The organism is Pedobacter sp. KACC 23697 (genome assembly GCF_045348445.1).
Lineage (GTDB): Bacteria > Bacteroidota > Bacteroidia > Sphingobacteriales > Sphingobacteriaceae > Pedobacter.
Map to the genome: position 1 here is coordinate 3,575,633 of NZ_CP157485.1, position 230,686 is coordinate 3,806,318.

Here is a 230,686-nt window from a genome sequence, read left to right on the forward strand (position 1 = left end):
GGTTTATGTAATTATGGGTAGCTACGGCACCGGCGGCATTGGCTCAGCAATCGCATCGGTAATCAGTACCATCAGCAATGGCAAAGTAACCGTTCCGGCCAATGTATGGAAAGTGGCCGTACTGTTAAAAACAGGCGATAATGATTTAGGCCGCGTAACGGCATCGACCAGGGTAATTGCCATTAATACGCCTAACGTAAATACCATTGGTGCCAACTGGAAAGATTATACGGTGACGGTAAGGGCTATTGAAAGCGCAACGGGCTATAACCTGCTTTCTAACCTGCCGCAAAATATCCAGGATGTGGTGGAGAAAGTGAAAGACCCGGGTAACTAATTTAAATAAGATAAATACCCAAAAGCATAAGTGCATTCAATACCATAAAAGCCGTATCCCTAAAAAAGATGCGGCTGTTGTTGTTTTGGACAATAAACAGCCAAATGGTTTTGCTATTTGCAAACCGTATATCGAACCTGACCTGCCTTTAGCACATGGCGCCCGGCAGTAATTGCCATTACATACACATGCTGCCTGTTTATTGACGATTTATGTCATGTGCTGCGGGTAGCAGGTTATAACACCGGATTTAACGCCTGAGATTCAGCACCTGTAATACACCAGGTTCCGCATTACTGCATACCAAATTAAAAAAACCTATCCCTTATTTTATTGTTAACCATAAAGTTTAGTTAACAAAACCACTATGGAAACAGATCCGCAGCACCCGCATCCCGAAGGGATGGAAACCCATTTAATTACCCTGAAGATAAATGGAAAACACGATAGCATCAATATCCGCCCCTGGGTGAGCCTGTTAGACTGCTTACGTGATCATTTGGATCTGACCGGAACGAAAAAGGGCTGTGACCACGGGCAGTGCGGCGCCTGCACCGTAATATGTGATGGAAAACGCATTTTAAGCTGCCTGAGCCTGGCGGTGATGAAAGACGGGGCAGAAATTACCACGGTGGAAGGAATTGCAACGGAAAACGGCCTTCACCCCCTGCAGCAGGCTTTTATAGACCATGATGCCTTCCAGTGCGGCTATTGTACACCAGGCCAGCTGTGCAGTGCTTTAGGCCTTTTATCGGAAGGAAGGGCTTCCTCGCGTGAGGAAGTGAAGGAACTGATGAGTGGCAACCTTTGCCGTTGCGGGGCCAATGTGGGCATTATAGATGCGATTATGCAGGTAAAAAGCGGAGGAAGTGATGAATAGTTTCAAGTTTCTCACCGCGCCCGATGTTCCTGCTGCCATCCAGCTTACCGATGATCAGCACCTCGCTGCTTTCATAGCCGGCGGCACCAACCTGCTCGACTTATGGAAGTACAATCTGGTTAACCCTACGGCGCTGATCGACATCAGCCAGCTGGCCGCGCTCTCAGCATTGCGTGAACTCGAAAATGGAGGGTTTAGGCTGGGTGCTGCTGTAAAGAACGCCGAAACCGCCTACCACCCTATCATCGAATCCCGATATCCCCTATTATCAAAGGCCATACTGGCAGGTGCTTCGGCGCAGATCCGCAACATGGCCAGTAACGGGGGCAACCTGCTGCAGCGTACGCGATGTTATTATTTTTATGACCATCAGGTACCCTGCAACAAAAGGGTACCGGGATCGGGCTGTCCGGCCAGGGAGGGTTATAACCGGATGCATGCCATACTGGGTGCCAGTGAAGCCTGCATTGCCGTGTTCCCATCGGATATGTGTGTAGCATTGGCCGCACTGGAGGCCCGGATAAATGTAACGGGTATAGATGGCGAACGCAGCCTGGCATTTTCAGATTTCCACCGCCTGCCCGGCGAAAGGCCCGAGCTTGACAATAACCTGAAACCTGGTGAACTGATTACCTCGATAGATCTGCCCGAAAAAGGCTTTCCGCTGAACTATTCCTACCTCAAACTCCGCGACCGCCACTCTTATGCTTTTGCGCTGGTTTCGGTAGCTACCGCACTTGAAATGGATGGCCCTACCATTAAGGAGGCCAGGATTGCCCTCGGCGGGGTGGCCCACAAACCCTGGCGTTCCCTGGAAGCGGAAGAATTTCTCCGCGGAAAAACGGCATGCCGGGAAAACTTTGCGGCGGCGGCAGATATGATCCTTCAGGGAGCGGTGGGACTTGAATATAACCGTTTTAAGATTAAACTGGCAAAAAATGCCATTATACGCAACGGCATGATGGCACTCGATCCGGATGCACAGCTTCCTGGCGCACAACCCTCCTTGTAATCAAAAACCTAACAAGATCAACATGAATACAAATAAAAACGTAGGCCGGCCGATTAGCCGTTTGGAGGGAAGGGAAAAAGTTACCGGAACGGCCAGGTATGCTGCTGAATACCCATTGGAAGGCCTGCTCCACGGCTATGTGGTGAGCAGCCCGATTACCAAAGGAAAGATTGTGGAAATTGATACCACGGAAGCCATGGCCATACCTGGCGTGGTGGATATCCTCTCGCACCTCAACCGGCCCAAACTGGCCTGGTTCGATTTGCAGTATACCGATATGGACGCCCCTCCGGGAACCGTGTTTAAACCACTCTATGATGAAAACATCCTCTACAATGGCCAGCCTGTTGCGCTGGTGGTTGCCCGCGACTTTGAGACGGCCAGGTATGCATCCACCAGAATAGTTTTCCGTTACCAGCAGGAACCGCACCAAACGTGTCTTGAAAAACACCTGGATAAGGCCAGAGCGCCTAAAAAAGGATTGGCTACCGCACTTAAACCACCACCCCCGCCGCCAACAGGGGATTTTGAAAACGCGTTCGAAAACGCGGCAGTAAAGGTAAGCGCCACATACCACCACGGCACAGAACACCATAACCCCATTGAACTTTTTGCCACCACAACCCTTTTTGAAGGGGATGGAAAGCTGACCATTTACGATAAAACCCAGGGCACCATCAATAACCAGCTTTTTATTGCCAATGTGTTCGGACTCCATTATAAGGACGTAAGGGTACTTGCCCCGTTTGTGGGCGGTGCATTCGGTTCGGGGCTCAGGCCACAGTACCAGTTGTTCCTGTGTGTAATGGCAGCCCTGCATTTAAAAAGCAATGTACGTGTGGTACTGGACAGGAAGCAGATGTTCTCTTTTAGCCACAGGCCGCCGGCGGTACAACAGATGCGTTTTGCCACCGACATTAACGGAAGAATTACCGCACTTGGCCACAGCACTTTTGCCGAGACCTCGAATTTTGAAGATTATACCGAACCCACCTCCAACTGGAGCCATAAACTCTACCCTGCCCCCAACACGCTTTTTGAACATCAGGTTATACCATTGGACGTTTATACCCCGATGGATATGCGCGCACCCGGTGGTAGTACGGCACTCCATGCCATTGAATGCACCATGGATGAACTGGCCTATAAGCTTAAGATAGATCCACTGGAACTCCGCCTGCTCAACTATTCGGATGTTGATCCATCGGCAGGAAAACCATATACCAGCAAAGCGCTCAGGGAATGCTACCTGGAGGCGGCAGCAAAATTTGGATGGGACAAACGTAGTGCTGAACCACGTAGCATGCAACGCGGCAACAAACTGGTTGGTTACGGCATGGCGACCGGGATCTGGGATGCCTTCCAGTTTCCCTCGAGGGTGCAGATTATGATCAACAGCGAAGGAAAAATGGTGGTTGACAATGCCACTACCGACATTGGTACGGGAACGCTAACGGTAATGACCCAGATTGCAGCGGATGAACTGGGACTGGGGATGGCTGATGTGGAATTCAGGTACGGGGACAGTAAAAAACCTTTTTCGATGTTTCAGGGCGGATCAGCAATCACCTCCTCAACAGGGGTTGCCATTGTGGTTGCCGCCAGATCGATGCGTAAAAAACTGTTAAAAAAGGCTGCGGAGATGGACGGTTCCCCTTTTAGGAAGGCAAAGGAAGAAGAAGTCGTTTTTTCTTCGGGCCATATCCATCTTAAAAATGATCCGGCCATCAAAATAAGCCTGAAGGACATTGTTGCCTTTAATAAAGGTGCTGCCATTAAAACCACAAAAATGGGCAGGCCCCACATGCTTAAACTGCGGAAATACAGCCTGGCCACACACAGTGCTTCGTTTGTGGAGGTAGAGGTTGACCGCGACCTGGGGACCATCACCCTCACCCGGGCAGTAACTGCTGTTGCGGCTGGAAAAATCATCAATCCCAAAACAGCTAAAAGCCAGATCCTCGGCTCAATGGTATGGGGTATCAGTAAAGCACTGCATGAGGAATCGATTATGGATCCGCAGCTTGGCAAATACATCAATGCCAACCTGGGAGAATACCATATCCCCGTACATGCCGACATTGGTGAACTGGAAGTGATATTTGCCGATGAAATGGACAACCTGATCAATGAGCTGGGTACCAAGGGTGTTGGTGAAATCGGATTGGTAGGCATGCCGGCCGCAATCTCCAATGCCATTTACCATGCCACCGGCAAACGTATTTACAAACTTCCGATCCATTTCGATGAACTGATCTGACCGCTGGCGAGAACGCCACGGAAAAGGATAGCGAAAGTGACAGGATATGGATAGCAAGAGACTGAAGGATTAAATGGAAAGAAATGATATCAAGGCCGGGCGTTTGCACCAACCCTTAAGAAACGACCGCTGTTAAAGACCTTTTCATTTTTTAAACCAAATCAATAAAAATGAGTATACAGAACATAGATTACCTGGGTTCCCTTTTAAATGCAGATGAGCTGAACTCACTTAAAAAAGCGGCAGAACGGCATTCCCAGCAGTCGAATATGGATTTCAAAATCGTTTCTGTTGACGATAAGATGGTAGAAATAGAGACCAGTCAAGGGGAGACCGCCTCAGGAAAATATGCTACCCAGCAGGTGCTGCTTAAAAGAACAGCAGAACTGTTCAAAAAAAGGCTTCCTGGATTGGAGCTGCAGATCACGGCAAATGCTGTTTTACCCTCTCCGGCCGATGTGGTTGATGTTTCCTGGATTGATCAGAAAATGCAGGAAAAGGGACTGCGGATCAAGCAGATTGCCTTTGAAACCGGTATTGACCGCGAAAGTATTTCGGACTGGGTAACGGGTAAAAAAGCTATGGGCAAAACCGTTAAGGCGATGTTTTATTTTTACCTGTCGAGATAATTTGCAGATCAGCCAATCCAAACGGAGAAATTAAACCAAAAAACCTATACAATTGATCAAATGAAAGAACAAGGCAAAAGCATCCAGCCGTTTGAGATGGATATCGATCAGGATGGTGATCGTAAAATAATCAGTATACAGGAGGAAAACGGTGTATTTGAGATTATTCATGAGGGAAGGTTGATCGGTGTACTCAAGCCACCAGGGGAAGAATGGCAGCTACTTGATTACAGGGAAATTACCGGGAAGATTGCATTGTTTGAACCTGACCTTGAAGCCGAAAAAAAAGGGATCGAACTGCATGCATCCCTGGTCAATCAGATCGTTGGTGAAATTGAGAATCACCTGAAATAGCCGCTAAGTTATCGTGATAGTGGCCAGCTTGGCCGGAACACAGTTTGGAGGCTTTGATTAATAAAAGAACATCGGAGCTACAGGAGATGCAACTGGAATTTAACCGGCCGGAACGATTATATAAAAAGAGTTTAGCACCGAAAAACGTGCATCATATTGCTATGGCAAATTAGAAATTCCGGAAAGACATTAAAAAAGGTGATGATAAATACTCCGCAACAATCAACACATTTTGAAATGGATATTGGCCCGTGCTACCTTTACTCGCCAAAGAGTGATTGCAGCTTAAAATTTAGTCGGGATGAGAAGATTCGAACTTCCGACCTCCAGCACCCCATGCTGGCGCGATACCTGGCTACGCTACATCCCGTTTAACAATTTAAGCGACCGCAAATTAAAATAAATACATCAATATCTCTTAAAATTCCAAAAAAAATATTGGATCAACCAAACCTCAATAAGTCCATTGAATCCATCGAATCAAACGCCATCGATAATCATGAAATGGTCTGCCAAACACTTCATACCTGTAAAAATTTTGTAATTCGGTAACAGGATTAGCTTTGTAAACGGCTAATTATACCTGATGCGAATAAACATGAATGACCTTCCCTTAAAACCCAATTATTTAAGCAGCGTAACGGCTTCGACAAGGATAATTGCCATTAATACCCCTAAAAGTAAACCCAATTGATACCGATTGGTAAGATTATATCGTAGCGGTAACCTGCTTTTTAACTGACCACGAAGTATTCAGGATATATGGAGCAAGCTAAAGACCTTGATAACTCATTTAAACCATATAGAGACCCAGGCATAAGCAGAAAATCATAACAGTAGCATTATTACATCTTTCAGGCCTCCGCCTTTTGTTGTTCGCAGCAGTCGTAGCGAGATGCGAAGACCAAAACGGAGGGAAGAAAATAGGATCCATGAATAGTAACGTAATTATATTACTGATTGACTTCTTGTCGGCAACCTAAAAAAAATCAGAAAATATCACAAAAAAAAACTACTGTATAGTTCACTATTCAAAGCTGGTAATCGCAAATCTTAAAATTGGAGTAATTGTGTCAACACAATTTAAATTTTCTCACGTTTCTACTTCACTATCACTTTGTTCAAACATAGGAGGTAATTCCTCATAATAGCTAGGTTTTAGCTTATCAAAATCATCGCCAGTTAACGCAACACTATATTCGAATAAATCGAAATTAAAAGTGAAGGGTATCTCATTGTCAAAAAATTCTTTGTGTTTATTGTACAGGTCTGGTTCAATAAAGTAACTCATTGCGTCATCAAATAAAAATCTTTCATTCGTTATTTGATCGAAAAAAAGTTCCTCGAACTTTTTATAAGAAATATGAGAGATATTAATAAAGCCAAATACAAGATCTGATCCATTTAAAACGACCTCTAAATGAACCTGGTAATAATATTTTTTTTTCACCATCTTATATTTTTGACTTGCAACCTCATTAAATGTAAATTTAGGTTGTTAATTTATTTTATTCAAATTAAACATCAATATACCCTACTTATCTTAATTCCAACTGATATCACTGTAGAAGCATCGGTACCAAGGCCAGGCTAAAGTAGATTTTTAAAGTAAAAATCACCTAACGCATTACCAATCTGGTCTTAGCCAAAGCCTAAGAACTAGTTATAGTAATCATTTTTCATTTATTAATTTTTGTTCTTTATGTTTGAACCTCAATTAAGTACTGACATCCTTTAAAACATCTTAACATAAATGTCTTATTCATAGCCAAAAAATGTCAGAATTCAAAACATGGTTAAAGACAAACTCCTCAAGCTGGCAAATTCAATGACGCAGAATGTCAACCCAGTAAAACCATGATAGGATAAATCAATATAGAATGAACAAAGAACAATTATTTTGGGATTGGTTTAAAGCAAATGAAGCCAAGTTTTTTTTTCTTAATCAGATTAGTGATACTGATGAGAAGGATAGGATTTTAGAAGAATTTCTTCATCATCTACACAAATATTGCGACCAATTGTTTTTTGAAATTGGTGGTCATCCAAATGACAAGCAAGACCTCATTATTACTGCAGAAGGTAACAGCGCTCTTTTCGACAAAGTTGAAACCCTTGTAAATCAAGCACCTTTGTTAGAATACTGGAATTTAATTGCGCTTAAACCAGCTATTGGAAATGGTACCATTGAATACAACGAGATTAAACTTGATCCGCATACAATATACTTTATCCCGCTAAGCAGTAATGCTTCAAAAAAAATCGGCATAAGACTTTATATAGAGGATTATAACCCAGCTAACCTAAAGGATTTTTTAACCGCGGCTTACTTACTCTTAGACAACATTTTAGGAGAACGGTCAAACGCATTACATATTGGCCATTTAGAGATTGAAAGTCTCCATGTTCATACGAAAAGAGAAGAATTAATAGAACTCGTCAAACTTCCTAAGTATATTAAATGGAAGAGGGCTCAGGCAGGATCGTAAAAAGGTGACAGAGTTTTTATCTCTTCCATGGTATGAGAATTTTTTTTTATCAGAGAATCCTGCATATCTCAGACCGATGCATGGAGTTATATCACCGTCAGCGATATCAGATGAAAATTACGCAACGATTTGGTTCTGGTGTTCCGTTATCAGCCATGATAAGATTAATTGAAAGACGCCCGGAACTCAACCGGAGTGAAATCGGTTTTACTTTTAAATAATTTGCTAAACGACTGGGGATAGTCGAATCCCAGCGCGAAAGCAATTTCCCCAACGGTAAGCGTGGTGGTAGAAAGTTTTTCTTTTGCTTTTTCAATGATCTTTTCGTGGATGTGCTGCTGGGTATTCTGACCGGTAAGGGCCTTCAAAATTCCGCTTAGATAGTTGGGAGAACAATGGAGAAGTGATGCAATATATTGTACGGTTGGCAATCCTTTATTGATGATGTTTTCATCATTAAAATAGTCGTCTAAAATTTTTTCCAGTTTATCCACGATTTGACTTCCGGATATTTTGCGGGTAAGAAACTGACGCATATAAAAGCGGTTTGAATAATTGAGAAATGATTCAATCTGAGAAATGATGATCGACTCACTGAATTTATCGATGTGTGAATGATATTCCTGCTCGATATTCCTGATAAAACTTTTCAATACCATCTCTTCTTTTTCAGAAACAAACAGCGCTTCATTTACCGAATAGTTGAAAAACTCATATTTTTTGATACCGTTGGCCAATGGATTTCCCCACAGGAAATCAGGATGAATGAGCAGCATAATACCCACACTCCTGAAGTCATCATCTGCTTTGAATGAAAATACCTGATTAGGGGATATAAAAAACAATATGCCCTCATCGAAATCGTATTTTTGCTGCCCATAGCCATACTGTACATCTCCGGCCTCCACCTTTTTGAGCGAGATCATATAAAAATCGAACACCACCCTGATGGTTTCTTCACTCTTGTAAGGTGTTATTTCGGCTAGATCTATAACACTGATCATCGGATGTTCAGGATGGCCGATACCGAGTATTTTATGATATTCCTTGATGGTTTTTATTCTGTAGGGCTGTTGCAAATTCATTCGGGATAGCTTATAAGTTTTAAAGATAAGATTATTCCACATCAACTTTTTCCAAAGTCAGCCCGCGGTTTAATCCGAAGAAAGAAAGTCCCCAAAAACCTTTGATATTGAGGTGGCCACTTTTGGTAATGTTGAGATAAGAATCATAGGTATTTCCCTTTTGTCCGTCATAATCATAGAGCTTTCCCTTCCAGCTGTTCTTTTTATCGTTGAAAGTAATGTCTGTTAATAACAAAATTCCGACTAAGGGCCGTTTACGTTTTTCTTTGTCGGGATTATTGACATCTAAAACAGGTTTACCTTCATGATCGAGAGCATGTTTCAGATAGGTTAACCTGCCATAATAATGGTTACCTTTTTTAAATATCTGTACATTGCCCTCTTTTACCGGACTGTACCATACCCCAACAATATCATCGGCTTTTGACTGTGAAAATAACATGGTAGAAAAATTTAGAAAGAGGATAGTTATAAATAGGTGTCTCATTGCTCGTTATATTTTAAGGCGAATGCTTTTGCAAAATCATTCATTTTTGTTTTACCCAAAATGGCTGGCCTGTTTTTGAAATAATCCTCAAACAGACTACCATGATGCATCGCCGCATTCATTTCGGTAAATGCTTTGGCTATTTTTGCTGATGCCCCGATTTGCATAAACGCATCAGTCATTTGCTTGTTACTGATCAGCACCCATTTTAGGTATGGCTTTCCGATGGCCTTTCCTAAAGCAGCGGCTATTTCCTGACAGGTAAGTTCTTCACTGGCCACATACCTTACAACCTTTCCTCCTTGTCGGGCAACCATTTCTTCGGCAATGGCGGAGGCAATATCGGAGGGCGATACCCAGGCTATTTTGTCGGTTCCACCATAATTAGACAATATAATGCCTGAATATCCTTTTAAAAGACCTTTTAAACCATAATGCCTGAGGTAAAGCAATTTACCGATGATACCTGCTAAAAAACCTTTGCCCTTAACCATATCCATAAAGGCGTACAAATTATAATCGAAAGAGCCCGGGCGAAGATGGGTAACAGCTACATCATCAGGAAGTTGTTTAAAAACACTTTCTGCAATATGGTGAAAAACCAGTACCCCAGCACCGGTGGGCCTTTCGGCACCCACACTGCTCAGGTGTACTACTCTTTTTATCCCTGCGTTTTGAATCGCCTGAACATAATTTGTGCTGATGTTTAATGCCTGCTTCTGATAATCAAGCGTTTGATCCCCGAAAAAGTTAAAGGGCGGAAGCATACAGTAGGCCGCATCATGACCATCAAAGGTTTTAGTTAAAAAAATGGGGTCCTCTAATTCTCCGATCGCAGCCTTTGCACCCAACTGCTCTATTGCTGCTTTCCTTGCGGCTGAGCTGCTGATTACGGTAACCTGATGCCCTTGTTCAATCAATAGCAACACCAGCGGTTCACTGACATTTCCTAATGAACCTGTCACGACTATTTTCATATTAATTTAATATTTATTTCCAATGCAAAGCTCAGTCAATTGAATTGAGCCAACGTATTCAAATCCGCTTTTCTTGTGTTCAAAAACACGCTTGTACACTTTGCAGCGAAATACTGAATGCTAAAAATCCTATGAATTAAACCTGATTCCACTATTGGTTGCGTTTCCACCAGTCAGCCCTTTTAAAAACAGAAGTGCCCGAAACCCGCCCCCGCCGCCCCATCAGCCGGTCCCAGTCAGCATCTGGCGCAAACCATGCGCTGACCCTCGAAAAATCAGGATGGTTTTCCCCTTCAAGTATATCCAGTTCTTCCATAAACTCATCCTTAAAAGCGATAAAATCAATCCGTGTATCGTCTGTATGTTCCAGAACAGCCTTTACCTTGTTCAGGTCATCAAAAAGCGCATGCAATTCAAATGCTTCCCAGTAATCTGCTTTAGATAAACCACGTTTAGTTTTTTCGTTACCGAAAAGCGAATTGAACATCAGGCGTAAAACCAACAGTATGAGCATTGAGATGATTATTTCCATGATATCCGGTTAAGAAAGCAGATTCAATATTCCTGGTTTTTGCATCAACACCGCCAATATAGTTCTGATTTTGCCTTTAACATTCCAGCCGGCAGGTTTGGCCACAGCATGATAAGTTAGCCAGGCTAACTAACATGCTGGTCTGAGCAGCGATTTGTTGAATGAGGATGAAGATCATAAAAACATTTACCAGTTCACCTTTGGGTGCTAAAATAATCAGGAAAATGTTCCTTTTATTATTCCTTAAACCAAAAAAATGATAATTTGCAGCATCAGATGCCGGCTCCTGCGGTTTTCTGGAAAAAAACTGTTAATTAAAATCATGAAAAACCGGATGTGGATATTGATAGGACTGGTGATTGTAGTAGCCGTATTTTACCTGATCAGATGGAAAAATGCCGGTGTGCTGGAACGCAATAAGGTGCCATTGGATCAGGCGTACCTGGAATTTCAGGCCATTAACGAACACTACCGGTCAAACCTGTTTAAAATCCAAAGACTTTGTACCCTGGCGATGCACAGTGCATCATCTCCTCAGCCCATACGTGTATTCCAAACTGTAAAGCAACAACTGATTATTGATGCGTACCCTAAGGTAGACGAAGAAACGAAACATGATTACCGCTATTATAAATTGGATCAGCAAGGAAAGCTGATAGATTCTATTTATATTAAATATGAAGGTTACTGGCCAAAATTTATAGACCGTTTTATGGTTTTCAGTAACGAACGGAAAGCCTATTACACCACCTGGCCACTGGATGGAGATACGACCCGGCATCAGTTTGTCAGCTTAAACGCCGACTTTAGCTGGCCAAAAGATAAGATTGATCAAAAAATCAGGGTGGTTAAAAAAAGTGGCAATTATTACTTCTTCAGTGCTTTCAGGGATCATGGAAAAGACTTTAGATGGATGGCGTTTTACGAACAGCAGCAATGGTATATGCTTTGGGAAAAGATGCCGGGTTATACGCAGGTTGCTGATGAGGATTCGGGCTATCGTTATCGTTCAGATGTATTTCATACGGGAACACCAGATCCGGTGATACCTGAAGACGTGAGGCTGATACATTTCTACCCTGAAGAAAAAATGGAATATAAACACGTAATTGGAGGAGGAACGCTCCCTTTTTCAGCTACGAACTGGCGTGGCAAAGGTTTTTTTTCAACTGATATTGCCGGCAGGAATTTTTCTTTCAAGGTAGATCAGCTGGTGGTGGAGAAAGAAAAATCTGACGGGTTTAAAACGCGTTTGTATACCTTGACGGAACCGGGCGGGGCGGCCCGGATTTACGAGCCCGCTTTTTACCGTTCAGAACATGGTTTTGCGCTTTATTCCGGTAACTGGGATGAACTTTATATCATCAAACTTCAACAATAACTTATCCAGGCTTGCCAACCATAGGGATTACAGGATTTTCTGTTGAGCTGATAAATGCCTGCCATCAACTGTAAATCTCAAATAAATCTTTACCAGATCTTTTTTATAATTTAAACGCTTTTCGTATTGGTTTTGGCTGGAGTTAACTTCCATACCAGTGGATAACTTCAATTCCTGGGCCTGACGAACTGTTGATACCTTGCCCCATGGTATAACCTACAATGGAGTATGATATCGTTTTAGCCAAACCGTCGCCATCGGCCAGTATTAAATTGAACAATTATACAACACAACCGAAAGTGTGTAAGCTGTGGTTAAGCATTCCAAAGAGCAGGCTTACTTAAAATTTAGCGGGAACAGTCTACAAGCACTAAAAATAGTTCAACTTGCTCAAAATCTCCTCCACCGAAAACTTAGCCCCGCACACAAACTCATCAGCCGCGCCATAATAAACAGTAAGTTCATCGCCATTAATCAGGTGGCCATTGGTAAATACCACCTCGCCAAAAAAACCATGCAGTTCATAATTTTCCTGGGGTAACATAATGGGGTTTTCTGTCCGGGCCAGTACTTTAGACGGATCCCGTAAATCCATCAAAAAGGCACCTAAACCATACTGGTGTTTTTCATTGGCACCATGGTAAATTTCGAGCCAGCCCGCCTCGGTTTTGATGGGCGCTGCACCGGCACCCACCCGGGCACTATCCCACAGGTTGGCCCTGGTTTTGATGATACACTGGTGTTTGCCCCAATGGATGCCATCGGGCGATTCGGCCAGCCAGATATAATTACCACCCAACGCTACGCTGCTGGGGCGGTGCAGGGCATAAAATTTACCGTTAATGCATTCCTCAAACAGGGCACAATCTTTATTATGGGGCGGGATGATCATGCCATGGTGTTTAAAGTTTTTCCAGTCTGTTGTAGTACGCAACCCTACCCCCACGCCATGTGCCGAAACAGCCGTATAGGTTAAATAATAGGTGTGCCCGATTAAGGTTACGCGGCAATCTTCAATACCAAAGGTTTCATCTTTGCCTTCGCCCTGTAACAGCGGGTAACCTTCCGGTTCATGAAAATGAATACCATCATCACTGCAAACCAGCCTTAAATGAGATAGGGTAGTTAAATAATCGGCCCCTTTATAATTGATCACCCTGGGGTCGGTGGCATCTAAATGCGGATCGTTTTCTTCAACAGCCAGGATTTCTATACCCTTTTGCGTTAAAATAGGAAAAGAGATAATCCCGGGGGTTTGTTTGGGCCTTTCGGCTACGCGGATCAATAACCATATTTTCTCCCCGAAGGTAAACACACCGGGGTTGAGCAGGCAGGCAATCTCCAGGCCTTCCCTGCTTGGCGGCAGATGTTGGGGTGCAAGTATGGGGTTTTGCGTAAACCGTTGAGCAATATCGGCCATAAAAATGTTTTTAAAATACACAGGCGACCAATTTTTTGATCGCCTGTTTTTGCTATTGAATGAACATTATAGAGAGTTGATCCATTTTACCAGTTCATCTCTTCCTTTACCTGTTTTTTGCTGCAATTTACCTAACAATTCATCATCCTGCCCTTCTTCATGTTTTAAATCGTCATCTGTTAAATCAGCATAGGCTTGTTTAACTTTTCCTTTTATTTCGTTCCACTTTCCTTTTAATTCTAACTTATCCATAGGTTCTATTTAATAATTAGTTCTGAAATAAGAACACCGATCATTTTCATTTGTTTTAAAAAGAGCTTCTTACACAAAACCAATTAGTGCTACCTACCTGATTTAAGCTTGATTGCATAGGAAACAGTTTTAGTATTCCCATTAAGATCCACCACTTTCAATTTTATATTGGAATCTATTACCTGTGTACCAGTTGATGTGGTAAAAATTGTAACGTGGCTTGTTCCCTGTCCGTCAGTTATTGTACCTATATTAGATGGCAGTGTCCAGGTAAGCGTAGCACCGGATGGTATGTTTTTACCTGAATAAATATATTCCACCCCTCCCCTGGAAATTGTAGTTGGTCCGGTTATACTTGTATATATAGCCGGAATATCCGTAATCCCGGTTTCAGACAATATCCAATCAGCATATGAAGAGACACGGGCATATCCTTTTGCGCCCACATTGCAATCGCCCCAGCCATTTACAATTCCAACCAATAGCTTACCAGTATAACCACTGCCTATTGTTAAAGGTCCTCCACTATCTCCATAACAAGGCGCTTGTTGAGACGAACCGGTGGGAGATGTAAATAAAAAATTTGGTTCGATTGTTGATATTCTGACATTAGCAGCATATAAGTTTGTTGGCGATGTGCCAGTATGATTACTTGCGTTATATGAAATAAGCCCCCAGCCAGAAACTGTAGCCAAATCATTTACAGCGACACTATTAACATTTTTATCGTAATTAATAGGTAAAATATTCACATCATAACTTAAAGGGGTGGCCAACCTTATTAAAGCGATATCATTATTGATAGAGGATGAGACATAATTGGGATGTCTAACGATGTAATCGACATTTAGTGTTATCCCTCCATTAACATCTGAGGAACCAGCCTTTATTGTTACCTGATTTGTGGCTAACTGCTGACCATTATTAGCATCAGTGACAACGTGGGCAGCTGTTAATATCCAATATTGATTTAGTATAACGCCTCCAGCACTCCCTCCATCACTTCTGAAAACAGCAATTTGATATGGAGCATCGTTAATCGATATCTGACTTCCTCCAATTACATCTTTCAGCTTTCTTTTAATACTGATTCCGGAGTTATCTAACTTATCTGAATCATCATTTACATTTTTTTTACAGCTATTTATAAAAATAGCAAGTAATGCAATAATAAAAATCTTCGATTTCATAGTTTTCTTGGTTTATAGTTACTGATGTTTAAGACTACAATATACATAATAAATACAACAAGAAATATATAAGTATACTTACACTTTAAAATTGATTCTAAAATCATTATATTACATACATTATTTCAAAATCCTAAATAATGATAACAAATTAACAGAACTAACAATGTTTTTTTTTATATCATTTATAAAAAAGATGAATTCAAAATAAATAAACACACTTTTTCACAATTTAATTCATTTGCAAATTACCAAAACACTAAAATTTGTTTTTAACTCAGTTAATAGCCATATAAATCCTTAATTTTTAACTATATTAAGCCTAATAATTCTATAAAACCTAAAAAACATTAACTAAACGAACAATTTGATGAAAAAACTACTCTTTAGTATGATTTTATCTCTTGGTTTAATTTCGTTTGCTTTCGCGCAGGGCAAAGTCATTACCGGGAAGGTGACGTCGGCCTCGGGACCAATTCCGGGTGTTAGCGTATTTGTAAAAGGCTCGCCAGCCAACGGCACTCAAAGTGATGCCACCGGGGCCTTTAAATTAAATGTTGCAGATAATGCTAAAACGCTTGTTTTTAGTTTTATCGGTTACAAAGCCAAAGAAGTACCCATTACGGGGACCACCCTAAATGTAAACCTGGAAGAGGAAAACAATACCTTATCTGATGTGGTTGTGGTGGGTTACGGAACACAGAACAAACGGGATGTAACCGGATCCATTGCGAAGGTTACCGCAGCCGACTTTAAAGACAGGCCTGTGCCTACAATTGAAGGAGCTTTGCAGGGTAGGGCGCCCGGTGTATTTATCAACTCGGGTAGTGGCAAACTGGGCCAGGCCCTTCAGATCAGGGTAAGGGGTATTTCATCCATTTCGGCAAGCAACCAACCTTTATTTGTAATTGATGGTGTTCCCATTGTAAGTGAAGCATTGGGCACCTATACCGAAGCCGACAACCCGCTTGCGGCCATCAGTCCGGACGACATCGAATCGATGGAAGTATTAAAAGATGCTGCCTCTGCGGCTATTTATGGCGCAAGGGGATCGAACGGGGTGGTACTGATTACCACAAAAAAAGGTAAACAGGGCCGAACCAACATTGATTTTGGCTATTACGCTGGATTTAGTGACCCTACCAAAAAGGGGCAGTTTTTAAATGCCGACCAGTACCGCCAATTGCTTGATGCATCTTTTAAATATAACAATTATGATGGTGGCGACTATGCCAATGCCGCAGAGATGTGGAAAGATTATACTGGTACTGATGACTGGACAAGTAATAACAATACCAGCTGGGTTAACGAAGCTTTTAGAAGAGGGCATACCCAACAATATAGCCTGAACATTAATGGCGGCGATGCAAAAACCAGGTTTATGCTATCGGGAAACTTCAATAACAATAATGGAATCATTGTGAGCAACCGTTACGTACGCACCGGTGGCCGCTTAAGTGTAGACCACACCGTTTCTAAGATTCTGGACGTTGGCGGATCCATTAATGTTTCAAAGGTGGATAATTATCGTATTCCTACGGATAATGCTTTTTCCAATCCTTTACAACTAAATGCTTTACCTCCTATTCAACCGGTACGTGATGCATTTGGTCAGTTAAATGGCTCTACCGTTTATTACAATAGCTTAATTGATTATGATAACGGCAAAAACCTCTCCACCACTTACAGAACCTTTGCAAATGCTTATGCAAGTTTAAAAATTACTCCAGATCTGGTTTTTAGGAGCGAATATGGATTTGATTTTAACAACCTGGAAGAGGAGCAGTTTTTAGGATCGAAAACACAGGATGGCGGAAGTACAGGTGGTTCTTCAACTGATTATATGGCTAAATCTATCAATTTTAACACCAACAATACACTTAACTTTACCAAAACTTTTAACGAAAAGCATAACCTGAATGTACTGGCAGGTTTTGCCTTTCAGGATACAAAATTCAGGTATTCATCGGTAACGGGAACAACTTTACCATCAGACAGTTTTACCAAGATTGCAAGTGCAGCGGTAATTTCTGCAGGTGAATCTGCAGAAACCAGGCACACTTTTGTTTCTTACCTGGCCAGGGTTAACTACAAATATGAAGATAAGTACCTGTTGAGTGCATCGATCAGAACAGATGGTTCATCAAGATTTGGTGTGAACAATAGATACGGAACTTTCCCTGCGGTATCAGCAGGATGGATTATTAATCAGGAAGACTTTTTGCAAACGAGCACCTGGTTAAGCCTGTTAAAATTAAGGGGCAGTTATGGGTTAACCGGTAACGCCGAAATTGGTGATTTTGCTTCCCGCAATCTTTACCGTGGCGTTAATTATGCAGGAGTTGGCGGCACACGCCCCAGCCAGTTGGGAGACCCAAATTTAAGCTGGGAGAACACGACAAATTATAATATCGGTTTGGATTTTGGATTATTTTCAGACCGGATTTCGGGTACCGTTGAATATTATAAAAAGAAAACGACCGATTTATTGTTGAATGCACCAATAGCAGCAACAAATGGTTTTTCATCCATTACGCAGAATATTGGTGATATGCAGAACCGCGGATTTGAATTCTCGATCAATACCCGGAATTTTATCGGAGACTTTAAATGGTCTACCTCGTTCAATATCGCTTTAAACAGGAACAAAGTTTTGCGCCTGGTGGATGACCAACCGATTTATCCCGGTGGAAGATTTTTGGGCAGGGTAGCTGTTGGAGAACCGTTGGGCTACTTTTACGGCAAAGCTTATGCCGGTGTAGATCCGGCCAATGGCGACGCACTTTATTATGTTGATGCATCGAGAACAGCAACGACCAATGATTATTCTCTTGCGCAGAACCAAAAGCTTGGCGACCCGAACCCTAAATTTTTTGGGGGTTTTGGAAACCATTTTTCTTTCAAAAACTTCGATCTGGACGTTCAGGCACAGTTTGTTTCTGGCAATGATATTTATAACATGGCAGGTGTTTTCCAATCAGCCAATGGCGATTATTTTGACAACCAGACTATTGATCAGTTAAATTACTGGACACCGACAAACAGGAATACGCTTATCCCACAACCCAGGTTTGGTGAAGGGAATGGAACAGGGCCGTCATCCAGATGGATACAAGATGGCTCTTACCTGAGAATAAAAAGTGTGGTTTTTAGCTATAACATCCCTAAAACATTTGCCAATAAATATAAATTACAGAATGTTAAAGTATTTGCATCAGCCCTTAATCTGTTTACTATAACTGGATATAAAGGTTACGATCCTGAAGTAAATACCCCTAGTGGTGGCAATCTCCAGTCTGACAACATCCAGCTGGGCCACGATTTTTATACCCCTCCACAGGCAAGAACCATCACTTTTGGCGTAAACATTGGCTTATAAACATTGAGTATATGAAAAATTATAAAAATATATTGGCTGGATTTTTCCTTTTGCTAAGTATATCCAGCTGCAAAAAGCAATTAGAAATAGATCCCAAACAGAATATTGACGCCAATGTGGCACTCAATACCACTGCAGATGTTCAGAATGCCTTAATAGGTGCCTATACTTTTATGGCCACAGGAGATCTTTACGGCAACAACCTTGTATTCATTCCGGATCTTTATGCCAGCGATAATTATCTGACGTGGCGTGGCACTTTCACCACCTACCGCAATATTTCAAGCAAGGCCATTGTAGCCGATAATGCTGATGTTAGGAGAACCTGGACAACCGCTTACAGCGCCATTAATACCGCTAACATTGTGCTTTCTGCATTAAATGTGGTAAGCGATGCCAATACAAAAAGCGTAATAGAAGGCAAAGCTTTGTTTATTAGGGGCATTATGCACTTCGAACTGGTAAGGTTGTTCGGTTTACCTTATGATGCCAGCGGATCCAATACCAACCTTGGTGTGCCTATTATGACAAACGCGGTAAAAACCATTGATAATGTAACGAACTCGGTGGCAAGAAACACGGTTGCCGAGGTTTACGCTGCGGTAGAAAACGATTTAAAATCGGCCATCACAAAACTGGCATCAGTTAATGACCAATATGCAGCCAAAGCGTTTTTGGCCAGGGTTTACCTGCAGGAAGGAAAATATGCTTTGGCAAGAGACGTTGCTAATGACATTATTACAAATAGTCCCTATCATTTAATTACCAATTCACTTGAAGCACCGTTCAGAACCAAAAACTCAAGTGAGGGTATTTTTGAAATCAAACAGAACGAACAAAGCAATGCAGGCACCTCTAACGATGGCTTAGCAACTTTTTATGCCAGCTACCAAAATGCCACAGGCGGAAACGTTGGCCGGGCTGATGCATTGGTCAATACTACATTTTACAATTCGTTTGAAACAGGCGACAAAAGACAAACTGAGATGATTTACGAAGGCACTGGCGCCAGAACAGGCTTTTTTACTAAAAAATGGTACAGCTTTTACGATAACATACCGGTTTGCAGAATTACCGAACAATACCTGATCCGTGCAGAATGTAACGTTAGGTTAGGTACCAGCGTTGGCGCTACCCCTGCTGATGACATTAATATACTGAGAACCAGGGCTGGATTGGGAAATGTGGTACCTACCCTGACCATCATTTTAAACGAGCGCGAAAAGGAACTGGATTATGAAGGTTTCAGGCTTCATGATTACAAACGCACCAAACGATCTATAGGCACTTTTGCTTATGATGATCCTAAATTGGTTTTCCCGATTCCTGACCGTGAAATAAATGTGAATAAAGCTTTAAAACAAAACCCAGGTTATTAATCTGTTTATCACCTAAACAACAAAGCCTCCCGATTGATATCCGGAGGCTTTATTGTTAAGTATATTTACGTTAAAGTTTCTTCGCAGCTTCAATAATTTCTTCTACCACACCCGGATCAAGTAAGGTAGAAGTATCACCTAAATTGCTGGTATCGCCTTCGGCAATCTTGCGTAAAATCCGGCGCATAATTTTGCCCGAACGTGTTTTGGGTAACCCAGACACAAATAATATTTTATCAGGCTTGGCAATCGCACCAATTACACGCGTAACGGTCTGTAATATATCTTTTTTAGATAATTCTGCTTCGCCATGCATATCAGGATAAATCACAAAAGCATAAATGCCCTGCCCCTTTACATCATGCGGATAACCCACAACTGCACTTTCTACCACACCGGCATGCATATTAATGGCATTTTCTACCTCTGCTGTGCCTATTCTATGCCCTGAAACGTTTAATACATCATCCACACGGCCGGTAATCCGGTAATAACCATCTTCATCGCGCAAACAGCCATCGCCGGTAAAATATAAATTCTCGTAAGTAGAGAAATAAGTCTGCTTGCAACGTTCATGGTCGCCATAAGTGGTACGCAACATTCCCGGCCAGGGGAATTTAATACAGAGATTTCCCATCACCCCGTTTCCTTCAATTTCATTGCCGTTTTCATCGACCAAAATCGGCTGGATGCCCGGTAAGGGCAGGGTAGCAAAACTGGGTTTGGTTGGGGTTACCGTTGCAATAGGCGAAATCATAATCCCGCCCGTTTCGGTTTGCCACCAGGTATCAACAATAGGCGCTTTGCCATGCCCTATCTTCTCATCAAACCAATGCCAGGCCTCTTCATTAATCGGCTCTCCAACCGAGCCTAAAACGCGGATGGAGCTTAAATCTTTACCGTTAAGCGGATCATCGCCATAACTCATTAAAGAACGGATAGCTGTAGGCGCCGTGTACAAGGTATTTACCTGATGTTTTTCTACAATATCCCAAAAACGTGATGGTGTAGGATAAGTGGGGATGCCCTCGAAAAGCACCGAAGTTGCCCCCTGCGACAGTGGTCCGTAAACAATATACGAGTGACCGGTAATCCAGCCGATATCGGCTGTACAGAAATAAACCTCTCCCGGCTGGTAGTTAAACACATTAGAAAAGGTATAACCGGCATAAACCATGTAACCACCACAGGTATGTACCACACCTTTAGGTTTGCCTGTAGAGCCAGAAGTATACAAAATGAAGAGCATATCTTCTGCATCCATTTCTTCTGCTTCGCAGATATCGTTTACGTGTTTAACTTCATCTTCCCACCATACATCACGTCCCTTTAACATTGAAACAGGCGTACGCACGTGCGTTAATACAATACATTTCTCTACGGTTGGGCAACCGATCAACGCATCGTCAATTACATCTTTTAAAGGGATCTGTTTGTTTCCGCGGTAAGAACCATCAGCGGTAATCACTACCTTACACTGCGAATCGTTAATCCGATCGGCAATAGATTTGGCAGAAAAACCACCAAAAATAACCGAATGTACCGCACCGATGCGCGCGCAGGCCAGAACGGCTATCGCAAGTTCGGGTACCATTGGCATATAAATGCAGATCCGGTCGCCTTTTTTGGCGCCATTGCGTTTTAACACATTGGCAAAACGGCAAACACGCTCATGCAACATTTTATAGGTATAGGTAACACTTTCCTCTTCAGGATTATTCGGTTCCCAAACAATGGCTGGTTTATCGCCGTTGGTAGCGAGGTGACGATCCAAACAATTTTCGGTAATGTTAAGCTTTGCCCCCTCAAACCACTTGATATTGGGCTCATTAAAGTTCCAGGATAATACCTTAAACCAAGGTTTGCGCCATTGAAAGTTTTGCGCCACTTCGCCCCAAAACTGCTCAGGGTTTTCTACGCTTTTCTTATAATCTTCTTCGTATTGCTTAAAAGATGTAATCTGCATCGCTAGTTTTATATTTTGGATTCGTGGCAGCTAATTTAAATAAATAATACCAAGGAAAAATAGTCTTATCGTATCAAAATGAAGATCAAATGTTTAATCAGAAATATTTATTTTTAAAATCTGATGGTTTAATATTCGGAGAACAAACCTTGCGTAGGCCTTTAACGCCTGTAAATATTAATTATAAAAAAATAATTAGCTAGGCTATTGCTGTTTACAATTATTATTCAGATATTTGCACACTCTTAAAAAAATTAAGCGGACGATATTAACAACTATATTTACAAGTCATGTCAAGAGTTTGTGATTTAACAGGAAAAAAAGCAATGGTAGGTAACAACGTTTCTCACTCAAACGTTAAAACCAAACGCAAATTTTACCCAAACCTACAACTTCAGAAATTTTATATCCCTGAAGAAAACCGTTGGATTACGTTGAAAGTTTCTACTTCAGCGATTAAAACCATCAACAAAGTGGGTATCAGCGAAGCAATTAACCGTTTCGTAAAAAAAGGATTTTTGTAAAAAACATTAACTGTTGAGATTAACAGTTTTCAATTTATATTAAAATGGCAAAAAAAGGTAACAGAGTTCAGGTTATTTTAGAATGTACTGAACATAAAGAAAGTGGCATGCCAGGTATGTCTAGATATATTTCTACCAAAAACCGTAAAAATACTACTGAAAGATTAGAATTGAAAAAATTCAATCCAGTATTGAGAAAAGTAACCGTACATAAAGAGATTAAATAAGGCTGAAGGTAAAAGGCTTAAGGTTGAGGGTTTAACCACTCATTCAATCCTTCTATCATTCAATCATTATAAAATTATAAGAACATGGCAAAGAAAGTAGTTGCAACCCTTAAAACAGGTACAGGTAAAGAATATTCGAAAGTAATTACAATGGTAAAATCACCTAAAACCGGTGCTTACTCATTCAAAGAGCTTATCGTACACAACGACCACGTAAAAGATGCTATCGCATCTAAATAAGGTTAATATTTTTTAATATAAAATATTACAGGCCGTTCCGTTTTTAACCGGAAGGGCTTTTTTTGTTATATCAAATTTTAGACATGGGTTTATTCGATTTTTTCAAAAAGAAAGAAACTGCGCCAGAAGCTCAGGAAGCGTTGGATAAAGGTTTAGAGAAAACCAAAGACGGTTTCTTTAATAAAATTACCAAAGCCGTAGCAGGAAAATCTTCTGTTGATGATGAAGTACTCGATAATCTGGAAGAGGTTTTGGTTACCTCTGATGTGGGTGTAAGCACCACCTTAAAAATCATCAAACGCATTGAAGAGCGTGTAGCCAAAGATAAATACCTGAATACCAATGAGCTTAATTTTATTCTGCGTGATGAGATCCAGTTGTTACTATCAGAAAATAACAGCAATGATTTCCGTCAGTTCGAATATGGCGATCATAAACCCTATGTGATTATGGTGGTTGGTGTAAATGGCGTGGGTAAAACCACCACCATTGGCAAATTGGCCCATAAACTTAAAGAATCGGGCTTAAAGGTGGTTTTAGGTGCCGCCGATACCTTTAGGGCTGCAGCAGTAGACCAGATTAAACTTTGGGGCGAACGTGTGGGGGTTAGGGTGGTGGCACAGGCCATGGGTTCAGACCCTGCTTCGGTTGCTTTTGATACCTTACAATCGGCCGTGGCTAATAATGAGGACGTCGTGATTATCGATACCGCCGGCCGCTTGCACAACAAAATCGGTTTGATGAACGAGCTGGGCAAAATTAAACAGGTGATGCAAAAGGTGGTACCAGGTGCACCGCACGAAATTTTACTGGTACTGGATGCCTCTACCGGCCAAAATGCCTTTGAGCAGTGCAAACAGTTTACCGAAGCTACGGATGTAAATGCATTGGCCATTACCAAATTAGATGGAACAGCGAAAGGCGGTGTGGTCATCGGCATCTCCGATCAGTTTAAAATTCCGGTTAAATATATTGGCGTGGGTGAGAAGATAAACGACTTGCAGCTCTTTGATAAAAAGGATTTTGTGAATAGTTTGTTTAAGTAAGCTACCCACCATTCGTCATGCTGAATTTATTTCAGCATCTTTTTTTAATTTAAAGACCCTGAAATAAATTCAGGGTGACGACAGCTCAAACTTTAATAATAGTAAAGATTAAGTGTAAAAGGATGAACACCAAAGTAGTACGCAGTAAAACAACAACTAAACAACCTAAAATCAATGTAATCACATTAGGCTGTTCTAAAAACATATACGATTCTGAAGTATTGATGGGCCAGTTGCGTGGCAACAATTTAAACGTTGTACACGAATCAGACAAAATGGGCAAAGATGATATCGTGGTGATTAATACCTGCGGTTTTATCGATAATGCCAAACAAGAATCCATTGATACCATACTGCAGTTCAGTGAGCTGAAAGAAGCGGGTAAAATTGGCAAAGTGGTGGTTACAGGCTGCCTTTCTGAACGTTATAAACCAGAACTGGAATCGGAAATTACCAATGTTGATGCCTTTTTTGGCACCAACGATTTACAAAATATTTTGCACGAGCTGGGCGCTAATTACAAACATGAGCTGATTGGCGAACGTTTGCTCACTACCCCATCGCACTTTGCTTATTTTAAAATTGCCGAAGGCTGCAACCGTCCATGCTCTTTTTGTGCCATTCCTTTAATGCGTGGCAAGCACATGAGCAAGCCCATGGAAGAACTGGTTAATGAAGCTAAAATACTGGCCAAAAATGGCACTAAAGAGCTGATTTTAATTGCACAGGACCTTACCTACTACGGCCTGGATCTTTATGGTGTACGCAAATTAGACGAGCTGATGCGCCGTTTATCGGATGTACCGGGTATCGAATGGATCCGACTGCAATACGCCTACCCTTCTGGTTTCCCGATGGAAATTTTGGATGCCATGAATGAGCGTGAGAACATCTGTAAATACCTGGATATGCCATTACAGCACATTACCGATAACATGCTGAAATCGATGCGACGTGGTACCACCAAACAGAAAACCATCGATCTGGTTAACCAGATCAGAGATAGAGTGCCAAATATTGCCATGCGTACCACATTAATCTGCGGCTATCCGGGCGAAACAGCACGCGATTTTGAAGAGATGGCCGCATGGGTTGCAGAAACCAAATTTGACCGTTTAGGCTGTTTTACCTACTCGCATGAAGAAAAAACACATGCCCATACTTTGATCGACGATGTACCTGAAGATGTAAAACAACAACGGGTAGACGATATCATGGAAATACAGCAAGGCATTTCATTTGATATTAACCAGGAAAAAGTGGGCAAAACTTTTAAAGTACTGGTTGATAAAAAAGAAGGTGATTTCTTTGTAGGCAGAACCGAATTTGATTCACCAGAGGTTGATAACGAAGTATTAATCGATGCGGCAACAGGTTACGCAGCCAATGGCAGCTTTGTACAGGTAAAGGTTGACAGAGCAGAAGATTTCGATTTATACGGTAAAATTGTCTAATAAAATAGTTAACAAAAAATCCCAAAAGTAAACTTTTGGGATTTTTTGTTTTTAAGGCTGTTGCGGATAACAATTTTGTTTTTTTGCGATACCGCTTATATTACACGACTAGTTTTTAGAAGCTGGCCTGTTTTTAATCTGACTAGGTTTTAACCAGATTTTAGCCCCTTTTGAATTAACATAGTATTTTTCATTTTTTGAATTGATATACACATCAGAACCATCTGGTGCCATTTTACCTTTCCAGGTTTTATCAGCAACTTTAGAACTACCTTTTACTGCTACTTCAGCCGTTTTATTACCTACCGATTTAGCACCTTTACCAATAGCTTTTCCGGTTTTGTCTAATGCTTTACCTACTTCAGTTTTTTTCTCTTGTGCGCTTACGCTAAGGGTTACACCGCCAATTAAGGCCATTGCTAATAAACCCATTACTAATTTCTTTTTCATGACAGCTATATTTTTATTTACATGATAACAGTTGATGGCCACATTTGTTTTATTTCTGTTACATGAATAAAAATAAAATTTAAAATATTATTTTTTCAGGCTGGCCGCCCCCAACCAACGGGCCAAACCACGATTTACCAAAAAATATTTTATTTGGAGCGCAAGGGCTATAGCAACGATTAAAGCTTGTTCCCGTGCTCCGCTATATCCCTCCGCTGCGCTTCGGGGATGCTACTGCGCCCGGGGCTGAAAAACACTGTTACTGCAAAAAAAGCAAAAAAATGAATAGCACAATCTGCAAGGCGCTGCTTGTTTTTCTTACACTGCCCCCTGTTCAATAAACCTTATTGAAGCGGTTATCCTTTTTGATGCACAAACGAAATATTTTTACAACTCCATCACAAAAAGATAATAGCGGAAAGAAGGACTGCCCTAACCGAAACGCAACAAACCCTGATTTACAAATAATTTTTATTACTTTTTTTGGAGCGCAAGGGCTGTAGCAACGATTAAAGCTTGTTCCCGTGCTCCGCTATATCCCTCGCTGCGCTTCGGGGATGCCGCTGCGCCCGGGGCTGAAAACACTGTTACTACAAAAAAAGTAAAAATGAATAGCACAATCTGCAAGGTGCTGGTTGTTTTTCTTACACTGCCCCCTGTTCAATAAACCTTATTGAAGCGGTTATCCTTTTTGTTGCACAAACGAAAATATTTTTGCAACCCCATCGCAAAAAGATAATAGCGGAAAGAAGGACGGCCCTAACCGAAACGCAACAAACCCTGATTTACAAATAATTTTTATTACTTTTTTTGGAGCGCAAGGGCTGTAGCAATGATTAAAGCTTGTTCCCGTGCTCCGCTATATCCCTCGCTGTGCTTCGGGGATGCCGCTGCGCCCGGGGCTGAAAACACTGTTACTGCAAAAAAAAAGTAAAAATGAATAGCACAATCTGCAAGGTGCTGGTACCTAAACCGAAACGCAACAAACCCTGATTTACAAATAATTTTTATTACTTTTTTTGGAGCGCAAGGGCTGTAGCAACGATTAAAGCTTGTTCCCGTGCTCCGCTATATCCCTCGCTGCGCTTCGGGGATGCCGCTGCGCCCGGGGCTGAAAACACTGTTACTGCAAAAACAAAGTAAAAAATGAATAGCACAATCTGCAAGGCGCTGGTACCTAAACCGAAACGCAACAAACCCTGATTTACAAAACCCTGAATCGCCAGCAATGATCTAATAGTCAAGGTACTCGAATAAATCCTGCAGCTATCAGCTCACGATGACGAACGCTTAAAATTTGCTTTACCACAGCAATTCCTAATCTAAATGAGCAGGCTGATGTTCAACTGCTTAACTCAGTTTTTCAGCTAATAATTTCATTTCAATCTGTGGCGACCGTTTCTCGTAAATGATACTGTACACAGCCTTACAGATTGGCATGTCTACATGATATTCCTGGTTTTTAATGTGCATACATTTTGCAGCATAATAACCTTCGGCAACCATATTCATTTCTAACTGCGCCGATTTTACGGTGTAACCTTTGCCTACCATGTTACCAAAGGTACGGTTGCGGCTAAACTGCGAGTAGGCAGTAACCAGCAAATCGCCCAGATAGGCTGATTCTTTGATGTCGCGATCTATTGGATGAACCACATCTACAAAGCGTTTCATTTCACTGATGGCATTGCTAATAAGTACGGCCTGAAAGTTATCGCCATAACCTAATCCATGGCAAATACCACTGGCTACCGCGTAAATATTTTTTAAAACCGCAGCATATTCGGTGCCGAAAATATCGTCAGAAACATTCGTTTTAATGTATCGCGTACTTAAATAAGAGGCAAACATGGCTGCTTTCTCTACATCGGTACAGGCGATGGTGAGGTAAGATAGTTTTTCAAAGGCCACTTCTTCGGCATGGCAAGGACCGCTTACCACCAGAATGTCATGGTAGGGGATGTTGTATTTTTCGTGCAAAAATTCGCCAATGATCAGGTTATCTTCAGGCACGATCCCTTTAATAGCAGATACTATTTTTTTGCCTTTTAAATCTTCTGGCGTTATGGTAGAGAGGGTTTCTTTTAAAAATGCAGCCGGCACATTTAAAATCACAAAATCAGCTGATTCTATGATCGAACGGATAGCTGACGAGATATTGTCTCCGGCAAGCTTTAGCTCAACAGAACTGAGGTAATGCGGATTATGTTTAAATTTTTTAATGTGCTCAATAGCTGTTTCATTACGCATCCACCAAAAAATTTCTTTTTCAGACAAATTATCTGCAAGCATTTTAACGATAGCAGTAGCCCAGCTCCCGCCCCCTATCATTGCTATTTTAGGTACCATGATTATAGAAAAGGTTTAAGGTAAAAGGTGTAAGGTAAAAGGTGTAAGACTTAAGGTTGAAACTATATGCTTTAAACCCTAAACCTTACACCCCAACCCCAGGAATACACCTTAAAGACGGCAAGTTACTATTTCTTATAGATATTAACGATAAAAGTGTGAGGCGAACAGGCAAAACCCTACACCTCACACCTTTAACCTTGCGCCTAAAAACCCTACTTCTTACCGTCTTTGTTAAACAATTGGTCTTTAGCTGTTTTTTCTACGATCATACCATCTTTTAACTTGTTCTGAATAGCAGAATACGGACCGGTTACAATTTCCTCGCCGGCTTTAACACCCGATTTAACAATAATAAACTGATCATTCTGGATACCGGTTGTTACTTCAGTTTTTTTAACTTTTTTGCTTTTGGCATCGTAAGCGTAAACATATTGCTTTACCTTTTTATCGGTCAGTTTCGATTTCTGCTTATCGGTATTTTCCTGGTTGCCCTGGTTATCTTTGTTGTCGCCTGATTTTGCATTATCGGTAAAAACTGCCTGGATTGGAATGGCCAGTCCGGTTAACGATTCGGATTCAATATCAACAGTTGCAGACATACCCGGACGGAAAATAGATTGTTGCTTACCTTCCATTTCTTCTGTGATCCGGATTTTTACCGAAAAGTTGGTCACCTGATCAACGGAAGTAGATGTGGTGGTTCCAACAGCAGTTGATGAACTTGCAATTTCGGTAACCACACCTCTAAATTTTTTGTCGGAAAAGGCATCCACCTCGATCGAAGCTTTATCACCAACTTTAACACGGGTAATATCGTTCTCATTTACATCAACATTCACCTCCATTGATGATAGGTTAGAAATACGCATAATTTCGGTACCCGCCATTTGCGAAGTTCCTAAAATACGGTCGCCAAGCTCTATTGATAGTTTAGAAACTACACCATCAACCGGTGCATAAATAGTGGTTTTAGCCAGGTTTGCACCTGCTTCTTTAACATTTGCACCCGTTTGCTCCAAGGTAAATTTGGCGCCGGTTACATTTTCTTTGGCACTGGCTAAATTTGCCTTAGCCGTTAAAAATGCAGCTTTTGCCGAATCGAATTCTGAAGCTGAAATTACTTTTTTATTAAAAAGCTCAACATTACGTTTGTAGGTAGCTTCTGCATTGATAAAATTAGCCTGGTTTTGGGCAAGTTGTTGTTGCGCTGCAGCTACGCTGGCTTTCTGTGCGTTAAAAGTTGCCACGGTTCTTTCGTAACCCGATTGTAATACATCCGGACGTACTTTACAAAGCAATTGCCCTGCTTTAACAATATCGCCTTCTTTTACCTTTAACTCTACTACCTCTCCGGATACTTCCGAACTTAATTTAACTTCGGTTTCCGGCTGGATTTTTCCACTTGCCGTAACTGTTTCCACAACAGTTTTATCTGATGCTTTTTCTGTAGTTACTTTTTCCGTTTTGTTTCCACCGATCACGCCGGTCAGTTTTAGCACAACCAGAAGGGCTACGATAGCAACTACGGTAATGATAATATGCTTCAGTTTCATAATTTGTATTGTATTTCGTTTGTTTCGATAATGTTGTAATGTTTAAAGGTTGAAAGGTGAGCATCCTGGCTATCCGCTCAGCTTTGGTCTTTTACCTTTAGTCTTTCAGCTTTAACCTTAAAAAACAATCTGTTTGCCCAAATAATAATCAATTACTTTGGCACGGAACAGTAAATCGTATTTTGCCAGGATAAAATCTATTTCGGCTTTATTTCTATTGGTTTGTGCTGTACTATAATCTAATGAGTTTACCAAACCCACGGCGTAACGTTGCTCGATCACATAAAAAGCATCTTTCTGTGCCTGAAAAGCATTTTGGGTAGAAGAATACCTGCTCTGTGCAGCGTTTAAATCGGCAACAGCCTGATTGATGACTTTGATCAGGTTATTTTTGGCAATCTGCTCATCGGTTTTGCGCTGTTGAAATACTATTTTGGCCTTTCTAACGGTTGATCGGGTGGCAAAACCATTAAAGATCGGTACAGAAATGCCCATATTAATAGATTTACCAAAGTTATCTGATAACTGACTGAAAAAAGGATTGTTTCCAGGGAAGGTAAACTGGTATTGATAGAACGACCCTAAACCTCCGCCAAAGCTCACCTTCGGGTAATAACTTCCTTTGGCCACATCAATGGCTTTTTCTGCTGCTTTCGTATTTAAATTTGCCAGTTTAATATCCGGAAAGCTACTTAAAGCCTGATTGTAAATATCATTAGGTACGTAAGTGTTCTGGATATTATTCATTTCGCTAACCAAAGGCGGCTGTACTTTAAATGTCATTGGTGGTTGAATTTCCATTAACTGTCCTAAAGTTAAATAAGATATGGTTAATTGGTTCTGTGCATTGGTTAAATTAAGCTCTGTAGTTGCCGCCTGCGATTTGGCCTGCGAAATATCGGCTAAAGTCTTATTACCAACGTCTAAAAGTGCCTGCTCTCTTTTTAAGGTAGCATTGGCCACTTCTAATTGCTGCTGAGTAGCCTTAACCTGGTCCTGGTTATTTAAAACCTGCAGGTAAGCCGTTACCACCTGCAAAATAAGATCGTTTTTTACCTTTTCTACATTGGTCTGATCTACAGCCAACAATAATTTATTCTGCCTGATCTGGTTAAGTAACGTACCGCCTCCAAATAACTGCATATTGGCAGAAACATTTGGACTTAAGCTGTAATTTTGAGTGTTTAGAAACAAACCTGATGTGACCTGGCTTCTTCCCCATTGCATAGATTGGTTAACGGATCCATTTACGGCAGGTAATAAAGCGTTTTTAGACTGGCGTACATTTTCTTCGCTGATGGCGGCATTAAAAGCAGCCTGTTTGATGTTTAAATTATTCTTTAACGTATTTTCGACCGCTTTTTCAATGCTGATCACTTCTTGGGCCCTAATTTGCTGACTAAAACATAATGCCACTAGCAACGCAGACCCGGTAATTAACTTCTTATTGGTAAACATCTTCATAATTTGTTTCAAATCTATATAAACAACTTTTAATCATTTCTATCTGTTCAGGCATTTGCTAACTTTGAAGTTAAATGTACCTAATCAAATCACCGCTTCTGCTAAAATGGTATTATCCATCGCTGTTATGGAATAAATCCCGCACCGAAAAAGTTATTTATCTGACCTTTGACGATGGACCCATACCCAATGTTACAGATTTTGTCTTAAAAACTTTGAAAGTCTTTAATGCTAAAGCTACATTTTTTTGCATCGGCGATAATATTGTTAAACATCCCGAAGTTTTTGAACGGGTAAAAACCGACGGGCATGCCATTGGCAACCATACTTTCAATCATTTAAAAGGATGGACAACCGATGATGAAACCTATCTCGAAAACATGCTAAAATGCCAGGAACTGACGCAGTCTAACCTCTTCCGGCCACCTTACGGGAGAATTAAAAAGTCTCAAGTCCGCAGTCTGAAGTCATTAGTTTGGACCCTTGATTCCTACTCCAAACTCCAAACTCCAAACTCCAAACTAAAAAATTCTAACTCCCAACTGAAAATTGTCATGTGGGATGTGCTCAGCGGTGATTTCGACATTAATCTCTCGCCCGAAAAATGCTATCGAAATGTGATCAAACATACCGAAAACGGTTCTATCATTGTTTTTCATGATAGTTTAAAAGCATTTGATCGTTTGGAATATGCATTACCCAGGGTTTTAGCCTATTTTACCGAAAAGGGTTTCACTTTCGCTACGCTTTAGCGATTGTTGTGCCAAGTCAGGCATGCCTGCGCCAGTAAGCTGAAACAAGCTTTCAGTCAGATTACCAATGACAAGTTGTTCGAAAACGGACAAAACTGTACGGAATTGAACGGTTATTCATTGTACGCAAACCTTTCTAATCATTATGTTCTCCAAGCTGAACAGGATTGTTTAGAACAATTCCAAATTAAGCAATCACTAACCCAAATTCCATAAAAACCTTGCTTTTTGTTATTTTTGTTTTATCCAAAAAAATCCACTTTTTTTTTGTTGATAACCACAAATTAATCACAATTAACAGTATTCTTTTGAGAAGGTGTATTGCTACACAAACTTCACAATAAAAGAATAAAATAGCTAAGATGAGTATTTATAACGATTATATCCAGGAGATTGAAGAGCGAAAAACCCAAGGTCTTCATCCTAAACCTATTGATAGCTCCGAATTATTGAGCGAGATCATTGACCAGATTAAAAATATAAACAATTTTAACAGGGCAGATGCTGTTAATTTTTTCATATACAATACCTTACCAGGCACCACAGCTGCAGCGGGTGTTAAAGCCCAGTTCTTAAAAGAAATTATCGCAGGTGAAATTGTTGTTCCGGAAATTACACCTGATTTTGCTTTCGAACTCCTCTCGCACATGAAAGGCGGTCCTTCTATTAAAGTTTTATTGGATATTGCCCTGGCTGATAATGGCGATAAAGCCAAAAAAGCAGCAGATGTACTTAAAACACAGGTTTACTTGTACGATGCGGATACCGATCGTTTAAAAGAAGCTTATAACAACGGCAATGCCATTGCGAAAGAAATATTGGAAAGCTATGCTAAGGCTGAATTTTTCACGAAACTTCCTGAAGTAGCAGAAGAAATTAAAGTGGTAACCTTTATTGCCGGTATTGGCGATATTTCTACAGATTTACTATCTCCAGGTAACCAGGCACACTCGCGTTCTGATCGTGAATTGCATGGTAAATGTATGATCACACCGGAGGCACAGCAGGCCATTAAAGATCTTCAGGCTCAGCATCCCGATAAAAGTGTGATGCTGGTAGCCGAAAAAGGTACCATGGGTGTAGGTTCTTCGCGTATGTCGGGCGTAAACAATGTGGCCCTTTGGACAGGTAAACGATCAAGTCCGTATGTTCCATTTGTAAACATTGCACCAATTGTGGGGGGTACCAATGGCATTTCGCCCATTTTCTTAACCACGGTTGATGTAACAGGTGGTATTGGTATCGACCTTAAAAACTGGGTAAAGAAAACCGATGAGAGCGGTAATGTTGTCCGTAATGAAAACGATGAACCGGTTTTAGAAGAAGTATATTCGGTAGCCACCGGAACGGTGCTTACCATTAATACCAGAACTAAAAAATTATATAGTGGAGACCAGGAGCTAATTGATATTTCAAAAGCTTTAACGCCTCAAAAAATGGAATTTATCAAAGCCGGTGGCTCTTACGCTATTGTTTTTGGTAAAAAGATCCAAACTTTTGCAGCCAAAACTTTAGGCATCGAAGCACCGGTTGTATTTGCCCCGGCTAAAGAAGTATCTATCGAAGGCCAGGGTTTAACAGCAGTAGAAAAAATATTCAACAGAAATGCAGTAGGTTTAACGCCAGGAAAAGTTTTACATGCCGGTTCTGATGTGCGCGTTGAAGTAAACATTGTTGGTTCGCAAGATACTACCGGTTTAATGACGGCTCAGGAATTAGAGGCCATGGCGGCTACCGTAATTTCGCCGATTGTGGATGGAGCTTACCAATCAGGCTGCCACACGGCATCTGTTTGGGATAAAAAAGCACAGGCCAACATCCCTAAACTGATGAAATTCATGAATGATTTCGGGGTAATTACGGCCCGTGACCCGAAAGGCGAATATCATGCGATGACCGATGTGATCCACAAAGTATTAAATGATATCACGATTGATGAGTGGGCGATTATCATCGGAGGCGATTCGCATACCCGTATGTCAAAAGGTGTGGCTTTTGGTGCCGATTCCGGTACGGTAGCTTTAGCTTTGGCAACCGGCGAGGCTTCTATGCCTATTCCGGAATCCGTAAAGGTAACGTTCAAAGGCGCCATGAAAGAACACATGGATTTCCGTGATGTAGTTCATGCTACGCAATTGCAGATGTTACAACAGTTTGATGGCGAAAACGTATTCCAGGGCCGTATTATCGAGGTACACATCGGAACTTTACTGGCTGACCAGGCCTTTACTTTTACCGACTGGACTGCTGAAATGAAGGCAAAAGCATCGATCTGTATTTCTCAGGATGATACTTTGATCCAATCGCTGGAAATTGCCAAAAATCGTATTCAGATCATGATCGACAAAGGCATGGACAATCATAACCAGGTGCTTCAGGGATTGATCAACAAGGCAAACAAACGTATTGAAGAAATTAAAACCGGTATTAAACCTGCTTTAATGCCTGATACAAATGCCAGATATTATGCGGAGGTAGTTATCGATTTAGACATTATTAACGAGCCAATGATTGCCGATCCGGATGTGAACAATGCCGATGTTTCTAAACGTTATACGCACGATACCATCAGGGATTTAACTTTTTATGGCGGTGATAAAAAAGTAGACCTTGGTTTCGTAGGTTCTTGCATGGTACATAAAGACGATTTAAAAATCGTTTCACAATTATTGAAAAATGTAGAGAACCAAACCGGTAAAGTAGAATTTAAAGCGCCATTGGTAGTGGCCGCCCCTACTTATAATATCATTGATGAATTAAAAGCTGAAGGCGACTGGGAATACTTACAGAAATACTCCGGATTTGAGTTCAGTGATGCTTTACCTAAAAGCGTAGCCCGTACCGAATATGAAAACATCATGTATTTAGAGCGCCCAGGTTGTAACTTGTGCATGGGTAACCAGGAAAAAGCCGCTAAAGGCGATACCGTAATGGCTACTTCTACACGTTTATTCCAGGGCCGTGTGGTAGAAGATAAAGATGGCAAAAAAGGTGAGTCTCTATTGGCTTCAACCCCTGTTGTTGTTCTTTCAGCTATATTGGGCCGTATCCCAAGCATTGAAGAATATAAATTAGCAGTAGATGGCATCAACTTAACCAAGTTTACGCCTATTTCTACAAAACAATAAGAACAAAAAAGCATATTATTTGTTACTCTATCAAGAAAGGCTATCTGAGAAATCTGGTAGCCTTTTTCTATGCATAAACAATTGCATAGAATGGTTTTAAATAAGATATTATGACAAATCTCAAAAATAAATCTGTTTAAAATTGTTTACTTTAGATAGTACCTTATTGATAATAATTATAAAAATTTAAGTATGGCTTTTGATATAGACATGATTAAAAAGGTGTATGCAAACTTCGGTAGCCGTGTAGAGGCTGCGCGTAAAGTTGTGGGCAGACCTTTAACATTATCTGAAAAAATATTATATGCGCACCTTTGGGATGGAGATCCTAAAAAGGCGTTTAAGCGTGGTTCTGATTACGTAGACTTTGCACCAGACCGCGTAGCGATGCAGGATGCTACTGCGCAGATGGCTTTATTGCAGTTTATGCAAGCAGGCCGTCCGCAGGTTGCGGTGCCCTCTACAGTACATTGTGATCATTTAATTACGGCAAAAGAAGGCGCTGCCATCGATTTGCCCCACGCCAAAACGGAAAGTGCTGAGGTTTTTGATTTTTTATCATCTGTATCCAATAAATACGGTATCGGTTTCTGGAAACCAGGTGCTGGTATTATCCACCAGGTTGTGCTGGAAAATTATGCTTTCCCAGGCGGAATGATGATAGGTACCGACTCGCACACGGTAAATGCCGGTGGTTTAGGTATGGTGGCGATTGGTGTTGGTGGCGCTGATGCCTGTGATGTAATGGCGGGTTTACCATGGGAACTAAAATTCCCTAAATTGATCGGTGTAAAACTAACCGGCAAATTAAACGGCTGGACAGCTGCCAAAGATGTGATTTTAAAAGTAGCTGGTATTTTAACCGTAAAAGGTGGTACTGGTGCTATTGTGGAGTATTTTGGCGATGGTGCTACTTCAATGAGCTGTACCGGTAAAGGTACCATCTGTAACATGGGAGCCGAAATCGGTGCAACTACTTCTACATTTGGTTACGATGAAAGCATGGAGCGTTACTTGCGCGCGACCAATAGAAACGAAGTGGCAGATGAGGCGAATAAAATTGCCGCTTACTTAACTGGCGATCCGGAAGTTTATGCCGACCCTGAGAATTATTTCGATCAGGTGATTGAGATCGATTTAGATACTTTAGAACCTTACTTAAACGGTCCTTTTACACCAGATCTTGCTACTCCGGTTTCGCAAATGAAAACGGAAGCAGAGAAAAACGGCTGGCCGTTAAAAGTAGAATGGGGCTTAATCGGTTCTTGTACCAACTCTTCTTACGAAGATTTATCGAGAGCAGCTTCTATTGCCAACCAGGCTATTGCAAAGGGTTTGGCAACTAAAGCCGAGTTTGGCATTAACCCAGGTTCTGAGCAGGTACGCTACACCGCAAACCGTGATGGGTATTTAAAAACTTTCGAAGATTTAAATGCAACGATCTTTACCAACGCCTGCGGACCATGTATCGGTATGTGGGACCGTACGGGTGCAGAGAAAGCTGAAAAAAATACGATTGTACACTCCTTTAATAGAAATTTTGCCAAACGTGCCGATGGTAACCCGAATACTTACGCTTTCGTAGCTTCGCCAGAGATGGTTGCTGCCATTGCCATTTCGGGTAATTTAGGATTTAACCCTTTAACAGATACTTTAACTAACGATAAAGGTGAGCAGGTTAAATTAGACCCACCTACCGGTTACGAATTGCCAACAAAAGGTTTCGCAGTAGAAGACGCCGGTTTCCAGGCTCCTGCAGCTGACGGCTCGCAGGTAGAGGTTTTGGTTTCGCCAACTTCGCATCGCTTACAATTGTTAGATCCGTTTGCCCCTTGGGAAGGCACCGACCTGAAAGGCCTGAAACTATTGATTAAGGCCAAAGGTAAATGTACAACCGACCATATTTCGATGGCTGGCCCATGGTTAAAGTTCCGTGGTCACCTGGATAACATTTCTAACAACATGTTAATTGGTGCGGTAAATTATTTTAATGATAAAACCGATACGGTTAAAAACGAATTAACAGGGGAGTATGGCCCTGTTCCGGCTACGCAACGCGATTATAAGGCAGCTGGTTTAGGCTCAATTGTAGTAGGTGATGAAAACTATGGCGAAGGCTCATCACGTGAGCATGCGGCCATGGAGCCACGTCACTTAGGCGTTCGCGCGGTATTGGTCAAATCTTTTGCCCGTATCCACGAAACCAACCTTAAAAAACAAGGTATGCTGGCCTTAACTTTTGCCGATAAAGATGATTATGATAAAATTCTGGAAGGCGATACGATTGACATTTTAGGCTTAACCGGGTTTGCTCCTGATCAACCATTAACACTGGTATTACACCATGCAGATGGCACTACGGATGAGTTTCCAGTCAACCACAGTTATAACGCACAACAAATAGACTGGTTTAAAGCTGGCGGTGCGTTAAATATTATCAGGGCTGAAGCAGCGGCTAAGGCAGCAATTTAGCAGTCTGAAGTCCAGAGCCGGAAGTCCGATTTTTGGATGAAAATAAAAAATCCCGTTTTGTTAAATCAGAACGGGATTTTTTATTTTCAGATAATTTTAAGATTTTTTTCTTTTTTTTGGGAAAGCAGTTGCAGTAGTTTATAGGTTGGGGTTAGTCCCGCTAATGCTGCTGCTTGTTGAAGAAACCAGCATTCGCGTATATCGGGTTTAAATGGCAGAGACAGGGACTTTTTTCAACTAAAAAGTACTTTACCGATAGAGGGATGCTGAATACTATGAGGGGAAACTTTGCCTTAACTGCAGTAAAAGAACCTGCTAGACCCGGGCGTAGCGGCATCCCTGAAGCGTAGCGTAAGGATACAACGAAGAACGGGAACAAGCCTTAATAGTTGCCTTTGGCCTTGCGCTTCAAAAAACGAAAATCAATCTACTCAAACTCATAACCACAATCGTAACAATGATGGCACTTATTGGCTTTAATCGGAGTGGTAAGCGTTAAGAAAGCAAGTATAGTAGCCCAGATACTATATTTTTTATCGGTTGCCATGCCATAGCCTACATTGGTAGATCCACATCGCTCACAAACGGTGTTACTTTCTGCTGATGCCTTTTCATCAACAATTTCATCTGATGATTCAAAAGCCAAACTATTATCTTCAGCTAATAAAGCGCTGATAGCTTCCACATCCCGCTCAAAAACAATAAGTTTAACACCGCCAATGGCCTGGTTGTAAAGCGGCTGAATTGTAGACACATTTTCATCGGCCAGGAAACAGGCAAATCCACTGTCTTCCAATTTGGCTTTAATGATGTTGGCCTCCATCGGGTTATAATAGGTACTATAAACTACGGTTCTATCATCCATATTTCAAACATAAGAATTTATTTTATGATGGAAATGAAAATAGCTGCTGATCAACTAACTATTGAGGAATTCTTTCCACCAGTAACCGGAATCTTTAATGGTACGTTCCTGGGTCTTAAAATCGTTATAAATCAGTCCAAACCTTGCTGTAAATCCCTCTGCCCATTCAAAATTATCCATTAATGTCCAGGCCATGTAACCTGAAACAGTTACCCCTTCATTTTTGAGTTTGAGCAGCGCGGCCAGGTAAAGTTTAAAATACTCGATCCGTTCGGGGTCTTGTACCCTTTTATCAATCAATTTATCATGATAGGCTGCCCCGTTTTCGGTGATGATGATATTTTTAATAGCCGGGTAGGCGGCAAACTGTTTTACAATATTGTAAAAGCCATCAGCATTAATTTCCCATCCCATGGCTGTATGTGGCTTTTTTCTACTTTTAGCCTTCACTTCCCAAGCCTGGATTACCGGGATAAAGGCATTATATTTCACCGTTAATGGAAAATAGTTTTGAAGGCCGATAAAGTCAAAATCGAATTTCATTCTCTCCTGCAATCGCCAGGTTCCATATTCAATCTGGAATTTTTCCAGTACATCCCAATCTGCTGTAGGAAAGCCAATGCCTAGTGTAGGCTCTATAAACAAACGGTTCATTAAACAATCTATGCGTTTTGCAGCCAATACATCATAATCACTTCCGGTATAGGGAATTATTTCGGAGCAGGAATATGTGGTCCCGATATGGGCATTGGCCACCTCGGCACGCAAAATTTTGCCCCCATCGGCCTGTGCCAGGGCTGTGTGCAAAACTGCCGGAAAAAAATTGCTTAAGCCTGTTTTCCCTGGTGCATGTACCCCGAGCATGTACCCTAAAGAGGTATAACCAAAAGGCTCATTCAATACAATCCAGTTTTTTACTTTATCGCCATATTCTAATGCACAGATACTTACAAAGGCGTTAAATGCAGCATTAATGCCAAAGCTTGTCCAGCCGCCCTCATCTTCTAAGACCTGTGGTAAATCCCAGTGATAAAGCGTAACATAAGGTGCAATTCCATGTATTAAACACTCATCAATAAGATTGTGGTAAAAACGGATGCCTTCCTGGTTTACTTCTCCCCTTCCGCCAGGCAAAATCCTCGACCAGGCAATAGAAAACCTAAAAACCTTAAATCCTAAGTGTTTAACCAATGCAACATCTTCGGCATAACGATGATAAAAATCGCAGGCAGGGTCTAATTTATGATTCTTCTTTATTTTGCCGTTTTTCGCTGTAAAAGTATCCCATATAGAAGGGCCCTTACCATACTGAGTTGCTGTTCCTTCTATCTGTGCTGCAGCAGTAGCTACACCCCACAAAAAATCCGGACCGAAATTGCTTGCTTTAATCATTGTTTACCAATTAATTGCCATAAGTTGCGAGTTTAATATTAACAAATCATTAACAATCAAAATGAGTCAAAATAAAAACATTTTATGACATTTTTACCGATGTGTTACTCCTTAATTTACTTCCTGTTGGTATTATTAAATCTCACGGCTTTCATCGACTTATCAAATAAAAACATTCAATATTCAGGATCAATAAGTTTAATCAGGTAATATGTTGATCTACTTGTTCGCTAAAAAGCTAAATGATGAATAATATCAAAGATCAAGCAGATGGTTTATAATTCTTTATCAAACAGCGTGCAATTATTTAATCCAACAATTATTGACCTTAGCTGCAGTACCTGCTGTTTATCAATATAAAAAATATTGATATGATAACATTAATCCAGCGTTAACCCGATTTCCTGCAGCAATATCGCTGCATTAAAAGTTTTGCACGGACCATGTTTTAGCAAATAATCAAATCTCATTTCACCATCGGTAATTTGAATATCGAAATGGAAATTGCGGACTGCTTCAGGATGATCGGTAATCAGATTTGCCAGTTGCAGGTCGTGGGTAGCAAAAAGAGCAGGTGTTTTTTCGCCAATTAGCTTTTGGATAAAAACCTTTGATCCTAAATATTTATCGCGGCTGTTGGTACCCCGCAGCATTTCATCAATCAGTACAAAAGTATCTTTATCCTTTACCACATTATCCAGAATCATTTTCAAACGGTTGAGTTCTGCCTTAAAGGTCGAAGTACTTTCGTTCAGTGAATCTTTAATCCGCATATAGGTATTGATCGAAAAGACAGATAACTGCATCATTCCGGCACAAACCGGCGCACCTGCATAAGCCAATACCATATTAATACCCAAAGTACGTAGAAAAGTACTTTTACCTGCCATATTAGAGCCTGTTACTATATCAACAGTTGGTTTTACTTCCACCCTAAAATCGTTATTTACCCTTAATTGCTCATGAATAAGCGGATGGCCAATACGGGTAGTAGTCAATGCAAACTGATCTTTAATGACCGGAAAAACCCAATCTGGCTGATTATAAGCCGTTGTAGCCAGCGAGATCAGTTCTTCAAAATCGCCCAGATGATCGAGCGCAGCAATTACATCTTTCGATGATGATTTATACCAAATAGCTAAATGGATGCAGCATTTTAAATCCCAAAGTAAAAGGGCATTGAGTATACCTCCAACGATAATATTTAACCGGGCATCAAAATTTTCGATAATCTTCGTTAAAGCTTTGATTTCTTTACTTACCGGAATTTTCGAATCGAGTAAACTTAACGTATAACTGCTTTTCCAATTTTGGCTCTCTGTCCATAAAATAGCGCTCGCATATCCGTTCAGCAGGTTCGAACTTCCGCCAAAGCTATAAAACACTTTGTTGATCTTTGAACCCAGCAATACATTCCATCCGATATGGACCACGATCAATAGCGCCAATACTTTCCAGAAAACACTACTCACTAAAAGTGCGGCCAACACTACAGTGATAGAAATATAAGGTACCAGTTTTACATAAAAACGCATAAAAGATCCTTTAACAAAACCCAACTGTTCGCCCAACTGGCTTTTTAACTGTATTTTGATCTGTTCTATTTTATCAGGATCGTAACCATGAAGGTTAGCCCGAAAACTATAGGTTTCTGCTATTTTATCTGTTATTTCTTTTACAGCCTCCTGGCGACTCAATATCCTATCCCTGTTCGATTTTTCGGCCAAATTTTTAGCCAACAGCCTGTTTCCGTTTTTGGTGCTACAACGGTTAATGAGGGCAAACAGCGATGAGGCACCAAAAATATCAAGATCGGAAGCATAAGGATGTTGCTCACATTCGAAAACTTTACCATGGTCGTATCCGTTAGCGGTACCATGTAAAATATTCCATTCGTTCTGATAAACCCATAAAAGTTGCTTTTTATAGTCGATTTCACGGTCAAGCCGGCTTTGTCTGCGCACAACCACCGCAAAGGCAATTACCGGCAGTAATAAGCAAATTTGGATCAATATCCTTAAGCTGTCATCTGCAGAGCGCAGCAGCAAAACGAAAAATAAAATTTCTGTGAGAAACAGCGCTATGCGTAATAAAGAAAGCTGATCAATCAGTTTTTTTGTTTGATCGATATCCGCAGTAATATGTTTTATTTTATTTTGGTAACCGGCTATTATCTCTTGTTGTGGTTTCTGCATGATTTTATTCTGTATACATTTCCGAAGGTATCAGATCGATAGATTGTCTTTTTTGTTACAATTTTCTCTAAGTTTGAATCTTGAAATCCTAAAGATAGGCAAATATTAAATGAAGATTACCCTGATTGCCATTGGCAAAACCGAAGATAAGTATTTAATTGAGGGAATTGACAAATACATCAACCGGCTTAAACATTATATTAATTTTAGTTTTTTGGCCATACCTGATGTAAAAAATGTTAAAAACCTGAGTGAAGCACAACAGAAAGCAAAGGAAGCAGAACTTTTACACAAGCAAATTAATAATGGCGATATGGTGATTTTGCTGGACGAGAAGGGAAAAAAATATTCATCGGTTGAGTTTTCCGGTTATTTAAACAAACAGATGATCGGCAGTGTTCAACATTTAATATTTATCATTGGTGGCCCTTACGGATTCGACGAAAGTATTTACAAAAGGGCAAATGGCTTGATTTCCCTTTCGGATATGACTTTTTCGCACCAGATGATCAGGCTGTTTTTTGTGGAGCAGCTTTACCGCGGGTTTAGTATTTTAAAGGGGGAGCCCTATCATCACGCTTAGAGATGAAAAACGCTTGGGGCAAACGTACTATCGGATGACATATGGAAAAAGGGAATAAAAATCATCATTAAATAAAAGAAACTATGATATTAGATAAATATAAACGGGAATACAGATACAAAAGCAACCAGCGTGGCAGCAACAAATACTTATGGGTTAGCATTATCATTTCACTGATTATTGGTGGCCTGATCTGGTATTTCGGCTAAACGCAAAAAACACCAGACAAATTGCCTGGTGTTTCTGATACTTTCACTGGTAAAGCTTAAACGCCTTTTTTACTGGTCATATTTGCTTTTTTAGCCGGAGCCGAAGTTTTGGTAGTTGCTTTTGCACTGGCAGTTGCTTTAGCACCTGTAGCTTTTACTTTTTTATCAGCTGCTTTTTCTTCAGCTAATTTAACTTCAGCAGCTGTTCCTGGTGTTTCAGGAGTTTCTTCTGTAAACAAAGGCAAATCTTTTAATAAGTTATACCAGGTAATGATTTTTTTCATGTCCGAAGCATAAACTTTTTCCTGATCGTGGCCAGGAGCAACTTCCAAAAAGAAAGGACGTAAATCGCCTTTAAGATCCGGAGTATTTCCTTTAACTGCAATTTTAGCAAAAATGTCAGCTAATTTAATTTCCTCATCTTCACCATACACGGTAATATCTTCTAACGAAGCTAATTTCGTGTTGGTGATGTTGGCTACAATTTTAGTTTTTTGCTCATCTAAGCTCTCTAAAATGTAACCTACTTTATTTTGTCCAACCAATTTAAATAAACCTGGTCTGCCAGATACGGCAACAATTCCTCTTAAATTCATATCATGTGTGTTTAGCGGTTAGCGGTTGGGGTATGGCGCACTAAATCGCCTACCGCCAAACGCATAACGTATTTCTATTGTTTTAAAATCTAAATGTGAGCCATTAGCGCCTTAAACGCTTATCGACAAACGCATTGCGCACTAATCTTCTAAAACTTCAATATTAACAATCTTATCGCCCTGACGGATATCATCAACAAGATCTACATTTTCGACAACTTTACCAAAGCAAGTATGGTTACGATCTAAATGAGCAGTATTTGCTCTGCTATGGCAGATAAAAAACTGCGACCCTCCGGTGTTACGGCCAGCATGAGCCATAGATAAAACACCACGATCGTGATATTGATTTTCTCCGTCCAGTTCGCAATCAATTTTATAACCCGGGCCACCAGTACCTGCTAGATGTGCCTTAGCCGGATCTTTTGAATTTGGACATCCGCCCTGAACCATAAAGTTAGGAATTACACGGTGAAAAGTTACCCCATCATAAAAGCCTTCTTTAGCTAGTTTTTTAAAATTTGCAACGGCTTTCGGCGCATCATTTTCGTAGAATTCTACGGTCATATCGCCTTTTTCTGTTTTTATTATTGCTTTACTCATATCAATATCGGTACTAAATTTAAATTTTGTTCGCCTAAAAAATTTTCATTTTTTTTTAGTAAAGGGCAAAAATAACAAAATTGTATAACTTATAACATCATTAATTTTTCTATCCAGTTTAAATGCGGTATTTTAGTGTTTTAAGCATACCGATTTGATAAAGAAATATTATATCCTGCTCATCTGCCTGCTTTGCTCTCTTGGGCTTAGGGCTTCTTCCCTATTAATTTACATGGACGAAGACCAAAAAAACCACTTGAAAGCATATGGTATTGCCTATTGGACCATTAGCAAACAAGTAGAGGTTGACTGGCTTTTGAACTATCGTGGCGGAAGCTTTTTAATTAAATACAATAAAACAGTTGAAGATGAACTGAAAATCCGCGGTGTATCTTATGAAGTAATGGCCGATGGAAAAGTAAGCAGCCTTTTAAATGAAATCAGCGACCCCGCCGTGAATATGGAAATGGTTAAACTGGAAAAAACACCTAAAATTGCCGTTTACTCTCCAAAAAGCAAACTGCCATGGGACGATGCGGTTACACTTGTTTTAACCTATGCAGAAATCCCTTATGATGTTATCTACGATGATGATATTCTACAGGATAAGTTAAGCAAATACGATTGGTTGCACCTGCACCATGAAGACTTTACAGGTCAGTACGGCCGCTTTTGGGCTAATTTCAGATATGCCACCTGGTACCAGGAAGATGTTAAAAATCAGGAAGCACTGGCGAAACGAATGGGTTATAAAAAAGTGTCGGAAATGAAACTGGCCGTTGCCAAACATATTAAGGAGTACTGTGCCGGAGGCGGTTTCTTGTTTGCCATGTGCTCTGGTACCGATAGTTTCGACATTGCCCTTGCTGCTGAAGGTGTAGATATTTGTGCCCAGATGTTTGACGGGGATCCTGCTGACCCGAATGCACAATCGAAACTTGATTTTAACAAAACCCTTGCTTTTCAGAATTTCAGACTTGATAATAACCCCATAAATTATGAATTTTCGGATATTGACGTTACCCAAACCCGTACACTGAACCAGGCCAACGATTACTTCACTTTATTCGACTTTTCGGCCAAGTGGGATCTGGTGCCAACTATGCTTACACAGGATCATGATAAAGTAATTAAAGGTTTTATGGGGCAAACCACTGCCTTTAAAAAAAGCCTGGTAAAAACAAATGTAACCGTTCTTGGCGAAAATAAGGGCGCAGCAGAGGTAAGATATCTACATGGCGAAATTGGCAAAGGCCAGTTTACTTTTTATGGCGGACACGATCCGGAAGATTATCAGCATGCCGTGGGCGATCCCCCAACTGATTTAAATCTGCATCCAAATTCACCAGGGTATCGGCTGATCTTAAACAATGTACTTTTTCCGGCAGCCAAAAAGAAACCTCAAAAAACGTAAATCCTAACGCTATTACTATTCCCGTTAGGTTTAAAAGTTGTATATATTCCTATTATGTATACACTAAATGGCTCCGCACACCATCTCTGAACTTAATCATCACCACACATTATCTTTACAAGAATCATACTGGGAACCAATATTTTAGCCCACAAAATGTAACACATTTGATACTTTGGCACAGCTTTTGGAATAAGCTTGAGCAATTAACAAACAGGATAAAACCTGAAAATTTTAAATAAGATTTTTATAAAAGAAAAATATCATGAAAAAGTTATTATTAAGTGCTTCAATCGCTTTATTAGCAACAGGTGCTTTCGCTCAAACAACGATGACTGGTGAGACTTCACGTTTTGGAATCAAAGCAGGTGTTAACCTTTCAAAGTTCCACGCAGGTGGTGATGATAATGCAGCCAATACTTTTAACGACAATGCAAAAAACAATGTTGGATTTAATGTAACAGCCTTTGGTGATTTTGGTGTAGGAAACAACTTCTTTATTCAACCGGGCGTATCGTTACAGAGCAAGGGTAATAAGTTTGAATCTACTGGTTCTGCAACGGTGGGTAATAATACCATTACTACCACATCATCAGTTAAAACAAATTTAATGGCCATTGAAGTACCTGTTAATGCAGTATTAAGGATTCCTACAGGTGCTGCAGGTGCAGTTCAGATTAGTGCTGGTCCTTATATCGGTTTTAACATTTCAGGTAAAGATAAAGGACAAACGACTACCACAACGGTTAACAACAGCAATAATACGAGCGCAACGGTAACTACTTCTAATGATAGAGACCTTTCTTTCGGTAGTGCTAGCGACAAAAATTATGGTAGCACAGACTTTGGTGCAAACTTTGGTTTAGCTTACCGTACAACTTCTGGTTTTTTAGTAGGTGCTAACTATGGTTTAGGTTTATCTGATTTAACTCCGAAAGACAGACAAGCCAATTCAAATAAATTAACTAACCGTGTGTTAGGATTTACAGTAGGTTATTCATTCTAGTCTAAAAATACCTATTCAAAACAAAACCCTTCCCGGAGTTAAATCGGGAAGGGTTTTTTTATGCTATTGATTCTGCAGCCTAATCGTAAAAATTCCAGCTTACCCCAAATTTTAGTAAGGCATCTTGCATAGGATATCGGTTTACTGTGTAGTAACCTGGTTGGAATAGACCCTGATTTACAAAATCATATTTAACAAAAATATTGGCTCTTTTTAAATTTGCTTTAAAAAACGCATCAATTACTGGTCTTGATTGTAGCTTTGTTGGGTTGCGCTCATCAATATAAAACTGCGCAGTAGCTGGTGAATATAAGTAATTTGCATATTCAGCATTATATCTCACATCAAATCCTACATTGGCTTTTAATACCTTAAAAAACGTATTATCAAAATAAATACTGTTATAGGTGTATAGATCCGGTGTTCTTAGTACCGCGTTTTTATCTGTTTTCTGATAAGCGATATAGTTTTCCATCACAAATTTCCCAAACCTGGTTTTCTTAGATACATCCAACCTGATTAAGCTGATATCTGCAGTAGCCTGTTTCGGTAAAATAGCAGTTGTATTATTGGTTAAATCTGCAGTAAAATAAAGATAATTACTGGTTAAATAATATTTAGCCCCTGCGGTAAAGCCGTACCTGTCATTAATATAGTTTAATGATAAATTGGCAATTTTAGTATTCTTAAAACCGTTGTTTGTCCACTGGTAATGATTGCCATGGTAATAATTAAAAATGGCTGCCGGGGTTTGATTCTGCACGTATGCACCCAGCTCCATCCTGCCTATGGTTTTACCTAAAAGAATTTTACTTTTAGCTTCGTATAAATAATCACCTGCATTTTCACCTTGCAAGATTTGCTGTATATCTAAATTGAAATCAATATTATTAGAAAACCGATAGCCCGCTGCGCCTAAAATGGTAATGTTCTGATAAGTAAAATTACTATGTTCGTAACTGGTTCCATCTTGTTTTAAACCCAGATATTCATGTTTGTAATAATCATGCCTTACGCCAGCATCAACCTTTAGCTCATTTTTTATGACCAAACTATTCTTTGGCCTTAAAAAGAAACTGTAGATAAATTCATTTTTGATATGTTTTACATGGGTAGAATCATTGGTATATATTGTACTCGCCATTCCGGGAGGCAACACATTATTTACATCTGATCCATTTTTGTAAAAATCATAACTGTCATTATTATATTCAAGCGTATACGAAACCTTATTGGTAGGTAAAACTGCATTGTTAACATTTGCAGCGGTATCTATCCTACCTACATAATAGGTTTGTTTTAAGAAAAGGGTATTTTTTCTGTACAAATTTCTGGAATCTGATAAATTTACCGGCTCAGCCTCTCTTGCAATTTTAGTATAATTTGGATCGAATAATCCTTTAGCTACTGTAGAGCCGTTCTCGTATGCTCGCATGGTGTTAAAAATGGCCGAAGCCCACATATTATAACGTTTATTCGGCGACTGATACCATGAAAATATGGCAACATTCAAGTTATCGCCACGCTGCCTTGAATAAAAGCCCTTGGAATCGCCACGGTTAAAATTAACCCCAACGTTCCAGTTTTTTTTAATATTCTGGGTGTGCGTAGCCCTAAAAAGCTGTTCCTTTTGGCCTGCACTCACAAAATACAGGCTGGTAAAAGGCGTTCTGGCCTGATAGAAAATAATATCATCAGGAGTTAAAGCATAATAATCGAGTGAATGGAAGCCCACATCGAAACCGATTCGCTTACTGGGCTCGTACAACAAGGGTCTGGCAGAAAGGCCCATGTTACCATTGTTAATGGTTGGATGGGTAGGTTGTAAAAGCGGACTATAATTCTGAATATTAACGGTTGATGTATCCAGTGGTAACAGCACAATACTATCTTTTGTTAAAGACAGCTTGGTAAAACGAATATATTTGGCTGTAAAAACTACGGAATCTTTACCCCCATCTAGCTTTTTCCTCACCGAATCGAGTTCTTTATTGGTACCAACACTTGTTTTTAAATCTTGTGCAAAGACTTTGTTCCTGCCTAACAGCAGGAAGATAAAAAAACAGATCTTAACAGCTTTATGCATTTTATAGTTCAGAAATTAAGCGGGTTAAAATCTCAGTCATCTTAGGTTCGGCCTTGGCTGCTGCGGCTAAAATGTCATCTAAATCAAAAGGCTGCAGATCTTCCGGAAAACCTTCGTCGGTTAGTACAGAGATGGCAAAAACAGGCAAACCGGCATGGTTGGCGACAATAACTTCGGGTACAGTACTCATACCTACCGCATCAGCACCAATTAAACGCAGGTATCTGTATTCGGCTTTGGTCTCTAAATTCGGTCCGGAAACTGCAACATATACCCCTTTATGACATTTGATATCTACACTTTTGGCAATTTCCAACGCCTTGGCTATGATATCACGTTTATAGGGCTGGCTCATATCCGGAAAACGCGGACCCAATTCACTTTCGATTAAACCACGCAATGGGTTATCTGGCTGCAAGTTGATATGATCGTCAATAATCATCAGATCACCTTTTTTAAATTCGGGATTTAAGGAGCCCGCAGCATTAGATACAATTAAGTTTTCGATACCCAAACCTTTCATTACCCTAACAGGAAAAGTGATCTGTTGCATGCTATAACCTTCGTAATAATGTAACCGGCCTTGCATGGCTATAATGTTCTTCCCGTTTAGTGTCCCAAAAATGAGTTTCCCGCTATGGAACTCTAAAGTAGAAATGGGGAAATTAGGGATATTTGAATACATCAATTGATGTTCAATTTCGATTTCTTTCACCAGGCCGCCCAGGCCGGTGCCTAAAATAATACCTATCTCTGGCTTAAAATTCTCTGTTTTACGTTTTATATATTCAACGGTTTCTTCTATTGCTCTTAACATAATTTAAAATGAGTTCGTCAAAGGTAATCTTATCTTCTTCAAATAATTCAACCTCTATGGGTAAATAATATATAGGTAAATCTACCAGTAAATCTTTAAATCCGGTAGCTCTTAAACGTTTGCTATCCTTTTCTGTTGTGATAACAATTTTATCTTTTTTATTGCTCGCCATAAAAGCCGATTTAAACTTCTTAAGATCATCATTTTTAAAAGCATAATGATCAGGAAATTTTTCGTGTTTAATGGTTCCGGTGTATTTTTCAAGTTCTTCTATTAATGGATCGGCATTTGCGATTCCGGTGAGCAGGAAAATTTCAAAATCTTTAATTGATTTGAGCGTTTGACATTCGTTGTGGTATAAATGCTTCAGATCGCCATATTTTAAGTAAGAATGTAATACAGGTTGATTTCCATTTGGCTGCAATTCATTTACGGATGCCTGTTGGGCAACATGCAATAAAGGCACTGGCGATTTGGTAACCAAAAACACATCGGCTCTTTTTCGCGAGGAGAAAAGATCCCTTAAATTACCCGCAGGCAGTAAAAACTGTAAAGTGCCCAGTTTCCTGAACTCGAAAAGCAAAATATTTAATCCAGCCTTAATGGCCCGGTGCTGAAAAGCATCATCCAGAATAATTACATCATGGTTGTTTTGCAATTGTTTTACTCCTGCTACACGGTCTTCACATACGGCCACGGTAACCTGTTTAAACTTCTGGTAATATTGTAAAGGTTCATCACCAATCGTTTCGGCAGTAGCCTGATCATTGGCCAGGATAAACCCCTTGGTTTTACGCCCATAACCCCGGCTTAAAATGGCTACTTTATAGCCCGAAAGCAACCTGACAAGGTATTCGGTAGTCGGTGTTTTTCCAGCGCCACCAACAGCAAGGTTGCCCACGCAAATTACAGGCAGATCGAACGATACACTGCGCATCATTCCCCAATCGTAAAGCTTTTTCCGGAGTGTAATGGCCATAGCATAAACCAATGAAAAAGGAAGCAGTAAAAGACGTAAATAATTAACTAGCATATGATCGTGTTTTCAAAATTACTGATTATTTAAAAAAGAATGGTATTGCTTTTGGCCATATCCATTAAATGAACCTTTGCCATTTAAAAATGTTTGTCGAATCTTACCCATCTTAAATACAGTTATGATTTAAATTGATTAGGCTGAATTTTATTTTTATAATTGCTGTTTCCTATCAAAAACATAAATACATGTCTCCAAATAAGCGATTAGTAGTTGGGCAGGGTCAGATTAGTGGCTACATTTCTATATTTTTAGCCGTTTTAACATTATTGGGCATCCTTTGTTTTCACTATCCGGAGAAGCTTACTACGCCAGAATTTCGGGAGGTTTATACCAAAGAAAGTGTAGAAGTTTTAATGTTGGGTGGTGTTATTGCGGCCCTTTTCTTTTCGGCAATGAGTATTGTTTTAAGCAAAAAATTAAAGTGGGCCTGGCCTGGCTTTTTACTAACTGCATTAGCCATTTTATTGGGTGCTGTAACTGTTGAAGGCAGGGATGTTGCCAAATCGGGATGGCATTTTGGCTTAGACTGGATGATTTTGGATTTACTGCTCATGGTAGCCATTTTTGTTCCACTAGAATTATTTTTTCCTAAAAATACCAACCAAACCAAGTTTCATGAGGAATGGCGTACTGATTTAACCTATTTTGTAGTGAGCCATTTGTTTATCCAGTTTTTTGGCATCATCACCCAAAAACCTGCAGTCCTCTTTTTTGGCTGGATGGGTTTAGATAAATTGCATACCTGGGTACAAAGTCTGCCTTTTGCAGTGGCACTATTTTTGGCCTTTTTCAGTACCGATCTATTTCAATATTGGGCACATCGTTTTTTCCACACCCGTGTAGCCCTTTGGCGCTTCCACTCCATACACCATTCTACACAAAATATGGATTGGCTGGCCGGAAGCCGTACCCATTTTATCGACATCTTTTTTACCAGGGCCATGACATTCATCCCGCTTTATATTTTGGGCTTTTCATCTACAGTTTTCAATGTATACATTATTTTTATAGCCATCCATGCGGTACTGATCCATGCCAATACCCGGATTAACTTTGGGCCGTTAAAATACCTATTCACCACACCTCAATACCACCATTGGCACCATTGCGAAGATCCTAAATATTATGGGCATAATTTTGCCTCCATATTCCCCTTTATTGATATGATGTTCGGCACCTATTATTTACCAGGCAAAGAATGGCCTGCCGGAACGGGGGTTCATGAAGCTTCTTACCCGAAAGGTTTTGTTAAACAATCTATCTATCCCTTTACAAAAAGTCCGTTTGATACTAATTTGAATATGGAAGAAAAAAGTGATCGATAAAAAAGGCACTAACACTCGTTGCTAAGGAGCTTTGGATCACCCATCGTTTTTAACGATAAAAATCTTAAGGCGATTCTTATATAAGAGATAAAATATCCTAATAATCAGGAAAGCAATGCCATCAAGCATTAATGTTAGCCGGGCTTTCCGCTAAATCTTTTATTTTGAAAAAAACAAAAGTATACCGCTGCATCCGATAACTAACTATCGGATCCCGTTTAATCAGCACTTGCAGTGCTATTATTAAAGGTATTGGAGCCAGTCTCAAACTGACAACATTCCTCTCAGATAATAAAATCTGCCAGCACACTATCTATACGCCCGGCTCCGTGACTTCGGTATCTTTTCTCGGGCAACCTCTGTGGTTAAAAACTATGATGCAATTGTAAAACTATTTCTTTAATGCTTTAGTCTCTGTGAAAACACGATGTCCAGTATGGTTAAAAAATTTAAGGTGGAACAAACAACTCTTTAAAACGTTATATTAGCGTTCCATCTTATTTTATGCACGCTGAAACAGAAATTTTAATTATTGGGGGTGGATTGGCAGGTTTAACAGCTGCACTTCATCTAAATAAGATGGGTTTAATGGTTACGTTGATTGAGAAAGATGCATATCCCCACCATAAGGTGTGTGGGGAGTATATTTCGAACGAAGTAAACCCATATTTTAAATGGCTGGATCTGGATATTGAGCGCCTTGCACCAACATCCATCAGCGATCTGCTTTTTACTTCAAATCCTGGTAAAAGCATACAGACCAAATTGCCACTGGGTGGTTTTGGTTTAAGCAGATATGCACTGGATCATTATTTGTATACCGAACTGATTAGGAGAAAAGTAAATATCGTTCATGACCGCGTTGTAGAAGTCAATTTTGTCGATAACCAATTTAAAGCAGCCACTACAAACCATACCTTTAATGCTGCTTACGTAATAGGTGCATATGGAAAAAGATCGTCCATTGACATGAAGCTAGACCGGAGTTTTATGGGAAAGCAATCGCCTTATCTGGCCGTCAAAGCACATTACCAGGCAACCTTTCCGAAAAATATCGTTAGTCTGAACAATTTTGAAGGCGGTTATTGTGGTGTTTCAAAAGTTGAAGATGATCGCGTGAACATCTGTTATCTGACTGATTATGAACAATTCAAAAAACATAAAAACTTAATTGCCTTCCAGGAAAACGTGCTGTATAAAAACAGGTATCTTAAAGATATTTTAGAAAATGCAACCAGCTTATTCGATACTCCGTTAACCATTAGTCAGGTTTCTTTTGAGCGTAAAGAACCTGTTTATAAACATATTCTCATGGTTGGCGATACTGCTGGCTTAATTCATCCGCTTTGCGGTAATGGTATGGCCATGGCCATTCACGCTGCCAAAATTGTTTCAGAACTTTTGCATCAAAGGATTCAAGGCAAAATCAGTTCACGAGAGGCACTGGAAGAAAGTTATACGGCACACTGGAACAGCGAATTTAAACGCCGCTTAAAAACGGGAAGGATATTAGCCGCTTTGTTGAGGAATACCAAACTTGAAAGTTTAGCGATAAATGCATTGATTAAAATGCCCTTTCTGCTCCATGCAATAATTAAACAAACACATGGCAAGCCCATCAAAATTTCATCATAAATGCCAATAGACACCACATTTAGAAGCACAGCGCCAGAGATTATGGATGATTTCGCCATGGAAGGCGAAATATTGCGCGATGCGCTTGACAAAATAGCCAGTATTAACCAACTTCTTGGTGGTAATAAAGTTACATTAGATGGTGTTAAAATATTAATAGATAGCAAACCATCAGATCAGATTATACGTATTACCGATATTGGTTGTGGAAATGGAGATATGTTGCGTACCCTGGCCGATTATGCAAAAAAGCAAGGTTTGCATTTTATTTTAAAAGGAATAGATGCCAATAAATTCACCATAAAGCATGCGCAAAGTTTATCAACCAGTTACCCTGATATCACCTATGCCTGCAGCGACATTTTTGATGACTTAAGTAAAACAGAACCTTGCGACATTATGCTTTGTACCTTAACGCTCCATCATTTTAAAGATGAAGAAATTATTGATCTGTTAAACATTTTTAAAAGATCGGCAGCAATGGGTATTGTGATAAACGACCTGCAAAGAAGTTCAACAGCCTATTACCTGTTTAAAGCATTGTGTTATGTTTTCCGGTTAAATGATATGTCGAGAGAAGATGGGTTAATCTCCATTTTACGTGGCTTTAAAAGAGCAGACTTGCTAAAATACACTAAACAATTAAGCGTAAAATCGAGTTCAATAAAATGGAAATGGGCTTTCCGCTACCAATGGATAATTAAAACAAAATGAGCGTAACCATAAAAGCAGTAAGTAAAGCTTTACCTGAGTATTGGCGGTCAACCGCCGATATTTTGCCATTTTTAGATGTTTGGCTAAAAGATCAGGACGATCGCTTTATCAGAAAGGTAAAAAAAATTTTTGAAGGTGCCGCAGTGGATAAAAGATATTCGATCATGTCGCCAGAAGATGTTTTTAGTGATTTAAGCTTTGAGGAACGAAACAATATTTATGTGCGCGAAGGCATAAAGCTGGGGGCCAAATGTTTGGAAACTGCGCTCGAAAAAGCCAGTTGGCAGGCACAGGATTTAGACTATATTATTACCGTAAGCTGCACGGGGATCATGATCCCTTCGTTGGATGCTTATCTGATCAATATGCTCAAACTCCGACAGGATATCGTTCGTTTACCGGTAACTGAAATGGGCTGTGCGGCTGGTGTATCGGGTATGATTTACGCCAAAAATTTCCTAAAAGCTAACCCGGGCAAACGCGCAGCGGTTATTGCAGTAGAATCACCAACGGCAACCTTTCAACTAAACGATTTTTCGATGGCCAACATTGTCAGTGCGGCCATATTTGGCGATGGTGCTGCCTGTGTGTTATTAAGCTCAGATAAAGACGATACCGGACCAGAAATTCTGGCTGAAGAAATGTACCATTTTTATGATGCAGAAGAGATGATGGGATTTAAACTCACCAATACCGGACTGCAAATGGTACTGGATGTGGCCGTTCCGGAAACCATTGCCAATCATTTTCCGGAGATCATCCACCCATTCCTGAAGAAAAACGGATTCGAAATTAAAGAGATAGATCATTTGATCTTCCATCCGGGAGGAAAAAAAATTATCCAAACTGTTGAGGATTTGTTCGGGCAGCTCGGCAAAAATATAAACGATACAAAAGAAGTATTAAAGCTTTATGGAAACATGAGCAGTGCTACGGTTCTTTATGTTTTGGAACGGATGATGGACAAAAAGCTAATGCCCGGAGAAAAAGGACTGATGTTAAGCTTTGGACCTGGCTTTTCAGCACAACGTATACTTTTACAATGGTAATACTTATTCATTCGATAATCCACTCATGACCACACAAGAAATATTAGATCAACTGCCTTACGGCAAGTCTTTTCTTTTTGTTGATGAGTTACTACACATTGATGAAAATGGAGCAAAGGGTACTTATACCTACGCTCAAGACCTACCCTTTTACGAAGGACATTTTAAAAACCATCCCCTTACCCCCGCAGTAATACTCACCGAAACCATGGCGCAGATCGGATTGGTTTGTCTGGGCATTTACCTGCTCAAAAGTGTTCAAACTGATCAGAATATATCCCTGGCCATGACTTCAAACGCTATCGATTTTTTAAAGCCGGTTAGACCGGGTGAACAAGTAATGGTTACCAGCGAGAAAGTGTATTTTAGGTTCAATAAACTGAGTTGCAAGGTAAAAATGGAAAATGCAGCCGGAGAAGTGGTTTGCAAAGGAAATATTTCTGGTATGTTAATTCCAAAAGAAAATGGATAACAGAGTGGTCATTACAGGCTTAGGCGTATGTGCTCCCAATGGCACTACCATTAATGAGTTTTCTGAAGCCATAAAAAAAGGAATTTCGGGCATCCGCCATCAGTCCGATCTGGAAGCCTTAAACTTCTCTTGCCAGATCGCTGGTAAGCCACCCCTTAGCGAAGAACGGATCAGCCAATATTTTACACCGCTTGAATTGCGGAACCTAAACAGTACAGGTATTGTTTACGGTGTTATTGCTGGTTTAGATGCCTGGCAGGATGCAGGCCTAACCATCGAAAATAATGACGAACCCGACTGGGATAGTGGCACCATTTTCGGAACAGGTACTTCCGGTATAGATAAATTTAGATGGGCCATTAACAAAATAGACGCGCTCGAAATTAAAAAACTGGGCAGTTCAGTCGTGATCCAAACCATGGCCAGTGGCGTGAGTGCTTTTATCAGTGGGAAACTGGGTTTAGGCAATCAGGTCAGCACCAATTCATCTGCCTGCGCAACAGGAGTCGAAAGTATATGGCTGGCCTGCGAAAGAATTAAAACCGGTCAGGCTAAAAGAATGTTAGCAGGAAGTACCAGCGACAGCGGACCTTATATTTGGGGTGGTTTTGATGCCATGAAAGTTTGTACTTATAAGCATAATGATGCACCTGAAAAAGGTAGCCGCCCGATGAGTTCAACAGCAAGCGGCTTCGTGCCGGGAAGTGGCGCAGGTGCTTTGGTATTGGAATCGCTTGAAAGTGCATTGGCTAGAAAAGCTAAAATTTATGGCGAAGTACTTGGTGGTCATATCAATTCGGGCGGTCAGCGGGGTTTAGGCTCCATGACCGCACCAAACCCTACAGCAGTACAACGCTGTATCCAGGCTGCATTAAAAAATGCGGGTATTGAAGCACAAGAAATCGACTTGATTAACGGCCACCTTACCGCGACTACTAAAGATGCGCTGGAAATAGAAAACTGGAAAGTAGCCCTACAGTTACCTGATGGTAATTTTCCATACATCAATTCTTTAAAGGGTATGATTGGTCATTGTATTGCAGCATCCGGGAGTATAGAATGTGTGGCCTCGATACTTGAGCTTACAGAGGGTTTCATCTTTCCCAATATTAATTGTGAAGACTTAAACCCAGATATTACTGCTTTAATTGACGAAAAATGCATTCCTCAAACCCTAATTCATCAGCCCATTAATATTTTAGCGAAAGCCAGTTTTGGTTTTGGCGATATTAATGCCTGTATTATTTTTAAAAAGTATCAACATGAATAAAGAAGAGATTATCGAAACCCTGAAAACAATTATCGAACCTTACAGTGAAGAGGTAACCGCCCTGGCTCACATCGACGAAAACACCGATTTTATAAATGATTTAAAAATAAATTCGGCCAACCTGGTTGATATTGTTCTGGATGTTGAAGAAAAATTCAACATCGAAATAGATAACGATTCGATGGCTAAAATGCTTACGGTAAAAGCTACAACCGAAATTATCGCTCAAAAACTGGAAGCACATGCTGGGTAATGACATTGTTGACCTGGATCTGGCCAAAATTCAAAGCAACTGGCGGCGTAAAAATTACCTCGATAAAATTTTCACTCCAAAAGAACAGTCATTGATTACATCTGCAAATAATCCTGATGAAATGGTTTGGCTATTGTGGAGCATGAAAGAATCGGCCTATAAAATCCATAACCGCAAAACGGGCATCCGCGATTTTGCACCGAAAAATTTAACCTGTACCATCCATGCAGACAGCTATGGAGCGGTCAGTATTAACAACTATACCTATTTCACCAAAAGCAATATACAAACAGCGTTTATACACACCATAGCTGCTCCTGTTTACAATAAACTGGAAAAAATTAAAGTAGCTATTTACGAATTACCTGATCACCCAAATGATTACAAAAGCACCAAACCTGGTAGTGTGAGCCACCATGGGCAGTATTTGGCTTTGGTGTATTAATAATTCTTTTTTTTCCTTGTAATTGCGGATAAGTGTCAGTTGGTAACAACCGAAGCCACAACATATTGACTGTTCTTCACCGTCAGTCATCCTCGCGCAGGCGGGGTCTTAACGCTTTGATATCAAAACGGATAAAATCAGCTATGTTGAGCTATCGCTGGGATGAAAATAATGGTCAGAACTGGAATTATCACTATCTAAAGAAAAGATGGCATTATCAAACCTGTCAGATCCTCATCGCCAAACTGCTGTCTCCATAAATTCGCGTAGTGCCCATTAGCAATTAGCATTTCAGTATGACTTCCTTCTTCAACAACTTTACCTTTATCTAAAACAATAATATGATCAGCTTTTCTAATTGTAGGCAAGCGATGGGCAATGATGATAATTGTTTTCTTTTGTGCACGCAACAAATCTATCGTGCGTTGTACATACTGTTCAGAAGCTGAATCCAAAGAAGAAGTAGCTTCATCGAGGATCAAGATTTCAGGATTACGGTAGAGGGCTCGGGCAATGGCAATCCGCTGTTTTTGACCGCCCGATAAAGAAGCACCATTTTCGCCTAAGTAAGTCTGAAATCCTTCTGGCAACGCTTCAATAAAATCTATAATTCCCAATTGCGTGCAAATACCTATAATTTGTTGCATATTGGGCTCATAATCACCAATAGCAATATTTTCGATAACATTTCCTGCGAAAAGATCAATTTTTTGCGGTACCACGCTCAATAAATTTCTTAAAGAAGCATTATTCAAATACTTCAGCGCATGATTACCGATAAAAATATTCCCTGATTGTATGGGATAAATATTTTGAAGCAAAGACATTAAAGTAGACTTGCCAGATCCGCTTTCCCCTACAATAGCAGTAAAACTCCCGGACTTAATATTCAGGTTTAAATCTTCAAACACATTTACGCGACTGCCGTACCTAAAAGCTACGTGCTCAAACCTGATATCGCCCATTAGTTCTTTTGTAAGGTAAACGCTCGTTGAATTTTGTTCAATTTCCAGATCCATTATTTCGAACAAACGATCGGAGGCGATCATCGCATCCTGGATAGATTTATTAGCCCCGATTAATGAAGTAGCGGGACCGGTAAAATAGCCGATTAGTGTATAGAAAGAGAACAATTCGCCTGGGGTAATTTCTCCGTCTAAAACATACCCTGCACCTACCCACAGCAAAATAATGGTAAGCATACGGGCTATAACCTCGGTCGTTGTTCCGGAGAAAACAGCGTTTAACCCTGATTTATAGATTGTTCTGAGTAGACTAATAAAATGAGTTTCAGTTTTTTCATTGGTAAATCTTTCCAGTCCAAATCTTTTAATTGTGGCTACATTATTTAAACTCTCTACCAATTGCGATTCGAGTTCTGCAGACTCTTCCATCAGTTTGCGCTGCATCTTTTTATTCAATTTATTGCTGATGTAATAAACCAAAAGATAAAGCGGAATAACGGCGAGCATCATTAAAGCGAGTTTCCAGTAATAACTGAACATCAAAACAAACGAAAATACCACAATAAAACCGTTAACCACCAGGTTAATGGAAACATCATTTATAAAAGCCCTTATTTTTACCGCATCATTTACCCTCGAAATAATTTCGCCCACCCGCATGGTATCAAAAAACTGTTGAGGTAATTTTAAGAGGTGTTTGTAGTAACCTAATATTAACCGGGCATCTATCTGCTGGCCTGTACGGATGGTAAAAATAGTTTTAATAGTACCGATAAACAGCTGCAATGCTAAAATGACAACCATCATCAAACTCATTAAATTAAGTAGGTTCCGATTGCCTTCTACCAAAACATGGTCAGTTATTTTTTGAACAAAGACCGAGGTAGATAGTCCTAGTATGGTATAAATTAAGGCACCAAAAAGTGCCTGTATTACAATACTTTTATGCGGCTTAATCAGGTGCCAGAAACGGCTTTTTACATCAACCTTTTCATTACCCTGGCTAAAATCTTCATCGGGCAACAATAAAACCAGTACACCTGTCCATTCTGCTATAAATTCGGCAATGGTTTTACGGTGCATTTTTCCATCACCCGGATCCATTACCTCAATATATTTATCGGTTACTTTATAAATAACTACATAATGTTGCAATTGCTTCTTTACCACCACATGCGCAATGGCTGGCAATGGAATTTTAGAAAGACTAGCTAAATTGCCCTTTACTCCTTTTGCTTCAAAACCCAATTTATTTGCGGCTTCTATCAAACCTAAAACATTGGTTCCTTTTTGGTCGGTGCTGGCCAATTGACGGATGCGCGCAACAGGCATCTTTAACTTATAAAATGCAGCAATAGAAGCCAAACAGGCAGCGCCACAATCGGTAATATCACGTTGTTTAATTAGTTTAGACATTAGGAGGGAGATGTGAGACATGAAACTGGAGATATGAGTTTAAAAATTTTCTGCTTTGGTCTTTAGGCTACAGCCCTAAACCTTTTACCCTACACCATTTGACGGGTTTAACCAATCATCAACTTTATCATAAAGCAATTGATACAGGTTCCGTTTTGCAATGGTAAAATGCGCATTAAAGGTCATCCCCTTTTTCACCTGCCCTTTATAACCATTTTTTAACTTCAGATAATCCTTGTCCAATTTGCACTTCACTTTAAAATAAGGATTTTGATTAATCAATATGATATCGTCTGAAATATCGGCTACTATACCAGCAAGCAATCCCCATTGGTTATAGTTAAAAGCATCAATCTGAAACCTTACGGTTTGACCAGCTTTAATTAAACCGATATCAGCAGGTTTAACGTAGCAGATGGCCAGCAAAGCACTATCAGGCGATATTTCTCCAATTTTTTGATTAGCCGAAATGAAAGAACCCAGTTGCAAGCCAGATAAATTTTGCACAGTTCCTGATACTCCTGCAGTTAAATGATATAATTTCTCCTGCTCGGTAAGCTGGATTTTCTGACTATCGAGATCTTTTAATTCTTTTCTGTATTGATTAGATTCTGTTTGCCACTGCGTTTTATACTTTTTAGCTACCAAATTAAAATCAGAAAGCGCCTGGTCGTAATTAAATTTATATTGTTCATACTCTGCTTGGGTAACTACCCTCTTACTGTACAGTATTTCGTATCTTTTATAAACTTTATAGGCCTGTTCGCGGGCATTTAATGCATTTTGAGTTTGCTCTGTGTATTGCTGCCAGCTTGCAGAATACAGGCCTGTTTGCAATGCAGGTTGCCCTGCACTGCTTAAATCAGCCTGTTTTAAGAGTAGGAGCGCATCATTTAACAAATCTTTTAATTCACCAGCGCGATTATTCAAAATCACGTTTTGTGTTTCGGGTATAGTTGGGTCAATATTTAAAAGGAGTTGTCCTTTTTTTATTTTTTTATTATCGGTTAAGTTAATCAGCGTAATTTTCCCGCCAACTGGCGCCAGCAACTCTGTTTTTTCGATATTACTCTGCAGCGAACCATTGCCCTTAACACTTACCGTCGTATAAATAAAGGGTAAGGATGCAAAAGCCACAAGAACAAATAGGATGGTTGCCGAGTAAATAATTTGTGTACGTAGCTTGGTGTGGTGTAAAAAAATAATGGCGTTATCTTCGAAATTTGCGTCTTCTGTTAAAGGCATAATCATCAATTGGCTTGGTTAAGGCCAAGTTTGTAATTATTAACTTACGCAGGAAAAAAGATACACGAAATGGGGAATTGTAAGGATGAAATGGCTCGGTTAAGAAATTGGTCATAAATTTCGCCATGGAACCAAAAGCCTAGCGTAATAAATGATTAGGAATTTACACACTTCATGAGCTAAATGCCGGTAATTTAATTTCATACAGGCATTAAACTCATTTGTAATTAATGGGAATAGCAAATATTCTAACATTATTAGTGGCTAACATAATATGCCGTCTTACCAATAAAATAACCACTTAAATAAGTTATTCCAATTAGGGCAAAAGCCAGGAGGATAAATATCATAAGGTTATTTTTCATAGCAATTTAAGATTAGTTGCTTTAATTAAAAATTATTAAGGCAAAATACCGAAATCCTTAATGCTTTGTATTGCTCCGTTTATAAAATACGTTCTCTGATCAAAAAGATATATACATATCAAAATGACAATAAACAGAATATTTATCATTTGTTGGTTTTTGTTGATTGCAGTTTTTTACATGTTGAGAAGTTTATTTTTGGTATTTGGGTCTGAAATTTGAAAAATGATAAGAAACAATTTTTACCATATTTAACTATATTAAAAAATTCTTCTCAAAAAATGCGATCATGTTGGCTAGTGCATGTAATGCGATAACCAAAACGATCTTATTTATATTACCTTGATGACGTAAAGACATATAATAGTAAGCCAATATAAAGCCCACTACTGTAAGAACTGCTGCATACACAGGATTATAAAAATGAGAGGCTCCAAACAATAATGCTGAAAGTATCATGCAGAACAACGCAGGTAGTTTTAAGTTTAAGCATGTCTCTATTATAAGATATTGAAAAATAATTGTCTCCACAATTGGAGCAACGATAATTACCATAATAAATTCCGATGATAAGCTATCAAATTTATGCGATGCTTTTGTTAAATCAGGGTTGATATAATCTGCAATGCTTGCTGTTAAAAACTGAAAAACAAAATAAATTGAAAAGGTAATTAGAAAATATTTTAAATTTTTAGAAGCGGGTATTTTATTTATAGCGAAAGACATGGCTTATAATAGGTTTTGGAATTAAGCAAATGCAAGTGTTATGATTTGTCAACTAATATATCCACGATTAAATCGTATTTTAAAAACGTAAATTTTCGTCTTCATCTTCGCAATTGTTATTTTCTTTTAAAAAGATTATCTATGATACATACCAAAATTGAAAAAAATAAAATAAAATAAATTTTCCAACCAATAATGACCTCCTTTATAAATTCAGTTGTCAGGCTCTTATAATTGAATACTAAGTATAACGAAAGAAAAATAAAAAAATTAACAATTGTTTCTCTAGAAATTCTTTTTAGCATAATATATAAAAATATACGGAAAAGTGCTAAACACTCTTCCGCATTGAAAATTATTTTTTTATTTGTACACATTTGCATCACCATGGCGGGGATCATTTCTCAATGACGAGCTTATATCGCTTGCCGCCCTAAAAGTATAACCAATTGCATATGCAACATCATACCAAAAACTGCCACCTTCTATGATTAACATATCCTGAGCAGTAAGTTCTTCTAAATTTAATTCTTTAAAGTTCATAATTATAAATTAGTTTAATTAGCATTCCAACCGTCAGAGAATCCTTTTTTAATTTCATCCCAATTATCAACCACCTCTGTAAGAAGATAGCCCCATCCCAGCTTCTTAATCCAGCCTGGGGTACTATTTCCCCCATTTTCTTCAATCATTTCTCTGGCATCCATCTCTAGAACACCAAAATTTGATAATTCTAATTTTTTCATTTCGTTTAATTTAAATTTTTGCTTCTTACTCGTTTAAGGCTTTTCAGGTTCCGCCTATGTTGGCCTAACATGAAACAAGTATGGGATATTAAATTTCAATCAAAAAAAAAGATACACTAAAAGCCTTTTTATAAGTACAAAACATAGTTTAACAGCTAACGATCAGCTTAGACCGTGTATTCAAATATTATAATACAAATATGTATCTTAAAATTGCTTATCGTTTAAATAAATATCTACTATAATTGTAATCGAAATTATTAAAAAACCATGATTCACCAATTGGATTGATTTTGTAAAGAAGTATAAACTAAATAATGATTACTATTTAAACCATACAATCTATTGGGTTGATACAGACAAAAAGCCAGTTGGTGTATATTTTTTGGCGAAAGCATTCAGAAATAACACCTTTAAGCACATTTATTTAACTATCTAATATTACAATCATGAAAAACAAAAAATTAGAAAAAAAGACATTGTTTATTTTTAAGCGAAACTACTTTGACAATTTAACGAAAGAGCAGATGAGGAGAATTAATGGGGGCAATCATCCTAACCAATTAGAATCTGCTGGAAATGCTTCAACGTTACCCGACTGCGACAAAACTCAAGCAAAAACAGTAATTAGCCAATAAGAATTTATTTTTACATTTATAATCGATCCTAAATCAATACCATATTGTAAAATGAAATATTTGTTAGTCACCCTATTTTTCTTGTCTAATCTTAAGTCAATAGCTCAAAATTGCAATTGCTCAATTAACTTTGATTATATGGTAAAAAAGATAAAGTTAAATTATGTTGGCTATAATGATAAAATAAATAAATCAAACAAAGTTAAGTTTCAGAAGTTTACAGACAGCCTACAAAAACTTACACATACTTCGAATGCTTCTGAATGCGTATTAATATGTAATACTTGGTTAAATTTTTTCAAGGATCAGCATGTAGGTTTCGCAATAGAGTTTAAAGACCAACATCCCGATTCAATAAGAGCATTTTTCTCCAAAGAAGAACATGTAGCATGGTCTCAACAAGATTTTATTAAATATTTAAATAATGATAAAATTAAAAAAGACGGCATAGAGCGTATTTGGAGCAATGAGAGTGGGACATATCAAATAGCTGTTCGAAAAACTGGAATTAGAGATAAGGAATTTTACGGTTTTATACTGAAAGCAGATGGCGCAAAATGGGTTCCGGGTCAGATAAAGTGGAAGTTGTTAAAAACTGGCAATAAATATAAAACCATTTACTATCGAGCAATAGATCATTCCTTAAATTATCCTCCTTTACTTGTAGACGCAGGCACGTTAGATTTTGGACCATTTGGCAAATGGCATAGCGGCATTAAAAAACCAAAAGACAATGCAACAATAAAGAGTGTAGATCTTTCCCCTAAGTTTAGAATTATAGACAATGAAACCTACTTAATTGAAATGCCATCTTTTAGATCATTAGACTATATATCAAAAACCGACAGCTTAATAAAAAAAAATGAAGCCCAACTAAAAAGTAGAAAGCATTTAATTATAGATCTCAGAAACAATTCGGGAGGAACGGTATTGATATTTAGAAATTTAATGCCTTACATCTATACAAATCCAATTTTAACAGAAGGGGGAATAGTATTAGCAACCGAAGACAATATAAAAGATCGATATTCCACAGAATATCCTCAATTACCTGATAGCATGCAACTGATTTTTAAACAAAATTTATTAAAACTTAAAGCTCATCAAGGCGAATTATACAATTTGTATCCTATAGATACAATAAAATATGATGCAATATTAAAAAATCCTGAACGTGTTTCTTTTCTTGTAAATAGAAATACTGCCAGTGCGGCCGAACTTTTTATTTTGCAGGCAAAACAGAGTAAAAAAGTAAAAGTATATGGTGAGAATACGGCAGGTGCAATTGATTATTTAGAAGTAGTTACTACAGCAATGCCTTGCTCTTTTTATTCCTTATGGTACCCTACCGTTAAATCAACACGCTTACCAGCATTCCCCTTAGACAACATTGGTATTGAACCCGATATCAAAATACCACATGATACAATTGATTGGATAGATTTCGTAAAACATCATTAATTAAATTCATAAAAGTGTATTTAAATAAATATAGGCTAAAGATATACCATGTATTTTTTTGGATGCTGTATATCTTTTTAGGTAATCTGTCCGAATTCATAAATAGCCCTGATACTTATGAATTCGGATTAGCAGATGTTATATTTTCTAACCTTCCAAATATTTGTACATTTTATTTATCTATTTGGATACTTGGCAAGTACACCAACCCGCTAAAAACATATAGATTATTATTGGCCATTTTATTTATTTATATATTTGCTTTTATTCAATGGTACGTTACAGGCTATCATATCAGACCGTTAATTAAAGCAAGTGGGGACTCTACTCCAATCTTTAATTTTTCTCAACATGCGATTTCAGTTCTATGGGTATTTATAAAATACTTTTTCTGGGGCTTTGGTTATCACTACGCAAGTGAAAGCATTAAACATGAACGAAAACTACGCCTCATCGAAAAAGAAAAACACGAAGCAGAATATGCCTTTCTTCGCGCCCAAATCAACCCTCATTTTTTAAACAACACGCTCAATTTCTTTTTTGCAAAATCCTTACCCTTATCCCAAGAATTAGCTGATGGTATCATGACACTTAGTCAAATCATGCGTTATTCCCTAGAAATGGATAAAGATGACCGAATGACAGTAATAGATGAGGAAATAGAGCACATTAACAACGTAATTAAAATTAATCAGCTTCGTTTCAATAACAAGTTGCTGATTGATTTTAAAGTGAAAGGAAACACCAATAATATAAGACTGATACCGTTAATTCTAATTACGATTGTAGAAAACATATTAAAACATGGCAGCTGTACAGATCAGGCTCATCCGGTTAAAATAGCTTTAAGCATTGATGAAATAAACCATAAGATCCAACTCAGTACTTGGAATAAAAAGAAAAACGGGCCTAAAGAACTGTCAAGCGGTATAGGTATGGAGAATATAAAGAAGCGGCTAAGAAATCATTACAATAATGATTTTGCTTTAAACATTACTGAGACTGAGCTTGATTATAGTTTAGAGTTAATTTTACCTTTCAAAGCAACCGATAGCCAGGAAAAACCAAGCTCTTCTGATAAATTGGATTTTTTAACATATTTTAAGTTACCTCAAATTAATCCTCAGCCCGCACCTCATGATTAACTGCATTATAGTTGATGACGAAGAACATGCTATTGAAGTAATACAACTTTACCTTAAATCGGTTGTAGCGATACAAATTATAGCAACATTTACCAGCCCGATTGATGCGCTAAATTTCTTAAGCAATAACAAAGTAGATCTTATCTTTTTAGATATCCACATGCCCGAAATATCAGGTATCGAATTTATCCAAACGATGAACGATAAAGAGGTACAGGTGATACTCACCACTGCCTATAAAGATTTTGCCACTGATGGCTTTGATCTTGAGGTGGTAGATTATTTAGTTAAACCCATCCCGCTGCACCGTTTTTTACAATCCATAAACAAGGTCCAAAAAAATATTAACACAAAAAAAGGTAATGCACATGTAAGCCAGCAGCATGAGGATTATTTTATGGTCAAAACAGAGGCTAAAGGTAAGATGCTTAAGATTAATATTGCCGAAATCGATTTTGTAGAAGGCATGAAGAACTATATCGCATTTCATCATAATGGGATTAGAACACTGGCGCTGCTTACCATGAAAGACGTGGAAGAAAGGCTGCCCAAAGCCAAATTTATCAGAGTACAAAAGTCTTTTATAGTGGCACTTGATAAAATCACTTCTATAGATGGAAACCGCATTATCCTAAAAGGTATTTCAGCAGAAATACTGATAGGAGAAACTTATCGAAAAGATTTCCTTGATATGATGAAACAAAAGTTGCTTTTATAACATAGTTGACAAATCCCTGCCGCCTTGTTAATAAAGTTGTCAACTCTTCCTGCAAAGCCTAAACTATACGGATTTTAGCCGCAATTTCTTTAAATTTACCTACTTATTGACTTCGGGCTTTAGACTTCCGAATCCAGATTGACTACACAAACGTTTACGCTGTTTTCTTTACAGAATAATGGAATGGCCTACCCCAAAAAGCATTATCTTTGCATAAATCATAAAAAATAAAATATGCTTAAAGGATTTTTTAACGTACCTACCCCGGTTAACGAGCCCATTAATAGCTATGCACCAGGCACAAAAGAGCGTTCGCTTTTAAAAGAGGCTATTGCCGAGGCGCGTGCTAAACAATTGGATATTCCGATGTTTATTGGCGGAAAAGAGGTACATACTAAAAATAAAAAGAAAGTTGTAGCTCCACACGATCATCAACATGTACTGGCTACCTTTAGTTATGGCGATAAAGGCCATGTAAAAGAAGCCATAGATGCTGCTTTGGCAGCCAAAGCAGATTGGGAAGCTTTAGCCTGGGAACATAGAGCGGCTATTTTTATGAAAGCTGCTGATTTGTTTGCTACAAAATACCGCTACCAAATTAATGCGGCAACCATGCTTGGACAAAGTAAAAATGCCTATCAGGCTGAAATTGATGCTGCTTGCGAACTGGTAGATTTCTTACGTTTTAATGTAAGTTATATGCAGGATATTTATGGTCAACAGCCACCGGTATCGCCAAATGGCATGTGGAACAGAACGGAACAGCGACCTTTAGAGGGTTTTATATTTGCTTTAACACCTTTCAACTTTACCGCAATTGCTGGTAATTTACCTGCTTGTGTAGCCATGATGGGTAATGTGGTGGTTTGGAAACCTGCCGATACGCAAGTTTATGCGGCTAATGTAATTATGCAGGTTTTCCGCGAAGCAGGCTTACCTGACGGCGTAATTAATCTTATTTTTGCAGATGGACCTGAAGTTGGCGAGGTGGTTTTTAATCATGCTGATTTCGCAGGCATCCACTTTACAGGCTCAACAAAAGTATTTCAGGAAATTTGGAAAACAATTGGAACAAATATCCATAAATACAAATCATATCCACGCATTGTTGGCGAAACTGGTGGTAAAGATTTTATCCTGGTTCACCCAAGTGCGGATGTTGCTGCTTCAGTTACTGCAATTGTTAGGGGCGCTTTCGAATATCAGGGACAAAAATGTTCTGCAGCCAGCCGTACTTATATCCCAAAAAGCTTATGGCCGGAGATTAAAAAACTAATGATCAGAGATTTAGCATCATTTAAAATGGGCGGAACGGAAGATTTCGGTAACTTTATTAATGCCGTTATTGATGAGCGTTCTTTCGATAAATTGGCTAAATATATCGATCAGGCTAAAAAAGATCAAGGTGTAGAAGTTATTGCCGGTGGCAACTATGATAAGAGCAAAGGTTATTTCATCGAACCTACCGTTTTAGTGGTTGACGATCCGAAATATACCACCATGTGTGAAGAACTTTTTGGTCCGGTATTATCTGTTTACGTATATGAAGATCAGAAATTTGACCAGATTTTAGAAATCATCGACACCACTTCACCCTATGCCTTAACGGGAGCTATTTTATCACAAGATAGATATGCTATAGAAAAAGCCAGCTATGCCTTACGCAACGCTGCTGGTAATTTTTACATTAACGACAAATGTACAGGTGCTGTAGTTGGGCAACAACCATTTGGTGGAGCAAGAGGATCAGGTACTAATGATAAAGCCGGGGCAATGATTAATTTATTGCGTTGGGTTTCTCCACGTACCATTAAAGAAACTTTTAATCCTCCTACGGATTACCGTTACCCTTTTTTGACAGAAGATTAACATAAACATGATATCGAAACCTCCGGAAACACCCGGGGGTTTTATTTTTTACAGGGTTGGCCAGATTAGTGGCATTATCTCCCTGAAAAAACTAAATGACCTTATTGTTCACTGCATAAGAAAGTGCTTCTACGATATTGCCAACACCAAAATTCTCGAATATTTTTCGTCGATAGTACTTTATGGTATCTGGAGAAACAAATATTTTGTCGGCGATCTGGCTGATGGTTAAACCTTGTGCATATAATCGTAAAACTTCGATTTCGCGCTCACTAAGCTGAGCTTTCAATTGTTTGTTCCAAACCTGTTTTTTTACATCAAGCTCCCAGATCTGATTGGAGCCATGTTTATGAATAGCAGCATGGCCTGCCGTTTTATTCGATGAAATGGATACCACGCAAATGGCTTTCCACATCTTTCCTTCGGCATTAAGAAAAAGCGGGGTAAGCTTATGGTTAATCAAGGTCGTTTTCCCACCCTTGTTCAACAAATGAAAATCGTAAGTAATACTATACAGTTTTTTCTCGTTAAGGGGTAGTTTCTCAAAAAAATTAAATCCGGTTTCGTTAATCATATCCAGCAGATGCAGATCTTTTTCGGGCACATTATTCATGTAAAAATCATAACCCAAAGTCATTACTTCTGCCACAGTGTGGCCACAAAGAAAAATTGGATTACTAGACACATATTCGAATTTCATTTCAGCATAATCGATCACATACACACTTTGATAGGTTAATTTTTCGAAAGCACTGATGGCTTCCAGATAATTATCCAGCTGGAGTATATCGTGTGAAGTGATGTTTTCTATTTTGTTTTTAGTAAGTAAACCGCTATGCTGATCAGCTTTCATGATATTACTAAAGTAGCAAAAATTACACTAAAGTGTAAACGCCAATCAGATTACATTTCTGAATTTTGTAGCCTAGCACAAATCAGTATGGCAGCAGAAAAATTATCTAAGCTGGATTTCTCCGAATTAACTAAAAACAAAGCAAAATTAAAAGCTCTAATCATTGCAGGTACGATTGTCTGGCTATTTTTGATGATCTGCGTAATATACCTGTTCGTATTTAAATCAAAATCAGCAATTCCATTTATAGCGATTCTGACTGCTATACCTATCACATTCTTACCGGCAGTTAACAGCCTTACTCAAATTAATAAGGAAATCAAATCACGCAATCAAAATTAATTGATAATGACAGCAATCTGTATTAGCTGCAATCAGGATATACCTGAAAATTACTGTACCAGATGTGGCGAACCCGCCAAACTTAAAAGAATTGACCGGCATTATATCCAGCATGAAGTAGAGCACGTACTCCATTTAGAAAAAGGAATATTTTATACCGTTAAAGAATTATTAATCAGGCCAGGGCAAACCATCCATAATTTTATATCCAGTGATAGAAGCAGACTGGTAAAACCGGTTGTATTTTTGGTCGTAACTTCTCTAATTTACACGCTGATTAATCATTTTTTCCATATTGAAGAAGGCTACTTTAATTTTGATCAAACCAAAACTGCAGCGATAAATCCGATTAATGAATGGATTCAGAGCCACTATGGTTATGCCAATATTATTTTGGGCGTATTTTTAGCACTATGGCTGAAACTTTTTTTCAGAAAATATGATTATAATTTTTTCGAATTACTGATTCTATTGTGTTTTCTTCAGGGAATGGGCATGCTCATATTTGCGGTTTTCGCCGCAATTGAAGGACTCACCCATATACACCTTTTGCAATATTCCGGGATGCTGTTTGTGCTTTACTTTTCGTGGGCCGTAGGACAGTTTTATGATAAGCACAAATACATGAATTATCTGAAAGCATTTGGTGTTTATATTTTCGGCATAATTACCTTTACGGCTTGCATATTTATAATAGGGTTAACGATATACATTATCACCAAACATTAATATCGCTTTCTCGTTCTTAAAGATGGTTAAAATTAACTATGGCCTTTAAAAGAGTAAACCCAATCTTTTGAATCAGTAAGCTGCAGCAAGCGGCTTTGGTAAGGAAAATACATGCCAAAAGCAATAATATGCTGCGGTGGCAAACCTGCCCCAAAAATGAAAGCCCGGAAAAAATTCCGGGCTTTCGCTAACAACTAAAAAATGGCACTAATTATGGTGCATTTATCCTACCTGGAACGCAGGGGCAACATCATCAACGCAGGTACAAGTTACATTCAGGTCTTTAATAATTCCTGTTTTTAAGCTATACACCCATGCATGTACGGCCAGTTCCTGACCATTGGCCCAGGCACTCTGTACAATGGAGGTATTGGTTACATTTGCAGCTCCTTCAATCGCATTTAATTCCACTAAACGATCAAATCGCAGATCAGGATCTTCAATTGTTGCCATTTCGCGCTCGTGGGTACGGTATACATCGCGGATATTTCTCAACCAGTTATCAATAATTCCAACCTGTTTATTGCCTAATGCAGCTTTTACACCACCACAACCGTAATGACCACAAACAATAACGTGTTTAACTTTTAATACATTAATCGAATAATCGAGCACAGAAAGTAAATTCATATCTGTATGCACAACTACATTGGCTATATTTCTATGCACAAAAATATCACCCGGTTTAGTATTTGTGATCTGGTTTGCCGGCACACGGCTATCAGAGCAGCCGATCCACAATACCGGTGGACTTTGACCGGCTGACAATTTATCGAAAAATTCAGGATCGTTATCAATCGTATCTTTAACCCAATCTTTATTACCTTGTAACAAGGTTTCGTATGAAATATCTTTCGTTTCTATTGTTTTTGCGCACATAATTATAATTTATTAATTTCTTCTTCTACTTTAATATTTAATTTTGGTACTGTATAATGTTTTTGGATGTTCTCCAGGGTTACGATAATGCCTTTAGTATAAGCATTATGCTTATAATTATAAATGGTCTCCAATACGTCAGGATCGATGTACCGGGCATTTGAGCCATCAATAACTACATTTGTTTCTTTTGGAATATTCGTTAAAACTACCTGTATCGCTGCTTTATTTAAAAAAGAAACCTCTTCTGCCAGTTTAATTCTGATATTCTTTTTGTCGCCTTCGTTGGTAATCCGGTAAAAAAAAGGATTACGCATATTGGTCCGTAATAAATAAAAAACGGAAACCAACATACCAACAGCCACACCTTTTAACAGATCGGTAAACAATACCGCCAATACGGTAACCACAAATGGTACAAACTGATCCCAGCCTTTGTGGTACATATGTTTAAAAAGGCTGATCCGGGTTAGTTTATATCCGGTTACCAAAAGAATTGCAGCTAAACAAGATAACGGAATCATGTTAATGAGCCCCGGAATAAACAATAGCGACAATAATAACCAAGTACCATGAAAAATAGCCGACATTTTGGTTCTGCCACCAGCGTTTACATTTGCAGAACTCCGTACAATTACCGATGTCATCGGTAAACCACCAACCATACCGCTGGTCATATTGCCTATGCCCTGTGCAATCAGCTCCCTGTTTGTTGGTGTTATACGCTTAATCGGATCAATTTTATCCACCGCTTCGATACTGAGCAAAGTTTCTAAACTTGCTACAATGGCAATGGTTATGGCTACTATGTACACATTCTTATTGGCCAGCTGAGAAAAATCTGGCATCGTAAATAGCCCTAAAAATTGGCTAACGCCATTAACTACCGGGATTTTCACCATTTGATCGGCCCGTAGCGGATAATTGGTTCCGGCAAAAACCAGGGTTCCAAGAACCCCTAAAGTAACGACCAACAATGGGGCTGGTACAACCGCCAATTTTGGAAACTTAGGCCACAAAATCAGAATAGCTATTGATAATAAACTGATAACCACCGCAGCCAGACTAAAATGGCTTATAGCTGCAGTAATCGCTGAAAAAGTATTTTCATGATCCTGTTGGAAGAAACCCTCATCGCCGGTAAAATCAGTGTCAACACCCAACGCATGCGGCAATTGTTTTAAGATTAAAATCAGTCCGATAGCGGCAAGCATCCCTTCAATTACACTCGAAGGGAAGTAATTACCAATGGTTCCGGCTTTAACCAGACCTAAAATCAGCTGGAATACCCCTGCCAATACCACAGCAAGTAAAAATGTTGGATAACTCCCCAATGAGGTTATTGCACCTAAAACAATAACCGTTAAACCTGCTGCCGGGCCGCTCACACTTAATTGTGAGCCACTAAAAGAGGCGACCACAATTCCCCCTATAATCCCGGTGATTAAACCGGCAAATAAAGGCGCGCCAGAAGCCAGGGCAATACCCAAACACAATGGTAAGGCCACTAAGAACACCACAATACTTGAGGGTAAATCTTTCCTTAGATTCTTTTTAAGAAAATATTTTTTCACATCCGAACCTGAAAAGGCCGGGTTAAACTTTTGCATAACGATATAATTATCTTAGTAAATTTTAACGAATAAAATCGTAGGGGATTAAAAAAACAAATACACAAAGCATCAGCATATTGTACCCATTTAAGCATAGCAATAACGCTCAATAACATTGAGCAGGTAATTTTTACCCCAAATAATAACTACTAGATAATGTTAGGCGGAGGTGTTGGAACAGTAGGATGATATGGATCTACATATCTTTTAAAATGTTCTATAAAACTGCTCTTCAAAAAGAAATGGCTGGAAGAGAACTCATAAGAAAGGATTGGATGATTAAGCTCGGTGAGTTTGAAATCAGTAAATTTTGCAGTGTCTTTGGCGGAATCTTTTCCGCCTTCATGCTCTAACTCGATTTGCATGATTACGGCATTCATAATTTCCTTGTCTATACTTGTATAAAATACCGGTGCACCAGAAATACCCATCTTCGCCATGAAGATGACCATAAAAGTGGCAACGATTAAATACTTGTATTTCCTTAAAAACATTTGAAAATTCTAATGCTGTTTTAATTCTTATGCTTACAAAAATAAACGGATAATTGGTTTTTCAATGCATCGGGCTGTAAAAAAAATGTAATTTAAGTAAAACGCTGATATCCTTCAGGCAGAAACAAGGTTCTTTATCAATTTTGGGAAACAGTTGGTTCTATTATTATTGGTCAGTTAAATCCTGCCATCCGCTAAATCTTTCCGGCAAAATTAGCCTTAAGTTTATAATTAATCGAAGCCAAAAAGGATACCACTCCTCTCAGGTTTAGTTTACAAAGGTTTGTTTCCAGGCACCGACCCAGGTTAAATATACCCGATTGAACGGACGCCAATTTCCTTCAAATTGGCTAGAGGGAAAGCGGAACTGAAAATGCCAAAAGCACAGTACCGTTCATTTCCCAATTACTAATGTTTTTCTTTTTTTGTAAATGAAAGACAGCATTTCAAAGGTACTGTAGCCCCGCCATCCGCTAAATCTTTTTGGTAAAATTAGCTGTAAATTCAAAATCAATCGAAGCCAAAAAGGATACCGCTTCTGTCAGGTTTAACTAACAGAGGTTTGTTTTCCAAGCACCAGTCTGGGTAAAATAAACCCGATCCGATAGCTATCGGATGCCGGGAAGAGTTTCCGATCCTTCATCGGAACCCGTACCAAAAGCGGGACTGAAATTGCCAAAAGATCAGAACCAACCATTTCCTAATCATCCAAACTATTCTAACTGGAAATGAAAAGTAAATTTTCATAGATACAAGATACACTAGCCCGCCATTTGCTTTACTCAACATCGAGTGCTTTTATAAAATAATACCTTGCATTACCACTAGTAATTTTTAATTTTAAAATCTCATCGCATGGCAATGGAAAAAAAAATAGCATTACTCAAAGATAAGATCAACCAGGCCAATCTCGGCGGCGGACAGTCCCGTATCGACAGTCAGCATAAAAAAGGTAAACTTACCGCCCGCGAGCGCATTCATTTTTTAATGGATGAAGGCAGCTTTGAAGAAATTGGCATGATGGTAACCCACCGGAGCACCGACTTTGGCATGGAAAGCGAAAAATACCTTGGTGATGGCGTGGTAACGGGTTATGGAACCATTAACGGCAGGTTAACCTATGTATTCTCGCAGGATTTTACCGTGTTCGGCGGCTCTCTTTCTGAAACCCATGCAGAGAAAATTTGCAAGTTGATGGATATGGCCATGAAAAACGGGGCTCCATTAATCGGCTTAAATGATAGCGGTGGTGCACGTATCCAGGAAGGTGTTGTTTCTTTGGGCGGTTATGCCGATATCTTTTATAAAAATGTACAGGCTTCGGGCGTAATTCCGCAGCTATCGGCCATCATGGGGCCATGCGCGGGGGGAGCCGTGTATTCGCCAGCCATTACTGATTTTATTTTGATGGTAGAAAATACTTCTTACATGTTTGTAACCGGACCAAATGTAGTTAAAACGGTAACACACGAAGAAGTAACTTCTGAAGAACTGGGAGGTGCCAGTACACATGCTACAAAATCTGGTGTTACACATTTTGCCTGTGCAAATGAGATTGAAGCCATTAATCATGTTAAAAAACTGTTGAGCTATATGCCACAAAATTGTGAGGAGATAGCCGATCATTTACCTTACGAAGCAGCTGATGAAAGCCGACCAGAACTCAACACGCTTATGCCAGAAAATGCTTCACAACCTTATGATATACGTGAAGTGATTGCTGCCGTGGCTGATACCGACAGCTTTTTAGAAGTACATGCCGCCTATGCAGAAAATATTGTGGTGGGTTTTGCCCGTCTTGCAGGCAGGAGCATCGGTATCGTAGCCAATCAGCCCGCCTACCTGGCAGGCGTTTTAGACAGTAATTCTTCAGCAAAAGCTGCACGTTTTGTACGCTTTTGCGATTGCTTCAACATTCCGCTGCTGGTATTTGAAGATGTTCCGGGTTTTCTACCAGGCACAGACCAGGAGTGGAATGGCATTATCACCAATGGTGCAAAATTATTATATGCTTTTAGTGAGGCTACTGTACCACGCATTACCGTAATTACCAGGAAAGCTTATGGGGGTGCTTACGATGTAATGAACAGCAAACATATTGGTGCAGATATGAACTACGCCTGGCCAAGTGCAGAAATTGCTGTGATGGGTGCCAAAGGTGCTGCAGAAATTATTTTTAAGCGGGAAATTACCGCAGCAGAAAACCCTGAAGAAAAATGGCTGGAGAAAGAAAAATTATATTCCGATATCTTTGCCAACCCTTATCGTGCTGCTGAACGTGGTTTTGTTGATGAAGTAATTGAGCCAGCCCAAACCCGTACCAAGTTGATCAAAGCATTTAAAATGCTGGAAAATAAGGTGGTCAATAACCCTAAAAAGAAACATGGAAATATACCTTTGTAAGGATGGAAGATGGACAAAGTAAGATGGTAAATGAAATAACTCTACCATCATGCATTTTACATTACACTTCTTACACATTAACTCCATCATCCATTTTACATTTTACATATTACATAACTTTACATGTTAAAACGAGCGGATATTCTTCTCATGGCTTTTTGCACAGGCCTCATTGTTGCAAATATTTATTACTGCCAGCCTTTGGTAATCCTGATTGCAAAAGATTATCAGCTTACCGAACCTGTTGCCGGGAAGATTACCTACCTTACGCAGATCGGTTACGCTTTAGGCCTTTTCCTATTAGTGCCTCTGGGCGATATGTTTGAACGTAAAAAACAGATCCTCTTGATTACCGGACTTGCTATTTTGGCCTTACTGGTTGCTGCGGTTTCGCAAAGCTTTTTTATACTGGAAGTGGCCTCAATATTAATTGGCGCCTGCTCTATTGTACCTCAATTAATATTGCCCTTGGCAGCTAATTTAAGTACAGATGAGAATCGTGGAGCCAACATCGGGATAATTATGAGCGGTTTACTGGTTGGAATTTTAGCCTCACGCGCGGTAAGTGGCAGTATTGGCTTTTGGCTAGGTTGGCGGGCTGTTTATTATATGGCGGCGGGAATTTGTGGCTTGCTTATTTTTTTAATGGCCAAACGCTTTCCACAAAGTTATCCCAATTTTAAAGGCTCATACAAAGAACTCATGCGTTCGATGTTCGGTTACATCAAAACCCAACCTGTATTAAGGGAAACTTCGATTATTAATTTTCTGGCTTTTGCCATTATCAGTGCATTCTGGACAACCATGGTGTTATTTCTTGCTAACCCACCCTTTAATTTCCAAACATTACAGATCGGGCTATTTGGAATTGCCGGAGCAGCGGGTGCATTGGCTGCACCACTGGTTGGAAAATTAAGCGATGGCAACAATCCGCGCAAAAACTTAATGATCGGTTTTATCTTACAAATCGTCAGTATCGCTTTGTTTTATTTTACAAACAACCATTTATACCTTTTTGTAATTGGTATTGTATTGATCGATATCGGCCAGCAAGCCATACATGTAACCAACCAGACCCGCATTTATACCCTCATATCAGAAGCCAGAAACAGATTGAACACTATTTTTATGTCGGTGAGTTTTATTGGTGCCAGCTGTGGCTCGGCACTGGGTTTATGGCTCTGGGACAAAGGCGGCTGGGCTTTATTCTGCTACGGAATGACAGGTATAATCGTCCTTAATATTTTTATTTATCAGTTTTACGGAAAGAAAAAACAAATAATAAACCAATAAAATTTTATGAAATCTAAAAACGCGATCAAAACATTTTCAATGCTGTTTATTTGTCTGGCCATTTTTGGTATGGCAAAAGCGCAAGACAGTACAAAGGTAGAACAACCAGCAGAAGTAAAGTCGCTCCATAAAATAAGGCTTACCATTTTGGGCGCAGGTTATGAAAGGGAACAAAAAGTAGGTAAAATCACTTCGGTCTATTTCGGTGCATTAGCCCAGGGGGCTCTTATTTATCAAACCGAAATTACAGTGGATAACAATTACAATTTGAGCACCCATACAGAAACAATTTTTAAGGTTTACCCTGCACTAAACGCAGGATTTAGACATTATTACAATTTTAACCGGAGGATCAAAAAGGGTAAAAAAACCTTAAATAATAGTGCTGGTTATGTAGGCCTTGATGTATTGACGATTATCCCGACCCAAAGCAACACGTTGTATGGTTCACAGATCAACATTATGCCACAATGGGGATTTCAGACCTATGCCGGCAGAAAGGTTAACTTCGAATTGTCTCTGGGCCCACTTGCCTCAATCAATAAAACCACTACTTATTATGGAATTGGTGGCAGAATAGGCTTTAGCTTTTTATTATAAATATGGTTCAAATTGAGCAAATATTCCCATCGCTAACCTGGCGGATCAGACACGAGGCTATGTACCCTGAATTACCATTTGACAGTGTAAAGCTTCCGGATGATTTTAATGGCATCCATTTTGGATTATATCTTGATCATCAGTTAACCGGAGTAGTTTCTCTGTTTTATGATGGAGATGTGTATCAGTTCCGTAAACTAGCCATTCTGCCTGCTGCTCAAAATGCAGGTTATGGTTCGCAACTAATGGCTTACATCCTCGATTTTTGTAAAATTCAAAAAGCAACAAAACTATGGTGCAATGCACGTGTAAATGCTAAGGAATTTTATTTTAAATTTGGCTTCCGCGAAACGGATCAAACCTTTTTTAAAAATGGTTACGATTTTGTGATCATGGAAAAAGAACTATCATAATCATTAACAAGACGGGCAAAACGCATCACGCCATGCGCTTTACCCATGCTATAAAAAATAACATATGGCTAAGAAAAAAGACGACGAAAAGAAAAAACATGTTGCTGTGGTTACCAAAAAATCACTGCAGTTTCTTGAAGAATACATCAATAACCCTGCCCCCACTGGTTATGAATGGGAAGGACAAAAACTTTGGTTAAATTATTTAAAACCCTATATCGACGAACATTTTATCGATAATTACGGTACCGCTGTAGGTGTTATTAATCCTAAAGCTGATTTCAAAGTAGTTATTGAAGCCCATGCTGATGAAATTTCCTGGTATGTAAACTACATCACCAACGATGGTTTAATTTATGTAATCCGCAATGGCGGTTCTGACCATCAGATTGCACCTTCTAAACGCGTAAACATCCATACCGAGAAAGGTTTAGTTAAAGCAGTATTCGGCTGGCCGGCCATCCATACCCGCCATGGCGAGAAAGAACAGGCTCCGGAGTTAAAAAATATCTTTTTGGATTGCGGCTGCACCTCAAAAGAAGAAGTAGAAAAATTAGGCATTCATGTAGGCTGTGTAATTACTTACGAAGATGAGTTTATGGTTTTGAACGACCGCTATTATGTTGGACGTGCTTTAGATAACCGTGTGGGTGGTTTTATGATTGCCGAAGTAGCCCGTTTATTAAAAGAAAACAAGAAAAAACTTCCTTTCGGCTTATACATTGTAAACTCGGTACAGGAAGAAATCGGTTTACGCGGTGCCGAGATGATTGCCCAGCGAATTAAACCAAATGTGGCCATCATTACCGATGTAACGCACGATACCACTACGCCAATGATTAATAAAAACATTCAGGGCGATTTATCTGCAGGTAAAGGCCCTGTTGTTTCATATGCTCCGGCTGTACAAACCAATTTAAATAAACTATTAATCCAAACGGCTGAGAAAAATCAGATTCCATTCCAACGTCAGGCATCTTCACGTTCTACCGGAACCGATACCGATGCATTTGCCTATTCTAATGGTGGTGTACCATCAGCATTAATTTCGTTGCCATTACGCTACATGCATACTACGGTAGAAATGGTGCACAAAGAGGATGTTGACAATGTAATCAGCCTGATATACGAAAGCTTGTTGAACATTAGCAACGGTCAGGACTTCAGGACATTTAAATAATGGAAAAGGTAAATCACCAAAAAATAATCATAAGCACCCTGTTAAAGGTTTTGCTTATGATTATCGTTATTTTTATTCTTAACTCCTGGCCAAACATTAAACAGAGTTTTAGCGGTAATGTACCGCCATTTGATTATTGGCTAAATCATAGTTTTAAAATAAGTAATATCATCCTCATTTTAGGATTTGGTGGTTATTTTTATTATAAAGATTTAACCGATCAAAAAGAACTGATTGAAAAGTCAAAAAACACTGATCAGCACGAAGTTTAACAAATAATACTAAAGAGGTTTTATCATAAAAAATCTCGAAGGTTGTATGTTTTAATCCTAACTTTTAGTGAGCTTTCCAGATGAACTGCCCATATTATTGCAGTTCATCTGGCGGGCTATTGCAGACAGCACCTGTTAGTGCTATACTTATTCCACGCAAAGGCTATATTTACGACATATCATCATACCTTGGAGCACGGGTTAGGGATGACGACCTCTAACAGCATCAGATTTGCAGAAAAATCTTCCTTCAGGAAGAAAACTTGATATCCAAGATACAGCCTCTACTTTCTCTTTATCCCAGCAATCGTCTGATCTGAAGTAATTTTTACTGATTAGGGATGATTAACTTCCTGATCTGAACATTAATTTTTATTAATACTCAGCATATCTTCACATTGTTTATGTAATTTACCTACATAGTTTATCCTTTTATTTATGAACACAAACAAAAAAAATGTTGATCTATCCGTTATTTGCGATGATCATTGGGATGTGGTATTTGACCACCTTGGCCTTGGTTTTTGGGAGCTGAGTATAGCAACAGGCATACTTCGTTCAACCCGATCGTTTAAAGAGAATTTTGGTTATCCGTCAGATGGCGTTTTAAGCTATGAAACGGTTTTGGGATTAATCCTGCCGGAAGACCTCGATCATGTTCAGGATGAAATAGAGCTTACCGTAACCAAAGAAAAAAACAGTTATAACGTGTTGTACCGAATCCGCCGTCCGGATGGGAAAATCAGATGGATCAAAGCCAATGGAATACTGTCCCAAAAGGAAGGCGAATCGTTAAAACTGATCGGAACAACTTTAGATGTTACTGATTTTAAACAATCTCCATCTTAATTAAAGATCATTCAGTTCAATCCAAACAGGTCCGTGATCGCTTGTTTTTTCCCATCCCCTAACGTTCCTATCCACACCTGCTGATTTTAAGCGATCGCTCACCTGAGGACTCAATAAAAAATGATCAATTCTTAATCCGGCATTTCTGCCATAGGCATTACGGAAATAATCCCAGAAAGTATAAATGGTTTCATTAGGATATAACTTCCTGATCGCATCCGTCCAGCCTTGTGCCATTAAGTTTCTAAATGCCTCCCGGGTTTCCGGACGGAACAATGCATCTTCAACCCATCGTTCAGGTTTATAGGCATCCATTTCTGTCGGAATTACATTATAATCGCCTGCTAAAACCACTGGTATATTCCTCGCCAGCAAAGTTGCTGTATGTGCAGCAAAGCGTTCAAACCATTGCAGTTTATAATCAAACTTGGGGCCTGGTGCCGGATTGCCATTGGGCAGGTATAAACAAGCAATTACAATACCGTTTACCATGGCCTCTATATACCTGCTTTGCACATCTTCAGGATCCCCTTCTAAACCTCGCTTCAGTTCGGTTATTTCTAAATTTCTGGCAAGTATGGCCACTCCGTTCCAGCTTTTCTGTCCGTACCAGATGGCATTGTAACCAGCATCTTTAATGGCCTGTTCAGGAAATTTTTCCTGAGGGGCCTTTAGCTCCTGCAGACATACCACATCTGGCTGGGTTTCTTCCAGCCAACGTAATAATACAGGCAAGCGGCCATTTACACCGTTCACATTATAAGTAGCTATTTTCATGTCATAAATCTCAGCATTAAAAACCCAAAAATAGAAGATTGTTATATTTTTGATCTTAAACCCATTATAGACAACATTTTATGCATTAATTAAAGATAATTTAAAAATTTGGCATTATCTTGCACCTCATTTAGCGTAACCGTACAAACAACCATGTTCAAAGCAGTCTCCAGCCATCCTTCTGCCGAACCAAAAAACATCCGTTGGTTCTACGATCAGTATGCCTCCATGCTGCTTGGCTATATCAATGGTATTGTCCAAGATCCTCAAGAATCAGAAGATCATCTGGTTGCTATTTTTACTTCCTTTGCTAAGGACATTGTTGTTTTGCCAGAAAGAAACAAGTTAAATATCTGGCTGGAACTGCGTCAATATGCACAAAGTAAATTAACTTTGTATACGGCTAAAGATCATCGGTTAAATCTTAACCAATCAGTAAATAATGGTAGGCTGGATTTGTTGGATGAGCTGCAGAAAAGAATATTCTGTGCAGTATATTATCATGGAAAATCAATTCAGTACCTGGCGGCAACAATTGGATGTGATGAAAGCGAAATCCGCAATCAGTTAAAATTATCAATCGATAAAATGAGGAGGGCAAGTGGAAATTAATAAAATTATGGAGAGCGGTTTAATGGAAACCTATGTGATGGGAATCGCCACCGAAGAAGAGGTACAGAAAGTCTTATCGCTAAAAAAAGAATATCCGGCATTTAAAGATGCCCTGGAACAATTAGAATATGATATGGAGGTATTGGCCCAAAGCATGGGGATTGAGCCACCTGCCGGTACCTTGTCTAAAATTGAGCACGAGATTAATGAAATACAACGCCAGAACCAGGCTATACAAACCACTGTTGAAGCCGAATACAGCTATAATAAATCCCACCAGGAAAACAAAAGGGATAAATATATAGAGATAGAATCAGAATCTAATCAAATGCGAGTAAATAAGGCCTGGAAATGGGTATTTATTGCCGTTTTTGTGTTAGGAAAGATATTCTTAGCCTCCGCCATTTATTTTTATCTGGAGAACAGACAGGTGAAGGAACAGATTAAAGAACTAAAAATAGAATTAAAACAAAAGATCAGGTAAAACATGATGAATATGAAAGATAAACCTGTCTTTTTAAAACCAATACTAAACTAAAATGTTTAGTTGTTAAGATTCATTCATGTTTGAGCGCATGTTTGAGTTTAGATATGGGGATAGGCTACTAGTCTATCCCTTTTTTACATCTATACATTTTTTTTATCCAACAAGGCCTTAACTTTTTGGTGAAGGTCTGTAATATCAAAAGGCTTTTCAATGGTATCGTCGGGTAAACAGCTTAAATTATCCATATTTACTGCTGATAGCAATATCACCGGAACAGCTGCTGTTTCAGGATTATTTTTTAATCTGTTGCAAATATTCCGACCATCATGTTTACCAATAAATATATCCAATAGAATAATATCTGGCAGAAAATCAGCAATTGTTTCTTCTAATTCAAAATCATCGCCATTTAATATACCTTTTACGTAATAATGTTCTTCCTCAAAAATTAACTTAATAATATCATGGATGTTCTCATCATCATCAACTATAAGAATCTTTTTAACCAGCAAGTTGCTCATATGCAACAAATCTAGTTGAAGTGACTTATTTCGTGCAGCGTATTTATACCTGAATTTACCGAATAAATGAAAGTAATCAGGCAGCTAAACCAGACTTATAGTTCTTAAGCATCTTTTTAAGCAGGCCTCTGGCCACATGTATTTTGGTTTTTACAGTACCCAAAGGAATATCAAGCTCGGCAGCAATTTCGTGATATTTATAACCTTCAAAATAACGGCAAAAGCAAAACCTGCAATCTTCCGGTAAGGCGTTCAGCGATTTCTGTATATCTTCCATGATAAACTTGGTGGCGCCACCATTTAAAGATGCACTGGGCACCAGTTGAACGGAGGTTAAATCTTCTTCCTGCTGGATTACTTCTTTTTTACGTTTTACCTTGTAATAATGATTAAGAAAGGTATTTTTCAGGATGGTAAAAAGCCATGCCCGCACGTTGCTGCCCATTTCAAATTTGGCCGAAAACCTAAATGCCTTCATAAAGGTATCCTGAACTAAATCAGCAGCATCGTCTTCATCATGTGTATACGCTAATGCACGGTCGAAAAGCGGTTGTCTGTATTGATAGATGTCGTAATTGAAATTTAATGTATCCATAATTCGTTTTAAGGCTGATGTAAATATTCAACAAACAGCAACAACTTATGTTATTTGTAGAAATACCCGATTTTTTACGGTTTATTTAAAACGCTTAAAAAAAGCCTCAAAAAGATCAAAAACCGCTAATCTACATAACCATTTCGCATGGCGAAACGGACTAAAGAAGCAGAGTTTTTTGTACCGCTTTTACTGATCAAAGCCTCTCTTTGGCTCTCTACTGTTCGCCTGCTTAAGTACAACTTATCAGCTATTTCCTGGTTTGTTAACCCATCTGCAATAAGTTTTAAAACATTAATTTCGCGGTCTGTAAAGCTGATTTCGGTATTTATTTTTCGCGAGAGTATATTCAACTGCATATTAAAACGCTCTAAAATGGAAATGCATAAATTAGAAGAAAGGTACCGTTTTCCCTTCATTACATGCTTGATGCAAAACAGCAGTTCATCTTCTTCAATATCTTTTGACAGGTAAGCAAAAGCCCCTGATATAAAAGCATTTGACGCGTACTTTTCATCTTCTACAATAGATAAAACTACGACCTTTGTATTATATCCGCGCGCGTTAATCGTATGGGCTAAAGCTATTCCATCAAGCCTCGGCATTACAAGATCTGATAAAATGATATCAGCTTTTATTCCTTTTTCAAGAAGTTCCAAGACCGCTGAACCGTCCGGTACTTCTGCAACAACATTGATGCCTTCGTGTTTTTCTATAAGTGCTTTTAGTGAGGACCGGATGATATGGTGATCATCCGCAAGAATAATGTTAATCATAATTCAAATATAACTTACGCCATTATAAAATTAAAAACGGCTACTTAGGCAGCTCGATATAGAAGGTAGTTCCTACACCGATTTTACTCTTAAACCATATTTTTCCCTGGTGTAAATCAACAATAGCCTTGATGATACCCATACCAAACCCGCCAGATTCTTCTCCCTTAAGGCCTGGCCTCAAAGTTTCGGGCAAATGGCTAAAAAGACCTGCCTGCAACTCTTCCGGAATACCGATTCCATCATCAGATACGGTAATTAAAACGGTGTTTTCATATTCTTCAGCATGTAAATTAATATGCCCATAATCGGCAGTAAATTTTATGGAGTTGGAGATCAGGTTATTGATCACTTGCAGAAACTTCATGCTATCAAGGCGCAGATAAATCTGCTCGGCAGAGCTGGTAAATTTAATATGCTTCATTTTGCCCAGCTTCGATCGTTTATAAAAACGAACCACATCCCGAAGTTCCCAAACCAGATCAGCCCGCTCCTTGCTGATTTCGACTACAGATGATTTTAAAAATTCCCTGTTAACCATGCTGCGTACCAAAAGCAGGTTGCGCTCACACATGTCGTGAATAAAAGCCAGCGAATTGATCATCCGCTCATCGCCTGTTTGCGCAATGCCCTCTTTCATAGAGGAGGCAATTAATTTCATCATACCAAGTGGTTCTTTTAAATCATGCGCCAATACCTCCAGGGTTATATTTTTTCTGGCGTTTATCTGTTCGATGTGGATTTTATTATGACGCTCTACCGTAGTGTCTTCTACTGTACCCACTAAATACTTTACTGCTCCATCAGTTACAGAAAATACAATTACCCGAACATACTTCTCCCTATCTGGAAACAGTAAACGAAATTCATACTTGTTTTCCCCATCTTCTTCAAGGCATTCTTTATAGCATGACATCACATGCGTTAAATCTTCAGGATGCACCCGCTCTAAAAGTAGTTCCGGATGATTCAAAACGTCATCAGAGTTGAGCGCCCAGATGGTACTTAACGATTTATTTAGGTATGAAAAATTTTGCGATCTATAGTTGAAAATAAAATATCCATCAACAGAACGGTCGCCTATATTACAAAAAAGCTCTTTATTCAATTCGACCATGATTTAATGTTTGAAAATTTGCCACTAAACGATATAATAATGAATCAGCAGTCTCATCTCAAACAGTAGAGGAGTAAAAATGTTTGATACAAAAAATAGCTTCTGACTATTTAAACACACGAACATCCGGACAATGAATATTGCATTTAGAGATATTAACATTTTCCACACAGTGTGCAAAATTATTTATCGAATTAAAACCAACTATTGCCTAAATTGTTAAGCATAAAAGAAAGATCAAAAAGTCCTGTGAGCGGGAGATCCGCGGAGGGCAGGCACACCATAAGTAAGGTATAACTCTTCTTACCGATAGCCATCGTAACAGGTGGCTATTTTGTTTATATCTCTGGCAGATTAAAACCTATTATAATTATTGAACTGGTTTCTTCACAGCCATCAAATTGTTGCTATACATCAGCTATAAATAGTTCCATACTTCATTATTTATCATAAAAAATGGCAAAAAATAAAACTATAGAAAACGACTTAAGCGTTCGTGACTTTTTAAATACTGTTCCTGACGAAAATAAACGAGCTGATTGTTTTCATCTGTTGGATATTATTGCTGAAATAACAGGCTTTACAGCAAAAATGTGGGGAACAGCTATTATTGGTTTCGGCAGTTACCATTACAAATATGAAAGCGGCAGAGCAGGTGATGCACCTCTGGTTGGTTTTTCGCCACGCAAAGATACCATAGCCCTGTATTTATCATCAGCGTTTAACGACCGTGAAGAACTGCTGGCTAAATTTGGTAAACACAAAACCGGCAAAGCTTGTGTGTACATAAAAAAACTGAACGATATTGACGTGGAGGTATTAAAAGAAATGATTAGCAATTCTGTTGCAAAGATCAGCAGTTTATATCCTTGAGAATGAAAATGTAAGATGGTTGATGGCATTAACCCAATTCGTGATGAGTAAAGTATGCATTTAAATTACTGATTTAGGTTAATAAGTCGATGGGTTTGGCGATCTGAATAGCATAAAGTGCCGAATCAGCACATCCATAAAAAATTCCTTAGCATTCAGATTCAATGAAACAAATGCCTCACTAAGAAGTTACGCACGGGTAAGTTAAATTTTACAATATTTGATCATTCCTTATTTCGAATAAAAAACTGGAAATGATTAAAAAACTAAGCCTTTATTTATGGATAGCAGGCACTTGTATTTCGCTTCATTCGGCCGCGCAAGATGCAGTAAGCTACCAAACTCCCCCAAAAGAAATTGCCGATTTGTTACTGGCTAAACCAACTCCTGGTGTAAGCATAGACGGCAAAGCGGAATGGATCTTATTTAGCGAACGTAATTCATACCCTTCTGTAGAAGAATTGGCCATGCCCGAATACAGAATTGCAGGTTTAAGATTAAACCCAAACAATTACTCGCCAAGCAGACAAACCTATATCAACAATTTCAGCTTAAAAAACATCAGGTCCAACCAGAATTTTCAGATAACCGGTTTGCCAAGCCCATTATACGCCGGCAACATCAACTGGAATCCATCGGAAAATAAGATTGCCTTTACCCATACCACGCAAAAAGGAGTAGATCTTTACATCATTGATCTGGCTACAAAAAAAGCGACCAAAACCAATAAGGCTTTTTTAAACGTTGTTTTAGGCAGCGGTCTTACCTGGTTAAATGATCATACCATTATTTACCGTACCGTAACTAAACCTGCCAGTGCTGCACCCAAAAAACCATTAATGCCTAAAGGGCCAACCATCCAGCAGAATTTAGGAAAAGCTGCACCTAGTGCCACCTATCAGGATTTGATTAAATCACCTTTTGACGAACAGTTATTCGATTTTTTTGCCACCTCGCAACTGGTTAAAAACACGGATGGGGTTGAAACGCCCATTGGTAAACCGGCTATTTATGCCTTAACCAGTTTATCACCTGATAAAAATTACATGATGGTTGAAACCATCCGTAAACCTTTTTCCTATCTCGTTTCGGCTTATGGCTTTCCGTCTACGGTGAGCATTAACGATTTGTCTGGAAAAATCATTAAGGTAATCGCCGAATTACCATCATCGGAGGGCACGCCATCCGGTTATGACAATGTTCAAAATGTACCACGCAGTTTCGACTGGAGAGATGATGAACCGGCTTCACTGGTTTGGTGCAAGCCACTGGACAGTGGTTTAATTAAAAAAAATGTTCCCTATCACGATGCAGTTTATGCATTAAGTGCACCTTTTACCGGAACAGAGAAAGAATTATTTAAAACACAAACGCGTTACCGTGGTGTACAATGGGGCGATGCCAACCTTGCCCTTATTATGGAAGGCCTGCGCAGCAAGCAAACCAGCAAGGTGAGCCGCTACAACCCTTCAACAGGTGCAGTAGAAGAACTCTATAGCCGAAATCAAACCGATGCATATGGCAACCCGGGCACTCCTGTAACAATTAAAAATAAATACGGCAGACAGGTAATTAAAACAGTAGATAATGGCACTAAACTGTTAATGAACAATATAGTGGGTTCATCAGAAAAAGGAGATCTGCCATTTCTGGCTAAATTTGATTTAAATACTAAAAAGAACGAGATTATCTGGCGCAGTTCAGAAGGAACATTCGAATATGTAAGTGATGTAATTAATCCGGATAAACTGATTTTACTTACCCGTAAAGAAAGCCAAAAATTAGTACCTAATTATTTTATTAAAAACCTGGTGCTTCGTATTGCCGACCAGCCTATTACTAATTTCGCTAACCCCTACCCCTCTTTAGCAGGCATTACCAAAGAAAAAATTTCTTACAAACGTGCTGATGGTGTTGATTTAACAGGGGATTTGTATCTACCAAAGGGATATAACAAAGATAAAGACGGTCCGCTGCCCACTTTAATCTGGGCTTACCCGCGAGAGTTTAATTCCGCAGCAGATGCTGCACAGATCCGTGGATCTAAAGATAAATTCACGACCATTAGCTGGGCCTCTCCTATTTTTTGGGTAACCCGCGGATATGCAGTTTTAGATAATGCCGAAATGCCAATTGTAGCTAAAGATGGTAAAAAACCTAATGATACCTTTGTAGATCAGCTCCAGCTAAATGCTGAAGCAGCCATTAATAAACTTTCTGATTTAGGGGTTGGCGACAAAAAACGTATGGCCGTTGGCGGCCACAGTTATGGCGCCTTTATGACAGCTAATTTGTTGGCACATACCAATCTTTTTGCTGCAGGCATTGCCCGTAGTGGTGCTTATAACCGTACCCTAACACCATTTGGTTTCCAGAATGAAGAACGTACCTATTGGCAGGCGCCTCAGTTATATTACGAAATGAGCCCATTTAGCTATGCTGATAAAATTAAAACACCATTATTATTAATCCATGGCGATGCTGACGATAATCCAGGTACTTTTCCCATCAATAGTGAACGTTTGTTCAATGCCATTAAAGGTGCAGGCGGTACAACCCGTTTTGTATTTTTACCCTACGAGGCTCACAGTTACCGTGGCAAAGAAAACTTGCTACATATGCTTTGGGAGCAAGACCAGTGGCTGGAAAAATACGTGAAAAATAAAAAATAATTTTGCTCCGCCATTATAGATTTAAGTGCCTCCAGGTGGGGCACTTTTTTGTTTAAAGAATTTTGTCATCCTAAGGAATAATTTAATACCCAAGAATCAATATTATTGGCAGAGACGTTAACATCAATAATTTCTAAAAAGTGACCGTCATTTCGAGCCGATCGCAGCAAAGTCGAAAAATCTACTTCGAGATAAATCTCTCCATTCCACTGCGTTCCAGTCGAGATGAAGGTTTTATTTAGAGTTTGTTGATGATAGCCGGCTGAAGGACATTTCTTATGGTACCTTCTATGCTCAACTCTCCGCCCTTTGTTCCTTGTTGTTACACATTCCCACCCTAAAACCTTACCTTTATATAATAAAATTGAACATTCCCTTTATTAATTTGTTAAGCCATTATGGACTACATAGACTATTATAAAATCCTCGATTTACAAAAAGATGCAACTACAGAGGATATTAAAAAAGCTTATAGAAAGTTAGCCAGAAAACACCATCCTGATCTCAATCCCAATAATGAAGAAGCCAATAAAAAGTTTCAGCAGATTAATGAGGCTAACGAAGTTTTAAGTGATCCCGAAAAAAGGAAAAAATACGATAAATATGGCAAAGATTGGCAGCATGCCGATCAGCTGGATGCCCAGCAACAGCAACAAAGGCAATACCAATCGCAAGGCCAGGGTTATGGTGGCAGTAGCTATTCTGGTGGTTTTGGCGGCGAAGACTTTTCTGATTTCTTTTCTTCTATGTTTGGTGGAGGCGGTGGCAGAAGCAGTAGAAATTCGCCATTTAAAGGCCAGGATTATAGTGCCGATTTACAATTGAACCTGCTTGATGCTTATACTACACACAAACAAACCTTAACCGTTAATGGCAAACAGGTACGTATTACCATTCCGGCAGGAGTTGAAAACGGGCAGAAGATCAAACTTCCGGGTTATGGTGCGCCAGGTGTTAACAACGGCCCTCCAGGCGATCTTTATATTAAATTTAATATTAGCGATGACCCCAAATTTAAACGGAAAGGGAGCGACATTTACATCCGGGAGGAAGTAGATCTGTATACTGCCATTTTAGGTGGTGAAAAAATTGTAGAAACCTTAAGTGGCAAAGTAAAGCTTAAAGTACCAGAAGGCACACAGCCAGATACAACCTTAAGATTGAAAGGAAAAGGATTTCCTGTTTACAAAAAAGATAACCAGTTTGGCGATCTGTATATTAAATGGCAGGTTAAAATCCCTACCGATTTAAATGCCGAACAAAAAGAACTATTTGAAAAACTTTCCAAATTCTAACCATTATGGAAACTTATCTAATACCCGTAGAAGACATTTGTGCTTATCATCATGTAGAGATCAACTTTATCCATTCTCTTGAAAATTTTGGACTGATCCAGACTACGGTAAAAAAGCAATCTGTTTTTTTGCCTGTTGATGAATTATCCAAATTAGAGCAGTATCTGCGTTTGGCAAATGATCTGCAGATTAATTTAGAAGGCATTCACGCCGTTTCCCACCTGCTCAATCAATTGCAAAATATGCAAGAGAAAATAACGGTACTACAGAACGAACTAAATTATTATAAGCAGATTAACCAGTAACAATAAATGCGCTTTGTGTAGTATTTTGGATTAAAGTCCTAACAAAAAACACAATCATTATAAGATATGTTTCTTAAATTGGCAATCTAATTTTAAAAAATGAGCGATCTTTCTTCAAGTTTCATCGAAAAAATAAAATCATCTTACGCTCCTTCAGGCTCGTACATTTATTTAGGTGCCGGAATTTTAGATGGACAGGTTTATAGCGAAGCCGAAGTTAATTTATCATTAAAAATGATGAATAGGCATGGACTTATTGCCGGAGCAACCGGAACAGGTAAAACGCGTACGCTACAGTTATTGGCAGAACAACTGTCTGATGCAGGCGTTCCGGTTTTTATGCTGGATGTTAAAGGCGATTTATCAGGCTTAAACCAACCAGGCTCCGTTAATCCAAAAATAGAAGAAAGGGTACAACAGCTCAGCAAAATTTTCTCGCCTACAGGTTTCCCTGTTGAGATTTACTCTCTTTCAGGCAAAATGGGTGCACAGATGCGTGCAACCGTACTGGAGTTCGGACCGACACTCTTATCAAAAATCTTAGATTTAAACGATACACAGGCAGGGGTTTTAGCGGTTATCTTCAAATACGCAGATGATAACAAATTGCCGATAATTGATTTAAATGATTTAAAAAAATTGGTATCCTATCTTTCAGAGGGCGCTGGTGCAGCAGAAATTAAAAGCAGTTATGGCAGCATTTCCACTGCAACATCGGGCACCATGCTGAGAAAAATAGTGGCAATAGAACAACAGGGCTTAGGTGGTATGTTTGGCGAAAAATCATTTGATACCGATGATCTTTTCGAGCGGGTTGATGGCAAAGGAACCATTAGTTTATTAAACATTTCTGATGTACAGAATCAGCCTGTGTTATACTCTACCTTTTTATTAAGCTTACTGGCTGAGTTATTTAATACCATGCCAGAGGTGGGCGATTTAGACAAACCAAAGCTGGTATTCTTTTTCGATGAAGCCCATTTATTGTTCAAAAACTCTTCTAAAGCATTTTTAGAACAGATAGAAACTATCATCAGGTTAATCCGTTCTAAAGGTATTGGTGTCTTCTTTTGTACCCAGGCACCAACTGATGTCCCGGAGAGTGTTTTGGGCCAATTAGGTAACCGCGTGCAACATGCATTGAGGGCATTTACCCCAAATGACGTAGATGCCTTAAAAAAGACGGTTAACACTTATCCAAAATCGGATTTTTATGAAATCGATAAAATATTAACTTCATTAGGCACCGGACAGGCGTTGGTAACTGTATTGAATGAAAAAGGTATTCCAACTGAAGTATCGGCAACCATGCTTACTCCGCCAAGGGCAGTAATGGGACCACTTACAGCTGCCGATTTCGATCAGCTCGTTCGTAACAGTCAGATGTACGCTAAATATAAAGATCCTATCGATCCTGAAAGTGCATACGACATTTTAACCAAACGCATTAACGAACAAACTGCAGCAGCAGAACAAGAAAAACAAGAAGCTGAAGCTGAGAAACAAGCCGAAAAAGAAAACAAACCCAAGCCAGGAGAAAAGAGCCTTGTTGAACAGGTGATGGGCGCAACCATCACCCGACAAATTGGTAAAGAAATTGTTCGTGGTATATTTGGCATGCTTACGGGAAAAAAAACACGGTCAAAAACCGGCGGTGGCCTTTTTGGATTTTAAAAAACTTATTAATTAATATAACAAAAACTTAAATAACTAATTTCGCAAGTTGAAACTAAGATGATATATTAAATATTCCGTCATCAAAGTCTCAACATAAAAAAATAATAAACAATAAATGAAACCCACCTTATTAATATTGGCAGCTGGTATGGCCAGCCGCTATGGAAGCATGAAACAGATTGATGGTTTTGGCCCTAATGGCGAAACGATTATCGATTATTCAATATATGATGCAATAAATGCCGGTTTTGGTAAAGTTGTATTTATCATTAAAGAAGAGTTTGTAGATAACTTTAAAGCTATTTTTGAGCCTAAACTTGCCGGAAGAATAGAAACAGATTATGTTTTCCAAAATTTCGATTTAAAACCGTTTGGCATAGAAGAAGAAATTTACAGAGAAAAGCCCTGGGGTACTGCGCACGCCATCCTATCAGGTAGAGATGTAGTTAAAGAACCATTCTGCGTGATTAACGCCGACGATTATTATGGTTTCGATGCCTTTAAAAAAATGGTCGATTTCTTAACTACAGAAGTAACGGATAGTAATTATTCGATCATCGGTTACCAGATCGGTAAAACTTTATCAGAATTTGGAGCTGTTTCCCGCGGTGTTTGTAAGGTAGATGCAGCTGGCAACCTCGAAGAAATTATAGAGCGTACAAAGGTTTACCCTAAAGATGGCAACATTTTTTATGAAGAAAATGGTGAAGAATTTCCTTTAAGCTATGAAACTCCGGTTTCGATGAATTTCTGGGGCTTTACACCTGCTGTTTTTAAAATTACTGAAGATTTATTCAAAGAATTTGCTGAAGCAAATAAAGATAAGCCTAAAGCAGAGTTTTTTATTCCGTTAATTGGTGAAAACCTGGTAAAGAATAATACGGCAACCTTTAAAGTGATCCCTACTTCAAACAAATGGTTCGGCGTAACTTACAAAGAAGATAAACCTTATGTTCAGGATAGTATTGACCAATTGGTCAAAAATGGAACATACCCGGAAAAACTATGGAGTTAAATTGATTCCGAAGTTATATAACGATCACTTTAAGCAAACGCCGCAGGTTTATAAAAGCCTGCGGCGTTTTAATTTATAACCACAAACCTCCCTTAATAAACCCGACAGCAGCGGCAGCCCCGTCCCGATTTTTCATCGGGATCATGGGGGCTACAGCGAATGGCGGGACTGTAGTTTCCGAAAAGTACGCGAACTTTCATTTCCAAAATCACCTAAACACTATAAAACATAGAAGTTAAACAAACGCCTTTAAAAACAAAAAAGCGCTCCTGAACTTAATCAGAAACGCTCTTATTTATGCTCCCAAGACTTACGCCCCAAGATTAAAGACTTAAGACTATTTCTTATCGTCTTCTTTTACTTCTTCAAAATCAACGTCAGTAACATTATCGCCACCTTGAGGCTGACCATCAGCTTGTGGTTGTTCACCACCCTGAGGTTGCTCACCAGCTTTGTACATCTCTTCTGATGCTACGTTCCATGCAGCTTGTAATTCAGCTGAAGCTGCATCGATATCTGCGAAGTTACGTGATAAATGCGCTGCTTTTAATTTCTCTAAACCAGCTTCGATTGGCGCTTTTTTATCAGCAGATAATTTATCACCAAACTCTTTTAATTGTTTCTCAGTTGAGAAGATTAAAGCATCAGCACCATTGATTTTATCAGCTTCTTCTTTTTGCTTAGCATCATCTGCTGCATTAGCTTCAGCTTCTTCTTTCATTTTTTTGATCTCCGCATCAGTTAAACCTGAAGATGCTTCGATACGGATTTTTTGCTCTTTTCCAGTAGCTTTATCTTTTGCACTTACGTGTAAAATACCGTTGGCATCAATATCGAATGATACTTCTACCTGAGGCACACCACGAGGTGCTGGTGGAATACCGTCTAAAATGAAACGGCCAATTGTACGGTTCTGAGCAGCCATCGGACGCTCACCTTGTAAAATGTGGATTTCTACTGAAGGCTGGTTATCAGCTGCAGTTGAGAAGGTTTCCGATTTTTTAGTTGGAATTGTTGTGTTAGACTCGATTAATTTAGTCATTACACCACCCATGGTTTCAATACCTAATGATAAAGGCGTAACGTCTAATAACAATACATCTTTAACATCACCGGTTAATACACCACCCTGAATAGCAGCACCAATCGCTACAACCTCATCAGGGTTAACACCTTTACTTGGCTCTTTACCGAAGAAAGCTTTAACAGCTTCCTGAATAGCAGGGATACGTGTAGAACCACCTACTAAAATAATTTCGTCGATATCACCTGTGCTTAAACCGGCATTTTTCAAAGCAGATTTACAAGGATCGATAGTGCGTTTAATTAAGCTATCAGCTAACTGCTCAAATTTGGCACGGGATAATGTACGTACCAGGTGTTTAGGGCCGCTGGCATCAGCAGTAATGTATGGCAGGTTAATTTCAGTAGAAGTGGTGCTTGATAACTCGATTTTAGCTTTCTCAGCAGCTTCTTTTAAACGTTGTAACGCCATTGGATCTTTAGAAAGATCCATGTTGTTTTCTGATTTAAACTCATCAGTTAACCAATCAATAATGATGTGGTCAAAGTCATCACCACCTAAGTGTGTGTCACCATCAGTAGATTTTACTTCAAAAACGCCATCACCCAATTCCAATACAGAAACGTCATGAGTACCACCACCACAGTCAAACACCACAATTTTCATGTCTTTGTGTGCTTTATCCAAGCCATAGGCTAAAGCAGCTGCAGTTGGCTCGTTAATGATACGTTTTACCGCTAAACCTGCAATCTCGCCCGCTTCTTTAGTCGCCTGACGTTGTGCATCGTTAAAATAAGCTGGTACAGTAATTACCGCTTCAGTTACTTCCTGTCCTAAGAAATCTTCAGCAGTTTTTTTCATTTTCTGCAAAATCATTGCAGAAATCTCCTGTGGAGTATATTTTCTGTCGTCGATTTCAACACGTGGAGTATTGTTATCACCCTTTACTACTTTATAAGGTACGCGTCCAGCCTCTTTCGCACTTTCGTCGTAGCTGCTCCCCATAAAGCGTTTAATTGAATATATCGTTTTTGTTGGGTTGGTTATAGCCTGACGTTTAGCAGGCTCGCCAACTTTACGCTCACCGTTTTCTGCAAAAGCAACAATAGACGGTGTAGTACGTTTACCCTCACTGTTTGCGATAACTACAGGCTCATTGCCCTCCATTACGCTCACGCAAGAGTTTGTTGTTCCTAAGTCTATTCCAATAATTTTTCCCATTGTATTTTTATTTTCTCTTTTTAAAGTATTATAATTTCTACTGCTATTAAACAATGCTTGTGCCAATTGGTTTTTGGCAGAGAATATGAGCAAAAGACTGATAAAATGTAAAAAATAATCGATTTTGATACTGACAGCATGACAGAAAATGATGGAAGATGGGGATGGAGGATGGAAGTAAGGGAGGGTAAGACTAAAGACCAAAGGTGAAAGCAGAAAGACTAAAGCTTAAAGAGAAGTTCTTTAAAGTGATTTGAAAATAAGCGTTCGAATCTCGTCGGGATCACCTGCCCCGCTAACCGCTTTACTTCGTTTCACTCGTGTTCGCTATTATCGGGTTTATTGAACCGCGTTTTTTGCGCTTCGGTGATAAAAAGGTAAGCAGAAATATTAAGTAGACATCTAAATGCCCCAAAGTTTTATATCTTTAAATTACAATCAATCACTTAAATCTGTATAATCCATTATAAAATGCAAATAGCAGCACAAATCTTAATCGGCTTGGTCGCCTTGATCCACATCTACATCCTTTGGTTAGAAATGTTCGCCTGGACCACCAAAGCGCCACAAGTTTTTAAAACCATCCCGAAAGATTTATTTGTGCCAACAAAAACCTTGGCTGCCAATCAGGGCTTGTACAATGGCTTTTTAGCCGCAGGTTTAATCTGGTCGTTATGTATCAGTGATCCTCATTGGCGCCTGTATGTAGCCATATTCTTTTTAACCTGCGTAATTATTGCAGGTATTTATGGTGCAGCAACTGCGAGTAAGAAAATTTTATATGTGCAATCTATACCTGCTTTAGTGGCACTGATTTTATTGCACTTGTAATTTCGTCTATAATAGTTAGCATAAAGATTCTGAAACAAGTTCAGAACGACGATAACCTAGTAAATTCCTGGCGCGATTAATATTATATGCATAAGCTATCCGTTCTTAGTGATCAACTTAACAAGTCGATCGTCACCCTGAACTTGTTTCAGGGTCTTATCGTGAAGGATGCTGAAATAAATTCAGCATGACGACCGCACTAAAAATCTACAACTCCAACAATTTTTCCAGATGATGGTATCCAATCCCAAAGTATTCCTTACTGGCTTTAATTTTCATCGAAACTTCCGCTTTCCGCTCTGCGCTCAGCGCTTTGCCCTTCATCCCAACCACAAGCACATTTTTAGGCGTATGCGCATCAGAAATAAATTCGAACACCTTAGTTTTATAACCAAAGTATTCTAAAATCAGCGCACGGATTCCATCTGTAACCATTTCGGCCTGACGTTCTAAAAAAATTCCATATTTAGTTAAAAAAGAAACATCGTTTTTCACTTTGCTTTTCTCTATTTCCCTGCGAATCTGTTTATGGCAACACGGCGCAACCACAATCAGTTCGGCATTAGCTTTAATTCCTTTATAAATGGCATCATCAGTTGCTGTATCACAGGCATGTAATGCAATTAACAGGTTTACATCCTCAGCTTGATAATCTTCAATAGTTCCCTGTACAAAATTCAATTTATCGAAAGCAGATTTAACAGCAACCTGGTTACATAAGTCAACCATATCCTGACGGTACTCTACTCCAATCACCTCGCTTTCCAACTTTAAAACAGAATGCAGGTAATCATATAGTGCAAAGGTTAAATAACCTTTACCCGAGCCCATATCAGCCACTTTTTTAATCGTCCCTTCTGGCAGTTCTTTTATTAAAGAACTTAAAATTTCAATGTAATGGTTAATCTGCCTGAATTTATCCTGCGCATTTTTAAACACTTTACCATCTGTGTCGGTAATCTTTAATTCGGTTAAATAGGATTTCGAATCAGGTTTGATCACCCTGATTTTTGCTTTGTCATGATGGGCAGACGGCACTTCCACACTAGATGCTTTACCTTTCCGCAATACAACTTTTCCATTATTCAGTTCTTCTAAGATCAGGTCTTTTTCTGTGGTAAACAGTGTAGCTATTTTAAATCCATTTTCCAGGTAATCCTCAATTAAATCAATTGCCATATCAATAGCATAATTTTTTACCATGTCGCGTGTTTGGTAACGATAGGTAACAGCCATTTTATCTTCTCGTTTGATCATCACCTTGCGGATCAGCAATTGTTTTAAGGCTTCCTCCGCTCCTTTATAGTTCCCTAAAGAAATTTTAACAAAAGTTTCAGCATTTAAACTTTCTCTTAAAGCTGTAATAAATTGGTTGATATATTCTGTCACTGACATTGATTTAAAATACAAAGATAATCAAGTTTATCTGGAGCTGAGTATCCAATCAATAATGTAACAATAGAGCGACCATTAAAAAATGATGGAAGAGGTAAAATGTAATATGTACAGTCATTTTCAACCAGAAAAATCGTTGGCATTGATTTAAATAAATAAATAACATAATACGATTTAGGAAAGCGCCGTAACATGATTATCTATATTGATTCCAAAATAGCGGAACGCTTTTTTTTCAAAAAATTAAACTTTAGATTAGGGTATTTAAATAGCTAATCACAATACATGAGTGACTTTCAGATAAAAAAATCGCCAACCGTATATGATGCCATCGTTGTGGGTTCAGGTGCAGGTGGCGGGATGGCAGCCTATGTGCTGGCGCATGCCGGTCAAAAGGTTTTAATGCTTGAGGCTGGTCAAAATTTTGACCCGCGATTAGATTCACATCAATTAAAATGGCCATGGGAATCGCCACGCCGTGGGGCAGGCACCGTCCGTCCTTTCGGTGATTTTGATGCTTCGTATGGCGGATGGGAACTAGAAGGCGAGCCTTATACCCAGAAAAACAAAAGTGAATTCGAATGGTTCCGTTCGCGGATGCTCGGTGGCCGTACCAACCACTGGGGCAGGATTTCTTTACGGATGGGTCCGGATGATTTTAAGCCTAAAGATGGTTTAACCGATGCCTGGCCGATAACCTATGCTGACGTAAAACCATTTTACGATAAGGTTGACCGCATGATCGGTATTTATGGAACAGCTGAAGGTTTAGAAAATGAACCTGATGGTATCTTTATGAAACCACCTAAACCAAGATTAAATGAACTTTTTATTAAAAAAGGAGCTGAAAAAGCTGGTGTAAAGGTAATTACCGGCCGCGGGTCTGTATTAACAGAAGCTTTACCGAATAACAATGATCGTGCACCGTGTTTTTACTGTGGCCAATGCGGCAGAAGCTGTAAAGTTTACGGCGATTTTTCATCATCATCATGTTTGGTCAACCCTGCAGTAAAAACAGGAAACCTGACGGTGATTACCGATGCAATGGTACGCGAAGTGATTACAGATAAGGACGGTACCGCAAAAGGTGTTTCTTATGTAAACCGTAAAGATCTGCAGGAATATCAGGTAAATGGCAAACTGGTTATTTTAGGTGCAAGCGCCTGCGAATCAGCACGTATATTATTAAATTCGAAATCAACTTCACATCCAAACGGCCTGGCCAATAGCAGTGGTGTAGTGGGTAAATACCTGCACGATTCTACCGGTGCAAGTGTTTCGGGCTTTCTCCCACAGTTAATGGACCGGAAACGTTATAATGAAGATGGTGTAGGCAGTGTACATATTTATTCGCCTTGGTGGTTAGATAATCGTAAACTCAACTTCCCCCGAGGTTACCACATCGAATATTGGGGTGGAATGGGCATGCCTGCTTACGGTTTTGGTGGTGGTGTAGCGCAAATGAACGGTATGGTACCTGGCAGAGATGGTAAAATGAAAGAAGCCGGAGGTTATGGAAAATCATTAAAAGATGATTACCGCCGTTTTTATGGAACTGGTGTTGGCATGGCCGGCCGTGGTACCGCCATTGCAAGAGAAAGTAACTATTGCGAAATCGACCCGAACACGGTAGATAAATATGGCATTCCGGTTTTAAGGTTTAATTACAAGTGGGATAAAGATGAAATTCTACAGGCGAAACACATGCAGGAAACTTTCCTTTCGATTATGAAGGAAATGGGTGCAGTGGTGACTTCAGAAATTCAAGGCGCAGATACCAATTACGGTTTGCTCAACCCTGGAAAAATTATCCATGAAGTAGGTACAATACGCATGGGCGATGATCCAAAAAAATCTGCATTGAACAAGTTCTGTCAGGCTCACGACTGTAAAAATCTATTTGTGGTAGATGCTGGTCCGTTTGTACAGCAGGGCGACAAAAATGCCACCTGGACGATCCTGGCCCTATCCATGCGTACTGCAGAATATATTTTAGCTCAAAAGAAAAAACAGAACATTTAAGAATTACCATATGAACAGACGTGATTCACTAAAAGCATTAGGTTTAACCGCCATCAGCACAACCGTGTTGCTTGATGCATGTAAAGAACCTGAAGCAAAGACCGAAGTTGCTGCACCAGAAGAAAGCGCAAAAGAAGCAGGAAGGGAGCAGTGGGAATTAGACCGTGATAAAAATCTGAAATCAGAAACTTTTTTCACCAAACATGAAATGGCTACGATTACCGTTTTGGCCGATATTATTATTCCAAAAGATGAGATTTCGGGCAGCGCATCTGATGCAAAAGTGCCAGAGTTTATCGAGTTTATCGTAAAAGATATTCCTGAGCATAAGATACCTATGCGTGGCGGTCTGAAATGGTTAGATATATATAGCTTCAATAAATTTCAAAAACCTTTTGTTGAAGCCTCGGCAGAACAGCAGATCTCCATCGTAGATGAAATTGCCTACCCTAAAAAAGCCAGACCAGAAATGCAGGCCGGCGTAACCTTTTTCAACAGAATGAGAAATTTAACGGCATCAGGTTTTTACACCACAGAAATGGGTGTGAAAGATATTGGTTATGTGGGTAATGCGCCAAATCAGTGGGCCGGTGTTCCTGCCGATGTACTCAAGCAGTATGGAATGGAAAATGTAAAAATTTAACTTAAAGGAGCGAGCATTCGCTCCTTTTTATTTGGTGTGCAGATCTAAATACAACAAATGTTTAAACTTCTGCTTTGAATTAACGGGCATCTTCAAATTACCATGCTCAGAAATGATGATAGTATAATGGAAGGTTAATTCCTGTCCTGAAGTTAATGCAATACTTCCAGTCGTAAAATCCGAAAGCATAGAGCCTCCTTTAACATTAATCTGAAAGCCTTCGTTTTTCTCATTTAGCCAACCGTTTATGAAATGATGATCATTAACTACAGGTTGATCATCCAATCTTAAATAAAGCCCCTGCAGCTCATTGCCTACCCAAAAAGCTGGTTTTATTTTTAAAAGGCTACTTGAATTCCATTTTACCGTATCTGGACGTGTATTGCCCTTTTGGCCTAAGCCACTAAAATAGTTTGAACTGCCAATATTGAAAGGAATATGAAAATTGATATTTTGAAATTTGACATCAGTACCTGAAATATACACTTTAAACCGAATGACTCCGTTAGCATATGCCTGACCAAAAACATCTTGTTTCAAGCCATCAGCTGTACTTTGCGCCTGCCATGTAACAGCGTCTTTTCCGATAGTTAAAAACCTGAATGCAGTTGGAATAAACTTGAACTGCTTTTTAGCATCGATATAATAGTGAAAATGAACAGGCTCATAAAGTATTTGATGGCGTTTAACCATACTATCAGGCAAATTGCCAGCGCTTACTTGTTTTAAAAAACCATCTGCATTGATCTCGATTTTATGTCCTCTGAGTAATAAGGCTTGATCAATAACGCTTAGTGAATCATAACGGTCAAGATCCTGGGCATAAACAGAAGATAAACAGGTTAAAATGACGAGTAATAAGGTGGCAAATACTTTCATAAGTATTGGTAAAATTCTGCCTCAAGATAACAAAAAAAGTCCTATTCTTTCGAACAGGACTTTCGTATACTTAAGTTGAATAAAATTATTCTCCTTTTGGTTCTTCAGTAGCAGGAGCTTCTTCAGCAGGAGCAACTTCTTCAGCAACTTCAGCTTTAGCTTCAGTAGCTTTAGGTGCAGCAGCAGCTTTACTTCTACCACGACGAGTTGTTTTCTTTTCTTCTTTAACTTCTACATCTTTACCGTAAACTGTATTGTAGTCTACCAATTCGATTAAAGCCATCTCAGCGTTATCACCCTGACGATTGTTTAATTTAATGATACGAGTATAACCACCTGGACGGCTAGCTACTTTCTCAGCCACTTCACGGAACAAAATAGTGATTACTTCTTTATCCTGCAGATAAGAGAAAACTGTACGACGTGAGTGAGTAGTGTCATTTTTCGCTTTAGTGATTAATGGCTCAACATACGTACGTAAAGCTTTAGCTTTAGCTAAAGTTGTCGTAATTCTTTTTGCTTTAATTAGTGATGTAGCCATGTTAGCTAACATCGCTTTTCTGTGGCTGTCGGTTCTACCTAAGTGGTTTACTTTTTTACCGTGTCTCATTGTTTTTTGATTAAGTGTATACCGTCTCTGTCTCAGAGGGAATTATACACTGTGAAATAATAGTTTACTTCGCTTAGCGCTGAGCGCCATGCGCTTATTCTTCGTCTAATTTAAATTTAGACAGGTTCATACCGAATGATAAACCTTTTGATTTTACTAATTCCTGGATCTCTGTTAAAGATTTCTTACCGAAGTTTCTGAATTTCAACATATCAGCAACATCGTAAGAAACTAAATCAGCTAAAGTACGGATATCAGCCGCTTTTAAGCAGTTTAATGCCCTAACGGAAAGGTCCATATCTACCAATTCAGTTTTAAGGATTTTACGCATGTGTAAAATTTCCTCGTCAACTTCTTTAGTTTCTTCTTTAGCCTGAGATTCTAATACCAAATTCTCATCAGAGAATAACATAAAGTGTTGGATAAGAATCTTAGCCGCCTCTTTTAATGCTTCTTCAGGATGAATTGAACCGTCAGTAGAGATATCTAATACCAATTTTTCATAATCCGTTTTTTGCTCAACACGAAAGTTTTCGATCGTGTATTTTACATTTTTCATTGGAGTATAAATCGAATCGATTGCGATTACACCTACAACAGCATCAGCAACTTTATTTTCTTCAGCAGGTACATAACCACGTCCTTTATTGATGGTTAATTCCACTTCCAAAGTAACAGATTTATCCATATTGCAAATAACATGCTCAGGGTTTAAAACTGTAAAGTTGTTAGAGAATTTAGTGATATCACCAGCTTTAAACTGATCTTGACCATTAACGATGATGAAAACTTTTTCAGAATCACCTGAATCACCTGTTTTCTTAAAACGAACTTGTTTTAAGTTTAAGATAATATCAGTTAAATCTTCTACAACACCTTTCATGGTAGAAAATTCGTGAGAAACGCCTGAAAAACGAATAGTAGTAATAGCATAACCTTCTAACGAAGAAAGTAAAATTCTTCTTAAGGCATTACCAATTGTTACACCGAAACCGGGCTCTAAAGGACGAAATTCAAATGTGCCATCGAAATCAGTTGATTTCTGCATGATCACTTTGTCTGGTTTCTGAAATGCTAAAATTGCCATTTATAATTTTTTAAATTCGTTATTGAATATATAGTAACATGAAAAAAGTTAATTACCCTTTTGAGGTAATTAACTAGCTCATTTATTACTTTGAGTACAACTCGATGATTAAGTTTTCCTTGATATTTTCAGGAATCTCATCACGTTGAGGATAGGTTAAGAATTTACCAGTCAATTCACTGGCGTTCCACTCTAACCATGCGAACTTGTTGATTGTTCTGCCTGCAACTGAGTTACTAATTGATTCTAAAGATTTAGATTTTTCACGAACAGCAACCACATCACCAGCTTTTAACTGATATGAAGGGATATTTACAACTTCACCATTCACGGTTACGTGTTTATGGCTAACTAACTGGCGTGCACCAGAACGGGTTGTTGAAATACCTAAACGGTAAACTGTATTATCTAAACGTGCTTCTAATAACTGAAGTAAGTTATCACCGGTGATACCAGCACGTGAAGATGCTTTTTTAAACAAGTTACTGAACTGTTTTTCCAATACACCATAAGTGTATTTTACTTTTTGTTTCTCCATTAACTGGATAGCATATTCAGATTGTTTTCCTCTTCTTTTTGATGAGCCATGTTGCCCAGGAGGATAATTTTTTCTGTCTAACACTTTATCAGGACCGAAGATTGGTTCTCTGAATTTACGTGCAATTTTTGATTTTGGGCCTGTATATCTTGCCATTTTTTCTGTTTTTAAAGTATCATCCAACCTGTAGCTGGAGATTCTTAGCTTTAAAATTAATTAAACTCTTCTCTTTTTAGGAGGACGACAACCGTTGTGAGGAAGTGGAGTAATATCTTTAATAGATGTTACTTCGATACCTGCTACCTGTAAAGTTCTGATTGCAGACTCACGACCTGAACCCGGACCTTTTACAAATACTTCAACTTTACGTAAACCTAAATCAAATGCCACTTTACCGCAATCTGAAGCTGCTTGACCAGCTGCATAAGGCGTGTTCTTTTTAGAACCTTTAAAGCCCATTTTACCAGCAGAAGACCATGAAATAGTCTGTCCGTTGTTGTTTGTTAACGTAACGATGATGTTGTTGAAAGTAGCGTTGATATGCGCTTGACCAACAGGCTCAATTACAACGATACGTTTTTTTGTTACTTTTTTACTTTTAGCCATTTTATCTTTTAGATTTTAGATATGAGACTTGAGATATGAAACTTAATCTACCTCGATACTCAGTATCCTACTTTTTATCTTTTATTCCAGATCTGAGCCGATTTTAAAGACATGGTTATCACATCTAAAATCTCACACCTCATACCTATCTATTATTTAGTAGCTTTTTTCTTGTTAGCAACTGTTTTTCTCTTACCCTTACGAGTACGTGAGTTGTTTTTAGTACGCTGACCACGAGAAGGTAAACCTTTTCTGTGACGTAAACCACGGTAACAACCAATATCCATTAAACGTTTGATGTTTAACTGAACCTCTGAGCGTAAAGCACCTTCTACTTTAATCTCATCGTTGATCATTGTACGGATTGCTGATAACTCATCATCAGACCAGTCTTGTACTTTTTTGTTTAAATCGATACCTGCCGTAGTTAAAATACGTTGAGCAGTTGTTCTACCAATACCATAGATATAGGTTAAACCGATCTCACCTCTTTTGTTTCTTGGTAAATCAATACCTGAAATCCTTGCCATATTTGTTATTGTTTTGTAGTAATTCCGAACGGCGGGCCACCGTTGTACGGTAAATTACACTATTTTCTAATTACCCCTGACGTTGCTTATATTTAGGATTTTTCTTGTTGATAACGTAAAGTTTTCCTTTACGGCGAATAATCTTGCAATCAGCGCTACGTTTTTTAATTGATGATCTAACTTTCATTTTATTTGTATCTATAAGTAATGCGTCCTTTTGTTAAATCATAAGGAGACATTTCCAATTTAACCTTATCTCCAGGAAGGATTTTGATGTAGTGCATCCGCATCTTTCCTGAAATATGGGCAATTATCTCATGACCGTTCTCGAGTTCAACCCGGAACATCGCATTAGATAATGCTTCCCTTATTACTCCGTCTTGTTCAATTGAGGCTTGTTTAGCCATATTTTATTGATTGTTACTTAATTAGCTGCTTCTAAACAGGGTTGCAAAATTAAACAAAAAATTTTAATTATTTATTTTTTTTGTTGTAAAACTTCTTCTATTATAGAAAACGTTGATAAAACGTCTGCCTGGCCCTTTTTAATGGCTATTGTGTGTTCAAAATGTGCCGATGGTTTATTGTCTTTACTGGTTACCGTCCATCCATCGTTATGGAATTTAACACCGGCTACACCGGCATTGATCATGGGTTCTATTGCAATGACCATTCCTTCTTCCAGTTTTGGTCCTGCACCACGTTTCCCATAATTCGGAACCTCTGGTTTCTCGTGAAGTTTTACACCAACACCATGTCCTACAAGCTCTCTTACTACACCAAATCCATTAGCTTCTGCATACTGCTGAACCGCATAGCCAATATCACCGGTACGCATGCCAACAACAGCTTTTTCTATACCCAATTCCAGGCAACGTTGAGTAACGGTAAGCAACTTTTGTTTTTCAGCATCTATCTCTCCTACAGGAAAAGTATATGCAGAATCGCCAAAATAATTGTTTTTGATCACCCCACAATCAACCGAAATGAGGTCGCCCTCTTGTATCACATATTCACCTGGAAAACCATGAACAACTTGTTCATTCGGCGAAATACATAGTGAGTAAGGGAAACCATTATAGTTTAAAAATGCAGGAATGGCTCCATGATCACTGATAAACTCGTAGGCCAATTTATCTAACTGAATAGTAGTCATGCCTGCTTTTATCACCTTGGCCACTTCGGCTAAAGTTTTAGAAACAAGCATGGAACTTTCTCTTATTAACTCGATCTCCTCAAGAGATTTGTAATAAATTTTAGACATCCTTACACTACAGTGCTGCGTTGCTACTTGCAGCAGGAACTCCTGTTCTGCCAGTAACTCTACCTGTTTTCATCAAACCATCATAATGGCGCATCAATAAATAACTTTCGATCTGCTGTAATGTATCCAATACAACACCCACTAAAATCAATAATGAAGTACCACCAAAAAAGTGTGCAAACTCTTGTTTAATGCCAAACTTAACCGCAATAGAAGGCAGAATAGCAATGATCGCTAAAAATACAGCACCTGGAAAAGTGATTTTGGAAATTACATCATCAATAAAAGTTGATGTTGCAAAACCAGGTTTAATACCTGGAATAAAGCCACCGTTTTTCTTCATATCATCACTCATTTGAGTTGGATTAACGGTAATGGCCGTATAGAAGAAAGTAAATGCGATAATTAAAAATGCGAACGTTAAGCTATAAGCCAACGAAGTGGTGTTGCTGAACTGGATTAACCAAGAACCTTGTAATGAAGGAACAAACTGCATTAAAGCACCTGGAATAAACATTAACGCCTGAGCGAAAATGATCGGCATCACACCTGCAGCATTAACCTTTAAAGGAATATACTGGCGAACACCTCCAAACTGGCGGTTACCAACAATTTTCTTCGCGTATTGTACAGGCACTTTACGTACACCCTGAACAATTAAAATGGTAAACATCACCACTGCAAATAAAGCAACGATCTCTAAAACCAATGCAACCGGGCCTCCGCCTTCACTAGCCGAACCCACACGTGCACTAAACTCTTGAGAAATTGCTACTGGTAAACGGGCAATAATACCAACCATAATGATTAGCGATGTACCGTTACCAATACCTTTATCCGTAATTTTTTCACCTAACCACATTACAAATAAGGTACCTGCCGTTAATACAAACGTAGATAACACTAAAAATAAAGTATTTGGCAATAAAATAGCTTCTGCAGGAACCTGCGTTTTAACGTAACCAACAGACTGAACGATTGTGATCGCTACCGTTAGGTAACGGGTAATCTGGTTCATTTTCTTTCTACCACTTTCGCCCTCTTTCTGCATTTTTTGGAAAGAAGGAACAGCAATACCCAATAGTTGCACCACGATAGATGCAGAGATATAAGGCATTACCCCCAATGCTAAAATAGACACACGAGAGAAAGAACCTCCGGCAAACATATCCAGTAAGCCTAAAATTCCTGATTTTTCGTTATTGCCCAAAGCAGTTGGATCCACACCTGGTAAAACCACGTGAGATACGAAACGGTATACCAAAAGAATTAAGAGCGTAAACAAGATACGCTCTTTTAATTCCTGAATTTTCCAGATATTACTTAAAGTAGTAAATAGCTTCTTCATTTAATAATTACAATTTTACAATAGAACCACCTGCAGCTTCAATAGCTTTTTGTGCGGTTGCAGAGAACGCATGTGCTGTAATTTCTAGCTTTGCTTTAACTTCACCACGACCTAAAATTTTAACCAAGTCATTTTTAGAAGCTAAACCATGTGCTTGTAAAGCAGCAAAATCGATAGTTGTTAAGCTATGTTTTTCAGCTAATGCTTGTAAAACGTCTAAGTTTACACCAACATATTCTGTACGGTTGATTGGTTTGAAACCAACTTTAGGCACACGACGTTGTAAAGGCATTTGACCACCTTCGAAACCGATTTTGGTTTTGTGACCTGAACGAGAACCCGCACCTTTGTGACCACGGGTTGAAGTACCGCCACGACCAGAACCTGTACCACGACCAATTCTTTTACTGTTTTTTGTAGAACCTACTGCAGGTTTTAAATTACTTAAATTCATCTTTTTGAATTTGTGTTGCCCTTCGCTTTCACTAAACAGGTACAACGATTAAACATATATAAAGGTAGTACCGGCTTTTATACCCATACTACCTTTAAAACTTTTACTAGATTGCTTCGATTGCTACCAAATGGTTCACTTTACGAACCATACCGATAATCTGTGGAGTAGCTTCTACTTCTACGCTCTGGTTCATTTTAGATAAACCCAAAGCCTGAACGGTTCTTTTTTGGCGCTCGCTTCTGTCGATAACGCTTTTTACTTGTGTTATTTTGATCTTAGCCATGATATTATCCGTTAAATACTTTGTTTAAATCTATACCACGGGTTTGGGCTACTGTATAAGCATCACGCATTTTAGTTAATGCATCAACAGTTGCTTTTACCACGTTGTGTGGGTTAGATGATCCTTTAGATTTTGCCAATACGTTATGCACACCAGCACTTTCTAATACGGCACGCATCGCACCACCAGCAATTACTCCGGTACCTACTGCAGCTGGTTTGATTAAAACAAAACCACCAGAGAATTTACCGATTTGTTCGTGAGGAACAGTACCGTTTAAGATTGGAACTTTTACCAGGTTCTTTTTAGCATCATCCACACCTTTAGCAATTGCTTCAGTTACCTCTTTCGCTTTACCTAAACCGAAACCAACAACACCGTTTTCATCACCTACAACAACAATTGCTGAGAAGCTGAAAGTACGGCCACCTTTGGTTACTTTGGCAACACGTTGTATACTAACCAAACGATCCTTTAATTCGATATCGGTGGTTTTTACTCTTTTTATATTAATAGTTGACATCTTACTTTTTCTTCAGATTAAAATACTAAACCAGCTTCGCGGGCACCCTCTGCCAACGATTTTACACGACCGTGGTATAAATAGCCATTTCTATCGAAAACAACTTCTTTAACACCTGCAGCAATTGCTTTTTCGGCAACTAATTTGCCTACTGCAACTGATTGGTCGCTCTTGTTTCCAGTACCAGTAAAATCTTTCGATAATGATGATGCTGATGCTATTGTTGTACCGGTTACATCGTTAATTACCTGAGCATAAATCCCTTTATTGCTTCTGTATACAGATAACCTTGGACGTTCTTCCGAACCGGTAAGTCTTTTTCTGATCCCTTTTTTAATACGATCTCTTCTTGATAATTTTTTACCTGCCATGATTACTATTTTTTAGATGCTGATTTACCTGCTTTTCTTCTTAACACTTCACCTACAAACTTGATACCTTTACCTTTATATGGTTCCGGTGCACGTAACGAACGGATTTTCGCTGCTACCTGACCGATCAATTGTTTGTCGGTACTCTCTAAAATGATTTTAGGCGTCTGACCTTTTTCTGATTGAGTAGTTACAGTAATTTCCGCTGGCAATTGGAATACATAGTGGTGAGAATAACCTAAAACCAGATCTAGTGTATTACCTGTGTTTGTAGCACGGTAACCAACACCTACTAGTTCCTGAGTTAATTTATAACCTTCTGTAACACCAACAACCATGTTGTTAAGCAATGAGCGGTATAAACCGTGTAATGCTTTGTGTTTCTTTTGATCTGATGGACGTTGAACTGTTAAAATTCCATCTTCCTGACTTACAGTGATATCTGAATCTACTGCTTGTGTTAATTCACCTTTTGGTCCTTTTACAGTTACTACATTATCTTTTGATACGGTAATTGTAACACCTGAAGGGATTGTAATTGGGGCTTTTCCTATTCTTGACATTGTGCTGTTCTCCTAATATTAATAAACGTGACACAATACCTCACCACCAATGTTTAATTTGGCTGCTTCTTTATCGGTCATTACACCTTTAGAAGTAGATAAGATTGCGATACCTAAACCGTTTAATACTCTTGGCATATTTTCAACACCAGCATAGTTTCTCAAACCTGGTTTACTTACTCGCACTAATGTACGAATAGCAGGAACTTTAGTAATCGGATTGTATTTCAAAGCAATTTTAATGGTGCCCTGAACTGTAGTATCTTCAAACTTATAGTTCGCGATGTAACCTTTATCGAAAAGAACTTTAGTAATTTCTTTTTTAAGGTTTGATGCAGGAATTTCTACAACACGGTGGTTGGCCTTAATGGCATTCCTTACTCTTGTTAAATAATCTGCTATTGGATCTGTATTCATTATTTATTGTTTTTGATAGTGGTTTCCTTCTGCTACCCAGCTGTGGGACCTGCTATCGGTTAAAATTCTTTTTTTTAGCGAAAAGCAAAAAGATTAAAGCCTAAAGCGGGTTTATTCGCCTTAGACTTTAAGCTTTCAGCTCTAAGCTATATTACCAAGATGCTTTTTTAACACCTGGTATTTTACCGTCTAGTGCCATTTCGCGGAATGTTACCCTTGAAATACCAAAGGTACGCATATATCCACGAGGGCGACCAGTTAATTTACAACGGTTGTGTAAACGTACTGGAGATGAGTTCTTTGGTAATTTATCCAAACCCTCGAAATCTCCTGCTGCTTTTAATGCCGCACGTTTTTCAGCGTATCTAGCTACCAATTTTTGGCGCTTAACTTCGCGTGCTTTTACACCTTCTTTTGCCATTATTCTGCTGTTTTTTGATTTTTAAATGGTAATCCGAATTGTTTCAATAACTCAAGCGCCTCAACGTCAGATTTTGCCGAAGTTACGAAAGTTATATCCATCCCTAAAATTTTATTGATTTTATCTATATTAATCTCAGGAAAGATGATTTGTTCAGTAACACCTAACGTATAGTTACCTTTTCCATCGAAACCTTTATCGTTAATACCTTTGAAATCACGGATACGTGGCAAAGCTACAGAGATCAAACGATCCAAGAACTCATACATGTTGTTATCGCGTAAAGTCACACGTACACCTACCGGCATACCTTTACGTAATTTAAAGTTAGAGATATCTTTCTTTGAATTAGCCGGAACCGCTTGCTGACCAGTAATGGTAGTCAACTCAACGATAGTGGTATCCATGATTTTTTTATCAGTAACAGAAAAACGACCTACACCCTGATTGATACAGATTTTTTCCAATTTAGGAACCTGCATTACAGTTTTATACTGAAATTTTTCTTTTAATGCATTTACAACTTCTTCTTTGTATTTGCTTTTTAATCTAGGTGTAGCCATTATTTAATCTCCTCTCCTGAAATTTTAGCAACTCTAACCAATTTACCATCAGCGTTTAGTTTACGACCAACGCGTGTAGCTTTACCAGATTTTGGATCAACCAACATCAGGTTAGAAATATGAAGAGCAGCTTCTTTTTTAATAATACCACCGTTCGGATTTGCAGCATTTGGCTTGGTATGCTTAGATACCAGGTTAATGCCTTCTACAATGGCTCTGTTTTTATCTGTTTGTACTGAAAGTACTTTTCCTTGTTGACCTTTTGAATCGCCAGCAATTACTTTAACTAAATCTCCTGTACGGATTTTAAGTTTTGTTGTATTTACTTTGTTTCCCATTTTATAATACCTCCGGTGCTAATGATACGATTTTCATGAATTGTTTTTCACGTAGTTCTCTCGCAACCGGGCCAAAGATACGTGTACCTCTTGGCTCATCCTGTGCGTTCAATAATACTGCAGCATTATCGTCAAAACGGATATAAGAACCATCTTTACGACGGATTTCTTTTTTGGTTCTTACAACAACTGCTTTTGAAACTGTACCTTTTTTAACATTACCAGATGGCAATGCGCTTTTTACGGTAACAACTACTTTATCACCAATTGAAGCATAACGCTTGCCGGTTCCACCTAGCACGCGAATTACTAATACTTCTTTTGCGCCGCTATTATCAGCAACGTTTAATCTCGATTCCTGTTGTACCATCTTATTTAGCTCTTTCTAAAATTTGTACCAATCTCCAGTTCTTGTTTTTACTCAAAGGACGAGTTTCCATAATTAATACAGTATCGCCGATACCACACTCATTTTTCTCGTCGTGAGCCATAAATTTGGTAGTTTTTTTTACGAACTTACCATAAATCGGGTGTTTTACCTTACGTTCCACGCTCACTACAACAGATTTATCCATCTTGTTGCTTACCACTAACCCGGTTCTTGTTTTTCTTAATTGTCTTTCCATGTCGACTCTCAAATTATTTAGTTTCAGTAGCTGACTCAGTGTTTTTCACTTTAGTCAACTCAGTGTTTAAACGGGCTATGTCTTTCCTTACTTTTGCAATACGTGAAGGATTTTCGATAGCTGAAATAGTGTGAGCGAACTTCAATTTTGATAAGTTCTCTTTTTCTTCCGCAATCTTAGCTACTAATTCTTCTTTTGAAAGCCCTGTGATTTCTGAATTTTTCATTTTTCTTTTTCTTTTACGTTGAGTGTAGCGGTTATAATAAACAAGTATTTACAACATTCACCTCAACACTTTACTATGCTTCTACGTAATCTCTACGTACTACGAATTTGGTTTGGATCGGTAATTTCTGAGCAGCTAAACGTAATGCTTCTTTAGCAATTTCTAAAGGCACACCTTCAGCTTCGAAAATTACGCGTCCAGGTCTTACAACTGCTACCCAATATTCAGGAGCACCTTTACCTTTACCCATACGTACCTCAGCAGGTTTTTTAGTTACCGGTTTGTCCGGGAAGATCCTGATCCATACTTGGCCTTCACGTTTCATGAAACGAGTTACGGCAATACGGGCAGCCTCTATCTGGCGACTTGTGATCCAAGTAGCTTCTAGAGATTTGATACCGAAAGATCCGAATGCTAACTCAGCTCCACGAGAAGCTAAACCCTTCATTCTGCCTTTTTGCATCTTCCTGAACTTCGTTCTTTTTGGCTGTAACATTTTATTTTGTTCTAATCGTTAAACGATGTTAATAAATCAATTATTTACGAGGACCTCTGTTAGCGCCTGCGCCACCACCTCTGTTTGCACCACCTTGGCCCGGACCACGACCACCGCCCTGGTTTCCACCACGTCTGTCGTTACCACCGCCACGGTTATCTCTTCCACCACCACGGTTATCTCTTCCACCGAAAGCTGGTTTATCTGATGCGCCTTTTGGACCGTTGTTTGTTGCACCAATGTTTGGAGACAAATCACGTTTTCCATAAACCTCACCTTTACAGATCCAAACTTTAACACCTATTTTACCATAAGTAGTTAAGGCTTCAGCTAAAGCGTAGTCGATATCAGCACGGAATGTATGCAAAGGCACTCTTCCTTCTTTGTACTGCTCGGTACGTGCCATCTCAGCACCACCTAAACGACCAGAAGTCATGATTTTGATACCTTCAGCACCCATACGCATGGTTGATGCGATAGAAGATTTCATTGCTCTACGGAATGAGATCCTTGCTTCTAATTGTTTTGCAACACCTTCTGCAACTAATTGTGCATCAAGTTCCGGGCGTTTAATTTCGAAGATGTTAATTTGAATTTCCTTTTTAGTCAATTTCTTTAACTCTTCTTTAATTTTATCAACCTCAGCACCTGCTTTACCGATTACAATACCCGGACGGGCTGTGTGGATCGTTACAGTGATACGTTTTAACGTACGCTCGATAACCACTTTTGCAACACCGCCTTTCGCGATACGGGCAGAAAGGTATTTTCTTATTTTCTCATCTTCAACTAATTTATCGGAGTAGTTGTTGCCACCGAACCAGTTAGAATCCCATCCTTTGATAATTCCTAACCTGGCACCTATTGGATTTGCTTTTTGTCCCATTTCCTAATTAGTTTTGAGTTGTTTCTGTGTTTTTACTATCTACAATCAGCGTTACGTGGTTAGAACGTTTACGAATTCTATATCCACGGCCTTGAGGAGCTGGACGTAAGCGTTTTAACTGACGGCCACCATCAACCATAATTGTTTTAACAAAAAGTTGGTTTTCTTCAGGGCGGGCACCCTCATTTTTAGCTTCCCAGTTTTTGATAGCAGATAATAATAATTTCTCAACTCTTATTGCTGCTTCTTTATTGGTAAACTTTAAAATGCTTAATGCTTTTTCTACACGTTCACCTCTGATAAGATCTACAACCAAACGCATCTTACGCGGTGAGGTTGGACAATTGTTTAATTTTGCTATTGCTTCCATTGTCTAATTATTTTTTCTTTTCAGCGTGTCCTCTGAATGTTCTGGTTGGAGCAAATTCTCCCAACTTGTGACCAACCATGTTTTCTGTAACATACACAGGGATAAACTTGTTACCATTGTGTACTGCAAATGTATGATTAACGAAATCTGGTGATATCATTGATCTGCGAGACCAAGTTTTGATTACAGACTTTTTGCCTGAATCATTCATAGAGTTTACTTTTTTCTCTACGTTATGGTCAATATAAGGTCCTTTTTTTATCGAACGAGCCATTATTTCTTCCTTCTCTCTATGATGTAACGATTAGAATATTTTTTAAGTTCTCTGGTTTTAAAGCCTTTAGACAATAAACCTTTTCTTGAACGTGGGTGACCACCTGATGATCTACCTTCACCACCACCCATTGGGTGATCTACTGGGTTCATTGCTACCGGTCTGGTTCTCGGACGACGGCCCAACCAACGTTTACGACCTGCTTTACCTAATACTTCGTTTGCGTGATCTGAGTTAGATACAGCACCGATAGTAGCCAGACAAGTTGTCAGGATTAAACGGGTTTCGCCTGAAGGCATTTTTAAAGTAGCATATTTACCATCGCGGGCAGCTAATTGTGCATAAGCACCTGCACTACGAGCCAATTGTGCTCCTTTTCCAGGGTGGATCTCCACGTTGTGGATGATAGAACCTAATGGAATGTTCGATAATTTTAAAGTGTTACCTACTTCTGGTGCTGCTTTGTCGCCCGATAATAATACCGAACCAACTTGCAATCCTTCAGGAGCGATGATATAACGCTTCTCGCCATCTGCATAGTGTAATAATGCGATGCGGGCAGTACGGTTTGGATCGTATTCAACAGTAGCTACTGTTGCAGGAATATCGAATTTATCGCGTTTGAAGTCGATTAAACGATATGATTTTTTGTGACCACCGCCCATGTAGCGCATAGTCATTTTTCCTGTATTGTTACGTCCACCAGACTTTTTTGATGATACAACCAATGATTTTTCGGGCTTGGTTGCTGTAATCTCCGTAAAACTGGCACCAACTCTGAAGCGGGTACCTGGAGTAACTGGTTTAAATTTTCTTAAGCCCATAGTTATAATGAATTATTAAATTAAAGGGTTGCGTAATAATCTATTGTTTCGCCATCTTTTAACGTTACGATTGCTTTTTTGTATTTCGGGCTACGGCCTGATACAAACCCTGCTTTAGTGTAACGAGATTTAGCTTTTCCATCAACAACCATTGTATTAACTGCAACGATGGTTACACCGTACAATTTCTCAATAGCATCTTTGATTTGGATTTTGTTAGCCTTGTGGTTAACACTGAACGTGAAACGGTTAGATTTCTCAGATAAAGCTGAAGCTTTTTCGGTTAATATTGGTTTTTTTAAAATTTCCATATTATTTGGCAAACGCCTCCTCCAAAGTTTTAACAGAATCAGCAGTTAACACAAGTACACCAGCGTTTAATACATCATAAGTATTTAAATCTGCTGCAGAGATTACTTTAGTTTTCTGAACGTTTCTGCTTGATAAATAGATATTATTATTTTGTGCAGGTAAAACCAACAAAGTTTTCTGATCATCTACTTTTAAAGCAGCCAATAAACTTGTATAGTTTTTAGTTTTAATCGTATCGAAGTTGAAATCTTCTAAAACTACCACGTTATTGTCTTTTGCTTTATAAGCTAAAGCCGATTTACGTGCTAATGATTTTAATTTCTTGTTCAATTTAAAACTGTAATCACGTGGCTGAGGACCGAAAACACGACCACCACCGTTAAATAACGGAGATTTAATGCTACCAGCACGGGCACCACCTGTACCTTTTTGTTTGTATAGTTTGCGGGTCGAACCAGCAATCTCATTACGTTGTTTAGATTTGTGAGTACCTTGACGTTGGTTAGCCAAATACTGCTTAACATCTAAATAAATCGCGTGGTCGTTAGGCTCGATACCAAATACCGATTCAGGAAGTTGCACCTTGGCACCTGTTTCTTTACCTGAAATGTTTAATACTTTAACTTCCATCTGATTATTTGTCTAAGATTACGTAAGAACCTTTAGCTCCTGGAATGGAACCACTAACTACTAATAAGTTTTGCTCAGCATAAACTTTCAAAACCTGTAAGTTCTGAATTTTTACCCTGTCTCCACCTGTTCTTCCAGCCATGCGCATTCCTTTGAATACACGTGATGGAAATGATGATGCTCCCAATGAACCCGGGGCACGTAAACGGTTATGCTGACCGTGAGTCTGCATACCAACACCGGCAAATCCGTGACGTTTTACAACACCTTGAAAACCTTTACCTTTTGAGGTACCTACAACATCAACAAAATCGCCTTCTGCGAATGCATCAACGGTTACTACATCACCTAAATTAAGTGAAGTTGTAAACGAATCAAATTCTACCAGCTTGCGTTTCGGAGTTGTGTTTGCTTTCGCGAAATGGCCTTTTAACGGTTGAGTTGTGTTTTTCTCTTTTTTCTCATCGTAACCCAGTTGGATTGATGAATACCCGTCTTTTTCTTCGGTCTTTACTTGTGTAACTACACAAGGCCCAGCCTCGATTACCGTACAAGGAATGTTTCTTCCTTCGGCATCAAAGATACTGGTCATTCCTACTTTTTTTCCAATAATTCCTGACATTTTATCTTTTCTTTTTAACACCCATCGAAGCAGTAGGGCTTCGTTCAAGGTGGTTGTACATCCCCCGAAAGGGACGGCAAAGATAGGCAAGAATTATTAATTTTCAAATAGTTAGCTAAATATTTTTTCAAATAAATTGCTGATATGATGGTGTTTAGCTTAAAAAGGGTTGTTTATGGGCTATGCGGGCGTGTAAAACATCACTTATAAAACTGATTAAAAGCACTTTAGATGGCATTCTGCGTAAAAAAAACTTGATAAAGAAGGTAAAATGGATGGTTTGAACAGAATTCTGCATTTGACCATTTATTACACCATAAAAAGCGCTGGCACCACATAAATATGCAGATCAACGCAGATTTTTTATAAAAAATTTAATGCGCTATCCCGCCGTTTAGACTAATGGTTATAATAGCTAAAATAATAAACCCTATCAGTACATAAAGGTAATCGCGCTCAATCAAAAAGCTAAAGATCGCGAAGACGATGCGTGCAATCGGTGTAAAAATAAGCATGAGTATGCCAAACTGTACAATAGCATCGCCCTTAAAACTAGCTAATCCCTTAAATATGCCTACAATGGAAGAAAACTTACTGAGTTCTGGCTTAAAAACTTTATAATCAGTAATCGCTCCTTTGTTGTGGATAAGGAAAATGGCGCCACCGATTAATACGATGGACATCGAAATGATTACACCTGCACGTAAAAGTGTACCGAGTATTACCTGGATATCCTTATCGTTCAGATTTTCTTTTTTTGCTGTATCCATTATAATCCGCTTATTCCTTTATAAATCATCTGCAATGCCAAAAAAGCAACTACAATGGCAAATACAATTTTAAGTTTATCGGTTTTAGCCTTTACCAATACTTTCGAGCCCACGGTTGCCCCTGTTAAAACACCAATACATACCGGCATGGCAATGCCAGGATCGATCTGGCCACGGTGCAGATAAACTACTGCACTGGCTGCTGCCGTAACGCCCATCATAAAATTACTGGTTGTAGTTGATACCTTAAAGGGTAAACGCATAATATTATCCATTGCAATTACCTTTAATGCCCCACTCCCAATGCCCAGTAAGCCTGATAAGGTTCCGGCAAAAAGCATCATTAAAAAACCTCCAGGAACGTGTTTCACCGAGTATGGCTGGTTTATACCTTTATCAGGATAAGATCCGTTAAGTTTAAAAAACCTGGCCCACTTATCAGTATGCGCTAATGTAGTGTGATCTACCTTTTTCTTTAAAGTCATGATAGCCGAAAAGATTAAGATACAGCCAAACAGAATCGCAATATAATTTGCATTGAGGTAAACTGCTACAATTGCCCCGCAAATGGCACCTATGGTCGTAGCGATTTCTAAAAACATTCCGATCCGGATATTGGTGATGCCCTCTTTCACATAAGCAGCAGCCGAGCCTGAAGAGGTAGCAATAACCGAAACAATGGATGCACCAATAGCATAGTGAATATCAACACCTAAAGCCAGCGTAAGTAATGGAATGATGATTACTCCTCCACCTAAACCCGTTAGCGAACCTAACAATCCGGCCAAAAAAGCACCTAATAAAACGATAAGGGTAAACAGCAATACCGACATATGGGCAAATATAATGTACTGTTTTTGCCTAAACGAAGGAATCGGGGAATAAAATAAAGTCTATATGATATATGGAATAGGTAAAATGGAAGATGGAAAATGGATAATGAAAGAGGTTAAAATGGAAAGCGTATGTCAACCATGGGCCATCTTACATTTTTCCATCTTACATCATTTTCCCAGCCTTTTAATCATCTCTGCACTTAAATCCCTCCCATCGTTTAACCGATTGGCAAAAAACGATTTGGCTGCTTCAAAGTGCTCTTTATACCCCTTTAAATCGCCATAACCGATTATGGATGCCCATTCGTGTACTGCAGTATGGAATTCCAAATCATCGCCACGGATTGATTTATCATACAATGCCGTATGGATCGATTCCTCCAGCATGGCCTCATTTTTAAAAAGGTATTCGGCAATACCCAGCCTTAATTTAAAGGGAGGGGTTTGGCAGATCAGGTTATCATAAGGGTTTATACCCATTTTATACCAGGCATATACCATACTCAATAAACTGAGATGCGAATTGGGTTTCTGTTTATGGTCGGCATCAGACAGGCTGAACTCTTTCATAATGTTATCGTCCAAAAGCAAAAGCGAACGGCTCTCATGGAAAACAAAATCGCGTGCTGCATAAATTTTTTCCCTGAATTCCGTTTCATTTTCACAGATCATCAGTTTAAACAGTTCGGATTCTGCCTGGGCATAATATTTAACCTGTTTTTGTGCATAAGGATTCAATATGGCCAAACCGGCATAAATGTGCGATTTATAACTAAAAATCCGCAGAGTGGTTAAAATCTTTACGTTATCGATTCCACCTGCATAAGCAGGATTATCCCATGGGAAGAAACCTGCATTTTTCCAGGCAGAGCCCATGCTCTCAAAACCCATGTGCGTAACGGCTTGCGTATCGGCCACAATACGGTCGTGCTCGCGGTAATCGTTCATTTCGATAATGTTCGATTTTAAAGATTGGTAAACTTCCAATGCCTGTGCATAAACCTCATCGGTAGCACGGTGACGAACCACCACAAGCGTTTGCCCCTCGGGACTGAAAGCCGGACCATGCAAAGAATGGCAGGTGACAATCTGGGTATCCTGCGAAAGGTGTTTTTCAAAAGCAGCAATTTCCGGGTGTTTAACTGATGTCTGGCCTGCAACTATTGCACCATACTTGGTCGAGCGTGCAAAAGTAGCCACTACTTCATCAATTTTTTCGGCTTCAACGCAGTAAATGATAAAATCAGATTTACGCGCCACCTCATGGCCATCAATTAAAACTTCAATCCTCTTCGGTTCAAGCTCATTTTTTAAATCTGTAAAACGTAAAGGCATATCTGCCCCACATACCTTATAACCAGCATTTACAAACGATAGAGCATACAATTTGCCCATATCGCCCATACCAATAATTCCTATTTGCATGAAACAAATGTAACCTATCGTAAATAAATTTATAATAAAACTTAGATAAAATTGTTATTTAGAATGTTAAACCAATATAATTTTATCGATTTGCCAAAATCTTAAACAATTTTATTAACCCCGAAATGGATAAACATGTAGCTTTACAAGCTAATACCTATATTTAAACTATGCAGAAAATTAAACACACCCTCTTGTTTTTAGGCGCTATGCTATTTTTAAACGTTGCGTTTGCGCAAACCGCTCCTGACACTACTAAAAATACCGATCCATCGCTCAACGGCCAGTATCAGTTCATGTTAAAAAAATCTAAAAGTTTGTATGGCGCAAAACTGATCAATCCAAACCGCTTATCCGCTTTATGGAAAAGTGTGAATGATACATTAAAAAAGGAACGCAAGCAATTGCAGGAAGCCAGACAGGAAATTAAGGCACAGGCTGGAAATATTTCGAGTTTAAAAGGTGAAGTTACGGGAAAAGAAAGTTCACTGGCCAACGCTACAGCCTCCGTTAACGAAATTAAGTTTTTAGGAATTGCCTTTAATAAAGGTACATATAATACCATTGTTTGGAGTATTATTATTGTGCTGGGCATCGGTTTGGCTTTTGTTATTTTTCAATCTGGAAAGTTAAGGCATGAGGCCAAATACAGAACTGAACTTTACCAGGAAGTGGCCGATGAGTTTCAGGCACATAAGGTAAAAGCAAAAGATAAAGAAATGAAACTTGCCCGTGAGCTGCAGGATGAGCGTAATAAATGGGATGAAGGCCGGGGAAGATAGAAAGATCTAACACCAGATGTACCAATCAAAAGGGAGGTTTGTCTCGCATCTCGCAAAATCTTTAGAAGATGCTAGTTGGTGTCAGATGAAAACATCTGACACCACAATGCTTAAATTCATACAGAATAATTGTCTTTTTATTTTGTAAAGCAGGGCTTGTGGTACTTCGGTTCAACCAGCCCCGCCATTCGCTATAGTCCCGATGAAACCTGTGAAACAAGCAAGCACACCTTAAAAACAAAAAAATCAGTGCTTAAATCGGGAGCTGCCGCTGCTGTCGGGTTTATTCTACCTACAGCAGTACCATTTGGCCACCTAAACCCGGTCAAAGCGAGAGTGGAACTGCTTTTACCAAAAATTACTGTAAAACTTACTGAAACTTCATTAAAAGAGTTGTCAACTTTTCAGCAAGATGGCTATAAAAGCTGACAACCCGATTTACTAAAAGAGAAATTTCATTTTTAATTCTTAATACTGTATTTCAGGCCCAGCTCAAACTCCCCGTTACTATAATTCAGCATTTTTGAGGTATTGGTGGTGTACTGAAAAAGCAGCGAAAACTGGTTTTTATAATTGGTACCAAAACCAGCTGTTAAGCTGTTGGTACTATGGTAAATGCCATTAACCATCAATTTACTATCCAAAAGCTGGATATTAACACCTGCATCAAAAATACCATCATAATTTTGCACGCCCCTGTATACTAATTTTGGTTCAATGCTATTAATCAATTTATCAGTGTTAAATTGATAAGCTGCAGCAATAAAATAGGTTGAGCGGTCTACAACATTTCTTAATATATCTCTTTTAAAAAACCGTTTGAGATTTGGCAGGGCAGCCTGCAATGTTAATTTATCGCTACGGTAAGCGGCACCAAAATCGCCATCTAAATAAAGTTTACGATCGTTAAAACTGTTCAGCACATCATCGTCTAAATCGCCTTTAACTTTATTAAAATCTATAGATTCGTTCATAATACCGGCCGATAATCCAAAATCGAGGAAATTTGTCCCGCCGTTTAAAGGCACATGATAAGCATATGTGAATGTTGCTCTTGTACGGTTAATGGCGCCTGCAGTTTCATTGTAAAAAAGCAAACCTAACCCGACCTTATTGCTGGTAAAACCATAATCGCCGGTAAGATATTGAATTTTTGGAGCACCCTCTACTCCAGCCCACTGGGTTTTAAAAGCGGCATTCAAGGTTAAGCCTGTTGCTAAGCCTGCCATTGCCGGGTTAGCCAAAAATTGGTTCTGGTAATAGCTGCCCCCCAGAGGATTAAGCTGGGCAAATGCTGGTTTAATGCTTAAAAACAACAGCGCTGCGATATAATATTTCATTTCTTTCACTGTTATTTTTTATATAAAATGGATATGAAGCCTTTTATTGATCCATCTGTACCCAAATCAAGCATATAATAATAGGTATCTTCCATTAACGGTTTCCCATTAAAATAACCATCCCAATTGTTTTGGTAGTTCGTGGCAGCATAGATCATCCTGCCTCCCCGATCAAATATGGTCAGTTTATTGTTCGGATACTTTTCTAAACCTTTAACCACGAAAAAATCATTTTTACCATCACCATTCGGGCTAAGAATGTTGTTGATTATAGCAACATCTGCAGTGGTTTGTATCATCAGAAAAGGCTGCAAAAAACCCTGACTCAATGTTGTACCAGCCGCCTGAAAAGTTTGCACCACAGCCATTTCGCCGATACTGAAATCGTACAGCTGATTATTGATTCTTCCGTAAGCACTGGTAGAATTAAAGATATAGGGTAAGTTTTGTGCTTTCAGATTATTTCCCAAAAACAGCAAAAACAGGCATATAAACGGAAAGTATATTTTTCTCATCTCGTTTTAGTTTAAAGAGACCCACGTAACACCATCGCTTTGAATGGTAAAGGTTTTATTCCCCGTAATCGTGGTTAAACTCGAATCGTCGTTTAGTAACACAGGGTTATTTAAGGTTACATCACCGGATGATAGGGCTTTAATAATCACATACACCCTTCCTTTACAGGTACTGGCAGCAGGAAGATTAACGGTTACATTTGCGCCTGCATTTTTTATTCTAACGGTATAATGACTGTCATTTAGGGTTAATGTACCTGCAGTAGTAAAAGTTAAAATACTGGCCGAAACCGAACCATTAATATTTAAAGTACTGGCATTTGCAGGCGCATAAGCTATAGCAGTTGCTGCTGATGTTCCGTTAAGTGTTAGCGAACCACCGTTGGCAGTAAAACTGCCCGCAATTAAAGGGTAGATAGTACTAGAATTTGCCACTATGAGCGTATTATTTGCATTTGTCATATTCCCGGCTGCATTGCTTCCGATAAAAACATTGCCGGCGCCGTTATTTTTTGATCCGGCACCGTAGCCTATTGCGGTATTGTTATCGCCATTGTTTGCTTCAAGCGCCAGACTGCCCACTGCTGTATTGGCAACACCAGTACCATTGGCCATTAAAGTATGGGTACCCAACGCGGTGTTATTGGAACCAACGGTATTGGCTGATAAGGCCTGCGAACCGAAACCACTGTTATTGATGCCACTAAAACTACGTTGTAATACCTGGTAACCCAATGCACTATTTTCGTAACCAGAGATATTTACCGATAAGGCTTCCCGTCCGAATGCACTGTTGTAAAAACCTGATACGTTTGCGGTAAGTGTTTTATAACCAAAAGAAATATTGCTTTCTGCTGAATTGCCTAAGCGACCCGATTTTAAACCATTAACCAAAAAATTAATGGCGACATCATCAGTATTACCGAAAAAATTGTTGTTCTGATCTATGCTGCCTGTATTGCCCTTTAGTGCCCAGGCATTGGCGTTGGCAAATAAGCTTCTGCTGATCAGTTCTGGCTTTCCTGTTGTAGCATTTGTAATGTATACTTTATTTGCATCGCTTATGCCATTGGTCGTTAATTTAGCGAGCGTTACAGCTGCATCAGCTAGTTTTGGTGTAGTTACCGAGCCATCTGCAAGCTGGAGCGTATTCACTGCAGCATCGTCAATATTAATATTTTTAACTTCTTTGTTCTCAATTTTGACTGAAGTTATTGCGCCGTCCGCCAGTTTGGGCGTCGTTACCGAACCATCTGCGAGCTGAAGTGTATTCACAGCAGTATCGCCTATATTAACATTTTTAATTTCTTTATTCCCAATTTTGACTGAAGTCACTGCGCCGTCCGCCAGTTTGGGCGTCGTTACCGAACCATCAGCTATTTTCAATGTGGTTATCGCTCCGTCTGCCAGTTTGATGGTGTTTACTGCTCCTGCGTTGATATCGATTGTCACATCTTTAAGCAAAGCTGTGCTACCATTGGCACTAATGCTCAAATCTGTTGAAGTCAAAGCTTTGGCACCAGATAACTGGCTAATATCCAATGTTACTGGTTTCCATGCTGTACCATCAAATAAAAGCACCTGGTTATTGGCTGGTGCAGCTGCATTTAAGCTTTTGCCCTGAAGGTTTGCAAGGGTTGGGTTTGGATAATTACCGGTTAAGTCTCCTCCGGCAGCTCCCGTAGAAGGACCGACCGGACCAGTATCACCTTTGTCGCCTTTATCGCCTTTAACACCAGGAATACCTTGTGAACCCTGTAATCCGGTTGCACCTGTTGCGCCGGTATCACCTTTTATACCCTGTGGACCTGTTGCCCCAGCCGCTCCCGGAGCACCTGTTAAACCTATTGGCCCCTGGGCACCGGTTGCTCCGGCAACACCCGGTATACCTTGCGGACCTACGGGCCCTGTGGCACCAGGATCGCCTTTAGGCCCAATTGGTCCGTTGGCGGCATATAAGGCATAAGGCACACTTAATAATTGTGCTGTTCCGGCAAGCATAAAATTAGTCCCATTGTCCGGATCGATTTCAACCTTAACGAATTTTAATCCACTTGCCCAGGTCACCCCTCCTATCGTACCCGTTACAGCACTTGCTCCACCTGAGCCGATGGCTACAGCATAAAGACCCAAAACGTTGGTAACCACATTTCTTACTTCCGAATATTGCGTAGTACCTGTTGCAGATGCATCCAGTATACTGATGCGCAGGGATATGTTTTTATTTGCAAGTGGTGTACCATTGGCATTTCTGGCAGCACCTTGATAATTGAATTGTTGTGGAGTTTGTGCGTTAACAGCCAATGCCAAGCCCATACTTAGCAGCGTGATCAGTATTTTTTTTTTCATGAACAGGGATGAGATCTAATGATTAGGCTACAAATAAGAAGTAGCCAAACGATCAAATCTAATAATTAGTACAAGTTGAGAACTGTGCTTTACACGAAAAATGCACCTCCAGTATACAAATCGCTGTAAATCAAATTCATATATAAATAATAACTTCATAATTTTACACGAACAGCCATTTTGAGGGTATTAACGCTCCATTAATTTAAAGAAATTGGAATAAAAACTTATCGGTATTTAAAAATACTACGTTTCTGAAGGAAAAGATATCCCCTTAATATTCCGGTATAAATCTACAGCATATAGGTCTGTCATTCCAGAAACAAAGTCTAATACACTTTGTATAATAGAATAAATATCGGTCAAATCGGTGTGATATTGTTTAGGAATAAGTTTAACCAGTTTTTTGTAATAGTGTGTATTATTATGAATAAGTGCAGGAACAAATTCTTCTAATAAACCGGCCATAATTTTATAACCCGCCACTTCTTTCTGTATTACGGAAGAGAAATTGTATATGCGCTCTACGGAGATTTTTTCTACAGCTTTCCATGCCGAGATGTAAGGTTCGGGTAATAAATCGGTTAAACTATGGTTAAGTTCACCATTTAATAGTTTTTCTTGTTCGCTAAAAAATATAGCTGCACATTCGTTTGTTAAAGTATTAATGGCTTTCGCACGCAGTAGACCAATTTTGGCATCGTCGTCTTCGTAATCATTTTTTAAACGTCCCTCTATTGTTGTTGAATTGGCAAAAGGCAACAGGTAATCTTTTACTTCCTCATAGGAAAGTATCTTGAGGCGGTGTGCATCTTCCAGATCGATGATGCTGTAACAGATATCATCAGCAGCTTCTACCAGGTAAACCAAAGGATGTCGTTTATAGATAAGGTATTCACTATCTTCCTGTGCCAGGTGAAGTTCTGTAGCAATCTTTTTAAAACTCTCTTCTTCTGATTGGAAGAAACCGTATTTTTTACGGTGTAGCATACCTTTCTGCTTGCCGGCAATTGAGGCACACGGATATTTAGCTATCGAAGCCAAGGTAGAATAAGTGAGCGCATACGCATCATTTCCTTTTCCTTTAAGGGGATGGGTTAAGATGCGGATAGCGTTTGCATTTCCTTCAAAATTAATTAAATCGTGCCATTGCGATTCACTCATTTCTTTCTGGTAAACCTTACCGTCACCGTCTGTAAAATAGCGCGAAATGGCGGCTTCTCCGGAATGTCCAAATGCCGGGTTACCCAAATCATGCGCTAAAGCAGCGGCAGCCACAATATTGCCTACTTCATTAATTAAAGGAACATCTTTAATAAGCTGTGGTTGGTGCTCTTCTATGCCCTTCAAGAATATATTTGCCATGGAACGGGCCACGCTCGCCACTTCTAAACTATGTGTTAAGCGGTTGTGCACAAAAACACTTCCAGGTAAGGGAAAAACCTGTGTTTTATTCTGCAGCCTTCTAAACGGGGACGAAAAAATCAACCGGTCGTAATCACGCTGAAAATCTGAACGCGCCCGATCTGTACTGGCACCATACTGCTCTTGTCCGTATCTTTTATTCGAAAGTAAATATTTCCACTCCATATATCCCGTTGGCATTTAAAATTTGGCGCAAGTTAAACAAAACGCAAAAATGGTTAAGCATAAAGTTTCAGGTAAAATTTGTATTACATCAATTAAAAGATATATCTATATTTGCGCCCAAACAAACAAACAAACAACAATGAAAAAAATCTTATTAACGCTTGCTGTCTTATGCTGCTTTACGGTTTTGACCAAAGCACAATTTGAAGGCGCTAAACAAATTTTTGAAAGTCCGAGATTAAAGGATGTGATCAAAACACACAAAGTTGTAGCTATTCTACCTTACGCAGTAAAAATTTCTTACAAGAAACAACCAAAGAATTTTAATGCAGAAGCGAACAAAAGTCAAGAAGAATCAATGGCTAGATCTATCCAGGCCAGTATGTATACTTTCTTGTTAAGAAAAGCTTCAGACTACACCGTAACTTTTCAGGATGTTGACAAAACAAATATCCTATTAAAAAAAGCTGGCGTTCTGAATAAGTTAGATGAAACAACTAAAGATGAATTAGCTAAAATACTTGGTGTTGATGCGGTGATCGGCGGTCGTTTCGAAACAGAACAAACGAAATCAGAAGCAGGGGCAATTGCCTCCGCTGTTTTATTTGGAGGTTTTGGAGGAAAATCCGGAACAGGTACCATGTTCTTAACCATCAATAATGGATCAGATGGCGAATTACTATGGCGTTTTTTTAAAACAATGGACGATAACATCATGAGTTCTACCGATGATATGGTAGAACGGATGATGCGAAAAATATCACGGAATTTTCCTTATAAAAACTAAACAGGAGGCAGATAGAAATATCTGCCTTTTTTGTTAATCATCCTTCTTGATGATGCAAATCAAACCATTTAGCTTCCCTACTGTTTATTTATTGATTAAACGATGATAACATGAAAACGAGCATATATAACAAAAAAGAGCATACTGAAGGTTATGTAGGATCAGGTGATGAACAATCAGAAAAATCTGATGTACAAAAAGCTTTCGAAGATGGTAATGATACCAATGTCGTAACTGCTTATGGCAAAGAGCCCAGCGAATTAATTAAAGGAAATCCTTTAGCAAAAGACGGGGCAGATAACTCTGGCACACAAGGTAAAGATTCACTTAGCGATGATGCCTATAACAGCGCAGATAAAGACCCAACATTAGAGCGTGCAGAAAGTCATACCGGCAGTTCGTCCGAAGATTTCAAAACGAAAACCGGTATTAATGAAGCTGATGAAAACCATGCATTAAATACTGGAATTTAAAAATAAAGCTGATTGACCTGATTCAAAAAATTGACATATATCAATATATTAAATCCATATTACTTGTGATTTGATTTTAAGTTTTTGAAATTTACAGCATTGTAGGATTCGCGGCAAAATTAAACGATGATCATTAACTAACTACTTAAGGGCGTTCGCTACTTAATTAAGGCATTATTATGGTTGTTGAATCCTAAATAATTTCCATCTACCGGAAAATGCATAACGATTATAAAGGGATTATGCTACGAGGATAATCTCTTTATAATTAAATCATAAATCTTTCCCTCTCAAACCTTTCTCATCATTCTTGTTTCTGTTTCCAATATCTTCTCCCTGACTTAAATTCGAATTATTTAAATCTTCATTTACGCTACGGGCAGGGTCATTTTCTGTGTTTACCGTATGTGACGACTGTGGCTCATCTTTACGTTTAAAATCAGTTCGTTTATGTCCATAGGTAGCCTCTCCGTTATCCCATTCTATATCATCCTCATTGCGGTTAATCTCCCCGTTAGGATCAATATTTTTATTTTCATTACTTTCCATAGCAATTTATTTTGTAGATACTCTTTCCTAAGAACATTAGATATGATAGAAAGGTTTAATTTCGGTGTAATTATGTGGTACAAAGTTTTTTACCTCATTTTATCGGTTCTTAATCCACCGCGGCTAATTCACACCTTTACTCTGATCTATCTCTGTACCACTATCCAGATCATCTTTAGATGAACCATTTTCATCCCGGTGTTCTGGTGGGTTTTCCATTCTGCTTTCTTCCAGGTCAGAAAAATCACTACCTTTTTGATTGGCTACTTCGCCATGCGAGGAAGGCTTATCTTTCAGTTCTTCCTTAGGATCAGCAAAATCCTGTCCTTCAACAGGCAATCCTTCTTGTTCCTTATCTTTACTTGTCATATCAGTACAACCAGTCAGCCGAGGTTTTGTTTTAGAATTTGGCCTGTACAAAAAAAGGTCCCAATTTGCATCGGGACCTTTCCTGTTCTTTTAAAATCAATTAAACTTTGATTTCAACTTCAACACCGCTAGGTAATTCAAGTTTCATTAAAGCATCAACTGTTTTAGAGTTAGAGCTATAAATATCCAATAAACGTTTATAAGCGCATAACTGGAATTGCTCTCTAGCTTTTTTGTTTACGTGTGGAGAACGTAAAACAGTAAAGATTTTTTTCTCTGTAGGAAGTGGAATCGGACCACTTACCACTGCACCCGTAGGTTTAACAGTTTTTACGATTTTCTCTGCAGATTTATCTACCAAGTTGTAATCGTAAGATTTTAATTTAATTCTGATTCTTTGGCTCATCTTATTTTAGTTATGGTTTCCTGTTAGAGCTATTAACAACAGAAACCGGATTTATCTTGAGTTTTGCGTTAAGCGTTTTGCGTGCGGCGAAAATCATCGCTAAACGCAAAACGCTATCCGCTTAACAAATACTAGTCTTCAGATTTAATTCTTCCTTTAGATTTCGCTACTACTTCGTCCTGAACGTTTTTAGGCGCTGGCTCATAGTGGTCAAATTCCATTGTAGAAGTTGCACGGCCTGAAGTGATGGTACGTAACTGTGTTACATAACCGAACATTTCTGAAAGTGGCACCAATGCTTTAATTACCTGAGATCCGTTACGGGTATCCATACCTTGTAACTGACCACGACGACGGTTCATATCACCGATCACATCACCCATGTTTTCTTCAGGAGTTAAGATTTCGATTTTCATGATAGGCTCCATCAAGGCAGGTCTACATTTAGGTAAAGCCTCGCGGTATGCCATACGGGCAGCAAGCTCGAATGATAAAGCATCTGAATCGACTGCGTGGAATGAACCATCAATCAAACGTACTTTCATATCAGGAAGCGGATAACCAGCTAGTACACCATTAGTCATTGCAGAAGCAAATCCTTTTTCAACTGAAGGGATAAACTCACGAGGAATTGAACCACCAACAATTTCATTTACGAACTGTAAACCACCTTTTTCAAAGTCAGCATCAATTGGAGAGATTACCACTTTGATATCGGCGAATTTACCACGACCACCTGATTGTTTTTTGTAAACTTCACGGTGTTCAGTAGTACCGAAGATAGCTTCTTTGTATGCTACCTGTGGTGCACCCTGGTTAACTTCTACCTTAAATTCGCGTTTTAAACGGTCAATTAAGATATCCAGGTGAAGCTCACCCATACCAGAAATTACAGTCTGGCCAGTTTCCTGATCTGTCTGAACCCTGAATGTAGGATCTTCTTCAGCTAATTTAGATAAGCCCATACCTAATTTATCTACGTCAGCCTGAGTTTTAGGCTCAATAGCTAAACCGATAACCGGCTCAGGGAAGTTCATCGATTCAAGAACAATCGGGTTTTTCTCTTCGCAAAGTGTATCACCAGTTTTGATATCTTTAAATCCTACTACCGCAGCAATATCACCAGCAGCCACATTAGGCACAGGGTTTTGCTTATTAGCGTGCATTTGGAAGATACGTGAGATACGCTCTTTACTTTCTGAACGGGTGTTGTAAACGTAAGAACCAGCTTCTAAGTTACCTGAGTAAACACGGATAAAACATAAACGGCCTACAAATGGGTCAGTTGCAATTTTAAATGCTAAAGCTGCAAATGGCTCATTGATGCTTGGTTTTAATAAAACTTCTGCACCTGTATCCGGGTTAGTACCGGTTACACCTTCTGAATCAAGAGGTGAAGGCAATAATTCCATTACGTAATCCAACATGGTTTGCACACCTTTGTTTTTGAAAGATGAACCACATACCATAGGAACGATTTTAGCATCTAAAACAGCTGCACGTAAAGCGTCTAAAACTTCGCGTTCAGTGATGGTTTCAGGAGCGTCGAAGAATTTCTCCATTAGAGACTCATCATAATCAGCAACTGATTCTAACAATTTCTCTCTCCACTCAGCAACCTCATCAACCATATCATCAGGGATAGGCACTTCAGTAAAGGTCATACCTTTATCATGCTCATTCCAAACGATACCACGGTTGTTGATCAAATCAACCACACCTTTGAAGTTATCTTCAGAACCGATAGGTAATTGCAAAGGAACCGCATTACTACCTAACATGTCTTTAACTTGCTTAACAACTTTTAAGAAGTCAGCACCAGAACGGTCCATTTTATTAACGAAACCGATACGGGCAACATTGTAGTTGTTAGCTAAACGCCAGTTCGTTTCTGATTGAGGTTCAACACCGTCAACAGCCGAAAACAAGAACACTAAACCATCTAATACACGTAACGAGCGGTTTACCTCTACGGTAAAATCCACGTGTCCCGGTGTATCGATAATGTTCATGTGATAGTTCTGGTTTCTGTATTTCCAGTTAACTGTAGTTGCAGCAGAAGTAATGGTAATACCACGCTCTTGCTCTTGTGCCATCCAGTCCATTGTTGCAGCACCTTCGTGCACCTCACCAATTTTGTGACTTACACCAGCATAATAAAGGATACGCTCAGTTGTTGTGGTTTTACCCGCATCAATGTGAGCCGCGATTCCAATATTTCTTGTAAATTTTAAATCTCTTGCCATGTTATGTTTTTGATTTATCTGATTTTAAATGATTACACCGATTATGTAAAAACAAATCGGTGTAATTTAGCTAATCAGTATAATCTTCTAATTAAATCTGTGTAATCTTACTAATCTGTTAATTCTGAATTAGAATCTGAAGTGAGAGAACGCTTTGTTAGCCTCAGCCATTTTGTGCGTATCTTCTTTCTTCTTAACAGCAGCACCTTCACCTTTAGCAGCAGCTACGATTTCACCAGCTAATTTCTCTTTCATGGTTTTTTCACCACGACGACGAGCGTATAAAATTAACCATTTCATACCTAAAGCTGTTTTACGCTCTGGTCTAACTTCAGTTGGAACCTGGAAGTTAGCACCACCAACACGACGGGATTTAACCTCTACAGCTGGCATAATGTTAGTTAACGCGCGTTTAAATACTTCTAAACCGTTTTCACCTGCTTTTTTCTCAGCAATTTCAACAGCATCGTAAAAAATTGAATAAGCGATAGATTTTTTTCCATCGTACATCATGTTGTTTACAAAACGGGTTACCTGAACATCATTAAATTTTGGATCAGGAAGAATAATTCTCTTTTTTGGTTTTGACTTTCTCATTTCTTATTTCCTCCCGATTATTTTTTCTTTCCTTTTGCAGGTGCAGCAGCTGCCTGACCTGGTTTAGGACGTTTAGTACCATATTTAGAACGACGTTGGTTACGACCAGCAACGCCTGATGTATCTAACGCACCACGGATGATGTGGTAACGTACACCTGGTAAATCTTTAACACGACCACCACGGATCAATACGATAGAGTGTTCCTGTAAGTTGTGACCTTCTCCAGGGATGTAAGCATTCACCTCTTTACCGTTCGTTAAACGAACACGGGCTACTTTACGCATTGCTGAGTTTGGTTTTTTAGGGGTAGTGGTGTACACACGTGTACATACACCTCTTCGCTGTGGACAGCTGTCCAACGCTGGAGACTTACTCTTGAACTCCAGTGCTACTCTACCTTTTCTAACTAATTGTTGAATGGTTGGCATTGTGCTTTTTTATGTTTTTTATTTAAAAAATTTACCGCTCCCCCGGCATCCTTACAGATAGCCCATAAAACGGACTGCAAAAGTAGAACAATTCTTTTTAAAAATCAAGAGGTTAGCGCAAAAAAATTCAGTTGGCAATTATTAGTTTTTACTTGAAGATTTTTGGTTAACAGTCCGCGCTCCAAATCCTCTATGGTAAATACTTCATTGTTTTTACATACCGTTGTTTAAAATGCATTATCTTTATTAAAATCAAATTATTTGCTTTAAATTAAAAAAAACGCAAAATCGGGCAGAGCAAAATCCATAATTTGATCGTGCCAGGCGTGCTATAATTATTAATCTTTCAAAAAAATGAAAATAAAAATCATCACTATCATACTTTGCAGCCTTTCACTTCTATGTAATGCACAACCCACTTCCACTAAAAGAAAGGCCAATGTAGATTTTGATGCTTACGAAAAACTCATACCCCGGGTTAAAACACACCGAAAAGGTAAGCTTGTTGATTTACCAGCATTTTTAAAAATGGCGGGGGAAAAAGGTACCGTTATTTTAGATACCCGCTCAGATAGCCTATTTATACGAAAACATATTAAAGGAGCTATACATTTAAACTTCGCTGATTTTACACAACAAAACCTGTTAAGGATTATTCCCCACGCAGATACCAAAATACTAATCTACTGCAATAACAATTTTATAGATGACCAGGTAAATTTTGCGAGCAAAGAGGTTGTGCCTGCTTTAATAAAGAAAAAAATAGCACCAATTTCGTTGGCCTTAAATATCCCTACGTATATTAATCTATATGGCTATGGATATAGAAATGTGTATGAACTTTCTGAATTGGTAAGCACACAGGATAAAAGGGTAACTTTTGAGGGAACCAATAGCCAATAATGCCCCTAACCTGCAAAAAGCTTATTCCAGAAGTGGAACCAATAGCCTGTTCGATGGCTCATTTGCTTAGCAGCCATAAAAAAAGTCTTCCAGTTTTACCTGAAAGACTTTCCTTTTTTAAGCTTTGGTTGCTTTGTGTGTGTGTTTATGATGATGTTTTTTATGACTTTTTTTTGTCTGCGATTTTACAGTGGCTGTTTTTGCAGGGGCTGCAGTTTGTGCATTAACTGTTGCAAAGGTAAACATGGCTAATAAAGCGATGCTTAAAACTTTAATTGCTTTCATTTTCGATTTAATTAATAATGAATAAACCTGATTATTTTGTTGATTAAATCTCGAAAATCAAAATGAAGATTTAATGAATTATGGTAAGTCAAAGTCAAAAGTATAATTTAACCTTTTGCCCGTTAATATATTCAGAAATCACTTTTCCATCTACCAGGATTTTATATTCGCCTCTAGCTTCTTTTTGGGCAACGGCTAGTGTTTTAAGCTGAACATGAGATCCTGATTTTAAAGTAACCGTTTTTTTCCACGCTCCATTTACTTCTGTTAGTTCTGCCTGTTTCCCACTTTCATTAGTGTAAGCCACATCAGCTGATAAATGATCATCAAAATTGGCCTGGTAAACGACAGTGTAAGTTTCTTTCTGAGGGATATCCAGTTTACCCTTCGACATGGAATAAACCGTTGTCATAACGCCAAGCGCACAGCTGCTTAACGCAACTATTAGTAAAGAACAGTAGAAAATATTTTTCATTTGTACAGTTTAGATCAGGATGACGACGGTTTTAAAAGAAAGGTTGCAAAGGAAAGAGAAATGATGGAATGAGAGAAGGATTTAATGATTCAATGACGGAAGGACCGAAGGAGAGAATGTTGGATTAGACTAGCCCATTCTATCATTCTAAACTCATTCATTCCATCATTTAAAAGTATCGAGGTATAAATCTTCAACCTTTTTTCTTGCCCAGGGCATTCTTCTTAAAAATTTCAAGCTCGATTTGATCGTTTGGTTGTTGTTAAAACAATCGATCCTGATCAATGATCCCAATTTTTCCCAGCCATAATGTGCATGGAGGTCAGTTACTATTTTCTCTAAAGTGATACCGTGTAAGGGATTGTTCTTTTGCTGTTCGGCCATTTAGCAAAGTTAAAGGAAATTTATCGGGGTTTGTATTTCGCCATCCAAACATTTGCGCCACCACAATCAGGATCGTTTATTTTATGTCTGATTACCTCAAATTGGTTTGCCTGAAGTAAGTCCTGATATTCAGCTGTAGCCAATGAGGCATGAAAAAGATTTTCGCCACCATTCATTCCCCATACTTCTCCCCGTTCCGTTCCAGATGTAAACAGTAAAATACCATTAGCCTTTATATGACGCTTAAAAACAGTAAACATGTTAGACTGATCATCAGCCGGAAGATGAAAAAAGCTGTGCCAGGCAATAATGGCATCAAATTCTTCATCCAGATCCAGTTTCCGCATATCCTTAATCAGAAACCTTGTGGCTGGGAAGCTGGCCTTAGCCAATTCGATCATGAGCGCACTGGCATCAACGCCTAAAACATTTATACCATGGTTAATAAAATATTCCAATATGGGTTTTCCATTACCACAGCCCAGGTCTAAAACCTTTGCATCCGTTGGAAGGTGTTTGAGGATATCATTTAAGTAAGCTTTTTCTACTGAATCGGCATAACGATTTTCGGCAAACCAACGCCCTATTTTATTGTAAACTTTGTAAACGTTTTTGCGCTCTGCTTTTTCCATCCTTAAATTTCTATTGTTATTAATGTTGTTTTAGAGATTTAAAACATACAGGGCACCTCATGATGCGTTAACAACACCAAATTAATCATATTTTTCTTTTTTGGAAACCAAGGTGCAATGGTTCTTGGCAAATGAAGCCCCGCCATCCGCTTTACTTCGTTGCACTTCGTGTTCGCTGCTGTCAGGTTACCATGAATGGCCTGCTCCAGGCATGTAGCCAAACGAGACAACCGCCGTAACTAAACCCGATCGGAGCGAGATGCGACCGGTTCTTCAGCGGGCGCAGAAGCGGGAGCGGGACTGTAGACCGCCAAAAGAATCGGACTGTTCATTTCCTAAGCCTAAACAATGTTTTTTTATTTGAAAACGAACGTGCTGTGGTACTTGGCCATTGTAGCCCCGCCATCCGCTTTACTTCGTTGCACTTCGTGTTCGCTGCTGTCAGGTTTACCATGAATGGCCTGCTCCAGGCATGTAGCCAAACGAGCTAACCGCCGTAACTAAACCCGAACGGAGCGAGATGCGACCGGTTCTTCAGCGGGCGCAGAAGCGGGAGCGGGACAGCAGGCCGCCAAAAGAGCCGGACTGCTCATTTCCTAAACCTTAACAATGTTTTTATTTGAAAACGAACGTGCTGTGGTACTTGGCCATTGTAGCCCTGCCATCCGCTTTATTCCGTTGCACTTCATGCTCGCTACTGTCAGGTTTAGGATGAAAGGCCTGCTCCCGCCATGTAGCCAAAAGAGCTTAACCACTGTAAATAAACCTGATCGGAGCGGGATGCAACCGATTTTTCATCGGGTGCAGAAGCGGGAGCGGGACTGTAGACCGCCAAAAGAATCGGACTGTTCATTTCCTAAGCCTAAACAATGTTTTTTTTATTTGAAAACGAACGTTCTGTGGTAACCGGGTTTATAAATTAACCAACAGCCGTGGCATCAATTTCGATCAACATGCCATTTAAGGCCAACCTTTGTACCGGAATAAGTGTATTTACCGGGAATTTTTGATCAGCCCATATTTTATTCGATTCTTCGATCAGGATCTCGTGCTTTTCCTCATCGTAATCGACAACCAAAGTGGTTAACTTGGCAATATTTTCCATTTTTAAACCTTTGCTTGCCAAAGCAATTGCAATATTTTCAAATACAATGGCTACCTGTGTCCTGAAATCGGGGCTTAAAACACCATCCGTTTTACTCCCTGCCTGGCCAGCAACAAATACCAGCTGGCTCCAGGCCGGAACAGATGCAACATGTGAATAGCCATGTGGACGGGGATCGTAAATTCCTTCAGGATTGCTTATTTCTATTAGTGAAGTGCTCATGTTATATCATTTTATTGCTAAACTAATTGATATTTAAAATTAATCCGTCGGTACTTTGCCATAAAAAAACCTCCTGATCTTTTAAAATCAGGAGGTCTGGAATTATTTAAGTTTAGCTTAGTTGCCCGCAGCGGTCCAGGTATCATTATCAGGATTCGAATCTGGCAATACTTTATCCGGATCCAGCGTCACCGATTCAATTTCTTCACTTGTTGGGAAACGAACCAACCAACTTGTATTTTTCATCCAAACATCAACCGGAACTTTTACCGTTTCGGTTTTTCCACTTTTGGTTTTAACCTGAAGAATGATTGGCATCGGCATTTTCTCCAGGTTTGCGACTCTAATGTTATAGCCTACCAGTTTATCGCCCTGTTTAACAGCTTCAACACCGGCAATACCCTGGTCCATTTTCCAGTTGTTTAACCACCAGCTTCTCCAGAACCAGGCTAAATCTTCTCCTGCACCATTTTCCATCGAACGGAAGAAATCAAATGGCGTTGGATGTTTAAATGCCCAGTTTTTAATATACTGGCGGAAAGCATAGTCAAAACGGTCTTCACCTAAGATCTGGTTTCTCAGAATATCCAGGCCCCATCCTGGTTTGCTGTATAGGTTAAGGCCGATGTTTCTTTCGGCCATACCATCTGGCATCAGCATAATATTTTCGTAAATAGGGTTACCGATCACACTTCTGCCAATTCTGTGTAAATCAGCCGGAGGACCTGCATATTCGCCTTTATTAAAGTTTTTCTTAGAAATACCATTAATGAAAGTGTTAAATCCTTCGTCCATCCAACCGTATTTACGCTCGTTAGAACCTACAATCATCGGGAACCAGGTGTGCCCAAATTCGTGATCGATTACGCCCCAGGCACTGGCTTTTTTCGCCGTCCAACCACAGAAAACAATACCCGGATATTCCATACCACCGATATTTGTAGCTACGTTAACAGCCATAGGATAAGGGTATTCGAACCATTTTGATGAATAATGCTCGATGGTAGATTTCACATATTCTACGCCACGGCCATAAGAATCGACGCCATTGCTTTCTACAGGTTGTGCAGAAACCGCTAAACCTGTTTTACCGCTTGGCAGTTTATATCTTGCCGCATCCAATACAAATGCTTTTGATGAAGCCCAGGCTGCATCGCGTGCATTGATAATTTTAAACTTCCAGGTTAATTTATCTTTCGCCGGACGTGATTTTGGATCGGTTACCTCTGCTTCGCTACGGATGTGCACGGTGGCATCGCTCAGTTTAGCCGCGTTCCATCTTTTTAACTGCTCTGGGGTAAAAACTTCAGCAGGGTTTAACAACTCGCCCGAGCCCATTACAATGTGGCTGGCCGGTGCAGTGATGGCAAAGTTGATATCGCCATATTCGCAATAAAACTCGCCGCCTCCCCAGTAGGGCAAGGTGTTCCAGCCAATTACATCGTCATACACACACATGCGTGGAAACCATTGCGCAATGGCAAAAATTTCGCCGTTTTTGGTGGTTAAATGCCCGGTTCTATCCGATCCTTCTTTGGGTACAATGTACGAATAATCCATTTTAATGGTAATCAGATCACCATTAGGGGCCAAAGGCTGATCTAAACGGATCTGCATGCGGGTATCTTCAACGATGGAGGTGAATTTTACTAGACCACCTTTTTGGGCTACGCTAACATTCTGGATTTTATATCCACCATCAAATTTTTCGCCCTGTGCGCCGTAGCGGCTTCGTGAAGGGGTAATGGCATAACCACGTGAAGTTTCTTTAAAAGTATTTTGATCTAATTGTAACCATAAATAGGGTAACTTATCGGGACTGTTATTTTTATAAGTAATGGTAACTGTTCCGCTAACTATGTTTTTGGTTTCATCAAGGTTGGCCGTAATGTTATAATCAACACGGTTTTGCCAGTATTTCGGCCCCGGTGCACCATTGGCAGAACGGAACTCATTCCCATTTTGGGTGTAAAATAGTGGTCCAAAGGCTTCAGCAGGATTATAATTTGGAGCTGGTACGGGGGGCGCAGTCTGTTGAGCTGATGCTGAAAAAGCAAAAACACAACAAACCAAACCAAAATTAATCAGTTTAGTCAATTTCATGATAATAAGGTTGTAATAAGCTGTAAATATAAAAAATAACCACAGATCCATTTATATGTGGTTATAATATTACCAATAATGTTGTGTTTATTTAAACGATTTTTTAACCCTAATCAAATCAATATTTATTCATATTTATCAATTTTATTAGGTGGTAAGCTTTCATGAGGCAGACCCTGAAATGAATTCAGGGTGACGGATTATTTTTTAATTACTCTTCAATTTTGGCAGATCCTGCAGTTTTCTTTCCTGAGGCGTTAATTTGTTCCATGCTGCAAAGGCACGTGAGATGTAAAAAGCATAGCGGAATGGTCTTTCGGACTTTACAGCTTCGATTGAAGGCCTGTAAATGATCATAAAGTTTTTAAGTTCTTCACCCTCAAGTTTAGTCAGATCAGTAATGGCCTTTGGCGTAAAGTTTTCGTCTATTTCATCCTGATACATTTCCTTTTCTTCTAAATCTGCTTCTTTCCGCTGTTGTCTCTTATATTTACCATAACCAAGATTCAGGCTTAAGCCGCCAACTTTATCGGTCATGCGCTTACGGTTCAGGTTTCCGCCTGTACTCAATAGCGTATATTTCTCAGCCAGTGGATCTTTAGCATCCGTAATCTGACTATTCATCCTGACTGCGGTAATATCTACATCTTTTAAGCTATTCGTTTTAGCCGGCAGGTATATCGTTCTGTTCAAGAGGTTGGTCAGGTACAGCGTATCAGTATGATAGCCCACGGCAGAAAATTCTAAAAGATCACCAATATTAGCGCTAATGCTATACTTTCCGTCTTTATTTGTACTGGTTACTTTTTTACTGTTCAGGTTTCTGATACTCACACCAGGAAGAGAAAGTGTTTTTTTCGAATAATCGAAAACTGTACCCGTAGTTACCGTTTGTGCAAAAACACTTATGGGCAAGGCCAGCAATAGAAAAATGATCAGTTTGTACATACTCAAAAGTAACTTAGTTCAACAATTAAAAACTGCTTTTAACAATCTTTAACATTAGAACAATTGAATCAGGCTAGTGTTTTTAAATAATTTTCATGGTCAAAGCCAATTAATACAGCCTTGCTATCTTTCTCAATAACCGGGCGTTTAATGGCGCTGGTATTTTCTTTCAAATAAGCAACTGCCGAATCCTGGTTATCAATTTTTGCCTGCTCCTCTTTGGTGAGTTTTTTCCAGGTTAAGCCTTTACGGTTTAGTACCGTTTCCCAACCAAAAGTATTACACCAGTCGTTTAATTTCTCAGCGATAATGCCTTTTTTCTTGAAATCGTGAAATTCAAAATCTACCTGATGTGCTTTTAACCAATCGAGCGCCTTTTTAACTGTATTGCAATTTGGAATTCCGTAAACGGTCATATTGAATAATTTAAGATGGAAAATGTTATATGGATGATGGAAAAACCAATCCCAGCCATCCGTTTCAAAGATAGTAAAATTGTTTATCCGTGCTGTTGGATATTACCATCAGACACAAAGTTGAATGATTGATTTTCGAGAAAAGTCAGGTAACATCTGGCAGCACAACAGACATCTAACTATACATCAATACATTTAGTTAAAAATTAAAGAGTTGTCAACTTTTTAGCGAGCGGGCGATGAAAGTTGACAACTCTTCAATTCTGATCATCCGTCACATTTTTAGCACCATCCATCACATTTTAAATTTTGTAGCTGATTCTCTTTGTAAAATTGTAACATTAATTTAGAAAAAAATGGAAATTCTTTCAGGTCATTCATCTGCTATCAAATCAAAAAACATCAACCAACTAGCGTTTTGGATCTCTACAACGTTATATATACTAGCCCTGATCAGTATTTGTACACAGATCACCTATGGATCCGGTAGATCGTACCATTTCTCTGAAAACTCGATCGATTACAGTATCATGCAGAATTTTTTCCTTCCTGAACTGTTTAAGATCAGTATCATTTATTTCAGTTTCCTGCTGTTCAGTTTTGTCTCGATGCCCCAATTGGCCAGAAAGCAAAACGTTGCCATGAACCTGATCATTACCATTGCCGTTACAACCATTTCTATTATTACATGGATGGTTGCCAATACCTATACGCAAGCCTACAGAATAGTAGAATTTGATGATATAGATAAAGCTTACGATATGTTTTTTGGTGAAGCCTTTACTTATATTTTTTTTCTATACCTTTTATTTAATGCCTATTCTTATTTTAACGAACGCGGATTAGAACTGTTAAAAAGAATTCCTTTTTTAAATCATTATAATAACAACATCATTCCGGAGATATTCACTGCTACTAAAATCTGGCTGATTTCGCTCATGGTATTCGCTGCCGTAATCTCGTTAAAGATAGATTATGAATTATTGATTGTTTGGTTACTTGTACCACCGGTAAATATTTTCTTTGCCTTTTGCGCCATTTATTATATCATTCCAAATCTTCGTAAAAACTTTAAGGGCTTTGGCCGGTATTTCTGGGGGAATGTAGGTTTAACCATAATCATCTCCATTCTATTGCTGATTATCCTAATCCCATTTATGCGCAATGGCGAAGTTATACCAATTACGCTGGTCTTAAATATCATATGTTTAATCTGCATCACCACACCGTCTGCGTGGTATATTTACAAACATAAATTTGAAAAACTCAGCGAAATCCAGATGCTGAAAACAGAACTGGGAAAATCGGATGCCAACCTGAATTTCTTAAAATCACAGATCAATCCACACTTTTTATTTAATGCATTAAACACACTATATGGAACTGCTTTACAGGAAAATGCAGAAAGAACCGGTGAGGGAATTCAAAAACTGGGCGACATGATGCGTTTTATGCTCCACGAAAATACACAGGATAAGATTTCGCTGACCCGGGAGGTAGAATACCTGAACAATTATATCGATTTACAAAAGCTTCGTACCTCACGTTCTGCTGATATCAGAATTGATACGCACATTGAAGAACAGTTGAACAACCTACAGATCACACCGATGTTATTAATCCCATTTATCGAAAATGCATTTAAACACGGGATTAGTTTGCAACAACCTTCGTACATTAAAATTACGCTGCAAACTAAAGAAAGTACATTATATTTTGATGTAAGCAATAGTATATACATCAAAGCAGATCACGATCCCGAGAAATTGAAAAGCGGCATCGGACTCGAAAATGTTAAACAACGTTTATCATTAATCTATTATGGAAAACACGAACTGATTATCCGTGAAAGTGCCAATGAGTTTTTTGTTCATTTAACTTTGCAGTTGGATTAGTCCTTCGACTCCGCTCGGAACGACATTATTCAATGAAGCATAAAACCGTTTGTCACGCTGAGCGGAGTCGAAGCGCAATAATCAGATAATTACTATTCATGCAAATATCCTTCGACTCCGCTCAGGACGACATTACTAAACTGAATGAGAAGAATTGAAATGATACTACTTAAAATCGATTATTAAATAAGTATAATACAATCGTTTTGTCACGCTGAGCGGAGTTGAAGCGCAATTAACAAAACTTATTAACATTTGACATTTTTAATGATTTCGCTATATTTATTAGGGTTAAAGATCCTTCGACTCCGCTCAGGATGACATTACTTTTTATTGGAATCGAAGTGCAAAAATTAAATGGAAACTTATACTGTCTATATTTTAAAATGCGCAGATAACTCCTACTACACGGGAGTTACAAACGATATAGACAGAAGACTTTATGAACACGAAAATGCTACAAACCTAACTTGTTATACTGCTAGAAAAAGACCTATAATCTTAGTATTTTGCGAGCACTTTGAAGACATTAATGAAGCCATTAATTTTGAAAAACAAATTAAAGGTTGGTCTAGAAAAAAGAAAGAGGCTATTATAAACGATAACTGGGATAAACTTAAAGAACTATCTATTTGTAAAAACACTACTAGCCATAAGAATTTTACCAAATAATGGGCTTAGACTACGCTTAGCCTGACATCCACAAAGACCAACCAAAAATGACTGCCATAGCTATAGATGATGAACCGATTGCATTAGAGATTATAAAATCGCATGCCTCAAAAGTTCCGTTTATTACATTGCAGAAAACCTTTACAGATGCTTTTGTAGCCATCACTTATCTCCAACACAATAGTGTAGACCTAATTTTTCTCGACATTAAAATGCCAGATATCAGCGGAATTGATTTTTTAAAGAGCCTGAGCAAGCCACCAATGGTAATTTTTACCACGGCTTACACCGAACATGCGGTACAAAGCTTTGAACTTGATGCAATTGATTACCTGCTAAAACCCTTTTCACTTTCGCGCTTTTTAAAAGCATGCAATAAAGCGCACGAACTATTTAACCTGCGAAGCGGAAAGCAAGAAGCAAAAGCCAGTCACATTTTTATAAAAGATGGCTACGAACAGGTAAAAGTAGCACTTGATGAAATTTTGTACATCGAAGCATCAGGCAATTATACCCAAATCCAGCTTCAAAGCAAATTATTAAGCTCACGCATTACGATAAACGATCTGGCCGATCTATTGCCGAAAACAGGTTTTATCCGTTGCCATAGGGCATTCATTATTGCTAAAAACAAAATATCCAAATTTGACCGCAGCCAGATTTGGATTGGAGAAAAAATCATTCCCATTGGCGCCACTTACGGCGGAATACAACTTACTTAATGTAATTTAAGGGTTATATCATAATGGCGATTTCACCTCAGATGACATCATCCTGAAGGATAGTTTATTGGATAAAAATCGATATGAATGACAGTAATTAATCTTCATGTAAAAATTCCCTCATGTTACCGTCATCTCGAGCGGACCCGATAGCTATCTATCGGGTGCAACGCAGTCGAGAACCCGAAGGCTCTGCGAAGCAAAATCTAAATTAATAGATCTCTCCACTTCGCGTAGCTCCGCTCCGAGATGACGACCATTCTATTGGAGTCTGTTAATGGTAGCTTGTCGAAACATCTTGTAAGACATTTAAAAATGTCCTTCGACAAGCTCAGGAAAACAATTCTATATTGATGAGAAAGCTCGGCGCCCAAAATCTTAAGGTTTTACACTTACCCTTATCCCTTCAGAATGTGTAGTAAACTCTGGCGCATACATACTTTGTAAACTGGTAATGCCATTCGAAAAATTGCCCGAATGGGTAACCCTTAACGGATATTCAAAAACGTAGGTTCCTTTCGGCATGTAACTGATAAAGAAATTGGTTGAAGCATCTTTTGTACTTTCATAATAACCTAAACCATCCTGATATTTATAGCTGGAGATGACATTTACGGGCTCGAAACCCGATGAACGCATATCTTTTAAATGAATGTATTCCATATCCCGGTCACAATAAATTTCTATGCGCACTTTTAACAAATCGCCCGGCATTAAAAAATTTGTTGCCGTTAATGGTGTCAGAACATCACCTTTTTCGCTCGTTTTTTGGATAAACAACTGTTTTTTAATTTTAACACCCGTACTGGCTGAAGTTATTTTATCCATTTGTTCAAAATATTGCCAGTAGAGCGCTCCCCAGGCAATTGTTGTATTATTATTTTTCACCTGCACTTTACCCATTTCCGGTTTTACATCAGCACCAGCAATGGTCACCTTCTGATAACCTGTTCCAGCTTCCTGCTTCGCATTTGGCTGTTGCAGATCAGCCAGTTTCTGATTTCCGATGATAATTTCAGGCTGGTTACTTTCGTTTAATAAATCAGAACCTTTCATTAATAAAGCATAACAGGCCGCAACAGTTGCTTTAGTCGTTTTCCAATCATTGGTTTGTTTATTTTTAAGCAACCAGATTTTCATTTCTTCCACCGCTTTGGTATTATTGGCCACTTCGTCAAAAGCCTCCATCAATAAAGCCTGCGTTTCAACCGGACTTTGGTACCACCACCAGCCCGCTTTATTGGTAGCCCAGTACATGCCCATTTCATCATTCTGTTGTGCGGTTTGACTTAACAGGGTAATGATTTTTTTTGCTTCTACATGATTGCCGTTTCTGTTTAAAACCAAGGCTGCCTGTGCCAACTGGTAAGTGTCAAAGGTTTTCCAGTCGACCACTAATTTTTTGAGGTAAAAATCTTTAGCTTTTGCAAAAGCTGCTGATGTATTTTTTTGATTGGTATAACTTCTGGCAAACAGGTAGTGTAAAGGCAAGTAACCAAAGCGTTTTTCCTTCAGTTCTTTCTTATAATCTTTAACGAATTCCGCATCTAAATAAATAGTAGCCTTATTTAGCATTGCATTAAAATTTGGATAAGCTTTTTCATCGATCAGTTTCAGTTTTTTTAACTGGCCCATGCCCAAAACGATGTGCTGGGTAATGTATCGATCTTCATGCATACCACTAAACCATGGGAATGCACCGTTATTAAACTGCATTTTTTCCAGCTTCTCAAAATTGGCTTTTAACTCATAGGTCATTCTGTTCAAATCGAAAAGTACAGCCAAACGTTTTTTACGTTCGTTTTCATTAGCTGCATTGCGTACCCAGGGTGTTTCTTCTAATAAAATCGATTTCAATTCCTGGTTTTTCTCCAGGTTTGATAACAATGCTTCGCCGTTATTGGTATTTTTCCATTGTTCAAAAACCGTTTTAATTTTTGGTGATGAATTGATGATTCCCGTTGCAAAACTATTGGCATAAAAGCGGCTAAAAGTTTGCTCGGCACACTCGTAAGGATATTCCATTAGGTAAGGTAAGGCCTGTACTGCGTACCAAACCGGATTAGAGGTAAACTCGAAAGTTAAACTTTGGTTGCGTAAGGTTTTGGATGTTCCTGATTGCTTCAGTTTCTCAAAATCGAAAGTTTTGGTAGTGTTGCCACGCACATTTACAGGCATACTTTCGGTCACCAACATGGCATTTGCCAAAACCGGAATGGTATTTTCTTCACCATCACTAAATTTGCCACTTTGGGCCAAAACTTTATAGGTAATGGCACTAATGCCTGATGGGATAATCAATGTCCATTTTAAAACAGCGTTTCCCTCATTGTCCACCTCGAAAGTTTTCGCTGATTTTTCATTTGCCTCAAAAATCTGGATGGCTTTTCCTGTCAAGGCGTCGGTAAGTGCCAAACTAGCGTTGCCTGTAAGTTTTTTACCTGAAAGGTTATTCAGTTTGGCGCTTAATAAAATGGTATCGCCCGCTCTAAAAAACCGTGGTGCATTAATGCCAATGGCCAATTGTTTTTGCGTTACCAGCTCATTCGTAACCGTTGCTGTTTTTAAATCTTTGGTATGTGCAAAACCCATCATTTTATAGCGGGTTAAACTTTGCGGTATGGTAAATTCGATCTTGATTTCGCCTTTGTCATCGGTTAACAACTGCGGGTAGAAAAATGCAAGCTCGTTGAAATTGGTACGGGCTGTAATATTTGGTTTTTGATATTTGAGCGCCTCTACTTCTTGACGCAATGTTGGATCATAGCGTTTATCATTTAATAGTCCTCCTGAAGATGCACTCTTCAACATTTCGACTGTAGGTGGCGCAGCACTTAACCCCGCAACCCTCCCCTGCAAGGTAGCCGAACCTCTAATCTGTATCGCTGCACTTGTCATCTCCTTTTTCTGCGCCCCATAGCCTACAACCATTACTTCATTTAAAGCATTCCCATCCTCTTTCAGTGCTATATCAATTCGTTTTTTACTACCTATTTTCACAGAAAAGCGTTTATAGCCTATATAAGAAAAATGAAGTATTTCCCCGGCTTTGCCATCAATTGTATAAATACCATAAACATTGGTGGTGATAACTTTTTTACCTATGCTAACCTGTACACCCGGCAGTATTTCGCCCTGATTATCGAACACCACCCCATAAATTAATTTACCGTTTTCTAACTCCGCCAGTTTTTTTAACGCTTCCAGAGATAAACCTTTTCGTTGAGCTCTTTGTAAATTGCTGATGTAGTTCCGGTAGCCATAATTGTATCCGCCATAATAGTTATACCCAAACAGGTTTAGGTTTTCATAACTCCGGGTAATTACGCTATAATCCCTGTCCTGTCTTAAAAACCATAGATAACCCGGGTTAGCAACATTGTTTACATTGAAATTCCAGTTATAGAAACCATAATTAAAAGTGGTTTGCAGGTTGGTATTCCAATCCATTGGCTTAAGGTCATCTAAACTTGCATCGTAAAGTGTGGCCACCATTTCGGCCATTTGTTTTTCTCCCTTATTATTACTGATCTGCAGTTTCCAGCTTTCCTTTTCACCGGGCTGCAACTTATCGCGAAAGGTTAAAAAGCGGATGTTCAGTTCTTTCTGTGGATCGACAATTTGAACCTGTTGCATGGAGTTGTAAACAGTGCCCTGATGCACCATGGTAAACTGTACGGCAAAACCATCTTCGTAATTGGCTTTCGGTTGTATTTTAATAATGGCCTGTTTTGGCGATAAACTGATCCACACTTTTTCGGCTATACTATCGCGATAATAAACTTCGTAATAAGCCTTGCTGTTTTCTGCTAAACCTGCCAAACGGAATACGGCACTTTCGTTTGGTTTGATCACCGTAACCTCTGGTGTAACCCATTCGATGTTTGATTGTATGACCGCTGGCGCTGCATGATAAATCACCAGGTATTTATCAACTGTAACCGTATCATTTTGTCCATTTACTGCCGTTAAGCTAATTTTATAATAACCTGGCTTCAGGTCTTTCTGACTAAAGCTTAAATTTCCACGTCCAGTTTTGGCGCTAAGGTTTTGTTTAAATTCTACTGATTTTACCGGCCATTTGGCTACTTCAAGTTCATTGTTATAGTCATCATGAGGGAAGTTTTTAATAAAATCTTCCTTGCTCATGGCATAATTTTCGGCATAAAAAGGGCTTTTGTTCATCAGCCTTGATGGCGCCTGCAATAAAATCCATTCTGCTTTAACATCAGCTTTAATGGTTTCATGATTTAAATTGGTAACCGAAAAAGAGATGCTATCTGCTTTCTTGCTCAAATACATAACTTGTTCTGTACTGATGTTAAGTATAATATCTTTCTTTCCTACAGTTAGGTTGATCGTCTTCGAACGGGTTTCACCATTTAAATCGGTTATATCAGCTACGACTTCGTAGACATAATTTTTACCGGTATCCGTAGCATTTGCAAAAAAGGAAATCTCGAATTTACCACCTGCTTTAGTATTTGTTTTACCAATAGCTACCTGTTTTCTTTCTGCATTTATCCTTGAGCCATAAATTGCATGCTGTTGCCCGTAGCTGAGTCTGTAATCATACATCAGGTTCCTGAAAACTTTATAAGTTACCTTGGCATTGCTTACTGAATAGCCAGAAAAAGAACTGGCCTTCCCCTCAACTTTAATACTATCGTTCAGTTTATAATTTTTGTTGGGTCTATCAAAAACCACTTCGAAAGTAGGCCGCTTATATTCTTCAACCTGTACAGCAATGCGGCCATATTCGGTTTCAATTTCCATCTGACCGTTCAATATGCCTATAGGGATGGTAAAAGAACCTTGAAATGTGCCGTAATTGTTACTCATCAATTTCGTTTTGGTAATCTCTTTTCCGTTGGCATCATTAAAAGAAATATTAACGGCCTTATTTACGTCTATTTTATTCTTCCCATTCAGGATATTCAAACACAATCCTTTATAATAAATGGTTTGTCCCAGGCGGTAGATCGGTCTGTCGGTAAATAGAATTACACGTTCCTCATCTTCATCATCCCGGTAGCCATTATAATTGTTAATGTTGATCTGTAATTCATCTTTACCAAACTTTAATAATGCTGCACTCATACCCGACTGGGTTTCGGCGGTACTGGCATAACCATTCCCATCTGTAGTTAGCCATTCACCATCAATATATTTACGGGTCCTGTAATCATATCTCCTTTGCTGAATTTTAACATTTTTTAAAGGTGCACCGTTGTTCAGCTGACGAACAAAATATTCATGTTTATCCATATTGCGTCTATTAATCACTGCCATTGCCGTAACCTTAAAACTGATATTGCTATAAACGGTATCATTCTGGTTACGGTTAATGGTCTGCGCAATTAAAGTATAGCGACCAAAAGGCAATCCTTCCATTTTATCCACTAAACTGTGGGTTTGATAATCGTTGGTACTGGGCACAGCTACTGCCCACTGCTTAACTATTTTATTCTTCTTTAAAAAAGCTAAAAAATCAGCCTTATTGCTAAACTGTTCATCATCATTTTTAAATTCGGGCGAATGATACAACCTCAAACGTATGGTATCTGTATTTTTGTAGGCCAGGTATAATTGACTGGGTTGACCGGGCTGTACAAATTCTTTTACTTTAACCGATAAAGTACTGCTTTTAATTTCTTCGATCAGATTCCTGGCATTCTCTGCCCCGATGCTTTCCGGGAAGGCATTTATCGCTTTTTCGGCCAAAAAAACCGCTTTATTCAGGTTTTGTTTAATGGTATCAACGGATAATTGTGCATTTTTATGTAAAGCAGCCTGCTCATATAAAATATCAGCAAAAACTTCGCTTTGGGTGCTTTGCTCAGCCAACAGACTTAAGGCGTTATCGTACAATTCTTGTTTTTCGCCGGTAAAATGTTGCTGTACAAATTTCAACCTTTTTAAATCCACATCGGCCAGCGCTGAAAAATTACTACTGTTTTGATGAAATCTGATCAGGTTTTTAAACAGCTGCAAAGCCTGTGTTTTAAACGAAGTACTGTCTGTAGGTATGGTAATGTTTAAAAATGTATTTCTGTTTCCAAACCAATCAGCATTACCCATATCAATTAAGTCATCATCATATTGCGTAAGATTGAGTTGCGTATTGCTAAAAATGTCTATGGCACGGTGGGCCAGCAGGTCGTATAAAGTAGGTCTAAAGCTTCTGTATGTTTTATCACCGGCCAAAACGGCATCCAAAGTATCTACTTTAATCTGTTTTAAAATCTGGCTTTCTTTTAACGATAACAGGTAATATTTTACTGTTTCATCATTCAGCTTCTTAACGCTCCAGGTTTTTATATCATCTCCAATATCGCCCTGTACCTGTGTACGCTGGTTAATCTGCCAACGGTTCTGTTGCAGGTAATTCCAATAAGTTTCGGCTAAAAGTGACTGTAAAATGCTTTTTTCAGGCTGTTTAGCAGTATTAATATCTTTGTGTAAATCAATTAAAATCTGATCAAAGGCGTTTTCTTCCAGGTAACTCTGAAACATCATCCGGTAAATAACCGATTTAACCAACAAAGGTATATTATGCATTTGGCGTGCCTGCTCATTTATTTTGTTAATCACAATAAGCGCGTCTTTTGGTTTGGCCTGGCTGGCAATTGAATCTACCCTGTAAAAATCGTTGAGTGTATATTTCTGTTGTGCAGAAACACTTAAGGACAGCAAAATGAGGAGAAAAAATATGGAGGAGATACGTAATAATATGTTCATAAGATGAATTGCGTTTTAGTATAGATGGGCTAAACTTAAAAATTCCATAAGCCTTGAAAATTTTAGCTGTTTATAATGCTAATCTAACGATTACCTGAGTAAATGTGGCAAGCCGTAAACATTAACGTTTTTAACATTCAAAGCATAACATTATCTTTGTCCCATGTCAACACAATTAAAAAATCTATCTGATTTTTCTCACACTACAGTTCCGAGCGGTGCAAACTATAAATTTGGGATTATTGTAGCCGAATGGAATGCTGAAATTACCGGTGCATTATACAACGGCGCATTAGAAACCCTGTTAGCCAATGGCGTTGCTGAAGAAAATATAATTTCTTTGCCCGTGCCGGGGAGTTTCGAATTAACAGGTGGTGCAGAAATTTTATTAAGCAAAAGAAAAGATATAGATGCTGTAATCTGCTTAGGTTGCGTAATCCAGGGCGACACGAAACATTTCGATTTTATTTGTGATGCTGTAGCGCAGGGGATAACCAACGTTGGCATCAAATACAGCAAACCGGTTATCTTCGGGGTTTTAACCACCAATAACCTGGAGCAAGCCCAAGATCGTGCGGGTGGCAAACATGGCAATAAAGGTGATGAGGCTGCAATTACAGCCATTAAAATGGCTGATTTTTCTGCGCAGATTTAAACTTGCGTTTTAATAATTATTTGTAACTTAGGGGTTTAAAATTATCAGATTAAATGAAACATCAGGACTAGTTCATGATCGCTTCATTACCATTGAAACAAACTTAAACAGATGAAAAAAGTAGCCATTTTATTATTGGCGGTGTTTTGCACCATTACCATTTTAGAATCCTGTTCTTCTAAGCTTTGCCCGGCTTACGGATCTTATCCTGAAGGAAGACGCAGAAGAAATTAATCTATCTCATTTTTCATTTTCAGGTCATTTGCAGAACTTTATTTAACTGCAATTGTTATTCTGTAAATCATATCATAAATATCATGACTTGGGTTAACTTAACTTCAATAGAACAGCTTGACGAGATCAAGAATGCAAGCGGTTTTAGTCTTATTTTTAAACACAGTACACGATGCTCCATTAGTTTAATGGCTAAAAAGAACTTTGAATTTGATTGGGATGTTATTCCGGCAGAAACAAAACTTTACTTTTTAGATTTAATCAGCTATCGCGACATTTCGAACAAAATTGCAGAAGTATTTCAGGTAGCTCATCAATCGCCGCAGATTTTATTAATTAAAAATGGTGATTGCGTATTGGAAGCCTCGCATAGCGATATTTCTGCCGATGAAGTTGCAGAAGTAATTGCTGCTTAACGATAAAAAAGATTTCAGACAAGGGTATCCAAGCATTGGATACCCTTTTTTGTGGTTGGTGTTTTTTTAGAAAAGCAACTTTCGGTTTTTCATCGGTTGCGGTAGATTTATGACCACGCGTATACGGTAGAAAAGCACAAAACGTTACTATGAAACGAAAAAGCCGCTCATTTTTTAATGTGTCGTTCCGTAGGAACGTTTCGTGAAACACCAATTGATTATTGATCAGATTTCGGTTTGTGCAGACACAGTCCTATGATGCCATAAAAAAGGTCCCGATATACACCGAGACCTTAAAAAATTCATATTGGTTATAGCCTAAGCTACTACTGTGTTTTCTATTTTCAACACCTTCGATGTTCTTGTTCTGGTTGCTTTGCACAATTCAGCATCCTGAGCGAGTGATTTTCCATAGGTAGGAATCATCTCCTTGATTTTTGCCTGCCATTCATCAGTGGCCAAATCATCGGCAAAACAACGGCTTAACAAGTCGAGCATAATAGAAACTGCTGTTGAAGCCCCTGGAGATGCACCCAATAAGGCTGCAATAGAACCATCAGCAGCACTTACCACTTCAGTACCAAACTCTAAAATACCACCTTGTTTCTCATCCTTTTTAATCACCTGAACGCGTTGGCCTGCATATTCCAGTTCCCAATCTTTTAATTCGGCAGTTGGCAGATATTCTTTCAGGGCCTCTAATCTATCTTCCGGCGATTGCCTCACCTGTTCGATTAAATATTTTGTTAAATCGAGATTATGTAAGCCTGCCGAAATCATTGGCCGGATATTATTAAGCTTTATCGATTTTGGTAAATCCAGGAACGAGCCATTTTTAAGGAATTTGGTAGAAAAACCTGCATAAGGTCCAAACAATAATGCCTGCTTACCATTAATCATACGGGTATCCAGGTGCGGTACCGACATGGGTGGCGCACCAACAGCAGCTTTACCGTAAACTTTAGCGTGGTGTTTTCTGATAATTTCCTCGTTGGTACATTTTAACCATTGTCCGCTAACCGGGAAACCGCCAAAACCTTTTCCTTCAGGAATATCAGATTTCTCTAACAATGGTAATGAACCGCCGCCGGCACCGATAAATACAAATTTGGCTACACGTTTGCGTTTGTCTCCGCTTTCCAGATCTTTAACCTTTACAATCCAGTTGCCATCTTTATTCTTTTTAAGATCACGGATTTCGTGGTTGAAATACAGGTTAACATTGCTTTCTTCCTTTAAATGGTTAAACATATCTCGGGTTAAACTGCCAAAGTTAACATCGGTACCCAAGTCCATTTTTGTAGCCGCAATTTTTTCACCTTTTTTACGGCCATCCATAATTAATGGTGCCCAGCTTTTTACAAGCTCAGCGTCCTCTGTATATTGCATGTCGCTAAACAGATCGCATGCTGTTAATGCATCGTAACGTTTTTTAAGGTATTCTACGTTCTTTTTACCCCAAACAAAACTCATGTGAGGAATGTTGCGGATAAAATTGCCAGGATCAGAAACCAGTCCCCTGTTTACCAGATATGACCAAAATTGTTTAGAAACCTCAAAATGTTCTGCAATCTGAACAGCCTTTTTTATCTCGATAGTGCCATCTTTCTTTTCGGGCGTATAGTTTAATTCGCAAAAAGCGGAATGCCCTGTTCCGGCATTGTTCCATGCATCAGAACTTTCTGCAGCCGCGATATCTAAACGTTCGTAAATTTCTATGCTTAAATTCGGCTCTAATTGTTTTAATAAAACACCAAGGGTCGCACTCATGATGCCAGCCCCTATCAAAATTACATCAGCGTCAGTTTTGCCAACTGTCTTTTTCTTTTTTGTCATCTTAGTTTAAAGGAGTTACAAATTTAGAATGATTTTAAACATAGCACGAATTTTCAGTCATTAAATCTTAAAAAATTGCCCAAAAATTAGAAATATTTTCTGTTCCGCAACAACTTATGATCAAATTTTAATCCAAAAAAACTCTTAGATCAGTTACAAGCAAAAAAGGTGTCCACTCGTTACGAAAAGATGATTATAAATTTGCTAATCACATTGATCATACGGTAAAAATATTTCTTATTTTGCATCGAAACGAAGTGTAAATTCAAATTTCAATAAATATTAAGATCGAAGGGGAACCAAAAATATTTTACCAGAAGATACTTGTATATAGCTTTTATCAAAAAATTAGACTGCCATATGGCTTAGGATATTAATCAATTTCCCAAAGGGATCTCTGGTGTAAAAACGCCTAACGCCCCAAGGTTCATCTGCAGGACCGTATTCGATAGGAAATCCGGCAGCTATTATCCTTTCCGCGATATCATCAACATTTTCCACTTCGATAGATAAATCTGGTGTTGGTGTACCTGATCCGCCTTCGGAAGCAAAACTGATCTGTACATCCATCTTTTGACCTGTGGCACCATAAGTTGCAACCCAGCCATGATCCATCATCAGGTCAAGGCCGAGAATATCCTGATAAAAAATCGCCGCATCACTAATTTTCTGAGTGTCAATATTTAGCACGATTCTTTTTACCATAGGAAAACTGTTAAAATATTGCTGTCAATCGGGAACCTGTTGAAGGACGTGTTTAAAATGTTCTAACGTTTCAACAGGCTCAATATGACAAATTCTAATCAAAATATACTTGATGATACAATATCCGCTATTAATTTTTAAGTTTTGCTTTAAATATCTTTTCCAGTTTATCTATTTTAGGCTGGATGACCAATCTACAATAAGGCTCGCTTCCATTTTTATTAAAATAGTTCTGGTGATAATTTTCAGCTACATAAAAAGGTTTGGCAGCTTCAATAGCGGTAACTACTTTTTTGCCGTAAGCATTGGTCTTGTTTAATTCTGCTTTATATTTTTCAGCCAGCATTTTTTGTTCAGGTGTATGGTAAAAAACTACAGAGCGATATTGTGTACCACTATCTGCCCCTTGACGGTTTAAGGTTGTAGGGTCGTGACTTTTCCAAAAAACCTCTAATAAATCATCGTACGAAATGACCATAGGATTATAGGTAATTTCTAAAACCTCGGCATGCCCGGTAGCCCCCGTACATACTTCTTCATAAGTTGGATTGCTTAAAGTACCACCTTCGTAACCTGACTTAACCGAAATCACCCCTTTTAAACGTTGAAATATGGCTTCGGTACACCAAAAACAGCCCATTCCGAAAGTGGCTTTCTCTGTCTTTTTCCCTTGTGCATTGGACTGGTTTAGCGCCAATACAGCCAGTAGAATTAAAATTATTTTTTTCATGTATGTATGTTTTTATTTATCAGTTGAAAATAATCCTTAAACCTTACAGGTAAATTGAATTATTTACATCTAATTATACGCAAAAAAACAGGCTGTAGTTTGCATCAAATTAATAATGGGTTTTGTATGACAATAACAACAATTTGTTGATTTCGCTGTTAATGTTAATAACTTAAAAAATTGATTAACAAATTATTAAACAGCTATTTTAACAGCCAAATGCACTTATTAACAATTCTTTTTTAAATTCGTATAACATTAAAATTTAAAATTATGTCTACACCGTATATTCCTTGTTTAGATTTAGGTTCCTACGTCAATGGTTCTGAAGAAGAGCGTAAAAAGTTTTCTGATGAACTAGGCAGGGCTTTTAACGATTCGGGTTTTGTTACCATTACCAACCATGGTTTAAGCCAGGAATTAATTGATAAGCTTTATGAAAATATTAAAGCTGCTTTCTCCTTGCCAGTTGAGACGAAAAGAAAATATGAAAAGCCGGAACTGGCTGGTCAACGTGGTTATACCAGTGCAGGTAAAGAAACAGCAAAAGGCGCTAAAACTCCGGATTTGAAAGAATTCTGGCAAATTGGTCAGGAAGTTACTGACGGCGACCCGGTTAAAAACGAATATCCTGACAATGAAATTTTAGAGGAACTACCTGAATTTAATAAAGTAACGGGCGACATTTATAAAAAACTGGAAGAAAACGGAACGCATTTATTACGTGCCATTGCTACTTATTTAGAATTGCCGATCAATTATTTTGATAAACATGTTCACAACGGAAATTCTATTTTGAGGGGCATCCATTACTTCCCGATCGAAAATCCGGAAACCATTCCTGATGACGCGGTACGTGCAGGCGCACATGAAGATATTAACCTGATCACTTTATTAATTGGTGCCAGCGCTGATGGCCTTGAGGTATTGACCCGCAGCAATGAGTGGCTGCCCATTAAAGCGCATCACACCGATATCGTAGTGAATGTAGGCGACATGTTACAGCGTTTAACCAATAACAAATTAAAATCGACCACCCACCGTGTGGTAAACCCACCTCGCGAATTGATGAAAACTTCGCGCTACTCTGTTCCATTCTTTCTACACCCGCGCAGTGATATGGATTTAACCAGTTTACCATCAACTATTGATGCGGAACACCCTAAAGCCTATAGTGATATGACTGCCGGAGAGTATTTAGATGAAAGATTAAGAGAAATTGGATTGAAGAAATAGTTCGGAGTCTTGAGTCCTCAGTCTTGAGTCTCTAGCGAATCGCAATTAAATAAAAGCACTGGCTAAAACCGGTGCTTTTTTGTTATTTTGAAATATGCATGCTACACAATTAGAAGTTTTCGCCGAGATTGATGGGATTGGTTCTGCCTCAGGCTTGTTCCTTCAGGAAGATTTACTGTATATCATTGGCGATAATAGTGGCTATTTGAACGAATATAACATCAAAACCAGGAAGCTGCAGAAAATTCAGATCTTATTTGATCGATCACTTAATCAGTTAGAAAATATCCCTAAATCCTTAAAACCTGATTTCGAAATCCTTTGTCAACATGGAGATAAACTCTACATTTTAGGTTCGGGTTCTACCCCTAAAAGAAACCTGATGATCGAATTTGACCTGAAAACGCATAAACTTATTCAGACAGATTTAACAGAAACTTACAGAAACCTGAAATCAGCTGCAAAAATAGATGATGAGAATTTTAACCTGGAAGGTGCAATTTTCACAGGCAAAACGTGGTTGCTTTTTAATCGCGGCAACGGGATCGATGCCAAGAATGGCATATTTAAAATTGAAGGGACCGATCTAACCAAAGCCGAATGGATTAAATTTAACCGCTTTAAGCTCGCAAATATGGATCACGTAGAATCATCTTTTACTGATGCTACCCTGGTTAAAAATGAAATATTTTTCATTGCCACAGCAGAGGATACCAAATCTACTTATGCTGATGGAGAAATTTTGGGCAGTTTTATTGGCAGCATTAACCTGCAAAGCCTAAAACTAACTTTTAGCAATAAAATCTCAGGCAGGCATAAGCTCGAAGGCCTTACACTACTTCAACAAAATGAACAAACAATTACATTTCTTTTGTGTGAAGACCGCGATACCGATGAACTTAAAACGGTTATTTATAAACTGGCAATCAATTTCTAGGTAGAAGAGTTGCCAACTTTCCAGCAAGCAGGTGAGCAAAGCTGACAACTCTAAATTTTAATTTTTCAGCAAACTCCTTACCGTAACCTGCGGCACTTCTCCAGCAGGCACAATAAAAATTGCATCGTTTTCAATTACCTGTCCTTCATCAAAGTAGTATCCGGCTGTAACCGGAAGAATCGCTGTGGTTAATTTTCCGTCTTTATCTTTTGTAGGATAGGTGACATTAATTAAATGGCTTTTCATGCTCACCTGAACCTTTTTTGAGGTTAACCTCGCGCCTGTGGCATTCACACAATCCAATTCTATTATTTTCGAACTATTTATACCCGACAGATCCAATGAACTGGCCAAACGGATGTTAAAAGATTTGCCCGTATTGTTTTTTATAGAAGCTAAAACTTTGTAGCGATCGAAATCCTGGTCTTTTATGGTCAGCTTTTCTTTATTGGTAACAGAATAGGTTACAGCAATTCCGTTTACATTTACGGTTTCTCCGTCTTTAATCTGCTGTGCATTTGCGATTGAAATCACTGCCAAAAAAGGCAATAAAAAAGTTAATGTTTTAATTAATTTCATAGTATTAAGCGTTTCTAGGTTTGTGTTCTGAAATTAAGAATAAAAATAATCCTGATCAATGATTACAGCTGATTCTATTTCTTCGATTCGTCAATTGCTTTGTTTACCACATCTTGTATCCTACCCCTGATTTTCAGGTTAGAAAGTTTATCAGTAACGGTAGGGTTAACACGATTTGACAAAAACACATAAACCAAACCACGTGACGGATCTACCCAAACACAGGTTCCGGTATAACCCGTATGCCCATAAGTTTGTGGCGAAGCCAGATCAGAAGGATAATGTTTGGTACTATCCGGGTCCCAGCGATCGAAACCCAAACCCCTGCGGCTTACATTTGATTGTTTAGACGTAAACAGATCTACTGTTGAGTTTTTGAAATACTCCACCCCACCATAAGTACCGCGGTTTAACAGCATCTGGTAAATAATGGCCAGATCGTTGGCGCTGGCAAATAAACCTGCATGGCCAGATACACCACCAGCCAAAGCTGCCCCCTGATCGTGAACGTAACCAACTAAAAGTGTTTTCCTAAAATAGGTATCCATTTCCGTTGGAATAATCTGCTCTGGTTTGAAACGGTTGCGCGGCAAGAAACCTGCGGTTTGCATGCCCAATGGTTTATAAAAGTTTTCGTAAGTATATTGATTTAGCGGTTCTTCGCTGATGTGCTCTACAATATCTTTCATTACATACATACTGATATCGCTGTACACATATTTACCACGTGTTCTTATTGGCGAATTAAGCATTTTTGGCCACATAAAATCTTTAAAAAAGCCTTTTTTAATATAATAGTTATCGGCTACTTTTGTTGGATATGCTGCAGATGAATCTCTGCTGTAATCGCCGGTTTTCACATAATCATGAAAAGGAATGTAGGGGATAAAACCAGCCTGGTGTAACATTACCTCGCGCACCTGGATATTGTTCATTGGGGTAGTGCGCGCTTTCGGAATATAAGCGCCAATATTGGTGTCTAGCTTTAGTTTTCCTTCTTCGAACAAACGCATTACCGCAGGTGTGGTGGCCGTTATTTTGGTTACTGAAGCCAGATCAAAAATATCGGTTACCTTATCCGGCACGTTGGTATCATAGGTGTGAGTGCCATAAGCCTTATTAAAAATCACCTTCCCATCCTTAGCGACCAAAACCACCAGTCCCGGGGTAGCTTTCTGTGCTATCGCTTCGGCAGCAATGGCATCGATTTCTTTTAAGTTGTTCGAATTTAAACCTGCATCTTCGGGTACGGTGTACTTTAATCGCGTAGCAGTGGTGATAAAACCGGCACCCGTAGTATAACGGGCAGAATAAGCAGTGGTTAACTTATTTGAAGCTGCCATACCTCCAAAAATATATTGAGGTACGATGGCTGCCGCATCTGCATTGTTCTGACCGGTCCATACAATTGGTGATTTTAACAGATCAAATGATTTTAAACCTGGTCCGTTACCAAAAAAAGAAATAACTACCTGTTTATTTTTACTGATATTATTAATAAAGTTAATGTATCTGGCTTTACTTACATTTTGATCATCAATAGCAATTAAGATAGTATTAAAATATTTAAGGTCATCCTCTAAATCATTCAAATTCAGGCTATCTTTGTAAGAGTTGGCAGAAAATGAAGTGATTTTATCATATTTATTGGCCAAACTATCAAAAATGCTACTGTAGGCAAAGCCAAGGCTTACTGACGCAATATTTTTCTTCTCTAATGATTTTAAAGGAATAATCCCATCCTGATTGTTTAACAATACTGTTGTGTTAGCAATTGCATTGGCAACAGCCAGTTTTTTTTCATTCGCTGTATGATCCTGTGCGCAAGCCATTAAACATAAAACATTGCAGCAAAATGCTACAGCCAGGATACACAATCTATTTCGCTTCATATACTTTTTCTCCGTTCAGATAGGTTTTTAAAACTTTGGTTTTTAATATGTTTTGTGGGTTTGATTTCAAAACATCATGATCAAGCATCACAAAATCGGCTAATTTGCCCTTCTCCAAACTACCCTTTTCGTGTTCCTCAAAATTGGCTTTTGCTGCCCAAATGGTCATTCCGCGTAAGGCCTCTTCTGGTGTCAGGGCGTTTTCTGGCTGAAACCCTCCTTTTGGAAAACCTTTTGCATCTGCTCTCACTGTTGCTGCATAAAACGTTAATAACGGATTAATGTTTTCTACAGGAAAATCTGTACCCAAGGGAATCCAACCATTTTGTTTTAACAATTGTTTGTAGGCATAAGCACTTTTTAACCTTTCGGCACCTAAACGCTGCCCGGCCCAGTACATATCGGAAGTAGCATGTGTAGGTTGCACGGAAGGGATGATACTGGCTTTCCCGAACAGGTCAAAATCTTTATTATTAACTACCTGTGCATGTTCAATCCGCCAGCGCTGATCATTTTTACCTTTTAAAATTTTATTGTAAATATTCAGGATTATGCGGTTTGCCGAATCTCCTATGGCATGTGTACACATCTGGAAATGATTGGCAGCAATTTTTGCAGCAACCTCTTCAAAATGTTTTTGATTGCTCAACAGAAAACCCGTTTTATTTGGCATATCACTATAAGGGTGTAACAAGCAAGCGCCTCGCGAACCTAAAGCACCGTCGGCATAAACCTTAAAAGCCCTAACATTTAACCGATCGGTTTTAATTGGGCCACGGTTAAAAAGATATTTATAATTATCAGGCTCATCAGAAAGCATTACATAAAGCCTCATTTTCAGTTTATTCGATTGCTGCAGTTTTTCGATAAATTCTACAGCCAGGTAACTTAAGCCGCAATCATCAATGGTGGTTAAGCCAGCAGCGAAACAGTTTTTTTGTGCATCTAAAAATATTTTTTCGGCCAGCTTAGCATCCGGTGATGGGATTTTACGTTCTACTAAAGCTACAGCATTATCAATTAACACACCGGTGAGTTTTCCATTTTCGGTAAGCATATCGCCACCTGCCAATTTTTGCTCACTTTTAATTCCGGCATCATCCAATGCTTTCTGGTTCGCAATGGCTGCGTGCCCATCAATCCGGTTTAAAAACACCGGTCGACCCGGAAAAAGAGCGGTTAACTTTTCATTGGTTGGGAAAGCTTTATTTTCCCAATCGTTCTGATCCCAGCCATTTCCAATCAACCAACCATCAGGATGCGTTTTGGCAAAATCAGTTAAACGGGCAATCACTTCCTCCCACGATTTGGTTTCCCGCAGATCGGCTGTTTGCAAACTTTGGCCATAACCATAAAAATGGGCATGTGCATCTATAAAACCAGGATAAACAGCTTTCCCGTTGGCATTAACCTCTTCATTGGCAGTATATTTACCTTTTATCTCATCACTTTTACCCAGCGCGATGATTTTTCCATTTTTTACCGCGAAAGCTTCAACTGTATCAAACTTACTGTTAACGGTATAAACCGTGGCATTGTAAACAATAATATCAACTGCTTCTTTTTTGGAGCATGAAGTGAACAGTAAAGCCAGAAAGAGGCTGTATAGAATGGATTTCATACCGATAAAGATAGAAAATTAAAGCATTTGGACTTGTAAATTCAGTTTTACAGAAAGGATTTGTGCTTTTGGTTTTAGCGTTATTGCTAAGACTAGCGATAATTAGTTTTTTTTGCCATAGATGCCCACGTTTTTTTCCAAAGTCTTATGGCCGTTTTTTTGCTACAGAAACACAGAAGCACGGAAAATATAGCTTGAGCTGATTAAATGCCATTAACCGGCAGAAAATCCTTCACTAAGTTCAGAGAGGCAGGCCTGTGTAAAATAAACCTGGTGGGAAAGGCACCTTTTTGGCTGTCACCCTGAGCGGAGTCGAAGGGGAGCCAAAAGTATAGTGTACAGCAGGACTACCAGAACCGATTGACACAGGAACCTGCTTTTCAAAAAACAAAACCTCGGCAGGAATAACAAATTGTTCCTGACAAAGATTCTTCACTGCATTCAGAATGACATATAGCAATTCAATCCTATTTACCTACAGTCATTTATGTGTTGAGTTTTAAACAAATCGGGTTCTTTAAGCTTATTTTGCATAATTTAGCGAATTCACTTTGCCTTAATACATGACTGATATTATTCACTTATTGCCCGATGCTGTTGCCAATCAGATTGCTGCCGGAGAAGTTGTTCAACGACCTGCTTCTGCAGTAAAAGAATTGCTTGAAAATTCGATAGATGCAGGCGCAGATAAAATTCAACTGGTAATAAAAGATGCCGGCAAGGCATTGATTCAGATTATTGATAATGGCTGTGGAATGAGCGTTACCGATGCGAGGATGTGTTTCGAACGCCATGCTACATCAAAGGTAAAAAAAGCAGAAGATTTATTCGCTATCCGTACCATGGGTTTCCGTGGCGAGGCCATGGCTTCTATTGCGGCCATTGCGCAGGTAGAAATGAAAACCCGCAGGCATGAAGATGAAATCGGCACCTGTATTTCTATCGAAGGTGCACAGGTAACCAATCAGGAACCTGTAGCGACCTCTCCAGGAACGCAGATTTCGATTAAAAACCTGTTTTTTAATACCCCGGCCAGAAGAAACTTTCTTAAAAGCAATCCGGTAGAAATGCGCCATATCCTGGATGAATTTCAGCGTGTAGCATTGGCACATCCAGGTGTGTTTTTTAGTCTTCACCACGATGGGGTTGAAATTTTCAACCTTCCTAAGGGCAATTTAAAACAACGTATCGTTCATCTTTTTGGCAATAACTATAACGAACGTTTGGTTCCTGTTGAGGAAGAAACCACTATTATTAACTTAAAAGGATACATCGGTAAACCTGCTTTTGCAAAAAAAACCAGGGGTGAGCAGTTTTTTTTTGTAAATAACCGTTTTATTAAAGATCCTTATTTAAACCACGCGGTAAGTTCTGCTTTCGAAGAGTTATTGCCTGATGATAGTTACCCGCTATACGTGTTGTTTATTGAGATTGATCCATCGAAAATAGATGTAAACGTACACCCTACCAAAACGGAGATCAAATATCTTGATGAAAAGTCGATTTACGCGATCATGAGATCGGCGGTAAAACGTTCCATTGGCCGGTATAATATTTCCCCAACTTTAGATTTTGATCAGGAAACTGGTTTTAGCAACATGATTACGCATAAAGCAGTTGAAGATATTGTACCACCGAGCATTAATTTCAATCCTGATTTTAATCCATTTGCCAGCGATAGCAGTTCTACCTCTGGTTACGCTACCTCGCCACGAAACTATGACGCAAAACCAAGTGCCAAAAACTGGGGTTCGCTTTACGATATCACCGAACAACCAGTTGTAGAACAAACTTCGATTTATGCGGATGAGACTGTTTTAGAAACCAAGCAAAAGCAGTACATGCAATTGCATAACCGTTATATTGTTTCACAGATCAAGTCGGGCTTGATGGTAATCGATCAGCAAATGGCCCATGAGCGGATCCTTTATGAACGTTTTCTCATACATCTTGATGACCGCAAAGGTGCATCGCAGCAGAGTTTATTTCCACAAACCATTACACTGAATGCCCAGGATTTTGAACTGGCCAAAAGTTTACTGGACGATATAAAAAGTTTGGGCTTCGATGTACGGGAATTTGGAAAAAATACGTTGGTAGTAGAAGGTGTTCCGGTTGATCTGGGCAGCAGCAATATTAACGAAACGCAATTATTTGAGCAATTGATTGAGGGCTTTAAAAACTCGCAACAGGAGCTAAAACTGAGCAAACGCGATAGCCTTGCGCGAAGCCTGGCAAAAAACAGTGCGATAAAAGCAGGAACAAGCCTTGGCCAGGAGGAAATGAATACTTTGATTGATGAGCTTTTTGCCTGTAAAACGCCTAACTTTAGCGTAACTGGCAAACCCATTATCCAAACCATTACCCTGGCAGAACTGGATAAGAAGTTTGAGAAATAGGTTTAGGGTTTAGGGTTTAGGGTTTAGGGTTTAGGGTTTAGGGAAAACAATTGAAAATTAAACTTTGCCGCTTAAAAACAAGAAAAAAATTAAATGAATAACATATATATTCCACCGGTAGTAAAAAACCTACTGATTATTAACGTTTTATTTTTCGTTGCCAGTTACCTGCTCACCACGCTCCACTTAGATGACCGGTTAGCGGTATATTATTTTGATTCTCCGAAGTTTGAGGTATGGCAGCCCATTAGCTACATGTTTATGCATGGCGGCATAGCGCACATCTTTTTTAACATGTTTGCATTATATTCTTTTGGAAGCATTCTTGAATCGAGATGGGGCGGCAAAAAGTTTATTATCTTTTATTTTATTACCGGTTTGGGCGCACTGGCACTACAGTGGGCAGTACAGGCTTACGAGGTACACCAGATTATAGGCAGCGCCACCAATAATGGAAAGATAAACCTTAGCGCATTATTTCAGGGCGAATTTAATACTTCACAACTTTCCATGGCGCAGGCAGTTACCCTTAGAAGTATCTACTTTGGCGGCATGGTTGGCGCTTCGGGTGCTATTTTTGGTTTATTGGTTGCTTTTGGGATGCTTTATCCTAATGCAGAATTACTCATTATGTTTATTCCGGTTCCGGTAAAAGCCAAATATATTATACCCATTTATATTTTAGTAGAGTTATCTTTGGGTGTTGCCCAGTTTGAAGGCGATTCAATCGCCCATTATGCACACCTGGGTGGTGCCTTAATTGGCTTTATACTGGTTAAAATATGGAAAGACAAAAACGATACATTTTATACACTCTATGAATAATACTTTCAAAGATTTAAAATACAAGGTTTTTCAATCGGGCAACCCGCTGTTTTTTTACATTGGGATTAATGTCATCCTGTTTTTGGTTACCGCTATTATTGGGCTGATTGTATTTTTTGGCCGGATTCCCATTGATGCTAATTTATGGATCAGGGAATATATAGGCCTGCCTGCCAGTATTTCGAAATTACCTGAACGTTTTTACACTCTATTTACTTATATGTTTTTTCATGACGGAATTCTCCACGTCTTGTTTAACATGCTTGGCTTATTTTGGTTCGGCAACATATTTATGAATTTCTTAAAAAGCAGGCAGTTTCATTTTGTATACCTCGCAGGCGGCTTGTTTGGCGGTTTGTTTGCCCTTGCTGCATTAAATATATTCCCTGTTTATGCTGATGGATTAGCTGGTGTAACTATTATTGGCGCATCGGCCGCTGTAATGGCCATTATTTTTGCTACAGCAACACTGGTACCCAATTACAGTATCATGCTGCTTTTCTTTGGTGAGGTTAAAATTAAATGGATTGCGATTGTATATTTTATTCTCGATTTTATTGCGATAGGCTCCATAAATGCTGGTGGAAGTTTAGCGCATATTGGCGGTGCATTTTTAGGCTTCACCTTCATTAAAAGTTTGCAGAACGGAAGAGATTGGAGCAAAGTGTTTGAGCGCAAACCAAAATTAAAGGTAGTGCGAAATGAAAAACCTGTTAAAAAACCCGAATTCAAAGGCGGTGTTTCACAACAGGAAATAGATGCCATTTTAGATAAAATATCAACTTCGGGATACGATAAATTAACAACTGTAGAAAAGGAAAAACTATTTAAGGCAAGTAAAGATTAATGGCCACGAAAAAGAAGAAATACAATTTCCTGGATAAACTCCTCTTGCCTATTGCTGTTCTATTGGCAATTGCTTTACTTTTAGGTGTGCTGGCCGGAAATATGGATCCAAGAAAACACGCCATTATTGCTTTTTTCGGACTTGCCTATCCCTTTGTCCTATTCGCCAATATTATCTTCCTGGTTTGGTGGTTTTTAAGCAAAAAATGGATTTTTGCTATCGCTACCATTTTGATTATTGCACTTGGTGCTAAAACTTTAAAAGCAACCTTTGCTATAGGTGGCGATGAAGGTGGTGCTGAAAAAGCAGATCATAGCATCAGAATGATGACATACAATGTACACAGTTTTAAACTATATGGCGAAGACAATACCGAATCGGTAAAAGAAAAGATGCTTAAGGTAGTGAAAGACCAAAACCCCGATATTATCTGCTTTCAGGAATTTTTTACCCGATACAAAGGTGCATTTGATACGGTTGATAGCTTAAAGGCACTGCTTAATACCAAATATTATTACTTTTTACCCACTAATAAAAACGATTATGAAGCTACGGGCTTAGCTATATTTTCAAAATTCCCCATTAAAAATTCTGGTAAAATCCCTTTTGTTGAGGGCTATCCCGGTAACATGAGTATTTACGCTGATTTAAATATTAAAGGGAAAACGTTGAGGGTTTATAATGTACATTTTCAATCTATTTCTTTCGAAAAACAGGATTACGAGTACCTGGATAAGGTTAAGGAGATGAACACCGGGCTGCAACCATCTAAACGAATTTTAAGGATGCTGAAAAGTGCCTTTTTGAAACGTAGCGGTCAGGTAGATATTATGAAAAAGGAAATGGCCACCTGTAAAACACCTTACCTTATTGCAGGCGATTTTAATGATACGCCAGCATCTTACGTAGTTACGCAGATTACAGCTGGTTTAAACAATAGTTTTATCAAAAAAGGCAATGGTTTTGGTAAAACCTATAACGGCAAATTTCCTAATTTTCAGATCGATTATATAGCCACTTCCAAAGATCTGGAAGTGTTAAATTACAAGATTACCCAGGCCAAATTATCTGATCATTTTCCGGTGCGCAGCGATTTGAGGTTTGTGCCTTAAGGTTTAATACGATCTTTGATGCGTGAGGATAAACCATGGCGATGGAAAAATTACGTTTTCGATGATAGTTTAATGATCTTTCGTTTGGAGCGCAAGGCATGTACAAAACAATAAGTTTTTTCCCGTTTTTCGCTTCTACGCTTTGCTTCCTCGTTACTGCAGGGTAACACACTTCAACCGGAGCTATGTGGCCGCAGTTGCATTTCGTATTGGGGGCTGCAGGGTGCAGAACTCTTGTTCCTAAACCTGATTGAGCGGAATAGCCCGCAGCATAGCGAGGACTATAAGCGAAAGCAGGGCTGAAAACCGCCAAGCCCCACAAGCCATTCGTTTCCTAATTCTATTTTGGTGAGATAAGGTGATAAGATCAGCTTCCTTTAATGTGTCTCCACAGACCACTTTTGGATATGCTTCTATTTCGGCCGGTGGGACACCAGCCCATAGGGTAAATGATTTTTTGTTTGGAGCGCAAGGCATGTACAAAACAATAAGTTTCTTCCCGTCTTCCGCTTTTACGCTTCGCTGCCTCGTACCTCGTTGCTGCAGGGTAACGCTTCAGCCGGGGCTAAGTGGCCACAGCAGTGTTTCATTTTTGCGATTGCAGTGCGCACAGCCCCCTGTTCCTAAACCTGATTGGATCGAACACGTAGTGCAACGGAGTAAAGCGCAAAGCAGGACTGAAAACCGCCAAGAACCACAATCCATTCATTTCCTAATTCTATTTCGGTTGGTTAAACGATAACCTATAGGAAAAGACAAGGGCCAAGCCCCCGCTTTACCGCTGACTTCAGCCAGCGGAGCCCAACAAAAAAAATCTTACCATACATCAACACTAGCCTTAAAGCTTATCTGCATATTTGCGACATAAAATTTAAAAAAAATCTCCAAAAATATGAGCTTAATAGATGCCCTGAACTGGCGTTATGCCGTTAAGAAAATGAATGGTCAGCCTGTTGAACAAGAAAAGGTTGATAAAATTATTGCTGCTGCACATCTGGCACCAACCTCATCAGGTTTACAGCCTTTTAAAATAATTGTGGTAACCAACCAGGAATTGAAAGAGAAAATTGCACCGATTGCTTTTAACCAATCGCAAGTGATCGATTCTTCTCACCTCCTGATTTTTGCTGCAAACGAAAATTATACAGAAGAAGGTATAGACGAAGTTTTCAACAGAATGAATACAGCGCGTGGTTTACCATTAGATACTACGGATGCTTACAAGGCACAACTTAAAGGTATGCTTTTAAACAGAACTGCAGAAGAAAACTTTAACCATGCAGCCCGTCAGGCTTATATTGCTTTCGGCATTGCCATTGCAGAAGCTGCTGTGTTAAAAGTAGATGCTACACCAATGGAAGGTTTTAACGGACCTGCCCTGGATGAACTTTTAGGTCTAGATAAAAAAGGCTTAAAAAGTGTTACTCTCTTGCCTTTAGGATACAGGGACGAAGCCGGCGATTGGTTAGTGAACCTTAAAAAAGTACGTACACCAAAAGAAGAATTCTTAATTGAATTGAAATAACAGGCAAACACCATTATATTTAAACGGGCCGCTTTTAGCGGCTTGTTTTGTTTGTGCGAATAGCGTAAAGTGGTTGGCGTTTAGCTACAATTAACCGATTTCCAGTTATCATACTGTCTGTAGAGTTAAGCATAGCGTCTCTAAGGACGAATAAGTTTGAGTTTGTAACGCAATGATGATAGAGCGAACGGAGAAGCTCTGCCATGCTGTAAATCCGTTTGCGATTTGGAACACTAGGGATAGAAAGTTAAAGCCCAATAATTTTGTAAAAAAGTGTTAAACCTCCGTACAATTTAGGACAGCTATTTATAATTGGATATATTTACGAGCTTTAATATCCAATCCATGAAGATTTTTAGATTATCGTTTATCATACTATCGCTCTTATCTGTACTCAGTTTTTCTTCTTCGGCCCAAACCGATACCATTAGCATCAACAGCATCATTACCAAAACCAATAAGGTATTGAGCGATTACCCTGCTGAAAAGATTTACCTTCATTTTGACAAGCCTTATTACGCCGTAGCCGATACGGTTTGGTTTAAAGCTTATGTTACCGAAAACCAGAATTTCTTATCCGGAATTAGTAAAATCATTTATGTGGATGTGATCAATCAGAAAGATTCCCTTATCCAAACCTTAAAATTACCCATAACAGGTGGATTTGCTTATGGCAGCTTCCCTTTAGATCAGATCAACTATAAACAAGGTAACTACCACATCAGGGCTTATACGCTATGGATGCTCAACAGTGATGACCCCGCTTATTTTAACAAAACTTTTTACGTTGGCGAAGCCATTGACAAGGAGGTAAAAACACATATTACTTATAAAAATACCTCTACAGATAAATTAGAAAAAATTGACGCCCGTGTGCAATTTAAAGATGCCAATAATAAACCCTACGCCAATAAAAATGTGAGTTGGCAGGTGGTGACCAGCTATACCGTAATTGCCAAAGGCAGAGGCACAACAGATGCCAATGGTTATTTAACCATCGCCATGAGTAATGCACAAAAGGCCGAATATCAATTACAGAAAGGTGAACTGATTACCAGCATTAATACCACTGATAAAGATGTGGCAAGCAGCAGCTTCCCGCTTAAAAACGCCATCGTAAACAAAGATTTTCAATTTTTTCCTGAAGGTGGCAGTTTAATTGCCGGCCTAACCAACAAGATAGCTTTTAAAGCCATTAAAAGTGATGGCTTGGGTATCAGTTCAAAAGGGACAGTTACCGATAACGATGGCAAAACGGTGGCCACCTTTACAGCTCAGCATTTAGGAATGGGTAGTTTTAACTTATTGGCCGAGGCTGGAAAAACTTATAAGGCTGCTGTTACCTACGCCGATGGAACTACTCAAAATTATAATTTACCGGCTGTTGCCGCAAATGGCGTTTCTGTAAGTATAGATAACAGCAGTGCAGATAATATAGCCATAAAAATTTCGGCTAACGATGCCTTCTTCGAACAGAACCAGGGCAAAAAGCTTTATTTAATAGCACAAAGCAAGGGTGTGATCTGTTATGGTGCACAAACTGTATTATCAAATAAAGAATATAATACTACCGTACTTAAATCTAAATTCCCAAATGGAATTGCACAATTTACGCTGTTTAATGAATTTGGTAAACCCTTAAGCGAAAGATTGGTTTTTGTTCAGCATAAAAATACCATGGCGGTAACGCTCACCAGTGCAGCCACTACTTATGGCATCAAGAAAAAGGTGAAGATAAATGTAGCGGCCAAAAAAGATGGCGCTCCTGTAGAAGGCAGTTTTTCTGTAGCTGTTGTAGATGAAACCAAAGTCCCTTCGAGCGAAGATGCCACCAGTACAATATTAACAGGCCTGTTATTAAGCAGCGATGTTAAAGGTTACATTGAAAAAGCAAATTACTATTTTAATGCGCCTGATGCCAAGAAAAATGCAGATTTAGATATACTGCTCCTCACCCAAGGTTACCGCAGTTTTAAATATACCGACATCATTGCCAATAAATTGCCAAAAATTGATTTCTTACCGGAACAGGGCATCGAAATTTCTGGTATTTTACGTCAGAACAATGGTATTCCGGTGAGGAAGGGCGCCCTGCTGTTAAGTATCCCTGATAAACGCTTTAACCAGGAAGGTACTACAGATCCGGTTGGAAACTTTAAATTTTCTAACCTGGTATTTAACGATTCATCCAAAGTAACCATTACGGCCAAGTATAATGCAAACTATAAAAACATGACCCTAAGCTTAAATGGCGCACCTATACCTACACTAACCAAAAACTTTAGTGCTGCAGAAGAGGTTTTAAATATCGATAGCACATTAACCAGTTATTTAGATAACAGTAAGAAACAATACGCTTACTTACATACCTTAAAAGATGTAAACATTAAAGCCACTGCGGTTCCTAAAGTAAGTCATAAAGATTATCCTGCATTGAGCGGACTAAGCCAAATGGCCGACCATGAAGTGAGTGGTGAACGGTTTAAGGGTTGTGGTTTATTGATTAACTGCTTACAAGGCATGCTGGCAGGCGTTACCTTTGCCGATAATAACTTTTATGTAACCCGCGATTACAACCAGGGCAAAAAAATCCCGATGGGCATTTTCATTAACGGTATGAATGTGGATGTAAACCAGATTAATACGATAGACGTTAACCAACTCGAATCGGTTGAGGTATTTTTAAGAGACGATTTAGGTTTGGTAAACCGTGCCAACAATGTAAATGGTGTAATTGTATTTAACCAGAAAAAAGCACCTAAAGGTACCAGGATTACAAAAGCTCAGTTAATGGATATGCTTCCTAAATACTATGAGCTTACCTTCTCGCCACAAGGTTATAACAAAGAAAAACAGTTCTACTCACCTAAATATGACGTACCTGCCAGCATGAACCGGAACGATTTAAGAACCACCATTTACTGGAACCCTAAAGTAGTTACGGATGCAACGGGTAATGCTTCTTTTGAATATTACAACGCTGATGGTAAAGGACAGTACAAAGTAATTATTGAAGGTATAGATGCCAATGGAAATTTAGGAAGATCGGTTTTTAAGTACACCGTAAAATAGACAGTTGATGGAAAATGTAAGATGGGTGATGGTACTGGATTCCTTCCCTCATCCATCTCACATTTCCGATCTTACATCATCCATTTTACCTCTTACATTTTCCATCCTAAATTACCTCAAACGGCAACTTTTCTCCTTTTAAACCAGCCAAAACATTTTTAACAATAATCTGCGCCATGGCTGCCCTGGTTTCTTCGGTAGCCGAGCCAATATGTGGTAAAACGGCAACGTTTTCCATAGCCAGCAAAGGATTATTTTTATCCATCGGTTCCGGGTTGGTTACATCCAAACCTGCTCCCCATATTATTTTCTCTTCTAAGGCTTTGATTAAATCCTTTTCATTATGAATACCACCCCTGGCTGTATTAATGAAAATTGAATTGGGTTTCATCTGCTTAAAAACATCGATCGTAAATTTATCTTTGGTTTCGGGTGTTAGCGCGGTATGGACAGAGAGCACATCACTTTTTGCCAAAAGTGTTTCAAAGGATACATATTTTGCGCCGATTTCTTTTTCGGCTTCTTCGTTACGCGATCGGTTATGATAAATCACCTCCATTTGGTAGGCTGCAGCACATTTTTTGGCCATTTCTAAACCAATTTTGCCCAGTCCAAAAATACCGAGGGTTTTGCCGTTTACTTCAATCCCTAGTTCTGGCGAGGGTTCATAATTTTTCCAGTCTCCCTGAATGATTTTTTTATGCGAGAAAAAAGCCTTTCGAGATACGGCCAGCATCAGTAAAAAAGCCGTATCGGCAGTTGCCGCACTTAAAACGCCTGGCGTATTACCAATGGGGATATTTAATTTTTTAGCAGTGGTTAAATCAACCTGATCAAAACCTACCGAATGGAGTGCAATTACCTTTAAATGCTTGCAGGCATTTAAAAATTCGGCATTCAGTTTATTAGGACCTACGCTAATCAAAGCATCCTGATCCTTGCAGGCTTCAATCAGCTCTTCTGCCGTAATCTGCCTGTTTTCTTTCCATTGGGTAATGGTAATATTATTTTCTTCCAGTTGCTTTAAACCAACCGGAGCCATGTTGCCGCTTATAAATACTTTCATATGTATTTAACAGTAAACCCGCACCAGGAGTTTTAATTATGCTTATTTTACCGTAGTGGTAAGTACCTGGTAAGTGTTTGCACTAAAGTAACCCAATGCATTATTGGTAATATTTGATGTTGGATTAGCCGGCGTGGTACCCTGGTTAGGTCCGCGGTCTGACTGTTGGCTTAATGCATACCAATAATTAAAAATATTACTGTCAATACATTCCATTTCAATCTTAACCTTATCATTCGTATTCAGCTCATCACTGTCGTGATCGTTGTTGGGTTTAAAAAAGAGCTGGATCCGTAAATCGTTACCGTTGGTTAACCTGTCGTTATAAGCATAATAACGTCTAGACAGTACATCGTTTACATAGAGGTTAAAATGGTAGAAATTGACTTCATTAACCGGATCTTTTAAAAAGACTGCTGCTGTTTTACGATCGCGGCCAAAAAAATTATTTTTAATGACCCCAATTGAATCCATTTTAACCACATTGGGCATTTTAGAACTCGCGGTATAGTTTTGTCCTTCAATAGTGGCATTTAAATGATAGGTAACGCCAGGCTCGCCTTTCATACGATTAATATAAGTACCGGGCTTGGTTCCCTCTTTAAATACATATGTATTTCCTTTGCTATCAGTTACGGTAACTGAAGCGCCTGAAATTGCAGGAAAAATATTTTCTTCGGTATAACCTATCGTTTTGCTGATTTTAATTTGCTGGTCTATCAACTGGTTATTAATAATCCCTTCAATCACTACCTGTGGATCGGCATTTTCCGTATCAATGGAAATAATTTTCTTACATGAAGAGAGACACAGCGCAAATAAGGCAAAATATATTGTTAGTTTTTTCATGGCATTAAAATTTAAAATCCCAGGTAACAGAAGGGATCAGTCCAAAAAGCGAGGTTTGCTGCGCGGCAGTTTTATTCGGGTTTTGTGGGTCGGTAATAAACTCAATCGAATAAGGATTTTTCCTGGCCAATACATTGTAAATACCAAAATTCCAGCTCGATTGGTATTTGCCTTTTTTCTTACCTGCTAATGTTGCACTTACATCTAAACGCATGTTGTAAGGCATACGGCCTGCATTGCGCTGAGTGTAATAATAGGCTGGTTGCCCGCCAACGGTATATTTTCCTGCCGGATAGGTAACCGCATTACCGGTACTGTAAATAAAGCTTGACGAAAATGTCCACCTTGAGGTCATGTTATAAATGCCAACCAATGAAATATCGTGTGTACGGTCTTGCCTGGCCGGAAAATAGTTGCCGTTATTCAGTTCTGTAAATTTGCGCTCAGTGCGGGATAAGGTATATCCTATCCATCCGTTCAGTTTGCCAAATTTCTTTTTAAAAAACAGTTCCATCCCATAAGCCCGGCCTACGCCGTATATCAGTTCAGATTCTACATTAGAGTTGGCCAGCAGCTGGGCGGCATTTTTATAATCGATCTGGTTTTGCAGCCATTTATAATAAATTTCGGCAGAGAGCTCGTAGGTATTCTCTTTAATATTTTTAAAATAACCCAATGCCACCTGATCGGCAATTTCTGGTTTGATGTTATTGCTGCTTAACACATACTGATCGGTTGGCGAACTCGAAGTGGCATTGGTTAAAATATGAACGTTCTGTGTATTGCGGTTATACGAGGCTTTAATTGAGTTTTGTTCGTTCAGCAGGTAACTTACCGAAAAGCGGGGCTCGAGGTTGAAATAGTTTTTATAGAATTTGCCTTTGGCTACATTTTCTGTAGAGGTGATTTCGCCTGCCGGATCATAGGTATTAAAATTTCCTGGTCCCATTAAAGAAAAAGCGGCCAGCCTAACACCATATAAAAAATTGAGGTGCTCGTTTACATTCCATTCATCAGAAATATAGGCAGCAGATTCTATCCCATACCTACGCTCTTGCGTAAGCGAATTTACCTGCGAAGAAGCATCGCTATCAATATCAATCGGCGATATGCGGTGCTGGGTAGCATTTAGCCCGAACCTGAGAATATGTTTGTTGCTGAAATACTGAAAATCTTCTTTAAAATTAAAATCGCGTACCAGCGAAGTAGCCTTAAAATTAGTGGCATCGTTGAGCAAACGAACGGTATAATTATAATTGTTGTAAATGAACGATGTGTTAGAAAATAAACGATCACTAAAAATGTGGTTTAAGCGGATGGTGGTGGTTACATTGCCCCAGTTGTTCTCAAACAAATCCTTTACTCCAATATTATCCTTACCAAAATAACCCGAAATATAAATAGTGTTTTTATCATTAATTTTGTAATTCGCCTTAGCATTGATATCGTAAAAATTTAAGGTACTGCCGTTAACAGACGAATCTGGCGAAGCCCTTAAAAACAGATCGATATAGGTTCTACGGAAACTTACCATAAATGAACCTCTATCTTTAACAATGGGTCCTTCTGCTTTTAAACGCGAGGCAATTAAACCTATACCGCCCTGAAACTTAAATTCTTTATTGTTTCCATCATCCATTTTAACATCTAAAACAGATGATAATCGGCCACCATACTGCGCCGGCATGCCACCTTTGTACAAACTTACATCTTTAATCGCATCGGCATTGAAAGTTGAGAAAAAGCCAAGCAGGTGTGAAGAATTATACACCACAGCCTCATCTAAAATGATTAAATTCTGGTCGGCTGCTCCACCGCGGACATAAAAACCTGTATTTCCTTCTCCACCTGATTTTACGCCTGGCAACAACTGGATGGTTTTTAAAATATCCTTTTCGCCCAGCAATACCGGGATAGAATTAAGCGTTTTCATATCAATCCTTTCCAAACCCATTTGCGCACTTTTAACATTTTCGTTTTTACGATTGTTTGCACTAACGGTTACATCAGCCAGATCGTTTGCACTTCTTAATTCTTCATTCAATTTGGTATCTTTTGTTAAATTGATGGTTTTAACAACAGGCGTATAACCAGTATAACTTACTGCCACCGTGTAAGTTCCTTCAGCTTGCGTTAAAGCGAAATAACCATAATTATTGGTTAAAGTTGCTGCATTAGAAGTACCGGAAATCCTTACCGTTGCGCCAATCAGGGTTTCGCCGGTACCGGCATCGCGAATCGTACCACTAAGTGTAAATTTCTTTTGAGCAAAAATAGAGGCGGAGAAAAAAAACAGGAAAAATAAAGCTAAGTAGTATTTTATGGACATATCGGCTACTATCTAATTTTTAAGGTAGAAACCAAATGTACGAAATCCAAGTTTTATTAATGGATATTGAAGAATTTCCTCGATAAAAGTTTAGTCTTTACTTAGTAATATCAGTATATATGGCAATGTGGTGAGAACGCAAACGGTACGGGCTGAGATGATCTTTACCTGCCTGTTGAAAGGTGATTAATTTAGAAGATTCTTTAGGCATATGGCAATCGATGCAATTTTTGCTGAGCGATCCCTTTGTTAAAGTAACCTCACTGTGTTTTGTATTTTGGTGACAGCTGATACAGCGTTGCGAGTAAATCTTTAAATTACCTTTAATATTTTCGTGCGTATTATGGCAAGATTGGCAGGTCATATTTTCGCTTTTCCGGTAACAATTACTCCCCATTAACATATTGGTCTGGTTGCCATGCACATCTGGATTGCCACCACCAAAACCCACAAAATCCTGAGCGTAGTAATCATCTAAATGATCACCGGGTGTAAAACCAAAAACCGATTTTTGGGCAACCAGGGCATTTCCCGAATGGCAAACCCCGCAGGCATCCATCTTTTGTTTACGACTGAGTGTTTTATAAATGGTGATGAACTTAGCGGTTTTCTCTGCTGGATTTTCAAGATGAAAAACGGCATGTTGCCGGCCCGGTCCGTGGCAACGCTCACAATCAATACCATAAAGCAAGGCACCACGCTCCATTTCTTCATCTGTGGTAATACCCGAAGTTTGGGTTACTTTTTTATCTATGTACGAGGCATGGCATTCTAAACAACGGCTTCCAATGGGCCGGTCGTAATAAAAGGTTTGTTTTGTAAAACCCGGACTAATGGCCCAATTACGGATCTCGGAGAAATAGGAAAGTGGCAACTCATACAGCTTTTTACCTTTCCAATAGGCATAAGTGTAAGCCTTTTCGCCAGAGCCAAATACCATATCAAACTTTTCGGCGCGTACTTCTTTCCCATCTACGTAAGCAACTTGAAAAACACCACTTTGCCTTTTCTCCATAACTATCTTTTGGTGGGTATCGAAGTTAAAGGCATTGGAATCCGGAGCAAAAACCTTCAACAGTTCCTGGTCGGCCACAGGTTTAGAGGTTAAACCATGTGCGTTATGTGCAAAAGATTGCTTAATCTCTTTATGGCACTTTACGCAGGTGGCAGCGCCGGTATAAGCTTCGCCTCTAATGTCTTTTGGTAACGCATCGGCCGCATTCATGCACCTTGAAAGTATACTGATGATTACTGCCATCACGCCTAAAATAACCAGGATCCTTTTTATACCTTTCAAGATGATGTTTACTTTTTATTTTATAAACTGAATATAACTAAAATTATAACCGCCCGTAGCGGCTAATACCCTAATTTTTTGATTCCCGGCCTTTAAAGGCACATTTTTAATTTCGAAAGTGGCAAACTTTTTCATATCCCCGGTATTTGGAACTTCTACTTCGCTGGCAACGGTTTTACCATCAATTAAAATGTTGATCCGCCCGTTGGCCTGATCAGCCGCTACATTGATTTTTAAAGTATAATTACCTTTTTGTGCCACCTTAATGGTGTATTGTAACCACTCTCCTTTTTCGATATGGTTTACATAATACTTTTCGTACCGGAGGGAATCTTTTGCAATATCGACACCATCATTGCGGTAAATCATGCCGCGGTTTCCGGCCGTCCGCTTATTGGTTACCGTATGGTAATCGGCCGTATCATGATCGAAATAGGCAAATCCGTTTTTTCCTAAATCATAGTCAACCGCGTAAATAATGCTATTGTTCTGGATAAGGTTATCTTTAAAAGGTTTGGTTTCATTGCTAAAGGGCTGGCGGATCATCGCATCGATTACATCACGGTGAATGATGGTGTTTTCTAACCTCGAATAAATGGCCAGTTCCATCAGGCCACTATATACATTGCTATCTTTAGGCTTATTGCCACCATTATTCATGTATTTTACCAGTTCATCGTAATTGGGATTCGATTTAATTTGCATCGGGTTGTTAACACCCATTTTCTTCAAAGGCCACCATGACCAGCCAATATTGTTCTTTTCTAAAAGCTGGATGGCATCGGTAAACCAAACATTCGAATTTTCGCCTGTTTCGCCCAGCCAAACGGGTACATTTTGCTCATCGCGGGCTTTAATGATGTGTGCTATCGAAGCCTGATCGTTATAATTCCAGTATTTATGAAAACTTAAGGCCATATTTTTATCCCAAAGCGGAAAAATACCATTGTAGTTGTTGCCCCATCCATTGCCTTCAATAATGATAAGGTGCTGCTGATCTACCTCACGGATAGCTTTGGTGATATCCACCATCAATTTTTTTAAGGGAGCGTTTACTTTTTCTTTAGTACCGTTTTTATCTTCGTCTGGATTACTGAAACCATAATTGGGTTCATTTATAATATCATAAGCGCCAATGTAGGGTTCATTTTTATAACGTTCGGCCAGCTTACGCCATAAGGCTATGGTTTTCTCCTGATTGGCCTCACTATCCCAGAGGTAGGGCTTCGACGGATCGCGGTCGGCGATGTTTAAATCGTTACCCTGTCCGCCAGGTGCGGCATGTAAATCTAAAATGAGGTACATTTTATTGGCTTTACACCAGTTGAGCAAACTATCGGTTAAGGCAAAACCTTTTTCGAGCCAGGTATTTTGACCAGCCACAGGTTCCTGGTCAACCGGCAGCGTATACAAGTTATAATGCATGGGTAGACGAATTGAATTAAAACCCCAGCGTTTCATGGAGTCAACATCAATTTTACGCATATGGTTGGCCAGCCATGCATCGTAAAATTCCTGTGTTTGCTTCGGCCCCATGAGGTCTGCAATCCTTTCGCGGATGCGGTACTGCTGTGCCTCTTTATTAATTTTAAGCATATAGCCTTCCTGTAACATCCAGCCACCTAAACCAATGCCGCGCAACAATACGTTCTGGCCTTGCCCATCAACAATTTTTGTGCCCGATGCTTTTAAAAAACCCTGACCAAAACCGGCAAACGAAATGCAACTAAACAGAAAAACAGATAAGAGTGATTTTTTTAAAAACATAGTTAAAACGATTGAAAATTACCAGGTATAAGTAGCTACTGCACCCTTATCGAGCGCCGCAGCAAAGGTTTTGCCCTTTAGGCTAATGTTAAACGCAGCAGCCGTTTTGCCCGTATTAGCCACAATAAGTACATACTTTCCATCGGGGGTTTTAAACGCAACATTGGCCAAACCAGCTGGCTCATCAGAAGCAACGCGTACCGAGCCCGGCCTTACAAACTTCGAAGCATGGGCTATAGAGAAATAGGCCAGGTTACGGCTGTAATGATCGCCATCAATGGTAACTGCCCCCTGGCACATGGAGCAACCTCCCCTATCGGTATAAGGTTTATTTTCCGGATCTGCAGCAAGATTCCACTCCAATACATTTTTGGCCCAGTTACGGGTGGCGCCGATGACTAAGCGCGCTACCGGATTTACAATATCAATGGTGGTGGCATCAGGTTGTTCTATCACCATTTGCTCAGAGAAATAAATATTTTTATCTGGATGGGCATTGTGTACATCTGTTAATGCTTCTATCTTTCCTCCATAGAGATGAAAGGCAGATCCATCAATATATTTTTTGGCTTCAGGATCATCTAAAATACTGATCGGATAATCGGGCCGATCGGCATTATGATCATAGATAATAATTTTGGTTTTGATATTGGCTTTTGCAAAAGCAGGGCCTAAAAACCGCCTTACAAAAATCGCCTGATCTGGTGCCACCATTAATAAACTGGGATTATTACCGGGATGTAAAGGTTCGTTTTGCACCGTGATGGCATCGATAGTTATCCCCTGCTTTTTCATTTCCTGTACATAACGCACAAAATATTTGGCATAAGCTGCATAGTATGCTGGTTTAAGCATCCCTCCCCGGGCATCGTATGTTGTTTTCATCCATAAGGGAGGAGACCATGGCGAACCCATTATTTTAATTTTGGGATTAATGGCCAGGATTTCCTTCATTACCGGAATCACATCTGCCTGATCAGGGCCTAAATCAAATTTAGCTTGTTCCAAATCGGTTTGTCCTTCAGGAAGATCGTTGTAAGAAAATACTTTTTCATTTAAATCAGATGCACCAATGCTCAACCTGATATAACTTACGCCAATATTATTGCCATGGGTAGCAAAAAGTTCTCGAAGCAAAGCGGACCTTGCCGGTGCCGACATTTTGATTATATGCTGCGCACTGCCTCCAGTCAAAGCATAGCCAAAACCATCTATACTTTGGAAAGTTTTTTTATCGTTTATTGCAATTACAGGTTGTTTGCTTTTAGCGGTAGACACCTTTAAACCTGTTGCCTGTCGGGTAAATAAGGCTGTACGATCGGCTTTGGTTAACCACACCTGTGGCTGGCTTTGCGCCATAGCCGAAAAAGTAAAAGCACAACCCATTAAGAGTCCAACGGACTTGGTAACTAGCATATAAGGGAAATAATCTGATGAAAAACAGGAAGAAAGACTTCGCTCTCTCCCTGTAACAATTAAACTTAAGGATATATATTTTCGACTTTATTTAGTACCACCCCATTCTTTGCTTTGTACAATTTTGGTATTGTTTAACTCCGCTTGCGGGATAGGTAAAGTTTCATTTTTATTGGCCTGAAATCCTTTAAAGGCCAGTTTAGTTGGCGCAAGTCCCCATCTCACCAAATCAAACCATCTTTGCCCTTCGGCTACCAGTTCCAGACGTCTTTCTTTCATGATATTATCCATGGTTACCTCCACAGGATTTAACCCCACCCGCGCTCTAACTGCATTAAAGAAAATATAAGCCCTGGTGCCCGTACCAACAGCTGCACCGCTGCGTAACAAGGCTTCGGCTTCCATTAAGTAGGTATCAGCTAAACGGATTTCATACATATTCTGACCAAAGTTTAGTTCCAACTGGCCAACAGCAGCTTTGGTAGAAACCCTGCCAGCATATTTTTCAACAAAATATCCGGTATTATCATTTGCATGTTTATAGGTTACAATACCTGCTTTTTCCAAACTATCTAAATTGGCAACCGTAGGTTTGTTACGCGGATCGTAATGGATTAAATCAAACAATTCTTTGGTTATTGGCATTACACTCCAACCCGACACATAATCTGGTGCTTGTGCTGCAATTACAGGCACATAGTTACGTGGCCCTACCAAAATGCCCATCACATTACCTTCACGGCTACCAACGTTACTCCAGCCCATGTTAGAGGTAGTATTGTAACTAAGTTCTAAAACAGACTCTGAATTGAATTTATTTTTCCAGTTCCATAAATCGGCAAATTTTGTCAATAATTTATAGCCATAGGTACTTGCACCAGGAGCTGTACCATTAACTTCGGCAAACTCTGCAGCTGCCAGGGCCCATTTTTCCTGCCATAAATAAACCTTACCTAAAACTGCATGTGCTGCACCTTGATTTAAGCGTCCTGCATCTGCAGTAGGGATCGTTACCGGGAGCGCAGGTAATGCATCTTTTAAATCCTGTTCTATCTGTTTGTAAACATCTGCCGGAGCAACCTGCGTAACATCGAACATAGCAGAAGGCTCAATAGGCGCTAAGATCAACGGTATATTCTTGAAAATGCGTACCAAATCAAAATAAAATATGGCCCGCAATGCTTTAGCTTCAGCAATATACCGCGCCTTGGTTGAAGCATCCATGTTAATGCCTTCTATTTTTTTCAGTAGCACATTTGCGCGGTAAACACCGGTAAAGCCTTTACTCCATAAATAACTTGGTGCACCCGATAAAGAGTTTACGGTATAATTATTCATGGCTTGCATATCTCCTAAATCTGATGGGGAATCGGCACCAGCATAATGATCATCTGAGGCAGAGCAAAATAAATTAAGCTTGGTAAGGTAACCACTGGATTGATTACCCAATTGATCGTAAACCGCTACCAAACCCGTAAATGCCTGTTGCTGATTTTGATAATAATTTGTCTCCAATATGCGTTCGCGTGGATTTACCTCGAGCTGTTTTTCACAAGAAACGATAAGCTGAGAAGCGGTTAAAAGGGCTGCAATAGCTAAAATATTCTTTTTCATTTTTAATTTTTTTTAGAATCCAACATTTAAACCTACCATAAACGAACGGGCTTGCGGATAAACGCCACGATCTACACCCAATACAGTTCCACCGATTTCGGGATCGTAACCGGTATATTTTGTAATGGTCCACAGGTTTTCGCTCATTAGATAAACCCTAACTTTTTGTGCGCCGATTTTTTTAATCACATCACCTGGAAGATTATAACCTACCTGAAGGGTTTTTAAACGGAAGTAATCACCTTTTTCTAAATAATTTTTAGAGAATTTGGTATAGTTTCCATTCAAATCCTTATCTGCAACACGCGGGATATTGGTTGAAGTGTTGGTTGGTGTCCACCTGTCAAGAATGGATTGTTGCCAGTTTCCGTAAGTGACATCCAAACGTCTTAATCCCTGGAAAATCATATTTCCGCCTACCCCATTTCCGAAGGCTACGAAATCAAAGTTTTTGTAAGCCAGATTAATGGTAATGCCGTAGGTATATTTTGGAAGCGGACTGCCTAAATAAGTACGATCACTGCCATTTATCGTTTCGTTGCCATCTAAGTTGGCAAATTTAACATCGCCTGGTTTTGCAGAAGGTTGCAATATGGTACCCCCCGGACCTCTGTAAGCATTAATTTCTGCCTGCGACTGGAAAATGCCAAGCGCTTCATAACCATAAAATTCATTAAATGCACGTCCAAGTCCGGTACGGGTAAAGTTGCCCATTCCCTGAAAGCTTTGTGCGTTATCTTCAATAAATTCTCTTCCTGGCAATAGTTTGGTTACTTTATTTTTCAGCGTCGAAATATTGGCGTTAATACCTAAATTAAGTTCTCCGATTTTTTTTCTGTAACCCAATTCGAATTCGATACCGGTATTCTGCATATCGCCAACATTTTCTGCGGCACCGCCAGCAGCACCTAAATAAAGCGGAATAGAAGGCGTTTGCAACACACCAATGGTTTTCTTTTTGAAGTAAGAAGCACTCAGGCTAAAATCATTAAATAAGGTTGCATCTAAACCGATATCTGTCTGGTGGGTTTCTTCCCATTTCAAATTTGGGTTTGATAAGGCAGCCGGACTCCATCCAATGGTACTTACATCGGTAGTACCAAAAGTATAGTTACGTCCGCTATTCACTAATGATATGTAACTGAAATCGCCAATGGCGTCATTTCCTGTAATACCATAACTACCACGTAATTTTAAGAAGTTAACAATCTTGTTTTCTTTCCAGAAAGCTTCTTTTGTAGGTACCCAGCCAATTGATGCTGAAGGGAAATAACCAAAGCGGTTGTTGGTACCAAAGCGTGAAGAACCATCACGACGGATAATACCTGTAAATAGATATTTTTCATCATAATCATAAGTTACACGGGTAAACAACGAGTTCACAACATGCAAGGTGGCATCACTACCATCACCCTGGATATCGGCAGTTGCCGGCTTATAGTTTAAATTGGCCTGATAAAAATCCTGGGCAATAATATTGTTAAACCGTACATTTAAACCGCGGTTATTGTTGTCCATATAATAACCCTGACCCAAAATAGCATAGGCATGGTGTTTACCAAAACTCTTAGTATAGCTGATGGTATTTTCCCAGTTATAATTTAGGGTCATGTTCATCTCGCGATAGAAGTTGGTCTTAGAATTCGTATTTGCAGGACTCAACCAGTATAGTGGTGTATAAGATTCTGAACCATAGAAGGCAAGTTTAGTTCCTAACGACGACCTGAATTTTAAATTTTCAATAGGCTCAATTTCTAAGAAAGCATTACCAACAATGTTATGATCCCAACCATAGTTACCTAATCTGGTTTGATTATACGCTAAAGGATTACTCATTTCCTGACCAACAGGGCCCGATATACCATAAGGAAATCCTGTTGCCGGATCTCTTATAATATTGGCTATGGTGTAAGGAGATTTGTTAATGATGTTTGGATCGGTTTGAATAACCGGTGTTATCGGATCTAAATGAATGGCCGAACTTAAAGGACCACCAAACTCGCTATTGGTATTACCTAAAGACTTGTTAACCGAATGGCTGTAACCTAAATTCTCGCCAAAGCTTATCCACTTAGCTGGCTTAAATGTGGAATTAAGACGGATGTTAGCACGATTAAAACTGGAAATAGGTGTGGATACAATACCATCCTGATCGATATAACCAAAAGAAGTGTAAAAGGTAGATTTATTGGTTCCGCCTGAAACGCTGAACTCATGGGTCTGTCTGCGGGCGTCGTTATTAAAAACGACTGATTGCCAATCAGTACCCTCGCCAAAAGCAGATGGATTGGCATAAGGCAATGTAAAAGTGCCGTCGGTTGCCGCATTATAACTGTTTGCATAGGCTTCATTCCTTATGGTAGCATATTCTGTCGCATTTAAGAGTTTTAACTTTTTAGCAGGCGCCTGTGTACCGTAAAATCCATTGTAGTTAATAGATAATCGGCCTTCTCTACCTTTTTTTGTAGACACGATAATTACACCATTTGCCGCTCTTGCACCATAAATGGCCTGCGAAGCTGCATCTTTTAAAACCTCAATAGATTCAATATCTGATTGGTTTAAATAACCAATACCTCCATTATCTACAATTACGCCATCCACTACCCAAAGCGGATCGTTATTGCCTGAAGATGCAAAAGAGGTAAAACCCCGTACCCGAACTGTTGAAGCAGATCCAGGTTGTCCATTACCACTGGCAATTGTTAAACCAGATGTTCTTCCCTGCAAGGCCTGTTCTACCCTGTTGATTGGCATCGATTCCAGATCTTTCGCTTTTACGCTGGAGATTGATCCCGTTACAAGTGCTTTTTTCTGTGTACCGTAACCCACCACGACCACCTCGGATAAATCTTTTGAGTTGGCAGACAGCGATACATTAATCCGGCCATCAGCCGGAACAGTTATCGTTTGCGTGGTCATACCGATTAAGCTGATGTTTAATTTTCCGCCTACGGGCGCCTGAATACTGAAAACACCATTGGCATCAGTAGATGCAGCTTTAGTTGTACCCTCCAGCCGAACGGTTACACCCGGTAAAGGACTACCGTTTTGTTCTGTTACTTTTCCTGTAACGGGAATGTCTTGTGCCAATAAGGCCAACGGAAATGCGAGGATACAGTAAATGAAGAATACGAATGTAAATCTTCTTCTCATAGAAATTACTTTTAAGTTAATGAATTTGGTTAGCTCATGATACAGTCTTACTGGTTGCTGTTTCATGAATCAAATCTATACACGTAGCGTGGAATAGCACAATTCACTACTACTACACAAACCATACAGTGGCCTTAAAAAGGGCAAAATAAACGGAAGAACAGGCCTACATAAGCCCTACAGAATGAATATAAAGACCTATATTACAGTCATTTAAACATTCGCATTAAAAATAAATGCTTTTGTAATAAAAACATACGTTTAAGGCATTTTTTGTCGTGCTATTTCAATCAGGAATTCGTACAAATTGGTTTCCGGCTTTAGTTGGAGTTTTTTTCGAAGGCGGTAACGGCCTACCTCAATTGCTTTAATCGTCACGTTCATTAGCTGTGCCATTTCTTTTGAAGAAAGGTTCATTGAAAGGTAGGCGCAAAACTTCAGATCGTTCTGGCTCAGGTCCGGATAAAGATCTTTAAGGCGGCTAAAAAATTCGGTATTTACATGATTAAAATGCACACTCATATGATCCAGTTCCTGGTCTTTCTTTTCTACATCCTTAATCAGCCTGATCAGGTGCCTGAAACTTGGCGAACTCTCGTTAAGGTCGTGGTTTTTAATTACTGCCGATATCACCTCTTTAATCTTCGCCAAAACCTTTCCCCGCTGTACCAGGTGCATGGTCATGGTAGAAAGTTCTTTATTCTTATAATTCACATCGGCTTCAAGCTTTTCATTCTGCAGCCGCACAATTTCCTTTTCGTTTCTGTCCAGTTCCAGCTGATGCAGGTAACTCATGCGCTCCTGCTCCTTAATGTGTTTATTTTTTTGCCACCTGATAATTAATTTAAGCGCAATTACAATTAAAATGAGGTAAAAAATCCGCATCCAAATGGTATTGTACCAGGCTGGCAGCACCACAAAAGTATAACTGACCACTTCCGATTCGTTACTGATACCGGTACTCGCCTTAACATTAAACGTATATTTTCCGGCTGGCAAATTGGTATAATCTTTTTCGCTTTTCGTGCCCCATGCAGACCATTCGCTATCAAAGCCAGTAAGCTGATAACTGAATTTGATGTTTTTATCATGCTCAAAGAGTGTTGAGGCGTATTCGAAGTGGATCGAATTCAGGCTGTTTACATATTCAGGTATTTCATTCAAATCCTGTTTAGATACAATGTTCCCTTTATTTACAAAATACCCTCCAAAAACCACACTATCCTTATTTCCCATTAGCTTAACGGTCCCCAGTACCACATTTGGCCGGGTTATATTCTGAATGTATTTTTTGTAATTGATATGGTAAGCTCCTTTATTGGCCCCGATAAATATATTCTGGCTATCAGGCGCATATATCGATTCGAAACCACCAACCACTTTTCCATTCAGCTCGGGCAGGTATAAAATACTGAACGGATTTTTTCCACTCGGTCTATGGAAATCGATAACGCCAACTTTTTTATTGGTAATAAACCAGATATTACCGTCGTTATCTTCCTTCAGATATTGAATAGGAATACGGTTAAGGGCTGAGCCGAACAATTTAAAACGGATAAACTTTTTGCTCGCGGCATGATATTCAAAAACTCCACTAGTAGTGGCAATGACGACCCTGTTTTTAATATGAAATACATAATTGTAGAGCTTGGTTGGCAAACCATCCCGGTCAGAGAATAACGTAGTACGCAGAACACTTTTATGATCGGGATTGAGTTCTATTTTATATACGCCATGATACGGATGTGAAGCCCAGATTTGGTCAGGATTATTGTTATCTGCCACAATAAAACGCAGGGTTTCGTTAATACCGGCAATTTTACCACCATTTATAAAGTGGCTTCCATCGTAAGTGAGTTCCTGCAGTCCGGCATAAGTACCGGCTATTACCTCTTTGCTCGGATAAACATTATCTATGGGTTGGTACATCCAGGTACCGATTGCGCTATACAGTGGTGTAGCAACATTTTCTTTCACCAGCAGGGTTCCATCTTCATGTGCCATCAGTAGCTGACCGTTAATTTCATCTAGTCCCCATACCTGCCCTTTACTATTTTTCACCTCCTCGAAATTGGCGGGAGAATAGCTTAAATCGGGCATTGCCGTATTAATTTTGGCCTGGTACAGACCATTTGAAGTACCAATATAAATCGATTTGCCGTATTTACTGAAAGCGTAACTGGTAATCTGTTTATTGCGATCGGGAGAAATACTCTTAACTGCACTGTTAATGGCCATGTAAGCAATTCCATCATCAAGGGCCAGCCACATATTCTTATCCTTATCCAGTAATATGCCCCTAACGTTATTGTTCTGTAAACCTTCTTTGTAGTTATATTTCTGCACCAAATCACCTTTTTTATTCATGATATACACCCCACCAGAAGTGGTGGCCACCCCGTATAAATCTGAACTGAGCTGGGTGGCAAAATAAATCCGCTCATTTAAAAATACCTGGTTTAAACTGCTGCTTAAAGGTTTTAGCTGATGGTTAATAAGCAAAAACAATCCTTTTTTTAACATCGAAACCAGTAAAGTATCGCCACTATAAGGCAATACAGAGGTTATACCGGAGCGGTTTAAAACACTGTCCTTGCAAAATGGTTTCCACATGCCATGATCGTAAATCATGAGTCCCGAATCAGACGACTGCGAAAAAATTTTACCTTTTGCAGTACCCATAAACATCCAGGTGGTATTGGTTTTATAACTTTTAATTACCCCGTCTTTATAATGCAGAATAGCATGTATCGACCTAAAAAACACCTCATCCCGAACAACCGAAACACCCCAGATATCGGCCAGTTTCCGCATATTTTCGGGCAATAGATTTAATAGCGAGGTATATGTTAAAACACCCTGTGCATTTGGATAGAAATAGCCAAACTCATCTTGTCCACCTACATAAATACGGTTTTTAGAATCGATCCCCACCGAACGCACGGAGGTAAAGTTGGGTAACTTGAACAGGTTCCAATAGCGGCCGTTAAAAGTAAGCAAGCCCTCGTTGTTGCCAAAATACAGGATGCCATTTTTATCCTGCTCTACATTCCAGTTCTGGATACCGCCATTATATTGTTCGTTATTGTAGTTTACCACCTGCGGGATGCCCAATAGCAACTGTGCATGAGTAGAATAAGCAGTAAAGAAGAATAATATAGCTAGTAAAAGTCTCTTCATTTTGGTTAGGGAGGAGTTAAAACGCAATAATAAATATATAATTTTAATTCTGGTTAACCTTGTATACAACTATTAGCTAATTTCCTTTTAGCTGTGCAAAAGGCGAAAAAACTAATACTTAAGTATTATAAGGCGTTGAGAAAAAAAGGTTACTTTTTTCAAAGCATGTGCAAAAAAAGTTTTTTAACCATATAAGAAATTTAAGAGTATGTAAGCTTATATGTTCTTATATGTCTTACATGGTAAAATTGATAGGGATCTTTTGGCGGTTGGTTCAGGCTTGCGTGCGTTTCAAACGCGTGCATCAATAGCTTAACGATTGCATCGTTTAATGCGCACCATTTATAAAGACATCTTTGAACATCTAATCTTTTTGCTTTGGTCTTTCAGCTTTAGTCTTCCTATTATTTTGAAGCGCACCACCTGTGGTTAGTAGGTTGGGTTCGGTCCCGCTTTCCCTGCAAGTCCTCACTCATACTTCGCTCCGGGCTTTCCGTTCTATCGGGGCTAGTTTATTGAAGACCGTGGTTTATTTGTGCTGAACAACATCCTGAAAATTCCTAAACATATAAGAAATTGAAGGTCATGTAAGCTGATGTGTCCTTATATATCTTATATGGTAAAACCCTTAGTTGTCAGACTCTAATACTTGCGCGCGTTTCTAACGCGTGCATCAATAGCTTAACGATTGCATCGTAACATTACTCCAATACACTTTGATCACCTGATGCAAATAAATTTTAATCTCAATATCCTTAAGATAGATTTCTCCACTTCGTTGCACTCCGGTCGAAATGACGGAATTTCCTGTTGGTATTCAAATTTAGTCTTCGGATCTCCGGCACCGGACTTCCGCCTAAAATCTACTTCAATAAATGTGGCTCTACTGCTTTCCGCCAGATGGCGTAGCCCTTAGCATTCATGTGCAGCATATCTTCCACAAAAAGTTCCGGTCTTAGTTTTCCATCTTTGGTTAACATTAAAGGATAGACATCAACGAAGGTAGTATTGGCTTCACTGGCAAAGAACTTTTTAATCAATGCGTTAGATGCTACTGCTTTTTCTTTAAACTTATCCCGGCTCGGGCTCGGTTTAATTGAAATATAAACAATAGGCACCGTTGGTAGTTTGGTTCTGATGGCTTTGTACAGGTTAATGGTACGGTTGAGTACTGTATCAGGTGTTACCGTTTCATTTGGCAGATCATTTTCGCCAACGTACAGTACAATCTGTTTTGGCTGATAAGGAAAAACTACATCATTCAAATAATAGGTAATATCATTAATCACTGCACCGCCTATACCGCGGTTCAAAGCATTGTATTTGGCAAAAATCTGCATACAATCATCCCATTTGCGGATGGATGAACTACCTACAAAAAGCACCGGGTTTACAGGCGGTTTATACATCTGATCGTACTTTTTAATTACCTGTACATCATCCCAGAAATTGGGTTTCTTTTGGGCAAAAGTGGTTATGGTAAAAAGAGAAATTAAAAAGAAGCTTAAAAATATTTTTTTCATACCAATCAGGTTATAAGGTCGACAATATACCAATATCCTGTTTTTTACAATCAATTCAATCAAATTTATTACGCGGTTATTCAAAACCTAACAGATTCCAAAGAAAAAATCGTCATTGCGAGGAGGAACGACGAAGCAATCTTTCATGCGGGTGTAAAATTGCAATAGTGACCCTTACCATAAAGATTACTTCCCCGAAAATCGGGACAGGCTGTCGACTGAAAAAGCCTTCCCGCAATGACGATGATAAGAAGAGACTTCATTTCTGGCTTCCCTCCCGCTGTCATCCTTGAGGAATAATTTATGGTATAAAAATCAATAGGAGTGACGTTTTTTCCTTCGCACAAGTCTTGCCTCGGCTCACCGCCGCCGAAGGGCTCTTACTTTTTGGCATCAAAAAGTAACAAAAAATGCCGGCTGAAAATTTATTCATCTGTTGTTATATTTTTCAGCTGCATTCATGAGGGCTACGCCGTTTTCTTTCAAAGCCAGTAGTAGGGCTTGGTCAGTGAAGCCCGAAAAATTTATTAGGCCGGATTTAAATAGAACGGTGATACAGTGCTAAGGCCTTGCTAGATGGAAATACATGATGCCACAGTACATTCATTAATAAGTAAGTATGAATTAACGTCAATGGTAACTCGTCGAAGGATCTTTTTATGATAGGTTACAATCCAAAATTAATGATTGGTAGGGTCTTCGAATCCGCTCTCCGTAGGAGTCCTTTGGACAGACTGACAAAAAATTAAATTTATCGTCGGAAACCAGCACCGAACTTTGTAAATAAACCTGATTGAAATGGAAAGCCCGCAATCCCGATTCTTCATCGGGAGAGGACTTGTAATGGAAAGCAGGACTACCGGCTGCCAAGACCTGCTGCCCTTTCATTTTCAAAAACCACTCAACGCAATCTATGGACAAGCGACCGGATCATCGACTCCGTTCACACAAACAAACAATTAAATTTATCCACTAAAACCAGCACTCAACCTTTTAAATTCAAACGATAAAGCGGCAATGTGCGCCAGTTTCTGCCCGGTAGAATGATCGTCATCATTTACGTCCATGCCACCAATGCCCGATAATGCATCAAATGTCACTTCATTACTCAGATTACTCACAATTTGTTTAACCAGCAATGGATCGGCCTGCTCCGGCTTATGATTAACAGAAAGGTATACTGAAGTGATAATGGCATTAATCTGATATATGACCGACTGTACCCCATACAAACCATTAAAATCGATATGCTTCCGCATGGGTTCCTGGCTGGCCGATTCAATCGCTTCGCTTAGGGCCGACAAGCTTAAATTGGCATTTTTTCTGGCCATGCGCGATTGATTTTCATCCCTATCCATCCGGTTTTGTATCGCTACTTCAAGGTAGTGAATGCTGGCTTTAGCCGCATCCAGGATTTTAGCCCTGAGCTGTTGGCTGTCCCAAATCGGGAACAAATAGGTAGCAAAAATAGCAATTACACAGCCCAGTACGGTGAAGATAATCCGGTCGTGTACAATATGGTCGAAATGGCCCTGATAACTGCCCAGGGTTAAAATAACCGCGGGGGTAATACACAACACACTTACCGTATAGTTTAAACGGTTAAAGGCATAAAACCCCAAAAGAAAAATAACTGAAAAAGACAACAGCACCGCCGGACTCTTCACAAAATAGACGATGATCAGCCCGATGACAACGCCCCCCATACTCCCCTTTAAACGCTGTAAATTCCGTTTCCAGGTGATGGAGAATTTAGGCCGTGCGACGATAACCAGTGTTAAAAAAAGCCAGTAGCTGTATTTACTGGGCTCAAGCTGCCAAATGAGCAGAAAACCAAACAGGAAACAAATGGCCAGTCGCAGCGAAAACCTGAAGATGGGCGATTTTAAGGTCAAATGTTCTTTAATGGAAAAGCGATCGCCGGTAATAAATAAGGGATAGGCAATAGTACCGCTTAACTCTTGCTGCTCCTTTTCTGGTACACGCTCGTTGCCCCGTATCATTTCGATAATGCGCACAATATCGTTCATGTTCGAAAGCACCTTTAACACAATTTTTCGTTGGTTTTCGTTTAAACGTTCCAACTCTTCCAATAACATGATGCGTTTCTGCTGATACTCGATGTTTGTGGCTACTTCTCCTCTATAAGCCTTTGCCGAGCGCACATGCCTGCCCAATTGTTCCAGCTCTCTGGCCAATAATCTAATCAAGCCGGCAATCAGTTGCAGACTGGAACCAGTAGCCAAAGTTTTGCGCACTAAAGCATAATCATAATGTACCGCATTCAACTGTTCATATAGATCAATCAGCAACCTTGCCCGCTCTAACAACAACCGGCCTTTTGGATTATCGGGATCCATAGCATACTTATCGGTCAGCAACAAATTGCGGATCAGCTCATGTTTCTGATTTACCTTAATGTGCAGTTTTATCGCTTCTTTCTGTTGCAGATCGAGCGGAACATCCACATCGTAATTCTTCGCTTTGGCATTTAGAAATACCGCGCTGCTCATCAGGCATTCGAAAATGGCATGGTGAAGTGAACGGTAAGGCCGCAGCAAGGTTTGGATCAAACTGATCATATAATACCAAACCCCGCCCACCAGCATATAACTGCTAAAATAAAGTGGATTTGCAGGGTGAAGCCCCATCACAAAGGCACATACAATTAACGCCATGGTGCCGATGAGCGAGAGTTTCTGCCCATATACGGCAAACATCGAAAAGCTAAACGCGGCAATGACCACCACAACAGCGGTAAAGTAAACATCATCTAAAACCGACGAAACCACCAGCGTAGTCGCGAAAAAGACCAGGATACTCCATAGTGCAGTTTTCAGTTTATTCAGTCGGTTATCGGGCAAGTCGGTTAAACTGATCAGCAAAGCACCAACCCCGATTCCTTTAGCGGCCTCAGGATTGCCCAGGTAAAAGAATAAAATAATGGGCAATACCACGGTAATGGTGGTGCGCAGGGCATCAGAAAAATACTCACCCAAAAAGAAATACGAAATGGTAGAGCCGATGCTGTTTTTGCCCATGAATAGGATAATGAATGCGGATAAAATGTTAAACGCCGCAAAGATAAGATATTTATAATGCATGCATAGCAAATGATTATATAAAACCAGATACCGATTTGTTCTTTGGACTTTAGAGGAGTAGTTATATGTACATAACTTAATCTTATGATTCTACTTTTGTAATGGCGCTGTATATTAGGGGAGGAAAAGGGAATATTAAGATACCTAATAAAATATTTTTTCTATATTGCTGACAAAATATCGCTCTCGATAATGCAAAATCCCTTAATTATAACCGGAAAACCTCTTGAAAAACTTATTACACTCATTGGTGAGGGCATCGGTAGTTTATATGAACCAACAAAAATAAGACGCAAAGCAGATGCCGAAGCATATCGAATTGAAAAGATGGCAGAAGCTAAAGCAAAAGGTCTAATTATTTCATCTAAAGCTGAACTAACAATAGCAGAAAAGGCTCACAATAGGATATTGATTCAGGAGATAGATCGTCAAATAAATATCGAAGATATTGCACAAAAGACTGTAAAGTACCTCAAAGAATCGGATGTGCTTGAGGATATCGATCAAGATTGGAAAACCCGTTTTTTCAATAAGGCAAAAGATATTTCGAATGATGAAATGCAAGAGATATGGGCAAACATTCTCGCAAATGAAATAAATAAACCTGGAAAAACAAGTGTCAGAACGCTAGAAGTTCTAAGTAATATCTCTCAAAAAGAAGGTAAAATATTTGAAACGTTTTGCTCATTTTCTTTTGATCACGTTGGAATTTATCACCCTCCAGGAGGTGAAATTTACAAAAAATTTGGATTAAGATATTCTGATTTGCAAATCTTAAGATCTGCCCGTTTAGTACATTCAGCTGACAATCTTGTGTCTCCTTTGGCCTTGTATGAAGGTGTTAATGGCTGTTTCATTTCACGTGGAGACAAAATGTATGTTCTTATTCCCGGCACAAATAAAGACTTAACTTTTGACGTGACGCAATTAACCGAAGAAGGCTTAGAATTAATGAACATCATTAAAACACCGAAAGATGATTCGTATTTTAATTCTTTTTTAGCTGATTGTAAAATAAGTCGGAAGATAGAATTCAGGGAAGCAACGGATGAAGATTTAGAATATTTAAGGCCAAATTGTTAATATCAACTATTTAAGCTTACTTAATACATCGAATAGTCAAGCGAGCCAACACATCTATATTAAAAAATAAATATTGAAGATGTTAATAACAATTACTAATGAAAATAATAACTGTTCACGGAATAAGAAGAACCAATCGGTGGTATGAGAATTTACCCACTTTTCAAGAAGCTAAAGATCACAACTTGGAAATACTCTATTTTGACTATGGTTATTTCAGTTTTTGGAAATTTGTAAGAAAAAAACATAGGGAAAAAATCCTCGAAAAATTTTGCAGTTTTTATAGTGAGAATATCAAAGACAATAAATTTCCACCGTCAGTTGTTGCTCATAGTTTTGGAACTTATATTGTTTATCAAGCAATGAAAAAATATGATGTTATTAAATTTGATAAGATTATTTTCTGTGGCTCAATCTTAAATGAGAAAACAGATTTTAGACCTATGATAAAAAACAAGCAATTTGCAGTATTAAAAAATGATCATGGCTCACTAGAATGGTTTCTCAAATACACGAGAAGGATTATTGATAAAGATTGTGGAAAAGCAGGTAAAGTTGGTTTTACAGATATTCCTTTAGATAATATCAATTTTATTCAAAACTATGAAAGCTACAAATCACATAGTGAATATTTTTTGCCGATGCACATGAAAGAGAACTGGATGAAATTTTTCATAAATGGATTAAGCAAATTTTCTTATAATCATGAGTTATTAAGACCTAATATCATAGATAGAATTTATGAGAATATTGAATTAACTGCAGAGCCTTTTTTAGTAAATTCAATAAGCTTTTTTGCAAGAATCGACACAGATGGTAATTACTTCGCAAAGTACACAAAAGAAGGAGTTAATGAATCCAATACGACAATCGAATTTCTAAAATTTACAACAACTGCCGATGGTTTTCATGATGCAAATATTATGAATTTTTTAGCATATGATAAAGACAATAAGAAACTTAATGCATTGATCGAAAAAGATATAAATCACCAAAAAGTTTTTAAAATATATTTGAATAATCCTGTAAAGTTTAAAGAAAGTATTAACATTAAGTACTATTTCTGCTGGTATAAAACAATGAATTTAAAAGGTGATACGGATCATTGGAGTATAAAAAATATAAGAAATATTAACATTTCATTGAATTTTCCTCGTGAATTACTTTTACCAAAAATTTTGATTATTAAAAATAAAAATGTAATTGATCAGCTTATACCAAATAAAAAAATTGAAAGGGATAATACTTATACTTATTTTGCTAAATATGAAAATCTCGATAATAATGATGGGGCAGTATTCTATTTCGAAAATAGTGTTAATGACTCGATTCTTCAAGAAAAAAAAACAAAAAATAGCGAGTTTAGTATTAGGGGAAGAAAGGATAATTATTTTATTACAAAAGCAGCAGATAATGACATAAAAAACATATATAATATTGAAATTGATATAGAGCATGGAAATGCAGCATCAGAAGAAACACTAAACAACAGACGTAAGATGTTTAATGACGGTTTTTTAGTAGTAAAACAAAGAAAAAACAATAAAATAGTTGGATACATTGAAACAGTTATCTGGAACGAAAAAAAATTTGAGAAGTTTGAAGAAATATCAAACTTTCCTTTACACTTTAACATAAATGGCTCATCTCTATATGTAATATTCATAGCAGTTGATAAAGGGTTTAGAAGAATGGGAATTGCAACGAGGCTATTAGCTGAAGTTGAAAATATAGCGAAAAGGAACAACGTTTCAGTAATTAGATTGGTTGCTAAAGATCAAGTTCTTAGTCTATATGAAAAAATGGATTATAAACAAATAGAAGAATTGCCTAATTTTCTTAAGGGAAAGGTATATAAGTCAATATTAATGGAAAAGAGAATTGGCTCATAACACTTTGCTAGCTTAAGTGTGCCCACAGATCTATCGCAAGTCTTAGCGTCCCAGGCTGATGCAATTGCCTGGCTTGTGCCTTATTTAAAATTTAGGTGCGTAAATATTTTCTAAAAAGATTGCTTCACACCAACTCACTACCCATACCCTTCGGTTCGCAACGACATTGCCGAAGAATAACTATAATACTCATTCTAGCGCAAGTCTTAGCGCCCTAAGCCGGTGCAATGGCCTGACTTGTGATTTATTGAATTTTGATAAGTAAATAAAACATCTAAAAAGATTGCTTCACTCCACCTCAATACCCATACCTTCGGTTCGCAATGACGATTGGCCAACGAAGAACCATAAACAGAACAACATATACTGGGCTGTCTTTCAACAGCCCAAATATTTTAATCTCTATACCCATCCCTAAAACTATAATGCGTTTGCGCATTACAGATTACATAATCAATAATTTCGATGTTTAGCTTTGCGCAGGTATTAAAGCAGGTACTTACAAAAAGTTCATCGAGAGGGTTAACCTTAATGCTTTTCACATCGCAATAGTTTAACACCAGTACACCATAAGCATTACAAGCGAATGCTAAGCCTGCCATTTGCTGTATGCAGTTAATGGGTTTTACCTGTTGCTTTAGTTTGTGCCAGCAAAAAACCTCGTGGTTTTGGTTTACAAAGAGCACATACCAATCGCAGGCTTTACCAGATGATGGTTTGCCGCGGAGCTATTTTAAAAATTGAGTTGAATTTTGGGCCAGGTTTACGTTAACTGGCTTTTTTAGTGTGCAATAACTAAACTCCAGTTTAGCTAAGGTAATTTGATTTTTTGTTAGATGCATTTCAAAAAAATTAAATAAATGCCTAACTGTGTTCGCGACATAAATATAGCAAAAATTTATAATTAAGCTGCTTAAAAAATTTATTAGAAGAAGAATTTATAGTGTATACTGATATGTTAATTATTGGAGAGACCCTGAAATAAATTCAGGGTGACGATCACCTTCGATATTCTGCTAAAACGATTGCTTTACGCCACCGCAACAGCCCTACCTTTCAGTTCGCAATGACGAAATTTTTCAGACTGCTTTCTTTGTGCTCTTGGTGGTAAAGCACAAAATCATTAAGATTCCCGCATGCACGAGATCCGACAACTATCGGATGACGGACGAGTGGAGCTTAATAGAAGATCAACCCAAATTGTATTCTCCTATCACTTGCACGGATCACCAAATACTTATATCTTTAATTCGACGTCAAATTTAGTACGAAGTAAACCTTATATAGCTTGATACCGACCGATACTATGCCTTTAGAAGAAGAAATTGTTAGAAAATATATTGAAGCCTATAACAACTTTGATGTAGACAATATGGTTGCAAATTTTGATGAAAACGTAGTTTTTGAAAATGTTGAGAATAACGAAACCAATATGTCACTAAAGGGTATAGCTGCTTTTAAAGAGCAGGCAGAACAGGCAAAAACATATTTTAAAACAAGGGAACAACGCATTAAATCAATCAAACATACTGCACAGGAAGTAGAAATAGAAATTGATTATCATGCCGTATTGGCTATAAACCTTCCCAATGGTCTTAAAGCAGGCGAGGCACTAAACCTTTCGGGCAGATCGGTCTTTTTATTCGAAAGCGGTAAGGTTATTAAATTAACGGATATAAGTTAGTATTGAATTGATGATAATTTAAAAAACTATGGAAGCTATTTTTACTATCTTATTTGAACTAATTATCAATCCGTTATTACTGAAATGGACGATAAAAAGAGAACAACGCAAAAGACTATAACTATGGGAGTTCCATTTTAGCGTAAGCCCTTAGCTTGATTTAGATTTAGGATATAAATACTTAACTACTAAGATTGCTTCACGCCACTATTACAACCCTGCCCCTAAGTTCGCAATGACGTACTCTTTCAGACAAACTGATTCGCCCCCGTACTGCTTCGTGCCCTCTGCGCTTCTTTTCTTCGTGCCCTTTGTGGTTAAAAAAATGCGCCTAAACTTCTGACCCCGGTTACCCGACTCCCGACTAATTTACCCTTTCCCAAAACAATTGCCTTTTAAAAAGGATTATATAAGCACACCTATAACCATTTGATATGAAAACGAAAATAATAATTTTAATAGCCACCTTTGGCCTAGCATTGTCAGCCTGTAGTGGTAAAAAAGCTGATCAGGAAAATGCCGATAGCATGTACAAATACACCGACACCAACAAGGTGATTGATAGTACAAAAACTGATTCAACAGCAGATTCGACTACCAATGCCCCTGCTGATGTAAAACATTAAAGGTAATAAACAAGCAAAAGCGCTCATGCCGAAAAGTATGGGCGTTTTTTTGTGAACTAACAAACCAATCTTCTTAAGTTATACTAATTAAAGATTCTTCACTGCGTTCAGAATGACAACATCTAAATTCTGCAGATCAAATAGATAAATGTAGAAGTCCGAAGATCAGGTTGCAAAAGAACAGCCGGCAAACTATCTGTTTTATACACCTTCCATCTTTAAGCTGTGTTAAGAAAAAGATTCTTCACTGCGTTCAGAATGACAATATTGATTTCCTGCAGATTATACAGATATTCGCAGATTTTTCATTACCAATTGTTAGTATGAGCATAGTCAAAGACCACCCAGCTCTGTGCCTTCTGTGCGTTTCTCTGTGATCTCTGTGGTTAAAAACGCGATTACTCCATCAACTTCTTTTTAATCCCTTCCGTCAGTTTTTTCACTTTCATATAACCTGCGGCTGTACTGTTCCTTTTATCGAAGTTAATTTCGAGCCAACCCTTTTTAGCTTTAAGGTTAAACTTATCGCTGCCATTTAAGTTTACAGACAGATCGATATGCTGATCCAATGGAAGTTCGTTGTTTAAAGCACTGTCGAGGTATTTCTCCAGTTTATCTGTTTTACTTTCGGCGTAATTTGCTTCAAATTTAAAGTCAGATTGGTTGTCTATCGTGCTTACCGATAAATGTCCTTCACCACCATTGCAGCCAAAAATTAAAGCGACAACTAAAATTGCGATGCTGTAAAAGATATTTTTCATATTGAAATGGTTAATTGTTTAAATTGGTTAACTGGGGATTTGCCTCCCAAACTTCTGACCTCTGACTTTCCGGACTCCGGACTAAAAACTCAAGACCCTGGACTTCAAACTCACGACTCCGAACGCCCAACTCCAAACTCCCTTACCCTCCCGCTCTGTTCTTAATATCATCTGCCGCTGTTTTACGGTTTTGGTTCGACTTTAAATTCTGGTTACCAAAGCTATAACTGACATTGAACGAAGCCCTTCTGCTAATGTAATTGTTCTGGACCCTTAAATTCACATTTTGATAATCCAATGTACCTTTCCAGTAATTGGTCTGGAAGATATCATCGACATTTAACCTAAGTTTTAAAGCTTTGTTTAAGAAACTTTTTTGTACGCCCATATTTAAGGCATTCTGATAAATAATAGTCCGTTCCAAACCACGTACCCGGGGAGAATTTAACCAGAAATTGGTTTCCAATGTCCAGTTATCAGGCAAAGTGATGGAGCTGCTGATGTTAACATTATACGATACTTTACTCAACATAAAAGGAGCTCCTTCTAAATTATCATCGTTGAATTTGTTATAAAATAAACTAAAATTGTTCTGGAGGTTCCACCATTTGGTAATGGCCAAAGGAAAATATAACCCAGCTGTATAATATTGTCCGCTGCCTATGTTGCCCTGTCCAACCGTAACAATCCTGGTGCTATCGTTTTGCGCCGTTTTACTATCCAAAATGAGGTCTTTTGTTTTTGAATAACCCAAAGAAAATGATAATCCACTTTTATAATTATAACTCACTTCGAAATTATTGGTAAACTGAGGTTTCAAATACGGATTGCCCTGTTGTATGGTGTAAGGATCCATGTAAAAATTAAATGGATTTAACTGCTGGTAATTGGGGCGATCTATCCGCCTGCCATACGAATAACGTAAATTACTGCTCTCCGAAATTTTCTGACTAACAAAAACTGTTGGGAACAACGATAAATAATGCTGTTTTGCCACAGTATTATTGGTTACCGATGTACCCGTAGATTGAGTGTACTCTGCCCTTAAACCTGTCTGAACCTGCCACTTGCCCATATCCTTTGATAAATTCGCATAAGCGGCGTTTACGTTTTCCTTATAAATAAAATTATTGCTCTGTCCTACAATATTCTGCCATTCGTTATTGAGAAATGCCGACGACAGAAAATCGTTATTGGTTTTTACATAAGTACTTTTCAGGCCGGTTTCCAGTTTGGTCGTTTTTGATAATGGCCAGGTAAAATCGGTTTTTGCCGCATAAATATCAATGGCTGTTTTACTATCATTTTTAATGATGGTATTGTTGTAAATCAGCCCTTTTTCGTCGTAAAAATTGGTATTAAAATTTTCCAGTCCCGAATAATCAAAACCAGAAAAATCGGCATCGAAATTTAAACTCGCACCTTCCTTTTTAAAATCGTGTCTGATATTAAAATTTACACTATAGTTTTTGTTTGGCGTATTGGCATCAGAATACTGGATCAATGAATTGTTGCTTACTACACCAGCCTGAGTTTCGTTTATAAAGGTTTGAGAGAAATTATCCAGTTTCCGCGTACTGCTACTACCGTCAAACATCACCCCGATGGTCGTTTTTTCATTCACAAAATAATCAGCACCCAATTTTGCGGCCAGGCGCGATCCGGTATATAGTTTTTGGAAATCCTGATTAAATACACTCTGCAAACCATTTGCATTGGTACTTCGATCTAAAAGTAAATTCGAAAAATTATTATTCTTTGAAGCATTTGCATTGGTGTAAAAATTCCACTTTTCTACGCGGTGATTTAAATTAAAATTGAACTCCGATCCGTAAATATTGGTAGGCAAATTAGCCCTTATTGCATTACGATAGGTTGATGAAACGCTTCCGTTTGTACCAAATGCCTTATTCTTTTTCAGTTTAATGTTGATAATTCCTGAATTACCCGCCGCATCGTATTTAGCTGATGGATTGGTGATAATTTCAATGGTTGCAATCTGGCTACTGCTTAAGTTATTTAGATAAATAGTTAAATCAGCAGCTGATAAAAAATTGTTCTTTCCATCAATCATTACCGTTACACCTGATTTATTGTTCAATAAAACCCGTTCATTTTGCCTGTCAATCTGTACACCAGGCGCTTTTTCTAAAATCTCGAGTGCGGTACTACCTGATGAAACAATACTGTTTTCCACATTCAGCACGGTTTTATCAATCTGGTGCTCAACAAAAGGTTTTCTACCTTGTACGCTCACTTCTTTCAATTGTTTGGTTAAGTTCTCGATACTGATTGCAGGTAATTTTAAATCTCCCTGAAGCGAAAAACGGTCTGTCTTTTTGTTTTTAAAACCAACGATCGAAACCGAAAGTATATAATCGCCACTTTTTAACTGCTCAATATTAAACTCTCCGTCTATATCAGTGGATACACTTTTGGCGACAGTGGTATCCGGATAATTCAGCACCCGAACCACCGCAAATGGCACCGGAACGCTTTTTTCATCAACGATTTTGCCCGTAAGTTTATTTAATTTTTGGGCAAAAGAAGCCCCACACACCATCAGGCATGCAATTAGCGTAAATAATGTTTTCATGGTTTCTTCTTTTTAGGTATGCTTTTATCCCGTCTGCATTTTATCGCCATTGCGACGAGGTTTTTAAATTTCTCGTAGCAATGGACTTTATTTTATCATAGCTTATTAATAAGCGATTTGTTATGTTAATGCATTTCCACCCAACTAGGCCAAAACACTGTATCTCCGTTCTACTTTATTCCGGCCTAACAAATTTTTCGGGCTGCACGCTCCTTGCCATATTACTGACTTTGATAGAAAAATTTTCAGCCGGTGGTTTTTGTTTCTTTTTGGCAGCAAAAAGAAAGAGCCCTTCGGCGGCGGCGAGCCGAGGCAAGGCAAGGACGAGCTATTGGTAAAACTTCATTCCTATTAAAGTTTAAAACCCGCTAGCAATGCTATCATTCTTCATTCCCAACCCCTAACTCTCCTTTAACCTCCCTGATCCGGTTTGAAACAGAATCCTGATAAATCACATCATCAGTTTTATTCTTTTGCAACAATTCTAATTCGTATAATTCTCCTTTTAGCTTTTGTTTTTTTAACGCTTCTTCCTTTAACTTGGCAACACACTTCAAACCATCATCGGTCATGATCCATATGCTAGAATCGTTGTGATCATTTTCGCTGTCGTTACATTCCCAGGTCCAGTAGTTATTAACGTAACGGTAAGCATCCTGCTTTAAAATTAGTTTTGTACCCACCGGGATTTCCAGATTTAACCTTACTTCCTGGTTTCTCCAGATGGTTCCCTTTCTCAATTGAAACCGCGGACTAAAAATCAGTTCAGAATCTTTTACTACATAATTGTAGCTAATGTTCTGCGCATTTTGCAACGCGCTTTGAAAGGTTTTACCCTGCGATTCATATTTCTGTGTTAAACGGGTAACACCAGTTTCGCTTTTATTAATGTCGATACGGATGTGGTTTGGCGAAACAAATGGCCCATCTTCAAAATCATCAACTACAATCTGGTGGCGGTTGTTCGCATCAATGTGGTAAGCCACGCTATCTTCTTTGCTGAAATATTTACTTTTATCGATATTGATGGTATATACCGGATAGGCTTTCAGGTCAGTGGTTTGTGTTAACTCTGCATGTTGTTTAAATTCTGATGAAATCCTGGCTGCCTGATAACCGGTTACTGCCACACCTGCCAGCCAGATAATCAACAGCGCGAAAGAGAGTGTTTTATTTATGGCCTGTTTATTAAAGGCTACCCTGATCGAGAACAATACCAAAGCCAAAACCGGCACAAAACATACAATAAATGCACCAAACAAAATGATTCCTCTATTGCTTTCGTTGATAATGGAGAATGGAAAATATTCATAGATGCTGGCATCCCAAAACCCCTGAAATGCAGCTGTACCAATAATTAAGGCCAGTAAAAACAATATCCCAAACACCACGATAAAGCCAGCAATTACTTTAAAAATTACCTTTCCGGTACCTGAAATAAAACGGCCAAGCCATTCGAAAAACTCACCGATAAAAATGCCTAAGCGTGCAAATATAGGCTGTGCATGTTTATTTACTTCGCCTAAACGCTCTTTAACAGCCTGTAATTCTTCATCCAGGTTCTTTTGAAAACCCTGAAGGTTTGCGGGTTCGCCTTTCATCTCCATTTTTTCTACACGTGATTTTGCTTTAGGCATAATAATCCAAAGCAGGGCATATACCAATATGCCAAATCCACCAACAAAACTGATCAGCAAAGTAGCCAGCCTGATCCATTTCGGATCTGCGTTTACAAAATGTGCAATACCCGCACAAACTCCTGCTACCACGCGGTCGTCCATATCGCGGTATAGTTTTTTCTCTACATACTGGTGTTGGTAGGTATTGTTGATCACTGGTTGCTCTTCGCCTTCTTCAGCTGTATCAAAATCCTGCACCCGGCCCATTTGCGCAATTACCGCGTTTACATTGGCCGAATCTACCACCTGTTTCTTCTGCTCTTCCAATTGCTCAGTCAACAATTCGGCAATCCTGTTTTCAATATCCGTTACAATTTCGAGATCATCTGCATGATTGGCAAAATAGTTTTTTACTTCGTTTAAGTAGGCTTTTAAGCGCTCGTAAGCACTTTCTTCAATGTGAATAATTGTGTTTCCTATATTGATGATGATGGTCTTTTCCATTTCTTTTTAGTAATTATGAATTGGCTCCTTTTTGTGAAATACCTACGGCATAAGCCAGCTCCTGCCAGGTTTGATCTAATTGTGATAAAATGCCCCGACCATCTTCGGTTAAGGTATAATATTTACGCGGTGGGCCTGAGGTAGACTCTACCCAGTTGTAGCTTAACAAACCATTGTTCTTAAGCCTGGTTAATAATGGATATAATGTGCCCTCAACCACCAACAGTTTTGCCGACCTCAATTCGGCAATAATATCCGAAGCGTAAATTTCGCCCCGAGAGATGATTGATAAAACACAGTATTCCAGAATTCCCTTCCGCATTTGCGTTTGCGTATTTTCTGCTATCATATAACAAAGATATATGTTTTATATACTACCATGCAATACATAGTACTAAAATAAATCAAAGCAAATACACAAATAATTGATTATCAATGATATAATTTTAAATAAAATTTTGTGCTTTGAAAATAATTCCTAAAAAGCTGAAAATTTTTACTGTTTTTTAGAAAAGCAAGGTCCTGTAATACTTCGGTTTTTGCAGCCCTGCTATCACCTATAGTCCCGATTAGATAGATCTTAAATACAAACATTTACTTAAATCGGGAGCTATTGGGTTCTATCAGGTTTAGGTGGAGAGGTTTGGTATTACTATTTTGGGTTTTGGAACAGCCTCCTGTAAATAAACCCGACAGAGCGGGTAGCCCACATAATGAATTTTTCATATTGCGGGTAGATGGATCTTTTAGGCATTTTGCTAACTGACTTTTAACAAAGCACAGGTTTTAGCGAAGGACGCCGTCAATTCCAAGTGGCAGAAGGATCAAAAAAACAGACGCAATACAGAACAAATGGCACCACCAAACCTGAAACGCAGTGGTTTTGTGTTCATAAACGAAAGTTTAATGTTACGAAGGAATTGAACACAAAACAAAGTGCCGCTGTTTTTTTGATGAGCTTGGGGCAGTGTGAAGCCACCTTGTTGGATTGACAGAGCGCTTTGGGTACTTTGGCGCTCCAAAGTACCATGCCCCTGCGGCAAAGAGCAGTAGAAAAATTCAAAATGCAGAAGTTAGTCATCTAATTAAATATATAAATACTATAGATTTAATATATTTTAATAATTTTGCAGTGTCTTAACTTATTTTCATGAAGAAATCTATTGCCAGCATCGTTGCCGAGGCAAATGAAAGCGGCGAAGGAACGCTTAAAAGAACCTTAGGTCCCATCAACCTGATTTTAATTGGTGTTGGATTAACACTTGGCGCCGGTTTATTTTCCATTACGGGTTTGGCAGCAGCCAATCATTCCGGTCCTGCGGTAACCTTATCATTTGTAATTGCGGCTTTAGGCTGTGGTTTTGCTGCGCTTTGTTATGCAGAATTTGCCTCCATGATCCCTGTTGCAGGCAGCGCCTATACCTATTCTTATGCCACCATGGGCGAGCTTTTCGCCTGGATTATCGGCTGGGATCTGGTACTGGAATACTCTGTAGGTTGCGCTACAGTAGCCATTAGCTGGTCGCAGTATTTAACCCGGTTTTTAGCCAGTTTACATATTTATCTCCCTCCGCAACTAACCTTATCTCCTTTCGAAACTGCTAAACTTGCCAATGGCTCTACTATTAATGGTATTATTAATATCCCTGCAGCATTGGTTGTGGTATTAATGACGGCCATACTGATCCGCGGCACCAAAGGCTCGGCTATTGTAAACGGAATTATTGTGTTTCTTAAAGTGGGCGTAGTTTTGGTATTTATTGCACTTGGCTGGCAATATATCGATCCTGCAAATTATCATCCTTATATTCCCGAAAACACAGGAACATTTGGCCAGTTTGGCTGGAGTGGTGTATTACGCGGCGCAGGACTCGTATTTTTTGTGTTTATCGGCTTTGATGCTGTTGCCGCTTCGGCACAGGAAACCAAAAACCCAGCAAGGGATTTACCGATCGGCATTATTGGTTCATTGGTGGTTTGTACGGTTTTATTCGGATTGTTCGGTCACGTCATGACAGGCCTGGCCAATTATAAAGAATTTGCCAATAGCGGTGCACCGGTAGCTATAGCCATCGAAAAAACACCTTATGCCTGGTTAAGCCAGGCCATTATTTTAGCCATCCTGATCGGCTACACATCAGTCATCCTGATCGATTTGATGGCGCAATCGCGAATGTTCTATTCCATCAGTAAAGATGGATTGTTACCAAAGATGTTTTCTGATGTGCATACAAAATTCAAAACGCCATACAAATCAAATACTATTCTTTGTTTATTTATCGGTTTATTTGCTGCATTTGTACCGATGAATGTGGTAGGCGAAATGACCAGCATCGGTACCTTACTGGCCTTTTTAATGGTTTGTGTAGGTATCCTGATTTTAAGAAAAACAAATCCTGAAGCTAAACGCCCGTTTAGGGTTCCTCTGGTACCATTAATCCCAATTTTGGGCATTTTAACCTGTATTGCCATGATGGCATTTCTACCCTGGGAAACCTGGTTGAGGCTTGCGGTTTGGCTGGCAATCGGATTAGCCATCTACTTCGGCTATGGTAAAAAGAACAGTAAATTAAACGCTTTAGAAAAACAGGCCGAAAACCCGTGATATAAACATTGCTATACACATTGGGCAATCAGGTTGTATGGAATATCCAACAACCTGATTGCCCTTTTTGAACATACGCCGTATTTACAACCGCATAAATATCAATTCATTAAGAAAAAATATAAGTTATCCACAATTTAACATTTTTCTAATTTTTTGGCTTGGGATTTGCCCTAACAAAATCGACCCTATTTAAACATTATCCCATGATTATTAAATTAGACACATCAGTTTTCAGACTTTCGAGACATAAAGCTGAAACCGTAAAAAAAGTGGCAACACCACTTACCAGAGACCAATGGATTACTGCTGACAGAATTGTAATGGCAGCAATGTTTATTCTCACTATTATTGGTGCCATCTTATTTTAATTTCCGATGATGGATCAAAAATCTTCGGAAATCAACTCTTTATTGATCATCACTGCAGCCATCGTTCCAGCGGCTGTAACGATCGACAGCGACCTGAACAAGGTTGTGCAATCTCCTGCGGCATAAACGCCCATTGCAGTGGTTTGTTGCTGCTCATTTACTTTTATTGTTTTCAAATCTGTTAATTCGAATCCGAGCTGTTCGCTAAAATTTACATGCTGCTCTATTTCAGGTTTAACGTAAATTGCTTTAAAGGCTATCTTTTCTCCGTTTTTAAAAACAATGTTTTCGAGCTGACCGTTTTGGTGTTCCAGTTCAACAATTTCCTCTTCTAAAATGGTAACTGATTTAGACTTCAGTTTTTCGGTTTGTTCTGTATTTAATTGTGATTTGCCATTAGTTAAAATGGTTAAATCTTTATTCCAGAGATGAAGATTTTTAGCCATTTCGAAAGCATGCTCACCATTCATTAACAGACCTATTTTTTCATTCTTAACTTCATAGCCGTGGCAGTAAGGGCAGTGTATTGCCGAAATGGCCCAACATGCGGCCAATCCTTTGATATCGGGCAGCGTATCTTTTAAACCTGTAGACAATAATATTTTACGGGAAGTAAAATGCTGTCCATCTTCTATGCCAACATGAAATCCACCCGCTATTGGTTTGGCCGAATGGGCTTTTGCGCTTAAAAATTTAACTGTCGGATATTTTAAAACTTCAGCTTTTGCTACCTTGGATATTTCGGCTGGCCGATCGCCATCGTGGGTTAAAAAATTATGTGAATGCGGCGTCTGTCGGTTGCAGCGTTTACCGGCATCAACAATAAGGACATTGCGGGTTGAACGGCCCAGGGTTAATGCTGCAGACAAACCTGCATAGCTGCCACCAATTATAATTACATCAAAATCCATATGTTTATCTTTTAAAACAAAGATCAGCATTAAAAACACAAATGCAACATAGATGCATTAATTCAATGTCATTTTATTTTTTATAAATAAGTGCCTTGATAAAATCACGATAGTAAAAGCGCTGTTCCAAAATTTGATAACCTTTATTCAAAAAATAAGGATTCATGTCCGTGAGTTGATTGGCTTCTACAATTCCAAGTAATTTAAAAAAGCTATACATCGATTTAAGCAGCAACCATTTCCACCAGTTTCCGTTATTTTTGTTAAGCGAAAAATCGACCAAAAACCAAAGACCACCTGTCGTTAAATAAGTATCCAGCTGATTAAACACTTTTGCGGCACGTTGCTCTGCGAAATTATCGAAAAGGAATGGAGTTAAAATTACATCAAATACGATATTCGCCCTAAAATCCTCAATGCCCAGATGCACAAACTCAACCTGGTTATTTTTGCAGTTCCGTTTTTGAGAAAGCGCAATCATTTTAGCCGAGATCTCTACATACACAATCTTTAAGCCACTGGGATATATCTTGGCAATTTCTTCTAAAATCCACCCTGTTCCGCCACCCACAATTAAAACCGCGCTGTTTTCCGGGATATGCTGAAGCTGATTAACCTGCGCATTTACCTGCGATTTAAAAAACACCAATCGGCTTAAGGTATCGTAATGGTTGGCTATTTTATCGTAGTTGTTATTCACAGTATGAAGTAATAAGAGTCAATATCAAGATAAATTTTTCAAGTGTAAATACGCTTTGGTCTTTCAGCTTTAACCTTTCAGCTTACTGAACAAACTGCATTCCTATTATTCCGCATATGGCCTTAAATAAAATCAAACCATCAATTACCATCAGATAATAAAGAATATTTTTTCTTTTGTGCATGGAATATGCAATATAAATCGTCAATATAAATGGCAGCACATTGAATAATACCTGCGGTATTCCGAAGCCTTTGTAACGGGCAAATACCCCCAGTGAGATTAAACCGATAATCAAAAGCGGAATTAAAATATTAAAAATGGTTCTTCGTAAACCATAACGTACCACGAAAGTGCGCAGGTGTTTATTCGCATCTGTAGGATAATCTTTAATATCAAAAATAATCGCATTTACCGTACAAAACATCCAGTTTTTAACAAATAGCCAGGTCCACAGCACAGAATCGTGATAGCCTACCCCTGTTTCAATTTTAAGCATAATCAGTGGCAGTACGTTGGCACAACAGGCCCAAACAAAACCGATGACGAAAGCTTTTAACCAACCGGTATTGCGCAGATTGAATTTTAAAAAAGATTTAGGCAATAAGCCATAGTATAATGCTCCTGCAACAATGATAATTACAATAGCCGCCCAATAACTGAGCGGAAGTGCCAGAATATGCTGAAAGTTTTCATCAAGCAGATTAATGGCCAACAGCATGCAAGAAATAAAAAGCACTGCCTGACTCCAATTGATAAATTTCTTATGCTTGAAATACCATTGATTACGGGGATTGGTGGTGGATGGTTCAGTAGAAACTTTATTGTAAGCGTAGGTATAGTAAATAGTTGGTGCGAGAAACAACAACAGGTAATAATTGAGGGAGTTAAAAGGCAACCTCAATTGAAGGGTGGCCTCAAGCGTAAGTGCTACTGCCAAAATTCCTACAAAATAATTTCCAAAAAAAATAAACCTGATTATTTTGCCGAGCATTTACCGTTGTTTTTCGTAGGGCAATTTCGGATATATAATTGAATAAGGTAAATAATTATGAAGATTAAAATAATTACAAAGCTTAAAACCAAAAAGAAAACAATTTTAATAATCTATAACATTAGTTCTTAAATTTATAATTCAAAAAAAATGATTACTATGGAAGATTCAAAAAACTCAACTTCAGGTACCGATACTACACCAAAGGTGACAGGGATTGGCGGTATTTTCTTTTTTTCAGACAATCCAAAGGAAACTAAAGATTGGTATGCCAAAAATTTAGGCGTCGAAATCAATGCATGGGGTGCTGTGAGTTTCGATTCCCGGAACATCAACAATCCCGATGAGGTTGAGTCACTTCAATGGAGTCCGTTTAAAACAGGGGATGAATATTTTTCGCCTTCAAAAAAAGAATTTATGATTAATTACCGCGTTCAAAATCTTGAAGCGCTATTGGAAAAACTAAAAGAAAATGGTGTAACGATACTGGATGAAATGGCCACCTATGATTATGGAAAATTTATCCATATTATGGATGCAGAAGGCAATAAGATTGAGTTATGGGAACCAAATTAGTTTTTTGTCATTCTGCGTTCAGCGAAGGTTTTTTAAGAAAGAAACAAGCGTTTAAAATGTTTTGAATTAATCTAGTCCCTTTAGATATGCTTTAAGTCAAGAATAACCTTTACTGCAAATGAAAGATTCTTCACTGCGTTCAGAATGACAGCATAAAAAAAGCCTTACAGTTTCCTGAAAGGCTTGGTGGGAAATGATCCCAATATTCAAATCGGGACGACCCTCCCGACTGATAACGTCGGGATGCTCTGAACCAGCTGAGATGAACAATCGCTAGGATAAATTAATATATCTTGCTGAGGCAATTAATTTTTCAATCATTAGCCTGCTCTTCCAACTTTTAATTTGTTTCTCTTTTAATATTGCCTCTTTCCTAGTTTCGAAAATTCCACTCCAAACAACACACCAATCTCCGGTATGACCGGTAAAACCTGAATGATTTGTATTGTGTTTTTTCAACCTATTCGTTAGATCATTTGTAGAGCCAACATAATATTTATTTCGAGTTTTTGAATATAAGATATAGGTGTAAAACATATAATAAATATAAGAATTCACTTAATAGAATCATCTTAATATTATTAAAGCAATCGAGACGATACCTCTATATAAAAGGGAGCCTCATTAACCACCTGAGTCAACTTTTCTGTAGAATTATTACAACTCAAATCCTAAAATTTGAACATAAAAAAAGCCTTCCAGTTTCCTGAAAGGCTTGGTGGGAAATGATCCCGATCCCAAATCGGGACGACCCTCCCGACTGATAACGTCGGGATGCTCTGAACCAGCTGAATTAAACTCCAACATGAGTATTTGTATCAAAAATTTGAACATAAAAAAAAAGCCTTCCAGTTTCCTGAAAGGCTTGGTGGGAAATGAGGGGTTCGAACCCCCGACCCCCTCGGTGTAAACGAGGTGCTCTGAACCAGCTGAGCTAATTTCCCTATTGGTAATGTTTTAAAATTATTTCGGCTTTTTCGATCCGACCCTCCCGACTGATAATGTCGGGATGCTCTGAACCAGCTGAGCTAATTTCCCTTTTGGGTGTATGTTAAAGTTTGATAAAAAAGCCTTCCAGTATACTGAAAGGCTTAGTGGGAAATGAGGGGTTCGAACCCCCGACCCCCTCGGTGTAAACGAGGTGCTCTGAACCAGCTGAGCTAATTTCCCTTTGATAATTTTGTCAAACTTTAATGCCCCACTCTCCGTTTGGGAATGCAAATATAGCGCTATAAAACTGTTCTGCAAATCTTTTTTTCTTTTTTTTCAACTTAATAAAGTTTCGAGGATTTTATGTGATTGCACCACCCCAAAAGAGGCTGTATGTAAGGTATAGAAAACCAATATCTTATCTAACAAAAAGCGCCGCTGGGCATTGCTTAACTTTATTTCAGAAATTTTTTCGAGTGGCGAATTAAACAATGAAATGAACGCCATTGCATCATCTAACAGAAGGTAGTTGGAGTGAAGCGGCAACCGTGAAGTAAATTCTCCTTCCTGCAGATCAAAGTAAATCTGGTCGTTCCTTCTTTTTCCGTTAGGAGAAAAACCTAAAAACCTCGTAAGTTTTAATAAAAACGATAGATGAAAATTAGGATTGATTTCTTCCACCTCGTCAAACCAGGCGATCGAATTGAAAAGGTAGTCGAATAAACTTTCATCAGCCGATTGCTGCCGGATGCTCTTATACAGCACCTCGTTTAAAAAAATAACGATGCTGGTTTTAATCATATCATAAGGAATACTTTTAAAAACAGGTGTTTGCCTAACTTCAGATATCCGTTGAATATTGGTATTTGTTTTATGATAAACCACCATATCCAACAAATGAAGCGACTGCAACATGTTCATCTTAATCTTTGCTTTTGGTTTTTTAACGCCATTGATCAGGTAAGACTGCATGCCAAATTTATCGGTAAGTACCTGTACCACCACACTGCTTTCGCTGTAGTTTGTAGTCTTTAAAACAATGCCCCTAACTTTGTGCAACATCCGGTTAAAACAATTTTTTCAAAAGTATGTTATTTGTGCAAATTTAATTGTGCGAAAAGTAATCCCGTTTTACAAATAAGATTAGTTTTGCCTTTAATATTATTAAAACCAAGCTGCACATGTGGGTTAAGCTATCGAGATTTATTCTTCAGAATCGTATCGCAATCATTGTATTTTTTGTATTAGGGACAATTTTTATGGCTTATCAGGCCAAAAATGTAAAACTCTCTTATACCGGGAGTAAAATCCTGCCTGTTACTGATAGCGCTTTCATCAAGTACAACACCTTTAAAAAAACTTTCGGGGAAGACGGGAGTGTGATGGTTGTGGGGATACAATCGCCTGATATTTTTAAAAAAGAAGTGTACAACCAATGGGTTCAGCTTTCAAACGAAATACAGAAATTAAAGGGTATTAAACAGGTTTTATCTTCAGGACGCATTTTTCAACTCGAAAAAGATACTGTAAATCAAAAATTTGTTTTAAAACCGCTTCCTGGCGGCTTGGTTAAAACTGACCCCGAAATGGATTCGATTAAGAATACCATTTATAGCAACCCGTTTTTTGAAGGACTGGTTTACAACCGTCAGAATGCTACCTTAATGGCCATTACTTTCGATACTAAAATTTTAAATACTGCCGAACGTAATCCTATTTTAAAAGAGATTGAAGCCAAGGCAAAGGCTTTCCAGGCTTCTACCAAGATTCAGGTGCATATTTCGGGACTACCTTACATCCGCACTGCGGTAAGTAAACTGGTCAGTAATGAATTTGTGTTATTCCTGGGTTTATCCATACTGGTTTCAGCCTTAATTTTATTGATTTTCTTCAAAAAATTCTATGCGGTATTCTTCCCCATTTTAGTAGTGGTGATGGGCGTCATCTGGAGCATCGGTACTTTGGTATTATTTGGCTTCGAACTGACTATTTTAACAGGATTGATTCCACCACTGATTGTAATTATTGGTATTCCAAACAGTATTTTATTGCTGAACAAATACCAGAATGAACTTCGCAAACATGGCGACAAACAGAAAGCGCTAAGCATTACCATTGAGCGGATTGCCATTACCACGCTGATTGCAAACATTACCGCAGCTATAGGTTTTGGTGTGCTTTATTTTACCGGAAGTGAACTACTGATGCAGTTTGGCAGTGTGGCCTCTATTAATGTGATGGTTACCTGGTTAATGTGTTTATGTCTTATCCCGATTATTTTCAGCTATTTGCCTGCACCAAAACTTAAACCACAAAACCATATTGATGAAGGTTTTCTGCATAAATTATTGGTTAAAACCGATACCATCGTTCAGCACAAAAGCGGTTTGATTTATATCGGAACAATTATCATATCAATTATTGCATTTATCGGCGTCATGAAAATCAACGTTAACGGGTATGTGGTTGATGATCTTCCGAAAAACTCCGAAATTTTAACCGATCTTAAATTTTTTGAGAAAAATTTTGAAGGCATTTTACCCCTGGAAGTAAGTGTAGATACGAAGAAAAAGAACGGCGTTTTCAATTTAACCAATCTCAAGAGAATGGAAAAACTGGAAAAAATGATTTCGGCTTATCCAGAGTTTTCGCGATCTATTTCGGTAAACATGGGCTTGAAATACGCTACCCAGTCTTTTTACAATAATGATTCAACTTTTTTCCGTTTACCTGATAATTTAGAAAAGAATTTTATTTTAGCATACATCGCCAACGGCGGAAAAGGAAACGCCAGTCTCTTAACCAACTTTATCAGTAAAGGAAATCAGAGCACGAGGATCAGTTTCCAAATGGCTGATGTGGGTTCGAAACGTTTGGACGCGATTATGGCGGAGCTAAAACCTCGTATTGACAGCATTTTGCCTCCATCCAAATTTGATGTAGAATTGACCGGCTCGAGCATAATTTTTTCTAAAGGAACCGATTATATGTTGAGGCACCTCGTAGAAAGTATCGCCCTTGCTATAATATTGATCTCTCTTTTAAGGTTGGCGCAGTTTAAGAGCTTGGGCATTATGTTTATTTCCCTGCTTCCGAACATTGTTCCTTTAATTATTACGGCAGGGATTATGGGTTATTTCGGCATTTCGTTAAAACCTTCTACCATTTTAATTTTCACCATTGCTTTTGGTCTGGCATCCGATCAGACAATTTATTTCCTTACCCGTTATCAGCAGGAATTAAACTTAACCAACTTTAGCGTGCCAAAAGTGATTACGGATACCATTACCGAAACGGGCGTGAGTATGACACATATAGCCTTAATTTTATTCTTCGGCTTTGGAATATTTACCGCTTCTACCTTTGGAGGTACGGTAGTACTGGGTTTACTCTTATCGATCACCTTATTGGTAGCCTTAATTTTTAACTTGACTTTATTGCCTGCACTGGTATTATGGTTAGATAAAAAGAAAGTAAGAAAAGTGGTTTCCGACGAGGAAACCGCAAAAAATGCTGGTGAGTTTGATCATTAATCAGTTGGGAGTTTTCAGTTAGCAGTTTGGAGTTCAGGGGGCTTAACCCGAAACTGAATAGATTTTATAAATAGCCTTGGGTTTAAACCCAGGGCTATTTTTTTAAGCGTTTTAAGGCAAATCAAATCTGTTACCGAATTACTAAACCTTTACAAGGATGACAATTCTATAAATTTGAACAAATGCTTTCCAAGAAAAATTAGATCATTATAACTAGCAGGCGAGGCAAAAAACCGCTGTTTCTTACACTGAGCCAAATCACCTAAACCTGATGGCAGCGACAGCCCCGAAGTATGAGGGCTACAGCGAACAGCAGGGCGGACATTAAAATAAAATGCAGGCCTTGCTTTCCAAAAACCGCTTTAACTATATAAGAAATAACGAAAAATAAGCCCAAAGAGATTGTGCTTACCGAAATAGATTTTGGCAAATTTATTCTGTGACAGGTTTTTTCTCATCTTCATCAACCGGAACCTCAACAGTAGGATCGGTAATAATTTCGGCATTGCCATCTTTGTCTTTTTTGGCAAACAAAATTGGGTATAGCAGCCAAAGTGCGCCAACCATAATGAGTACGCCCGCCAGCATTTGAAAATAGATGCTTCCCTTTACCTCGTTAGCATCAAGAATTTTATAGGCGATAAAAGAAAGCAGCCCTGCAGCAATTACAAATACAGCCTTCTGCAATTTTAATAGCTTAATCATTGGCTCTTTCGTTTTAGTGTTACCATATGAATTAAAACAAAAATTAGTCCAATAAGTTCGAGCATGCCGCAGAAATAAAAACCATAAATCACAAAATCCCGGTCAGAAGGGCTTATTACCACGATAATTGGCAAAAGAATTACAGCAACAATCATTAAGGTAAGCCCGATATTAAATAATTTCACATTAAAAGTATTTACATCAAAACTACCAAAATTCAGCCAATTCTGTTAACTTTGCAACCTTTAATTTTTTGAGGTACTTGATTGATGTATAGCGAATTTAAACAACTGGAACTGGCCAAAATAGGTCAGGAAATATTAGATTTTTGGAAAAAGGAAAACATCTTTGAAAAAAGCATTTCTTCACGTCCTAAATCTAATCCGTTTACTTTTTACGAAGGCCCGCCGTCTGCCAATGGCATGCCAGGGATTCACCACGTAATGGCGCGTGCAATTAAGGATATTTTTTGCCGCTATAAAACCTTAAAAGGTTACCAGGTTAAGCGTAAGGGCGGTTGGGATACGCATGGTCTTCCGATTGAGCTTGCTGTGGAGAAAAAACTGGGCATTACAAAAGAAGATATCGGTAAAAAAATAAGTGTAGACGAATATAACGAAGCCTGCCGTACCGAGGTAATGCGTTATACCGATGTATGGAACGACCTGACCGAGAAAATGGGTTACTGGGTTGATCTTGAAAATCCATACATCACTTACGAGAATGAATACATCGAAACCCTTTGGTGGATCTTAAAACAGCTTTACGATAAAGGATTTTTATATAAAGGTTATACCGTTCAACCCTACTCGCCTGCAGCGGGCACAGGCTTAAGCTCGCACGAGCTGAACCAACCAGGCACGTATAAAGATGTAAGCGATACCACGATTGTAGCGCAGTTTAAAACGATTGAGTCGACTTTACCTGAAGCATTAAAAGGTTTTGGTGCGGTTCACTTCTTAGCCTGGACCACCACCCCATGGACTTTGCCTAGTAACACGGCATTAACCGTAGGACCGAAGATCGATTATGTACTAGTTAAAACTTTTAATCAATATACTTTTGAGCCCATCCAGGTAATACTGGCTAAAGCTCTTGTGGGTAAACAATTTGGCGGAAAATACTTTTTAGCCGAAAGCGACGAAGCTTTTGCAAACTATAAAGCTGAAGACAAAAAAATCCCATATAGGGTTTTAGCAGAATTTGTGGGTGCAGATTTAGTGGGCATTAAATACGAACAGTTATTGCCTTATACGCTGCCTTACCAAAATCCAGAAAATGCCTTTAGGGTAATTTCAGGAGATTTCGTGACCACCGAAGATGGTACCGGTATTGTACACACTGCGCCTACCTTTGGTGCTGATGATGCCAGGGTAGCTAAACTGGCTATACCGGAAGTACCCCCAATGCTTGTTTTGGATGAAAAAGGGAATGCCGTTCCGTTAGTTGACTTACAAGGAAAATTTATTGCATCACTCGGCGGAAATTACGGTGGCAAATACGTAAAAAACGAATATTATAAAGATGGTGAGGCACCAGAAAAATCTGTTGATGTTGAATTGGCCATCCAGTTAAAAGAAGAGAATAAAGCCTTTAAGGTAGAAAAATACGTCCACACCTATCCTCACTGCTGGAGAACGGACAAACCGGTTTTATACTATCCGTTAGATAGCTGGTTTATCAAAACCACTGCCGTTAAGGATAAAATGGTACAGCTAAATAAAGGAATCAACTGGAAACCGGAATCAACCGGAACAGGCCGTTTTGGTAATTGGTTAGAGAACCTTGTAGACTGGAATTTATCACGTTCGCGTTATTGGGGGACACCACTGCCGATCTGGCGTACTACCGACGGACTGGAAGAAAAATGCATCGGTTCTATCGCTGAATTAAACGCAGAAATTGCAAAATCGATCGAAGCTGGTTTTATGCCGGCAGGTTTCGAACTGAAAGATATGCACCGCCCATATGTTGATGATGTCATTTTAACATCATCGAAAGGCGAAAAAATGATCCGCGAAACCGACCTGATCGACGTTTGGTTTGATAGTGGCGCTATGCCTTATGCACAATGGCACTTTCCGTTCGAGAATAAGGAAGCGTTTGAAAACGCTTATGCGGCTGATTTTATCGCAGAAGGAGTAGACCAAACCCGTGGCTGGTTCTTTACCCTGCATGCCATTGCGGTCATGTTGAGCGAAGCCAGCGATGAAATTAAAGCGGTAAACGCAAAAGTAGGCAACCCCGGTGTAGCGTTCAAAAATGTAGTTTCGAACGGTTTGGTACTGGATAAAAATGGTAACAAAATGTCTAAACGTTTGGGCAATGCCGTAGATCCGTTTAGCACCATCGAAACCTACAGCGCAGATGCTACGCGTTGGTATATGATCAGCAACGCATCTCCATGGGATAACCTTAAATTTAGTTTAGAGGGTTTAGACGAAGTACGTCGTAAATTCTTTGGAACACTTTACAATACCTACGCTTTCTTTGCCCTGTATGCCAATATTGATAAATTCGAGATCGACAAAAACAACCTGAGCAAAGTTGAAGACCGTACCGAATTAGACCGTTGGATCTTATCGTTATTGCAAAACCTGATCAGCGAGGTTGATGAAAGCTACAATACTTACGAGCCTACCAAAGCAACCCGTGCCATTCAGACTTTTGTTGATGAACACTTGAGCAACTGGTACATCCGTTTAAGCCGCCGCCGTTTCTGGAAAGGCGAAATGACTGATGATAAACGTGCTGCTTACGAAACACTTTATACCTGTTTAGAAACCCTGGCCCAGTTAATGAGTCCTGTAGCACCTTTCTTTGCCGATTGGTTATACAGAAACTTAACTGTAACAGATGCCTATGCTGAAGAATCGGTTCACTTAACCTTATGGAAAGAAGCTGATCCTGGTTTAACAGACAATGCACTGAATGAAAGAATGGTTTATGCGCAGGATATCTCTTCGATGGTTTTATCACTGCGTAAAAAATCAGGCATCAATGTACGTCAGCCGTTGGAGAAAATCTTAATCCCATCTTTAAATGGCGATTTCGAACAAAAAATCTCGAAAGTAGCCGATTATATCCTTTCTGAAACGAATGTGAAACATATCCAGTTCATCACCGATACGCATGGCATCGTTAAGAAAAAGCTGAAACCAAACTTTAAATCATTGGGTAAAAAAGTGGGTAAGGATATGAGCATCGTAAAAGAAGCTTTAGAGAACATGACACAAGACGATATCCAACGCTTGGAAGTTGATGGTTACATCAATGTTTTTGGCAGCGACAACATTCAACATGCTATTGATCTGAATGATGATGTTGAAGTTTTTGCTGAAGATATTCCGGGATGGCAGGTAACCAATACAGGCAGCTTGACCGTTGCTTTAGATGTAACCATTTCGGAAGAGCTGAAACAGGAAGGTATTTCGCGCGAATTGGTTAACCGTATCCAGAATTTACGAAAAGAATTAAACTTTGAAGTAACCGATAGGATTAAGGTTTCGTTACAAAATGATAACCTGGTGGCCAGCGCAGTTGCTAAAAACAAGGATTACATTTGTGCCGAAATATTGGCCGATGAATTTGAATTAACAGATACTGTAAATAATGCAAACAAAATCGTGATTGACGATGTTGAGTTAAGCATTTCAGTAACTAAAATATAAATCCATATATTAGAAAACTAAATTAAAAACATGGAAAACAGCAACAAAACACGCTACTCAGACAGTGAATTACAGGAATTTAAAGAATTAATTCAAGATAAATTACGCATGGCGAAAGAGGAACTTAATGCCTTAACGGCATCTTTAAGTAATCCTAACGCCAATGGAACTGAAGATACTTCAGGTGCTTACAAAACATTGGAAGATGGTTCGGCAACGATGGAGAAAGAGCAGATTAATCAATTGGCTGCGCGTCAGAAAAAATTTATCGATAACCTCGAGAACGCATTGGTGCGTATCGAGAACAAAACTTATGGTATTTGCAGAGAAACGGGTAAATTGATCCAAAAAGAGCGTTTACGTGCTGTTCCTCATGCTACTTTAAGCATGGAAGCTAAATTAAAACAGAGTTAATGAAAGGCTATACAAAACCTTTAATTGTTATCTTTTTGGTTTTACTGGCCGACCAGCTGGTAAAAACCTGGGTTAAAACTCACATGAGCCTTGGAGACGAATTCAATATTATTGGTAAATGGTTTATTATCCATTTTACCGAGAATAACGGAATGGCCTTTGGAATGGAGTTTGGTGGTGAATTTGGTAAATTAGCCTTATCACTTTTCCGCATTGCAGCAGTTGCAGGCATCGGTTATGGCCTGCATTATCTAATTAAGCATAAATATCACCGCGGTTTAATTCTAAATGTTGCTCTAATATTTTCTGGCGCTTTAGGAAACATTATCGATTCTGTTTTTTATGGAAAGATTTATGGCTACGAAACCTGGTTTCATGGCCGTGTGGTTGATATGTTCTATTTCCCGATTGCCGAAGGTCACTTTCCTACCTGGTTTCCAATTTGGGGAGGAGAAGAATTTGTTTTCTTCAGACCCGTTTTTAACCTTGCAGACGCAGCCATTTCGGTTGGGGTAATCCTCATCCTGATCTTTCAGAAAAACTACTTTAAAGAAGATGTAAAGGATGATGTAAGCTTAAACAGTGAAATTGTGGAAGATTAGATTGTAAAACGTCATGCTGAACCTGTTTCAGCATCTTAACTTGAATAATTGCCCATTTCTTAATTGAGATGGGCTTTTTCTATAAAATCGTAAGCATATAAATCCTGTTGGTTGGTGTCACACTGACCAAAAAGAGAACAGACCTTAAATTCATTTGGAAAGTAGGTACACCAACAAACATTTAAGTCTGTTCCCGCTATCGTTACTGCCAATGAGGTTCCGTGTTTAACTGCGTTTCACCAGAAATCAGGACATTACCAAAACGCATTGGCATTCATCCTATCGGGTTTAGTAACTTTGGGTAATGCAGGAAAGAAAAAAGCAAAGTGCTCATATATGTTGAATTAAATTCTATGGTCGGTGTCGCGCTAAAGTAAACACATTGGTTAATGGTACCTCTTTATTGATTGGTGTCACACCAACCAGCAAGAGTTTGGTAAGCAATAGGCATAACAAAAAAATCCGAATACAAAGGTCGGTGGCTCACCAGCCTAAAGCTAAATGTAAAAGAATGATGATCAACTTCCTCGATATATCTTATCTCCAATCTGGTAACGAAAAACAGGTAAGAGCTTATCAGGTTTTAATGGATAATAAGATTTTAGAAAAACTTGCTTTCTATCATCCAATACTAGTGGGCACCATACCCATCAATATCGACATTGAAAACAGTGATCTGGATATTATCTGCGAAGTATACGATAATGATGAATTTATCGATCAATTAATGGCCATTTTTGGCACTGAAAAAGATTTCTCAATTACCCGGAGTACAAGATTCAATGCGATCAAAGCGACTTTTAAAATTGAGGATTTTGAGATTGAAATATTCGGACAAAACACGCCGACGATACAACAGAATGCTTACCGCCACATGTTAATCGAATATCAATTGCTTTTAGAAAAAGGAAAAGCATTCAGACAGGAAATTATCTCCTTAAAAAAGCAAGGTTATAAAACAGAGCCAGCATTTGCTAAACTATTGGGCTTTGAGGGAAATCCATACGAAGAATTACTGAAATTGGAGTCCTAGCGGAAAGCTAATACCAGATCAGGGAGTTACTGTCATTCCCAACTTGGCTGGGAATCGTAATACCTTGATAGGGCTTGCAGGCTGCATTAAGATTCCCGTATGCGCAAGAATGACGACCAGTTGTGACAGATTTTTCCATTCCGTTACACTTCAGTTAAAATGACGAACTTCCTTACAACTCTCCTGCCATTTATATTTAATATATTTGGAATATAAAACCAAATATCATGAAATTTCATTACGCCCTTTTATTGCTCATTACACTGAGCAACTCAGCATTTGCTCAAAAAAGCCTTTTTAACGGAAAAAATTTAAACGGATGGCACATAGATGTACCTGCAATTGACAAAAAGCCCGATACCATTAACCCGTTTATTGTGCGCAATGGCCTGCTGGTGAGTTTAGGAACGCCGGGCGGACATTTAATAACTGATAAAATTTATAAAAATTACCAGTTAACTGTACAGTACCGTTTTGCAGGCAAACCTGGCAACTGTGGTGTTTTGGTGCATGCCTCAACCCCAAGGGCACTGTACGGGATGTTTCCAAAATCGCTGGAAGTTCAGATGCAACATAAGGATGCCGGAGATTTTTGGTGTATTGAAGAAGACATTACCGTACCAGATATGCCGGCCAGACGCGGCCCGAAAGAAAACTGGGGTATAAATGGCGATAAACTGCGCCGGATTAAAAATTTAACAGACGACAGTGAAAAACCTGTTGGCGAATGGAATACCATGATTATTCAATGTTTAAACAAAGAAGTGAAGGTTTGGGTAAACGGTATACTAGTAAATTATGGGACAAACTGCACGGCAAGCAGCGGACAGATTGCTTTACAGGCAGAAGGTAGTGAAGTAGAATTCAAACAATTGGATCTAAAACCGATTAAAGCGTTAACAAAATAACTTGATTTTAATAATTATTTTCTAATAACAGCGTATGCAATCGTCATGCTGACCTGCAGCGCAGCGGAAAGCTACGCAGTAAACCGAGCCTTAAGCGAGCTCACGGAAGGTAATTTATTTCAGCGTCTTTTTGGATGGGTAGACCACGATACCGAAATTTCGGGGCAGGGTAAAGACAATGTTTAGGCGGAATTCGAAATCCCATCTTTAAAGCCGGGGATTTTAATCTTTAAAAACGGTTTTTTTCAACATAACCGCTAACTGAAAAATCGGGATTCCTCCTCGCAATAACAGCATCTTCGTTTAAAATCTGTCTTACGAGTACAAAAAAAGCCCCGACTTATCGAGGCTTTTTATATTAATTCACTTTAGGAAATTAGGATTATATACCCAATAACAATCTAGCCGGATCTTCTAATAATTGTTTCACCCTAACCAGGAAACCAACAGACTCTCGTCCATCGATAATTCTGTGATCGTAAGATAAAGCAACATACATCATCGGGCGGATGACCACCTCACCTTTTTCAGCTACCGGGCGCTCAACAATATTGTGCATACCTAAAATAGCCGATTGTGGTGCGTTAATAATCGGGGTCGACATCATTGAACCAAATACACCACCATTGGTAATGGTAAATGTTCCACCAGTCATTTCTTCGATGGTTAATTTGCTATCACGTGCTTTTAAAGCCAATTCTAACACCGATTTTTCAATCTGAGCTAAAGTCATGCTTTCCGCATTGCGGATTACCGGAACCACTAAACCTTTTGGTGCAGAAACGGCGATAGAAATATCAGCAAAATCATTGTATACCAACTCTTCACCTTCGATACGACCATTTACAGCAGGAAAATCTTTTAAAGCCTCGGTAACGGCTTTTGTGAAAAAGCTCATAAAACCTAAACCAACGCCGAATTTCTCTTTAAACTGGTCTTTATATTTTGCGCGTAAATCCATAATTGGCTTCATGTTAACCTCGTTGAAAGTGGTTAACATTGCGGTTTCATTTTTAACAGCAACCAAACGTTTGGCAACGGTTCTACGCAATGGCGACATTTTCTCGCGACGCTCGCCACGGCTACCTGCAGGAGCAGCAGCTCCAACCGGAGCACTTGCTTTTGGAGCCTCAGCTTTTTTACCTGCCTCTGCCTTTACAGCATCATCTTTGGTGATGCGACCATCAATACCTGTACCTTTTACAGCAGCAGCATCAATACCTTTTTCGGCAAGGATTTTACCTGCAGCAGGTGAAGGCGTACCTGTAGCATAAGAATCTTTACCAGCAACTGAATCCTGAGCCTGAGGTGCTTCAGCAACAGCAGCCGGGGCCTGTGCATCAGCTTTCGGACTTTCCACTTCGGCTTTCGGACTGGCAGCTGCACCACCATCTTCAATTTTACAAACTACTGCGCCAATGGCTAAAGTATCGCCTTCGGCGGCTATGGTTTTTAAAGTTCCAGCTTGTTCTGCGGTTAATTCGAATGTTGCTTTATCCGATTCTAATTCGGCGATCACTTCATCCATTTCAACAACATCTCCGTCGTTTTTTATCCATCTTGATAAAACAACCTCGGTGATCGATTCACCAACAGGTGGAACTTTTATCTCTAAACTCATATTTTTAAAATTGTAATTTTTGTTGTTATTATGTTTTAAAATTGAAAGTTTAAAATTGTGAATTACTTAAATCCGCTACTTTAATCCCTCGGTACCTTCCTTTAATCTGCTTCTGCCATTTTTTTAGTGGCTTTTTTGGTCGCTTCCTTTACTTCTTCCTGTTTAACAGGAAGCTCAAGAGCCTTGGCTAAAATATAAGCTTGTTGGTTAGCATGCTGTTTTGCAAAACCTGTAGCCGTACTGCTGCTTTCTCTTCTCGAAATCACATCAATACCTTTTAAAGCGGTTTTGTATAATTTGCGGAACAAATATGGCCATGCACCCATGTTCTCTGGTTCTTCCTGTACCCAGAAAATTTCTTTTGCATTTTTATATTTTTTCTGAATGGCTTCCATCTGATCAACCGGGGTTGGATACAATTGCTCTACACGAACAAGGGCTACATGTTTAATATTATCAGCCTGTTGTTTCTCCAACAATTCGTAGTAAATTTTACCGCTACAGAAAACAATACGCGTTACCTCTGCAACTTTAACATTTACATCGTCAATTACTTCTTTAAAACCACCTTCGGTAAATTCTTCTAATTTGGAAACACAGGCAGGGTGGCGTAATAAACTTTTAGGCGTAAATACCACCAAAGGTTTACGGAAATCACGCTTAAACTGGCGACGTAAAACATGGAAAAAGTTTGCCGGAGTAGTACAGTTGGTTACCTGCATGTTATAATCTGCACAAAGCTCCATAAAACGCTCAATACGTGCTGATGAGTGTTCAGGACCCTGGCCTTCGTAACCGTGCGGCAATAACATTACCAAACCGTTTTCGCGCTGCCATTTGGTTTCTGCACTTGCAATATACTGATCGACAACAATTTGAGCACCGTTAAAGAAATCGCCAAACTGCGCTTCCCAGATGGTTAATGCATTTGGATTGGCCATGGCATAACCATATTCAAAACCTAAAACACCGTATTCTGATAAGTGCGAATTGTAAATATCAAATGATGCCTGCTGATCTGAAATATTGGCCAATGGTACATATTCTTCCTCACTGTCTTCAAGCGTTAATACGGCATGACGGTGAGAGAAAGTACCACGCTCCACATCCTGACCACTTAAACGAACGCGTTTGCCTTCTGATAACAAAGTACCATAAGCCAGCTGCTCGCCCATTGCCCAATCGAAAACAAGCGTTTCGTTAACCATTTTGGTACGCTCAGCAAATAATTTTTCGATTTTTTTGAAGAACTTTTTATTTGAGGGTAAAGTGGTAATGCGTTTACCAATTTCCAATAAAGTACTTTTTTTAACTGCTGTAACCGGCGAGGCTTCAAAATCTTTCGGTGTAGCCATCCGCAGATCTGCCCATGCACCACCGAATTTGACTTCGCTATTGCTGGCCACAAATTCTTTAGCTTCGTTTAAGCGCTCCTGCAAAATGCCACGGAAATCCTTTTCCATTTCTTTTGCCAAACCAGCTTCCAGCTTACCTTCTTTGGTCAACTGATCGATATATATTTCCCTTGGATTAGGGTGTTTTTCAATCGTTTTGTATAGCAACGGCTGTGTGAATTTAGGCTCATCAGACTCATTGTGACCGAAACGGCGGTAGCAAAGGATGTCAATAAAAACATCATTTTTATATTTCTGACGATACTCCATCGCCAGGTTAATCGCATAAACCAAAGCTTCAGGATCGTCACCATTGACGTGGAAAACAGGCGATAACGTGACTTTAGCGATATCGGTACAGTAAGTACTGGTACGGGCATCTTTATAGTTGGTGGTAAAACCAATCTGGTTATTGATTACCAGGTGAATGGTACCTCCTGTTTTGTAACCTTCCAAACCAGCCATCTGGATTACTTCATAAACAATGCCCTGCCCGGCAACTGATGCATCACCGTGAATCAAAATCGGTGCTAAACGGCTGTTGTCGCCACCATATTTGAAATCTATTTTAGAGCGGCTCATGCCCTCTACCACACCATCAACAGTTTCTAAGTGTGACGGGTTAGGACATAAACTTAAGTGAACGCTTTTACCCGAAACGGTAGTAACATCTGTAGAATAACCTAAATGGTATTTTACATCACCACCATAAGGGGTATCCGGGCTATAGCTCTTACCTTCAAACTCTGCAAAAATATCTTTGTATGTTTTTTGCATGATGTTGGCCAACACGTTTAAACGACCGCGGTGTGCCATCCCAATTACAAACTCTTCTATTCCCAGTTCAGCCCCTTTTTCGATTACTGAATCTAAAGCAGGGATCAAAGCTTCTGCACCTTCTAACGAAAAACGTTTTTGACCCAGGAATTTTGTACCCAGAAAGTTTTCGAAACTAACCGCTTCATTTAATTTCCGGAGAATACGTTTTTTCTCATCGATAGAGAAGTTAGGCGTATTACGTGCACTTTCCATTTTTTGCTGAATCCAGTTCAACACTTCAGGTGTGCGTAAAAATTTAAACTCGGCTCCTATAGAACCTGCATATGTTTGTTTTAAAAAGGCTACAATATCTTTCAATTTTGCGGCGCCAATACCAAGTTCTACACCAGAGTTGAAAACGGTTTCCAGATCGGCATCTGATAATCCAAAATTTGCAAGATCTAAAGTTGGTAGATGTTTACGTCTTTCGCGAACGGGATTGGTGTGGGTAAATAAGTGCCCACGGCTACGGTAGCCATCAATCAGATTTAAAACATTAACCTCTTTTAAAAAGTGTTCAGGTGTTTCTGCGGTTACTTCAGGTGCCTCCGATCCTCTTCCAAAATCAAAACCTTCGAAAAATTTCTGCCAACCAAACTCAACAGATGCCGGATCTTGTTGATAGGATTGATATAAGGACTCTATATATTCGGCGTTTGCGCCATTAAGATAAGATAATTTATCCATTATTAACTGTTTACTATAAGCATTACAAAATTAGAATTTTACCTTATATAAATGGCAAAAATCTCGATTAAAATAAATGAGAGGGCTTTAAATTTGCGGGTGCGTAAATGAACTAGCCTGATGTACAAAAAATGGGCAGAATCTGCTAAAATTCAATTACCTGAATGCACATATTCTCTGCATAATCATCTTCACCACTCAATCCTCACAACTATGATGCCCAAGTTATGGCGTAATTGCCTTTGGGGTCAAGATTTTTGATATTTTTATCCAGATCGAAAACACTTTTTGATTTTTGATCATTACCCACTCCGGCTACATTGGCCCAATTGCCCCAATTACTGGCAGGATTGTAATCAATCAGTTTTTCTTCAAAATAGGCGGCTCCCAAAACCCAGCTTACCTCTAAATTATTGATCAGGTAAAGCGCTGCTGTTTGACGGGCAATATTCGAAATAAAACCGGTTTGGTTTAACTCCGTCATCACCGCATCTACCACAGCAAAACCAGTTTGCGCATTGCGCCATTTATTAAAATTCTCCTGCTCGTTTGCTACATCAACCAAGCCCTGGCTACCAAATCCATCCGGACTAAAAAACGTATTGCCGTATTTTTTGAACATAAAACGGAAATAATCTCTCCACAGCAGGCCTAATAAGATATGGTTGAACATTGCTTTGGTATTAGGTACACTTTCCATCTTTTTAATTTCCCAGTACACTTTGCGCGGGGATAAACTGCCCATAGCCAACCAGGCCGAAAGTTTAGAAGCAAGAATTAAATTCTTAGTCGTTGCAGCTTGTTGCATGACCATGATAACCTTCTGAAGATGAGCCAACCCTTCGGCTTCTCCTCCCCAAAATTCAAAATCTGCGCGCTGGTCTTTTTGCTGGGGCAAAAGATCAAGGTCTTCCAAAGAAGATAAGGTACCCCAGTCAATCACTTCTGCTACGTTAATCCGGTCTGGCGCTGCAAAACAGGGTTTGATCATCGAATCACGCTCAATTTTCTTTTTAAACTGGTTAAAAGCATCAGGAATATCCTTAATAGGAAAAGGTAAATCTTCTTTATTATATAAGGTATGACCGATAAAATGTTTCAGGTTAACCCGTAATTTCCAGAGTGCATTTTCTACCAGCGTAGAAATATGCGTTTCTTCCCGTGCAACTTCACGATGATGGTAAACTTCGGTAATCTCATATTCCTGCACAAGCTGAGGAATAATATCTTCCGGGCTACCCTCAGCAATCAGCAAATTACCACCAATCTGTTTTAAAGCATTGCGTAAGCCTAAAACACTTTCTAAAATAAACTGCGCTCTGATATTACCCGTTTTTAAGGTACCATATTTGGTTTCGCCAAAAGAACGGCGATCGAGAATGTAAACAGGTAAAATCGAATCAGATTTAGCAATAGCTTCCACCAGCATTTCGTTATCATGCAAGCGAAGATCATTTCTAAACCAGACTAAAATTTTTTTGGACATCTTTTATCGAAAAGGGTGTAAGAACGCTTTACAAATTTATCTTATTTTTCTTCTCCCTCCAACCGCTAAGTAATTCTTTACAAATAGGAAACAAAAGAATTAGAACCAGATTAATGCATTTTAAAATCCATCCGACAAACCGTTTTGCTTCTTTGGTGTTTAAAAAACATGGCAAAAAAGATTCTGATTACCGGCGCCACAGGGCTTGTGGGTACTGAACTGAAAAAACACTTGCAGAACAAGGGTTATGAAGTGAATACACTTTCGAGAAAAAAAGATAACGATGCAAATAATTTTGTGTGGGATGTTTATAAGGGAACTATTGAGGCTGACTGTTTGAATGGTGTAGATACCATCATTCATTTAGCTGGTGAGCCGGTTGCCGATAAAAAATGGACGGATGAACGCAAAAAGCAGATTATCGATAGCCGTGTAAAATCAACCGAATTACTCTTTAAAACGATAAAATCTAAATCCGCCCTTCAGCTAAAATCGTTCATATCTGCTTCGGCAGTAGGGTTTTATGGCGATTGCGGTGATGAGATTTTAACGGAAGAAAGCCCTAAAGGTTACGGTTTTTTGGCAGATTGCTGTAAACTTTGGGAAGATGCGGTAGATGAAGGCAAAAAATTAAGCCTCAGGATCGTAAAACTTCGTACCGGGATTGTGTTGAGCAATGATGGGGGTGCATTACCCCAATTGGACAAACCCGTAAAATTATTTGTTGGAGCCGGTTTAGGCACCGGAAAACAATGGACACCCTGGCTACACATCGACGATATGGTTGAAATGTATATCGAAGCCATCGAAAACCTGAAAATGGAAGGCTGCTACAATGCCTGCGCACCTTTTCCGGTAACCAATGCCGCCTTAACCAAAGCCATTGCCAAACAGCTCCACCGCCCTTTCTGGCCCATAAAAGTCCCTAAAAAAGCATTGGAATTATTATTGGGCGAACGCGTAGATGCCGTTTTGATGAGCAATAACACCTCGGCTCAAAAAATTTTAGATGCTGGATTCAAATTTAAATTTACACATTTGGATGATGCTTTGAAGGAGCTGTATAGTTAAATTAGCTGACTATAATTGTTCGAATGGATTAATTGCCAATTGTTAACTGCAAATTGCCAATTGAAAACTATATTAATGTATAATCCGTTAATACGCCAAACGCCCATCTCTAAACGTTCAGACATCTAGATTCTATTAATAGTATAATAAATGACTCCAATATCCATTCACTGGTTCCGCCGCGATCTACGTTTAGCAGATAATGCTGCTTTATATCATGCGCTGAAAGGCGATCATCCGGTTTTGCCACTTTTTATTTTTGACAAGAACATCCTGGAAAAACTAGCAAAAGATGATGCACGTGTAACCTTCATTTATGAAACCATTGAAGCGCTAAAAAAAGAACTTCAGCAGCAGGGATCGGATTTACTGGTAAAATACGGGAAACCCGAGAAAATATGGCCGGAAATTTTAAAGGAATACCAGGTTAAAGAAGTGTATACCAATCATGATTATGAACCCTATGCCCGTGAACGTGATGATAATATGGCCGAGTTTTTAACCAGTGAAGAAATTGTATTTAAAACCTATAAAGACCAGGTGATCTTTGAGAAAAACGAAATTTTAAAAGCAGACAAAACACCTTACACCGTTTTCACCCCTTTTTATAAACAGTGGCATGCCAAACTGAATGATTTTTATATAAAGCCATATCCAACTAAAAAGTATTTCAAAAACCTGTTACAAACAAAGCATCTGCCCAGCCCAGGTTTAAAGGAAATGGGCTTTGAAAAGAGCAAGCTTGATTTTCCGAAATTAAATTATAAAAAAAAGCTTGATGATTATGCCAAAGAACGTGATTTCCCTGCACTTGATGGCACTACACACATTGGCCTGCATCTGCGTTTTGGAACCTTAAGCATCCGCAAGGCCGTTAAAGATGCATTGGAAGCAAAATCGAATGTCTGGCTGTCGGAACTGGCCTGGCGGGAATTTTACATGACTATACTCTGGCACTTCCCCTATTCGGCTTTCGATTCGTTTAAAAAACAATATGACAAAATTAAATGGCGCAATAACGAGGATGAATTTAAGGCCTGGCGTGAGGGCAATACCGGCTACCCGATTGTTGATGCAGGCATGCGCCAGCTGAACCAAACCGGATGGATGCATAACCGCGTAAGGATGATTGTGGGCAGTTTTTTAACCAAACATTTACTGATCGACTGGCGCTGGGGCGAAACTTACTTTGCCGAAAAATTACTGGATTATGAAATGGCCAGTAATGTTGGTGGCTGGCAATGGGCCGCAGGATCAGGAAACGATGCAGCACCTTATTTCAGGGTGTTTAATCCTGAACTACAAACCAAAAAATTTGACCCCAAATTTGAATATATTAAAAAGTGGGTACCAGAATTTGGCACAAAAAAATATGCCCAACCAATTGTTGAGCATACTTTTGCAAGGGAAAGGGTTTTAAAAGTTTTTAAAGAGGCTTTATCTAATTCGTAACACTTACTATTTCGATATCGAAATCCAATATTTTAGAAAAATATGCCCAACTAATAGTTGAGCATACGTTGCAAGGGAAAGATTTTAAGAATTTTAATTAGTAAGTAGGATTAAATGACCATTGATACGAAGAAACGTAATTTATAGGAAGTGGCCCTCTCGGAGTGTAAGATCCAATGCCATTAACATCTGTTATTGCTGCCCAACTAAAGTGGTAGGTATTAAATGCTTCTGCAGAACTAATATAATGTATATAATTAGATCTCCTAAAATATACTTTTCCAGTATTTACATCATTGATTAATCCATTATCTAAGACTAGAGGGTCTCCAATAAGATTTGGAGATATACCGTTTGTATGAAACACATAATTGCTAGCATTATCGAATAATCCATTAAATGTTTCAATAGATTCTACATGCCTTAGTTTCCCTACAAAACACCAATAAATTTTTCCATTACTATCATCTCGATAAAAATTCCCTTCACTTAAGGTAATATTTTGTGCTTTCAAACCTAAAGTTGAAAATACAAAAATGAATAAGAGAGGTAAAAGCTTAATTTTTAGATTATTTTCCATATTGTTTTTGTATGTTTTCCCTTACACACCAAACATACACCTAAAAAATAAGTTAAGAAAATTAAAAGCAAAAAAAAATGCCCGACCAATGGTTGGGCACTTCATAATAACTAATAGGTTATTTAATTCGTAACCTTTACAATTTCTATATCGAAATCTAAAGGTCTCCCATTAGCTAAATCAGAAGGTATAATCAGACGAAGTTTTCCACCAGCCGTCACCTTACCAGGTAAAATTATTTGCCATCCTTTATATAAGTCGCTTAAAACACTGCTAAAACTTCCATCTGTACTAGTTTGCAACACCGTTCCATCAAGATATCTTACTGTATAATTGGCAACTATTGTAGATGTCAGGCTAATGGCATCCGTTCCAGTTCCAGGTGTAATAATGCTATAACGAGCTCTTGAAGGGTCTTTAATTAGCGTCAAATTATTATTAGCAATAAATTTGTTGATTTCCAATTCATCAATCTCATGTCTCTTCGATTCGTTGTACATCACTAAATCAACTATAATATTTTCATTTGAACCTATATTTAAAGCGCTCAATCCATTTTTACCAAAAGCTAAATGCGATGGCATAATTAAAGTAGCTTTCCCACCTCGATTCAATTTTGACAATACTTCTCTTACAGGGGCAAAAACATAATTTACAGTATTACTATTGATCATGAATTGATCCGTATATCCTAAATAAGTACCTAGGATCATTAAATCAGAGGTTTGCTGTAAAACTTGCCCTGATAATGTTTTGAAAGTATAAGTATAATAAACCGAATCCTGATTTGCGACCTTACTGCCCGTACCCTGTGTATTGATTTTAAAATAATAACCTTTAGTCGGATCTTTATCGAAATTAAGATTATTTTTTTTCAAGTAGGCTTGAATAGCTGCATCATCTGTGCTTTCAATTGACTCATATTCTTTTTTGCATGAGCTGAAAACGACGGTTACCAGTAAAATTGCGAATAGGCCAAGTTTAGTAAATTTGTTCATTTATTATTGTACGTCTGTAAGTGTTATCGTAAAGTCCAGTACTGAATTTGCAGGAATACCGCCTGATGCACGGTTTCCGTAAGCATAATAGGATGGGATAATTAATCTGATTTTACCGCCTTTTTGTATTTTTTGTATTCCAAACTGCCAACCTAAAATAACATCTCCAAGTCTAAAAGTGGCGGGGCTCCCTTT

General features: G+C 39.0%; 213 protein-coding genes and 3 tRNA genes (2 of these 216 cut by a window edge). 89 read left to right on the plus strand and 127 right to left on the minus strand.

Annotated elements, in window-relative coordinates; translation table 11 throughout:
- The 6 genes from ABEG20_RS14210 to ABEG20_RS14235 form a co-directional block, all read left to right on the plus strand.
- Positions 1–337 carry the final stretch of a DNA/RNA non-specific endonuclease gene (locus tag ABEG20_RS14210; protein ID WP_406823983.1) on the plus strand. The gene continues 527 nt to the left of window position 1, outside the view, so only the last 337 of its 864 coding nucleotides appear in the window; its start codon lies off the left edge, out of view; the stop codon is at positions 335–337.
- A 367-nt stretch (positions 338–704) separates the two neighbouring features.
- Positions 705–1,217: a (2Fe-2S)-binding protein gene (locus ABEG20_RS14215; RefSeq protein WP_387505942.1), complete on the plus strand. Its 513-nt coding sequence runs from the start codon at positions 705–707 to the stop codon at positions 1,215–1,217.
- Positions 1,210–2,229 (plus strand): FAD binding domain-containing protein, encoded by a 1,020-nt coding sequence (locus tag ABEG20_RS14220; protein ID WP_406823984.1) that lies wholly within the window; start codon positions 1,210–1,212, stop codon positions 2,227–2,229. The genes ABEG20_RS14215 and ABEG20_RS14220 overlap by 8 nt, the downstream gene beginning before the upstream one ends.
- A 22-nt stretch (positions 2,230–2,251) precedes the next feature.
- Positions 2,252–4,489 (plus strand): xanthine dehydrogenase family protein molybdopterin-binding subunit, encoded by a 2,238-nt coding sequence (locus ABEG20_RS14225; RefSeq protein ID WP_406823985.1) that lies wholly within the window; start codon positions 2,252–2,254, stop codon positions 4,487–4,489.
- Positions 4,490–4,659: 170 nt separating this feature from the next.
- Entirely contained in the window at positions 4,660–5,118 is a 459-nt protein-coding gene (locus ABEG20_RS14230; protein WP_293744680.1) for a helix-turn-helix transcriptional regulator, read from the plus strand.
- 60 nt (positions 5,119–5,178) lie between these two features.
- Positions 5,179–5,472 carry a hypothetical protein gene (locus ABEG20_RS14235; protein ID WP_406823986.1) on the plus strand — a complete coding sequence of 98 codons (294 nt, stop codon included), beginning with the start codon at positions 5,179–5,181 and terminating at the stop codon, positions 5,470–5,472.
- Positions 5,473–5,768: 296 nt separating this feature from the next.
- On the opposite strand, the gene ABEG20_RS14240 is transcribed toward ABEG20_RS14235, so the two are convergent.
- Both ABEG20_RS14240 and ABEG20_RS14245 read right to left on the minus strand, forming a co-directional pair.
- Positions 5,769–5,842, minus strand: a tRNA-Pro gene (locus ABEG20_RS14240).
- A gap of 723 nt (positions 5,843–6,565) precedes the next feature.
- Positions 6,566–6,925: a hypothetical protein gene (locus ABEG20_RS14245; protein ID WP_406823987.1), complete on the minus strand. Its 360-nt coding sequence runs from the start codon at positions 6,923–6,925 to the stop codon at positions 6,566–6,568.
- Positions 6,926–7,352: 427 nt separating this feature from the next.
- Between ABEG20_RS14245 and ABEG20_RS14250 the strand changes: the two genes are divergently transcribed.
- Positions 7,353–7,961, plus strand: a complete 609-nt coding sequence (locus ABEG20_RS14250) for a hypothetical protein (protein WP_406823988.1) — start codon at positions 7,353–7,355, stop codon at positions 7,959–7,961.
- Positions 7,962–8,125: 164 nt separating this feature from the next.
- On the opposite strand, the gene ABEG20_RS14255 is transcribed toward ABEG20_RS14250, so the two are convergent.
- From ABEG20_RS14255 to ABEG20_RS14270, 4 genes are all read right to left on the minus strand, one after another.
- Positions 8,126–9,046, minus strand: coding sequence for a helix-turn-helix domain-containing protein (locus tag ABEG20_RS14255; RefSeq protein WP_406823989.1), 921 nt, complete (start codon positions 9,044–9,046; stop codon positions 8,126–8,128).
- Positions 9,047–9,077: 31 nt separating this feature from the next.
- Positions 9,078–9,488 (minus strand): DUF2147 domain-containing protein, encoded by a 411-nt coding sequence (locus ABEG20_RS14260; protein ID WP_406823990.1) that lies wholly within the window; start codon positions 9,486–9,488, stop codon positions 9,078–9,080.
- Between the two features lie 41 nt (positions 9,489–9,529).
- A complete protein-coding gene (locus ABEG20_RS14265; RefSeq protein ID WP_406823991.1) occupies positions 9,530–10,510 on the minus strand; it encodes an NAD(P)H-binding protein in 981 nt (326 codons plus the stop codon).
- A 151-nt stretch (positions 10,511–10,661) separates the two neighbouring features.
- Positions 10,662–11,042: a hypothetical protein gene (locus tag ABEG20_RS14270; protein WP_406823992.1), complete on the minus strand. Its 381-nt coding sequence runs from the start codon at positions 11,040–11,042 to the stop codon at positions 10,662–10,664.
- 334 nt (positions 11,043–11,376) lie between these two features.
- Here ABEG20_RS14270 and ABEG20_RS14275 point away from each other — a divergent pair, with 334 nt between their 5' ends.
- Positions 11,377–12,423 (plus strand): hypothetical protein, encoded by a 1,047-nt coding sequence (locus ABEG20_RS14275; RefSeq protein ID WP_406823993.1) that lies wholly within the window; start codon positions 11,377–11,379, stop codon positions 12,421–12,423.
- 142 nt (positions 12,424–12,565) lie between these two features.
- On the opposite strand, the gene ABEG20_RS14280 is transcribed toward ABEG20_RS14275, so the two are convergent.
- The 4 genes from ABEG20_RS14280 to ABEG20_RS14295 form a co-directional block, all read right to left on the minus strand.
- Positions 12,566–12,703, minus strand: coding sequence for a hypothetical protein (locus ABEG20_RS14280; protein ID WP_406823994.1), 138 nt, complete (start codon positions 12,701–12,703; stop codon positions 12,566–12,568).
- Between the two features lie 90 nt (positions 12,704–12,793).
- Positions 12,794–13,843: a glycoside hydrolase family 130 protein gene (locus ABEG20_RS14285; RefSeq protein ID WP_406823995.1), complete on the minus strand. Its 1,050-nt coding sequence runs from the start codon at positions 13,841–13,843 to the stop codon at positions 12,794–12,796.
- Positions 13,844–13,909: 66 nt separating this feature from the next.
- On the minus strand, positions 13,910–14,095 hold the full coding sequence (locus tag ABEG20_RS14290) for a CsbD family protein (protein WP_029276197.1): 186 nt from the start codon (positions 14,093–14,095) through the stop codon (positions 13,910–13,912).
- 89 nt (positions 14,096–14,184) lie between these two features.
- Complete coding sequence (locus ABEG20_RS14295; RefSeq protein WP_406823996.1) at positions 14,185–15,285, minus strand: trypsin-like serine protease; 1,101 nt, start codon at positions 15,283–15,285, stop codon at positions 14,185–14,187.
- Positions 15,286–15,655: 370 nt separating this feature from the next.
- Between ABEG20_RS14295 and ABEG20_RS14300 the strand changes: the two genes are divergently transcribed.
- Both ABEG20_RS14300 and ABEG20_RS14305 read left to right on the plus strand, forming a co-directional pair.
- Positions 15,656–18,664: a SusC/RagA family TonB-linked outer membrane protein gene (locus tag ABEG20_RS14300; RefSeq protein ID WP_406823997.1), complete on the plus strand. Its 3,009-nt coding sequence runs from the start codon at positions 15,656–15,658 to the stop codon at positions 18,662–18,664.
- A gap of 11 nt (positions 18,665–18,675) precedes the next feature.
- Positions 18,676–20,043 carry a RagB/SusD family nutrient uptake outer membrane protein gene (locus ABEG20_RS14305; protein WP_406823998.1) on the plus strand — a complete coding sequence of 456 codons (1,368 nt, stop codon included), beginning with the start codon at positions 18,676–18,678 and terminating at the stop codon, positions 20,041–20,043.
- Between the two features lie 70 nt (positions 20,044–20,113).
- Here ABEG20_RS14305 and acs read toward each other — a convergent pair whose 3' ends face one another.
- Complete coding sequence (gene acs, locus ABEG20_RS14310) at positions 20,114–22,009, minus strand: acetate--CoA ligase (RefSeq protein WP_406823999.1); 1,896 nt, start codon at positions 22,007–22,009, stop codon at positions 20,114–20,116.
- A 290-nt stretch (positions 22,010–22,299) separates the two neighbouring features.
- Between acs and rpmB the strand changes: the two genes are divergently transcribed.
- From rpmB to rimO, 5 genes are all read left to right on the plus strand, one after another.
- Positions 22,300–22,533: a 50S ribosomal protein L28 gene (gene rpmB / locus ABEG20_RS14315; RefSeq protein ID WP_025145121.1), complete on the plus strand. Its 234-nt coding sequence runs from the start codon at positions 22,300–22,302 to the stop codon at positions 22,531–22,533.
- A gap of 44 nt (positions 22,534–22,577) precedes the next feature.
- Positions 22,578–22,760: a 50S ribosomal protein L33 gene (gene rpmG / locus ABEG20_RS14320; RefSeq protein WP_010599807.1), complete on the plus strand. Its 183-nt coding sequence runs from the start codon at positions 22,578–22,580 to the stop codon at positions 22,758–22,760.
- 84 nt (positions 22,761–22,844) lie between these two features.
- Positions 22,845–23,000: a DUF4295 domain-containing protein gene (locus ABEG20_RS14325; protein ID WP_010599808.1), complete on the plus strand. Its 156-nt coding sequence runs from the start codon at positions 22,845–22,847 to the stop codon at positions 22,998–23,000.
- Positions 23,001–23,083: 83 nt separating this feature from the next.
- A complete protein-coding gene (ftsY, locus tag ABEG20_RS14330) occupies positions 23,084–24,046 on the plus strand; it encodes a signal recognition particle-docking protein FtsY (RefSeq protein WP_090501231.1) in 963 nt (320 codons plus the stop codon).
- A gap of 122 nt (positions 24,047–24,168) precedes the next feature.
- On the plus strand, positions 24,169–25,500 hold the full coding sequence (gene rimO, locus ABEG20_RS14335) for a 30S ribosomal protein S12 methylthiotransferase RimO (protein WP_406824000.1): 1,332 nt from the start codon (positions 24,169–24,171) through the stop codon (positions 25,498–25,500).
- Positions 25,501–25,608: 108 nt separating this feature from the next.
- On the opposite strand, the gene ABEG20_RS14340 is transcribed toward rimO, so the two are convergent.
- From ABEG20_RS14340 to ABEG20_RS14355, 4 genes are all read right to left on the minus strand, one after another.
- Entirely contained in the window at positions 25,609–25,950 is a 342-nt protein-coding gene (locus ABEG20_RS14340) for a hypothetical protein (protein WP_406824001.1), read from the minus strand.
- A gap of 1,350 nt (positions 25,951–27,300) precedes the next feature.
- Complete coding sequence (locus tag ABEG20_RS14345; RefSeq protein ID WP_406824002.1) at positions 27,301–28,299, minus strand: NAD(P)H-dependent glycerol-3-phosphate dehydrogenase; 999 nt, start codon at positions 28,297–28,299, stop codon at positions 27,301–27,303.
- 215 nt (positions 28,300–28,514) lie between these two features.
- Positions 28,515–29,855, minus strand: coding sequence for an efflux RND transporter periplasmic adaptor subunit (locus ABEG20_RS14350; RefSeq protein WP_406824003.1), 1,341 nt, complete (start codon positions 29,853–29,855; stop codon positions 28,515–28,517).
- A 117-nt stretch (positions 29,856–29,972) separates the two neighbouring features.
- Entirely contained in the window at positions 29,973–31,313 is a 1,341-nt protein-coding gene (locus ABEG20_RS14355; RefSeq protein ID WP_406824004.1) for a TolC family protein, read from the minus strand.
- A gap of 80 nt (positions 31,314–31,393) precedes the next feature.
- Between ABEG20_RS14355 and ABEG20_RS14360 the strand changes: the two genes are divergently transcribed.
- From ABEG20_RS14360 to ABEG20_RS14370, 3 genes are all read left to right on the plus strand, one after another.
- Positions 31,394–32,071, plus strand: coding sequence for a polysaccharide deacetylase family protein (locus tag ABEG20_RS14360; RefSeq protein WP_406824005.1), 678 nt, complete (start codon positions 31,394–31,396; stop codon positions 32,069–32,071).
- Positions 32,072–32,433: 362 nt separating this feature from the next.
- Positions 32,434–35,199 carry a bifunctional aconitate hydratase 2/2-methylisocitrate dehydratase gene (locus tag ABEG20_RS14365; RefSeq protein WP_406824006.1) on the plus strand — a complete coding sequence of 922 codons (2,766 nt, stop codon included), beginning with the start codon at positions 32,434–32,436 and terminating at the stop codon, positions 35,197–35,199.
- Positions 35,200–35,391: 192 nt separating this feature from the next.
- A complete protein-coding gene (locus ABEG20_RS14370) occupies positions 35,392–37,671 on the plus strand; it encodes an aconitate hydratase (protein WP_406824007.1) in 2,280 nt (759 codons plus the stop codon).
- Positions 37,672–38,098: 427 nt separating this feature from the next.
- On the opposite strand, the gene ABEG20_RS14375 is transcribed toward ABEG20_RS14370, so the two are convergent.
- The 3 genes from ABEG20_RS14375 to ABEG20_RS14385 form a co-directional block, all read right to left on the minus strand.
- Positions 38,099–38,536, minus strand: a complete 438-nt coding sequence (locus ABEG20_RS14375) for a DUF2007 domain-containing protein (RefSeq protein WP_406824008.1) — start codon at positions 38,534–38,536, stop codon at positions 38,099–38,101.
- A 54-nt stretch (positions 38,537–38,590) separates the two neighbouring features.
- Positions 38,591–39,928 (minus strand): GH1 family beta-glucosidase, encoded by a 1,338-nt coding sequence (locus ABEG20_RS14380; protein ID WP_406824009.1) that lies wholly within the window; start codon positions 39,926–39,928, stop codon positions 38,591–38,593.
- A 380-nt stretch (positions 39,929–40,308) separates the two neighbouring features.
- A complete protein-coding gene (locus tag ABEG20_RS14385; RefSeq protein WP_406824010.1) occupies positions 40,309–42,123 on the minus strand; it encodes a MutS-related protein in 1,815 nt (604 codons plus the stop codon).
- A gap of 109 nt (positions 42,124–42,232) precedes the next feature.
- Between ABEG20_RS14385 and rlmH the strand changes: the two genes are divergently transcribed.
- Both rlmH and ABEG20_RS14395 read left to right on the plus strand, forming a co-directional pair.
- The gene (gene rlmH / locus ABEG20_RS14390; RefSeq protein ID WP_406824011.1) at positions 42,233–42,706 is read left to right on the plus strand and encodes a 23S rRNA (pseudouridine(1915)-N(3))-methyltransferase RlmH; all 474 of its coding nucleotides are present in this window, start codon (positions 42,233–42,235) and stop codon (positions 42,704–42,706) included.
- A gap of 83 nt (positions 42,707–42,789) precedes the next feature.
- A complete protein-coding gene (locus tag ABEG20_RS14395; protein ID WP_262502298.1) occupies positions 42,790–42,915 on the plus strand; it encodes a hypothetical protein in 126 nt (41 codons plus the stop codon).
- A gap of 56 nt (positions 42,916–42,971) precedes the next feature.
- Here ABEG20_RS14395 and ABEG20_RS14400 read toward each other — a convergent pair whose 3' ends face one another.
- Entirely contained in the window at positions 42,972–43,511 is a 540-nt protein-coding gene (locus ABEG20_RS14400; protein ID WP_406824012.1) for a DUF5606 domain-containing protein, read from the minus strand.
- Positions 43,512–43,652: 141 nt separating this feature from the next.
- Positions 43,653–44,114, minus strand: coding sequence for a peptidylprolyl isomerase (locus ABEG20_RS14405; RefSeq protein WP_090501202.1), 462 nt, complete (start codon positions 44,112–44,114; stop codon positions 43,653–43,655).
- Positions 44,115–44,346: 232 nt separating this feature from the next.
- Here ABEG20_RS14405 and ABEG20_RS14410 point away from each other — a divergent pair, with 232 nt between their 5' ends.
- Complete coding sequence (locus ABEG20_RS14410; protein ID WP_406824013.1) at positions 44,347–45,528, plus strand: asparagine synthetase B; 1,182 nt, start codon at positions 44,347–44,349, stop codon at positions 45,526–45,528.
- A 265-nt stretch (positions 45,529–45,793) separates the two neighbouring features.
- Positions 45,794–46,534 carry an outer membrane beta-barrel protein gene (locus ABEG20_RS14415; protein ID WP_406824014.1) on the plus strand — a complete coding sequence of 247 codons (741 nt, stop codon included), beginning with the start codon at positions 45,794–45,796 and terminating at the stop codon, positions 46,532–46,534.
- 79 nt (positions 46,535–46,613) lie between these two features.
- Here the strand turns inward: ABEG20_RS14415 and ABEG20_RS14420 are convergent, their stop codons facing one another.
- From ABEG20_RS14420 to lpxK, 3 genes are read right to left on the minus strand one after another with little or no spacing between them, the layout of a single operon-like run.
- Positions 46,614–48,620 carry a putative porin gene (locus tag ABEG20_RS14420; protein ID WP_406824015.1) on the minus strand — a complete coding sequence of 669 codons (2,007 nt, stop codon included), beginning with the start codon at positions 48,618–48,620 and terminating at the stop codon, positions 46,614–46,616.
- A 1-nt stretch (position 48,621) separates the two neighbouring features.
- A complete protein-coding gene (locus ABEG20_RS14425) occupies positions 48,622–49,437 on the minus strand; it encodes a purine-nucleoside phosphorylase (protein ID WP_406824016.1) in 816 nt (271 codons plus the stop codon).
- Entirely contained in the window at positions 49,409–50,470 is a 1,062-nt protein-coding gene (gene lpxK / locus ABEG20_RS14430) for a tetraacyldisaccharide 4'-kinase (protein ID WP_406824017.1), read from the minus strand. The genes ABEG20_RS14425 and lpxK overlap by 29 nt, the downstream gene beginning before the upstream one ends.
- Positions 50,471–50,661: 191 nt before the next feature.
- On the opposite strand from lpxK, the gene ABEG20_RS14435 reads away from it, so the two are divergent.
- From ABEG20_RS14435 to ABEG20_RS14470, 8 genes are all read left to right on the plus strand, one after another.
- On the plus strand, positions 50,662–51,801 hold the full coding sequence (locus ABEG20_RS14435) for a sterol desaturase family protein (RefSeq protein ID WP_406824018.1): 1,140 nt from the start codon (positions 50,662–50,664) through the stop codon (positions 51,799–51,801).
- Between the two features lie 504 nt (positions 51,802–52,305).
- Positions 52,306–53,436, plus strand: a complete 1,131-nt coding sequence (locus ABEG20_RS14440) for an NAD(P)/FAD-dependent oxidoreductase (protein WP_406824019.1) — start codon at positions 52,306–52,308, stop codon at positions 53,434–53,436.
- Positions 53,437–54,150 carry a methyltransferase domain-containing protein gene (locus tag ABEG20_RS14445; RefSeq protein WP_406824020.1) on the plus strand — a complete coding sequence of 238 codons (714 nt, stop codon included), beginning with the start codon at positions 53,437–53,439 and terminating at the stop codon, positions 54,148–54,150.
- Positions 54,147–55,199, plus strand: a complete 1,053-nt coding sequence (locus ABEG20_RS14450; RefSeq protein ID WP_406824021.1) for a type III polyketide synthase — start codon at positions 54,147–54,149, stop codon at positions 55,197–55,199. The genes ABEG20_RS14445 and ABEG20_RS14450 overlap by 4 nt, the downstream gene beginning before the upstream one ends.
- A 25-nt stretch (positions 55,200–55,224) precedes the next feature.
- Positions 55,225–55,671 (plus strand): 3-hydroxyacyl-ACP dehydratase FabZ family protein, encoded by a 447-nt coding sequence (locus ABEG20_RS14455; protein ID WP_406824022.1) that lies wholly within the window; start codon positions 55,225–55,227, stop codon positions 55,669–55,671.
- On the plus strand, positions 55,664–56,941 hold the full coding sequence (locus tag ABEG20_RS14460; RefSeq protein ID WP_406824023.1) for a beta-ketoacyl-[acyl-carrier-protein] synthase family protein: 1,278 nt from the start codon (positions 55,664–55,666) through the stop codon (positions 56,939–56,941). Before ABEG20_RS14455 ends, ABEG20_RS14460 begins: the two co-directional genes overlap by 8 nt.
- Positions 56,934–57,194, plus strand: coding sequence for an acyl carrier protein (locus ABEG20_RS14465; protein ID WP_406824024.1), 261 nt, complete (start codon positions 56,934–56,936; stop codon positions 57,192–57,194). Before ABEG20_RS14460 ends, ABEG20_RS14465 begins: the two co-directional genes overlap by 8 nt.
- On the plus strand, positions 57,184–57,639 hold the full coding sequence (locus ABEG20_RS14470; RefSeq protein ID WP_406824025.1) for a 4'-phosphopantetheinyl transferase superfamily protein: 456 nt from the start codon (positions 57,184–57,186) through the stop codon (positions 57,637–57,639). Before ABEG20_RS14465 ends, ABEG20_RS14470 begins: the two co-directional genes overlap by 11 nt.
- Positions 57,640–57,836: 197 nt before the next feature.
- Here ABEG20_RS14470 and ABEG20_RS14475 read toward each other — a convergent pair whose 3' ends face one another.
- The 5 genes from ABEG20_RS14475 to ABEG20_RS14495 all read right to left on the minus strand — a co-directional run bounded on the left by ABEG20_RS14475 (position 57,837) and on the right by ABEG20_RS14495 (position 63,102).
- Complete coding sequence (locus ABEG20_RS14475; RefSeq protein ID WP_406824026.1) at positions 57,837–60,020, minus strand: peptidase domain-containing ABC transporter; 2,184 nt, start codon at positions 60,018–60,020, stop codon at positions 57,837–57,839.
- A gap of 84 nt (positions 60,021–60,104) precedes the next feature.
- Positions 60,105–61,265: an HlyD family secretion protein gene (locus tag ABEG20_RS14480; protein ID WP_406824027.1), complete on the minus strand. Its 1,161-nt coding sequence runs from the start codon at positions 61,263–61,265 to the stop codon at positions 60,105–60,107.
- 620 nt (positions 61,266–61,885) lie between these two features.
- Positions 61,886–62,356: a lysostaphin resistance A-like protein gene (locus ABEG20_RS14485; protein ID WP_406824028.1), complete on the minus strand. Its 471-nt coding sequence runs from the start codon at positions 62,354–62,356 to the stop codon at positions 61,886–61,888.
- A 363-nt stretch (positions 62,357–62,719) separates the two neighbouring features.
- Positions 62,720–62,899, minus strand: coding sequence for a hypothetical protein (locus tag ABEG20_RS14490; protein WP_406824029.1), 180 nt, complete (start codon positions 62,897–62,899; stop codon positions 62,720–62,722).
- 14 nt (positions 62,900–62,913) lie between these two features.
- Positions 62,914–63,102, minus strand: a complete 189-nt coding sequence (locus ABEG20_RS14495) for a hypothetical protein (RefSeq protein ID WP_406824030.1) — start codon at positions 63,100–63,102, stop codon at positions 62,914–62,916.
- Between the two features lie 449 nt (positions 63,103–63,551).
- Between ABEG20_RS14495 and ABEG20_RS14500 the strand changes: the two genes are divergently transcribed.
- From ABEG20_RS14500 to pruA, 5 genes are all read left to right on the plus strand, one after another.
- Complete coding sequence (locus ABEG20_RS14500; RefSeq protein WP_406824031.1) at positions 63,552–63,740, plus strand: hypothetical protein; 189 nt, start codon at positions 63,552–63,554, stop codon at positions 63,738–63,740.
- A gap of 138 nt (positions 63,741–63,878) precedes the next feature.
- Positions 63,879–65,201 (plus strand): S41 family peptidase, encoded by a 1,323-nt coding sequence (locus ABEG20_RS14505; RefSeq protein ID WP_406824032.1) that lies wholly within the window; start codon positions 63,879–63,881, stop codon positions 65,199–65,201.
- A gap of 62 nt (positions 65,202–65,263) precedes the next feature.
- On the plus strand, positions 65,264–66,346 hold the full coding sequence (locus tag ABEG20_RS14510; protein WP_406824033.1) for a sensor histidine kinase: 1,083 nt from the start codon (positions 65,264–65,266) through the stop codon (positions 66,344–66,346).
- Positions 66,339–67,064, plus strand: a complete 726-nt coding sequence (locus ABEG20_RS14515) for a LytR/AlgR family response regulator transcription factor (protein ID WP_406824034.1) — start codon at positions 66,339–66,341, stop codon at positions 67,062–67,064. Before ABEG20_RS14510 ends, ABEG20_RS14515 begins: the two co-directional genes overlap by 8 nt.
- Before the next feature lie 234 nt (positions 67,065–67,298).
- Entirely contained in the window at positions 67,299–68,933 is a 1,635-nt protein-coding gene (pruA, locus tag ABEG20_RS14520; protein WP_406824035.1) for an L-glutamate gamma-semialdehyde dehydrogenase, read from the plus strand.
- Positions 68,934–69,024: 91 nt separating this feature from the next.
- On the opposite strand, the gene ABEG20_RS14525 is transcribed toward pruA, so the two are convergent.
- Positions 69,025–69,786 (minus strand): response regulator transcription factor, encoded by a 762-nt coding sequence (locus tag ABEG20_RS14525; RefSeq protein WP_406824036.1) that lies wholly within the window; start codon positions 69,784–69,786, stop codon positions 69,025–69,027.
- A gap of 87 nt (positions 69,787–69,873) precedes the next feature.
- On the opposite strand from ABEG20_RS14525, the gene ABEG20_RS14530 reads away from it, so the two are divergent.
- Both ABEG20_RS14530 and ABEG20_RS14535 read left to right on the plus strand, forming a co-directional pair.
- Positions 69,874–70,128: a hypothetical protein gene (locus ABEG20_RS14530; RefSeq protein ID WP_406824037.1), complete on the plus strand. Its 255-nt coding sequence runs from the start codon at positions 69,874–69,876 to the stop codon at positions 70,126–70,128.
- Positions 70,129–70,134: 6 nt separating this feature from the next.
- The gene (locus ABEG20_RS14535; protein ID WP_406824038.1) at positions 70,135–70,857 is read left to right on the plus strand and encodes a DUF3667 domain-containing protein; all 723 of its coding nucleotides are present in this window, start codon (positions 70,135–70,137) and stop codon (positions 70,855–70,857) included.
- Between the two features lie 222 nt (positions 70,858–71,079).
- Here ABEG20_RS14535 and can read toward each other — a convergent pair whose 3' ends face one another.
- The 3 genes from can to ABEG20_RS14550 all read right to left on the minus strand — a co-directional run bounded on the left by can (position 71,080) and on the right by ABEG20_RS14550 (position 73,843).
- Positions 71,080–71,736 carry a carbonate dehydratase gene (gene can, locus ABEG20_RS14540; protein WP_406824039.1) on the minus strand — a complete coding sequence of 219 codons (657 nt, stop codon included), beginning with the start codon at positions 71,734–71,736 and terminating at the stop codon, positions 71,080–71,082.
- 2 nt (positions 71,737–71,738) lie between these two features.
- A complete protein-coding gene (locus tag ABEG20_RS14545; RefSeq protein WP_406824040.1) occupies positions 71,739–73,346 on the minus strand; it encodes a SulP family inorganic anion transporter in 1,608 nt (535 codons plus the stop codon).
- A 152-nt stretch (positions 73,347–73,498) separates the two neighbouring features.
- Entirely contained in the window at positions 73,499–73,843 is a 345-nt protein-coding gene (locus ABEG20_RS14550; RefSeq protein WP_406824041.1) for a hypothetical protein, read from the minus strand.
- An 861-nt stretch (positions 73,844–74,704) separates the two neighbouring features.
- Between ABEG20_RS14550 and ABEG20_RS14555 the strand changes: the two genes are divergently transcribed.
- The 7 genes from ABEG20_RS14555 to ABEG20_RS14585 all read left to right on the plus strand — a co-directional run bounded on the left by ABEG20_RS14555 (position 74,705) and on the right by ABEG20_RS14585 (position 80,853).
- Positions 74,705–76,246 (plus strand): acyl-CoA carboxylase subunit beta, encoded by a 1,542-nt coding sequence (locus tag ABEG20_RS14555; RefSeq protein WP_406824042.1) that lies wholly within the window; start codon positions 74,705–74,707, stop codon positions 76,244–76,246.
- 150 nt (positions 76,247–76,396) lie between these two features.
- The gene (locus ABEG20_RS14560; protein WP_406824043.1) at positions 76,397–77,539 is read left to right on the plus strand and encodes an MFS transporter; all 1,143 of its coding nucleotides are present in this window, start codon (positions 76,397–76,399) and stop codon (positions 77,537–77,539) included.
- Positions 77,540–77,545: 6 nt separating this feature from the next.
- Positions 77,546–78,139: a hypothetical protein gene (locus ABEG20_RS14565; RefSeq protein ID WP_406824044.1), complete on the plus strand. Its 594-nt coding sequence runs from the start codon at positions 77,546–77,548 to the stop codon at positions 78,137–78,139.
- Positions 78,140–78,141: 2 nt separating this feature from the next.
- A complete protein-coding gene (locus ABEG20_RS14570; protein ID WP_406824045.1) occupies positions 78,142–78,552 on the plus strand; it encodes a GNAT family N-acetyltransferase in 411 nt (136 codons plus the stop codon).
- Between the two features lie 64 nt (positions 78,553–78,616).
- Complete coding sequence (locus tag ABEG20_RS14575; RefSeq protein ID WP_265851701.1) at positions 78,617–79,732, plus strand: M42 family metallopeptidase; 1,116 nt, start codon at positions 78,617–78,619, stop codon at positions 79,730–79,732.
- Complete coding sequence (locus ABEG20_RS14580) at positions 79,732–80,004, plus strand: hypothetical protein (RefSeq protein ID WP_406824046.1); 273 nt, start codon at positions 79,732–79,734, stop codon at positions 80,002–80,004. Before ABEG20_RS14575 ends, ABEG20_RS14580 begins: the two co-directional genes overlap by 1 nt.
- A 438-nt stretch (positions 80,005–80,442) precedes the next feature.
- Positions 80,443–80,853: a PAS domain-containing protein gene (locus ABEG20_RS14585; protein ID WP_406824047.1), complete on the plus strand. Its 411-nt coding sequence runs from the start codon at positions 80,443–80,445 to the stop codon at positions 80,851–80,853.
- On the opposite strand, the gene xth is transcribed toward ABEG20_RS14585, so the two are convergent.
- Positions 80,854–81,630, minus strand: a complete 777-nt coding sequence (gene xth / locus ABEG20_RS14590) for an exodeoxyribonuclease III (protein ID WP_406824048.1) — start codon at positions 81,628–81,630, stop codon at positions 80,854–80,856.
- 153 nt (positions 81,631–81,783) lie between these two features.
- On the opposite strand from xth, the gene ABEG20_RS14595 reads away from it, so the two are divergent.
- Together ABEG20_RS14595 and ABEG20_RS14600 are read left to right on the plus strand one after the other, a co-directional pair.
- On the plus strand, positions 81,784–82,242 hold the full coding sequence (locus ABEG20_RS14595) for a hypothetical protein (RefSeq protein WP_406824049.1): 459 nt from the start codon (positions 81,784–81,786) through the stop codon (positions 82,240–82,242).
- The gene (locus ABEG20_RS14600) at positions 82,232–82,726 is read left to right on the plus strand and encodes a hypothetical protein (RefSeq protein ID WP_406824050.1); all 495 of its coding nucleotides are present in this window, start codon (positions 82,232–82,234) and stop codon (positions 82,724–82,726) included. Before ABEG20_RS14595 ends, ABEG20_RS14600 begins: the two co-directional genes overlap by 11 nt.
- Positions 82,727–82,869: 143 nt before the next feature.
- Here the strand turns inward: ABEG20_RS14600 and ABEG20_RS14605 are convergent, their stop codons facing one another.
- The 4 genes from ABEG20_RS14605 to ABEG20_RS14620 form a co-directional block, all read right to left on the minus strand.
- Complete coding sequence (locus tag ABEG20_RS14605; RefSeq protein ID WP_406824051.1) at positions 82,870–83,250, minus strand: PleD family two-component system response regulator; 381 nt, start codon at positions 83,248–83,250, stop codon at positions 82,870–82,872.
- Positions 83,251–83,326: 76 nt separating this feature from the next.
- Positions 83,327–83,845: an RNA polymerase sigma factor gene (locus tag ABEG20_RS14610; RefSeq protein WP_406824052.1), complete on the minus strand. Its 519-nt coding sequence runs from the start codon at positions 83,843–83,845 to the stop codon at positions 83,327–83,329.
- A gap of 125 nt (positions 83,846–83,970) precedes the next feature.
- Positions 83,971–84,621 (minus strand): response regulator, encoded by a 651-nt coding sequence (locus ABEG20_RS14615; RefSeq protein ID WP_406824053.1) that lies wholly within the window; start codon positions 84,619–84,621, stop codon positions 83,971–83,973.
- A 40-nt stretch (positions 84,622–84,661) separates the two neighbouring features.
- Positions 84,662–85,738 (minus strand): ATP-binding protein, encoded by a 1,077-nt coding sequence (locus ABEG20_RS14620; protein ID WP_406824054.1) that lies wholly within the window; start codon positions 85,736–85,738, stop codon positions 84,662–84,664.
- 456 nt (positions 85,739–86,194) lie between these two features.
- On the opposite strand from ABEG20_RS14620, the gene ABEG20_RS14625 reads away from it, so the two are divergent.
- The 6 genes from ABEG20_RS14625 (at position 86,195) to ABEG20_RS14650 (ending at position 93,575) form a co-directional block, all read left to right on the plus strand.
- Positions 86,195–86,611: a DUF1801 domain-containing protein gene (locus tag ABEG20_RS14625; protein WP_406824055.1), complete on the plus strand. Its 417-nt coding sequence runs from the start codon at positions 86,195–86,197 to the stop codon at positions 86,609–86,611.
- A gap of 254 nt (positions 86,612–86,865) precedes the next feature.
- Positions 86,866–89,283: an alpha/beta hydrolase family protein gene (locus ABEG20_RS14630; protein ID WP_406824056.1), complete on the plus strand. Its 2,418-nt coding sequence runs from the start codon at positions 86,866–86,868 to the stop codon at positions 89,281–89,283.
- Positions 89,284–89,681: 398 nt separating this feature from the next.
- Complete coding sequence (locus ABEG20_RS14635) at positions 89,682–90,578, plus strand: DnaJ C-terminal domain-containing protein (RefSeq protein WP_406824057.1); 897 nt, start codon at positions 89,682–89,684, stop codon at positions 90,576–90,578.
- 5 nt (positions 90,579–90,583) lie between these two features.
- Complete coding sequence (locus tag ABEG20_RS14640; RefSeq protein ID WP_406824058.1) at positions 90,584–90,883, plus strand: chaperone modulator CbpM; 300 nt, start codon at positions 90,584–90,586, stop codon at positions 90,881–90,883.
- 99 nt (positions 90,884–90,982) lie between these two features.
- Positions 90,983–92,557, plus strand: coding sequence for a helicase HerA-like domain-containing protein (locus ABEG20_RS14645; RefSeq protein ID WP_406824059.1), 1,575 nt, complete (start codon positions 90,983–90,985; stop codon positions 92,555–92,557).
- Positions 92,558–92,675: 118 nt separating this feature from the next.
- On the plus strand, positions 92,676–93,575 hold the full coding sequence (locus tag ABEG20_RS14650; RefSeq protein ID WP_406824060.1) for an NDP-sugar synthase: 900 nt from the start codon (positions 92,676–92,678) through the stop codon (positions 93,573–93,575).
- Positions 93,576–93,912: 337 nt separating this feature from the next.
- Here ABEG20_RS14650 and dnaK read toward each other — a convergent pair whose 3' ends face one another.
- The gene (gene dnaK, locus ABEG20_RS14655; protein ID WP_406824061.1) at positions 93,913–95,820 is read right to left on the minus strand and encodes a molecular chaperone DnaK; all 1,908 of its coding nucleotides are present in this window, start codon (positions 95,818–95,820) and stop codon (positions 93,913–93,915) included.
- A gap of 471 nt (positions 95,821–96,291) precedes the next feature.
- Here dnaK and ABEG20_RS14660 point away from each other — a divergent pair, with 471 nt between their 5' ends.
- On the plus strand, positions 96,292–96,651 hold the full coding sequence (locus ABEG20_RS14660) for a DUF1304 domain-containing protein (protein ID WP_406824062.1): 360 nt from the start codon (positions 96,292–96,294) through the stop codon (positions 96,649–96,651).
- A gap of 207 nt (positions 96,652–96,858) precedes the next feature.
- Here the strand turns inward: ABEG20_RS14660 and ABEG20_RS14665 are convergent, their stop codons facing one another.
- A complete protein-coding gene (locus ABEG20_RS14665) occupies positions 96,859–98,046 on the minus strand; it encodes a class I SAM-dependent methyltransferase (protein WP_406824063.1) in 1,188 nt (395 codons plus the stop codon).
- A gap of 285 nt (positions 98,047–98,331) precedes the next feature.
- Between ABEG20_RS14665 and ABEG20_RS14670 the strand changes: the two genes are divergently transcribed.
- Together ABEG20_RS14670 and ABEG20_RS14675 are read left to right on the plus strand one after the other, a co-directional pair.
- A complete protein-coding gene (locus ABEG20_RS14670) occupies positions 98,332–100,068 on the plus strand; it encodes a GMC family oxidoreductase (protein WP_406824064.1) in 1,737 nt (578 codons plus the stop codon).
- A gap of 10 nt (positions 100,069–100,078) precedes the next feature.
- Complete coding sequence (locus ABEG20_RS14675) at positions 100,079–100,711, plus strand: gluconate 2-dehydrogenase subunit 3 family protein (RefSeq protein WP_406824065.1); 633 nt, start codon at positions 100,079–100,081, stop codon at positions 100,709–100,711.
- Between the two features lie 27 nt (positions 100,712–100,738).
- Here the strand turns inward: ABEG20_RS14675 and ABEG20_RS14680 are convergent, their stop codons facing one another.
- From ABEG20_RS14680 to ABEG20_RS14840, 33 genes are all read right to left on the minus strand, one after another.
- On the minus strand, positions 100,739–101,590 hold the full coding sequence (locus ABEG20_RS14680; protein ID WP_406824066.1) for a glycoside hydrolase domain-containing protein: 852 nt from the start codon (positions 101,588–101,590) through the stop codon (positions 100,739–100,741).
- An 85-nt stretch (positions 101,591–101,675) separates the two neighbouring features.
- Entirely contained in the window at positions 101,676–102,200 is a 525-nt protein-coding gene (rplQ, locus tag ABEG20_RS14685; protein ID WP_406824067.1) for a 50S ribosomal protein L17, read from the minus strand.
- A 94-nt stretch (positions 102,201–102,294) separates the two neighbouring features.
- Positions 102,295–103,287: a DNA-directed RNA polymerase subunit alpha gene (locus ABEG20_RS14690; protein ID WP_025145205.1), complete on the minus strand. Its 993-nt coding sequence runs from the start codon at positions 103,285–103,287 to the stop codon at positions 102,295–102,297.
- Between the two features lie 85 nt (positions 103,288–103,372).
- Positions 103,373–103,981 (minus strand): 30S ribosomal protein S4, encoded by a 609-nt coding sequence (gene rpsD, locus ABEG20_RS14695; RefSeq protein ID WP_029282720.1) that lies wholly within the window; start codon positions 103,979–103,981, stop codon positions 103,373–103,375.
- 60 nt (positions 103,982–104,041) lie between these two features.
- Positions 104,042–104,431 carry a 30S ribosomal protein S11 gene (rpsK, locus tag ABEG20_RS14700; RefSeq protein WP_010599885.1) on the minus strand — a complete coding sequence of 130 codons (390 nt, stop codon included), beginning with the start codon at positions 104,429–104,431 and terminating at the stop codon, positions 104,042–104,044.
- A 152-nt stretch (positions 104,432–104,583) separates the two neighbouring features.
- Positions 104,584–104,961 (minus strand): 30S ribosomal protein S13, encoded by a 378-nt coding sequence (rpsM, locus tag ABEG20_RS14705; protein WP_010599886.1) that lies wholly within the window; start codon positions 104,959–104,961, stop codon positions 104,584–104,586.
- 70 nt (positions 104,962–105,031) lie between these two features.
- Positions 105,032–105,148, minus strand: coding sequence for a 50S ribosomal protein L36 (rpmJ, locus tag ABEG20_RS14710; RefSeq protein WP_010599887.1), 117 nt, complete (start codon positions 105,146–105,148; stop codon positions 105,032–105,034).
- 1 nt (position 105,149) lies between these two features.
- Entirely contained in the window at positions 105,150–105,368 is a 219-nt protein-coding gene (gene infA, locus ABEG20_RS14715) for a translation initiation factor IF-1 (protein WP_010599888.1), read from the minus strand.
- Positions 105,369–105,439: 71 nt separating this feature from the next.
- Entirely contained in the window at positions 105,440–106,225 is a 786-nt protein-coding gene (gene map, locus ABEG20_RS14720; protein ID WP_406824068.1) for a type I methionyl aminopeptidase, read from the minus strand.
- Between the two features lie 7 nt (positions 106,226–106,232).
- A complete protein-coding gene (gene secY, locus ABEG20_RS14725) occupies positions 106,233–107,573 on the minus strand; it encodes a preprotein translocase subunit SecY (protein WP_090501111.1) in 1,341 nt (446 codons plus the stop codon).
- 7 nt (positions 107,574–107,580) lie between these two features.
- Positions 107,581–108,027 (minus strand): 50S ribosomal protein L15, encoded by a 447-nt coding sequence (gene rplO, locus ABEG20_RS14730; protein ID WP_025145210.1) that lies wholly within the window; start codon positions 108,025–108,027, stop codon positions 107,581–107,583.
- 106 nt (positions 108,028–108,133) lie between these two features.
- On the minus strand, positions 108,134–108,313 hold the full coding sequence (gene rpmD / locus ABEG20_RS14735) for a 50S ribosomal protein L30 (RefSeq protein ID WP_010599892.1): 180 nt from the start codon (positions 108,311–108,313) through the stop codon (positions 108,134–108,136).
- 4 nt (positions 108,314–108,317) lie between these two features.
- Positions 108,318–108,836, minus strand: coding sequence for a 30S ribosomal protein S5 (gene rpsE, locus ABEG20_RS14740; protein WP_010599893.1), 519 nt, complete (start codon positions 108,834–108,836; stop codon positions 108,318–108,320).
- Positions 108,837–108,853: 17 nt separating this feature from the next.
- Positions 108,854–109,207 carry a 50S ribosomal protein L18 gene (gene rplR, locus ABEG20_RS14745; protein WP_090501109.1) on the minus strand — a complete coding sequence of 118 codons (354 nt, stop codon included), beginning with the start codon at positions 109,205–109,207 and terminating at the stop codon, positions 108,854–108,856.
- Between the two features lie 5 nt (positions 109,208–109,212).
- Positions 109,213–109,770, minus strand: a complete 558-nt coding sequence (gene rplF / locus ABEG20_RS14750; RefSeq protein WP_406824069.1) for a 50S ribosomal protein L6 — start codon at positions 109,768–109,770, stop codon at positions 109,213–109,215.
- Positions 109,771–109,788: 18 nt separating this feature from the next.
- A complete protein-coding gene (gene rpsH / locus ABEG20_RS14755) occupies positions 109,789–110,190 on the minus strand; it encodes a 30S ribosomal protein S8 (protein WP_231427289.1) in 402 nt (133 codons plus the stop codon).
- 148 nt (positions 110,191–110,338) lie between these two features.
- On the minus strand, positions 110,339–110,608 hold the full coding sequence (rpsN, locus tag ABEG20_RS14760; RefSeq protein ID WP_039475193.1) for a 30S ribosomal protein S14: 270 nt from the start codon (positions 110,606–110,608) through the stop codon (positions 110,339–110,341).
- A complete protein-coding gene (rplE, locus tag ABEG20_RS14765) occupies positions 110,608–111,174 on the minus strand; it encodes a 50S ribosomal protein L5 (protein WP_086547740.1) in 567 nt (188 codons plus the stop codon). The genes rpsN and rplE overlap by 1 nt, the downstream gene beginning before the upstream one ends.
- Complete coding sequence (gene rplX, locus ABEG20_RS14770; protein ID WP_406824070.1) at positions 111,171–111,509, minus strand: 50S ribosomal protein L24; 339 nt, start codon at positions 111,507–111,509, stop codon at positions 111,171–111,173. The genes rplE and rplX overlap by 4 nt, the downstream gene beginning before the upstream one ends.
- Position 111,510: 1 nt before the next feature.
- Positions 111,511–111,879: a 50S ribosomal protein L14 gene (gene rplN / locus ABEG20_RS14775; protein ID WP_090886529.1), complete on the minus strand. Its 369-nt coding sequence runs from the start codon at positions 111,877–111,879 to the stop codon at positions 111,511–111,513.
- Between the two features lies 1 nt (position 111,880).
- Positions 111,881–112,135 (minus strand): 30S ribosomal protein S17, encoded by a 255-nt coding sequence (rpsQ, locus tag ABEG20_RS14780; RefSeq protein ID WP_010599901.1) that lies wholly within the window; start codon positions 112,133–112,135, stop codon positions 111,881–111,883.
- A 13-nt stretch (positions 112,136–112,148) separates the two neighbouring features.
- Positions 112,149–112,361 (minus strand): 50S ribosomal protein L29, encoded by a 213-nt coding sequence (gene rpmC / locus ABEG20_RS14785; protein WP_025145217.1) that lies wholly within the window; start codon positions 112,359–112,361, stop codon positions 112,149–112,151.
- Between the two features lie 73 nt (positions 112,362–112,434).
- Entirely contained in the window at positions 112,435–112,857 is a 423-nt protein-coding gene (gene rplP, locus ABEG20_RS14790) for a 50S ribosomal protein L16 (RefSeq protein ID WP_113951798.1), read from the minus strand.
- Positions 112,858–112,897: 40 nt separating this feature from the next.
- Complete coding sequence (rpsC, locus tag ABEG20_RS14795) at positions 112,898–113,743, minus strand: 30S ribosomal protein S3 (RefSeq protein ID WP_090501104.1); 846 nt, start codon at positions 113,741–113,743, stop codon at positions 112,898–112,900.
- Between the two features lie 7 nt (positions 113,744–113,750).
- The gene (rplV, locus tag ABEG20_RS14800; protein WP_025145219.1) at positions 113,751–114,113 is read right to left on the minus strand and encodes a 50S ribosomal protein L22; all 363 of its coding nucleotides are present in this window, start codon (positions 114,111–114,113) and stop codon (positions 113,751–113,753) included.
- A 7-nt stretch (positions 114,114–114,120) separates the two neighbouring features.
- The gene (rpsS, locus tag ABEG20_RS14805; RefSeq protein ID WP_010599906.1) at positions 114,121–114,387 is read right to left on the minus strand and encodes a 30S ribosomal protein S19; all 267 of its coding nucleotides are present in this window, start codon (positions 114,385–114,387) and stop codon (positions 114,121–114,123) included.
- A complete protein-coding gene (rplB, locus tag ABEG20_RS14810; RefSeq protein WP_406824071.1) occupies positions 114,387–115,211 on the minus strand; it encodes a 50S ribosomal protein L2 in 825 nt (274 codons plus the stop codon). Before rplB ends, rpsS begins: the two co-directional genes overlap by 1 nt.
- A gap of 20 nt (positions 115,212–115,231) precedes the next feature.
- Positions 115,232–115,522, minus strand: a complete 291-nt coding sequence (rplW, locus tag ABEG20_RS14815; RefSeq protein WP_406824072.1) for a 50S ribosomal protein L23 — start codon at positions 115,520–115,522, stop codon at positions 115,232–115,234.
- Position 115,523: 1 nt separating this feature from the next.
- Positions 115,524–116,153 carry a 50S ribosomal protein L4 gene (gene rplD, locus ABEG20_RS14820; protein WP_090501096.1) on the minus strand — a complete coding sequence of 210 codons (630 nt, stop codon included), beginning with the start codon at positions 116,151–116,153 and terminating at the stop codon, positions 115,524–115,526.
- 4 nt (positions 116,154–116,157) lie between these two features.
- Positions 116,158–116,775, minus strand: coding sequence for a 50S ribosomal protein L3 (gene rplC / locus ABEG20_RS14825; RefSeq protein ID WP_057932251.1), 618 nt, complete (start codon positions 116,773–116,775; stop codon positions 116,158–116,160).
- Between the two features lie 374 nt (positions 116,776–117,149).
- On the minus strand, positions 117,150–117,545 hold the full coding sequence (locus ABEG20_RS14830; RefSeq protein WP_406824073.1) for a DUF1634 domain-containing protein: 396 nt from the start codon (positions 117,543–117,545) through the stop codon (positions 117,150–117,152).
- Positions 117,545–118,378 carry a sulfite exporter TauE/SafE family protein gene (locus ABEG20_RS14835; protein WP_406824074.1) on the minus strand — a complete coding sequence of 278 codons (834 nt, stop codon included), beginning with the start codon at positions 118,376–118,378 and terminating at the stop codon, positions 117,545–117,547. The genes ABEG20_RS14830 and ABEG20_RS14835 overlap by 1 nt, the downstream gene beginning before the upstream one ends.
- Positions 118,379–118,549: 171 nt before the next feature.
- A complete protein-coding gene (locus ABEG20_RS14840) occupies positions 118,550–119,806 on the minus strand; it encodes an NAD(P)-binding domain-containing protein (RefSeq protein ID WP_406824075.1) in 1,257 nt (418 codons plus the stop codon).
- A 170-nt stretch (positions 119,807–119,976) separates the two neighbouring features.
- Between ABEG20_RS14840 and ABEG20_RS14845 the strand changes: the two genes are divergently transcribed.
- Together ABEG20_RS14845 and ABEG20_RS14850 are read left to right on the plus strand one after the other, a co-directional pair.
- Positions 119,977–120,588, plus strand: a complete 612-nt coding sequence (locus tag ABEG20_RS14845) for a hypothetical protein (protein ID WP_406824076.1) — start codon at positions 119,977–119,979, stop codon at positions 120,586–120,588.
- A gap of 129 nt (positions 120,589–120,717) precedes the next feature.
- The gene (locus ABEG20_RS14850; protein WP_406824077.1) at positions 120,718–121,017 is read left to right on the plus strand and encodes a hypothetical protein; all 300 of its coding nucleotides are present in this window, start codon (positions 120,718–120,720) and stop codon (positions 121,015–121,017) included.
- Between the two features lie 32 nt (positions 121,018–121,049).
- Here the strand turns inward: ABEG20_RS14850 and ABEG20_RS14855 are convergent, their stop codons facing one another.
- From ABEG20_RS14855 to ABEG20_RS14870, 4 genes are all read right to left on the minus strand, one after another.
- On the minus strand, positions 121,050–121,928 hold the full coding sequence (locus tag ABEG20_RS14855) for a PorP/SprF family type IX secretion system membrane protein (protein WP_406824078.1): 879 nt from the start codon (positions 121,926–121,928) through the stop codon (positions 121,050–121,052).
- A gap of 11 nt (positions 121,929–121,939) precedes the next feature.
- A complete protein-coding gene (locus ABEG20_RS14860) occupies positions 121,940–122,443 on the minus strand; it encodes a gliding motility-associated C-terminal domain-containing protein (protein ID WP_406824079.1) in 504 nt (167 codons plus the stop codon).
- Positions 122,444–122,449: 6 nt separating this feature from the next.
- Positions 122,450–124,792 (minus strand): hypothetical protein, encoded by a 2,343-nt coding sequence (locus ABEG20_RS14865; protein ID WP_406824080.1) that lies wholly within the window; start codon positions 124,790–124,792, stop codon positions 122,450–122,452.
- Positions 124,793–125,038: 246 nt separating this feature from the next.
- Positions 125,039–126,382 (minus strand): deoxyguanosinetriphosphate triphosphohydrolase, encoded by a 1,344-nt coding sequence (locus ABEG20_RS14870; RefSeq protein WP_406824081.1) that lies wholly within the window; start codon positions 126,380–126,382, stop codon positions 125,039–125,041.
- A gap of 139 nt (positions 126,383–126,521) precedes the next feature.
- On the opposite strand from ABEG20_RS14870, the gene ABEG20_RS14875 reads away from it, so the two are divergent.
- Both ABEG20_RS14875 and ABEG20_RS14880 read left to right on the plus strand, forming a co-directional pair.
- On the plus strand, positions 126,522–127,169 hold the full coding sequence (locus ABEG20_RS14875; protein WP_406824082.1) for a hypothetical protein: 648 nt from the start codon (positions 126,522–126,524) through the stop codon (positions 127,167–127,169).
- Between the two features lie 110 nt (positions 127,170–127,279).
- Positions 127,280–127,642, plus strand: a complete 363-nt coding sequence (locus ABEG20_RS14880) for a hypothetical protein (RefSeq protein WP_406824083.1) — start codon at positions 127,280–127,282, stop codon at positions 127,640–127,642.
- Positions 127,643–127,915: 273 nt separating this feature from the next.
- Here ABEG20_RS14880 and ABEG20_RS14885 read toward each other — a convergent pair whose 3' ends face one another.
- The 6 genes from ABEG20_RS14885 to rpsL all read right to left on the minus strand — a co-directional run bounded on the left by ABEG20_RS14885 (position 127,916) and on the right by rpsL (position 132,240).
- Complete coding sequence (locus ABEG20_RS14885; RefSeq protein ID WP_406824084.1) at positions 127,916–128,191, minus strand: hypothetical protein; 276 nt, start codon at positions 128,189–128,191, stop codon at positions 127,916–127,918.
- A 123-nt stretch (positions 128,192–128,314) separates the two neighbouring features.
- Positions 128,315–128,560, minus strand: a complete 246-nt coding sequence (locus ABEG20_RS14890) for a hypothetical protein (protein WP_406824085.1) — start codon at positions 128,558–128,560, stop codon at positions 128,315–128,317.
- A gap of 100 nt (positions 128,561–128,660) precedes the next feature.
- Entirely contained in the window at positions 128,661–128,966 is a 306-nt protein-coding gene (gene rpsJ / locus ABEG20_RS14895) for a 30S ribosomal protein S10 (RefSeq protein ID WP_008244591.1), read from the minus strand.
- A gap of 131 nt (positions 128,967–129,097) precedes the next feature.
- Complete coding sequence (gene fusA / locus ABEG20_RS14900) at positions 129,098–131,212, minus strand: elongation factor G (protein WP_406824086.1); 2,115 nt, start codon at positions 131,210–131,212, stop codon at positions 129,098–129,100.
- Positions 131,213–131,341: 129 nt separating this feature from the next.
- Positions 131,342–131,809, minus strand: a complete 468-nt coding sequence (rpsG, locus tag ABEG20_RS14905) for a 30S ribosomal protein S7 (protein WP_025145241.1) — start codon at positions 131,807–131,809, stop codon at positions 131,342–131,344.
- Positions 131,810–131,826: 17 nt separating this feature from the next.
- Entirely contained in the window at positions 131,827–132,240 is a 414-nt protein-coding gene (gene rpsL / locus ABEG20_RS14910; RefSeq protein WP_010599925.1) for a 30S ribosomal protein S12, read from the minus strand.
- Positions 132,241–132,594: 354 nt separating this feature from the next.
- Between rpsL and ABEG20_RS14915 the strand changes: the two genes are divergently transcribed.
- Positions 132,595–133,143 carry a rhodanese-like domain-containing protein gene (locus tag ABEG20_RS14915; RefSeq protein WP_406824087.1) on the plus strand — a complete coding sequence of 183 codons (549 nt, stop codon included), beginning with the start codon at positions 132,595–132,597 and terminating at the stop codon, positions 133,141–133,143.
- Between the two features lie 117 nt (positions 133,144–133,260).
- On the opposite strand, the gene ABEG20_RS14920 is transcribed toward ABEG20_RS14915, so the two are convergent.
- The 8 genes from ABEG20_RS14920 to ABEG20_RS14955 all read right to left on the minus strand — a co-directional run bounded on the left by ABEG20_RS14920 (position 133,261) and on the right by ABEG20_RS14955 (position 139,713).
- Entirely contained in the window at positions 133,261–133,428 is a 168-nt protein-coding gene (locus tag ABEG20_RS14920) for a hypothetical protein (protein ID WP_406824088.1), read from the minus strand.
- Positions 133,429–133,522: 94 nt separating this feature from the next.
- A complete protein-coding gene (locus ABEG20_RS14925) occupies positions 133,523–133,903 on the minus strand; it encodes a hypothetical protein (protein WP_406824089.1) in 381 nt (126 codons plus the stop codon).
- 165 nt (positions 133,904–134,068) lie between these two features.
- Positions 134,069–134,287, minus strand: a complete 219-nt coding sequence (locus tag ABEG20_RS14930) for a VF530 family DNA-binding protein (protein WP_205058737.1) — start codon at positions 134,285–134,287, stop codon at positions 134,069–134,071.
- A 20-nt stretch (positions 134,288–134,307) separates the two neighbouring features.
- On the minus strand, positions 134,308–134,919 hold the full coding sequence (locus ABEG20_RS14935; protein WP_406824090.1) for a class I SAM-dependent methyltransferase: 612 nt from the start codon (positions 134,917–134,919) through the stop codon (positions 134,308–134,310).
- A 919-nt stretch (positions 134,920–135,838) separates the two neighbouring features.
- Positions 135,839–136,246, minus strand: a complete 408-nt coding sequence (locus ABEG20_RS14940) for a RidA family protein (RefSeq protein WP_406824091.1) — start codon at positions 136,244–136,246, stop codon at positions 135,839–135,841.
- A gap of 117 nt (positions 136,247–136,363) precedes the next feature.
- Entirely contained in the window at positions 136,364–138,349 is a 1,986-nt protein-coding gene (locus ABEG20_RS14945; protein WP_406824092.1) for a M1 family metallopeptidase, read from the minus strand.
- Between the two features lie 207 nt (positions 138,350–138,556).
- On the minus strand, positions 138,557–139,297 hold the full coding sequence (locus ABEG20_RS14950; protein WP_406824093.1) for a carboxypeptidase-like regulatory domain-containing protein: 741 nt from the start codon (positions 139,295–139,297) through the stop codon (positions 138,557–138,559).
- A 68-nt stretch (positions 139,298–139,365) separates the two neighbouring features.
- A complete protein-coding gene (locus ABEG20_RS14955; RefSeq protein ID WP_406824094.1) occupies positions 139,366–139,713 on the minus strand; it encodes a Spx/MgsR family RNA polymerase-binding regulatory protein in 348 nt (115 codons plus the stop codon).
- Positions 139,714–140,069: 356 nt separating this feature from the next.
- Between ABEG20_RS14955 and ABEG20_RS14960 the strand changes: the two genes are divergently transcribed.
- The 3 genes from ABEG20_RS14960 (at position 140,070) to ABEG20_RS14970 (ending at position 143,002) form a co-directional block, all read left to right on the plus strand.
- Entirely contained in the window at positions 140,070–141,608 is a 1,539-nt protein-coding gene (locus ABEG20_RS14960) for a sensor histidine kinase (RefSeq protein ID WP_406824095.1), read from the plus strand.
- Between the two features lie 357 nt (positions 141,609–141,965).
- Positions 141,966–142,280 carry a GIY-YIG nuclease family protein gene (locus tag ABEG20_RS14965; RefSeq protein WP_265850869.1) on the plus strand — a complete coding sequence of 105 codons (315 nt, stop codon included), beginning with the start codon at positions 141,966–141,968 and terminating at the stop codon, positions 142,278–142,280.
- 47 nt (positions 142,281–142,327) lie between these two features.
- Positions 142,328–143,002, plus strand: coding sequence for a LytR/AlgR family response regulator transcription factor (locus ABEG20_RS14970; RefSeq protein ID WP_406824096.1), 675 nt, complete (start codon positions 142,328–142,330; stop codon positions 143,000–143,002).
- Positions 143,003–143,380: 378 nt separating this feature from the next.
- Here ABEG20_RS14970 and ABEG20_RS14975 read toward each other — a convergent pair whose 3' ends face one another.
- On the minus strand, positions 143,381–149,743 hold the full coding sequence (locus ABEG20_RS14975) for an MG2 domain-containing protein (RefSeq protein ID WP_406824097.1): 6,363 nt from the start codon (positions 149,741–149,743) through the stop codon (positions 143,381–143,383).
- A gap of 163 nt (positions 149,744–149,906) precedes the next feature.
- On the opposite strand from ABEG20_RS14975, the gene ribH reads away from it, so the two are divergent.
- The 3 genes from ribH (at position 149,907) to ytxJ (ending at position 151,048) form a co-directional block, all read left to right on the plus strand.
- Positions 149,907–150,398: a 6,7-dimethyl-8-ribityllumazine synthase gene (gene ribH / locus ABEG20_RS14980; protein WP_406824098.1), complete on the plus strand. Its 492-nt coding sequence runs from the start codon at positions 149,907–149,909 to the stop codon at positions 150,396–150,398.
- 111 nt (positions 150,399–150,509) lie between these two features.
- A complete protein-coding gene (locus tag ABEG20_RS14985) occupies positions 150,510–150,632 on the plus strand; it encodes a hypothetical protein (RefSeq protein WP_262503181.1) in 123 nt (40 codons plus the stop codon).
- 83 nt (positions 150,633–150,715) lie between these two features.
- Complete coding sequence (gene ytxJ / locus ABEG20_RS14990; protein WP_406824099.1) at positions 150,716–151,048, plus strand: bacillithiol system redox-active protein YtxJ; 333 nt, start codon at positions 150,716–150,718, stop codon at positions 151,046–151,048.
- 318 nt (positions 151,049–151,366) lie between these two features.
- Here the strand turns inward: ytxJ and ABEG20_RS14995 are convergent, their stop codons facing one another.
- From ABEG20_RS14995 to msrA, 3 genes are all read right to left on the minus strand, one after another.
- On the minus strand, positions 151,367–152,884 hold the full coding sequence (locus ABEG20_RS14995; protein ID WP_406824100.1) for a malate:quinone oxidoreductase: 1,518 nt from the start codon (positions 152,882–152,884) through the stop codon (positions 151,367–151,369).
- A gap of 348 nt (positions 152,885–153,232) precedes the next feature.
- Complete coding sequence (locus tag ABEG20_RS15000) at positions 153,233–153,589, minus strand: VOC family protein (protein WP_406824101.1); 357 nt, start codon at positions 153,587–153,589, stop codon at positions 153,233–153,235.
- A 130-nt stretch (positions 153,590–153,719) separates the two neighbouring features.
- Positions 153,720–154,319 (minus strand): peptide-methionine (S)-S-oxide reductase MsrA, encoded by a 600-nt coding sequence (msrA, locus tag ABEG20_RS15005; RefSeq protein ID WP_406824102.1) that lies wholly within the window; start codon positions 154,317–154,319, stop codon positions 153,720–153,722.
- Between the two features lie 273 nt (positions 154,320–154,592).
- Between msrA and ABEG20_RS15010 the strand changes: the two genes are divergently transcribed.
- Positions 154,593–155,555, plus strand: a complete 963-nt coding sequence (locus tag ABEG20_RS15010; protein ID WP_406824103.1) for an isopenicillin N synthase family dioxygenase — start codon at positions 154,593–154,595, stop codon at positions 155,553–155,555.
- A 94-nt stretch (positions 155,556–155,649) separates the two neighbouring features.
- Positions 155,650–156,492, plus strand: a complete 843-nt coding sequence (locus ABEG20_RS15015) for a DUF6929 family protein (protein ID WP_406824104.1) — start codon at positions 155,650–155,652, stop codon at positions 156,490–156,492.
- Between the two features lie 57 nt (positions 156,493–156,549).
- On the opposite strand, the gene ABEG20_RS15020 is transcribed toward ABEG20_RS15015, so the two are convergent.
- From ABEG20_RS15020 to ABEG20_RS15030, 3 genes are all read right to left on the minus strand, one after another.
- Positions 156,550–157,071 carry a hypothetical protein gene (locus tag ABEG20_RS15020; RefSeq protein WP_406824105.1) on the minus strand — a complete coding sequence of 174 codons (522 nt, stop codon included), beginning with the start codon at positions 157,069–157,071 and terminating at the stop codon, positions 156,550–156,552.
- Positions 157,072–157,145: 74 nt separating this feature from the next.
- A complete protein-coding gene (locus ABEG20_RS15025) occupies positions 157,146–158,963 on the minus strand; it encodes a serine hydrolase domain-containing protein (RefSeq protein WP_406824106.1) in 1,818 nt (605 codons plus the stop codon).
- Positions 158,950–160,584, minus strand: a complete 1,635-nt coding sequence (locus ABEG20_RS15030; protein ID WP_406824107.1) for an amidohydrolase — start codon at positions 160,582–160,584, stop codon at positions 158,950–158,952. Before ABEG20_RS15030 ends, ABEG20_RS15025 begins: the two co-directional genes overlap by 14 nt.
- Positions 160,585–161,147: 563 nt before the next feature.
- Here ABEG20_RS15030 and mutL point away from each other — a divergent pair.
- From mutL to ABEG20_RS15060, 6 genes are all read left to right on the plus strand, one after another.
- Complete coding sequence (mutL, locus tag ABEG20_RS15035) at positions 161,148–162,983, plus strand: DNA mismatch repair endonuclease MutL (protein WP_406824108.1); 1,836 nt, start codon at positions 161,148–161,150, stop codon at positions 162,981–162,983.
- 93 nt (positions 162,984–163,076) lie between these two features.
- Complete coding sequence (locus ABEG20_RS15040; RefSeq protein ID WP_406824109.1) at positions 163,077–163,808, plus strand: rhomboid family intramembrane serine protease; 732 nt, start codon at positions 163,077–163,079, stop codon at positions 163,806–163,808.
- A complete protein-coding gene (locus ABEG20_RS15045) occupies positions 163,801–164,655 on the plus strand; it encodes a rhomboid family intramembrane serine protease (protein ID WP_406824111.1) in 855 nt (284 codons plus the stop codon). The genes ABEG20_RS15040 and ABEG20_RS15045 overlap by 8 nt, the downstream gene beginning before the upstream one ends.
- Positions 164,655–165,767 carry an endonuclease/exonuclease/phosphatase family protein gene (locus ABEG20_RS15050; protein WP_406824112.1) on the plus strand — a complete coding sequence of 371 codons (1,113 nt, stop codon included), beginning with the start codon at positions 164,655–164,657 and terminating at the stop codon, positions 165,765–165,767. Before ABEG20_RS15045 ends, ABEG20_RS15050 begins: the two co-directional genes overlap by 1 nt.
- 892 nt (positions 165,768–166,659) lie before the next feature.
- Complete coding sequence (locus tag ABEG20_RS15055; protein WP_406824113.1) at positions 166,660–167,292, plus strand: NAD(P)H-dependent oxidoreductase; 633 nt, start codon at positions 166,660–166,662, stop codon at positions 167,290–167,292.
- A gap of 345 nt (positions 167,293–167,637) precedes the next feature.
- On the plus strand, positions 167,638–170,364 hold the full coding sequence (locus tag ABEG20_RS15060) for a carboxypeptidase regulatory-like domain-containing protein (RefSeq protein ID WP_406824114.1): 2,727 nt from the start codon (positions 167,638–167,640) through the stop codon (positions 170,362–170,364).
- Between the two features lie 106 nt (positions 170,365–170,470).
- Here the strand turns inward: ABEG20_RS15060 and ABEG20_RS15065 are convergent, their stop codons facing one another.
- From ABEG20_RS15065 to ABEG20_RS15115, 11 genes are all read right to left on the minus strand, one after another.
- Positions 170,471–171,430: a 2-hydroxyacid dehydrogenase gene (locus tag ABEG20_RS15065; protein ID WP_406824115.1), complete on the minus strand. Its 960-nt coding sequence runs from the start codon at positions 171,428–171,430 to the stop codon at positions 170,471–170,473.
- Positions 171,431–171,472: 42 nt separating this feature from the next.
- Positions 171,473–172,279 carry a DUF4249 domain-containing protein gene (locus tag ABEG20_RS15070; protein WP_406824116.1) on the minus strand — a complete coding sequence of 269 codons (807 nt, stop codon included), beginning with the start codon at positions 172,277–172,279 and terminating at the stop codon, positions 171,473–171,475.
- 4 nt (positions 172,280–172,283) lie between these two features.
- Complete coding sequence (locus tag ABEG20_RS15075) at positions 172,284–174,608, minus strand: TonB-dependent receptor (RefSeq protein WP_406824117.1); 2,325 nt, start codon at positions 174,606–174,608, stop codon at positions 172,284–172,286.
- 97 nt (positions 174,609–174,705) lie between these two features.
- Entirely contained in the window at positions 174,706–175,905 is a 1,200-nt protein-coding gene (locus tag ABEG20_RS15080; RefSeq protein ID WP_406824118.1) for a multiheme c-type cytochrome, read from the minus strand.
- Between the two features lie 15 nt (positions 175,906–175,920).
- Entirely contained in the window at positions 175,921–177,672 is a 1,752-nt protein-coding gene (locus ABEG20_RS15085) for a cellulase family glycosylhydrolase (RefSeq protein WP_406824119.1), read from the minus strand.
- Positions 177,673–177,690: 18 nt separating this feature from the next.
- Positions 177,691–179,088: a glycoside hydrolase family 30 protein gene (locus tag ABEG20_RS15090; RefSeq protein ID WP_406824120.1), complete on the minus strand. Its 1,398-nt coding sequence runs from the start codon at positions 179,086–179,088 to the stop codon at positions 177,691–177,693.
- An 87-nt stretch (positions 179,089–179,175) separates the two neighbouring features.
- Positions 179,176–180,702, minus strand: coding sequence for a RagB/SusD family nutrient uptake outer membrane protein (locus ABEG20_RS15095; protein WP_406824121.1), 1,527 nt, complete (start codon positions 180,700–180,702; stop codon positions 179,176–179,178).
- Positions 180,703–180,714: 12 nt separating this feature from the next.
- The gene (locus ABEG20_RS15100) at positions 180,715–183,858 is read right to left on the minus strand and encodes a SusC/RagA family TonB-linked outer membrane protein (RefSeq protein ID WP_406824122.1); all 3,144 of its coding nucleotides are present in this window, start codon (positions 183,856–183,858) and stop codon (positions 180,715–180,717) included.
- Positions 183,859–184,119: 261 nt separating this feature from the next.
- Positions 184,120–187,038 (minus strand): triple tyrosine motif-containing protein, encoded by a 2,919-nt coding sequence (locus ABEG20_RS15105; RefSeq protein WP_406824123.1) that lies wholly within the window; start codon positions 187,036–187,038, stop codon positions 184,120–184,122.
- An 863-nt stretch (positions 187,039–187,901) separates the two neighbouring features.
- Positions 187,902–188,561 (minus strand): GDSL-type esterase/lipase family protein, encoded by a 660-nt coding sequence (locus tag ABEG20_RS15110; protein ID WP_406824124.1) that lies wholly within the window; start codon positions 188,559–188,561, stop codon positions 187,902–187,904.
- Between the two features lie 965 nt (positions 188,562–189,526).
- Entirely contained in the window at positions 189,527–191,602 is a 2,076-nt protein-coding gene (locus tag ABEG20_RS15115) for an FUSC family membrane protein (RefSeq protein WP_406824125.1), read from the minus strand.
- A gap of 255 nt (positions 191,603–191,857) precedes the next feature.
- Here ABEG20_RS15115 and ABEG20_RS15120 point away from each other — a divergent pair, with 255 nt between their 5' ends.
- Positions 191,858–192,748 carry a DUF2806 domain-containing protein gene (locus ABEG20_RS15120; RefSeq protein WP_406824126.1) on the plus strand — a complete coding sequence of 297 codons (891 nt, stop codon included), beginning with the start codon at positions 191,858–191,860 and terminating at the stop codon, positions 192,746–192,748.
- 98 nt (positions 192,749–192,846) lie between these two features.
- Positions 192,847–194,640, plus strand: a complete 1,794-nt coding sequence (locus ABEG20_RS15125) for a GNAT family N-acetyltransferase (RefSeq protein WP_406824127.1) — start codon at positions 192,847–192,849, stop codon at positions 194,638–194,640.
- Between the two features lie 395 nt (positions 194,641–195,035).
- Here the strand turns inward: ABEG20_RS15125 and ABEG20_RS15130 are convergent, their stop codons facing one another.
- Positions 195,036–195,242: a hypothetical protein gene (locus tag ABEG20_RS15130; RefSeq protein ID WP_406824128.1), complete on the minus strand. Its 207-nt coding sequence runs from the start codon at positions 195,240–195,242 to the stop codon at positions 195,036–195,038.
- A 704-nt stretch (positions 195,243–195,946) separates the two neighbouring features.
- On the opposite strand from ABEG20_RS15130, the gene ABEG20_RS15135 reads away from it, so the two are divergent.
- Positions 195,947–196,324, plus strand: coding sequence for a nuclear transport factor 2 family protein (locus tag ABEG20_RS15135; protein WP_406824129.1), 378 nt, complete (start codon positions 195,947–195,949; stop codon positions 196,322–196,324).
- A 434-nt stretch (positions 196,325–196,758) separates the two neighbouring features.
- Complete coding sequence (locus tag ABEG20_RS15140) at positions 196,759–196,950, plus strand: hypothetical protein (RefSeq protein ID WP_406824130.1); 192 nt, start codon at positions 196,759–196,761, stop codon at positions 196,948–196,950.
- A gap of 398 nt (positions 196,951–197,348) precedes the next feature.
- Here ABEG20_RS15140 and ABEG20_RS15145 read toward each other — a convergent pair whose 3' ends face one another.
- The 4 genes from ABEG20_RS15145 to ABEG20_RS15160 all read right to left on the minus strand — a co-directional run bounded on the left by ABEG20_RS15145 (position 197,349) and on the right by ABEG20_RS15160 (position 202,779).
- A complete protein-coding gene (locus ABEG20_RS15145; protein WP_406824131.1) occupies positions 197,349–197,711 on the minus strand; it encodes a hypothetical protein in 363 nt (120 codons plus the stop codon).
- 142 nt (positions 197,712–197,853) lie between these two features.
- Positions 197,854–200,307, minus strand: a complete 2,454-nt coding sequence (locus ABEG20_RS15150) for a TonB-dependent receptor domain-containing protein (protein WP_406824132.1) — start codon at positions 200,305–200,307, stop codon at positions 197,854–197,856.
- Positions 200,308–200,687: 380 nt separating this feature from the next.
- Positions 200,688–202,430: a PspC domain-containing protein gene (locus ABEG20_RS15155; RefSeq protein ID WP_406824133.1), complete on the minus strand. Its 1,743-nt coding sequence runs from the start codon at positions 202,428–202,430 to the stop codon at positions 200,688–200,690.
- Positions 202,431–202,443: 13 nt separating this feature from the next.
- A complete protein-coding gene (locus ABEG20_RS15160; protein WP_025145298.1) occupies positions 202,444–202,779 on the minus strand; it encodes a PadR family transcriptional regulator in 336 nt (111 codons plus the stop codon).
- An 801-nt stretch (positions 202,780–203,580) separates the two neighbouring features.
- On the opposite strand from ABEG20_RS15160, the gene ABEG20_RS15165 reads away from it, so the two are divergent.
- Positions 203,581–205,035 (plus strand): amino acid permease, encoded by a 1,455-nt coding sequence (locus tag ABEG20_RS15165; RefSeq protein ID WP_406824134.1) that lies wholly within the window; start codon positions 203,581–203,583, stop codon positions 205,033–205,035.
- A gap of 206 nt (positions 205,036–205,241) precedes the next feature.
- A complete protein-coding gene (locus ABEG20_RS15170) occupies positions 205,242–205,406 on the plus strand; it encodes a hypothetical protein (protein ID WP_387508655.1) in 165 nt (54 codons plus the stop codon).
- 14 nt (positions 205,407–205,420) lie between these two features.
- Here the strand turns inward: ABEG20_RS15170 and ABEG20_RS15175 are convergent, their stop codons facing one another.
- The 3 genes from ABEG20_RS15175 to ABEG20_RS15185 form a co-directional block, all read right to left on the minus strand.
- Positions 205,421–206,317 (minus strand): NAD(P)/FAD-dependent oxidoreductase, encoded by an 897-nt coding sequence (locus ABEG20_RS15175; RefSeq protein WP_406824135.1) that lies wholly within the window; start codon positions 206,315–206,317, stop codon positions 205,421–205,423.
- Between the two features lie 73 nt (positions 206,318–206,390).
- The gene (locus ABEG20_RS15180; protein ID WP_406824136.1) at positions 206,391–207,017 is read right to left on the minus strand and encodes a class I SAM-dependent methyltransferase; all 627 of its coding nucleotides are present in this window, start codon (positions 207,015–207,017) and stop codon (positions 206,391–206,393) included.
- 82 nt (positions 207,018–207,099) lie between these two features.
- Entirely contained in the window at positions 207,100–208,011 is a 912-nt protein-coding gene (locus tag ABEG20_RS15185; RefSeq protein ID WP_406824137.1) for a hypothetical protein, read from the minus strand.
- A gap of 159 nt (positions 208,012–208,170) precedes the next feature.
- Between ABEG20_RS15185 and ABEG20_RS15190 the strand changes: the two genes are divergently transcribed.
- Positions 208,171–208,587: a VOC family protein gene (locus tag ABEG20_RS15190; RefSeq protein ID WP_406824138.1), complete on the plus strand. Its 417-nt coding sequence runs from the start codon at positions 208,171–208,173 to the stop codon at positions 208,585–208,587.
- Between the two features lie 273 nt (positions 208,588–208,860).
- On the opposite strand, the gene ABEG20_RS15195 is transcribed toward ABEG20_RS15190, so the two are convergent.
- From ABEG20_RS15195 to recO, 4 genes are all read right to left on the minus strand, one after another.
- Complete coding sequence (locus tag ABEG20_RS15195) at positions 208,861–209,124, minus strand: GIY-YIG nuclease family protein (protein ID WP_406824139.1); 264 nt, start codon at positions 209,122–209,124, stop codon at positions 208,861–208,863.
- 329 nt (positions 209,125–209,453) lie between these two features.
- Positions 209,454–209,531 (minus strand) — tRNA-Val (locus ABEG20_RS15200).
- Between the two features lie 151 nt (positions 209,532–209,682).
- A tRNA-Val gene (locus ABEG20_RS15205) sits at positions 209,683–209,757 on the minus strand.
- A 96-nt stretch (positions 209,758–209,853) separates the two neighbouring features.
- Positions 209,854–210,579: a DNA repair protein RecO gene (gene recO, locus ABEG20_RS15210; protein WP_406824140.1), complete on the minus strand. Its 726-nt coding sequence runs from the start codon at positions 210,577–210,579 to the stop codon at positions 209,854–209,856.
- Between the two features lie 119 nt (positions 210,580–210,698).
- Here recO and ABEG20_RS15215 point away from each other — a divergent pair, with 119 nt between their 5' ends.
- A complete protein-coding gene (locus tag ABEG20_RS15215; RefSeq protein ID WP_406824141.1) occupies positions 210,699–213,050 on the plus strand; it encodes an RND family transporter in 2,352 nt (783 codons plus the stop codon).
- 432 nt (positions 213,051–213,482) lie between these two features.
- Here ABEG20_RS15215 and ABEG20_RS15220 read toward each other — a convergent pair whose 3' ends face one another.
- Complete coding sequence (locus tag ABEG20_RS15220; RefSeq protein WP_406824142.1) at positions 213,483–213,755, minus strand: isoleucyl-tRNA synthetase; 273 nt, start codon at positions 213,753–213,755, stop codon at positions 213,483–213,485.
- Between the two features lie 269 nt (positions 213,756–214,024).
- Between ABEG20_RS15220 and ileS the strand changes: the two genes are divergently transcribed.
- The 5 genes from ileS to ABEG20_RS15245 all read left to right on the plus strand — a co-directional run bounded on the left by ileS (position 214,025) and on the right by ABEG20_RS15245 (position 220,383).
- The gene (gene ileS, locus ABEG20_RS15225; protein WP_406824143.1) at positions 214,025–217,426 is read left to right on the plus strand and encodes an isoleucine--tRNA ligase; all 3,402 of its coding nucleotides are present in this window, start codon (positions 214,025–214,027) and stop codon (positions 217,424–217,426) included.
- A 30-nt stretch (positions 217,427–217,456) separates the two neighbouring features.
- A complete protein-coding gene (locus ABEG20_RS15230) occupies positions 217,457–217,840 on the plus strand; it encodes a TraR/DksA C4-type zinc finger protein (protein WP_090984197.1) in 384 nt (127 codons plus the stop codon).
- The gene (locus tag ABEG20_RS15235) at positions 217,840–218,442 is read left to right on the plus strand and encodes a lipoprotein signal peptidase (RefSeq protein WP_406824144.1); all 603 of its coding nucleotides are present in this window, start codon (positions 217,840–217,842) and stop codon (positions 218,440–218,442) included. Before ABEG20_RS15230 ends, ABEG20_RS15235 begins: the two co-directional genes overlap by 1 nt.
- Before the next feature lie 511 nt (positions 218,443–218,953).
- Complete coding sequence (locus tag ABEG20_RS15240; protein ID WP_406824145.1) at positions 218,954–219,475, plus strand: DUF4269 domain-containing protein; 522 nt, start codon at positions 218,954–218,956, stop codon at positions 219,473–219,475.
- A 227-nt stretch (positions 219,476–219,702) separates the two neighbouring features.
- Positions 219,703–220,383 carry a DUF1080 domain-containing protein gene (locus ABEG20_RS15245; RefSeq protein WP_406824146.1) on the plus strand — a complete coding sequence of 227 codons (681 nt, stop codon included), beginning with the start codon at positions 219,703–219,705 and terminating at the stop codon, positions 220,381–220,383.
- Positions 220,384–220,765: 382 nt separating this feature from the next.
- Here the strand turns inward: ABEG20_RS15245 and odhB are convergent, their stop codons facing one another.
- The 3 genes from odhB to ABEG20_RS15260 form a co-directional block, all read right to left on the minus strand.
- Positions 220,766–222,004, minus strand: coding sequence for a 2-oxoglutarate dehydrogenase complex dihydrolipoyllysine-residue succinyltransferase (gene odhB, locus ABEG20_RS15250; protein ID WP_406824147.1), 1,239 nt, complete (start codon positions 222,002–222,004; stop codon positions 220,766–220,768).
- A 101-nt stretch (positions 222,005–222,105) separates the two neighbouring features.
- Positions 222,106–224,904 carry a 2-oxoglutarate dehydrogenase E1 component gene (locus tag ABEG20_RS15255; RefSeq protein WP_406824148.1) on the minus strand — a complete coding sequence of 933 codons (2,799 nt, stop codon included), beginning with the start codon at positions 224,902–224,904 and terminating at the stop codon, positions 222,106–222,108.
- Positions 224,905–225,115: 211 nt separating this feature from the next.
- Positions 225,116–226,390, minus strand: coding sequence for a DASH family cryptochrome (locus tag ABEG20_RS15260; RefSeq protein ID WP_406824149.1), 1,275 nt, complete (start codon positions 226,388–226,390; stop codon positions 225,116–225,118).
- 168 nt (positions 226,391–226,558) lie between these two features.
- Between ABEG20_RS15260 and ABEG20_RS15265 the strand changes: the two genes are divergently transcribed.
- Both ABEG20_RS15265 and ABEG20_RS15270 read left to right on the plus strand, forming a co-directional pair.
- On the plus strand, positions 226,559–227,461 hold the full coding sequence (locus ABEG20_RS15265) for a TIGR01777 family oxidoreductase (protein WP_406824150.1): 903 nt from the start codon (positions 226,559–226,561) through the stop codon (positions 227,459–227,461).
- A 150-nt stretch (positions 227,462–227,611) separates the two neighbouring features.
- Complete coding sequence (locus ABEG20_RS15270) at positions 227,612–228,913, plus strand: cryptochrome/photolyase family protein (protein WP_406824151.1); 1,302 nt, start codon at positions 227,612–227,614, stop codon at positions 228,911–228,913.
- A 97-nt stretch (positions 228,914–229,010) separates the two neighbouring features.
- On the opposite strand, the gene ABEG20_RS15275 is transcribed toward ABEG20_RS15270, so the two are convergent.
- The 3 genes from ABEG20_RS15275 to ABEG20_RS15285 all read right to left on the minus strand — a co-directional run.
- Positions 229,011–229,493: a hypothetical protein gene (locus ABEG20_RS15275; RefSeq protein WP_406824152.1), complete on the minus strand. Its 483-nt coding sequence runs from the start codon at positions 229,491–229,493 to the stop codon at positions 229,011–229,013.
- A 122-nt stretch (positions 229,494–229,615) separates the two neighbouring features.
- On the minus strand, positions 229,616–230,491 hold the full coding sequence (locus ABEG20_RS15280; RefSeq protein WP_406824153.1) for an FKBP-type peptidyl-prolyl cis-trans isomerase: 876 nt from the start codon (positions 230,489–230,491) through the stop codon (positions 229,616–229,618).
- 3 nt (positions 230,492–230,494) lie between these two features.
- On the minus strand, positions 230,495–230,686 hold the 3' end of the coding sequence (locus tag ABEG20_RS15285) for an FKBP-type peptidyl-prolyl cis-trans isomerase (protein ID WP_406824154.1). 297 nt of this gene lie beyond the right edge of the window; the window shows 192 of its 489 coding nt (coding positions 298–489); the start codon falls outside the window, past its right edge; its stop codon occupies positions 230,495–230,497.

What these genes read in the sequence shown, in the direction of transcription:
- ABEG20_RS15230 (WP_090984197.1), top strand. Translation starts at nt 217,457, where the DNA reads ATGGAAAACAGCAACAAAACACGCTACTCAGACAGTGAATTACAGGAA.
- ABEG20_RS14920 (WP_406824088.1), bottom strand. Translation starts at nt 133,428, where the DNA reads ATGAAAGCAATTAAAGTTTTAAGCATCGCTTTATTAGCCATGTTTACC.
- rplR (WP_090501109.1), bottom strand. Translation starts at nt 109,207, where the DNA reads ATGGCAGGTAAAAAATTATCAAGAAGAGATCGTATTAAAAAAGGGATC.
- rpmC (WP_025145217.1), bottom strand. Translation starts at nt 112,361, where the DNA reads ATGAAAAATTCAGAAATCACAGGGCTTTCAAAAGAAGAATTAGTAGCT.
- ABEG20_RS14375 (WP_406824008.1), bottom strand. Translation starts at nt 38,536, where the DNA reads ATGGATGATAGAACCGTAGTTTATAGTACCTATTATAACCCGATGGAG.
- ABEG20_RS14495 (WP_406824030.1), bottom strand. Translation starts at nt 63,102, where the DNA reads ATGAAAAAATTAGAATTATCAAATTTTGGTGTTCTAGAGATGGATGCC.
- ABEG20_RS14385 (WP_406824010.1), bottom strand. Translation starts at nt 42,123, where the DNA reads ATGCAGAAACCACAACAAGAGATAATAGCCGGTTACCAAAATAAAATA.
- ABEG20_RS15055 (WP_406824113.1), top strand. Translation starts at nt 166,660, where the DNA reads ATGAGCTTAATAGATGCCCTGAACTGGCGTTATGCCGTTAAGAAAATG.
- ABEG20_RS14515 (WP_406824034.1), top strand. Translation starts at nt 66,339, where the DNA reads ATGATTAACTGCATTATAGTTGATGACGAAGAACATGCTATTGAAGTA.
- ABEG20_RS15265 (WP_406824150.1), top strand. Translation starts at nt 226,559, where the DNA reads ATGGCAAAAAAGATTCTGATTACCGGCGCCACAGGGCTTGTGGGTACT.
- rimO (WP_406824000.1), top strand. Translation starts at nt 24,169, where the DNA reads ATGAACACCAAAGTAGTACGCAGTAAAACAACAACTAAACAACCTAAA.
- ABEG20_RS15215 (WP_406824141.1), top strand. Translation starts at nt 210,699, where the DNA reads ATGTGGGTTAAGCTATCGAGATTTATTCTTCAGAATCGTATCGCAATC.
- ABEG20_RS15030 (WP_406824107.1), bottom strand. Translation starts at nt 160,584, where the DNA reads ATGAAATCCATTCTATACAGCCTCTTTCTGGCTTTACTGTTCACTTCA.
- dnaK (WP_406824061.1), bottom strand. Translation starts at nt 95,820, where the DNA reads ATGGGAAAAATTATTGGAATAGACTTAGGAACAACAAACTCTTGCGTG.
- rpmB (WP_025145121.1), top strand. Translation starts at nt 22,300, where the DNA reads ATGTCAAGAGTTTGTGATTTAACAGGAAAAAAAGCAATGGTAGGTAAC.
- ABEG20_RS15235 (WP_406824144.1), top strand. Translation starts at nt 217,840, where the DNA reads ATGAAAGGCTATACAAAACCTTTAATTGTTATCTTTTTGGTTTTACTG.
- ABEG20_RS14880 (WP_406824083.1), top strand. Translation starts at nt 127,280, where the DNA reads ATGAAAACGAGCATATATAACAAAAAAGAGCATACTGAAGGTTATGTA.
- rpmD (WP_010599892.1), bottom strand. Translation starts at nt 108,313, where the DNA reads ATGGCTAAGATCAAAATAACACAAGTAAAAAGCGTTATCGACAGAAGC.
- ABEG20_RS14680 (WP_406824066.1), bottom strand. Translation starts at nt 101,590, where the DNA reads ATGAAAGTATTTGCCACCTTATTACTCGTCATTTTAACCTGTTTATCT.
- ABEG20_RS14505 (WP_406824032.1), top strand. Translation starts at nt 63,879, where the DNA reads ATGGTAAAAAAGATAAAGTTAAATTATGTTGGCTATAATGATAAAATA.
- ABEG20_RS14835 (WP_406824074.1), bottom strand. Translation starts at nt 118,378, where the DNA reads ATGTCGGTATTGCTGTTTACCCTTATCGTTTTATTAGGTGCTTTTTTG.
- ABEG20_RS14650 (WP_406824060.1), top strand. Translation starts at nt 92,676, where the DNA reads ATGAAACCCACCTTATTAATATTGGCAGCTGGTATGGCCAGCCGCTAT.
- ABEG20_RS14400 (WP_406824012.1), bottom strand. Translation starts at nt 43,511, where the DNA reads ATGAATTTAAGAGGAATTGTTGCCGTATCTGGCAGACCAGGTTTATTT.
- pruA (WP_406824035.1), top strand. Translation starts at nt 67,299, where the DNA reads ATGCTTAAAGGATTTTTTAACGTACCTACCCCGGTTAACGAGCCCATT.
- ABEG20_RS14525 (WP_406824036.1), bottom strand. Translation starts at nt 69,786, where the DNA reads ATGAAAGCTGATCAGCATAGCGGTTTACTTACTAAAAACAAAATAGAA.
- ABEG20_RS14420 (WP_406824015.1), bottom strand. Translation starts at nt 48,620, where the DNA reads ATGCATAAAGCTGTTAAGATCTGTTTTTTTATCTTCCTGCTGTTAGGC.
- ABEG20_RS15120 (WP_406824126.1), top strand. Translation starts at nt 191,858, where the DNA reads ATGCAAAATCCCTTAATTATAACCGGAAAACCTCTTGAAAAACTTATT.
- rpsL (WP_010599925.1), bottom strand. Translation starts at nt 132,240, where the DNA reads ATGCCAACCATTCAACAATTAGTTAGAAAAGGTAGAGTAGCACTGGAG.
- ABEG20_RS14480 (WP_406824027.1), bottom strand. Translation starts at nt 61,265, where the DNA reads ATGCCTTTAACAGAAGACGCAAATTTCGAAGATAACGCCATTATTTTT.
- ABEG20_RS15275 (WP_406824152.1), bottom strand. Translation starts at nt 229,493, where the DNA reads ATGGAAAATAATCTAAAAATTAAGCTTTTACCTCTCTTATTCATTTTT.
- rplF (WP_406824069.1), bottom strand. Translation starts at nt 109,770, where the DNA reads ATGTCAAGAATAGGAAAAGCCCCAATTACAATCCCTTCAGGTGTTACA.
- ABEG20_RS15170 (WP_387508655.1), top strand. Translation starts at nt 205,242, where the DNA reads ATGATTATTAAATTAGACACATCAGTTTTCAGACTTTCGAGACATAAA.
- ABEG20_RS14635 (WP_406824057.1), top strand. Translation starts at nt 89,682, where the DNA reads ATGGACTACATAGACTATTATAAAATCCTCGATTTACAAAAAGATGCA.
- ribH (WP_406824098.1), top strand. Translation starts at nt 149,907, where the DNA reads ATGTCAACACAATTAAAAAATCTATCTGATTTTTCTCACACTACAGTT.
- ABEG20_RS14465 (WP_406824024.1), top strand. Translation starts at nt 56,934, where the DNA reads ATGAATAAAGAAGAGATTATCGAAACCCTGAAAACAATTATCGAACCT.
- ABEG20_RS14475 (WP_406824026.1), bottom strand. Translation starts at nt 60,020, where the DNA reads ATGTCTAAACTAATTAAACAACGTGATATTACCGATTGTGGCGCTGCC.
- ABEG20_RS14290 (WP_029276197.1), bottom strand. Translation starts at nt 14,095, where the DNA reads ATGGATAAGTTAGAATTAAAAGGAAAGTGGAACGAAATAAAAGGAAAA.
- ABEG20_RS15240 (WP_406824145.1), top strand. Translation starts at nt 218,954, where the DNA reads ATGATGATCAACTTCCTCGATATATCTTATCTCCAATCTGGTAACGAA.
- rpsK (WP_010599885.1), bottom strand. Translation starts at nt 104,431, where the DNA reads ATGGCTAAAAGTAAAAAAGTAACAAAAAAACGTATCGTTGTAATTGAG.
- ABEG20_RS14445 (WP_406824020.1), top strand. Translation starts at nt 53,437, where the DNA reads ATGCCAATAGACACCACATTTAGAAGCACAGCGCCAGAGATTATGGAT.
- ABEG20_RS14405 (WP_090501202.1), bottom strand. Translation starts at nt 44,114, where the DNA reads ATGAGTAAAGCAATAATAAAAACAGAAAAAGGCGATATGACCGTAGAA.
- ABEG20_RS15015 (WP_406824104.1), top strand. Translation starts at nt 155,650, where the DNA reads ATGCATGCTACACAATTAGAAGTTTTCGCCGAGATTGATGGGATTGGT.
- ABEG20_RS14645 (WP_406824059.1), top strand. Translation starts at nt 90,983, where the DNA reads ATGAGCGATCTTTCTTCAAGTTTCATCGAAAAAATAAAATCATCTTAC.
- msrA (WP_406824102.1), bottom strand. Translation starts at nt 154,319, where the DNA reads ATGAAAAAAATAATTTTAATTCTACTGGCTGTATTGGCGCTAAACCAG.
- map (WP_406824068.1), bottom strand. Translation starts at nt 106,225, where the DNA reads ATGTCTAAAATTTATTACAAATCTCTTGAGGAGATCGAGTTAATAAGA.
- ABEG20_RS14530 (WP_406824037.1), top strand. Translation starts at nt 69,874, where the DNA reads ATGGCAGCAGAAAAATTATCTAAGCTGGATTTCTCCGAATTAACTAAA.
- ABEG20_RS14995 (WP_406824100.1), bottom strand. Translation starts at nt 152,884, where the DNA reads ATGACAAAAAAGAAAAAGACAGTTGGCAAAACTGACGCTGATGTAATT.
- rpsD (WP_029282720.1), bottom strand. Translation starts at nt 103,981, where the DNA reads ATGGCAAGATATACAGGCCCAAAATCAAAAATTGCACGTAAATTCAGA.
- rplD (WP_090501096.1), bottom strand. Translation starts at nt 116,153, where the DNA reads ATGGAAGTTAAAGTATTAAACATTTCAGGTAAAGAAACAGGTGCCAAG.
- ABEG20_RS14535 (WP_406824038.1), top strand. Translation starts at nt 70,135, where the DNA reads ATGACAGCAATCTGTATTAGCTGCAATCAGGATATACCTGAAAATTAC.
- ABEG20_RS14870 (WP_406824081.1), bottom strand. Translation starts at nt 126,382, where the DNA reads ATGGAGTGGAAATATTTACTTTCGAATAAAAGATACGGACAAGAGCAG.
- rpsE (WP_010599893.1), bottom strand. Translation starts at nt 108,836, where the DNA reads ATGTCAACTATTAATATAAAAAGAGTAAAAACCACCGATATCGAATTA.
- ABEG20_RS15065 (WP_406824115.1), bottom strand. Translation starts at nt 171,430, where the DNA reads ATGAAAGTATTTATAAGCGGCAACATGGCTCCGGTTGGTTTAAAGCAA.
- ileS (WP_406824143.1), top strand. Translation starts at nt 214,025, where the DNA reads ATGTATAGCGAATTTAAACAACTGGAACTGGCCAAAATAGGTCAGGAA.
- ABEG20_RS14960 (WP_406824095.1), top strand. Translation starts at nt 140,070, where the DNA reads ATGGAAATTCTTTCAGGTCATTCATCTGCTATCAAATCAAAAAACATC.
- ABEG20_RS15040 (WP_406824109.1), top strand. Translation starts at nt 163,077, where the DNA reads ATGAATAACATATATATTCCACCGGTAGTAAAAAACCTACTGATTATT.
- ABEG20_RS15050 (WP_406824112.1), top strand. Translation starts at nt 164,655, where the DNA reads ATGGCCACGAAAAAGAAGAAATACAATTTCCTGGATAAACTCCTCTTG.
- ABEG20_RS14435 (WP_406824018.1), top strand. Translation starts at nt 50,662, where the DNA reads ATGTCTCCAAATAAGCGATTAGTAGTTGGGCAGGGTCAGATTAGTGGC.
- ABEG20_RS14885 (WP_406824084.1), bottom strand. Translation starts at nt 128,191, where the DNA reads ATGGAAAGTAATGAAAATAAAAATATTGATCCTAACGGGGAGATTAAC.
- ABEG20_RS14270 (WP_406823992.1), bottom strand. Translation starts at nt 11,042, where the DNA reads ATGGAAATAATCATCTCAATGCTCATACTGTTGGTTTTACGCCTGATG.
- ABEG20_RS14610 (WP_406824052.1), bottom strand. Translation starts at nt 83,845, where the DNA reads ATGGATACATTAAATTTCAATTACGACATCTATCAATACAGACAACCG.
- ABEG20_RS14300 (WP_406823997.1), top strand. Translation starts at nt 15,656, where the DNA reads ATGAAAAAACTACTCTTTAGTATGATTTTATCTCTTGGTTTAATTTCG.
- rplX (WP_406824070.1), bottom strand. Translation starts at nt 111,509, where the DNA reads ATGGGAAACAAAGTAAATACAACAAAACTTAAAATCCGTACAGGAGAT.
- ABEG20_RS14665 (WP_406824063.1), bottom strand. Translation starts at nt 98,046, where the DNA reads ATGTCAGTGACAGAATATATCAACCAATTTATTACAGCTTTAAGAGAA.
- xth (WP_406824048.1), bottom strand. Translation starts at nt 81,630, where the DNA reads ATGAAAATAGCTACTTATAATGTGAACGGTGTAAATGGCCGCTTGCCT.
- ABEG20_RS14510 (WP_406824033.1), top strand. Translation starts at nt 65,264, where the DNA reads ATGCTGTATATCTTTTTAGGTAATCTGTCCGAATTCATAAATAGCCCT.
- ABEG20_RS14425 (WP_406824016.1), bottom strand. Translation starts at nt 49,437, where the DNA reads ATGTTAAGAGCAATAGAAGAAACCGTTGAATATATAAAACGTAAAACA.
- ABEG20_RS14925 (WP_406824089.1), bottom strand. Translation starts at nt 133,903, where the DNA reads ATGAAAAATATTTTCTACTGTTCTTTACTAATAGTTGCGTTAAGCAGC.
- rlmH (WP_406824011.1), top strand. Translation starts at nt 42,233, where the DNA reads ATGAAGATTACCCTGATTGCCATTGGCAAAACCGAAGATAAGTATTTA.
- ABEG20_RS14235 (WP_406823986.1), top strand. Translation starts at nt 5,179, where the DNA reads ATGAAAGAACAAGGCAAAAGCATCCAGCCGTTTGAGATGGATATCGAT.
- ABEG20_RS14915 (WP_406824087.1), top strand. Translation starts at nt 132,595, where the DNA reads ATGAAAATAAAAATCATCACTATCATACTTTGCAGCCTTTCACTTCTA.
- ABEG20_RS15190 (WP_406824138.1), top strand. Translation starts at nt 208,171, where the DNA reads ATGGAAGATTCAAAAAACTCAACTTCAGGTACCGATACTACACCAAAG.
- ABEG20_RS14865 (WP_406824080.1), bottom strand. Translation starts at nt 124,792, where the DNA reads ATGAAAAAAAAAATACTGATCACGCTGCTAAGTATGGGCTTGGCATTG.
- ABEG20_RS14855 (WP_406824078.1), bottom strand. Translation starts at nt 121,928, where the DNA reads ATGAAATATTATATCGCAGCGCTGTTGTTTTTAAGCATTAAACCAGCA.
- ABEG20_RS14565 (WP_406824044.1), top strand. Translation starts at nt 77,546, where the DNA reads ATGAAATCTAAAAACGCGATCAAAACATTTTCAATGCTGTTTATTTGT.
- ABEG20_RS14415 (WP_406824014.1), top strand. Translation starts at nt 45,794, where the DNA reads ATGAAAAAGTTATTATTAAGTGCTTCAATCGCTTTATTAGCAACAGGT.
- ABEG20_RS15100 (WP_406824122.1), bottom strand. Translation starts at nt 183,858, where the DNA reads ATGAGAAGAAGATTTACATTCGTATTCTTCATTTACTGTATCCTCGCA.
- ABEG20_RS14615 (WP_406824053.1), bottom strand. Translation starts at nt 84,621, where the DNA reads ATGATTAACATTATTCTTGCGGATGATCACCATATCATCCGGTCCTCA.
- rpsC (WP_090501104.1), bottom strand. Translation starts at nt 113,743, where the DNA reads ATGGGACAAAAAGCAAATCCAATAGGTGCCAGGTTAGGAATTATCAAA.
- ABEG20_RS14675 (WP_406824065.1), top strand. Translation starts at nt 100,079, where the DNA reads ATGAACAGACGTGATTCACTAAAAGCATTAGGTTTAACCGCCATCAGC.
- ABEG20_RS15280 (WP_406824153.1), bottom strand. Translation starts at nt 230,491, where the DNA reads ATGAACAAATTTACTAAACTTGGCCTATTCGCAATTTTACTGGTAACC.
- ABEG20_RS14890 (WP_406824085.1), bottom strand. Translation starts at nt 128,560, where the DNA reads ATGACAAGTAAAGATAAGGAACAAGAAGGATTGCCTGTTGAAGGACAG.
- ABEG20_RS15110 (WP_406824124.1), bottom strand. Translation starts at nt 188,561, where the DNA reads ATGAAAAAAATATTTTTAAGCTTCTTTTTAATTTCTCTTTTTACCATA.
- ABEG20_RS15175 (WP_406824135.1), bottom strand. Translation starts at nt 206,317, where the DNA reads ATGGATTTTGATGTAATTATAATTGGTGGCAGCTATGCAGGTTTGTCT.
- ftsY (WP_090501231.1), top strand. Translation starts at nt 23,084, where the DNA reads ATGGGTTTATTCGATTTTTTCAAAAAGAAAGAAACTGCGCCAGAAGCT.
- ABEG20_RS14580 (WP_406824046.1), top strand. Translation starts at nt 79,732, where the DNA reads ATGGAAAAGGTAAATCACCAAAAAATAATCATAAGCACCCTGTTAAAG.
- ABEG20_RS15145 (WP_406824131.1), bottom strand. Translation starts at nt 197,711, where the DNA reads ATGAAAAATATCTTTTACAGCATCGCAATTTTAGTTGTCGCTTTAATT.
- ABEG20_RS14260 (WP_406823990.1), bottom strand. Translation starts at nt 9,488, where the DNA reads ATGTTATTTTCACAGTCAAAAGCCGATGATATTGTTGGGGTATGGTAC.
- ABEG20_RS14470 (WP_406824025.1), top strand. Translation starts at nt 57,184, where the DNA reads ATGCTGGGTAATGACATTGTTGACCTGGATCTGGCCAAAATTCAAAGC.
- ABEG20_RS14860 (WP_406824079.1), bottom strand. Translation starts at nt 122,443, where the DNA reads ATGAGAAAAATATACTTTCCGTTTATATGCCTGTTTTTGCTGTTTTTG.
- ABEG20_RS14690 (WP_025145205.1), bottom strand. Translation starts at nt 103,287, where the DNA reads ATGGCAATTTTAGCATTTCAGAAACCAGACAAAGTGATCATGCAGAAA.
- ABEG20_RS14940 (WP_406824091.1), bottom strand. Translation starts at nt 136,246, where the DNA reads ATGAGCACTTCACTAATAGAAATAAGCAATCCTGAAGGAATTTACGAT.
- ABEG20_RS15220 (WP_406824142.1), bottom strand. Translation starts at nt 213,755, where the DNA reads ATGATTAAGCTATTAAAATTGCAGAAGGCTGTATTTGTAATTGCTGCA.
- infA (WP_010599888.1), bottom strand. Translation starts at nt 105,368, where the DNA reads ATGGCTAAACAAGCCTCAATTGAACAAGACGGAGTAATAAGGGAAGCA.
- ABEG20_RS14365 (WP_406824006.1), top strand. Translation starts at nt 32,434, where the DNA reads ATGAGTATTTATAACGATTATATCCAGGAGATTGAAGAGCGAAAAACC.
- ABEG20_RS14360 (WP_406824005.1), top strand. Translation starts at nt 31,394, where the DNA reads ATGTACCTAATCAAATCACCGCTTCTGCTAAAATGGTATTATCCATCG.
- ABEG20_RS14275 (WP_406823993.1), top strand. Translation starts at nt 11,377, where the DNA reads ATGTGGATATTGATAGGACTGGTGATTGTAGTAGCCGTATTTTACCTG.
- ABEG20_RS14660 (WP_406824062.1), top strand. Translation starts at nt 96,292, where the DNA reads ATGCAAATAGCAGCACAAATCTTAATCGGCTTGGTCGCCTTGATCCAC.
- ABEG20_RS15070 (WP_406824116.1), bottom strand. Translation starts at nt 172,279, where the DNA reads ATGAAAAAACTAACAATATATTTTGCCTTATTTGCGCTGTGTCTCTCT.
- ABEG20_RS14345 (WP_406824002.1), bottom strand. Translation starts at nt 28,299, where the DNA reads ATGGTACCTAAAATAGCAATGATAGGGGGCGGGAGCTGGGCTACTGCT.
- ABEG20_RS14640 (WP_406824058.1), top strand. Translation starts at nt 90,584, where the DNA reads ATGGAAACTTATCTAATACCCGTAGAAGACATTTGTGCTTATCATCAT.
- ABEG20_RS14875 (WP_406824082.1), top strand. Translation starts at nt 126,522, where the DNA reads ATGAAAAAAATCTTATTAACGCTTGCTGTCTTATGCTGCTTTACGGTT.
- secY (WP_090501111.1), bottom strand. Translation starts at nt 107,573, where the DNA reads ATGAAGAAGCTATTTACTACTTTAAGTAATATCTGGAAAATTCAGGAA.
- rplB (WP_406824071.1), bottom strand. Translation starts at nt 115,211, where the DNA reads ATGGGCTTAAGAAAATTTAAACCAGTTACTCCAGGTACCCGCTTCAGA.
- ABEG20_RS15090 (WP_406824120.1), bottom strand. Translation starts at nt 179,088, where the DNA reads ATGCTAGTTACCAAGTCCGTTGGACTCTTAATGGGTTGTGCTTTTACT.
- rpmJ (WP_010599887.1), bottom strand. Translation starts at nt 105,148, where the DNA reads ATGAAAGTTAGATCATCAATTAAAAAACGTAGCGCTGATTGCAAGATT.
- ABEG20_RS15020 (WP_406824105.1), bottom strand. Translation starts at nt 157,071, where the DNA reads ATGAAATTAATTAAAACATTAACTTTTTTATTGCCTTTTTTGGCAGTG.
- odhB (WP_406824147.1), bottom strand. Translation starts at nt 222,004, where the DNA reads ATGAGTTTAGAGATAAAAGTTCCACCTGTTGGTGAATCGATCACCGAG.
- ABEG20_RS14380 (WP_406824009.1), bottom strand. Translation starts at nt 39,928, where the DNA reads ATGATTAAAGCAAGCAATTTCGGTCCGGATTTTTTGTGGGGTGTAGCT.
- ABEG20_RS14340 (WP_406824001.1), bottom strand. Translation starts at nt 25,950, where the DNA reads ATGAAAAAGAAATTAGTAATGGGTTTATTAGCAATGGCCTTAATTGGC.
- ABEG20_RS14305 (WP_406823998.1), top strand. Translation starts at nt 18,676, where the DNA reads ATGAAAAATTATAAAAATATATTGGCTGGATTTTTCCTTTTGCTAAGT.
- lpxK (WP_406824017.1), bottom strand. Translation starts at nt 50,470, where the DNA reads ATGCTAGTTAATTATTTACGTCTTTTACTGCTTCCTTTTTCATTGGTT.
- ABEG20_RS14440 (WP_406824019.1), top strand. Translation starts at nt 52,306, where the DNA reads ATGCACGCTGAAACAGAAATTTTAATTATTGGGGGTGGATTGGCAGGT.
- ABEG20_RS14975 (WP_406824097.1), bottom strand. Translation starts at nt 149,743, where the DNA reads ATGAACATATTATTACGTATCTCCTCCATATTTTTTCTCCTCATTTTG.
- ytxJ (WP_406824099.1), top strand. Translation starts at nt 150,716, where the DNA reads ATGACTTGGGTTAACTTAACTTCAATAGAACAGCTTGACGAGATCAAG.
- ABEG20_RS15135 (WP_406824129.1), top strand. Translation starts at nt 195,947, where the DNA reads ATGCCTTTAGAAGAAGAAATTGTTAGAAAATATATTGAAGCCTATAAC.
- ABEG20_RS15160 (WP_025145298.1), bottom strand. Translation starts at nt 202,779, where the DNA reads ATGATAGCAGAAAATACGCAAACGCAAATGCGGAAGGGAATTCTGGAA.
- can (WP_406824039.1), bottom strand. Translation starts at nt 71,736, where the DNA reads ATGTGCGCAAAAACAATAGAAACGAAAGATATTTCATACGAAACCTTG.
- ABEG20_RS15130 (WP_406824128.1), bottom strand. Translation starts at nt 195,242, where the DNA reads ATGGCAGGCTTAGCATTCGCTTGTAATGCTTATGGTGTACTGGTGTTA.
- ABEG20_RS14830 (WP_406824073.1), bottom strand. Translation starts at nt 117,545, where the DNA reads ATGGATACAGCAAAAAAAGAAAATCTGAACGATAAGGATATCCAGGTA.
- rplP (WP_113951798.1), bottom strand. Translation starts at nt 112,857, where the DNA reads ATGTTACAGCCAAAAAGAACGAAGTTCAGGAAGATGCAAAAAGGCAGA.
- ABEG20_RS15270 (WP_406824151.1), top strand. Translation starts at nt 227,612, where the DNA reads ATGACTCCAATATCCATTCACTGGTTCCGCCGCGATCTACGTTTAGCA.
- ABEG20_RS14490 (WP_406824029.1), bottom strand. Translation starts at nt 62,899, where the DNA reads ATGAACTTTAAAGAATTAAATTTAGAAGAACTTACTGCTCAGGATATG.
- ABEG20_RS15045 (WP_406824111.1), top strand. Translation starts at nt 163,801, where the DNA reads ATGAATAATACTTTCAAAGATTTAAAATACAAGGTTTTTCAATCGGGC.
- ABEG20_RS14620 (WP_406824054.1), bottom strand. Translation starts at nt 85,738, where the DNA reads ATGGTCGAATTGAATAAAGAGCTTTTTTGTAATATAGGCGACCGTTCT.
- rplO (WP_025145210.1), bottom strand. Translation starts at nt 108,027, where the DNA reads ATGAATTTAAGTAATTTAAAACCTGCAGTAGGTTCTACAAAAAACAGT.
- ABEG20_RS14230 (WP_293744680.1), top strand. Translation starts at nt 4,660, where the DNA reads ATGAGTATACAGAACATAGATTACCTGGGTTCCCTTTTAAATGCAGAT.
- rpsS (WP_010599906.1), bottom strand. Translation starts at nt 114,387, where the DNA reads ATGGCTCGTTCGATAAAAAAAGGACCTTATATTGACCATAACGTAGAG.
- ABEG20_RS15185 (WP_406824137.1), bottom strand. Translation starts at nt 208,011, where the DNA reads ATGCTCGGCAAAATAATCAGGTTTATTTTTTTTGGAAATTATTTTGTA.
- rpsQ (WP_010599901.1), bottom strand. Translation starts at nt 112,135, where the DNA reads ATGGAAAGACAATTAAGAAAAACAAGAACCGGGTTAGTGGTAAGCAAC.
- ABEG20_RS14630 (WP_406824056.1), top strand. Translation starts at nt 86,866, where the DNA reads ATGATTAAAAAACTAAGCCTTTATTTATGGATAGCAGGCACTTGTATT.
- ABEG20_RS14955 (WP_406824094.1), bottom strand. Translation starts at nt 139,713, where the DNA reads ATGACCGTTTACGGAATTCCAAATTGCAATACAGTTAAAAAGGCGCTC.
- ABEG20_RS14550 (WP_406824041.1), bottom strand. Translation starts at nt 73,843, where the DNA reads ATGTTTTTAAGGAAATACAAGTATTTAATCGTTGCCACTTTTATGGTC.
- ABEG20_RS14570 (WP_406824045.1), top strand. Translation starts at nt 78,142, where the DNA reads ATGGTTCAAATTGAGCAAATATTCCCATCGCTAACCTGGCGGATCAGA.
- ABEG20_RS15245 (WP_406824146.1), top strand. Translation starts at nt 219,703, where the DNA reads ATGAAATTTCATTACGCCCTTTTATTGCTCATTACACTGAGCAACTCA.
- ABEG20_RS14945 (WP_406824092.1), bottom strand. Translation starts at nt 138,349, where the DNA reads ATGAAATTGACTAAACTGATTAATTTTGGTTTGGTTTGTTGTGTTTTT.
- ABEG20_RS14225 (WP_406823985.1), top strand. Translation starts at nt 2,252, where the DNA reads ATGAATACAAATAAAAACGTAGGCCGGCCGATTAGCCGTTTGGAGGGA.
- ABEG20_RS14670 (WP_406824064.1), top strand. Translation starts at nt 98,332, where the DNA reads ATGAGTGACTTTCAGATAAAAAAATCGCCAACCGTATATGATGCCATC.
- ABEG20_RS14605 (WP_406824051.1), bottom strand. Translation starts at nt 83,250, where the DNA reads ATGAGCAACTTGCTGGTTAAAAAGATTCTTATAGTTGATGATGATGAG.
- mutL (WP_406824108.1), top strand. Translation starts at nt 161,148, where the DNA reads ATGACTGATATTATTCACTTATTGCCCGATGCTGTTGCCAATCAGATT.
- ABEG20_RS14595 (WP_406824049.1), top strand. Translation starts at nt 81,784, where the DNA reads ATGTTCAAAGCAGTCTCCAGCCATCCTTCTGCCGAACCAAAAAACATC.
- ABEG20_RS14585 (WP_406824047.1), top strand. Translation starts at nt 80,443, where the DNA reads ATGAACACAAACAAAAAAAATGTTGATCTATCCGTTATTTGCGATGAT.
- fusA (WP_406824086.1), bottom strand. Translation starts at nt 131,212, where the DNA reads ATGGCAAGAGATTTAAAATTTACAAGAAATATTGGAATCGCGGCTCAC.
- acs (WP_406823999.1), bottom strand. Translation starts at nt 22,009, where the DNA reads ATGCAGATTACATCTTTTAAGCAATACGAAGAAGATTATAAGAAAAGC.
- rplQ (WP_406824067.1), bottom strand. Translation starts at nt 102,200, where the DNA reads ATGAGACACGGTAAAAAAGTAAACCACTTAGGTAGAACCGACAGCCAC.
- ABEG20_RS14965 (WP_265850869.1), top strand. Translation starts at nt 141,966, where the DNA reads ATGGAAACTTATACTGTCTATATTTTAAAATGCGCAGATAACTCCTAC.
- ABEG20_RS14245 (WP_406823987.1), bottom strand. Translation starts at nt 6,925, where the DNA reads ATGGTGAAAAAAAAATATTATTACCAGGTTCATTTAGAGGTCGTTTTA.
- ABEG20_RS14255 (WP_406823989.1), bottom strand. Translation starts at nt 9,046, where the DNA reads ATGAATTTGCAACAGCCCTACAGAATAAAAACCATCAAGGAATATCAT.
- ABEG20_RS14350 (WP_406824003.1), bottom strand. Translation starts at nt 29,855, where the DNA reads ATGAAACTGAAGCATATTATCATTACCGTAGTTGCTATCGTAGCCCTT.
- ABEG20_RS15025 (WP_406824106.1), bottom strand. Translation starts at nt 158,963, where the DNA reads ATGAAGCGAAATAGATTGTGTATCCTGGCTGTAGCATTTTGCTGCAAT.
- ABEG20_RS14355 (WP_406824004.1), bottom strand. Translation starts at nt 31,313, where the DNA reads ATGTTTACCAATAAGAAGTTAATTACCGGGTCTGCGTTGCTAGTGGCA.
- ABEG20_RS15195 (WP_406824139.1), bottom strand. Translation starts at nt 209,124, where the DNA reads ATGTTTTACACCTATATCTTATATTCAAAAACTCGAAATAAATATTAT.
- ABEG20_RS14410 (WP_406824013.1), top strand. Translation starts at nt 44,347, where the DNA reads ATGGACGAAGACCAAAAAAACCACTTGAAAGCATATGGTATTGCCTAT.
- ABEG20_RS14545 (WP_406824040.1), bottom strand. Translation starts at nt 73,346, where the DNA reads ATGCAAAAGTTTAACCCGGCCTTTTCAGGTTCGGATGTGAAAAAATAT.
- ABEG20_RS14845 (WP_406824076.1), top strand. Translation starts at nt 119,977, where the DNA reads ATGCAGAAAATTAAACACACCCTCTTGTTTTTAGGCGCTATGCTATTT.
- ABEG20_RS14460 (WP_406824023.1), top strand. Translation starts at nt 55,664, where the DNA reads ATGGATAACAGAGTGGTCATTACAGGCTTAGGCGTATGTGCTCCCAAT.
- ABEG20_RS15140 (WP_406824130.1), top strand. Translation starts at nt 196,759, where the DNA reads ATGAAAACGAAAATAATAATTTTAATAGCCACCTTTGGCCTAGCATTG.
- ABEG20_RS14250 (WP_406823988.1), top strand. Translation starts at nt 7,353, where the DNA reads ATGAACAAAGAACAATTATTTTGGGATTGGTTTAAAGCAAATGAAGCC.
- ABEG20_RS15075 (WP_406824117.1), bottom strand. Translation starts at nt 174,608, where the DNA reads ATGTCCATAAAATACTACTTAGCTTTATTTTTCCTGTTTTTTTTCTCC.
- rpsJ (WP_008244591.1), bottom strand. Translation starts at nt 128,966, where the DNA reads ATGAGCCAAAGAATCAGAATTAAATTAAAATCTTACGATTACAACTTG.
- ABEG20_RS14840 (WP_406824075.1), bottom strand. Translation starts at nt 119,806, where the DNA reads ATGCAAATAGGAATTATTGGTATGGGCGATATGGGCAAATTGTATGCT.
- ABEG20_RS14370 (WP_406824007.1), top strand. Translation starts at nt 35,392, where the DNA reads ATGGCTTTTGATATAGACATGATTAAAAAGGTGTATGCAAACTTCGGT.
- ABEG20_RS15085 (WP_406824119.1), bottom strand. Translation starts at nt 177,672, where the DNA reads ATGTTTTTAAAAAAATCACTCTTATCTGTTTTTCTGTTTAGTTGCATT.
- ABEG20_RS15125 (WP_406824127.1), top strand. Translation starts at nt 192,847, where the DNA reads ATGAAAATAATAACTGTTCACGGAATAAGAAGAACCAATCGGTGGTAT.
- ABEG20_RS14450 (WP_406824021.1), top strand. Translation starts at nt 54,147, where the DNA reads ATGAGCGTAACCATAAAAGCAGTAAGTAAAGCTTTACCTGAGTATTGG.
- ABEG20_RS15255 (WP_406824148.1), bottom strand. Translation starts at nt 224,904, where the DNA reads ATGGATAAATTATCTTATCTTAATGGCGCAAACGCCGAATATATAGAG.
- ABEG20_RS14985 (WP_262503181.1), top strand. Translation starts at nt 150,510, where the DNA reads ATGAAAAAAGTAGCCATTTTATTATTGGCGGTGTTTTGCACCATTACC.
- ABEG20_RS15115 (WP_406824125.1), bottom strand. Translation starts at nt 191,602, where the DNA reads ATGGGCAAAAACAGCATCGGCTCTACCATTTCGTATTTCTTTTTGGGT.
- ABEG20_RS14500 (WP_406824031.1), top strand. Translation starts at nt 63,552, where the DNA reads ATGAAAAACAAAAAATTAGAAAAAAAGACATTGTTTATTTTTAAGCGA.
- ABEG20_RS14950 (WP_406824093.1), bottom strand. Translation starts at nt 139,297, where the DNA reads ATGTACAAACTGATCATTTTTCTATTGCTGGCCTTGCCCATAAGTGTT.
- rplW (WP_406824072.1), bottom strand. Translation starts at nt 115,522, where the DNA reads ATGGAAATTTTAAAAAAACCAATATTAACCGAAAAAGCTTCAGCTTTA.
- ABEG20_RS15000 (WP_406824101.1), bottom strand. Translation starts at nt 153,589, where the DNA reads ATGGTAAAAAGAATCGTGCTAAATATTGACACTCAGAAAATTAGTGAT.
- ABEG20_RS14215 (WP_387505942.1), top strand. Translation starts at nt 705, where the DNA reads ATGGAAACAGATCCGCAGCACCCGCATCCCGAAGGGATGGAAACCCAT.
- ABEG20_RS15165 (WP_406824134.1), top strand. Translation starts at nt 203,581, where the DNA reads ATGAAGAAATCTATTGCCAGCATCGTTGCCGAGGCAAATGAAAGCGGC.
- rpmG (WP_010599807.1), top strand. Translation starts at nt 22,578, where the DNA reads ATGGCAAAAAAAGGTAACAGAGTTCAGGTTATTTTAGAATGTACTGAA.
- ABEG20_RS14625 (WP_406824055.1), top strand. Translation starts at nt 86,195, where the DNA reads ATGGCAAAAAATAAAACTATAGAAAACGACTTAAGCGTTCGTGACTTT.
- ABEG20_RS14395 (WP_262502298.1), top strand. Translation starts at nt 42,790, where the DNA reads ATGATATTAGATAAATATAAACGGGAATACAGATACAAAAGCAACCAG.
- ABEG20_RS14485 (WP_406824028.1), bottom strand. Translation starts at nt 62,356, where the DNA reads ATGTCTTTCGCTATAAATAAAATACCCGCTTCTAAAAATTTAAAATAT.
- rpsN (WP_039475193.1), bottom strand. Translation starts at nt 110,608, where the DNA reads ATGGCAAAAGAAGGTGTAAAAGCACGCGAAGTTAAGCGCCAAAAATTG.
- ABEG20_RS14555 (WP_406824042.1), top strand. Translation starts at nt 74,705, where the DNA reads ATGGAAAAAAAAATAGCATTACTCAAAGATAAGATCAACCAGGCCAAT.
- ABEG20_RS15060 (WP_406824114.1), top strand. Translation starts at nt 167,638, where the DNA reads ATGAAGATTTTTAGATTATCGTTTATCATACTATCGCTCTTATCTGTA.
- ABEG20_RS14265 (WP_406823991.1), bottom strand. Translation starts at nt 10,510, where the DNA reads ATGAAAATAGTCGTGACAGGTTCATTAGGAAATGTCAGTGAACCGCTG.
- recO (WP_406824140.1), bottom strand. Translation starts at nt 210,579, where the DNA reads ATGTTGCACAAAGTTAGGGGCATTGTTTTAAAGACTACAAACTACAGC.
- ABEG20_RS15095 (WP_406824121.1), bottom strand. Translation starts at nt 180,702, where the DNA reads ATGAAAAAGAATATTTTAGCTATTGCAGCCCTTTTAACCGCTTCTCAG.
- ABEG20_RS14285 (WP_406823995.1), bottom strand. Translation starts at nt 13,843, where the DNA reads ATGGCCGATATTGCTCAACGGTTTACGCAAAACCCCATACTTGCACCC.
- ABEG20_RS15155 (WP_406824133.1), bottom strand. Translation starts at nt 202,430, where the DNA reads ATGGAAAAGACCATCATCATCAATATAGGAAACACAATTATTCACATT.
- rplN (WP_090886529.1), bottom strand. Translation starts at nt 111,879, where the DNA reads ATGGTACAACAGGAATCGAGATTAAACGTTGCTGATAATAGCGGCGCA.
- rpsG (WP_025145241.1), bottom strand. Translation starts at nt 131,809, where the DNA reads ATGAGAAAGTCAAAACCAAAAAAGAGAATTATTCTTCCTGATCCAAAA.
- ABEG20_RS14930 (WP_205058737.1), bottom strand. Translation starts at nt 134,287, where the DNA reads ATGGCCGAACAGCAAAAGAACAATCCCTTACACGGTATCACTTTAGAG.
- rplC (WP_057932251.1), bottom strand. Translation starts at nt 116,775, where the DNA reads ATGTCAGGAATTATTGGAAAAAAAGTAGGAATGACCAGTATCTTTGAT.
- ABEG20_RS14935 (WP_406824090.1), bottom strand. Translation starts at nt 134,919, where the DNA reads ATGGAAAAAGCAGAGCGCAAAAACGTTTACAAAGTTTACAATAAAATA.
- ABEG20_RS14295 (WP_406823996.1), bottom strand. Translation starts at nt 15,285, where the DNA reads ATGAAATCGAAGATTTTTATTATTGCATTACTTGCTATTTTTATAAAT.
- ABEG20_RS14575 (WP_265851701.1), top strand. Translation starts at nt 78,617, where the DNA reads ATGGCTAAGAAAAAAGACGACGAAAAGAAAAAACATGTTGCTGTGGTT.
- ABEG20_RS14220 (WP_406823984.1), top strand. Translation starts at nt 1,210, where the DNA reads ATGAATAGTTTCAAGTTTCTCACCGCGCCCGATGTTCCTGCTGCCATC.
- ABEG20_RS14325 (WP_010599808.1), top strand. Translation starts at nt 22,845, where the DNA reads ATGGCAAAGAAAGTAGTTGCAACCCTTAAAACAGGTACAGGTAAAGAA.
- ABEG20_RS14560 (WP_406824043.1), top strand. Translation starts at nt 76,397, where the DNA reads ATGGCTTTTTGCACAGGCCTCATTGTTGCAAATATTTATTACTGCCAG.
- rpsM (WP_010599886.1), bottom strand. Translation starts at nt 104,961, where the DNA reads ATGGCAAGGATTTCAGGTATTGATTTACCAAGAAACAAAAGAGGTGAG.
- ABEG20_RS15150 (WP_406824132.1), bottom strand. Translation starts at nt 200,307, where the DNA reads ATGAAAACATTATTTACGCTAATTGCATGCCTGATGGTGTGTGGGGCT.
- ABEG20_RS15105 (WP_406824123.1), bottom strand. Translation starts at nt 187,038, where the DNA reads ATGAAGAGACTTTTACTAGCTATATTATTCTTCTTTACTGCTTATTCT.
- ABEG20_RS14970 (WP_406824096.1), top strand. Translation starts at nt 142,328, where the DNA reads ATGACTGCCATAGCTATAGATGATGAACCGATTGCATTAGAGATTATA.
- ABEG20_RS15260 (WP_406824149.1), bottom strand. Translation starts at nt 226,390, where the DNA reads ATGTCCAAAAAAATTTTAGTCTGGTTTAGAAATGATCTTCGCTTGCAT.
- ABEG20_RS15010 (WP_406824103.1), top strand. Translation starts at nt 154,593, where the DNA reads ATGTCTACACCGTATATTCCTTGTTTAGATTTAGGTTCCTACGTCAAT.
- ABEG20_RS14455 (WP_406824022.1), top strand. Translation starts at nt 55,225, where the DNA reads ATGACCACACAAGAAATATTAGATCAACTGCCTTACGGCAAGTCTTTT.
- rplV (WP_025145219.1), bottom strand. Translation starts at nt 114,113, where the DNA reads ATGGAAGCAATAGCAAAATTAAACAATTGTCCAACCTCACCGCGTAAG.